The organism is Halosimplex litoreum, assembly GCF_016065055.1.
GTDB lineage: Archaea > Halobacteriota > Halobacteria > Halobacteriales > Haloarculaceae > Halosimplex > Halosimplex litoreum.
Map to the genome: position 1 here is coordinate 281,839 of NZ_CP065856.1, position 220,866 is coordinate 502,704.

Annotated in this window: 225 protein-coding genes, 2 tRNA genes and 3 pseudogenes (2 of these 230 cut by a window edge); 136 read left to right on the forward strand and 94 right to left on the reverse strand. The window is 69.1% G+C overall.

The features are described 5' to 3' along the window. From I7X12_RS01390 to arsM, 3 genes are all read left to right on the forward strand, one after another. Window positions 1–329, forward strand: partial view of a PhoU family transcriptional regulator gene (locus tag I7X12_RS01390; RefSeq protein WP_198062106.1) — the 3' end only. It extends 604 nt beyond the left edge of the window; 329 of the gene's 933 nt are visible here — the last part of the coding sequence; the start codon falls outside the window, past its left edge; its stop codon occupies window positions 327–329. Window positions 330–721: 392 nt separating this feature from the next. After that, on the forward strand, window positions 722–1,093 hold the full coding sequence (locus I7X12_RS01395; protein WP_198062107.1) for an ArsR/SmtB family transcription factor: 372 nt from the start codon (window positions 722–724) through the stop codon (window positions 1,091–1,093). Beyond that, window positions 1,086–1,949, forward strand: a complete 864-nt coding sequence (gene arsM, locus I7X12_RS01400; RefSeq protein ID WP_198062108.1) for an arsenite methyltransferase — start codon at window positions 1,086–1,088, stop codon at window positions 1,947–1,949. The genes I7X12_RS01395 and arsM overlap by 8 nt, the downstream gene beginning before the upstream one ends. Before the next feature lie 50 nt (window positions 1,950–1,999). On the opposite strand, the gene I7X12_RS01405 is transcribed toward arsM, so the two are convergent. From I7X12_RS01405 to I7X12_RS01425, 5 genes are read right to left on the reverse strand one after another with little or no spacing between them, the layout of a single operon-like run. Beyond that, entirely contained in the window at window positions 2,000–2,827 is an 828-nt protein-coding gene (locus I7X12_RS01405) for a hypothetical protein (RefSeq protein WP_198062109.1), read from the reverse strand. Window positions 2,828–2,829: 2 nt separating this feature from the next. Further along, entirely contained in the window at window positions 2,830–3,501 is a 672-nt protein-coding gene (locus I7X12_RS01410) for a DapH/DapD/GlmU-related protein (protein ID WP_198062110.1), read from the reverse strand. Between the two features lie 28 nt (window positions 3,502–3,529). After that, entirely contained in the window at window positions 3,530–4,648 is a 1,119-nt protein-coding gene (locus I7X12_RS01415) for a PhnE/PtxC family ABC transporter permease (RefSeq protein WP_198062111.1), read from the reverse strand. Further along, entirely contained in the window at window positions 4,645–5,463 is an 819-nt protein-coding gene (locus I7X12_RS01420) for a phosphonate ABC transporter ATP-binding protein (protein ID WP_198062112.1), read from the reverse strand. Before I7X12_RS01420 ends, I7X12_RS01415 begins: the two co-directional genes overlap by 4 nt. A gap of 29 nt (window positions 5,464–5,492) precedes the next feature. Further along, complete coding sequence (locus I7X12_RS01425; RefSeq protein ID WP_198062113.1) at window positions 5,493–6,608, reverse strand: PhnD/SsuA/transferrin family substrate-binding protein; 1,116 nt, start codon at window positions 6,606–6,608, stop codon at window positions 5,493–5,495. Window positions 6,609–6,823: 215 nt separating this feature from the next. Between I7X12_RS01425 and phnG the strand changes: the two genes are divergently transcribed. From phnG to phoU, 10 genes are all read left to right on the forward strand, one after another. After that, window positions 6,824–7,267: a phosphonate C-P lyase system protein PhnG gene (phnG, locus tag I7X12_RS01430; protein WP_198062114.1), complete on the forward strand. Its 444-nt coding sequence runs from the start codon at window positions 6,824–6,826 to the stop codon at window positions 7,265–7,267. Next, on the forward strand, window positions 7,264–7,815 hold the full coding sequence (phnH, locus tag I7X12_RS01435) for a phosphonate C-P lyase system protein PhnH (RefSeq protein ID WP_198062115.1): 552 nt from the start codon (window positions 7,264–7,266) through the stop codon (window positions 7,813–7,815). Before phnG ends, phnH begins: the two co-directional genes overlap by 4 nt. Continuing rightward, complete coding sequence (locus tag I7X12_RS01440; protein WP_198062116.1) at window positions 7,816–9,096, forward strand: carbon-phosphorus lyase complex subunit PhnI; 1,281 nt, start codon at window positions 7,816–7,818, stop codon at window positions 9,094–9,096. Next, complete coding sequence (locus I7X12_RS01445) at window positions 9,089–10,252, forward strand: alpha-D-ribose 1-methylphosphonate 5-phosphate C-P-lyase PhnJ (protein ID WP_198062117.1); 1,164 nt, start codon at window positions 9,089–9,091, stop codon at window positions 10,250–10,252. The genes I7X12_RS01440 and I7X12_RS01445 overlap by 8 nt, the downstream gene beginning before the upstream one ends. Beyond that, window positions 10,249–11,079 (forward strand): ATP-binding cassette domain-containing protein, encoded by an 831-nt coding sequence (locus I7X12_RS01450; RefSeq protein WP_198062118.1) that lies wholly within the window; start codon window positions 10,249–10,251, stop codon window positions 11,077–11,079. Before I7X12_RS01445 ends, I7X12_RS01450 begins: the two co-directional genes overlap by 4 nt. After that, window positions 11,076–11,807 carry a phosphonate C-P lyase system protein PhnL gene (locus I7X12_RS01455; RefSeq protein WP_198062119.1) on the forward strand — a complete coding sequence of 244 codons (732 nt, stop codon included), beginning with the start codon at window positions 11,076–11,078 and terminating at the stop codon, window positions 11,805–11,807. The genes I7X12_RS01450 and I7X12_RS01455 overlap by 4 nt, the downstream gene beginning before the upstream one ends. Next, window positions 11,804–12,982 (forward strand): alpha-D-ribose 1-methylphosphonate 5-triphosphate diphosphatase, encoded by a 1,179-nt coding sequence (locus I7X12_RS01460; RefSeq protein ID WP_198062120.1) that lies wholly within the window; start codon window positions 11,804–11,806, stop codon window positions 12,980–12,982. The genes I7X12_RS01455 and I7X12_RS01460 overlap by 4 nt, the downstream gene beginning before the upstream one ends. Further along, entirely contained in the window at window positions 12,979–13,782 is an 804-nt protein-coding gene (locus I7X12_RS01465; RefSeq protein ID WP_232342977.1) for a sugar phosphate isomerase/epimerase family protein, read from the forward strand. Before I7X12_RS01460 ends, I7X12_RS01465 begins: the two co-directional genes overlap by 4 nt. Window positions 13,783–13,785: 3 nt before the next feature. Further along, on the forward strand, window positions 13,786–14,448 hold the full coding sequence (locus I7X12_RS01470) for an HAD family hydrolase (protein ID WP_198062121.1): 663 nt from the start codon (window positions 13,786–13,788) through the stop codon (window positions 14,446–14,448). 93 nt (window positions 14,449–14,541) lie between these two features. After that, window positions 14,542–15,222: a phosphate signaling complex protein PhoU gene (gene phoU, locus I7X12_RS01475; RefSeq protein WP_198062122.1), complete on the forward strand. Its 681-nt coding sequence runs from the start codon at window positions 14,542–14,544 to the stop codon at window positions 15,220–15,222. A 931-nt stretch (window positions 15,223–16,153) separates the two neighbouring features. Here the strand turns inward: phoU and radB are convergent. Further along, the gene (gene radB / locus I7X12_RS01480; protein ID WP_198062123.1) at window positions 16,154–16,840 is read right to left on the reverse strand and encodes a DNA repair and recombination protein RadB; all 687 of its coding nucleotides are present in this window, start codon (window positions 16,838–16,840) and stop codon (window positions 16,154–16,156) included. 144 nt (window positions 16,841–16,984) lie between these two features. On the opposite strand from radB, the gene I7X12_RS01485 reads away from it, so the two are divergent. Beyond that, window positions 16,985–17,716, forward strand: a complete 732-nt coding sequence (locus I7X12_RS01485) for a hypothetical protein (protein WP_198062124.1) — start codon at window positions 16,985–16,987, stop codon at window positions 17,714–17,716. 9 nt (window positions 17,717–17,725) lie between these two features. Here I7X12_RS01485 and I7X12_RS01490 read toward each other — a convergent pair whose 3' ends face one another. Beyond that, on the reverse strand, window positions 17,726–18,607 hold the full coding sequence (locus I7X12_RS01490; protein WP_198062125.1) for a sugar nucleotide-binding protein: 882 nt from the start codon (window positions 18,605–18,607) through the stop codon (window positions 17,726–17,728). Continuing rightward, window positions 18,604–19,941: a nickel pincer cofactor biosynthesis protein LarC gene (larC, locus tag I7X12_RS01495; RefSeq protein WP_198062126.1), complete on the reverse strand. Its 1,338-nt coding sequence runs from the start codon at window positions 19,939–19,941 to the stop codon at window positions 18,604–18,606. The genes I7X12_RS01490 and larC overlap by 4 nt, the downstream gene beginning before the upstream one ends. Window positions 19,942–20,146: 205 nt before the next feature. Between larC and I7X12_RS01500 the strand changes: the two genes are divergently transcribed. The 4 genes from I7X12_RS01500 to I7X12_RS01515 all read left to right on the forward strand — a co-directional run bounded on the left by I7X12_RS01500 (window position 20,147) and on the right by I7X12_RS01515 (window position 24,918). Continuing rightward, on the forward strand, window positions 20,147–22,372 hold the full coding sequence (locus I7X12_RS01500; RefSeq protein WP_198062127.1) for a CDC48 family AAA ATPase: 2,226 nt from the start codon (window positions 20,147–20,149) through the stop codon (window positions 22,370–22,372). Between the two features lie 311 nt (window positions 22,373–22,683). Further along, a complete protein-coding gene (locus tag I7X12_RS01505; RefSeq protein ID WP_198062128.1) occupies window positions 22,684–23,283 on the forward strand; it encodes a hypothetical protein in 600 nt (199 codons plus the stop codon). Window positions 23,284–23,878: 595 nt separating this feature from the next. Beyond that, entirely contained in the window at window positions 23,879–24,643 is a 765-nt protein-coding gene (locus I7X12_RS01510; protein WP_198062129.1) for a DNA-directed RNA polymerase subunit epsilon, read from the forward strand. A gap of 125 nt (window positions 24,644–24,768) precedes the next feature. Further along, on the forward strand, window positions 24,769–24,918 hold the full coding sequence (locus tag I7X12_RS01515) for a DUF7557 family protein (protein WP_198062130.1): 150 nt from the start codon (window positions 24,769–24,771) through the stop codon (window positions 24,916–24,918). A 103-nt stretch (window positions 24,919–25,021) separates the two neighbouring features. Here the strand turns inward: I7X12_RS01515 and I7X12_RS01520 are convergent, their stop codons facing one another. Beyond that, window positions 25,022–26,164, reverse strand: a complete 1,143-nt coding sequence (locus tag I7X12_RS01520; protein ID WP_198062131.1) for a CBS domain-containing protein — start codon at window positions 26,162–26,164, stop codon at window positions 25,022–25,024. Between the two features lie 457 nt (window positions 26,165–26,621). Between I7X12_RS01520 and I7X12_RS01525 the strand changes: the two genes are divergently transcribed. Continuing rightward, on the forward strand, window positions 26,622–27,110 hold the full coding sequence (locus tag I7X12_RS01525; RefSeq protein WP_198062132.1) for an HTH domain-containing protein: 489 nt from the start codon (window positions 26,622–26,624) through the stop codon (window positions 27,108–27,110). 129 nt (window positions 27,111–27,239) lie between these two features. After that, on the forward strand, window positions 27,240–27,434 hold the full coding sequence (locus tag I7X12_RS01530) for a hypothetical protein (protein ID WP_198062133.1): 195 nt from the start codon (window positions 27,240–27,242) through the stop codon (window positions 27,432–27,434). A gap of 39 nt (window positions 27,435–27,473) precedes the next feature. Here the strand turns inward: I7X12_RS01530 and I7X12_RS01535 are convergent, their stop codons facing one another. Both I7X12_RS01535 and hisF read right to left on the reverse strand, forming a co-directional pair. Next, on the reverse strand, window positions 27,474–28,367 hold the full coding sequence (locus I7X12_RS01535; RefSeq protein ID WP_198062134.1) for a hypothetical protein: 894 nt from the start codon (window positions 28,365–28,367) through the stop codon (window positions 27,474–27,476). 1 nt (window position 28,368) lies between these two features. Continuing rightward, window positions 28,369–29,184 (reverse strand): imidazole glycerol phosphate synthase subunit HisF, encoded by an 816-nt coding sequence (hisF, locus tag I7X12_RS01540; protein ID WP_198062135.1) that lies wholly within the window; start codon window positions 29,182–29,184, stop codon window positions 28,369–28,371. A 162-nt stretch (window positions 29,185–29,346) separates the two neighbouring features. Here hisF and I7X12_RS01545 point away from each other — a divergent pair, with 162 nt between their 5' ends. From I7X12_RS01545 to I7X12_RS01560, 4 genes are all read left to right on the forward strand, one after another. Beyond that, window positions 29,347–29,766, forward strand: a complete 420-nt coding sequence (locus I7X12_RS01545) for a DUF6789 family protein (protein WP_198062136.1) — start codon at window positions 29,347–29,349, stop codon at window positions 29,764–29,766. A 107-nt stretch (window positions 29,767–29,873) separates the two neighbouring features. After that, window positions 29,874–32,705: a cytochrome c oxidase subunit II gene (gene coxB, locus I7X12_RS20820; protein WP_198062137.1), complete on the forward strand. Its 2,832-nt coding sequence runs from the start codon at window positions 29,874–29,876 to the stop codon at window positions 32,703–32,705. A 60-nt stretch (window positions 32,706–32,765) separates the two neighbouring features. Next, window positions 32,766–35,324, forward strand: a complete 2,559-nt coding sequence (locus I7X12_RS01555) for a beta-mannosidase (RefSeq protein WP_198062138.1) — start codon at window positions 32,766–32,768, stop codon at window positions 35,322–35,324. A gap of 75 nt (window positions 35,325–35,399) precedes the next feature. After that, window positions 35,400–35,603, forward strand: a complete 204-nt coding sequence (locus I7X12_RS01560; RefSeq protein WP_198062139.1) for a DUF7550 family protein — start codon at window positions 35,400–35,402, stop codon at window positions 35,601–35,603. Window positions 35,604–35,615: 12 nt separating this feature from the next. On the opposite strand, the gene I7X12_RS01565 is transcribed toward I7X12_RS01560, so the two are convergent. Continuing rightward, on the reverse strand, window positions 35,616–36,215 hold the full coding sequence (locus tag I7X12_RS01565) for a YbhB/YbcL family Raf kinase inhibitor-like protein (protein ID WP_198062140.1): 600 nt from the start codon (window positions 36,213–36,215) through the stop codon (window positions 35,616–35,618). 155 nt (window positions 36,216–36,370) lie between these two features. Between I7X12_RS01565 and I7X12_RS01570 the strand changes: the two genes are divergently transcribed. From I7X12_RS01570 to I7X12_RS01580, 3 genes are all read left to right on the forward strand, one after another. Next, window positions 36,371–36,757 (forward strand): hypothetical protein, encoded by a 387-nt coding sequence (locus I7X12_RS01570; protein ID WP_198062141.1) that lies wholly within the window; start codon window positions 36,371–36,373, stop codon window positions 36,755–36,757. A gap of 78 nt (window positions 36,758–36,835) precedes the next feature. Further along, window positions 36,836–38,023, forward strand: a complete 1,188-nt coding sequence (locus I7X12_RS01575) for a hypothetical protein (RefSeq protein ID WP_198062142.1) — start codon at window positions 36,836–36,838, stop codon at window positions 38,021–38,023. 178 nt (window positions 38,024–38,201) lie between these two features. After that, window positions 38,202–38,408, forward strand: coding sequence for a hypothetical protein (locus I7X12_RS01580; protein ID WP_198062143.1), 207 nt, complete (start codon window positions 38,202–38,204; stop codon window positions 38,406–38,408). Between the two features lie 60 nt (window positions 38,409–38,468). On the opposite strand, the gene purL is transcribed toward I7X12_RS01580, so the two are convergent. Both purL and I7X12_RS01590 read right to left on the reverse strand, forming a co-directional pair. Further along, window positions 38,469–40,631: a phosphoribosylformylglycinamidine synthase subunit PurL gene (gene purL, locus I7X12_RS01585; protein WP_198062144.1), complete on the reverse strand. Its 2,163-nt coding sequence runs from the start codon at window positions 40,629–40,631 to the stop codon at window positions 38,469–38,471. Window positions 40,632–40,727: 96 nt separating this feature from the next. Further along, entirely contained in the window at window positions 40,728–41,591 is an 864-nt protein-coding gene (locus I7X12_RS01590; protein WP_198062145.1) for a universal stress protein, read from the reverse strand. A gap of 239 nt (window positions 41,592–41,830) precedes the next feature. Here I7X12_RS01590 and I7X12_RS01595 point away from each other — a divergent pair, with 239 nt between their 5' ends. Next, the gene (locus I7X12_RS01595) at window positions 41,831–43,006 is read left to right on the forward strand and encodes a multicopper oxidase domain-containing protein (protein ID WP_198062146.1); all 1,176 of its coding nucleotides are present in this window, start codon (window positions 41,831–41,833) and stop codon (window positions 43,004–43,006) included. Window positions 43,007–43,024: 18 nt separating this feature from the next. Here I7X12_RS01595 and I7X12_RS01600 read toward each other — a convergent pair whose 3' ends face one another. The 4 genes from I7X12_RS01600 to I7X12_RS01615 all read right to left on the reverse strand — a co-directional run bounded on the left by I7X12_RS01600 (window position 43,025) and on the right by I7X12_RS01615 (window position 46,871). Beyond that, window positions 43,025–43,861, reverse strand: coding sequence for a DUF7537 family lipoprotein (locus I7X12_RS01600; RefSeq protein WP_198062147.1), 837 nt, complete (start codon window positions 43,859–43,861; stop codon window positions 43,025–43,027). A gap of 635 nt (window positions 43,862–44,496) precedes the next feature. After that, complete coding sequence (locus I7X12_RS01605) at window positions 44,497–45,492, reverse strand: DUF4129 domain-containing protein (protein ID WP_198062148.1); 996 nt, start codon at window positions 45,490–45,492, stop codon at window positions 44,497–44,499. Window positions 45,493–45,623: 131 nt separating this feature from the next. Next, the gene (locus I7X12_RS01610; protein ID WP_198062149.1) at window positions 45,624–46,325 is read right to left on the reverse strand and encodes a hypothetical protein; all 702 of its coding nucleotides are present in this window, start codon (window positions 46,323–46,325) and stop codon (window positions 45,624–45,626) included. An 87-nt stretch (window positions 46,326–46,412) separates the two neighbouring features. Then, window positions 46,413–46,871 carry a VOC family protein gene (locus tag I7X12_RS01615; protein WP_198062150.1) on the reverse strand — a complete coding sequence of 153 codons (459 nt, stop codon included), beginning with the start codon at window positions 46,869–46,871 and terminating at the stop codon, window positions 46,413–46,415. A 170-nt stretch (window positions 46,872–47,041) separates the two neighbouring features. On the opposite strand from I7X12_RS01615, the gene I7X12_RS01620 reads away from it, so the two are divergent. Together I7X12_RS01620 and I7X12_RS01625 are read left to right on the forward strand one after the other, a co-directional pair. Then, window positions 47,042–47,275: a DUF2249 domain-containing protein gene (locus I7X12_RS01620; RefSeq protein WP_198062151.1), complete on the forward strand. Its 234-nt coding sequence runs from the start codon at window positions 47,042–47,044 to the stop codon at window positions 47,273–47,275. Further along, the gene (locus tag I7X12_RS01625) at window positions 47,272–47,565 is read left to right on the forward strand and encodes a cupin domain-containing protein (RefSeq protein WP_198062152.1); all 294 of its coding nucleotides are present in this window, start codon (window positions 47,272–47,274) and stop codon (window positions 47,563–47,565) included. The genes I7X12_RS01620 and I7X12_RS01625 overlap by 4 nt, the downstream gene beginning before the upstream one ends. Before the next feature lie 69 nt (window positions 47,566–47,634). Here I7X12_RS01625 and I7X12_RS01630 read toward each other — a convergent pair whose 3' ends face one another. The 8 genes from I7X12_RS01630 to I7X12_RS01665 form a co-directional block, all read right to left on the reverse strand. Beyond that, window positions 47,635–48,006 (reverse strand): hypothetical protein, encoded by a 372-nt coding sequence (locus tag I7X12_RS01630; RefSeq protein WP_198062153.1) that lies wholly within the window; start codon window positions 48,004–48,006, stop codon window positions 47,635–47,637. Then, window positions 48,003–48,275 (reverse strand): DUF2249 domain-containing protein, encoded by a 273-nt coding sequence (locus tag I7X12_RS01635; RefSeq protein WP_198062154.1) that lies wholly within the window; start codon window positions 48,273–48,275, stop codon window positions 48,003–48,005. The genes I7X12_RS01630 and I7X12_RS01635 overlap by 4 nt, the downstream gene beginning before the upstream one ends. 87 nt (window positions 48,276–48,362) lie before the next feature. Next, window positions 48,363–49,421, reverse strand: coding sequence for a TrmB family transcriptional regulator (locus I7X12_RS01640; RefSeq protein WP_198062155.1), 1,059 nt, complete (start codon window positions 49,419–49,421; stop codon window positions 48,363–48,365). A gap of 85 nt (window positions 49,422–49,506) precedes the next feature. Then, window positions 49,507–49,704, reverse strand: a complete 198-nt coding sequence (locus I7X12_RS01645; RefSeq protein WP_198062156.1) for a hypothetical protein — start codon at window positions 49,702–49,704, stop codon at window positions 49,507–49,509. Between the two features lie 121 nt (window positions 49,705–49,825). After that, complete coding sequence (locus I7X12_RS01650) at window positions 49,826–52,105, reverse strand: ABC transporter ATP-binding protein (RefSeq protein ID WP_232342978.1); 2,280 nt, start codon at window positions 52,103–52,105, stop codon at window positions 49,826–49,828. 1 nt (window position 52,106) lies between these two features. Next, window positions 52,107–53,345 carry an ABC transporter permease gene (locus I7X12_RS01655; RefSeq protein WP_198062157.1) on the reverse strand — a complete coding sequence of 413 codons (1,239 nt, stop codon included), beginning with the start codon at window positions 53,343–53,345 and terminating at the stop codon, window positions 52,107–52,109. Further along, window positions 53,332–54,342 carry an ABC transporter permease gene (locus I7X12_RS01660; protein ID WP_198062158.1) on the reverse strand — a complete coding sequence of 337 codons (1,011 nt, stop codon included), beginning with the start codon at window positions 54,340–54,342 and terminating at the stop codon, window positions 53,332–53,334. Before I7X12_RS01660 ends, I7X12_RS01655 begins: the two co-directional genes overlap by 14 nt. Before the next feature lie 6 nt (window positions 54,343–54,348). Continuing rightward, window positions 54,349–56,247: an ABC transporter substrate-binding protein gene (locus I7X12_RS01665; protein WP_198062159.1), complete on the reverse strand. Its 1,899-nt coding sequence runs from the start codon at window positions 56,245–56,247 to the stop codon at window positions 54,349–54,351. Between the two features lie 260 nt (window positions 56,248–56,507). Between I7X12_RS01665 and I7X12_RS01670 the strand changes: the two genes are divergently transcribed. Then, on the forward strand, window positions 56,508–58,316 hold the full coding sequence (locus I7X12_RS01670; RefSeq protein ID WP_198062160.1) for a glycoside hydrolase family 13 protein: 1,809 nt from the start codon (window positions 56,508–56,510) through the stop codon (window positions 58,314–58,316). Then, window positions 58,313–60,004: a glycoside hydrolase family 13 protein gene (locus I7X12_RS01675; protein WP_198062161.1), complete on the forward strand. Its 1,692-nt coding sequence runs from the start codon at window positions 58,313–58,315 to the stop codon at window positions 60,002–60,004. The genes I7X12_RS01670 and I7X12_RS01675 overlap by 4 nt, the downstream gene beginning before the upstream one ends. A 58-nt stretch (window positions 60,005–60,062) precedes the next feature. On the opposite strand, the gene I7X12_RS01680 is transcribed toward I7X12_RS01675, so the two are convergent. After that, window positions 60,063–60,701, reverse strand: coding sequence for an NAD(P)-dependent oxidoreductase (locus I7X12_RS01680; RefSeq protein ID WP_198062162.1), 639 nt, complete (start codon window positions 60,699–60,701; stop codon window positions 60,063–60,065). A gap of 143 nt (window positions 60,702–60,844) precedes the next feature. On the opposite strand from I7X12_RS01680, the gene I7X12_RS01685 reads away from it, so the two are divergent. Then, complete coding sequence (locus I7X12_RS01685; protein ID WP_394355622.1) at window positions 60,845–62,269, forward strand: hemolysin family protein; 1,425 nt, start codon at window positions 60,845–60,847, stop codon at window positions 62,267–62,269. 226 nt (window positions 62,270–62,495) lie between these two features. Here I7X12_RS01685 and I7X12_RS01690 read toward each other — a convergent pair whose 3' ends face one another. From I7X12_RS01690 to I7X12_RS01720, 7 genes are all read right to left on the reverse strand, one after another. Continuing rightward, complete coding sequence (locus I7X12_RS01690) at window positions 62,496–63,380, reverse strand: IS1595 family transposase (RefSeq protein ID WP_198062163.1); 885 nt, start codon at window positions 63,378–63,380, stop codon at window positions 62,496–62,498. Between the two features lie 196 nt (window positions 63,381–63,576). Next, window positions 63,577–64,179, reverse strand: coding sequence for a hypothetical protein (locus tag I7X12_RS01695; protein ID WP_198062164.1), 603 nt, complete (start codon window positions 64,177–64,179; stop codon window positions 63,577–63,579). Further along, window positions 64,169–64,495 carry a hypothetical protein gene (locus I7X12_RS01700; protein ID WP_198062165.1) on the reverse strand — a complete coding sequence of 109 codons (327 nt, stop codon included), beginning with the start codon at window positions 64,493–64,495 and terminating at the stop codon, window positions 64,169–64,171. The genes I7X12_RS01695 and I7X12_RS01700 overlap by 11 nt, the downstream gene beginning before the upstream one ends. A 323-nt stretch (window positions 64,496–64,818) precedes the next feature. Beyond that, the gene (locus I7X12_RS01705; protein WP_198063760.1) at window positions 64,819–65,049 is read right to left on the reverse strand and encodes a DUF7521 family protein; all 231 of its coding nucleotides are present in this window, start codon (window positions 65,047–65,049) and stop codon (window positions 64,819–64,821) included. Window positions 65,050–65,228: 179 nt separating this feature from the next. Further along, the gene (locus I7X12_RS01710) at window positions 65,229–65,570 is read right to left on the reverse strand and encodes a DUF7521 family protein (protein WP_198062166.1); all 342 of its coding nucleotides are present in this window, start codon (window positions 65,568–65,570) and stop codon (window positions 65,229–65,231) included. After that, entirely contained in the window at window positions 65,567–65,944 is a 378-nt protein-coding gene (locus I7X12_RS01715) for a winged helix-turn-helix domain-containing protein (RefSeq protein WP_198062167.1), read from the reverse strand. The genes I7X12_RS01710 and I7X12_RS01715 overlap by 4 nt, the downstream gene beginning before the upstream one ends. A 157-nt stretch (window positions 65,945–66,101) precedes the next feature. Further along, a complete protein-coding gene (locus I7X12_RS01720) occupies window positions 66,102–67,235 on the reverse strand; it encodes a TIGR04053 family radical SAM/SPASM domain-containing protein (protein ID WP_198062168.1) in 1,134 nt (377 codons plus the stop codon). 199 nt (window positions 67,236–67,434) lie between these two features. Between I7X12_RS01720 and I7X12_RS01725 the strand changes: the two genes are divergently transcribed. The 3 genes from I7X12_RS01725 to I7X12_RS01735 all read left to right on the forward strand — a co-directional run bounded on the left by I7X12_RS01725 (window position 67,435) and on the right by I7X12_RS01735 (window position 69,857). Then, window positions 67,435–67,782 carry an Htur_1727 family rSAM-partnered candidate RiPP gene (locus I7X12_RS01725; protein WP_198062169.1) on the forward strand — a complete coding sequence of 116 codons (348 nt, stop codon included), beginning with the start codon at window positions 67,435–67,437 and terminating at the stop codon, window positions 67,780–67,782. Beyond that, window positions 67,779–68,993: a TIGR04347 family pseudo-SAM/SPASM protein gene (locus I7X12_RS01730; RefSeq protein WP_198062170.1), complete on the forward strand. Its 1,215-nt coding sequence runs from the start codon at window positions 67,779–67,781 to the stop codon at window positions 68,991–68,993. Before I7X12_RS01725 ends, I7X12_RS01730 begins: the two co-directional genes overlap by 4 nt. A 198-nt stretch (window positions 68,994–69,191) precedes the next feature. Further along, window positions 69,192–69,857, forward strand: coding sequence for a ribonuclease H family protein (locus I7X12_RS01735; protein WP_198062171.1), 666 nt, complete (start codon window positions 69,192–69,194; stop codon window positions 69,855–69,857). Here the strand turns inward: I7X12_RS01735 and I7X12_RS01740 are convergent, their stop codons facing one another. After that, on the reverse strand, window positions 69,858–70,223 hold the full coding sequence (locus I7X12_RS01740) for a hypothetical protein (RefSeq protein ID WP_198062172.1): 366 nt from the start codon (window positions 70,221–70,223) through the stop codon (window positions 69,858–69,860). An 84-nt stretch (window positions 70,224–70,307) separates the two neighbouring features. Beyond that, window positions 70,308–70,712 carry a DUF5788 family protein gene (locus I7X12_RS01745; protein WP_198062173.1) on the reverse strand — a complete coding sequence of 135 codons (405 nt, stop codon included), beginning with the start codon at window positions 70,710–70,712 and terminating at the stop codon, window positions 70,308–70,310. Window positions 70,713–70,898: 186 nt separating this feature from the next. Between I7X12_RS01745 and I7X12_RS01750 the strand changes: the two genes are divergently transcribed. Further along, complete coding sequence (locus I7X12_RS01750; RefSeq protein WP_198062174.1) at window positions 70,899–71,765, forward strand: DUF7351 domain-containing protein; 867 nt, start codon at window positions 70,899–70,901, stop codon at window positions 71,763–71,765. A 43-nt stretch (window positions 71,766–71,808) separates the two neighbouring features. Here the strand turns inward: I7X12_RS01750 and I7X12_RS01755 are convergent, their stop codons facing one another. Further along, entirely contained in the window at window positions 71,809–74,076 is a 2,268-nt protein-coding gene (locus I7X12_RS01755) for an NADP-dependent malic enzyme (RefSeq protein ID WP_198062175.1), read from the reverse strand. 287 nt (window positions 74,077–74,363) lie between these two features. Between I7X12_RS01755 and I7X12_RS01760 the strand changes: the two genes are divergently transcribed. Then, the gene (locus I7X12_RS01760; RefSeq protein ID WP_198062176.1) at window positions 74,364–75,209 is read left to right on the forward strand and encodes a COX15/CtaA family protein; all 846 of its coding nucleotides are present in this window, start codon (window positions 74,364–74,366) and stop codon (window positions 75,207–75,209) included. A gap of 66 nt (window positions 75,210–75,275) precedes the next feature. After that, window positions 75,276–75,584 (forward strand): hypothetical protein, encoded by a 309-nt coding sequence (locus I7X12_RS01765; RefSeq protein WP_198062177.1) that lies wholly within the window; start codon window positions 75,276–75,278, stop codon window positions 75,582–75,584. A gap of 6 nt (window positions 75,585–75,590) precedes the next feature. Here the strand turns inward: I7X12_RS01765 and I7X12_RS01770 are convergent, their stop codons facing one another. Genes I7X12_RS01770 through I7X12_RS01780 form a run of 3 tightly spaced genes read right to left on the reverse strand, consistent with a single transcriptional unit; the run spans window position 75,591 to window position 77,733 of the window. Further along, window positions 75,591–77,087 (reverse strand): replication factor C large subunit, encoded by a 1,497-nt coding sequence (locus I7X12_RS01770; protein ID WP_198062178.1) that lies wholly within the window; start codon window positions 77,085–77,087, stop codon window positions 75,591–75,593. 43 nt (window positions 77,088–77,130) lie between these two features. After that, window positions 77,131–77,502 carry a PIN domain-containing protein gene (locus I7X12_RS01775; protein WP_198062179.1) on the reverse strand — a complete coding sequence of 124 codons (372 nt, stop codon included), beginning with the start codon at window positions 77,500–77,502 and terminating at the stop codon, window positions 77,131–77,133. Beyond that, entirely contained in the window at window positions 77,503–77,733 is a 231-nt protein-coding gene (locus I7X12_RS01780; protein ID WP_198062180.1) for an AbrB/MazE/SpoVT family DNA-binding domain-containing protein, read from the reverse strand. It lies immediately after the preceding gene. 155 nt (window positions 77,734–77,888) lie between these two features. Here I7X12_RS01780 and I7X12_RS01785 point away from each other — a divergent pair, with 155 nt between their 5' ends. The 4 genes from I7X12_RS01785 to I7X12_RS01800 all read left to right on the forward strand — a co-directional run bounded on the left by I7X12_RS01785 (window position 77,889) and on the right by I7X12_RS01800 (window position 81,107). Further along, a complete protein-coding gene (locus tag I7X12_RS01785; protein ID WP_198062181.1) occupies window positions 77,889–78,977 on the forward strand; it encodes a YihY/virulence factor BrkB family protein in 1,089 nt (362 codons plus the stop codon). Window positions 78,978–79,168: 191 nt separating this feature from the next. After that, complete coding sequence (locus I7X12_RS01790; protein ID WP_198062182.1) at window positions 79,169–79,726, forward strand: hypothetical protein; 558 nt, start codon at window positions 79,169–79,171, stop codon at window positions 79,724–79,726. An 86-nt stretch (window positions 79,727–79,812) separates the two neighbouring features. Continuing rightward, entirely contained in the window at window positions 79,813–80,514 is a 702-nt protein-coding gene (locus I7X12_RS01795) for a helix-turn-helix domain-containing protein (RefSeq protein WP_198062183.1), read from the forward strand. A 77-nt stretch (window positions 80,515–80,591) separates the two neighbouring features. Continuing rightward, complete coding sequence (locus I7X12_RS01800; protein ID WP_198062184.1) at window positions 80,592–81,107, forward strand: GNAT family N-acetyltransferase; 516 nt, start codon at window positions 80,592–80,594, stop codon at window positions 81,105–81,107. 453 nt (window positions 81,108–81,560) lie between these two features. Here I7X12_RS01800 and I7X12_RS01805 read toward each other — a convergent pair whose 3' ends face one another. After that, window positions 81,561–82,700, reverse strand: a complete 1,140-nt coding sequence (locus I7X12_RS01805) for an acyl-CoA dehydrogenase family protein (RefSeq protein WP_198062185.1) — start codon at window positions 82,698–82,700, stop codon at window positions 81,561–81,563. A 341-nt stretch (window positions 82,701–83,041) separates the two neighbouring features. Between I7X12_RS01805 and I7X12_RS01810 the strand changes: the two genes are divergently transcribed. Then, window positions 83,042–84,046: a hypothetical protein gene (locus I7X12_RS01810; protein WP_198062186.1), complete on the forward strand. Its 1,005-nt coding sequence runs from the start codon at window positions 83,042–83,044 to the stop codon at window positions 84,044–84,046. 89 nt (window positions 84,047–84,135) lie between these two features. Here the strand turns inward: I7X12_RS01810 and I7X12_RS01815 are convergent, their stop codons facing one another. The 4 genes from I7X12_RS01815 to purH form a co-directional block, all read right to left on the reverse strand. Further along, the gene (locus I7X12_RS01815; RefSeq protein ID WP_198062187.1) at window positions 84,136–84,690 is read right to left on the reverse strand and encodes an SHOCT domain-containing protein; all 555 of its coding nucleotides are present in this window, start codon (window positions 84,688–84,690) and stop codon (window positions 84,136–84,138) included. A 99-nt stretch (window positions 84,691–84,789) separates the two neighbouring features. Then, window positions 84,790–85,008, reverse strand: coding sequence for a hypothetical protein (locus I7X12_RS01820; RefSeq protein ID WP_198062188.1), 219 nt, complete (start codon window positions 85,006–85,008; stop codon window positions 84,790–84,792). Between the two features lie 137 nt (window positions 85,009–85,145). After that, window positions 85,146–85,979: a type IV pilin gene (locus I7X12_RS01825; protein ID WP_198062189.1), complete on the reverse strand. Its 834-nt coding sequence runs from the start codon at window positions 85,977–85,979 to the stop codon at window positions 85,146–85,148. 178 nt (window positions 85,980–86,157) lie between these two features. Continuing rightward, window positions 86,158–87,771, reverse strand: coding sequence for a bifunctional phosphoribosylaminoimidazolecarboxamide formyltransferase/IMP cyclohydrolase (gene purH, locus I7X12_RS01830; RefSeq protein ID WP_198062190.1), 1,614 nt, complete (start codon window positions 87,769–87,771; stop codon window positions 86,158–86,160). Window positions 87,772–87,936: 165 nt separating this feature from the next. Here purH and purB point away from each other — a divergent pair, with 165 nt between their 5' ends. Beyond that, the gene (purB, locus tag I7X12_RS01835; protein ID WP_198062191.1) at window positions 87,937–89,325 is read left to right on the forward strand and encodes an adenylosuccinate lyase; all 1,389 of its coding nucleotides are present in this window, start codon (window positions 87,937–87,939) and stop codon (window positions 89,323–89,325) included. Window positions 89,326–89,407: 82 nt separating this feature from the next. Then, on the forward strand, window positions 89,408–90,025 hold the full coding sequence (locus I7X12_RS01840; RefSeq protein WP_198062192.1) for a phosphoribosyltransferase: 618 nt from the start codon (window positions 89,408–89,410) through the stop codon (window positions 90,023–90,025). 35 nt (window positions 90,026–90,060) lie between these two features. Here the strand turns inward: I7X12_RS01840 and I7X12_RS01845 are convergent, their stop codons facing one another. Further along, entirely contained in the window at window positions 90,061–90,306 is a 246-nt protein-coding gene (locus I7X12_RS01845; protein WP_198062193.1) for a hypothetical protein, read from the reverse strand. A 98-nt stretch (window positions 90,307–90,404) separates the two neighbouring features. On the opposite strand from I7X12_RS01845, the gene I7X12_RS01850 reads away from it, so the two are divergent. Continuing rightward, entirely contained in the window at window positions 90,405–90,632 is a 228-nt protein-coding gene (locus I7X12_RS01850; RefSeq protein ID WP_198062194.1) for a DUF7860 family protein, read from the forward strand. Window positions 90,633–90,742: 110 nt separating this feature from the next. Here the strand turns inward: I7X12_RS01850 and I7X12_RS01855 are convergent, their stop codons facing one another. From I7X12_RS01855 to I7X12_RS01865, 3 genes are all read right to left on the reverse strand, one after another. Continuing rightward, complete coding sequence (locus I7X12_RS01855; RefSeq protein WP_198062195.1) at window positions 90,743–91,873, reverse strand: M20 family metallopeptidase; 1,131 nt, start codon at window positions 91,871–91,873, stop codon at window positions 90,743–90,745. Between the two features lies 1 nt (window position 91,874). Beyond that, window positions 91,875–93,116 (reverse strand): diaminopimelate decarboxylase, encoded by a 1,242-nt coding sequence (gene lysA / locus I7X12_RS01860; protein ID WP_198062196.1) that lies wholly within the window; start codon window positions 93,114–93,116, stop codon window positions 91,875–91,877. 806 nt (window positions 93,117–93,922) lie between these two features. Further along, window positions 93,923–94,399, reverse strand: a complete 477-nt coding sequence (locus tag I7X12_RS01865; protein WP_198062197.1) for a PUA domain-containing protein — start codon at window positions 94,397–94,399, stop codon at window positions 93,923–93,925. 164 nt (window positions 94,400–94,563) lie between these two features. Between I7X12_RS01865 and I7X12_RS01870 the strand changes: the two genes are divergently transcribed. After that, the gene (locus I7X12_RS01870; protein ID WP_198062198.1) at window positions 94,564–94,749 is read left to right on the forward strand and encodes a hypothetical protein; all 186 of its coding nucleotides are present in this window, start codon (window positions 94,564–94,566) and stop codon (window positions 94,747–94,749) included. A gap of 133 nt (window positions 94,750–94,882) precedes the next feature. Here I7X12_RS01870 and I7X12_RS01875 read toward each other — a convergent pair whose 3' ends face one another. Both I7X12_RS01875 and I7X12_RS01880 read right to left on the reverse strand, forming a co-directional pair. Next, the gene (locus I7X12_RS01875; protein WP_198062199.1) at window positions 94,883–95,380 is read right to left on the reverse strand and encodes a LabA-like NYN domain-containing protein; all 498 of its coding nucleotides are present in this window, start codon (window positions 95,378–95,380) and stop codon (window positions 94,883–94,885) included. Between the two features lie 48 nt (window positions 95,381–95,428). Next, window positions 95,429–95,608, reverse strand: a complete 180-nt coding sequence (locus tag I7X12_RS01880) for a hypothetical protein (protein WP_198062200.1) — start codon at window positions 95,606–95,608, stop codon at window positions 95,429–95,431. 268 nt (window positions 95,609–95,876) lie between these two features. Between I7X12_RS01880 and I7X12_RS01885 the strand changes: the two genes are divergently transcribed. The 3 genes from I7X12_RS01885 to I7X12_RS01895 all read left to right on the forward strand — a co-directional run bounded on the left by I7X12_RS01885 (window position 95,877) and on the right by I7X12_RS01895 (window position 97,725). Further along, window positions 95,877–96,866 (forward strand): NAD-dependent epimerase/dehydratase family protein, encoded by a 990-nt coding sequence (locus tag I7X12_RS01885; protein ID WP_198062201.1) that lies wholly within the window; start codon window positions 95,877–95,879, stop codon window positions 96,864–96,866. A gap of 69 nt (window positions 96,867–96,935) precedes the next feature. Continuing rightward, entirely contained in the window at window positions 96,936–97,526 is a 591-nt protein-coding gene (locus I7X12_RS01890) for a hypothetical protein (protein ID WP_198062202.1), read from the forward strand. Beyond that, window positions 97,507–97,725 (forward strand): hypothetical protein, encoded by a 219-nt coding sequence (locus tag I7X12_RS01895; RefSeq protein ID WP_198062203.1) that lies wholly within the window; start codon window positions 97,507–97,509, stop codon window positions 97,723–97,725. The genes I7X12_RS01890 and I7X12_RS01895 overlap by 20 nt, the downstream gene beginning before the upstream one ends. 200 nt (window positions 97,726–97,925) lie before the next feature. On the opposite strand, the gene I7X12_RS01900 is transcribed toward I7X12_RS01895, so the two are convergent. Then, window positions 97,926–98,858: a hypothetical protein gene (locus I7X12_RS01900; protein ID WP_198062204.1), complete on the reverse strand. Its 933-nt coding sequence runs from the start codon at window positions 98,856–98,858 to the stop codon at window positions 97,926–97,928. Between the two features lie 134 nt (window positions 98,859–98,992). Between I7X12_RS01900 and I7X12_RS01905 the strand changes: the two genes are divergently transcribed. The 6 genes from I7X12_RS01905 to dapB all read left to right on the forward strand — a co-directional run bounded on the left by I7X12_RS01905 (window position 98,993) and on the right by dapB (window position 112,818). After that, window positions 98,993–100,051 carry an NAD(P)-dependent glycerol-1-phosphate dehydrogenase gene (locus tag I7X12_RS01905; protein WP_198062205.1) on the forward strand — a complete coding sequence of 353 codons (1,059 nt, stop codon included), beginning with the start codon at window positions 98,993–98,995 and terminating at the stop codon, window positions 100,049–100,051. Between the two features lie 846 nt (window positions 100,052–100,897). After that, the gene (ileS, locus tag I7X12_RS01910; protein ID WP_198062206.1) at window positions 100,898–104,257 is read left to right on the forward strand and encodes an isoleucine--tRNA ligase; all 3,360 of its coding nucleotides are present in this window, start codon (window positions 100,898–100,900) and stop codon (window positions 104,255–104,257) included. A 400-nt stretch (window positions 104,258–104,657) separates the two neighbouring features. Beyond that, entirely contained in the window at window positions 104,658–105,914 is a 1,257-nt protein-coding gene (locus I7X12_RS01915) for a Glu/Leu/Phe/Val family dehydrogenase (RefSeq protein WP_198062207.1), read from the forward strand. Between the two features lie 317 nt (window positions 105,915–106,231). Next, a complete protein-coding gene (gltB, locus tag I7X12_RS01920) occupies window positions 106,232–110,764 on the forward strand; it encodes a glutamate synthase large subunit (protein WP_198062208.1) in 4,533 nt (1,510 codons plus the stop codon). A gap of 366 nt (window positions 110,765–111,130) precedes the next feature. Continuing rightward, window positions 111,131–112,057, forward strand: coding sequence for a 4-hydroxy-tetrahydrodipicolinate synthase (dapA, locus tag I7X12_RS01925; protein ID WP_198062209.1), 927 nt, complete (start codon window positions 111,131–111,133; stop codon window positions 112,055–112,057). Next, entirely contained in the window at window positions 112,054–112,818 is a 765-nt protein-coding gene (gene dapB / locus I7X12_RS01930) for a 4-hydroxy-tetrahydrodipicolinate reductase (RefSeq protein WP_198062210.1), read from the forward strand. Before dapA ends, dapB begins: the two co-directional genes overlap by 4 nt. A gap of 9 nt (window positions 112,819–112,827) precedes the next feature. Here the strand turns inward: dapB and I7X12_RS01935 are convergent, their stop codons facing one another. Beyond that, complete coding sequence (locus I7X12_RS01935) at window positions 112,828–113,253, reverse strand: hypothetical protein (protein WP_198062211.1); 426 nt, start codon at window positions 113,251–113,253, stop codon at window positions 112,828–112,830. Window positions 113,254–113,347: 94 nt separating this feature from the next. Between I7X12_RS01935 and I7X12_RS01940 the strand changes: the two genes are divergently transcribed. The 9 genes from I7X12_RS01940 to I7X12_RS01980 all read left to right on the forward strand — a co-directional run bounded on the left by I7X12_RS01940 (window position 113,348) and on the right by I7X12_RS01980 (window position 120,088). Next, window positions 113,348–114,178: a 2,3,4,5-tetrahydropyridine-2,6-dicarboxylate N-succinyltransferase gene (locus I7X12_RS01940; RefSeq protein WP_198062212.1), complete on the forward strand. Its 831-nt coding sequence runs from the start codon at window positions 113,348–113,350 to the stop codon at window positions 114,176–114,178. A gap of 483 nt (window positions 114,179–114,661) precedes the next feature. Next, window positions 114,662–114,907 (forward strand): antitoxin VapB family protein, encoded by a 246-nt coding sequence (locus tag I7X12_RS01945; RefSeq protein ID WP_198062213.1) that lies wholly within the window; start codon window positions 114,662–114,664, stop codon window positions 114,905–114,907. Further along, window positions 114,904–115,293, forward strand: coding sequence for a PIN domain-containing protein (locus I7X12_RS01950; RefSeq protein ID WP_198062214.1), 390 nt, complete (start codon window positions 114,904–114,906; stop codon window positions 115,291–115,293). Before I7X12_RS01945 ends, I7X12_RS01950 begins: the two co-directional genes overlap by 4 nt. 58 nt (window positions 115,294–115,351) lie before the next feature. Further along, the gene (locus I7X12_RS01955; RefSeq protein ID WP_198062215.1) at window positions 115,352–116,143 is read left to right on the forward strand and encodes an Nmad3 family putative nucleotide modification protein; all 792 of its coding nucleotides are present in this window, start codon (window positions 115,352–115,354) and stop codon (window positions 116,141–116,143) included. Window positions 116,144–116,283: 140 nt separating this feature from the next. Next, complete coding sequence (locus I7X12_RS01960; protein WP_198062216.1) at window positions 116,284–117,192, forward strand: ABC transporter ATP-binding protein; 909 nt, start codon at window positions 116,284–116,286, stop codon at window positions 117,190–117,192. Then, window positions 117,189–117,998: an ABC transporter permease gene (locus I7X12_RS01965; protein ID WP_198062217.1), complete on the forward strand. Its 810-nt coding sequence runs from the start codon at window positions 117,189–117,191 to the stop codon at window positions 117,996–117,998. The genes I7X12_RS01960 and I7X12_RS01965 overlap by 4 nt, the downstream gene beginning before the upstream one ends. Then, complete coding sequence (locus tag I7X12_RS01970) at window positions 117,995–118,813, forward strand: ABC transporter permease (protein WP_198062218.1); 819 nt, start codon at window positions 117,995–117,997, stop codon at window positions 118,811–118,813. The genes I7X12_RS01965 and I7X12_RS01970 overlap by 4 nt, the downstream gene beginning before the upstream one ends. A gap of 157 nt (window positions 118,814–118,970) precedes the next feature. Continuing rightward, window positions 118,971–119,363: a nascent polypeptide-associated complex protein gene (locus tag I7X12_RS01975; protein ID WP_198062219.1), complete on the forward strand. Its 393-nt coding sequence runs from the start codon at window positions 118,971–118,973 to the stop codon at window positions 119,361–119,363. Continuing rightward, the gene (locus I7X12_RS01980) at window positions 119,360–120,088 is read left to right on the forward strand and encodes a methyltransferase domain-containing protein (protein WP_198062220.1); all 729 of its coding nucleotides are present in this window, start codon (window positions 119,360–119,362) and stop codon (window positions 120,086–120,088) included. Before I7X12_RS01975 ends, I7X12_RS01980 begins: the two co-directional genes overlap by 4 nt. A 38-nt stretch (window positions 120,089–120,126) precedes the next feature. Here I7X12_RS01980 and I7X12_RS01985 read toward each other — a convergent pair whose 3' ends face one another. The 10 genes and pseudogenes from I7X12_RS01985 to I7X12_RS02030 form a co-directional block, all read right to left on the reverse strand. Beyond that, a complete protein-coding gene (locus I7X12_RS01985; protein ID WP_198062221.1) occupies window positions 120,127–120,753 on the reverse strand; it encodes a hypothetical protein in 627 nt (208 codons plus the stop codon). Window positions 120,754–120,779: 26 nt separating this feature from the next. Then, window positions 120,780–121,106, reverse strand: coding sequence for a transcription factor S (locus I7X12_RS01990; RefSeq protein WP_198062222.1), 327 nt, complete (start codon window positions 121,104–121,106; stop codon window positions 120,780–120,782). Window positions 121,107–121,191: 85 nt separating this feature from the next. Then, complete coding sequence (locus I7X12_RS01995; RefSeq protein WP_198062223.1) at window positions 121,192–122,130, reverse strand: DUF7139 domain-containing protein; 939 nt, start codon at window positions 122,128–122,130, stop codon at window positions 121,192–121,194. Window positions 122,131–122,262: 132 nt separating this feature from the next. Further along, window positions 122,263–122,562 carry a hypothetical protein gene (locus I7X12_RS02000; protein ID WP_232342980.1) on the reverse strand — a complete coding sequence of 100 codons (300 nt, stop codon included), beginning with the start codon at window positions 122,560–122,562 and terminating at the stop codon, window positions 122,263–122,265. A gap of 14 nt (window positions 122,563–122,576) precedes the next feature. After that, window positions 122,577–123,101 carry a DoxX family protein gene (locus I7X12_RS02005; RefSeq protein WP_198062224.1) on the reverse strand — a complete coding sequence of 175 codons (525 nt, stop codon included), beginning with the start codon at window positions 123,099–123,101 and terminating at the stop codon, window positions 122,577–122,579. A 190-nt stretch (window positions 123,102–123,291) separates the two neighbouring features. Further along, window positions 123,292–123,777 (reverse strand): annotated as a pseudogene (locus I7X12_RS20520) (alkaline phosphatase family protein); the annotation flags it as partial. A 393-nt stretch (window positions 123,778–124,170) separates the two neighbouring features. Further along, window positions 124,171–125,214 (reverse strand): annotated as a pseudogene (locus I7X12_RS02015) (alkaline phosphatase family protein); the annotation flags it as partial. A gap of 90 nt (window positions 125,215–125,304) precedes the next feature. Beyond that, the gene (locus I7X12_RS02020) at window positions 125,305–125,451 is read right to left on the reverse strand and encodes a hypothetical protein (RefSeq protein ID WP_198062225.1); all 147 of its coding nucleotides are present in this window, start codon (window positions 125,449–125,451) and stop codon (window positions 125,305–125,307) included. 140 nt (window positions 125,452–125,591) lie between these two features. After that, complete coding sequence (locus I7X12_RS02025) at window positions 125,592–125,762, reverse strand: hypothetical protein (protein ID WP_198062226.1); 171 nt, start codon at window positions 125,760–125,762, stop codon at window positions 125,592–125,594. A 268-nt stretch (window positions 125,763–126,030) separates the two neighbouring features. Further along, the gene (locus I7X12_RS02030; protein WP_198062227.1) at window positions 126,031–126,564 is read right to left on the reverse strand and encodes an inorganic diphosphatase; all 534 of its coding nucleotides are present in this window, start codon (window positions 126,562–126,564) and stop codon (window positions 126,031–126,033) included. Between the two features lie 200 nt (window positions 126,565–126,764). Here I7X12_RS02030 and I7X12_RS02035 point away from each other — a divergent pair, with 200 nt between their 5' ends. Further along, a complete protein-coding gene (locus I7X12_RS02035; RefSeq protein WP_198062228.1) occupies window positions 126,765–127,127 on the forward strand; it encodes a PadR family transcriptional regulator in 363 nt (120 codons plus the stop codon). A 1-nt stretch (window position 127,128) separates the two neighbouring features. Here the strand turns inward: I7X12_RS02035 and I7X12_RS02040 are convergent, their stop codons facing one another. Both I7X12_RS02040 and rnhA read right to left on the reverse strand, forming a co-directional pair. Continuing rightward, window positions 127,129–127,752: a DUF7108 family protein gene (locus tag I7X12_RS02040; protein ID WP_232342981.1), complete on the reverse strand. Its 624-nt coding sequence runs from the start codon at window positions 127,750–127,752 to the stop codon at window positions 127,129–127,131. A 30-nt stretch (window positions 127,753–127,782) separates the two neighbouring features. Then, the gene (rnhA, locus tag I7X12_RS02045; protein WP_198062229.1) at window positions 127,783–128,376 is read right to left on the reverse strand and encodes a ribonuclease HI; all 594 of its coding nucleotides are present in this window, start codon (window positions 128,374–128,376) and stop codon (window positions 127,783–127,785) included. A 157-nt stretch (window positions 128,377–128,533) separates the two neighbouring features. Between rnhA and I7X12_RS02050 the strand changes: the two genes are divergently transcribed. The 3 genes from I7X12_RS02050 (at window position 128,534) to I7X12_RS02060 (ending at window position 131,240) form a co-directional block, all read left to right on the forward strand. Continuing rightward, complete coding sequence (locus tag I7X12_RS02050) at window positions 128,534–129,466, forward strand: M48 family metallopeptidase (RefSeq protein ID WP_198062230.1); 933 nt, start codon at window positions 128,534–128,536, stop codon at window positions 129,464–129,466. Between the two features lie 109 nt (window positions 129,467–129,575). Further along, a complete protein-coding gene (gene nreA / locus I7X12_RS02055; protein ID WP_198062231.1) occupies window positions 129,576–130,826 on the forward strand; it encodes a DNA repair protein NreA in 1,251 nt (416 codons plus the stop codon). Window positions 130,827–130,937: 111 nt separating this feature from the next. Then, the gene (locus I7X12_RS02060) at window positions 130,938–131,240 is read left to right on the forward strand and encodes a hypothetical protein (RefSeq protein ID WP_198062232.1); all 303 of its coding nucleotides are present in this window, start codon (window positions 130,938–130,940) and stop codon (window positions 131,238–131,240) included. Window positions 131,241–131,463: 223 nt separating this feature from the next. Here I7X12_RS02060 and I7X12_RS02065 read toward each other — a convergent pair whose 3' ends face one another. Next, window positions 131,464–131,607: a DUF7331 family protein gene (locus tag I7X12_RS02065; RefSeq protein ID WP_193366316.1), complete on the reverse strand. Its 144-nt coding sequence runs from the start codon at window positions 131,605–131,607 to the stop codon at window positions 131,464–131,466. A 257-nt stretch (window positions 131,608–131,864) separates the two neighbouring features. On the opposite strand from I7X12_RS02065, the gene I7X12_RS02070 reads away from it, so the two are divergent. The 3 genes from I7X12_RS02070 (at window position 131,865) to I7X12_RS02080 (ending at window position 137,864) form a co-directional block, all read left to right on the forward strand. Further along, window positions 131,865–133,916: a COG1361 S-layer family protein gene (locus tag I7X12_RS02070; protein ID WP_198062233.1), complete on the forward strand. Its 2,052-nt coding sequence runs from the start codon at window positions 131,865–131,867 to the stop codon at window positions 133,914–133,916. A 1-nt stretch (window position 133,917) separates the two neighbouring features. Beyond that, window positions 133,918–136,362: an efflux RND transporter permease subunit gene (locus I7X12_RS02075; protein ID WP_198062234.1), complete on the forward strand. Its 2,445-nt coding sequence runs from the start codon at window positions 133,918–133,920 to the stop codon at window positions 136,360–136,362. Window positions 136,363–136,454: 92 nt separating this feature from the next. Then, on the forward strand, window positions 136,455–137,864 hold the full coding sequence (locus I7X12_RS02080; RefSeq protein WP_198062235.1) for a dihydrolipoyl dehydrogenase family protein: 1,410 nt from the start codon (window positions 136,455–136,457) through the stop codon (window positions 137,862–137,864). A gap of 55 nt (window positions 137,865–137,919) precedes the next feature. Here the strand turns inward: I7X12_RS02080 and I7X12_RS02085 are convergent, their stop codons facing one another. Genes I7X12_RS02085 through I7X12_RS02095 form a run of 3 tightly spaced genes read right to left on the reverse strand, consistent with a single transcriptional unit; the run spans window position 137,920 to window position 139,604 of the window. After that, window positions 137,920–138,603 (reverse strand): hypothetical protein, encoded by a 684-nt coding sequence (locus I7X12_RS02085; protein ID WP_198062236.1) that lies wholly within the window; start codon window positions 138,601–138,603, stop codon window positions 137,920–137,922. Window positions 138,604–138,660: 57 nt separating this feature from the next. Continuing rightward, entirely contained in the window at window positions 138,661–139,170 is a 510-nt protein-coding gene (locus I7X12_RS02090; protein WP_198062237.1) for an MOSC domain-containing protein, read from the reverse strand. A 59-nt stretch (window positions 139,171–139,229) separates the two neighbouring features. Continuing rightward, complete coding sequence (locus tag I7X12_RS02095) at window positions 139,230–139,604, reverse strand: cupin domain-containing protein (protein WP_198062238.1); 375 nt, start codon at window positions 139,602–139,604, stop codon at window positions 139,230–139,232. A 427-nt stretch (window positions 139,605–140,031) separates the two neighbouring features. On the opposite strand from I7X12_RS02095, the gene I7X12_RS02100 reads away from it, so the two are divergent. From I7X12_RS02100 to I7X12_RS02130, 7 genes are all read left to right on the forward strand, one after another. Then, window positions 140,032–142,812: an integrin alpha gene (locus I7X12_RS02100; protein ID WP_198062239.1), complete on the forward strand. Its 2,781-nt coding sequence runs from the start codon at window positions 140,032–140,034 to the stop codon at window positions 142,810–142,812. 66 nt (window positions 142,813–142,878) lie between these two features. Next, window positions 142,879–143,391: a hypothetical protein gene (locus tag I7X12_RS02105; protein ID WP_198062240.1), complete on the forward strand. Its 513-nt coding sequence runs from the start codon at window positions 142,879–142,881 to the stop codon at window positions 143,389–143,391. Between the two features lie 70 nt (window positions 143,392–143,461). Beyond that, window positions 143,462–143,980: a hypothetical protein gene (locus I7X12_RS02110; protein ID WP_198062241.1), complete on the forward strand. Its 519-nt coding sequence runs from the start codon at window positions 143,462–143,464 to the stop codon at window positions 143,978–143,980. A gap of 42 nt (window positions 143,981–144,022) precedes the next feature. Beyond that, a complete protein-coding gene (locus I7X12_RS02115) occupies window positions 144,023–146,350 on the forward strand; it encodes a DEAD/DEAH box helicase (RefSeq protein WP_198062242.1) in 2,328 nt (775 codons plus the stop codon). 349 nt (window positions 146,351–146,699) lie between these two features. Next, the gene (locus I7X12_RS02120) at window positions 146,700–147,218 is read left to right on the forward strand and encodes a DUF7344 domain-containing protein (protein WP_198062243.1); all 519 of its coding nucleotides are present in this window, start codon (window positions 146,700–146,702) and stop codon (window positions 147,216–147,218) included. A gap of 192 nt (window positions 147,219–147,410) precedes the next feature. Then, the gene (locus tag I7X12_RS02125) at window positions 147,411–149,114 is read left to right on the forward strand and encodes a helix-turn-helix transcriptional regulator (protein ID WP_198062244.1); all 1,704 of its coding nucleotides are present in this window, start codon (window positions 147,411–147,413) and stop codon (window positions 149,112–149,114) included. A gap of 77 nt (window positions 149,115–149,191) precedes the next feature. Next, a complete protein-coding gene (locus tag I7X12_RS02130) occupies window positions 149,192–150,307 on the forward strand; it encodes a molybdopterin-dependent oxidoreductase (protein ID WP_198062245.1) in 1,116 nt (371 codons plus the stop codon). A 17-nt stretch (window positions 150,308–150,324) separates the two neighbouring features. Here the strand turns inward: I7X12_RS02130 and I7X12_RS02135 are convergent, their stop codons facing one another. The 4 genes from I7X12_RS02135 to I7X12_RS02150 all read right to left on the reverse strand — a co-directional run bounded on the left by I7X12_RS02135 (window position 150,325) and on the right by I7X12_RS02150 (window position 152,631). Next, a complete protein-coding gene (locus tag I7X12_RS02135; protein WP_198062246.1) occupies window positions 150,325–150,954 on the reverse strand; it encodes an HAD family hydrolase in 630 nt (209 codons plus the stop codon). Window positions 150,955–150,960: 6 nt separating this feature from the next. Next, window positions 150,961–151,380, reverse strand: a complete 420-nt coding sequence (locus tag I7X12_RS02140; RefSeq protein ID WP_198062247.1) for an RNA-binding domain-containing protein — start codon at window positions 151,378–151,380, stop codon at window positions 150,961–150,963. A gap of 19 nt (window positions 151,381–151,399) precedes the next feature. Continuing rightward, entirely contained in the window at window positions 151,400–151,990 is a 591-nt protein-coding gene (locus I7X12_RS02145) for an AAA family ATPase (protein ID WP_198062248.1), read from the reverse strand. 122 nt (window positions 151,991–152,112) lie between these two features. Further along, entirely contained in the window at window positions 152,113–152,631 is a 519-nt protein-coding gene (locus I7X12_RS02150) for a hypothetical protein (protein WP_198062249.1), read from the reverse strand. Between the two features lie 165 nt (window positions 152,632–152,796). Here I7X12_RS02150 and I7X12_RS02155 point away from each other — a divergent pair, with 165 nt between their 5' ends. Next, complete coding sequence (locus tag I7X12_RS02155; RefSeq protein WP_198062250.1) at window positions 152,797–154,251, forward strand: cytochrome P450; 1,455 nt, start codon at window positions 152,797–152,799, stop codon at window positions 154,249–154,251. 51 nt (window positions 154,252–154,302) lie between these two features. Here the strand turns inward: I7X12_RS02155 and I7X12_RS02160 are convergent, their stop codons facing one another. Together I7X12_RS02160 and I7X12_RS02165 are read right to left on the reverse strand one after the other, a co-directional pair. Then, window positions 154,303–155,592, reverse strand: a complete 1,290-nt coding sequence (locus tag I7X12_RS02160) for a tripartite tricarboxylate transporter permease (RefSeq protein WP_198062251.1) — start codon at window positions 155,590–155,592, stop codon at window positions 154,303–154,305. 232 nt (window positions 155,593–155,824) lie between these two features. Next, a complete protein-coding gene (locus tag I7X12_RS02165) occupies window positions 155,825–156,160 on the reverse strand; it encodes a hypothetical protein (protein WP_198062252.1) in 336 nt (111 codons plus the stop codon). 155 nt (window positions 156,161–156,315) lie between these two features. Between I7X12_RS02165 and I7X12_RS02170 the strand changes: the two genes are divergently transcribed. The 4 genes from I7X12_RS02170 to I7X12_RS02185 all read left to right on the forward strand — a co-directional run bounded on the left by I7X12_RS02170 (window position 156,316) and on the right by I7X12_RS02185 (window position 162,726). Beyond that, window positions 156,316–156,804, forward strand: a complete 489-nt coding sequence (locus tag I7X12_RS02170) for an Lrp/AsnC family transcriptional regulator (RefSeq protein ID WP_198062253.1) — start codon at window positions 156,316–156,318, stop codon at window positions 156,802–156,804. Beyond that, window positions 156,801–157,952: a pyridoxal phosphate-dependent aminotransferase gene (locus tag I7X12_RS02175; RefSeq protein ID WP_198062254.1), complete on the forward strand. Its 1,152-nt coding sequence runs from the start codon at window positions 156,801–156,803 to the stop codon at window positions 157,950–157,952. The genes I7X12_RS02170 and I7X12_RS02175 overlap by 4 nt, the downstream gene beginning before the upstream one ends. Window positions 157,953–158,080: 128 nt before the next feature. Next, on the forward strand, window positions 158,081–160,636 hold the full coding sequence (locus I7X12_RS02180; protein WP_198062255.1) for a type II/IV secretion system ATPase subunit: 2,556 nt from the start codon (window positions 158,081–158,083) through the stop codon (window positions 160,634–160,636). Next, on the forward strand, window positions 160,633–162,726 hold the full coding sequence (locus tag I7X12_RS02185) for a type II secretion system F family protein (protein ID WP_198062256.1): 2,094 nt from the start codon (window positions 160,633–160,635) through the stop codon (window positions 162,724–162,726). Before I7X12_RS02180 ends, I7X12_RS02185 begins: the two co-directional genes overlap by 4 nt. Before the next feature lie 76 nt (window positions 162,727–162,802). On the opposite strand, the gene I7X12_RS02190 is transcribed toward I7X12_RS02185, so the two are convergent. Further along, window positions 162,803–163,720, reverse strand: a complete 918-nt coding sequence (locus I7X12_RS02190; protein ID WP_198062257.1) for a hypothetical protein — start codon at window positions 163,718–163,720, stop codon at window positions 162,803–162,805. Window positions 163,721–163,807: 87 nt separating this feature from the next. Here I7X12_RS02190 and I7X12_RS02195 point away from each other — a divergent pair, with 87 nt between their 5' ends. Continuing rightward, the gene (locus I7X12_RS02195; protein WP_198062258.1) at window positions 163,808–164,056 is read left to right on the forward strand and encodes a hypothetical protein; all 249 of its coding nucleotides are present in this window, start codon (window positions 163,808–163,810) and stop codon (window positions 164,054–164,056) included. A gap of 278 nt (window positions 164,057–164,334) precedes the next feature. On the opposite strand, the gene I7X12_RS02200 is transcribed toward I7X12_RS02195, so the two are convergent. Next, window positions 164,335–164,406: transfer RNA gene (locus I7X12_RS02200), tRNA-Ala, on the reverse strand. A 232-nt stretch (window positions 164,407–164,638) separates the two neighbouring features. Between I7X12_RS02200 and I7X12_RS02205 the strand changes: the two genes are divergently transcribed. Genes I7X12_RS02205 through I7X12_RS02225 form a run of 5 tightly spaced genes read left to right on the forward strand, consistent with a single transcriptional unit; the run spans window position 164,639 to window position 168,179 of the window. After that, a complete protein-coding gene (locus I7X12_RS02205; RefSeq protein ID WP_232342982.1) occupies window positions 164,639–165,256 on the forward strand; it encodes a DUF7287 family protein in 618 nt (205 codons plus the stop codon). 50 nt (window positions 165,257–165,306) lie between these two features. Next, window positions 165,307–165,900: a DUF7288 family protein gene (locus I7X12_RS02210; protein WP_198063765.1), complete on the forward strand. Its 594-nt coding sequence runs from the start codon at window positions 165,307–165,309 to the stop codon at window positions 165,898–165,900. Next, window positions 165,888–166,826 carry a DUF7261 family protein gene (locus I7X12_RS02215; RefSeq protein ID WP_198062259.1) on the forward strand — a complete coding sequence of 313 codons (939 nt, stop codon included), beginning with the start codon at window positions 165,888–165,890 and terminating at the stop codon, window positions 166,824–166,826. Before I7X12_RS02210 ends, I7X12_RS02215 begins: the two co-directional genes overlap by 13 nt. Next, window positions 166,819–167,346, forward strand: coding sequence for a DUF7266 family protein (locus I7X12_RS02220; protein WP_198062260.1), 528 nt, complete (start codon window positions 166,819–166,821; stop codon window positions 167,344–167,346). Before I7X12_RS02215 ends, I7X12_RS02220 begins: the two co-directional genes overlap by 8 nt. Then, complete coding sequence (locus I7X12_RS02225) at window positions 167,343–168,179, forward strand: DUF7289 family protein (protein ID WP_198062261.1); 837 nt, start codon at window positions 167,343–167,345, stop codon at window positions 168,177–168,179. Before I7X12_RS02220 ends, I7X12_RS02225 begins: the two co-directional genes overlap by 4 nt. Window positions 168,180–168,211: 32 nt before the next feature. On the opposite strand, the gene I7X12_RS02230 is transcribed toward I7X12_RS02225, so the two are convergent. Next, complete coding sequence (locus tag I7X12_RS02230) at window positions 168,212–169,576, reverse strand: DUF7289 family protein (protein ID WP_198062262.1); 1,365 nt, start codon at window positions 169,574–169,576, stop codon at window positions 168,212–168,214. 422 nt (window positions 169,577–169,998) lie between these two features. On the opposite strand from I7X12_RS02230, the gene I7X12_RS02235 reads away from it, so the two are divergent. The 4 genes from I7X12_RS02235 to I7X12_RS02250 are packed head-to-tail and all read left to right on the forward strand — an operon-like array spanning window position 169,999 to window position 172,576. Beyond that, the gene (locus I7X12_RS02235; protein ID WP_198062263.1) at window positions 169,999–170,463 is read left to right on the forward strand and encodes a 30S ribosomal protein S15; all 465 of its coding nucleotides are present in this window, start codon (window positions 169,999–170,001) and stop codon (window positions 170,461–170,463) included. Next, window positions 170,464–171,633: a hypothetical protein gene (locus tag I7X12_RS02240; protein WP_198062264.1), complete on the forward strand. Its 1,170-nt coding sequence runs from the start codon at window positions 170,464–170,466 to the stop codon at window positions 171,631–171,633. Next, entirely contained in the window at window positions 171,630–171,929 is a 300-nt protein-coding gene (locus tag I7X12_RS02245; RefSeq protein WP_198062265.1) for a KEOPS complex subunit Pcc1, read from the forward strand. Before I7X12_RS02240 ends, I7X12_RS02245 begins: the two co-directional genes overlap by 4 nt. Continuing rightward, window positions 171,926–172,576, forward strand: a complete 651-nt coding sequence (locus I7X12_RS02250) for a 30S ribosomal protein S3ae (protein ID WP_198062266.1) — start codon at window positions 171,926–171,928, stop codon at window positions 172,574–172,576. Before I7X12_RS02245 ends, I7X12_RS02250 begins: the two co-directional genes overlap by 4 nt. Window positions 172,577–172,702: 126 nt before the next feature. On the opposite strand, the gene I7X12_RS02255 is transcribed toward I7X12_RS02250, so the two are convergent. Further along, complete coding sequence (locus I7X12_RS02255) at window positions 172,703–173,161, reverse strand: plastocyanin/azurin family copper-binding protein (RefSeq protein ID WP_198062267.1); 459 nt, start codon at window positions 173,159–173,161, stop codon at window positions 172,703–172,705. Between the two features lie 96 nt (window positions 173,162–173,257). Between I7X12_RS02255 and I7X12_RS02260 the strand changes: the two genes are divergently transcribed. The 10 genes and pseudogenes from I7X12_RS02260 to I7X12_RS02300 all read left to right on the forward strand — a co-directional run bounded on the left by I7X12_RS02260 (window position 173,258) and on the right by I7X12_RS02300 (window position 181,672). After that, on the forward strand, window positions 173,258–174,169 hold the full coding sequence (locus I7X12_RS02260) for a M48 family metalloprotease (protein WP_198062268.1): 912 nt from the start codon (window positions 173,258–173,260) through the stop codon (window positions 174,167–174,169). 83 nt (window positions 174,170–174,252) lie between these two features. Next, window positions 174,253–175,503, forward strand: coding sequence for a HEAT repeat domain-containing protein (locus I7X12_RS02265; protein WP_198062269.1), 1,251 nt, complete (start codon window positions 174,253–174,255; stop codon window positions 175,501–175,503). Window positions 175,504–175,580: 77 nt separating this feature from the next. Beyond that, window positions 175,581–176,435, forward strand: coding sequence for an HpcH/HpaI aldolase/citrate lyase family protein (locus I7X12_RS02270; RefSeq protein ID WP_198062270.1), 855 nt, complete (start codon window positions 175,581–175,583; stop codon window positions 176,433–176,435). 51 nt (window positions 176,436–176,486) lie between these two features. After that, complete coding sequence (locus tag I7X12_RS02275) at window positions 176,487–177,740, forward strand: Glu/Leu/Phe/Val family dehydrogenase (RefSeq protein ID WP_198062271.1); 1,254 nt, start codon at window positions 176,487–176,489, stop codon at window positions 177,738–177,740. 75 nt (window positions 177,741–177,815) lie between these two features. Further along, entirely contained in the window at window positions 177,816–178,289 is a 474-nt protein-coding gene (locus I7X12_RS02280; RefSeq protein WP_198062272.1) for an SRPBCC family protein, read from the forward strand. Between the two features lie 149 nt (window positions 178,290–178,438). Beyond that, on the forward strand, window positions 178,439–178,873 hold the full coding sequence (locus tag I7X12_RS02285; RefSeq protein ID WP_198062273.1) for a hypothetical protein: 435 nt from the start codon (window positions 178,439–178,441) through the stop codon (window positions 178,871–178,873). A gap of 147 nt (window positions 178,874–179,020) precedes the next feature. Continuing rightward, window positions 179,021–179,107: pseudogene (locus I7X12_RS20825) on the forward strand (SRPBCC family protein); the annotation flags it as partial. A 97-nt stretch (window positions 179,108–179,204) separates the two neighbouring features. Beyond that, window positions 179,205–179,648, forward strand: coding sequence for a hypothetical protein (locus I7X12_RS02290; protein WP_198062274.1), 444 nt, complete (start codon window positions 179,205–179,207; stop codon window positions 179,646–179,648). Window positions 179,649–179,766: 118 nt separating this feature from the next. Then, window positions 179,767–180,324 (forward strand): NAD(P)/FAD-dependent oxidoreductase, encoded by a 558-nt coding sequence (locus I7X12_RS02295; protein ID WP_198062275.1) that lies wholly within the window; start codon window positions 179,767–179,769, stop codon window positions 180,322–180,324. A gap of 436 nt (window positions 180,325–180,760) precedes the next feature. Beyond that, the gene (locus I7X12_RS02300; RefSeq protein WP_198062276.1) at window positions 180,761–181,672 is read left to right on the forward strand and encodes a DMT family transporter; all 912 of its coding nucleotides are present in this window, start codon (window positions 180,761–180,763) and stop codon (window positions 181,670–181,672) included. 9 nt (window positions 181,673–181,681) lie between these two features. Here I7X12_RS02300 and I7X12_RS02305 read toward each other — a convergent pair whose 3' ends face one another. The 3 genes from I7X12_RS02305 to I7X12_RS02315 all read right to left on the reverse strand — a co-directional run bounded on the left by I7X12_RS02305 (window position 181,682) and on the right by I7X12_RS02315 (window position 183,351). Continuing rightward, window positions 181,682–182,194: an SRPBCC domain-containing protein gene (locus I7X12_RS02305; protein WP_198062277.1), complete on the reverse strand. Its 513-nt coding sequence runs from the start codon at window positions 182,192–182,194 to the stop codon at window positions 181,682–181,684. An 81-nt stretch (window positions 182,195–182,275) separates the two neighbouring features. Then, window positions 182,276–182,485 carry a hypothetical protein gene (locus tag I7X12_RS02310; RefSeq protein WP_198062278.1) on the reverse strand — a complete coding sequence of 70 codons (210 nt, stop codon included), beginning with the start codon at window positions 182,483–182,485 and terminating at the stop codon, window positions 182,276–182,278. Window positions 182,486–182,553: 68 nt separating this feature from the next. Next, window positions 182,554–183,351 carry an RIO1 family regulatory kinase/ATPase domain-containing protein gene (locus I7X12_RS02315; RefSeq protein ID WP_198062279.1) on the reverse strand — a complete coding sequence of 266 codons (798 nt, stop codon included), beginning with the start codon at window positions 183,349–183,351 and terminating at the stop codon, window positions 182,554–182,556. Between the two features lie 690 nt (window positions 183,352–184,041). Here I7X12_RS02315 and I7X12_RS02320 point away from each other — a divergent pair. The 5 genes from I7X12_RS02320 (at window position 184,042) to I7X12_RS02335 (ending at window position 188,537) form a co-directional block, all read left to right on the forward strand. Continuing rightward, complete coding sequence (locus tag I7X12_RS02320) at window positions 184,042–184,935, forward strand: hypothetical protein (RefSeq protein WP_198062280.1); 894 nt, start codon at window positions 184,042–184,044, stop codon at window positions 184,933–184,935. Beyond that, entirely contained in the window at window positions 184,928–185,248 is a 321-nt protein-coding gene (locus I7X12_RS02325; RefSeq protein ID WP_198062281.1) for a DUF7538 family protein, read from the forward strand. Before I7X12_RS02320 ends, I7X12_RS02325 begins: the two co-directional genes overlap by 8 nt. A 138-nt stretch (window positions 185,249–185,386) precedes the next feature. Further along, window positions 185,387–187,909: a dihydropteroate synthase gene (folP, locus tag I7X12_RS02330; protein WP_198062282.1), complete on the forward strand. Its 2,523-nt coding sequence runs from the start codon at window positions 185,387–185,389 to the stop codon at window positions 187,907–187,909. After that, window positions 187,906–188,199, forward strand: a complete 294-nt coding sequence (locus tag I7X12_RS20525; RefSeq protein WP_232342984.1) for a class I SAM-dependent methyltransferase — start codon at window positions 187,906–187,908, stop codon at window positions 188,197–188,199. Before folP ends, I7X12_RS20525 begins: the two co-directional genes overlap by 4 nt. Then, on the forward strand, window positions 188,085–188,537 hold the full coding sequence (locus I7X12_RS02335) for a class I SAM-dependent methyltransferase (protein WP_232342985.1): 453 nt from the start codon (window positions 188,085–188,087) through the stop codon (window positions 188,535–188,537). The genes I7X12_RS20525 and I7X12_RS02335 overlap by 115 nt, the downstream gene beginning before the upstream one ends. Before the next feature lie 34 nt (window positions 188,538–188,571). Here the strand turns inward: I7X12_RS02335 and I7X12_RS02340 are convergent, their stop codons facing one another. Then, complete coding sequence (locus I7X12_RS02340; protein ID WP_198062283.1) at window positions 188,572–188,724, reverse strand: hypothetical protein; 153 nt, start codon at window positions 188,722–188,724, stop codon at window positions 188,572–188,574. Window positions 188,725–188,806: 82 nt separating this feature from the next. Here I7X12_RS02340 and I7X12_RS02345 point away from each other — a divergent pair, with 82 nt between their 5' ends. Continuing rightward, entirely contained in the window at window positions 188,807–189,160 is a 354-nt protein-coding gene (locus I7X12_RS02345) for a VOC family protein (protein ID WP_198062284.1), read from the forward strand. Between the two features lie 24 nt (window positions 189,161–189,184). Here the strand turns inward: I7X12_RS02345 and I7X12_RS02350 are convergent, their stop codons facing one another. After that, window positions 189,185–190,243: a glycosyltransferase gene (locus tag I7X12_RS02350; RefSeq protein ID WP_198062285.1), complete on the reverse strand. Its 1,059-nt coding sequence runs from the start codon at window positions 190,241–190,243 to the stop codon at window positions 189,185–189,187. 156 nt (window positions 190,244–190,399) lie between these two features. Here I7X12_RS02350 and I7X12_RS02355 point away from each other — a divergent pair, with 156 nt between their 5' ends. After that, window positions 190,400–191,131 carry a hypothetical protein gene (locus I7X12_RS02355; protein WP_198062286.1) on the forward strand — a complete coding sequence of 244 codons (732 nt, stop codon included), beginning with the start codon at window positions 190,400–190,402 and terminating at the stop codon, window positions 191,129–191,131. Between the two features lie 36 nt (window positions 191,132–191,167). Here I7X12_RS02355 and I7X12_RS02360 read toward each other — a convergent pair whose 3' ends face one another. After that, the gene (locus tag I7X12_RS02360) at window positions 191,168–191,596 is read right to left on the reverse strand and encodes a hypothetical protein (RefSeq protein WP_198062287.1); all 429 of its coding nucleotides are present in this window, start codon (window positions 191,594–191,596) and stop codon (window positions 191,168–191,170) included. A 236-nt stretch (window positions 191,597–191,832) separates the two neighbouring features. Between I7X12_RS02360 and I7X12_RS02365 the strand changes: the two genes are divergently transcribed. The 8 genes from I7X12_RS02365 to I7X12_RS02400 all read left to right on the forward strand — a co-directional run bounded on the left by I7X12_RS02365 (window position 191,833) and on the right by I7X12_RS02400 (window position 201,277). Beyond that, window positions 191,833–193,662, forward strand: a complete 1,830-nt coding sequence (locus I7X12_RS02365; RefSeq protein ID WP_198062288.1) for a S9 family peptidase — start codon at window positions 191,833–191,835, stop codon at window positions 193,660–193,662. 47 nt (window positions 193,663–193,709) lie between these two features. Continuing rightward, window positions 193,710–194,258 carry an NUDIX hydrolase gene (locus tag I7X12_RS02370; protein WP_198062289.1) on the forward strand — a complete coding sequence of 183 codons (549 nt, stop codon included), beginning with the start codon at window positions 193,710–193,712 and terminating at the stop codon, window positions 194,256–194,258. A gap of 280 nt (window positions 194,259–194,538) precedes the next feature. After that, a complete protein-coding gene (locus I7X12_RS02375) occupies window positions 194,539–195,159 on the forward strand; it encodes a hypothetical protein (RefSeq protein WP_198062290.1) in 621 nt (206 codons plus the stop codon). Window positions 195,160–195,229: 70 nt separating this feature from the next. Continuing rightward, window positions 195,230–195,979, forward strand: a complete 750-nt coding sequence (locus I7X12_RS02380) for an ABC transporter ATP-binding protein (protein WP_198062291.1) — start codon at window positions 195,230–195,232, stop codon at window positions 195,977–195,979. Next, window positions 195,976–197,565, forward strand: a complete 1,590-nt coding sequence (locus tag I7X12_RS02385) for a hypothetical protein (protein WP_198062292.1) — start codon at window positions 195,976–195,978, stop codon at window positions 197,563–197,565. Before I7X12_RS02380 ends, I7X12_RS02385 begins: the two co-directional genes overlap by 4 nt. Window positions 197,566–197,720: 155 nt before the next feature. Next, a complete protein-coding gene (locus I7X12_RS02390; protein ID WP_332309545.1) occupies window positions 197,721–198,485 on the forward strand; it encodes an SDR family NAD(P)-dependent oxidoreductase in 765 nt (254 codons plus the stop codon). Between the two features lie 151 nt (window positions 198,486–198,636). Then, entirely contained in the window at window positions 198,637–198,960 is a 324-nt protein-coding gene (locus I7X12_RS02395; protein WP_198062293.1) for a DUF7344 domain-containing protein, read from the forward strand. Between the two features lie 757 nt (window positions 198,961–199,717). Continuing rightward, window positions 199,718–201,277 (forward strand): DUF7115 domain-containing protein, encoded by a 1,560-nt coding sequence (locus I7X12_RS02400; protein WP_198062294.1) that lies wholly within the window; start codon window positions 199,718–199,720, stop codon window positions 201,275–201,277. A 31-nt stretch (window positions 201,278–201,308) separates the two neighbouring features. Here the strand turns inward: I7X12_RS02400 and I7X12_RS02405 are convergent, their stop codons facing one another. After that, entirely contained in the window at window positions 201,309–201,671 is a 363-nt protein-coding gene (locus I7X12_RS02405) for a DUF5830 family protein (protein WP_198062295.1), read from the reverse strand. A gap of 124 nt (window positions 201,672–201,795) precedes the next feature. On the opposite strand from I7X12_RS02405, the gene I7X12_RS02410 reads away from it, so the two are divergent. Continuing rightward, window positions 201,796–202,470, forward strand: a complete 675-nt coding sequence (locus I7X12_RS02410) for a TVP38/TMEM64 family protein (RefSeq protein WP_198062296.1) — start codon at window positions 201,796–201,798, stop codon at window positions 202,468–202,470. Window positions 202,471–202,486: 16 nt separating this feature from the next. Here I7X12_RS02410 and I7X12_RS20765 read toward each other — a convergent pair whose 3' ends face one another. Beyond that, the gene (locus tag I7X12_RS20765; protein ID WP_006885078.1) at window positions 202,487–202,606 is read right to left on the reverse strand and encodes an HVO_2523 family zinc finger protein; all 120 of its coding nucleotides are present in this window, start codon (window positions 202,604–202,606) and stop codon (window positions 202,487–202,489) included. 156 nt (window positions 202,607–202,762) lie between these two features. Between I7X12_RS20765 and I7X12_RS02415 the strand changes: the two genes are divergently transcribed. From I7X12_RS02415 to I7X12_RS02435, 5 genes are all read left to right on the forward strand, one after another. Next, window positions 202,763–204,400 carry a molybdopterin-dependent oxidoreductase gene (locus tag I7X12_RS02415; RefSeq protein WP_198062297.1) on the forward strand — a complete coding sequence of 546 codons (1,638 nt, stop codon included), beginning with the start codon at window positions 202,763–202,765 and terminating at the stop codon, window positions 204,398–204,400. Between the two features lie 82 nt (window positions 204,401–204,482). Next, complete coding sequence (locus tag I7X12_RS02420; RefSeq protein ID WP_198062298.1) at window positions 204,483–204,758, forward strand: winged helix-turn-helix domain-containing protein; 276 nt, start codon at window positions 204,483–204,485, stop codon at window positions 204,756–204,758. A 4-nt stretch (window positions 204,759–204,762) separates the two neighbouring features. Then, complete coding sequence (locus tag I7X12_RS02425; RefSeq protein ID WP_198062299.1) at window positions 204,763–205,059, forward strand: hypothetical protein; 297 nt, start codon at window positions 204,763–204,765, stop codon at window positions 205,057–205,059. A gap of 491 nt (window positions 205,060–205,550) precedes the next feature. Beyond that, complete coding sequence (locus I7X12_RS02430; RefSeq protein WP_198062300.1) at window positions 205,551–206,273, forward strand: sugar phosphate isomerase/epimerase family protein; 723 nt, start codon at window positions 205,551–205,553, stop codon at window positions 206,271–206,273. 93 nt (window positions 206,274–206,366) lie between these two features. Further along, a complete protein-coding gene (locus I7X12_RS02435) occupies window positions 206,367–208,559 on the forward strand; it encodes a PGF-CTERM sorting domain-containing protein (RefSeq protein WP_198062301.1) in 2,193 nt (730 codons plus the stop codon). 48 nt (window positions 208,560–208,607) lie between these two features. On the opposite strand, the gene thiD is transcribed toward I7X12_RS02435, so the two are convergent. Then, a complete protein-coding gene (gene thiD, locus I7X12_RS02440; RefSeq protein WP_198062302.1) occupies window positions 208,608–209,966 on the reverse strand; it encodes a bifunctional hydroxymethylpyrimidine kinase/phosphomethylpyrimidine kinase in 1,359 nt (452 codons plus the stop codon). Window positions 209,967–210,145: 179 nt separating this feature from the next. Here thiD and I7X12_RS02445 point away from each other — a divergent pair, with 179 nt between their 5' ends. After that, on the forward strand, window positions 210,146–210,400 hold the full coding sequence (locus tag I7X12_RS02445; RefSeq protein WP_198062303.1) for a DUF5789 family protein: 255 nt from the start codon (window positions 210,146–210,148) through the stop codon (window positions 210,398–210,400). A 51-nt stretch (window positions 210,401–210,451) separates the two neighbouring features. Here I7X12_RS02445 and I7X12_RS02450 read toward each other — a convergent pair whose 3' ends face one another. Further along, window positions 210,452–211,375, reverse strand: a complete 924-nt coding sequence (locus I7X12_RS02450) for a phosphotriesterase family protein (protein WP_198062304.1) — start codon at window positions 211,373–211,375, stop codon at window positions 210,452–210,454. 198 nt (window positions 211,376–211,573) lie between these two features. Between I7X12_RS02450 and I7X12_RS02455 the strand changes: the two genes are divergently transcribed. Then, the gene (locus I7X12_RS02455) at window positions 211,574–211,741 is read left to right on the forward strand and encodes a DUF7331 family protein (RefSeq protein ID WP_198062305.1); all 168 of its coding nucleotides are present in this window, start codon (window positions 211,574–211,576) and stop codon (window positions 211,739–211,741) included. 7 nt (window positions 211,742–211,748) lie between these two features. On the opposite strand, the gene I7X12_RS02460 is transcribed toward I7X12_RS02455, so the two are convergent. The 3 genes from I7X12_RS02460 to I7X12_RS02470 all read right to left on the reverse strand — a co-directional run bounded on the left by I7X12_RS02460 (window position 211,749) and on the right by I7X12_RS02470 (window position 213,974). Further along, window positions 211,749–212,642 (reverse strand): EamA family transporter, encoded by an 894-nt coding sequence (locus tag I7X12_RS02460; RefSeq protein WP_198062306.1) that lies wholly within the window; start codon window positions 212,640–212,642, stop codon window positions 211,749–211,751. Window positions 212,643–212,748: 106 nt separating this feature from the next. After that, a complete protein-coding gene (locus tag I7X12_RS02465) occupies window positions 212,749–213,108 on the reverse strand; it encodes a hypothetical protein (RefSeq protein ID WP_198062307.1) in 360 nt (119 codons plus the stop codon). A gap of 101 nt (window positions 213,109–213,209) precedes the next feature. Then, window positions 213,210–213,974, reverse strand: a complete 765-nt coding sequence (locus I7X12_RS02470; protein ID WP_198062308.1) for a hypothetical protein — start codon at window positions 213,972–213,974, stop codon at window positions 213,210–213,212. Between the two features lie 158 nt (window positions 213,975–214,132). Between I7X12_RS02470 and I7X12_RS02475 the strand changes: the two genes are divergently transcribed. From I7X12_RS02475 to I7X12_RS02505, 7 genes are all read left to right on the forward strand, one after another. After that, a complete protein-coding gene (locus I7X12_RS02475) occupies window positions 214,133–214,786 on the forward strand; it encodes a DsbA family oxidoreductase (RefSeq protein ID WP_198062309.1) in 654 nt (217 codons plus the stop codon). A 272-nt stretch (window positions 214,787–215,058) separates the two neighbouring features. Next, on the forward strand, window positions 215,059–215,376 hold the full coding sequence (locus I7X12_RS02480; protein ID WP_198062310.1) for a hypothetical protein: 318 nt from the start codon (window positions 215,059–215,061) through the stop codon (window positions 215,374–215,376). Window positions 215,377–215,474: 98 nt separating this feature from the next. Next, entirely contained in the window at window positions 215,475–215,834 is a 360-nt protein-coding gene (locus tag I7X12_RS02485; protein WP_198062311.1) for a winged helix-turn-helix domain-containing protein, read from the forward strand. Further along, complete coding sequence (locus I7X12_RS02490) at window positions 215,831–216,181, forward strand: DUF7521 family protein (RefSeq protein WP_198062312.1); 351 nt, start codon at window positions 215,831–215,833, stop codon at window positions 216,179–216,181. Before I7X12_RS02485 ends, I7X12_RS02490 begins: the two co-directional genes overlap by 4 nt. A 103-nt stretch (window positions 216,182–216,284) precedes the next feature. Next, the gene (locus I7X12_RS02495) at window positions 216,285–216,632 is read left to right on the forward strand and encodes a DUF7521 family protein (protein WP_232342986.1); all 348 of its coding nucleotides are present in this window, start codon (window positions 216,285–216,287) and stop codon (window positions 216,630–216,632) included. A 114-nt stretch (window positions 216,633–216,746) separates the two neighbouring features. Further along, complete coding sequence (locus I7X12_RS02500) at window positions 216,747–217,517, forward strand: sensor domain-containing protein (protein ID WP_198062313.1); 771 nt, start codon at window positions 216,747–216,749, stop codon at window positions 217,515–217,517. Window positions 217,518–217,601: 84 nt separating this feature from the next. Continuing rightward, window positions 217,602–219,632, forward strand: a complete 2,031-nt coding sequence (locus tag I7X12_RS02505; RefSeq protein WP_198062314.1) for an ATP-binding protein — start codon at window positions 217,602–217,604, stop codon at window positions 219,630–219,632. A gap of 53 nt (window positions 219,633–219,685) precedes the next feature. Here I7X12_RS02505 and I7X12_RS02510 read toward each other — a convergent pair whose 3' ends face one another. After that, window positions 219,686–220,018: a thioredoxin family protein gene (locus tag I7X12_RS02510; protein WP_198062315.1), complete on the reverse strand. Its 333-nt coding sequence runs from the start codon at window positions 220,016–220,018 to the stop codon at window positions 219,686–219,688. A gap of 209 nt (window positions 220,019–220,227) precedes the next feature. On the opposite strand from I7X12_RS02510, the gene I7X12_RS02515 reads away from it, so the two are divergent. Next, window positions 220,228–220,362, forward strand: a tRNA-Met gene (locus I7X12_RS02515). A 259-nt stretch (window positions 220,363–220,621) separates the two neighbouring features. Here I7X12_RS02515 and I7X12_RS02520 read toward each other — a convergent pair. Beyond that, window positions 220,622–220,866 carry the end of a response regulator transcription factor gene (locus tag I7X12_RS02520; protein WP_198062316.1) on the reverse strand. It continues 346 nt past the right edge of the window, so 245 of the gene's 591 nt are visible here — the last part of the coding sequence; the start codon falls outside the window, past its right edge; the stop codon is at window positions 220,622–220,624.

The window sequence follows — 220,866 nt, forward strand, 5'->3', positions numbered from 1 at the left end:
CCGACCGCCAGGCCGTCGCGACGACCGGCGTCGTCGAGGAGCGCGTCCTCGACGTGTTCGCCGCCGGCACCCGCATCAACGAGCACTTCCGCGACGTGCTCTTCGAGGCGGAACTGGCCGCCTACGACCGGCTCCACGCCGAGGAGGAGACCGTCCACCGCGACCTGGACGAGCTGTTCGAGCTCGTCACCGCCTACGACCCCGAACTGTACGGCTCGCTGGTCACCGTCACGCGGGCGCTCGAACGCGCCATCTACTACTGGGTCGACGCCGCCGAGATCGCCGTCCGCCTCCACGCCGGCGTCGAAGCCGACCACGCGATGATCTAGGAACCGTCTTTTTCTCCGACGGGTGTCCTCGGTCGCCTCCGGCGACCTGCGGGCACCCGTCGAACAAAAACATGGGTGAAAAAGCGCGGACTCGGCCTTCGGCCTCGCCCGCGTGAACCGCGCGCCTGCGGCGCGCGGATGCTCAGTACAGATGGTAGGCTTACCGCGACAGCGTCCGCCGAGCGAACGGAGTGGGCGAGGCGGTTGACCGGACGCGAGGGAGCGAAGCGACCGAGCCGTCCGGCCTTTTCCCCAAGTTTTTTCGACGGAGGATTCCCGCAGCGGCCCGCAGGGCCGCGAGGAACTCTCCGTCGAAAAAAGTGGGTTTGCAACTCGAATCGAGCACGACCAAAGACCTATATTGGAAGCTGCTAATATTAGCGAACACTAAAATGAATCGGGGACCGGAAACAGCGACCGAGAGAGAACCCACACCGGAGGAGGGGTCCTGCTGTGACGTCGACCACGCGCTGACCGAGTCCGAACTCGCCGCGGACGTGCAGTTGCTCGCGGCGGTCGGTAACGACACGCGCTACGAGGCGCTCAGGCTGATCGCCGACGCCGACGGCGAGGTGTGCGTCTGCGAGCTTGAGCCCGCGCTGGGGGTCAGCCAGGGCGCGGTCAGCCAGGCGCTCTCGCGGCTGTCCACCGCGGGACTCGTCTCCCGGCGCAAGGAGGGGCGGTGGCGATACTACTCGGTCACGCCCCGAGCGAACGCGTTGCTGAACGCGCTCGACGAGACGCGGGAGGCCGTCGATGAGTGAGCGCTCCGAGTCGGCGGACCCGGAGACCACCGGCTCGACGCCGGGCGAACCGGACGCCGACGAGCAGCGCCGCGCCGTCCGGCGGCGCTACGCCCGCATCGCCGAGGCGTCGTCGAGTTGCTGCGGCGACGAAGCGGACGCAGAGGCGTCGTCGAGCTGTTGCAGTGACGGAGCGGACGCCGAGGAGGATCTGAACCGTCAGCTCGGCTACTCCGAGTCCGAGACCGAGTCCGTGGCGGGCGACGCGAACCTCGGCCTCGGCTGCGGGAACCCGAACGCCATCGCGTCGCTCGAACCCGGAGAGACGGTCCTCGATCTGGGCTCGGGCGCGGGCTTCGACTGCTTCCTCGCCGCGCAGGAAGTCGGCGACGAGGGCCAGGTGATCGGCGTCGACATGACCCCCGAGATGGTCGAGAAGGCGAGGGACAACGCCGAGGCCAACGACGCGACGAACGTCGAGTTCCGGCTCGGCGAGATCGAACACCTGCCCGTCGCCGACGGAACGGTCGACGCCGTCGTCTCGAACTGCGTCGTCAATCTCTCGCCGGACAAGCCACAGGTGTTCCGCGAGGCCTCCCGCGCGCTCCGTCCCGGCGGCCGGCTCGCGATTTCCGACGTGGTCCTGACCGCCGAGCTACCGAAGGAGGTGTACACCGATCTCGAATCGGTCGCCGCCTGCGTCGCCGGCGCCTCGCCGGTGGCCGACCTAGAGCGGATGCTCGCAGACGCGGGGTTCGAACGGATCCGTATCGAGGCCGACGAGGACAGCGAGCAGTTCATCAGCGAGTGGGACGACGAGCGCGACGTGAGCGAGTACGTCGTCTCGGCGACCATCGAAGCCGAGAAGCCTGCCTGAGAGCGGTCTAACAGATTTTTGAGGGGGGTTCTGGTCACGAACTGCGGCGGTCAGGGCGGCTCGTGGTCGAGGCGCGTTCGCCGAAGCCCGCTCCAGCCGCGGCGGCACAGCAGCGCGCCGACCGCGACCTGGACGAGACCGCTCGCCCACCGCACCAGCGGTCGTCGGTCGCGAGTTCGATCGCCCACGACCGCGACGTAACCGTCGTCGGTCTCGACGACGGTGCCCCTCGTCCCGAGCCGTCTGTCGACCGTCACCGTCCCGCCGTCGACCACGCGACGGAGGGGTGGGTCGAGGGCCGAACGGTTCGTCGCGAGCGCGTCGATCACCGACTCGCAGTCGACCGGTTTCAGCGTGAGTTCGATCCGCTCCGAGGACCCGTTACGGTCGAACGCCAAGGACCGCCGGTAGAACGTCCCGTCCAGCGCGACGAACCGCGCTATCGCTCGCTCGTAGCGATCGGGATACGACGGCTCGTACAGGGAGACATGCTCCGCCTCGACCGGCGCTTCGACCGTGACGGACGCGGGTTCGCCGTCGCTGCGCTCGGCCGACTCGACCAGCGACGCCTCGTAGTGGCAGAGCCGCGGGCGTTCGACCGCCCAGAGACACCCGATCCCCCGGATCCGCTCGGGGCCGTCGACCAGGTCCGACTCTCCCCAGACGAACGTCTCGTCTTCGGTGTCTAACTCCTCGAAGACGAACGTCTCGCCGTCGGCGTCCCACTCCAGTTCGACCGCGCTGTACCGGTAGCGCTCGCCGCCGAGGTCGAAGGCGTGGACGGTCGCCGAGTTCGCAACGAGTGCGACGCCGACCACCAGCGCGACCGCCGTGAGGAGTCGAGCGGCCCGCCGCTCGCCCGGTGACCGGTCGCCCATCCTCAGTCCGCGTTCGCCTCGGCGACCGCTTCTGGCTCGGGCGCGTATCGGTCGAGGAAGGTGTCGAGGTCGCGGAACGCGTCCAGGCGCTCGGCGAGCGTCTCGTGGTCCCAGTCCCACCACTCGGTCGCCTCGATGCGTGCGGCCACCTCCTCGGGGAACCGCCGCCGGATCGGCTCGGCGGGCACGCCCGCGACGACGGAGTACGGCTCGACGTCGTGGGCGACGACCGCACCGGCGCCGACGACGGCGCCGTTGCCGATCTCCACGCCGGGCAAGACGATCGCGCCGTGGCCGATCCACACGTCGTGGCCGAGGGTGACTGGCTGGTCTGCCCGCCATTCGAAGATCGACTCGTCGTCCTCGCCCAACTCGTACATCGCCGCCCGGTAGGTGAAGTGGTGAGCCGTCGGGCGGTCGATCGGGTGGTTCGTCGGGCCGAGCCGCGCCTCGCTGGCGACGTTGCCGAACTTTCCGACAGTCGCGTAGTCCAGTTGCGCGCGCTCCATCAGGTACGTGTAGTCGCCGATCGCCGACTCGGTGAGGCGCGAGCCCGAGCGCACTTCCGTCCACGCGCCGAGTTCGCTCTCGGTGATGGACACGGGGTCGTGGATCGTCGGCTCGGGCGAGAGGTCGCCGGTGCGGTCGGGGCCGTAGGATTCGAAGTAGGTCATTGCTGTGAGGTCATCGGTTGAGGGGTAGTCAGGGCCGCTCGCGCCGACCGAGCGTCGACGTGAGGATGTTCCGCGGGACGTTCACGAACGCTTCGACGACGCCGGTCTCCGACCCCGATTCTTCCTCTTCGCGCAGGTACGACCGGACGCGCTGGCTCGCGAGCTCGACCGAGCCCGCCAGCAGGAAGATGAGGATGATGCAGGCCATCATGTCGGTGTATCGGAACAGCTGGCGCTGGGTGTACAGTTCGAGCCCGAGGCCGCCGCCCCCGATGAGACCGAGGCCGATGGCGGCCCGGACGTTGTGTTCGAGGTCGAAGGCGATCCAGGCGATGAACTGCCGGAACACCTGACTGAGCATGCCGAAGGGGACGATCTGGGTCTTGCTCGCGCCGGTCGAGCGGATGCCCTCGATCGGGCCGTCGGAGATCTCCTCCAGCTCGTCGGTGAACAGCCGGCCGAGGTAGCCGGTGGTGTCGACCATGATCGCCAGCGCGGCGGTGAACGTCGACACGCCGGCCAGCGGGATCAGGATCAGGAACCAGACCAGTCCCGGAATCGCACGGATGAGGCTCATCGTCCCGCGGAAGAGGAAGTTGAACGGGTACGGGACGACCCGCTCGCTCGACATGACGCCGAAAAACAGCGCCAGCGGCAGGCCGAGCACCGACCCCGAGACGGCGACCGCGAGGGTCGCGAACATCGCGCCCGGGACGATCGTGACCCCGTCGTAGAACAGCGGCGGCAGGACACCCAGTCCCAGCAGGCTCCCGCCCGACTCGATCTGGAGGATCAGGTTCTCCTCCATCATGAACGCCCAGTACTGGCCGAGGTCGACGAACGGGATCGCGAGCCCGGTGAACGGGACGGCGATCGACCCGGGCGGGAAGTACGGGGACTCCCCGATGGTGAGCGCTTCGAGGAACTGGGGCCACTGCACGATCAGCTCGCGGACGGAGAAGCCGATGACGTTCAGGCTCAGTCCGAACACGACGCCGACGCCGACCAGTCCGACGAGCGACAGCAGGCGCCGTTTCGTCGAGCGCCACTTCAGCTCCGTCAGCTTCTGCTCGACCGGCGAGTCGCCGATCTCGTCGAGCCCGAAGTACTCCCGCGGCGACCGGTCGCCCGACGTGCGCCCGCTCATCGCGAGACCGCCCGTTCGGTCTCGGGCTCGTGCTCGACGCTTTCCGGCTCGCTCTCGACGCGCACCGACTCGGCGTCGGCGCTGTCGGCCAGGCCGACCGTCTCGACGTCGCCGTAGAGGTCGTCGATCAGCTCCGGGGTGAGGTCGTCGCGGCGCACGTCGAAGAGCAGGTCACCGTCCCGCAGGCCGATGAACCGCTCGCCGAAGTACGCAGCGATGTTGACCTGGTGAAGGCTGACCAGCGCCGTCACGTCGTGTTCGGTCGCGGCCTTCTTCAGGTAGCCCATCACCGTCTCGGCGCTCGCGGGGTCGAGACTGGCCACCGGCTCGTCGGCCAGCAGCAGTCGCGGGTCCTGCACCAGCCCGCGGGCGATCCCGACGCGCTGTTGCTGGCCGCCGCTCATCTGCGAGACGCGCTGGCCTGCCTCGTCGAGCAGGCCCACGGTCTCCAGCGCGTCGAGCGCGCGCAGCTTGTCCTCGCGGGACTGCCACTGCAGCAGGCTCGTCAGCACCGACACGCGGTCGAGCGACCCAGTCAGCGCGTTCAGGTACGCCGAGACGCCCTCGACGAGGTTGTGCTGCTGGAAGATCATGCCCACGTCCGACCGCGAGCCGGATATCGGCTGGCCGTCGAGGCGGATCGACCCCGCCGTCGGCTCGGTCAGCCCGTTCACACACCGCAGCATGGTCGACTTGCCGGCGCCGGACTCGCCCAGCAACACCGCGAACTCGTCTTCGATCTCGAACGACACGCCGTCGAGCGCGGTGACGTCGCCGTACTCTTTTCGCAGGTTTTCGACTTTCAGTGTACTCATTGTGAAAGTGGTGTGGCCGGTGGCGTCGGTCAGGCCGCAGGGTCGATCCCGACGGCGTTCATCCGCTCGATCACCGGCTGGTAGGTCTCCATGTCGGTGTCCTGCAGCGTCGTGAACGGCAGCTCCTCGTCGTTGTAGTCGCTCGGGTAGTACTGTTCGATCAGATCCTTATCGGAGTTGACCAGCACCTCCCCGATCTCCGCTTTCTTGTCCGAGTCCCAGGTCTTGCGCGCGTAGACCGGCTGTTTCGGGATCGGGAACGAGAACCAGACCGGGCGCAGCTTCGGCTCCTCGGTGTCGATGGTGTCGAGGAACGAACTCTTGTTCTTGACGCGGTCCGGGAAGTCCGACTCGTGCTCTTCCGGGATGTGCGGGATGCCGTTGCCGCCCCAGGTGGTCGCGCCGATGGCCTTGTCGTTGCCGACGCGCTTGATCGCCTGGTTGTGGTCCGTCCAGCTCCCCTCGAAGTCGACGGGGTCGCCGGTCGGCGCGTCGCCGATGTCGAGCCCCGCCTCCTGCAGCGCGTAGAGGGCGAAGATCGACCCGCTCGTCGACAGGCGGTCCGCGAACGCCCAGGTCTTGCCCTCCACGTCCGTCGGCCCCTCGACGTTCGAGTCCGGCTGGGTGAGCATCACGGAGAAGTAGAAGGCCGACCCGCCGGTGACGGTCGTCCCGTACACGTCCATGATGTCGGGGTTGGAGATCAGCGTCACGTCGTCCATACCGATCTCGGCCTGTTCGCTCTGGAGCGCCGGGCGGATCGCCGAGTAGTTCAGCGGAACGCGCATCGTGACGTCGACGCCGTCGACCTCCCCCTCGATGAGGTTCTTCATCGGCATGTACCGGCGCTTGGCGTCGCTGGGCGTCCCCGGCGTCAGCACCATCGTGATCTCCTCGGCGTTCGGACCGGGCGTGCCGACGACCGCACCGCCGGAATCGGTGCCCGACGAGCCGCCCGAGCCGCTACCGCCGTCGGAGGAGCCGCCGTCCGTGCTCCCCGAACCCGAGGAGCTGCTACACCCCGACAGCGCCACGAGCGCGGCGACGCTCGACGCACCGCCGGTCAGGAACTTCCGTCGACCCACTCGACCGCTAGCTTTCGAACCCGTCCCTGTAGATCCCTGGCCGCAATTCTGATCTGACATCACCTGAACGGGGTTCTGGGGGAGAAATAACCGTTGGCTGAGTAGAGTCCGGAGTCGTCGACGGACGACGCTGAAGCCCCTTCTCGCCTCGCGGTAGTCCGTACCGGTCCATACTCGACGAGACGGGAGGTGGGTACGACCGCGGACGGACGCGCGGAATAGAGAGTACCCAGTGAAGACTTACCCGGCCCGTTTCGCTTGGTCGGACCGATCACATGGACGATCCACGCAACCGGTCGGACCGCTTCGAACTGATCGCCGCGACCGACGGCGACGTCCTCGAACGATTCGCCGACTCGGTGCTCGCCGAGGAGCCCGCCCTGCGGGTGCTCCAGGAGCCTCGCCCGCAACTGGTCATGCAGCGGGTCCGCGAGCCCGTCGAACGTCGGCCGTTCAACCTCGGGGAAGTCGTCGCGACACCGGCGGAAGTATCGCTCGACGGCACGCGCGGGTTCGCGATGGTCCCGGGCAAGGCCGAGCGGGCCGCCTTCTCGGGCGCAGTCGTCGACGCCGCCGTCGCCGCCGACCACGCCGTCACCGAGAAGGTGGTCGCGGCGCTGTCGCGGACCGCCGACGCCTACAAGGACGAGCGCCGTCGCGAGTGGGCCGAGAGCCGCCACACGACCGTCGAGTTCGAGACGATGGAGGACGACCTGTGAGAGCGCTCGGACTCGACCCCGTCCACGACACGCGCCGGACCTTCCGGGCGCTGTGCGACGCGACGAGTCGCCCCGGCACCGTCGTCTCCGTCGGCTCCGACCCCGCCGACCACGCGGTCGTCGCCACGCTCGTCGACCACGAGGTGACGACGTGGACACCCGACGAGCGCCTTCGAGAGGCGCTGGAGAACCAGGGGCGACTCGACGCGGCGTCGCCGACGAGCGCCGACGTGGTCCACGCCGTCGGGCGCCCCGACTGGGACGTGCGCGAGTGCGACCGCGGGACCCTCGTCGAACCCAGCGAGGGCGCGACCGTCGTCTACCGTGTCGACGATCTCGGTGGGCCCGAGGACCCCGGGCTCACCGGCGTCGAACTCGCCGGTCCAGGCGTCGACGGCGCCCGCCGCTTCGGTGTCGGCCTTCGGGTCGGCGAACTCGAACGGCTCGGCGAGGCCCAGTCGACCTATCCCCGCGGCGTCGACGCCTACCTCGCGGTCGGCGAGCGCGTCGCGGCGATCCCGCGGTCGTCGGACCTGGAGGTGCTGTAGATGGGGTACGTCGCGGTCACCGCCGGCGAGGAGATCATCGGTCGCGCCGAAGACCTCTTCGAGAAGCAACGTCTGGAGGGTGACTCCGAGACGCTGTCGGTCGACCAGCTCGACGACCAGCTCTCCCGGCTCACCGCCCAGGCGATGAGCGAGGGCGGCCTCTACGCGCCGCGCCTCGCCGCGCTCGCGGTCAAGCAGGCCCAGGGCGACACCGTCGAGGCCGCCTTCCTCCTGCGAGCCTACCGCTCGACGCTCGAACGGTGGGAGGAGACCGAACCGGTCGACCCCGACGAGCTGTTCGCGACCCGCCGGGTCTCCCCCGCCTACAAGGACGTGCCCGGCGGCCAGATCCTCGGGCCGACGAAGGACTACACCCAGCGCCTGCTCGATTTCGACCTCGACGGCGAGGCGAACGGAACCGAGTCGGCCGACGGCGACGACGCGGCGGACGAGCCCTCGGACCCGACCGCCGACTGGGACCTCCCCGACGGCGAGCCGACGACCGTGCAGAACGTCATGGAGGTCCTCCGCGACGACGGGCTCGTTCACGATCCGGACGAGACCGCCGACGGTGCCGACGAGGGTGCGGACGCCGACGGTGCCGACGACGGAACAGACGACGAGTACGAGGAGCCCGCGGACACGACCCGGGAGCCGGTCACGCATCCGCCCGACCGCGACGAGGTGCTGCAGGAACTCGCCCGCGGCGAGACGGGCGCCGTGACCGCCCTGGGCTACTCGGCGATGCGCGGCTACGGCCAGGTCCACCCGACGCTGGCCGAGGTGCGCGTCGGGAAACTCCCCGTGCGGATCACCCACCCCTACACCGGCGACGCCGTCCGCGTGACCGACGCCGAGGTGACCGAATCGGAGGCGGTCGTCCCGGTCTACGAGAAGCGCGAGGACCCGCAGTTCGCCTTCGGCTACGGACTATCCTTCGGCCGCAACGAGCGCAAGGCCATCGCGATGACCATCCTCGACGCCTCGATCCAGCTCGACGGCGCCGACGAGCCCGCCGAGAACCCCGAGTTCGTCCTCGACACCGTCGACGGGATGGATTCCTTTGGCTTCATCGAACATCTCAAACTCCCCCACTACGTCACCTTCCAGAGCATCCTCGACCGCATCCGTGCGATCCGAGAGCGAGGGGAGATCGACGGTGCCGACGCGGACGTCGACGGTGCGCCCGAGGCGGACGCCGACGTCGACGGAGCGCCCGAGGCGGACGACCGGCCGGAGACCGACGACCCGGTGGCGGCCACGGGAGGCGACGATGACTGAACGGTCCGCCGAACCGACCGCCGCCTCGGCGGGAGACGGCGACGCGTCCGCCAGCGACGATACGCCTGCCGCTGCCGACTCCACCGGCGAGCCCGTCGGCGAAGCGGTCTCGGCGCTCACGGTCGCCGACGCCGTCGACGACCGCTCGGGCGATGGCCTGTCGGGGTACAACTACGCCTACCTCGACGAACACACCAAACGCGAGGTGCGCAGGGCGGTCCTGAAGGGGATCGCGATCCCCGGCCACCAGGTCCCGTTCGCCTCGCGACCCATGCCGCTCGCCCGCGGTTGGGGCACCGGCGGTATCCAGGCCTCGCTGTCGCTGCTGGGCCCCGAGGACGCGTTCAAAGTCATCGACCAGGGGAGCGACGAGAGCGTCAACGCCGCCAACATCCGCCGGCTCGCGGAGACGACGGCCAACGTCGAGACCACGACCGACACGACCGAAGCCGACGTGGTCCAGACCCGCCACCGCATCCCCGAGGAGGTGCTGACCGACGAGCAGATCGTCGTGTTGCAGGTGCCGATCACCGACGCGCTCCGGTCGGTCGACTCCTCGGACGCCGCCAACCGCCGCCGCCACGCCCACGCCAACTACGGGAAGATGTGGGTCCACCTCTACGAGAACGTCGTCGAGTGGGGCGAGATCCAGATCGCCAGCCGCTACCCGACGATGGTCGCCGGCCGCTACCTCATGGACCCCTCGCCCATCCCCCGCTGGGACGTACCCAAACTCGACGATGCGGACAACCTCTTCGTCTTCGCCGCCGGCCGCGAGGCGCGTATCTACGCCGTCCCGCCCCACACCGAGGTCGAGCCGCTCGCCTTCGAGGACGAGTCCTTCCAGGTCGAGCGCTTCCCCGATCAGGGCTGCCGGTCCTGTGGCTCGACGGACACCTACCTCACGGAGATCGAGACCGACGACGGCGACCGGCTGTACGTCTGCAACGACACGAGCTTCTGCCTCAAGCGCCAGGACGACCCGGCGCTCGCGAAGGACCACCACCTCGATCGGTCGGGCGTCAACTGGGGACCGGGAACGCCCGGCGGGCCGCCGTTCGACGAGGATCCGGAAGACGCGAACGGCGGAGAGACGCCCGTCGAGGACGCGGACAGCGGAGAATCGGTCGACGACGCCGGGGGTGGTCCGGCGTGACGCTCCTCGAAGCGACCGACCTTCGGACGGTGTACGGCGACTCCTGCGGCGAGTGCGTCGAGCGCACCGGCGACGAGGCGGGCCGGAACCAGTGCCCGGTCTGTGGCTCGGTCGTCGCCTGCGCGGACGTGTCGCTCGACGTCGAGCCCGGCGAGGTGCTTGGGATCGTCGGCGAGTCCGGCTCGGGCAAGTCCAGCGTCGCGGAGCTGCTCGCGCTCGAACGGAACGCCGACGCGACGACCGCCGGTGACGTGCGCCTCCGGGGTCAGGACGGCAATCTCCTCGACGCCGACTACGAGACGCGCCACCGCCTGCGGACGGGCGAGATCGGCCTCGTCCACCAGCACATCCGCGACGGGCTGAACCTCGAATTCACGGGCGGCGGCAACGTCGCCGAGAAGCTGCTGGCGGCCGGCGAGCGCAACTTCGGCGACGTGCGCGAGCGCGTCCGCGACCGCTTCGCGGAGACGGAGATCCCCGTCGACCGGATGGACGACCCCGCCGAGACCTACAGCGGCGGGATGCAGCGCCGGGTCCAGATCGCCCGCGCGCTCGCCACCGACCCCGAGGTCGTCGTCCTCGACGAACCGACGACCGGGCTGGACGTGAGCGTTCAGGCGCGCGTGCTGGACATGTTCCGGCGCATCCAGCGCGAGGAGGACGTGGCCGCCGTCGTCGTGAGTCACGACCTGGGCGTCGTCCGACTGCTCGCCGACCGGACGCTTGTCATGCGCCACGGGCGCGTCGTCGAGACCGGGCTGACGGACCGCGTCATGGAGGACCCGCACCACGAGTACACGCAGACGCTGATCAATTCAGTCATATGACAGCCGTTCTCACCGTCGAGGGGCTCTCGAAGACCTTCGACATGCACGCGCTCGGCGACAAGCGGGTCGTCGGGCTGGACGACGTATCGTTCTCGGTGCGCGCCGGGGAGTTCCTCGCCGTCGTCGGCGAGTCCGGCAGCGGGAAGTCCTCGCTGCTCAAGTGTCTCTACCGCACCTACGACCCGACCGCCGGCTCGGCCGAGTATCACCCCGAAGACGTGGATCTCGCGACCTGCGACGACCGGACCGTCATGGCCCTCCGCGATTCGGCCGTCGGCTACACGTCGCAGTTCCTCGACGAGATCCCGCGCGTCCCCGCCGTCGACGTGGTGTCGCGGCCGCTGCGCGAGCGCGGGACCGACCCCGAAGCCGCCCGCGAGCGCGCCCGAGAACTGCTCGACGCGCTCGGGCTCCCCGAGGAACTGTGGGACGCCTACCCGGCGACCTTCTCCGGCGGTGAGCGCCAGCGGGTGAACCTCGCACAGGCGCTCGCGCCCGAGCCGGACCTGTTGCTGCTTGACGAGCCGACGAGCGCGCTCGACCCCGAGACCCGGGCCGCCGCGGTCGACCTGCTCTCGACCGCGACCGGCGCGGAGACGACCGTCATCGGCGTCTTCCACGACCGCGAGGTCGTCGAGTCGGTCGCCGACCGGGTGGCCGTTCTCGACAGTGGACGGATCCAGCGCGTGGTCCCGGTCGCGGAGTTCTCCGGGGAGGTGGTGGCGTGAGCCCCAGCGCCGAGTCCGTCGCGACGGCCGCCGACGAGGATGCCGCCTTCGCCGTCACCGACGCCCGCGTCGTCACGCCCGAGACGGTCGTCGACGGCGGCGTCCGGGTCGAGAGCGACCGGATCGTCGACGTCGGCGAGGTGGAGACCGACGGAGCCGTCCAGATCGACGCCGACGGTCGATTCGTCCTCCCCGGACTCGTCGACCTCCACGGCGACGATATCGAGTCCCACCTCCACCCGCGGTCGGGCGCTCGCATGGACACGCACGTGGCGCTGGCCGCCGCCGACCGCTCGAACCTCGCCGCGGGGATCACGACGAAGTTCCACGCCATCTCCTTCGAGACCGACCCCGACTCGGACCGCTCGCCGGAGCTCGGCGCCGAGCTGACCGAGGCCGTCGACGCGGCCGACGACCTGATGGCCGACCACCGGATCCACGCCCGCTGTGAGGTCACTCAGCCCGAGTGCGTCGAGGCGGTCCTCGAGGTCGTCGAGGCGGGCGACGCCGACCTCGTCTCGGTGATGAGCCACATTCCGGGGAAGGGGCAGTTCCGCGACCAGGAGGCGTTCGTGGAGTACTACCGCGACTCGGCGGACCACACCGTCGAGGAGGCCGAGGAGATGATCGCCGAGCGCGGCGACGTCGAGATGGCGACGCTCCGCGAGCGCGTCGAGCGCGTCGTCGACAGAGCGCACGACGCCGGCGCCGTCACGGCTTCCCACGACGACGAGGACCCGACCGAGGTCGAGCGCCTCGCCGAGACCGGCGTCGACGTGACCGAGTATCCGATCACGATGGAGACGGCCGAACGCGCCGCCGACCTCGGGATGACGGTCGCGATGGGCGCGCCGAACCTCGTCCGCGGCGAGAGCCAGTGGGGCAACCTGGAGACCGCCGCGGCCATCGACGCCGGCGTCGTCGACGCGCTCGTCGCCGACTACCACCCCCCGTCGATGCTCGCCGGCGCGTTCGTCGACACCGGCGAACCGCTCCCGGATCGGGTCGCCCGCGTCACCGCCAACCCAGCCGCGGCCGTCGGCCTGCCCGACCGCGGACGGATCGAAGCCGGCGCCCGCGCCGACCTCGTGCTCGTCGACCGCGATCCCTCGCCGACCGTGCACCGCGCGTTCGTCGCGGGCGAGCCCGTCTACCGCGCGGAGGGGTCGCGATGAGGTCCGTCGGCGCCGCAATGGACGTGCGCTTCGGCGCTACCGTCGAAGAGTTCGTCACCTATCTCGACGACCTGGGTCTCTCCCATCTCGAACTCAAGCGGGAGTACCTCTGCGGCCACCCAGAGACCCCCGAGCCCGAGACCATCGGCGAGATCGCCGACCGCCACGACGTGACCGTCACCTACCACGCCCCGTTCCGCGACTGGAACGTGGGTAGCTTCAACGACGCCGTCCGCGAGGCGTCGGTCGACATGGTCAAACGCACCATCGACGACGCCGAAGCGGCCGACGCGGGCGCCGTCGTCGTCCACGGCGGCGCCGTCCCGACCCGCTACCCCGAATGGGTCCGCGAGAAGGCCCGCGAACACGCTCACCGCTCGCTCGGGGAGTGCGCCCAGTACGCCCAGCTCGTCGGCGTCCCGCTCTGCCTGGAGAACCAGCCCGTCGACGACGACAAACGCCGCTACACCACGACCCCCGAGGACCTCGAAGCGATGCTCGACGATGTCGCCGTGGCGCCCGAGTACCTCGGCGTCACGCTCGACGTGGGCCACGCCAAGGTCAACGGCTACCACTGGCGGGACTTCGTCGACCGCTTCGGCGACCGCATTCAGGTGTGTCACCTCTCGGACAACGACGGCACCGCCGACGACCACGAACCGATCCCGGACTACCAGCGCGTCGTCGACGCCGTCCCCGCCGACTACTTCGCCTTCGAGATGAAGTCCGTCGCCGACATCGCACGATGTATGGGAATCGACCCCGAAGCGTCGGGTGACTCCCTCGCGACTCCGGAGTAACTCATGACAGGAACCTACGACGCGGTCGTCTTCGACAACGACGGCGTGCTCGTCGAACTCACCGAGATGGACGTGCTTCGCCGCGCAGCCCGCGCAGCCTTCGAGGACCACGGCGTCGCCGACCCGCCAGAACCGCTCGTCGAACACGCAGCCAACGGCAACCTCGACGACCTCGCCCGGGTCGAGGACGACCTCGACCTCGCGCTGGCCGACTACTGGGCCAGCCGCGAGGACCACGCCGTCGCCCACCAGACCGACGCCATCGAATCCGGCGAGAAACCACTCTACGACGACGTGACCGCGCTCGCGGACCTCTCTCACCGGAAGGCCGTCGTCAGCAACAACCAGCACGGCACGGTCCAGTTCATCGTCGACCACTACGGGCTGGGCGACCACTTCGAGCACGTCGCCGGCCGCGACCCCACGCTGGCGGGCGCCCGTCGTCGCAAGCCCGAGACCCATTACCTCGACGCCGCGCTCGACGAACTCGGCACCCGCGACGCCGTCTACGTCGGTGACTCACCGAAGGACGTGGAGGTCGCCCACCGCGCCGGCGTCGACAGCGCCTTCCTCCGCCGGAGCCACCGCACCGACACCGTCCTCGACCGCGAACCGACGTACGAGGTCGAGACCCTGACCGCGCTGGCCGAGCGACTCGCGGACTGACGGCTCGCGCGGCTCTCCTTTCTCGGACCTTCGGGACCGGAAACACCCGCAGGCGTCGCAACATACAAACCCTCGCCGCAAGTGCGACTACGTATGCCACGGGAAGGATATCAAGAGAAACTGGAAGCCCTGCGAGAGGACGTCCTCTACATGAGCGAAGTCGTCCTCGAACGGCTCCGGATGGGACTTGACGCTCTCGAAACGAAAGACGAGGACCTCGCCTGGGAGGTCATCGACGGCGACGACGAGGTCAACCAGCTGTATCTCGACCTCGAACAGGACTGTATCGACCTGCTCGCGCTCCAGCAGCCCGTCGCCTCGGACCTCCGGTTCATCGCCGCCTCGTTCAAGATCATCACCGACCTCGAGCGCATCGCCGACCTCGCGACGAACCTCGGGGAGTACACCCACGAGGCCGAGCGCGACCTCTACCCCGACGTCGACATCCAGGAGATCGGGACGCTCGTCATCGAGATGGTCGAGGCGTCGATGGACGCCTACGACGAGGAGGACCCCGACGCCTGTCTCGCCATCTCGGAACAGGACGACACCATCGACGAGCGCTGCGAGGCCGCCTCCAGCACCATCGTCCGCGACCTCATCGAACGCGAGGTCGACGACGAGACCGGTGAGGCGGAGATCGAGCAGCTCATGGCCGACGTGTCGCGCCTGCTGCTCACGGTTCGGGACCTCGAACGCGTCGGCGACCACGCCGTCAACATCGCCGCCCGCACCCTCTACATGGTCGAGAACGACGACGAACTGATCTACTAGAGCCCACCTCGTTTCCATCTTTTTCCCGCCCGGGTTTCCTCGCGCGCCAGAGGCGCGCTGCGGGGAACCCGGGCGGCAAAAACATGGGTGAAAAAGCCGGACGACTCGCTCACTTCGTTCACGGGTCGCTTCACTCCCCGTTCACAACGAGGTGCTCCCTTCGGTCGCACCTCGCACCGTTCGCTCGCGTCCGGTGAACCGGCGCCTGCGGCGCCGGATGCTCAGTACGGGTGGCGGCTGTCGCATTTCGAGGTAGCGGTGCGGCTGGCGCGTGCTGTCGAGCGGTGCGAGGTCGACCGCAGGGAGACCTCGATGCGAGCGGGGAACGAAGTGACCCGCGAGCGTGCCCGCCTCCTGGCGGGCCGCTCGAAACAGTCGCGCGTGGTCTGCGGGCGACCCGAGCGTCGCCCGCATGGCCCGAGGGACCTTCGGTCCCTCGCTGTCTTCGCGAGTCTCGCGAGCGAAGGCTCGTCAGAGCTTGCCTCTGACGGTGGATGAGTAGCGCAGCTTGCGAGCAACGCAAGCGGCTGGGGAGGTGTGAGGCTGTCTGCGGTTGCTGTGCGGGGCGGTTGTGGTCCCTGGTGTCCTCGTGAGCGAAGCGAGCGAGGGCTCGGAAGACGAACGGAGTGAGTCTTCCGGCGGACTGAACGGGCGAGGCGCGCGTGGCGGCGTAGCCGCCACGGACTGTGGCGGTCGGCGGAGCCGACCGCCCGCTCGCGCTTGCGTGGTCGCCTGAGCGGGCCACTATCCGCGCGGGCGGTGCCGAGAGTGCGGATATCCCGCTTCAGCGACCGCGAGCGGGTCGAGGGCTTTCATCGCCTGCCGTCGACTGCGGTCGCGGTCGTTCGACTTCAGTCCGGGACTCGCTCAACAGAAACACCTACTCAACAAGCACAGAGACCGAACGGAGAGACGACGTCCTCCCGACAGACTACCGTGACTCGCCGCTCACGAGCCCCTCGTCCGTAATTTTGAACTGCGCCGTCTCGCCGGCGGCCTTGGCGCGGTGTTTCTCCAGGGTCGCCCGGCGATTACCACCTCGAAACCGATCGACGCGGAGGATGGTCGCCGACCAGTGGTTCAGCGTGTGGCCGCCGAGCGCGCGGGCCTGCTCGGAGTCGATGTCGGTGTACACCTGGTTGGTGAACGCGACGGCGATGTCGTGTTTGCGGGCCAGCGAGAGCAGGTGCGCTAACTGTCGCCCCACCGCACGCAGCGCCTCGCCCTCGTCCTGTTCAGTGCGCTGGAGGCGATAGAAGCCGGTCGCGCTGTCGACGGCGATGAAGTCGACGATGTCGGAGAACTCCTCGGTGTCGCGGACGGCCTCCTCCTGCTCCTCGAAGGTGTAGGCCTCGGTGACGATGAGCCGTGAGGCCACGTCGTCGGCGTCGCGGTCGCCGGCGCCGGCGAGTTGCTCCATCCGGTCGACCGAGAGGCCCTCGGTGTCGACGACGAGCGCGGAGTCGCCGGCGGCGGCCAGCTCCGTCGCGGCCGAGAGGACGATGTTCGTCTTGCCCGCGGCCGGCGGGCCGTAGACCTGCGTGACCGCGCCGCGCTCGAACCCGCCACCCAGCAGGTCGTCGATGGCCTCGCAGCCGGTCGGAATGCGCTCGCTCACGCCCGAGGATTGGCCGTCACCCGACAAAAACGCTCGTACTCGGGCCCGGTGCCTGTAGGCCTGGGCCCCCAGCGGCGACGACTCCGACCGATGTCCGTGTCGCACTACTCGAACACTTAGGTGGGAGGGCCGCCAACTCGGGGTGTGATAGTCGTCGCGACGGCGGATTTCGAGGTCTACCACGGCGTGGTCAACGAGCTACGGGACCGCGGTGTCACGTTCACGACGATCGAACTCGACGACACACTCCCCGAGCGAACGACCGTCGTCGTCAGCGCAGCCGGCGAGGAACCGCCCACCCCCGACGACGTGCCGGTCGTCCGCGCCGACCCCGACGACCCCCGCCGCGCCGTCGACGAGGTGCTCGCCACTCTGCGAGGCGGCAGCGGCCGCACCGTCGTCGGCGTCGATCCCGGGGAACGGCCGGGCGTCGCCGTCTGCTCGGGCGAGATGGTCGTCGCCACCTTCCACGTCCCGCTGGCCGACGCCGCCGAAGTCGTCCGCGAGGAAGTCGACGACGCCGTCGATCCCCTGGTCCGCGTCGGCGACGGCGCCCGCCTCCAGGGCGCGAAGATCATCGACGACCTCGAAGAGATACCGGTCGAACTCGTCGACGAGACCGGGACGACGCCGTATCTGGGCACCGGCGCCCGCGGCATGGGCGACGTGCTCGCGGCGGTCAACATCGCCCGCCTGGAGGGCGAGCGCGTCGAGTCCCGGACCATCGAACCGACGACCGGCGAACTCCAGCGGATCAAGGAGCGCTCCCGTGAGCGCAGCGAGGAGAACCGCGCAATCGACGAGGAACTCGCCCGGCGGGTCGCGCTGGGTGAACTCAGCCTAGACGAGGCGCTGGGCGAACACCGCGAGGACTGAGCGGCCGTCTCACTGGCCGTCCTCGCCCGAGTCGACCTGCGAGCGGAGTCCCGCCGCGACGGGCGACGGCTCGAAGTCGACCAGCGAGTCGAACCGCTGGGAGGCGAGCGAGCTGTCCGGCGCCACGTCCATGTCTTCGGGGATCGGTTCGGCGTCGACGAGCGAGGGGTCGTAGCCGAGCGCCGCCATCGCCTCGCGGTGGAACTCGTGGACGCTGACCCGCGGGGCTGGGACGTGGAGGACGCCCGTGGCGTCGCCGGCGACCAGCGTCGCGACCGTCTCGGCGGCCTCCGTCACGAGGACCGGGCTCTTGTACATGTCCGAGAAGTACGCGACCGACTCGCCGCGGTCGAGGTGGTCACGGGTGCGCGCGAGACGGTGGTCGAGTCGGCCGGTCGAGAAGCCGAACAGGTAGCTCGTCCGAAGCACCGCCGCGTCGTCACAGTGGGCGTCGACGGCGTCCTCGAAGGCGACGAGCCGCCGGCCGTAGCCCCCGCGGGGCGAGCGCGAGTCCGACTCGCTGTAGGGTGCGTCCCGCCCGTCGAACACCGCGGCGCTGGAGACGTAGACGAGCCGTACATCCTCGCAGCCAGCGGCGAACCGCTCGGCGCGCTCGGCGAACGCCGCGTCGACTCCGGACGCGCCGGTGTCGCGGTCACCGCCGTACTCCACCGCGGCCGCGAAGACGACCGTGTCCACGTCGTACTCGTCGACCAGGTCGCCCACGTCGTCGGTCCAGAAGTCGAACTGGACCTCCGCAGTCGGCCCCGGCTCCGAGCAGTAGGTTCCGAGGACGCGGCGGTCGGACCGGTCGGCGCGCTCCCGGAGCCGCCAGGTGACCGACCGACCGAGGAAGCCGCTGGCGCCGACGACGAGGACAGTCTCGGTCATTCTCGCGCCGCGGCCTCCGCCCGGCGGGCGACCTCCCGCACGGGCAGATCCGTCTCTCTCGCCACCGCCGCGGCGTCGTCGTACTCCGCGCTCACGTCGAAGACCGTCCCCTCGTCGTCTTTCCCGACCTTGACCGCCACCTCGTAGGTCTCCCTATCGACCGCCAGCTCGACCGTCCGGACCTCGCGGTCGGCGATCCAGCGGTGACCGGCGCCGTGCTCGCGGACGCCCAGGGTTCCGGTCTCCTCGGCCAGTCGACGAGCGACCCGCTCGGCGTCCTCGGGCTTGACGACGACCTTGACCAGGTGACCCGGTCGGGCTTTCTTCATCGTCGCCGGCAGGACCGACACGTCCCGCGCGCCCGCGTCGGCGAGCGACTCCTGTAGCCCACCCAGCACCTCGGGGGTCGCGTCGTCGAGGTTCGTCTCCAGCACCGTGATCGCGTCCTTCGAGAGGCCGCCACGGCTCTCGCCGACGAGCGCGCGGAGGACGTTGGGGTAGCGCTCGAAGTCGTAGCCGCCCGCACCGTAGCCCGAGGCGGTCACGTCCAGGCCGGGCAGCGAGTCGGCGCCGTCGGCGTAGTGGGCCAACAACGCCGCGCCCGTGGGCGTCAGTAGCTCCATCTCGACCGGCCCGCCCGTCAGCGACCAGTCGGCGCGCTCGGCGAGTTCGACGACCGCCGGCGCCGGGACGGGGTAGGTGCCGTGACTCATCGACACCTCGCCGCCGCCGCCCGCGAGCGGCGTCGTCACCACGCGCTCGACGCCGAGGTCGTCAACTAACAGGGCGACGCCGACCACGTCGGCGATGGCGTCGTCGGCGCCCACCTCGTGGAAGTGCGTCTCGTCGATGCCCGTGCCGTGGACGCTCGCTTCCGCCTCGCCGAGCAGCTCGAAAACCGCCAGCGCGTCCGACTCGACCTCGCCCGGGAGGCCCATCTCCTCGACGAGGTCGACGACTTCCGCGTACGTTCGGTTCGGTCCCGCGCCCTCCGCGTGGCCGTGATCGTGGCTGTCGTGGTCGTGTCCGTGATCGCCGTGATCGTGGCTGTCGTGGTCGTGGTCCTCGTGACCGTGACCGTCCTCGCCGTCGTCGCTCCCGGCTTCGTCGCTGTCGTGGCAGCCCTCGTCACTCTCACTGGACTCGTCGGCGTGGCGCACGTCGACGGCGGTCGCTGCGATACCGTTCTTCTCGACCGACCGGACCTCGTAGCGGACGGGCAGGACCGCCTCGACGCGGTCGAGTACCGCCGGGTCGGCGCCGGCCGCCACGAGCGCGCCCAGAAGCATGTCGCCGCTGGCACCCATCCGACCGTCGAACGCGAGGGTTCGCATTGTACGATCGTACGCGCACGGTGACGGGAAAAGCGGTCCGGTCACTCCGGGACTCGGCGGCGTCGGTGCGCCCTCCACGCTCGCTCGCGCGGCGATACCTGACGGGAGACTGACCGACCTGTGGGTGTCGCTCGAGCGAGGGAACCGCCGGAGGCAAAAAGCATATCCGCGGGGGTACCCGAGTGAGACACACTCCCACTCCACTATGAACGAAGTGCAACTAGAAGTGGCGAAAGCGTACCCGAACGACTCGGGGCGCGGCATCGCCCGGCTGGATCCCGACACGCTCCTCCACCTCAAGCTCTCTCCCGGCGACATCATCGAGATCGAGGGCAGCGAGGTGACCGCGGCGAAGGTCTGGCGCGCGGACCGACAGGACTGGAACACCGACACCGTGCGCATCGACGGCTTCACGCGTCAGAACGCCGACGTGGGGATCGGCGAACGCGTCGAGATCCGCAAGGCCGACGCCGAGAAGGCCGACAAGCTCGTCCTCGCACCGCCCGAGGAGGCGTCCGTCCAGTTCGGCTCCGACGCCGCCGGCATGGTCAAACGGCAGATCTTGAAGCGGCCGGTCGTCGAGCGCGACATCGTCCCGGTGATGTCCTCGACGAACCATCCGTTCATGCGCTCGCCCGGCCAGGCGATCCCGCTGATCGCCGTCGAGACCGAACCCGAGGGCGTCTGTCTCATCACCGAGGACACCGAGGTCGAACTCCGCGAGGAACCCATCTCCGGCTTCGAGAAGACCGGCGGCGGGATCACCTACGAGGACATCGGCGGCCTCCAGAACGAGATCCAGCGCGTCCGGGAGATGGTCGAGCTCCCGATGAAACACCCCCAGATATTCAAGAAGCTCGGCATCGAGCCACCCCAGGGGGTCCTGCTGCACGGCCCGCCCGGCACCGGGAAGACCCTGCTCGCCAAGGCCGTGGCCAACGAGACCTCCGCGAGTTTCTTCTCTATCGCCGGCCCCGAGATCATCTCGAAGTACTACGGCGAATCGGAGCAACAGCTACGGGAGATCTTCGAGGACGCCAGCGAGGAGTCCCCCTCTATCATCTTCATCGACGAGCTGGACTCCATCGCTCCGAAGCGCGAGGACGTGACCGGCGAGGTCGAACGCCGGGTCGTCGCCCAGTTGCTGACGATGATGGACGGCCTCGAATCGCGCGGCCAGGTCATCGTCATCGCCGCGACCAACCGCGTCGACAGCGTCGACCCCGCGCTGCGCCGCCCGGGTCGGTTCGACCGCGAGATCGAGATCGGCGTCCCCGACGAGGTCGGCCGCGAGGAGATCCTCCAGATCCACACCCGCGGCATGCCGCTGTCGGACGACGTGACGCTCGGTCGCCTCGCCGACGAGACCCACGGCTTCGTCGGCGCCGACATCGAGAGTCTGACGAAGGAGGCCGCGATGAAGGCGCTGCGTCGGTACCTCCCGGAGATCGACTTAGACGAGGAGGACATCCCACCGAGTCTCATCGACCGGATGATCATCAAGCGCGAGGACTTCCGCGGCGCCCTCAACGAGGTGAGTCCGAGCGCGATGCGGGAGGTCCTCGTCGAGCTGCCGAAGGTCTCCTGGGACGACGTGGGCGGCTTAGAGGAAGCCAAGGGCAAGGTCCAGGAATCGGTCGAGTGGCCGCTGAACAAGCCCCAGAAGTTCCAGCGAATGGGCATCGATCCGCCGAGCGGCGTCCTGCTGTACGGCCCGCCGGGCACCGGGAAGACGCTGATGGCCAAGGCCGTCGCCAACGAGACCGACGCCAACTTCATCTCGGTGAGAGGGCCGCAGCTGCTCTCGAAGTGGGTCGGCGAGTCGGAGAAGGCCATCCGCCAGACGTTCCGGAAAGCGAAGCAGGTCGCCCCGACGGTGATCTTCTTCGACGAGCTGGACTCGCTGGCGCCCGGCCGCGGCGGCGACGTGGGCAGTAACGTCTCCGAGCGCGTCGTCAACCAGCTGCTGACGGAACTGGACGGGCTGGAGGACATGGAGGACGTGATGGTCATCGGCGCGACCAACCGCCCGGACATGATCGACCCCGCGCTCATCCGCTCGGGTCGGTTCGACCGGCTCGTGATGATCGGCGAGCCCGACGTCGAGGGTCGCGAGCAGATCCTCCGCATCCACACGGAGGCCCAGCCGCTCAGCCCCGACGTGAGCCTGCGCGAACTCGCCGAGATCACCGACGGCTACGTCGGCTCCGACTTGGAGTCGATCGGCCGCGAGGCCGCCATCGAGGCGCTCCGCGAGGACGACGACGCCGAAGTCGTCGACATGCGCCACTTCCGCCAGGCGCTGGACAACGTCCGCCCCACGATCACCGACGACATCCGCGACTACTACGAGCAGATGGAAGAGGAGTTCAAGAGCGGCGGCCAGAGCCGACAGGGCCCCCGCTCGGGCGGCCGGATCGGCTTCCAGTAAGGGCGCTATCCTTCGCTCCCGAATTTTCTCGGTCGCGTCGATTTTTCGCGTCTCGTGGATCACCCCGAACCCCGAGCGCCGACGGCGTTCCTTTAAGTCATTCTCGTCACAACGGATAGTAGTAAGAGGAGTTCTGCCGAGTCTCAGGCGTCTAGCAGTTGCTTCGTCCCCGCTAACCCGCGAAGGTGTCACGGACCATCTCGCACGGCTACGCGCAGCCTGGCGGACGGGACGAGCGACGGACAAGCAGGTCGTGCCACAGAAAGTGACGACTCCCCAACACTGAATATCGAGCCGGCGAGACAGCGTGTATGCAGCGAGTCGTGGGGCGATACGTCGACGACCTGACGAGCGAGACGGAGGTGCGCTGGGTGTTCTACCGGGTCGCGGCCGTCTTTACCGCGCTGTGGGTCGCGGTCGTGCTCCTCGCGCAAATCGTCCTGTTTCTGTGGACAGGAGAAAGCGGGGCCGTGGAGGCGGGGCTTCCTGGCCCCATCGAGGTGCCCCTCGGGGCGGCTATCGTGAGCGCCGTCTGTATTCCGAACGCCGGGCTCGTCGGCGGGTGGGTCTGGAGCCGGCTGACCCGACGGTGGCCACCGGTGACGGCGAGGCGCGGGACGGTTCTGGGCGCGGTCATCGGACTCTCGACCTACGTCACTGCGACGGTTCCGTTCGCCGCCGCGTTCGCCCTGTGGGACCACGGATGGCGGGGATTCGGACTTCGAGCGTTCCTGTGGGGCGACTTCACGACCGCCCCGTCGGTCTTCCTCGACGACGTGACCGAAGCGCTGATGCGATTCCCCGGCTTCCTGCTCGTCGGCTCGGTCGTCACCCTCGGGATACCGCTCCTCCTCAGTACCGCCGTCGGACGCGCGCTCGGAACGGCCGCCGAACGCGAGCGAGCGACGTGAGCTTCGGGACCCCTCCCGACTGCTCGGTCACGTCACGAACTTCGACCGCTGACGGTGTTGGTTTAAGTCACTCTCGTCACAACGGGTTAAAGTAAGAGGAGTTCTGTGGGAATCGGAAAGCGATCAGCGGACGATCTCCCCCGATTGGCCGACCGGAAGACGACGCTCCGAGCCCCCACCGAGAGCTGCTTTAAATCATTCTCGTCACAACGGTATTTAATAAGAGGATTTTTGCGGAACCCACGACCGGCCAGCGACCGCGCCGTGTCGGGCCGCTCGGTCCACGCCGTCTCCTGATCCCGTTCCGCTCGCCGCCGATTCTTCAAATCATTCTCGTCACAACGGGATACAATAAGAGGAGTTCAGTGGGACCTGCGACCGGCCAGCGGTCGCACAGTCACTGTTCGTCCGACGCCGACCGCGCGACCCGGGTCCGTCGGTCCGGCCCACGAATCAACGTTCGGGTCGTGCAGTTCTATTCTTTAAGTCGTTCTCGCGACAACGGTCTACAGTAAGAGGAAGTCGTCGATTCTCACTGCGCCATCTCACTGCCTAGCCGGAGGTTTCTATAGTCGCGAGGGAGAAGGCGGACGAAATGAACGGGGGACGCGACAGGGCCGACCACGGACTGCGGACCAGCAGCGAGCCGGTCGACCCGCGCGCGGAACGGGACGTGAGCACGCGGCCGGGCGACGGGTCGCTCGGGCGAGTCGAGGCGGTCAAAGACGAGGCGTTCCGGCGCTGGGACGTGACGACGCCGAGCGCGACGCTCATCGGTCGGGCCGAGAACCCCGACGAGGACGTGAGCGAGAACCTCCGGCGGCTGCACGACGAGCAACACCCGGCGATGGCGGGCCACGCCGAGCGGATGCACCGCCTGGAGAAGGCGCGGATCACCCACGCGTTCTGTAATCGGCTGGCGCTGACGCCGTGGGAGCGCGACCGAGCGCTGGGCATCATGACCGATCTGGACCTCACCGTCTTCGGCAGCCAGCGCGCCATCCAGAAGGTCGCGCTGGTCGTGATCCAGCACGTCGTCGACGACGAGCGCCAGCGTATCCTGGGGCTGCAGGACCAGGAGTGGATCGCCGAGCAGCCGCCCGAGTCGCTGGCCGACCTCCACGAGCGCTTCGACTCGATCAAGGAGGACCCCCGGTATCGGACGCTGATGGACCTGGTCGGCCTGGACGTGACGAGCGTCAACCGGTTGGCGCGGACGCTCCGGGAGCAACTGGACGAGCAGGACCTGCGCGGGGCGGTCTTCGGTCGGAACCCGCACCGCGACCCGAGCCTGCCGCAGATCCGCGACCGTGACCCGACCGAGGTTCCGAAGTCCGACGGCGATCCGACCGCCGAGTGACTCGCCGGCCGGCTCCCCGGCAGGAACCCTCAGCGACCCCGTTCTCGTCTCCCCCTGGCCGTGACCTTGCCGAGGCCCCCATCAGGTTCTTCTCCGTCGCCGTCCAACGGTAGCTACGGTTCCACATGACAACCACAATCGAGATCGACGACGACCTCGCCGAGCGCATGGAGGCCCACCTCGAAGCGGACGAATCGCTCGCCGAACTGGTCGAAGAGCTCGTCAACGTGTACGAGGCGGAAGGCGCCTTCCTCCAGGAAGGCTACTCGGAGTAACGTCGTCGGTCGACCGAGAAGCGGGGACGGGGCGTTCACAGCGAGCCGCCGCGGCGTCGGTCGGTTCGTCGAGTCGGTCGACGACCTGGTGTCGTGGACGGGACTACAGCTCGCCGAGCTTGCGGAGCAGCTGGCCGCGGTACTCCTCGTCGGCCTGAACGTCCTTCAGTTCGAGGACGTTGCGTTCGAGCTTGTCGAGGGCGACGCCGAAGGCGGAGTCGGCGCCGTACCCCTCGCCGGAGCCGGCGGCCTGACCCTTGTTGGTGCGCAGGCGGATCTGCGCGCGGATCAGCGGCGTGCCGCGAAGCTTCTCCTTGTGCTCGTGGAAGCGAACGTGGCAGTGCTGGACCTGCATGGCCTGGTACTTGTCGGCGACGCGCTCGATGCGCTGGCGGATGTCCTCGCGGCTGATCGTGTCCAGCAGCTTGATGTTCGTGATCTGGACGTCCATGTGCTCCTCTTCGGTGAACGTCAGCGCGCGGAGCACGTCGGTCTTGGTGAGGATGCCCTCGACGACGCTGTCGTCGTCTTCCGGCGTGACGACGAGCCCGGCGTAGTCGCTGTCGAGCATGCGCTGGACGGCGTCGCGGACGGACTCGTCGAGCGTCGTCGTGGCGACCGGACTGGACATCTCGTCGTAGACGGGCAGGTCGAGCACCCGCTCGATGTCACCGGCGCGCTCGCCGCGGGTGGCCTTGTCCATGTCGCGGACGACGATGTCGACGATGTCGTGGCGGGTGACCATCCCCGAGAGGGTGCCACCCTCGTCGAGCACGGGGAGCCGGGAGATCCCGTGTTCGCGGAGGAGGTTGATCGCCTGGCCGACGTTGGTGTCCTCGGTGACCGTGATCACGTCGTCCGTGTAGATGTCGCCGACCGCGAGGGCGTCGAGGTTCTCTAGGACCGCCTCGAGGATCGCGTCCTCGGTGACGATCCCCCAGAGACGACCGGCCTCGAAGACGGGGGCGACCTTGGTCCCGCCTTCGACGAGGACGCGGGCGACCTCGCGCACGTCGTCGGTGCGCTCGACCTTGGGGGCCGGCTGCATCATCGCGCTGGCCTTCGTGTTGTCTTCGATGTGAGACTGCACCAACTGTTTCTGCGTGACGATCCCAGCGTACTCGCCGTCGTCGGTGACGATCAGGCCCTTGGGGTTCTCTCGCTCGAACTTCGACCGGACTTTGCCCAGGCGCTCGTCCACGTCGACCGTGACGTACTCGCTGGTGGCAATATCAGCAATATCCATCTGAATCTCCCATTCCGAAAGTTCGACGCCGACACTATTCAAACTTGGCGAACCCTCCCACGAACCGACAATCCCGGGACCGGACCCTCCTCGCCCGATCGACCACCCACATCCCGACCCGTCTCGGTCCGCGACCCCGCAGGGTAGTAGGTCCCTTCCGTGCAGTACACTACACCTAACTCCGCGATCGATCCGCTGGTGCGACCGATCGCCGTCTCCGCCCGTCTCCCGGCCGGATACTGCTCGCGACCCGGCGAATTGATTTCGACGATAGTCGAATAATATTACGACTTTAATCGAAGACAACTGTTCGCCGGAATATCGAAAGCAGTCCGGAACTGGAGTTTACGTTCGTTCAAATTCTGGCCCGTATTGGCGGCATGACAAACACAAACATGGGCAAATCGGGAAAAACAGCAGAAGTTTTTTCATCTCCCCGCTCACTGGATAGTGTACGATGACGGGGACACAGCCGCGGATCGAACTGTACGTCCGGTCGCTGCTTCCGGACGGCGCCCACAATCGACAGGAAGCGGTCGTCGACCGTCTCGAACGCCTCGACGCCGAGGGCGAGATCGAGGGGTACTCGGTCATCGTCTGGGGCAAACAGATCGCACGCGACTCGACGGGTGCCCGCACCGAGGAAGGCGAGTACATCCTGAATCGCGTCGCGGAGTTCAAGCAGTGGGCGCTGTCGAACAACGTCTCGCTGGAGTCGTTCTACCAGAAACACGACGTCGCCAACGACGCGACCGACGAGCCTTACTCGGCCATCGTCCTCCCCGTGATGGGCCTGGCGGAGTACGAGGGCGAGGAACTGCGCCACGTCGCCCCCTGTACCGCGGGCGACGAAGTCCACACCATCATGGACCGCCTCGACCGCCTCGAGCGCGGCGAACCGGCCGCAGTCGAGCAGTCCCGCGACGTATCGATCCTCTCCGACTGACCGGTCTCCCCCGTCACTCACGCTCTCTCACCGGCGAGCGGTAGCGAACGCGCCGCCGGCCGTCGCTTGCCCACCCCTGCGCTCGCAGGGGCGCGACACATCTATCCGACGCCCCTCCTCCCGAAGGCAATGGCAAACCGCACCGCGGGCTCGCTGAACAAGCTCGGTATCGTCTCGACGCTCGTCGACGCCGCGCTGGCGTTCGCACGCGGCCGCCCCAAGAGCGGCGCCCTCCTCGTCGCCGCCGCGGCGCTCTCCTCGAAGGTGCCCGGGCTCGGCACGCTCACGTCGGTCGCGCTCCGAATCGCCCGCCGACTGCGGTGACGGCTCGGCCCCGCCCCCGAGCGCTCGGGTGACGACGCCTCAACAGACGACTACAGTCGTGTAGACGGCGTCCTCGGGGCCGGCGTGGACGTCGACGCCGACCAGTTGGTTCTCGGGTTCGACGAACCCGCCGGCCTCTGCGGCGTAGCCGTCGGCCAGCGCTCCGGCCAGCGCGTCGGGCGAGTCGAGCGCCGCGTCGTCCTCACCGAACGAGCGGTCGAACACGGTGAGTCTGCCGATCTGCTCGCCGCAGGTACCGTCGAGTGCTCGCCCAAACCGCTCGTCGCTCGGTCGCGACCCGGTACCGGCGAGTTCGCTGACCCACCCCTGATTGTACAGCCGGGCCGCGTCGTCCACGTTCCCGTTTCGCTCGTACTCGCCCAGTCCCGCCCCGGCTCGTCGGTCGTTCAACTCGGCGACGAACGCCGTCTCCGTCTCGCCCAGGTCGACGCCGCGATACTCGCTCGCGCTGCCCGGCACGCTGTCCATCCCGGGGAGGGTGATAATCCCCAGCAGCGCGAGCACGAGGACCGTCCCGGCGACTAGCGCGAACGCCAGCCCGACGGCGTAGCGGGCGTTCAGCAGATCGAGGTAGGAGGTCCCGCCGAGTTCCTCGGCGTAGTCGGCCTCGTCGGGAATCGTCCGCTCCAGCTCGGCGTTCCCGCAGCGACTGCACGGCGGCGAGTTCTTCTGGTGGACTCGCCCGCACTCCGGACAGACCCACACCGGTTCGCGCTCGTGGTCGGGGTCCTCGGGCGCGACCGGGACGACGGCCTTCTCGAACTTGTGGTGGCCGCAGTTGTCACACGGCGGGTCGTTGCGCTCGTGCGGCTTGTCGCACCACGCGCAGCGCCACTTGGCCGACCCACCGGTGTCGGTCCCGGAGGCCCCGCTCGCACCGTCCGCGCCGTCCGGACTGTCGCCCTCGCTCATCTCACAGTCGAACGGGCACGTCGTGGTCGTCCAGGTAGCCCTTCGCCTCGTCGATCGAGTACTCGTCGAAGTGGAAGATCGACGCCGCCAGCGCCGCGTCCGCACCGGCGTCGGTGAACACCTCTTGCATGTCTTCCGGGCCGCCACAGCCAGAAGAGGCGATCACGGGCGTCGAGACGGCGTCACAGACCGCCGCCGTCAGCGGTACGTCGTAGCCGTCTTTCGTCCCGTCGGCGTCGATCGAGTTGACGAACAGCTCGCCCGCGCCGCGTTCCTCCGCTTCCTCGGCCCACGACACCACGTCCGTGCCGGTGCCTTCGCGGCCGCCCTTGACCGTGCACTCGAACCAGCAGGACTCGCCGTCGACCTCGACGTAGTGCTCGCCGCCCTCGTCGAAGCGCCGTCGCGCGTCCACGCTGATGACGATACACTGGTTGCCGAAGGCGCGAGCGCCCTCGGTGATGAGTTCCGGGCGCTCCAGCGCGCCCGTATTGATCGACACCTTGTCCGCGCCCGCCCGGAGCGTCTCCTTGACGTCTTCGCGGGTGCGGATGCCGCCGCCCACGGTCAGTGGGATGAACACCTCGTCGGCGACCTGCGAGACGGTGTCGAGCATCGTCTCGCGGCCCTCGGCGCTGGCCGTGATGTCGAGGAAGACGAACTCGTCCGCGCCGGCCTCGTTGTACTTTTTGGCCATCTCTACGGGGTCGCCCGTGTAGGCCAGGTCCTCGAAGTTCACCCCGGTGTACACCGCCGCCTCCCCGTCGTCGTCGAGATCGACGTCGATACAGGGGATGATCCGCTTCGTCAGTCCCATCGATACGTACGACTCGGGCGGCGAGTGGCAAAAGGTATCCGCTCTCCCCGGCCGGCCGCTCCGAGCCCGGCGCCGACTACGCGACGCTGCCCGACCGCGAGACCGGTCTGCCCGGTGGTATCCGGAGAATACTTTTGAGGCGGATCGGCGATAGCCCGGACGATGAACCGGCCAGTCAGTGCGGTCGCCGCCGGCGCCGTCGGGACGATGGTCATGTCGGCGGCACTGGCGATCTTCGAGGTCCAGACCCGCTACGCCATCGGTATCTTCGCAGCCATCGCCCGGTTCGTTCGGGTGCCGGACAACCTCTTCGCCGGCTTCCTCGTCTACGTCCTGGTCGGGACCGTCGCCTGGCCGCTGTTGTTCGTGAGTCTGAAGCCGTACGTCCCGCTGGATCTCGACCCCGCCGTCGCGGGCATGCTGTTCGCGCTCCCGCTGTGGATCGCCTTCGCGATCGTCGGCCGCGGCGACGTCACCGGCGCGATCGTCGTCCTCTTCGTCGCGTTCACGCTGATCGCCCACCTCGTCTACGGGTTCGTCCTCGGTGCGGTGTACGCGAGCCTCGCCGACGAACACGCGTAGGCGCTCGTTAGGTCGACCCCATCGGCGGGTAAGTCGAGCCGACCGGACGATGCCCGACGTATACTTTTCCCGCCGCTTTCGCAACACTCGACAGCACCCGGGGCCCCATGTCCGCACTACTCTCGACCCTCGCGGTGATCGCCCCCTGTATCCTCGTGGCAGCCGTCTGGCACCGAACGGACCCCTTCGCCGACTCCCGGGGACGAGGAGACGCGTCCGCCGGCCAGCCTGTCGACGGCGGTTCCGCCGACGCCACACCGACCACCGACGGCGGGACGATGCGGACGAAGCCCCTCGGTCCGCGCCGCTGGCTGACGACCGTCGACCACCGCGACGTGGGCCTGCTGTACCTGGCGTTCGGGACTATCGCCGGTCTCTGGGGCGGGATGGACGCGATGATGATGCGGACGGAGCTGCTGACGTCGACCGTCTCCGTCTGGGACGCCGAGACCTACAACGCTCTCTTTACGACCCACGGGATCACGATGCTGTTTTTCTTCGCCGCACCGGTGTTCGCCGGCATCGCCAACTACGTCATCCCGCTGCTCATCGGCGCCGACGACATGGCGTTCCCGCGGATCAACGCCCTCGCGTTCTGGTTGCTCCCTCCCGCGTTGCTGATCGCCCGCGCCGGGATCGTCACCGAACTGATCGGCAAGACCCTCGAAGGCGCGCTCGGACTCCTCCCACCGAACGCGATGGCGCCGTTCGGCGGCCTCGCCGCCGTCATCGACCCGCTGTTGGCGCTGGAACCGCCGGGGATCGGCTGGACGATGTACACGCCGCTGTCGATACAGGACCCCAACCAGCAGGTCAACCTGCTGTTGCTCGGCTTGCACCTCAGCGGCGTCGCGACGACGATGGGCGCGATCAACTTCATCGCGACCATCGTCTCCGAGCGCGGCGACGAGGTGAGCTGGGCCGACCTCGATCTGTTCTCCTGGAACATCCTCACCCAGTCGGGGATAATCCTCTTCGCGTTCCCGCTGTTGGGCAGCGCGATGGTCATGCTCCTGCTGGACCGAGTCGTCGGCACGACCTTCTTCGCCGTCGGCGAGGGCGGGGGGCCGATCCTCTGGCAACACCTGTTCTGGTTCTTCGGCCACCCGGAAGTGTACATCCTCGTCCTCCCGGCTTTCGGCCTGGTCAGCTACATCATGCCGAAGTTCGCCGGTCGGAAGCTGTTCGGCTTCCGCTTCGTCGTCTACTCGACGCTGGCCATCGGCGTCCTCTCCTTCGGCGTCTGGGCCCACCACATGTTCGCGACGGGCATCGACCCGCGCGTTCGGGCCAGTTTCATGTTCGTCTCGATCGCCATCGCCGTCCCCAGCGCCGTCAAGACGTTCAACTGGATCGCGACGCTGTGGAACGGGCGGATACGGCTCACCGCGCCGATGCTGTTCTGTCTCGGCGGCCTCGCCCTGTTCGTCGTCGGCGGGATCACCGGCGTGTTCCTGGCCGCGATCCCGTTCAACCTCGTCGTCCACGACACCTACTACGTCGTCGGCCACTTCCACCTCATCATCATGGGGGTCATCCCCTTCAGCATGTTCGCGGCCTGTTACTACTGGTTCCCCATGATAACGGGCCGGTGGTACAACCGACCCGTCGCCGTCGCCCAGGCGGTCGTGCTGTCGGTCGGCTCTGCGGTCACCTTCATCCCGATGCTCGTCACCGGAACCGACGGGCTCCCCAGGCGATACGCCAGCTACCCCCAGGTGTTCGAGCTGCTCAACCAGGTCTCCTCGGCCGGCGCGTACCTGATCGGCCTCGCAGCCGTCCTCTGGGTGTTCAACATGGTGCAGTCCTACCGTGTCGGCCCACCGGTCACCGACGACGACGTCTGGAATCTCGCCGAGACCGGTCAGCGCGCCCGCGAGTGGCACCACCCCGCCGGCCGTCCGACCCAGCGCGCGCCCGCTGTCGGGGACGTGGCACCCGAGGACGACGAAAGCGACGAGAGCGAGACCGGGACCGACGGCGGCGCGCCGGCCGACGACGGGACTCCCGAAGACGACCCGCCCGTCGACAGCGGGAGTCCGGGCGACGACTCGCCCACCGACGACGTACCGACCGAACGGGACCGCGCGAGCGCCCTCGACCGGTCGACCCGCGACGACGCGATCGGCGGGCGAGGGGCGCTCCGACTCGTCGGCGCGGTGACGGTCGCCATCGCCCTCCTCGTCGTGGCCGGGCGCCTACTGCTCCCGCTGACGGGGTTCGACTCGACGACGGAGGCGCTGATCCGGACGCTCAACCGGCGGTTGTTGCTGGTCGCGGTTCCCCTGGCCCTACTGGTCGAGGGGCTCCTGATCTACGCGGTCGTCCGGTTCCGCGGCGGCGTCGCGATCCCGACGCCCGAGAACACCACGCTGGAGATCAGCTGGACGGTCGCGACAGCGTTCGTCCTCCTGTTCGTCGCCGTCGTCTCCTACGGCGTGCTCGGCTCACCGTTCGTCACCGCGTCGCCGGAGCCGGCCGGCGAACGGCCCGCCGACGCCGTCGAGATCGAGATCGTCGCCGAGCAGTTCTCCTACGACGTCCGCTACCCGGCGGCGAACGTCACGGTCGAGAGTACCGACGTGATCTACGCGCCCACCGACCGGCCGGTGTACTTCGAGGTGCGTGCAGCGGACGTGTTACACTCCGTTCACGTCCCTGCGCTGGGACTCAAACAGGACGCCTTCCCCGGCCAGTGGAACCTCCTCCACACTCGGCTGCTGGACCCCGGCGACTACCGGCTGTACTGCGCGGAGTTCTGCGGCGTCGGCCACTCCCGGATGCGGACGACACTGAGTGTCGTCTCGCCCGAACGGTACCGCCAGCGGGTCGACGCCCTCGCCGCCGAGAGCGAGGCGACCGGAGGGAGCACGTACGCCGAAGGGAACGCCACCGCCGGAAACGCGACGATCGAGCGTCCGTCGGCTCGAACCGGGTGAACCGCCGGCCCGGACTTCCGGGGACGGCAGGGTTTTACTCGCCGGTACGGACACGGCAGTATGCAGAAACGTTCACTCGATGGCGAGTGGGAGTTTCGCCGCGAGGGCGGGGAGTGGCGGACCGGCGCGGTGCCCGGCGGCGTCTACACGGACCTCCTGGCGGCCGACGCGATCCCCGACCCGTTCGTCGAGGACAACGAACTCGACGTGCAGTGGGTCGGGAAGTCCGACTGGACCTACCGCCGCACCGTCACCGTCGACGAGCGCCTGCTCGACCACGAGCGGATCGTCCTCCAGTGCGACGGCCTCGACACTGTCGCGACCGTCTCGGTCAACGGCCGGGTCGTCGGCGAGTCCGTCAACATGCACGTCGGCAACGAGTTCGACGTGGCCGACGCCCTCGAACCCGGCGACAACGAGGTCACCGTCGCCTTCCGTTCGCCCGTCGAGTACGGCCAGGAACGGGCCGCCGAGTACCCCTACGAGGTGCCGTGTATCCGCTATCCCGTCGACCAGCCCGGTCGGCCGTTCGTCCGGAAGGCCCAGTGTCACTACGGCTGGGACTGGGGCCCCTGTCTCCCGACGATGGGCATCTACCGTGACATCTCCATCCTCGCCTACTCCGAACCGCGCGTGCGCTACACCAAGACCGAACAGGACCACGACGGCGACGGAATCGACCTGACCGTCCGCGCGGGCGTCGACGCCCCGAGCGCCGGCAGCTACGACCTGACCGTCGAGGTGGCCGACACCGTCCGCACCGAGTCCGTCGACCTCGACGAGGGCGAACAGGAGGTCGAGGTGACGGTCTCGGTCGACGAGGGATCGGTCGACCTGTGGTGGCCCAACGGCTACGGCGACCAGCCGCTGTACGACCTCTCCGTGCGGGTCGGTGACGGCCCCGACGCTCACGAAATCGCCGACCGCGTCGGCTTCCGCGAGGTCGAACTGGTCGCCGAACCCGACGACGTAGGGACATCGTTCTACTTCGAGGTCAACGGCGAACCCGTCTACGCCAAGGGCGCCAACACCATCCCGACCGCGCCGCTGTACGGCGACGTGACCGACGAGCGCTACGAGCATCTGATCCGCAGCGCCGCCGACGCCAACATGAACATGCTCCGAGTCTGGGGCGGCGGCTACTACGAGGAGGAGGTCTTCTACGACCTCTGTGACGAGTACGGCATCCTCGTCTGGCAGGACTTCATGTTCTCCTGCTCGCTCCACCCCGCGAACGACGACTTCCTCGACACCGTCGAGCAGGAGGTCCGCTACCAGGTGCGCCGGCTCGCCAATCACCCCTCGATCGCCGTCTGGTGCGCGAACAACGAGAACGAGGAGGCCGCACAGAACTGGTTCGTCGACCACCCTCACCACGCCGAGCACCTCGACGACTACGCCGCCCTCTACGAGGAGACGGTCGGCCCGGCCTGCCGCGAGGAGGACCCCTCCCGCACCTACTGGCCCGGTTCGCCCTCCAGCGGCCCGGACGAACTCGAACCGTACGTCTTCGAGAAAGGCGACATCCACTACTGGGACGTGTGGCACCGGGGCCAGCCGTTCGAGGACTATCTCACTACGAACCCCCGGTTCGTATCCGAGTTCGGCTACCAGTCGTTCCCCTCGACGGACTCGCTGCGCACGGTCCTCGACCCCGAGGACTTCAACCCGACCTCGCCGACGATGGAGCACCACCAGCGCAACCCCGGCGGCAACACGACCATCCTCCGCCGGATGGCCGACTACTTCCGCTTCCCCTTCGACTTCGACGACTTCGTCTACCTCTCGCAGCTGTTGCAGGCCGAGGCGATGTCGACGGCCATCGAGCACTGGCGCCGGCGCAAACCCACGACCATGGGCGCGCTGTACTGGCAACTCAACGACCTCTGGCCCGTCGCGTCGTGGGCCTCGGTCGAGTACGACGGCAAGTGGAAAGCCCAGCAGTACGCCGCCCGCCGGCAGTTCGCGCCCGTCCTCCTCTCCTTTCACCCGAGCTACGAGGGCCGCGACGGCGTCGACAACGCTCAGGCCGAAGACCCCGAAGACGGGGACTGGGGCGACGTGACCGCACAGACGCTGTGGGTCACCAGCGACGAGACCGAGCGCCTCTCGGGCGACGTGGCGCTCGAAGTCCTCACCTTCGACGGCGAACTCGTCCACGAGGAGACCGTCGCGGTGAACATCGACGCCCACCAGAGCGCCGAACTGGCGACCGTCGACCGCGACGACCTGCCCGAGGGCGTCGACACCAGCGAGGTCATGGTCCGCGCGGCGTTCGAGGACGGCGGGAGCGACGACGGTGCCAGCGCGGCCGACGCCCTCGACTCGTATCCGGCGACGACCTTCTTCGCGGACTACAAGCGCCTGGACCTGCCCGAGACCGACCTCTCCGTCGAGGTCGACGGTGCGGACGTGACGGTCACCGCCGAGAAGGCGGCGCTGTTCGTCGAACTCGACCCCGGGACGATGGCCGGCGCGTTCTCGGACGACTTCTTCCACCTCGCGCCCGGTGAGGTTCGGACGCTCACCTTCGATGCCTACGACGGCCGCCGCGACGCGCTCGTCGAGGCGGAACTCGAAGACGAGCTGACCGTGCGCCACCTCCGCGGGACGTACTGACGGGACAGCCGAACGGCTCAGGTCGGGCGGGCCCGTTCCGACACGCTAAGGTGGCCCCCGGAAGAATCGGCGTCCATGGCCGACGACCACGACGACGGACATCACGACCACGACCGCCCGGACTACGACCCCGCGAACAAGGACCTCCCGTCCGGCGAACCGCCGCTGCGCTCGACGGCACCGCAGAGCGAGTACACCGGTCGCGACGTGGGTGTCGGCGTCGCCGTCGTGCTCGTCGGCGTCGCCCTCACGTTCGTCCTGCCGATCGCAGTGGTCTAGAGGCACTCGATCTCAGTCGTTCGACTCCGCTTGGGCGTCCGGATCCGACGACGGCCGAGTGTACTCGACGGAGAACCGCCGGCTCGCGAGGACGGCGTTGCCGATCGCCTCGCTCGCGGTGTCGTGTGTCGCTCCGCCCTCGACGGACAGCCGTTCGGAGAGTGCGTACACTTGAAAGCGATAGGTGAACGGTTCCCCGCGCGGGGGGCAGGGTGACAGGTATCCGGGGTCTCCGCCTTCGGGGCGCCCCTGGCGTGCTCCGCCGAGCGACTCGACGACCGCCTCGCCCGGGAGGGCGGCGGGGATCCGGGTGCGGTCGGGCGGGACGTTCCACAGCGTCCAGAAGGTCCGGTCGGTGATCGGCCCCTGGTTGAACGACGCCGTCACCGCCACCGCCGCGGTCGGTTCTGGCGTGCGCTCGACGACGAACGGCGGCGAGACGCCCTCGCCGGTGCAGGTGAACCGCGCAGGCAGTTGTTCGTCGGGGTCTATGGCCGGACTGGAGACGCGGAACGCGCGCGGCGTCTCGGTCTCCGCCTCCGACCCGGCACAGCCGGCGACACCGACGGCGGTGGCGCCGGCGACCGTCGCGAGTACGTCCCGGCGTCGCATACCCGATCTCCGTTCGACACGGTAATCGGAGCTTCGATCGACGACGCGGGAGCCCACCGCCCGGACCGACGTCGGGCGACCCCACTCCGGGGGGGCTCTCTCAGCGCGTGAAGTCCGTGAGAACGGTTTTCACCACCACTCACATCCGGGCGAACGTGAGTGTGACGAAGTACCAGGGTCTGGTCGAGTGTCTGCACGAGCGCACGGGCGAGAGCCTGCTGACGATCACGCGGTTCACCGAGGAGCAGTCGGAGTTCCTCTACGGCGAGGAGTGGTTCGAACGGTTCGTCGCCGAGGTCGACACGCGCTCGCCGGAGAAGATGCACGAAGACGCCGTGTACAACCTCCAGCAGGCCGAGGTGAGCGGGAAACTGTACGGTAGCCGAGTCAGGTCCGAGGTTCGCATCACCGAAGACGGGATCGGGATCGCGCTCTATCCCGGCGACAGCGTCGGATTCCACGTCCTGCTCGACGACGAGGCGTCCGTCGACGTCCCCGACCTGGTCGACGACGCCCTCGCCGAGATCGGCGAGTCGGCGTAGCTCTCGGCGACGTAGGGCGGTACCCGCCGCCGTCGCGTTGGCCCCAAGCTTATGCCGAGCGGTTGACTACTCGAGACCGTGTGCGCTTCCCTCCAGCGACGCTCCGCAGACGGCGGTCCGACGGACGCCGGATTCGTCGCGCTCCTCGCGCTCCTGGCCGGCCTCGTTCTCGTGAGGTTCGGCGTCGGCTACGCCACCGGAGTGTTTCGCTCGGCTACCGGTCTCCTCAGGGTGCCGGCGCTCGTGACCCTGGCGTACAGCGCCGTCGCGCTCGCCGGCCTCGGTGCCGTCTCCGCGGCGTTCGCGGCCGGACGCGACGAGTGGCTCGACGGGGACGAACTGACCCAGGCGGCCCTGGCCGCGATCCCGCTGGTCGTCGTCGCCGTCCACGTGACGTTCGGACGACTCGATGTCGGCGTCTCGGCCCTGCCGGTCGTCAGGTCGGGCGGATACCTGGTCGCCGTCGGCGGTCTCACGTTCGGCTACGCCCGCGTTGCCGACCTCGACGTGGCGACGAACCCGCCGACCGACGACGGCTGGCTCGTGACCGCGCTCGCCGTCGCCGTCGTCACCGCGAGCGCCGCGCTCGTGACCGTCGGCGCATCGCTGTCCGGCTGGCCCGACGCGCCGTTCGCGGCGTTCCGGTACGGAACGGCGCCTTCGGTCTCGTCGCTACTCCTGACGACCGTCGTCCCGGTGACGGTCACGGCCGCCGGGACGGCGCTGCTGTTCAACGGCGCCGTCCAGGCCGCGCTCCGTCGGCACCGCTCGGCCGCCGCTGCCGTCGGCGTCGTGACGCTACTGGCGTTCGGTGTCGACTGGGCGATCGCGGCCGTTCCGATCGCGCTCTCGTCGGTCCTCGACCCGGTTGCGGCACCGATCCGGTGGCTCGTCGTCCTCGTCGCGGCCCTCGTCGCGGTCGCGGTGGTGCTGGCCGTCTCGGTCGCGTACGGGCGTCTCTGGGACGAACGAGGCACCGTCTCGCGCGACCGGTCGCCGCTCGTCGCCGCCGGAGCGGGAGCCGCGCTCGGCGCCCTCGTCGCGGCCGTCGGGTTCGCGCTCGTCGGGCCCGATCCCGGACCGGCGACGCTCGGCTACGCCGTCGCCGTCGGCGTCGCCGCGCTCGCCTACGAGCGAGTCCGGTCGATCTGGGCGCCGGCGCTCGTCTACGCCGCACACGGCGTCACGACACAGCTCGTCCCTTACTACGTCCCGTCCGACGCCGCCGGCGCCGTCGTCGTGTCGGTCCTTTCGGCCCTGAGCTGAGTCGCCGTACCGTCGAGCGCGGGCGATCCGGCCCGGAGTCCATTCGCATCTTCTCGCGGTCGGTTCGCGACCGCAGGCTCCGAACCCGTAACGAGACACTCCCTGACACGCACCCCGAAACGTAACTGCACGAACACCTATTCCCGTCGCAGACCCACGTTCGACGGGGGAGATAGGAATGCCACTACTGGAGCGTATCACGCGACTGTTCGGCGACGGGAGGGACACCGACGGCGGAGCGGCGAGGGATCGGAAATCCTTGGAGGAGGCGTCGATGGAACCGAGTCACGTCTGCCAGAGCTGTGGGAAGGAGTACTTCGAGAACCCGTCGATGAACATCCGAACCTGCGGGAACTGCGGCGGCGTCAAGGTCGAACCGGTCTGACCGGCGCGGCCGTCACCGTCGGGAGCGACGGGCCGCGCCGACCGCTCGCGAACAGCCCGTTCAGTCAAGTTCGCGGTCGATCACGTCGCGCAGGCCCGCGATCTCGGCGGCGTCGTAGGACAGATCGCCGTCGGCCAGCGCCACGTCGAGCGTCCCGGAGTCGTCGGCGCTCCCGAGGTCGTATACGGGGGCGACGCCGTCGAAGGCCTCGCGAACCGCGCTCGCGTCTGTCGTCTCGATCACGACGCGGCCGGCCTGCTCGCCGAACAGTAGCGCCGCGGGCGACCCCTTCGACGGCGCGTCGAGGTCGACGCTGGCGCCGGCTCCGTCCGAGACCATCTCGGCGAGCGCGACCGCGAGGCCGCCGTGGCTCACGTCGTGGGTCGTGAGTGTCGCGTCGTCGTTCGCCACGTCGACCAGCGTGTCGACGAACGCGTCGGGGTCGGCCAGCGACTCCGGGAAGCGATCGGTCCCCCCGAACTGTGCGAGGTACTCCGAGCCGCCGAGTCGCGCCTCGGCGTCGCCCTCCAGCGAGCGCGCGCCGACGAGCAGGAGGTCGCCCTCGCCGGAGAGGGCGTGGGGCGGCGCGTCGTACCCGTCTTTGACGCCCACAAGCGCGAGCGTCGGCGTCGGCGGGATGGGTCCGGCGACCGAATCGTTGTACAGCGAGACGTTCCCGCCGAGGACGGGCACGTCCAGCGTCGAGCACATCTCGGCGAGGCCGTCGACGATCCCCTCGAACCCGCCGTAGACGTCTGACTTCTCGGGGTTGCCGCCGTTGAGACAGTCGACCGCGGCGTGGGGGGTCGCGCCCTTCGCGGCGACGTTGGTCGCGTTCTCCAGCGCGACGGCGCGGGCGCCCTCGTAGGGGGCCGCCGTCGTCCAGTTGGGGTCGGCGCCCGAGGAGAACGCGAGCCCCGTTCCGGCCTCTCTGACGGCCAGGATCGCGGCGTCGTCGCCCGGCGGCGTCGCCGTGCGAACCTGCACCTCGTGGTCGTACTGCCGATACACCCACTCCTTCGACGCCGTGTTCGGACTGCCGACGACGGCCTCGAACGCCTCCGCCAGGTCGACGTCTCCGGGGAGGTCCCGCTCCTGTTCCTCGGGTTCGTCGGCCGGGAGGTCGTTGTACGGCGCGCCGTCGCCGAGGAACTCCGCGGGCGCGTCGACGACCGTCTCGCCCTCGAAGGTGCAGACGTAGTTGCCGTCGGTGACCTCGCCGATGACCGACGCACCGAGGTCGTAGCGGTCGGCGATCTCCCGGACGCGGTCGACGTTCTCCGGGCGGACCTCGTAGCACATCCGCTCCTGACTCTCGGCGAGCAGGTACTCCATCGCGTTCATGTTCGGCTCGCGCTCGTGAACGTTCGTCAGCTCGATGTTCGCCCCGAGGCCGCCCTTGGCGACCATCTCGGAGGAGGCGCCGCCCAGGCCCGCCGCACCGAGGTCGCGAGCCGACTCGATCAGTTCCTCGTCGATCAACGCCTCGTTGGCCTCGACGAGCAGCTTCTCGGTGTAGGGGTCACCGACCTGCACTGCCGGTCGGTCCTCGGTCTCGGCGTCCTCGGCGAGGTCCTCGCTCGCGAAGGAGGCGCCGCCGAGCCCGTCGCGACCCGTCGAGTTCCCGACGAGGACGAGCTTGTTCCCGGGCTCTTGGGCCTCGGCAGTGACGAGGCGGTCGGGGTCGTCGATCAGGCCGACGCAGGCGACGTTGACCAGCGGGTTGCCCTCGTAGTCGCCGTGGAAGGCGGTCGAGCCGGTGACGGTGGGGACGCCGATGCAGTTGCCGTAGTGGGAGATGCCCTCGACGACGCCCTCGAAGAGATAGCGGGAGTGCTCGCGGTCGAAATCGCCGAAATAGAGGGAGTCGGCGAGCGCGATGGGGTAGGCGCCCATCGAGAGGGTGTCGCGGACGATGCCGCCGACGCCCGTGGCGGCGCCGTCGAACGGATCGACGTAGGAGGGGTGGTTGTGGCTCTCGATACCCATCGTGATGTAGGTCTCGTCGTCGCCCTCGGAGGGGATGGAGACGACGCCCGCGTCGTCGCCGGGGCCGACGACGACCTGGTCGCCCTCGCTGTCGAAGGCGGAGAGCAGCGGCCACGAGGAGCGGTAGGCGCAGTGTTCGCTCCAGAGGTTCTCGAACAGCGCGGCCTCGGCGCGGGTCGGCTCCCGCCCCAGTTCCTCGACCACCAGGTCGTGGTCGCTATCGGTGAGACTCATTGTCGGAGGGTGGCTCCCGGCCGGCTAAATCGCTTTCCATGCGCGGCGGACCGTCCCCCGAGCCCCGTCGTCGACCCGTCCGCCTCGCCGCCCCGCTCACTCCTCGGACACGCGCACCGACAGCACCGGCACCGACGCCGACCGCATCAGGTTCTCGGTGACGCTCCCGAGGATGCGCTTGTCGATCCCGGTCCGGCCGTGGGTGCCGACGACGACGAGGCCGATACCGTTGGCGTCGACGTATTCGTTGAGCCGGTCGACCACGTCGCCCTCCTCGACGGCGGTCTCGACGGCGACGCCGCGGTCGTCGGCCCGTTCCCTGACGGGGGCGAACAGGCCCTCGTCGCGCTGCTCGCGAGCCTCGTCGATCTGCGACGACCCCAGGTCGATGCCCAGCACGTTCGATTCGAGGACCGACACCAGGTGGAGCGTCGCGCCGGTGGCGTCGGCGATTCCCAGGCCTTCGTCGACGGCCGCTGCGGAACCGTCGCTGCCGTCGCTCCCGACGAGCACCGACTCGGGCGGGTACTCGCGGTCGCTCTCGGGCGGGACCACGAGGACGGGCGCGCCGCCGTTCCGGACGACTCGCTCGGTGACGCTCCCGAGGATGATCCGCTCGATGTCGCGGCTCCCGCGGGTGCCCATCACCACCAGGTCGATCCCCCGGTCGTCGACGTAGTCGCAGATGGTCCGCGACGGGCCGCCCTGGACCACGTCCTCGACCGTGTCGACACCCGCGTTTCGGGCGCGGCTCGCTGCGTCCTCGACGATGTCGCGACCCTGTCCCTCCAGCACGTCGGTCACTCGTCCCTGGACGTTCGACAGGCTCGGCTGGTTCGTGTCGGCGACGTACAGCACGTGGAGCGTCGCGTCGTGGGCGTCGGCCGCGGCGATGGCGGTTTCGAGGGCCGTCTCCGCCGCCTCGCTGCCGTCCGTCGGGAAGAGGATCGCGTCGTACATGTCTCTACTTCCACGGGCCAGCCTCAAAAACGCTGTCTGCGATCGGTCCGAGTGCCTCGCGGTCGCGGGAGACCCGGCCGAGAGCCGACCCGGAACCGAACGTCTTCGCAATCGGACCTACCCGGCGAACGGATTCGGGTGGCCGTTTATGTCGTCGACCCCCGACGCTGGGGCCGTTTTCAGACCGCGGGAATGCCCGTGTCGCGATTTAAGCTATCACTCCCAACTCCGAAGTGAGCATGACCGACAACATCGGTGCGCCTGGAACGGATATGTCGCGTCGCGAGTTCGCCAAAGCCGCCGCCGGTACGACCGGCTTCGTGGCGCTCTCCGGCTGTCAGGCCGCCCCCGCCGAAGAGAGCGGTGTCACCGTCTCCGAGGTCGAATCGGGGACCGGTTCCACGCCCGCACAGACCGCCAACCCCGCGGACCTCCCGAAGACCTCCCCGCCACAGGTCGTCAACGTCGACGAACAGGGCAACCAGGTCACCCTGTCCAGCGTCCCCTCCTACCACGAGGTCCACCCCGGCGAGTCCATGGGCGGCCCGGTCGACCTCCCGGCGGTCTGGGCGTTCCAGGCCGACGACCGCGAACCCTCCGTTCCCGGTCCTATCCTCCGGACGACCGAGGGCGAGGACATGGAAGTCACGCTGGACAACACGGACGGCAAGCGCCCCCACACGGTCCACTTCCACGGCCAGCGCAAGACCTGGGAGAACGACGGCGTCCCGACGACGACGGGCATCACCGTCCCGCCGGGCGAGAAACACACCTACGAGATCCCCGCGAACGTCCCCGGCACCCACCTCTATCACTGCCACTACCAGACCCACCGCCACATCGACATGGGGATGTACGGCTTCCTGCGTGTCGACCCGAAGGGCTACGAGGAGGCCGACCAGGAACTGTTCATGACGATGAAGGAGTGGGACAACGACCTCAACAAGCAGATGGCTGGAATGGACGTGTCCTACTCGCCGCGCCAGCGCGACCCCAACGTCTTCACGATCAACGGCAAGTCCGCACCCCGGACGCTCCACCCCGAGGACGGCTCGCCCGTCATCGTCGAGCAGGGCGACACCGTCCGCATCCACTTCGCCAACAACGGGTACATGATGCACCCGATGCACACGCACAACCACCGCTTCGAAGTCGTCGAGAAGGACGGCTCGACCGTCCCCGAGGCGGCCCGCTACAAGCAGGACGTGCTCAACATCGCGCCCGCCGAGCGCAAGACCGTCGAGTTCGAGGCCGACGCCGACCCCGGTATCTACCTCATGCACTGCCACAAGGTGTTCCACGCCATGAACGGCAACTCCTACCCCGGCGGCATGGTCGGCGCCATCGTCTACCGCGACGCCATGGATTCGGACATCTTCTCCCAGCTCATGGACTACGCCGGCTACGAGGGCTGACCGCTCTCAGTCTCGCTCTCACCCCCGTTCCATCGCCTCGTCGTACCACGACGGGCGCTCGACCGTCGTCGTTCCGACCCGTTCGAACCGGACGCTCCGCCTGACCCGGACGCGGTCGCCGGCGTCGAGCGTCGCGTCGTAGACGACGTGATACGACCGCACGAACCCCGACTCGGCGACGAACGCGTGCAGCGTCGCGTTCTCGACGCGCTCGATCTCGCCCGGATCGTCGACGAACTCGTCGGACCCGGCGGCCGTCCCGACGAGGTGGACTCGGTCGCGGTCGCGGTCGCGCGAGTCGTCGGCGACGCGCGTCTCGAACTCTTCGAGGGTCGACCGGACCTCCGCCTCGGGTCCCAGATCCAGCGCGGCCGTGCCGAGCCAGAAGCTCCAGGTCCCGACGTAGGCGTCGGTGTCGTCGTACCGACTGTACATCGTCCGGTCGTCGACGATCCGGCGGCGGAGGTACACCTCGTCGTTCGCCCAGTACTCCGCCCGCTCCGGTGGTTCGCCGGTCACGAGCGGCGCGGCCGGGCCGTCGACCGATACCCTCGCGTGGTAGTCCCGCGAGGGACCGGCCGAGAGCGCGAGTCGGACGGTCAACACCGACCTGAGCGACCCGTTCGCCGCCCGAACGGTCCGGTTCGTGACGAGTGTGTAACTGCTGTTCCCGAGCGTGGCCGCGTGGGCGCCGGCCAGCGCCGCCGCGTCGGTCATACCGTTCGGTTCGACGCCCGGCGCCAGTCCCGAATCGGTCGGCACCGGCGCCGACGTCACCGTCGGGCGGTCCGTTCCGGGCGCGAACGCACTACAGCCGGCGAGAACGACGAGCAGCGCGACGAGCGCCCGGCGCATACGGTCGGTTCGGCTTCCGCGGGCAAAAGACGTGTGGCGAGGTACCGAGGGAAGATAGATGCGGTGCGGTCGGCGCGCGCTGGAGCGCGCTCTCGTGCGCGCGACGATATCGCGCGAGAGATGAGTGAGGGAGCGGAGCGACCGAGCGAATCGGTTGGGGAGGCTCGTGGCCGTCTCCGGTGCTGTGCGGGGCGGTTGCTGTTGCGAGGAGTTGCTGTCCTGGCGGACTGAAAGGGCGAGACGCGCTCGCGTTTGCGTGGTCGTCTGAGCGGGCACTATCCGCGCGGGCGGTGCTGAGAGCGCGGATATCCCGCTCAACGGCCGCGAGCGCGGCGAGGGGTTTCGGTGCGTGCTGTCTCCAACGGTAGACTCGACAGCTAGCGAGCGCGGCGAGGGGTTTCGGTGCGTGCTGTCTCCAACGGTAGACTCGACAGCTAGCGAGCGCGGCGAGGGCTTTCGGCGCGTGCTGTCTCCAACGGTAGACTCGACAGCTAGCGAGCGCGGCGAGGGCTTTCGGTGCGTGCCGTCGAGTGCAGTCGTGATCACTGCGAACTGTCGAACACAGTCGAGAGAGCCGGTGACCGAAACGGTTCCGGCGTGGCGGTCTCCTCGGCTATTCGGAGCGCATCCGGTCGTTACCGATCCTGGGACTCAGAATCATCGGTTCGCTCACCGTAGGCGTGCTCGATGGAGCGGAACACCGACAGCGCGACCTTCTCGCGGCTGGCCGGGTCGCGCTGGCCGTAGCGGACCTCCTCGAACAACCTGGTGAGTTCGGCCACGTCCTCGGCGCCCATGCCGGCGGCGACGGCGGCGTCGGCGAACTCGCCGGGGGTCGCCGTGTCGGGGTCGGACACGTCGAGCATGCTGGTCATCTCCCACCAGGCGCGGTAGACCTCGTTGTCCACGTCGGCGTTGTGCTCCTCCAGCCGGTCGGCGGCGCGACCGGCCGCGGCCGCCAGGTCCCGCGGCGTGAACTGGTCGGCGTCGTCGGCCTGGGGGTCGCGCTCCTCGATGTTCGAGATGGTGTCGCCGCCCGACGCGCGGTACAGCGCCGCAGCGGTGCCGACGAGGACGACGCCGAAGACGCCCAGCACCGCCTCGGCGGGGAGGGTCGTGACCAGCGGGTCACCGCCGGTGCCGGGGAAGGTATCGCCGGTGACGTTCCCCGGCCCGACCCCTCGCCCGCCGACGGTCGGGCAGTCCGTCGAGAGGAAGTACGACAACAGTACCGGCGGCGCGAGCGCGTACACCCCGAGCAACGAGGCGCCGAAGCTGTAGCGGCGCTTGATCAGGCCGACCGCCGCCGCGAACACGCCGAAGTAGGCGAGTCCGCCGTACCACGTCGTCAGCGGCTGGACACAGCGGCTTAGATCTCGCGGTTCACCCGGCTCGCTGGGCGTCCCGACCGGCGTCCCCTCGTCGGGCGGCCCCTCGTTCGGGTCCGACGGCTCGGTCGGGTCCGGCTGCGGATCCGGCTCACCGATCCCGTTGTCGCCGCCGGGGTCGACCGGCGCCGCCCCGACGTCGACCACCGAGGTTACCGTCGCCGCGCCGACGGCGATCGCCGCCATCGCCACCACGCCGACCGCGATCACCCGCAACGACGTCCTGTCGAAGTAGTCGTCCATGGGTGTGCCAATGGCTACCGATTGTAAATGTTTTTCGTACGTACTCACTGACTAACAGGACAGTCAGGCGGTGTAACGCCGTCGGCCCGTCGGAGTCGAGCCGACGGCGGGAGGGATCGACCGGGGGAATGCTACCCGGACGAGTCGACGGGTTCGACGGTCATCCGCTCGGCCCAGTAGTCGCCCACGGCGTAGCTCATCCGGTAGGTCGCGTCGTCGTAGCGGACGTAGGTGGTGTCCCCGAGTTCCTGTGGGAGCGAGTCCCACTTGCCCGTGGGCACGTCGTGCGACCCGTTCTCGACGGCCCAGCGGACCTCCTCGCGGACGTCGGCGGAGAGGTTCGCGTAGGCGGTCACCGAGGCGTTCTCACCCGGCGAGGCGGGGTCGGCGTAGATGCTGTAAGAGGCGTACAGCGGGCCGTCCATCGCGACGGCGATCCGGTAGCGCTGTCCGTCTTTCCGGACGAACGCGTGGTCGCGGAACGGCCCCGCGGCCTCGGTCGTGTGGTTGCCCTCGACGTAGGGCGAGTCGGGAACGAACGAGATCTGGCCGTCGAGGGCGTCGTCGAAGGCCGCCTGCGAGTCCGGCGGCAACTCCGCGTAGTCGACCGTGTTCCCGTCGGTCGGCGTGGGGTTCGGCGTCGGCGACGCGTTCGGCGGCGCCGCCGTCGGCGTGGCTGTCGACGGGCTCGAATCGGGCGTCCCCGTGGGCGTGGCGGTCGGCGTCGCCGACGCGGTTGGCGTCGCACCGTCGCCGCCGGGACCCGGCGCGGCGAGACAGCCGCCGACGGCCGCCAAGGCGACGAGCGCGGTGATCAGGCCGATTCGGTCCATGTTCGAACGGTCGACCCGGACGGAAAAGGGTCTTGTCGTGGCTCAAACGGGTCTTTGACAGCTACTTGGTTCGACCGAACCAGGGCGTCACTCCGGTGCCATCCCCTTCTCGGCGAGTTCCGCGCGAGCCGACTCGCTCTTGCCCAGGTCGAGCCCCATCCCGTCGAGGACGTGGTCGGCCTTGGTGAACTGCACCTCGTCGTACTGGACGACCTGGATGCGATTGCCCCACGGGTCGCGGAAGTCCAGGCCGGCCGTGGCGATCCGTTCGACCTCCGCCTCGTTCAGCCGCTCTTCGACGAGGTCGGCGTCGTCGACGACCAGCCCGAAGTGCCGGTGGTCGTCGGTCGTCCGTCCGGCGGTCGCGTCCTCGGTCAGCGCGAGGAACTGGTCACCCACGTCGAGAAACACCGCCGAGTCGGTCCGGCCGCGCACCTCGAAGTCGAAGATCGAGGCGTAGAACTCGCGGGCCTCCTCGGCGTCACCCACCGACAGCGCGACGTGGTTGATCCCCACCGTCCGAGCGCGTTCGTCGTCGTCACTCATGTGTGCGGGTTTGGACCGCCGGCCAAATCAACACAGGGGGCCCGAAGGGCTACCGTTCGATCTGGTCTGGACGAAACTCGAACAGCGTTCGCGCGGGTAGTTCGAGCGGCCCGCGGACCGAACGTGTTCGCCGGAATCGGCAGGGGGTGCGCGGCCGAAGGTTCGGGTGTATGCCAGTGACCACGCTCGACGTCCGCGAGGTCCCGCCGCCCGAACGCCACCCGACGATCCACGAGGCGTTCGAGGAACTGGCGAGCGGTGAGACGCTGCGGATCGTCAACGATCACGAACCGAAGCCGCTGTTCTACGAGTTCCAGGCCGAGGTCGAGGACTTCGACGCCGAGAACTACGCGGTCGAGCGGCGCGAGTCCGACGAGTTCGTCGCCGACCTCCCGAAGGTATGAGCGAGGTCGTCCACCTCCCCGACCGTGAGGGCGACGGCCGCGGCGTCCTCTTCGGGGGCGCGCCGAAGACGGTCCGACTCTCCCTCGACGCCGGCGACCGCGTCCCGCCTCACCAGCACCCCGGGACGGAGATCGTCTGCTACGTCGTCGACGGCGCCCTCGACGTGACGCTCGGCGACGAGACGGTCGACCTCGTCGCCGGCGACGCCGCTCGCTTCTCCGGCGACCGGGACATCTCCCCGCGGGCTCGCGAGGACAGCGTCGCCCTCCTCGTCCTCGCCGAGGGCTGAGCGACGCCCTCCGACTCGTTTTCTCGCCGCGTCTGCGAAGAGTGCTCTGTCCCGAACAGCGACGACGGCTCACTCGCCCAACAGCGACAGCGCCGTCGCGACGGGCTCGGGGTCGTGGTCGTCGCGCTCGGCCGCCGCCCGGAGGCTCCGATCGGGGGCGGCCAGCAGCCGAGTGACCAGCCGGTCGGCGAGCCGTTCGACCACCTCGCGGTCGCGTTCCCGGAGGTCCCCCCGGGCGTCGAGTTTCGCCAGCGCCGTCTCGACTTCGCGGTCGCGGACCCGGCCGGCGCACTCGTGGATTCGTGCGCGCGCCGCGTCGGGATCGGGCGTCCCGGCAGCCGATTCGGTCGGTTCCGCGGCCGGCTCGGCGGGAGGCTCCGCGGCGCCGGCACCGTCGGAGTCGGCGCTCTCGCCACCTCCAGTCCACGGCGCGCCGGTCATGTCCGCCAGATAGTCGTGACGGTCACCCCGTCGCGCTCGACGGTGGCGTACTCGTAGCCGCGGTCGTCGAGCCTGGGATAGAGGTGCTGCGGTGCGCGGTCGTTCAGCTGGACGAGCACCGCCCCGTCGTCGAGTTCGACCAGTCGTTCGAGCGTGTTCGCCAGCGGCTCCGGCGGGCCGAGATCGCGCACGTCGAGCGTCTCTCTGGGGGCCTCCGGCGGGGCGTCGGTCTCGGCGGCGATCGCCTCGACGTTCGGTCCGATGGACATGGTCACACCTACGGCGCCGACGCTTCCAGAGGTTGCGTCGAACGTGTTCGAGCGGTCGAAAACGGGCGAGCGGTCGAGAACGTGTGGCTACTCTTCGACCGGCTGCAGCGTCACCGTTTGGCCCTCGTACTCCTCGATGAACGACCCGGGCCCGCCGATACTGACCTCGCCGGCGTCGGTCTCCACGTAGAGGCTGGTCTCCAGCGTGTAGTCGTTTGTCGCCGGCTCGACGAACGCCTGGCGGACCTGGCTGACCCGGCCGGCGACCTCGGGGCCTTCGTCGGTCCGGACGACGGCCTCCAGTTCCGCGCCCTCGCGACGGTGGAGGACGGCCTCCAGCACGGAGTGGCGAAACCAGTCGAAGGTCCGTGGGAGGTCGCCCGGCTCGCGGACGTGAACCTCGGTCGCCGCGGGCCAGTACGCGCCGAAGTACAGTCCGACGATGGCGCCGGCGAGGTTGTCCTGCGTCACGGTGACCGCTTCCTTGTCGACGTGGGTGCCCGAGAGAATTCCCGAGTGGCCGATCATCGCCGCCTCGTCGTCGGCGGCGTACATGAACGGCAGGCTCTCGGACCACGAGCGGACGACCGCGGCCGTCTCGTCGAGGCCCAGCTCGTCTGCGTCGATGTCCGCCATCCCGCCGACGAGCAGGAAGACGAGCACGCCGCGGTCGACCGCGTCGCGCAGCTCCGGTTCGATGTCCTCGTAGGAGTGACCCGGGACCGCCACGAGCACCTCGTGGTCGGCCTCGGAGATCCCCCTCCGGAGCCGCTTGACCGCCGTCTCGCGAGCCTTGATGATCTGTATCTCCGGGGTCTTCGGCTCGGTCTCGTTGAATCGATTCTCCAGCGTCGGCGTGATCGACTCCAGACGGTTCGACAGCGCGTCGATGGCCTCTTCCGGCGGCAGCGCCCGGATGGTCGTCGGCGAGGCGTGGTCGTTGACCCGGACGAGACCCCGGTCCTGCAGCCGCTCGGCGATGTTGTACACCGCCCGCTGGGTCACGTCCGCCGCCTCCGCGACCGTCCGAACGGTCGTCTCGCCCTGTTCGAGGATCGCCAGGTAGGTGTCGATCTCCGTGTCCGAGAAACCGAACACGTTCAACTCGTCCCTGAGCGTCCCGTCGTCTATCTGCTCGTCGGTCATGGTATCGGCTCGTTGAACGGTATCACGTATGGTAGTTGCTCTTGCACGTTCGCTTCGGCCGCACGTCGTCCGCCGGCTCGACCGCTCACCACAGCTCCTCGAAGGGGTCCCAGTCGGCGCGGATGAACGCCGCCGAGGCGACGAATATCACCGCGAGCATCGCGAAGCTCACGACCGAGATCACGAACGTCCCGGTCCCCCGCTCGACGAACGGGATCGCCAGGACCAGGAACCCCAGCAACACGGCGCTCGCGGTCAGAAACGCACGCCAAACTGTCGTCACACCCTCGTCCTCCGTACACGGTGATCGTCCGGGGGGAACTTCAGGGTCCCGCCGCGGCCGCGACCGACCGGGCCGCCGCATGTCAGAGCGACCCGGTAGCGGGCGGGCGGGACCGTCATCGTCAGTCCCCGGCGTTGGGCGACTCCGCCGCGTCGACGCCGTCGAGCGGTTGACTCGACCAGTACCGGTGGTTCGAGTCCGCGCGGTGGCACGCGACAGCGCGCTCGCCCGGCGTCGACTCGGTCTCGCCCAGCTCGGGCGCCTCGCTCACGCAAGCCTCGCGGGCTTCCGGACAGCGGGTGTGGAACCGACAGCCCGTCGGTGGGTCCACCGGGTCGGGGATGTCGATCGACCGGACCGGCGGGTCCGTCATCTCCTGGTCGCTCGGGTCCAGGTTCGCCGTCGCCCAGCGTAACACCTTCGTGTAGGGGTGCTGGGGGTCGTTCAGTACCTGCTCGGGCGGCCCGACCTCGACGAGTTCGCCGAGGTACATGATCCCGATTCGGCCGTCTGCCTTCTCGGCGAGGTAGCGGGCGTTCGACAGCGTGTGCGAAATGAAGACGAACGACGTGTCGAACTGCTCCTGCAGTTCGAGCAGGAGGTCCATCGTCTCCACTCGCAGGGACACGTCGAGCGCCGAGACGGCCTCGTCGGCGAGGATCACGTCCGGGTTCATCAGCAGCGCGCGCACGAGCGCGACGCGCTGTTGCTCCCCGCCCGAGAGCTGGTGAGGGAAGCGGTTGGCGTAGTCCTCCGGCGGTTGCATGCCGACCCGGTCGAGCAGCGCGTAGATGCGCGCCCGACGGTCCTCGGTCGACAGATCCGGGTCCCAGCGCTTCAGCGGCGCCTCCAGCGAGGTGACGACCTTCTGGTTCGGATTGAGCGACGCGCCGGGGTCCTGGTGGATGATCTGCAGCGCCCGCCGGATGTCGCCGAACTCGATGTGCGGGTCGCCGACCCGGTCTTTGGCCTCCCAGACGTCCTGGCCGCGGTAGGCGACGGTGCCATCGGTGGGCCGCTGGACGCCGATGATCGCCTTGCCCAGCGTCGTCTTCCCGCAGCCGGACTCGCCGACCAGCGCGAGCACGTCGTTTTCCGGGATGTCGATACTCACGTCGTCGACCGCGTGGACCGTCTCCGGCTCGCCCCGCAGCGAGTCGAGCAGTCCCTGCTCCTCCTCGAAGTGGATCGACACGTCGTCCAGCGAGACGACCGTCTCGTCGTCGGGCGCGGCGAGCGCGTCGCCAGCGGTCGCGCTGTCGGAGCCAAACGCGTCGTCGGCATCGCCCGTCGCGGCGGTCTCCTCGACCGCTGCGGTAACCGCTTCCACGTCGAACGGGACCGCTTCGTCGGCCCGCTCGTGGTGGAAACACGCCGAGCGCTGGTCGCGACCGGCGTCGTACCACTCCGGTTTCTCCTCGTGGCAACGCTGGTCGGCCAGCGGACACCGCGGCGCGTAGTGACAGCCGTCCGGGACGTGGGCCGGGTTCGGCGCCGTCCCCTCGATGGGTTTCATCGTGTCGAGGGGCGCGTCGAGGTTGGGCACCGCCTTCAGCAGCGCCCTGGTGTAAGGGTGGCTCGACTCCCGGACGATCCGTTCGCTCGGGCCGACCTCCGCGAGTTCGAACGCGTAGAGGATGGCCAGCCGGTCGGCCAGCCCCGCCACCAGCGGCAGGTCGTGCGTGATGAACAGGATCGACAGCTCGTACTTGTCCTTGATGTCGTCGAGCAGCGAGAGGATCGACCGCTGCATCAGCAGGTCGAGCGCGGCCGTCGGCTCGTCCATCAGGAGCACGTCGGGTTCGAGGATCAGCGACAGCGCGATCAGCGCCCGCTGGCTCATCCCGCCCGACAGTTCGTGGGCGTAGGAGTTCAGGACTCGCTCGGGGTCGAGATACAGGTCCGACAGGAGCTGGTGGGCCCGCTCCATCCCCTCGTCGACGTCGTAGTCGTGGGCCTTCAGCGTCTCTTCGAAGTGCCCGCCGATCGACATCGTGGGATTGAACGACGACAGCGCCCCCTGGAAGACCATCGAGATCTCCTCCCAGCGGAACTGCTTGAGATCGTCGCCCGAAAGATCGAGGACGTGGACCGGGTCGGCGTTGCCCGAGGGGTAGTAGCGCACGTCGCCAGTGGTGATCCCGGGCTCTTCGACGGCGTCCATCATCGCGTTGGCGAGCATGGACTTGCCCGAGCCCGACTCGCCGACGCAACCGAGGATCTCCCCGCGACGCAGGTCGAGACTCACGTCGTCGAGTACCATCGCGTCGCGGGCCTGCAGGTCGTAGGTGACGCTGACGTTGCGGACCTCGACGATGGGGTCGTCGGTGGCTTCGGCGGTCTGGTCGCGGCCCCGCGAGGGACCGTCGGTGCCGGTCGTGTCGTCGCTCGTGCTCGCCATGTCAGATACCTCCCGTGGCCGCGCTGGTGGCGCCGCCGGGGCCGCCACCGTCGCCCTCCTCGTCGCCGTCGTCCTCGACGGTCTTGGCGTGGCGGGCCCGCACGCGCGGGTTGAACACGCGGTCGGCGCCCTGCGCGAGCAGGGTCAGCCCGAGCGCGAGGACGATGATCGTCACCATCGGGACGAGCAGCCAGTGGAACGCCGCCGGCGAGGACGTCGCCCCCGCGCGGTTGACCGCGGCGTTCATCATGACGCCCCAGTTGTTGCTGTTGTACGGCAGGACGCCGAGGAAGTACAGCCCGACGGCCCCGAAGATGACCGCGCGGGCCTGCCGGACGAAGTTCATCGAGATGTACGGCATCAGGTTCGGGATGATATCGCTCGCGATGATCTTCGGCGTCCCGATACCCATGATCCGCGACGCCTCGACGTACTCGGCGTCCCGCAGCGTCAGCACCTGCGACCGGATCGCGCGTGCGAGGCCCGCCCAGGCGTTGACGGTGATGAGGACCCCGATGACGACCGGGTTCCCGTTGATCGACAGCGCCGTCGCCAGCACGATGGTCAGGGGCAGCCCCGGGATCGTCATCATCACGTCGGAGATCGTCATCAGGACGCTGTCCGTGCGGCCGCCCTTGTAGCCGGCGAGCGTGCCGGTCACCGTCCCGAGGACGACGGTGAACACCGCCCCGGAAGTGATCATGATCAGCATCGTGGGCGTCGAGTAGACGATCTGTGACATGATGTCGGTGCCCGACGCCGTGGTGCCGAGCGGGTACTGCAGCGTCCGGAACGCCCCGACCAGCAGCGGCCCCTGATTGGGCGAGGGCTCCGCGACGAGCTGCAGTCCGACCGTCCCCATCAGCAGGTAGAACGTGACGACGACGACGCCGAAGCGGGCTCGCCAGTCGTCCCAGACGATCCGCGCCGGCGCCAGTATCTTCTCCTCGAACCACTGTCGACGGCGCTCGGTCTCCGACAGCGACACGTCGGCCATCTGTTCGAACTCGGAGACCGAGCCGCCGGCGCCGTCGGTCCGTAACCCGTCGCCGGGCTCTCCGTCGTCCGCCGCTACACGGCCCTTCCGGGCGTGACCCGAGATAGCGGGCCGCGACGGCCCGGAGTCGCCGGCTCCGGTGACCGACTCGGGGTCGATCGCGTCGTCGTCGCCCTCGATGGCGGCGAACGCTGGGTCTTCGTCGCGGTCGTCGCGGGCCGGGGAGTCCTTAGTAGGACTCACGCGAGGCACCTCCCTTGGCGCGCGGGTCGAGCATCCCGTAGGTCAGGTCTGCGATCGTGATGCCGATGACCATCGCGACGGTGATGAGGATGAACCCGCCCATCATCAGCGGGTAATCGCGCGCTTCGATCGCCGTGATCAGGTAGAACCCGACGCCCGGGTACGCGAAGATGTTCTCGATGATGACCGCCCCGCCGAAGACGGTCCCGATGGCGATCATCAGGCCCGTGTACATCGGCAGGATGGCGTTGCGCGCGACGTACCGAAGGGCGATCCGCCGGGTCGAGAGCCCGCGCAGCCGGGCGACCCGGAGGTAGTCCTCACCGAGAACGCGGATGGAGTTGCCTCGCATCGACAGCGCCCAGCCGCCGAAGCCGACGACGGCCATCGAAGCGATCGGCAAGGCCCCGTGTTTCAGCACGCTCAGGAGGAACGGGGCGCTGAATCCGGGGTCGATCGCCGAGTTGTACCGTCCGCCCGTCGGGAAGATCTGGTAGCGATAGCCCAGATAGGCGACGAACAGCAGCGCGACGACGTATCCCGGCGTCGAGTTGAGCACCAGCCCGACGCCCGTGCTGGTGAGGTCGAACGTCGAGCCCTCCTTGTAGGCCATGACGGCGCCCAGCGAGACGCCGACGACGAAGGCGAGGAACAGCGCCGAAGCGGTCAGGAACACCGTCCACGGGATCGCCGGCCCGATGATGCTCGCGACGGGCTGTTCGAACCAGATCGAGCGGCCGAAGTCCCCGCTCAGGATCGCCGTCATGTAGTCGAAATACTGGACGTAGACAGGCTCTTCGACCGCGATATTGGTCTGGGCGGCGATACGCTGGTTGATCTCGGCCATCGTCATCGAGCTGCCGCCCTGTTGGATCATCTGCGCTCGCAGGTAGTCCATCGGGCCGCCCGGCAGCAGTCGGATGAGGCCGAAGCTACCCGACACCACCACGAAGACGGTGAGGATTGATTGGCCGATCCGCTTCAGTACGTAGCTCATGTCGTGTTACTCGCTCGCGGTGGTGAGACTTTCGACCAGGTCGACGGGCGCGACCGTCTCGCCCGAGCGCACTTGATCGTGGAGCACCGGCGTCTGGAACTCGTCCGGCATGTTCCAGTAGTTCGTCGCGTCGCCGCTGTCGTAGATCCACTGGAAGTGGAAGTACGGATGGGCCTGGTTGTACGACGCCCAGCCCTGCATCCCGACGACGAAGTCACCGTTCGCGTAGTCCTGTCCCCAGTACGTCGAGCTGTCGAGCATGTTCGCCCGGGCGTCGATGCCGAAGTCCTTGAGCTGGGAGACGATCGTGTTGGCGCCGGCGACCCAGTCGGAGAAGCCCGAGGGCCCCTTGATCGGGATCGTCAGCGTCTCACCGTCTTTCTGCCACGTGCCGCCGCTCTTCTCGTAGCCGGCGTCGCGCAGCAACTGGGCGGCCTGGTCGGTCTGTGCGCCCCCGCGGCCGTAGGTGTCGAACTCGTCGACGACGCCGTCGAGCCAGGCGCCCTCGATCTGGCCGTTGAACTCGCCGGTCAGGCCACTCGGGTACGTACAGGCGATCTTCGAGTTGGTGCCGGCGCCGGAGTTCTTGGCGACGGCCTCGCGGTTGACGACGTGGGCGATGGCCTTGCGGACGCGCGCGTCGTCGACTGGCGACTGCTCGAAGTTGAACACGAGACCCATCCCCCAGTGGCGCGGGATGAGGCTGACCTGCACCGAGTCGGGCAGCTGGCGCAGCTTGTTCGACGGCATGAACAGCGTCGCCGACCCGTCGGTCTCCTCGTTGATGAGGGAGTTCCACCGGCCCTGGTTCTGGGGCTTGTAGAGGTACTCGGCCTCGGGGTAGTTGGCGTTGCTCGCGTCGGGGTGGTCGTCGTACTTCGTCAGCAGGGTGCGCTGGGTGTCGGCGTCCTCGAACTGGAAGGGACCACACCCGACCGGCTCGGGCACCGTCGCGTCCGTCAGGTCCGAGAGCGCCTGTGTCCGGGCGTCCTCGGAGCCGGCGGAGTCGAGGGCCTCGACGTGTTCGCCGTAGGTGCCGTCGTGGGCGACGAGGTACTTCGGCTGGAGGTACGCCAGCAGGATACCCTCGTTGACGGCCTCGGTCAGCGTGACCTCGACGGTCGACTCGTCGCTGGCGACGACGCGCTCGGACACGGCCCCCTCGTCGTCGGGGGCGACGAAGTTGCCGAGGCTGCCGCCGTTGTAGATATCGAGTTTGATCTGGTTGGCCACGTCCGTCGCGGTGACGGGGTCGCCGTTGTGCCAGGTCTGGTCCTCACGGACCTTCAGTGTCAGGGTCGTCCCATCCAGGGAGTGGTCGCTGACGACGTAGCCCGAATACTCCTGAGTCGCCAGGTTGTACTTCATGAACCGGTCGAACAGCAGCCGACGCGGTTCGGCGAAGTTCTTGCCGTTCCAGGGGTTGTACTGGCTGTCCTGCGGGACGGCCCACTGGGCGAACGTGAGTCGGTCGTCGTCGCCGGTCGAGGTCCAGTCGCCCGAGCGGGGCAACCACTCCGTCGGCCAGTAGAGCTGGGTCTTGTCGCTGTCCTTCGAGGGGACCGACCAGTCGTCGGTCGTCTGGAACGACTGGGCCAGCTTCTCCTGGACCGGCAGGACCGGGAGCTGCTGGTTCGTCACGTACGCCAGCTCCTGGATCGTCGCCAGCGACTCGCTGTCCTCCTGAATCGGCGTCGCCGTCGGCGTCGGCGTTCCCGTCTCCGTATCGGCGGCGCCGTCGCCGCCGTCGCCGGTGCCACCGTCACCTTGCGTCTCGGTTTCCACTGCCGACTGTCCACCACAGCCCGCGAGGCCCGTCGCGACGCCCGTCGCACCGAGCAGCTGCATCATCCGTCGGCGCGACATGGGCGTCCCGTTCGACCCGTGGTTCTGGTTGTCAGACATCGCTCGTCCAAGACCATGATAGTCACCCCAATAAAACTTTGGTTGAACTTGTTCTTCAACATCCTCGTCAGAATTAAGTAGGTCGTTCCAGTCAGTATTTGACGATCGGAGTCCGCGCCGGACTTCGGGACACCACCTATGAAACGCGAGCGAGCCATCCGAAGCGACGCGCGAATCGCTGGCCCCGAGCGGGACGAGGCCACGGACCATCCCCGGTTGTCGGTCGCGTCGTCGACACCGGAGACGGGCGGTGACAGGCGATGAGCGGCGTCAGCGACGACGAACGCGCCTGGTGGAAAGAAGCGGTCGTCTACCAGGTCTACCCGAAGAGTTTCGACGACAGCGACGGCGACGGCGTCGGCGACCTGTCGGGACTGGTCGACCGCGTCGACTACATCGACGAACTGGGCGTCGACGCCGTCTGGCTCAACCCCGTCTACGAGTCGCCCCAGGCCGACAACGGCTACGACATCGCCGACTACCGCGCCATCGACGACGCCTACGGCGACATGGCCGACTGGGAGCGACTGCGCGACGAACTCCACGAACGCGACGTTCGTCTGATCATGGACCTGGTGGTCAACCACACCTCCGACGAACACGAGTGGTTCCAGTGCTCCCGGCGCGAAGACGAGGAGTACGCCGACTACTACCACTGGGTCGACGGCGACCCGGACGAGCCGCCAAACGACTGGCAGTCCGTGTTCGGCGGGCCCGCCTGGAGCTACGACGACGAACGCGAGGCGTGGTATCTCCACCTGTTCGACGAGAAGCAGCCGGACCTGAACTGGGCCAATCCCGACGTTCGCGAGGCGGTCTACGACATGATGAACTGGTGGCTCGGGAAGGGCATCGACGGCTTCCGGATGGACGTCATCAACATGATCTCGAAGGCCGATGGCTACCCGGACGGTGGCCCCGAGAGCGGCGGCGCGGAACACTTCATGAACGGCCCGCGCGTCCACGAGTACGTCGACGAGATGGTCGACGAGGTGCTGGACGACGAGTCGGTTCTGGCCGTCGGCGAGACCCCGGGCGTCTCCGTCGACGACGCCCGCGAGTACGTCGGGTCCGAGAGCGACGGGCTCTCGATGCTCTTCCAGTTCGAACACGTCACCTTCGACCACGGCGAGCACAAGTTCGACGCCGACGAGCCCGACCTGGTCGAGTTCAAGGATATCCTCGCCAAGTGGCAGGCGGGCCTCGCCGACGACGGCTGGAACTCGCTGTATCTCAACAACCACGACCAGCCCCGCATGGTCTCGCGGTTCGGGTCCGACGGCGAGTACCGCCGCAAGTCCGCGAAGCTGCTCGGCACCCTCACCCACACGCTCGGCGGCACACCGTTCGTCTACCAGGGCGAAGAGCTCGGGATGACGAACGCGCCCTTCGAGGGTCGCGAGGCGCTGCGCGACGTGGAGGTCCGCAACTACGTCGCGTCCGCGGTCGACGACCCCGAGGGCCACGCCGACGCCTACGAAGACGTGCGCGAGGCCGTCGAGGCGATGAGCCGCGACAACGCCCGCACGCCGATGCAGTGGGCCGACGAGGCCCACGCCGGCTTCACCGACGGCGAGCCGTGGATCGACGCCAACCCCAACTACACCGAGGTCAACGTCTCCCGCGCCCGCGACGACCCCGACTCGGTGTTACACTACTACCGGGATCTGGTCGCCCTCCGCGACCGCGACCTGCTCGTCTACGGCGACTTCGAGTTGCTCGCGCCCGACCACCCCGACCTGTTCGCGTACACACGCTCGCTCGCCCGCGAGCGCGGCGACGAGAGCGAGGAGGCGGCGGACGCCGCTGGCTCGCCCGCCGAGGAGCGCGCTCTAGTCGTCTTGAACTTCGACGACGAACCGACGACCTTCGAGGCGCCCGCCGACGTGACCGTCGACGGCCTCGAACTCGCGCTCGCCAACGACGACGCGCCCGCACTCCCCGGCCGAACCCTCGAACTCGACCCGTGGGAGGCGCGGGTCTACCTGACGCCCGCGCCCGACCGGTCGACGTCCGACGCGGCGAGTACCGACCCAGCGACTACCCGACCGACGAGCACCGACCGATGACACAGCAACGACAGACCCAGAACAGTCGAATCGACCGCGAGTGGTGGAAGGAAGCAGTCGTCTATCAGGTCTACCCGCGGAGTTTCAACGACAGCGACGGCGACGGGATCGGCGACATCCCCGGCATCACCGAGCGCGTCGACTACCTCGACGACCTCGGCGTCGACGTGGTGTGGCTGTCGCCCGTCTACGACTCGCCGAACCACGACAACGGCTACGACATCCGCGACTACCGCGCCATCAACGAGGAGTTCGGCGACATGGCCGACTGGGAGCGTCTGCGCGACGAGCTCCACGACCGGGACATGAAGCTCATCATGGACCTGGTGGTCAACCACACCTCCAACGAACACGAGTGGTTCCAGCGCTCCCGCCGCGAAGAGGGCGAATACGCCGACTACTACCACTGGGTCGAGGGCGAGCCCGACGAGCCGCCCAACGACTGGGAGTCGCTGTTCGGCGGGTCGGCGTGGTCCTGGGACGACGAGCGCGAGGCGTGGTACCTCCACGTCTTCAACGAGAACCAGCCCGACCTGAACTGGCGCAATCCCGACGTGCGCGAGGCGGTCAAAGGGGTCGTCACCTGGTGGGTCGAGCAGGGCATCGACGGGTTCCGGATGGACGCTATCAGCCACCTCTCGAAGCCCGAGGGCTACCCCGCGGGCGACCCCGACGAGCCCGGCCCCTCGGGCTCGGAACACTACACCTTCGGCCCGCGGCTCGGCGAGTACCTCGACGAACTCGGAACGGTCGTCCCCGACGGGGCGATGTCTGCCGGCGAGATGGGCGGCGCCGACGCCGACGACGCACGGGAGTTCGTCCAGCGGGGCGACTGCCTGGACATGGTGTTCCACTTCGACCACCTCGACGTGGACCAGGCCGACGACTGGACCGACGACAACTGGGGCGAGTGGAGCCTCCCCGAGTTCGAGGAGCTGATGACCCGCAACCAGCGCGAAGTCGCCGAGCCGGCGTGGGACGCACTCTTCCTCGGTAACCACGACCACCCGCGGATCGTCTCGCGGTTCGGCGACGAGTCCGAGCGCCGTCGCTCCGCGACCTGCATCGCCACGTTCCTGCTGACGATGCGGGGCACGCCCTACCTCTACCAGGGCCAGGAACTCGGGATGACGAACGCCGAGTTCGACGACCTCTCGGAGATCGACGACGCGATGACGGTCGGCCTCGTCGAGGACATGCTCGAATCCGGCACGGTCGACTCCTTCGACGACGTGCGCGAAGCGGTCAACTACCGCAGCCGCGACCACGCCCGGACGCCGATGCAGTGGGCCGACGACGAGGCGGCCGGCTTCTCGGAGGGCGACCCGTGGCTCCCCGTCAACGACAACTACGACGAGATCAACGCCGCCGAGGCCCGCGCCGACGACGAGTCCGTGTTCCACCACTACCGGCGGCTGATCGACCTCCGCGAGGACGACCCCGTCTTCGTCTACGGCGACTACGACACCCTCGTCGCCGACGACGAACAGTTCTACGCGTTCACTCGCGAACTCGACGGCGAGCGCCGCCTGGTCGTCTGCAACTGGTCCGACGAGCCGGCGACGTTCGCGCCGGCCGACTTCACGGCGGACGACACGGAAGTCCTCCTCGCCAACTACGACGACGCCCCGACCGACCCGGTCGGCGCGACCTTCCGCCCGTTCGAGGCCGTCGTCTACGCGTACTGAGTCCCACGGCCGGGTCCGCTCCGACCTCCGATTCCTCGGCCGTCGTTCGGCTCCGCAGTCAGTACCCCGTTCCGAGGTACGTGTGAACCGCCTCGCCAGATTCGAGCACGTCGGCGAGCGCGACGGCGAAGTCCTCCATCGAAACGTAGCTGTCGCCGTCCTCGTCGGCGACGAGTTCGCCCTCGGCGGTGCGGTACTCGCCGGTGCGCTCGCCGGGCTCGATTATCGCGGCCGGCGCCAGATACGTCCAGTCGATGTCGTCGGCCTCGGCGAGGTCCTCGTAGGCATCGATCGCCGAGCGAGCCAGCCCCTCCCACTCGTCGGGGAACTCGTCGGTCTCGACCAGCCGGGTGTCCGGGCCGACCGAGAGGCCGCCCGCACCACCGGTCCAGACGAGGCGGTCGACCGACGCTCGGCGCATCCCCTCGACCACCGCGTCCATCATCTCCACGAGTACCGCCGGGTCCTCTCCCTCACCCGGCCCGAGCGCGCTGGCGACGGCGTCGTGGCCGGTCGCCAGCCGCGCCACCGCGTCGGGGTCGCTCGCGTCGCCAGCCACGGCGACGAACGACGGGTCCTCGACGCCCTCGACCGTTCCGCTGCGGGAGACGCCCGTCACCTCGTGGCCGCGGTCGAGCAGTTCCGTCGCGACGCGCCGTCCGATCCGGCCGCTGGCTCCGAGCAGCAGTACGTGCACGCTGAGTGATTGGTGCGTGGCACAGATATATCTCAGACGACACGGGTGTGACCGGGTGACATCGGTGACACCGCGGGATCGTGTCGGAGTTCCTCCGTTCCACACACAAGGATTAATCCGCTACTCCGGGAATAGCCGACATTGTGTGGCCGTCCGAACTCACGGCAGTCGCCGGGATCGGTGTCGCACAGTACACCGTACCGCTCGTCGGTATCGAGCTTGGACAGACACAGGTCACGGCGCTCGGCGTCTGCCTGATCCTCCTGTTGCTGATGGGGTCGGGCTTCTTCTCGTCGTCCGAGATCGCACTGTTCTCCCTGCCCGCCCACCAGATCGACGCGATGGTCGAGAAGGGCGAACGCGGCGCGCGGGCGGTCAAGTCGCTCAAGGAGGACCCACACCGCCTGCTCGTGACGATCCTCGTCGGGAACAACATGGTCAACATCACCATGTCCTCGGTCTCGACGACGCTCGTCGGCTTCTACTTCGACCCGGGCACGGCGGTGCTCGTCTCCTCGCTCGGCATCACGTCGATGGTCCTCATCTTCGGCGAGAGCGCACCGAAGTCCTACGCGGTCGAGAACACCGAACTGCACGCCCGACGGGTCGCCCGCGGGCTGAAGGTCGTCGAGAAGGTGCTGTGGCCGCTCATCACTCTGTTCTACTACCTGACGAGCGTCGTCAACAAGGTCACCGGCGGCAGCTCGTCCATCGAGGAGACCTACGTCACTCGCGACGAGATCCGCAACATGATCGAGACCGGCGAGCGCGAGGGCATCCTGGCCGAGGAGGAGCGTCAGATGCTCCAGCGCACCCTGCGGTTCACCGACGCCACCGCCAAGGAGGTGATGACCCCCCGTCTCGACGTGGTCGCCATCCCGACGGACGCGACCGTCGAAGCGGCCATCCGGAAGTGCATCCGGTCGGGCCACGCCCGCCTGCCCGCCTACGAGGAGTCGCTCGACGACGTGGTCGGCGTCTTCGACATCCGCGACCTGGAGGACACCGATTACGACACCTTCGCCGACATCGAGGTGGGCGAGGTGGTCTCCCCGACCCTCCACGTCCCCGAGTCGAAGGACGTCGACGACCTCCTCTCGGAGATGCGCGAGAACCGGATGCACATGGTCGTCGTCATCGACGAGTTCGGCGCCACCGAGGGGCTGGTCACGATGGAGGACCTCACCGAGGAGATCGTCGGCGAGATCCTGGCCGGCGACGAGGAGCATCCGATCGAGTTCGTCGACGACGAGACCGTCCTGGTCGACGGCTCGGTCAACATCGAAGAGGTCAACGAGGCGCTGGACGTCGTCCTCCCCGAGGGCGAGGAGTTCGAGACCATCGCGGGGTTCATCTTCAACCGCGCCGGCCGCCTCGTCGAGGAGGGCGAGACGTTCGACTACGAGAACGTGACCCTGCGGGCCGAACGGGTGGAGGACACCCGCATCCAGAAGGCCCGGGTGACCGTCGACCGCGATATCGTCGACCCGGCCGACGGGGAGTCGACGGCAGACGGGGCGTCGACGGCGGACGGTGCGCCGCCGACCGACGAGGACGGGACCGACTGAGCGGGCACGCCTCGACGACCGGCGCCGGTCGCGTCGCTTCGGCACCCTCGTCGAAACTGCGATCACATTTTTCGAACGGTTAAAAGGCTACAAACGAGTCTCGCAATAGCTGGATTTTCATCACCCAATCTCGCCCTGAAACAAGGACGACTAAGCGAAACGAATCCTAAACCTCAGCTACCCGGTAATTAAATGAAGAACGCTCATACGTAGCACATTGTTGATTTCACAGCGTCACTTGGACAGCGTGTTTGAGAGCAGCTCGGCCGGGTTTCCGAAACAGCTCTCGACGTAGTTGAAACGCTCTGAGATACTGTGTTAGCTTGTCTTTGGAGATACCTCGGTGAGACGAGAGCCACCGTCGCACCTGCGACGCGTGGCTCTCGCAGGTGTTGACGTGGACCTCGTCGTCGGCGTATTCGCCGTCGCCGTGGACGACGTACTCGCGGTCAAATGCGTCGTCGTCTTCGAGCGGCTCGTACGCCCGAAAGCCATCGGTATAGACAGTGATCGACTCCTGTTGGCGGTCGGCCAGCAGGAGTCGAATCGTCGATTCGTCTGCGGCTTTCGCCGGAATGACGTACCGCTGTCCGGTGGCGCGATCGGCGATGATGAAGATGGGGGGCTCGTCGCCATCGTATGAACCACGCCCGCGCGTGGACAGGCCGCGCGAGCGCGACTCTCGGTCGCGCTCGCGGCCTTTCTTCCCGGCGTTGGCGCACACTTCGTCGATTTCGACGGGTCCGACAAGATCGAGGGAAGGCGCATCGAGCGCTCTGGCGAAGCGCTCGATGCGCCGGTGCATCGTCTTGTGTGTCACCTCGATTTCGCACTGTAGCTGGCGGAGACTCGTGTTAAACCGGAGGAACGCGTAAATTGAGAACAACCACCGACGGAGCGCAATCTTCGAATGTGCGAAGATTGTGCCGGTCTTGTCGTTGAACGTGCGGTCGCAATTCTTACACAGATACCGCTGAAACTCTCTGTAGCTGCCGTTTCTGACCGTCCAGTCAGAACGGCAGCGAGGACAGGTAACACCGTCACGCCAGCGAACCTGCGCTAACAGGTCCGCTGCGACCGATTCCGACCCAAACACATCCAGCGGAATCATTCGTGTCGGGCACCGCTAGCGCGGTGCCCTTGTCCTCTTCGACTCCACAGCTACCGCTCAGCAGCGTCAACAATCTCCTACGCAAGAGCGAATTTATTTACACCTTCGGAAAGGTATTTTACGCATCAGAATCCCGTCCTCGGAAATCAATAGTATCTCTGTTGCCTGTATTGAGCGTTCCAGCACTCGTAAGCTCTCAAAGTGGGAGAACACCTTCGTCAAGGAACTCGGAACAATCAACAGGAATACTGTCCCACGCGTTCTTGACGACTTCATATCCCGTCCACCCTTCAGTCCGGATCATCTGGCCTGTCGCCTTGCAGAACTCTGCCTTCGAAATGAGGTCGTTATCGAAGAGGACGTAGAGGAGATACGGCGGCCCCACACCGTCAACATCGTATCCATGGTCCTCAACCAGTCGCCTGATCGACCGGCGTGCGGCTCTATCGAGAAGCGAGACGACCTGATACGAGTCACCGTGTTCGGACAGCTCCTGCTTCAGCGATTCCTCGCCCGCATCCGGCCCGTGTGGCCGGGGAACAACAGTTACGCATGACCACGACGAGGAATCCTCGTCTAGGTGATCAAGCACACGCTCGCTGCCTCGTTTTAGATACTGTTCGCGGCTTCCCTCGGGCGCGTACGTGTTCGCATTGACGTGGTTCTGGAGTTCGTGCTTGCAGACGTTCGTGGTCGTGAGAGCGACCGACTCCGCTAGTATGTCCCACTGGTCAGTGTTCGCAACAGCAATCAGGGAACTCGTATCGGCCAGGAGTGGGTGGCGAGGGTCACTCGCCATCGCTATCAGCGAGGAATGTTGAGGTATCTCGCTCCATTGCCGACTCGAATGCGTCTTTCTCGGCTTCCATCTGGTCGATTTTCTCGCCGAGAAGAACCCGCGCTACATCTTCATCGATCTCACCGCGGCTATATCGTTCGTAGACCGCGATCTCATCCTGTTCGTCCAGAGATCGGCGGAGCATCTCGACTAACCCGGTCCGGGCAAGTTCGCTCACATTAACGCCGCCAATATGAACCTCATCAAGCAGCTTCGCAGCCTCTTTTTCGGCCCCGGCACGGAACTGAATCGTTTCATCGTAGCTTGAGCCGCTCATAGAGAGGCGTTCGCCGCGCAGGGAGTTATATGTTATGACGTGTTAGTATTTGTCATTACATTTCTCGGTGCTTCAGACACGCGATTGTATGCCCGATTCGTGTCGATCTCCTCGATAATATTACAACATTCTGACCAAAGAGGCCTCGGCGGAGCTATTGAGCCTCCTCTGAGCCAGTGATACCTTAGATACTGTTGGACAGTTGGTGGTTTGTAGATTTCTACATTCGGAACTTGTGTCGAAACTCCCCCGTGTTCGATATAGCGATTAGAGATTTATCACCGGGGCGGACTTGGTTCACCCCGTCTATCGCCATCGGCCGCTTAGACGGCCGTCCGGCGGTGGTCGGTCGATCCAGCGTCGTCTCGCTCGGCGTACAGCGAGTCGGCCAGCACGGCGAAGTCGGCGGCGGTGGAGACATTCTGGACGCCGACGGCGAGCCGCACGTCGACGGCTCTGTGGAGGACGCCTCCGAGGACGACACCGATGGTCACGAGGCCGATCCCGACGGCGAGCGCGCGTAGCGCCGGGTCGGTCGTACGGCGGTACGCCAGGACAGCACCGGGAGTATCGCGCCGAACGACGGCGTGGCCGCCTCGGTGCGTGCCAGGACGAGTGTCGTTTCGAGCACGGGAAACACTCTACTCGTGCGGACTGGGCGGGAGTCGATATACCCCGTCACGCGTTCCTATGGGGTGAAAACGAGGGGAGAAGTCGAAGATGGGCGCCGGGGTCACTCCGAGTACAGCGAGTAGACGATGACGGCGAAGCCGGTGGCGGTCAGCGCGCTCTCGATCGCGAGCGCGAAGTCGGCGACCGTCTGGTTGTCGACGTTGCCGCCGAAGAAGGGGACGTTCACCCCGAACAGCGAGAAGCGTATCGCCTGGTCGATGGCGCCCGCGAGGAGTGTCCCGGCGGTGACGACCCCGAACCCGACCGCGAGATACCACAGCGGCTGTGCGCCGCTCCGACGGTGTGCCTTGTAGGCGAAGTAGGTGATCATCCCGCCGAGGACGAGCGTGATCGTCTTCAACGCGACGAGTACGATGGTACCGGGTGTAGCGTGTGGGCTCATGTTTCCTTGCGTACCTCCGACCAGAGCGATTCGAGGCGCTGGTCCGGCGTCCGTGCCTGACGGGCGATCTCGGTTTCGAAGTCGCGCTCCTCGGTCAAAGCGATGACGACTTCCTCGAAGTCGACCTCGTAGATGCTGGCGTGCTGGCCGTCCGGGCGGATCTCCGTGCCTTCGAACAGCAACTGGGCCTCCTCCAGTCGGTCGAGCTTGCGGTAGGTCGTCGACAGCGGGATGTCGCTCTCCTCGGAGATCTCGCTGGCGGTCATCGGTTCCTCCAGCGCGCTGACGATCGCCCGACAGTCCGGGTCGTCGAGCGCGTCGAGCACCTCCTGGAGGTCCGGCGCCTCGTCGTCCGCGAACGGGTCACGGACCATACTACGCACCCATTGCCCGACGACGGTTATAACCGCACCGACACACGCCCACCGCGATCGACCACGACCCGCAGAGAGCGACCGCGCCCGACGCGTCGTTTACCTAACACGTATCGAACATGTCCGGTCTCGGCCCGTGGACGGCCCAATCGGAGAGTCAGGGGCGTCCGTCGGCCCGGGCCGCGTCGGTCGCCTCGTCCCACGGGAGCGGCCCGTCGTAGCCCGGTGGGACGTAGCCACAGAGCGGGTCGCTCGCAAGCGGGTCGCCGGTGTGGGCGAACGCTCGCGACCGACTCCCGCCGCAGACCTCTCTGAACGGACAGACGCCGCACTTCCCGTGCAGTTCGTCGCGGTCCCGCAGCGACGTGAACAGCTCCGACTCGCGGTACACCTCGGCGACGTGATCCTCGGGGACCGTACCCGCCGACTGCGGCAAGAAGCCCGACGGGTACACCTCGCCCGTGTGGCTCACGAACGCGAAGCCGTCGCCCGCCAGGACGCTCGCCCGCCGGTTTTCGTCGTCGGTCGGCCCCCCGCCATCGCCGTCCGACGACGCACCCGCCGATCCGGCGGCCGTCTGCCTGCGAACTCGACGGTAGTGGGGCGCCTCCGTCGTCTTCAGGCCGAACGGTGCCTCGTCGGCGACGTCGGCCAGCCACTCCATCACTCGCTCCGCGCGCTCGGGCGGGATCGGGTCCAGCACCTGTCCGCGACCGACGGGGACGAGGAAGAACACGCTCCACAGCACCGCACCGAGGTCGGCCACGACGTCGCGGATCGCCGGCAGGTCCTCGACGGTGTCGGCGCAGACGGTCGTGTTGATCTGCAGCGGGATTCCTGCTTCCTGAGTCCCTCTCGCCGCTCGCATCGTCGCCTCGAAACTCCCCGACTCGCCGCGGAAGGCGTCGTGACGTTCGGGGGTCGCACCGTCGAGGCTCAGGGCCATCCGCTTCAGGCCGGCGTCGGCCAGCGCCCCGATCGCGTCGGCGTCGAGTTCGTCCGTCCCGCTGGGGGTCAGCGACACCGTGAGCCCCCGATCGGTCCCGTAGCTGACCAGCTCGACGAGGTCCGTACGCTTCATCGGGTCGCCGCCCGAGAGGACGACCAGCTGGCGCTCGCCGAAGTCGGTAGCCTGGTCGAGCAGCTCCTTGCCCTCCGCCGTCGACAGCTCGTCGGGGTGGCGAGCGGGTCGAGCGTCGGCCCGACAGTGGTCGCAGGTCAGATCGCAGGCCTGGGTCACCTCCCAGATGAGCACGAGCGGCCGCTCGGCGGTGTCGACCGGCGGCCGCATCAGCGCCACCTCCCCCGTCGGCTGGCCGACAGGCGACCGCGGTCCGAGTTCGACCTCCCGGCGGCGATATCCGGCGGACTCGTTCGAGCCTCGGTCATCACCGTCGAATTCGGACTGAGCATCCTAAGCGGACGGTCGCGTTCCCAGCGACTGAAAATCCGGTCGAGTGGGTTTGAACCGGGAGTCCGTCGGCTCGAATATGTCCGACCTCGATATCGACCTCGGCGACCGCGAACCGGGCGACGCTTCTCTCGACGGGATCGTCGGCGCGCCCCGCGGTGACGTGACCCGGGAGTGGGAGCTGTTCGTCCGCGAAACGGCTGGCGACCCCCTGACCCACGCCGGCAGCGTCAGCGCCCCCTCGGCGGAGATCGCCCGCGAACAGGCCGAACGGCTGTTCGGCTGGAGCGCCGAGACGCTGTGGCTCTGTCCCGCCGACGAGACCAGACGGTTCGCGGCCGACGGGGTCGCCCTCTCGGACCGTGCCGGTGAGACGGGTGCGACGGACGACACTCGGTCCGGTGACGACGGAGGTGAACAGGCGTGATCTCGGTCAGCAAGCTCCTCTGTGACCTCGACGCGGAGGGCGACGGCCTGCGCTACGACGCCGCCGCCGAGTCGGAGAAAGCGCAGATCCGCGAGCGCAAACAGCGCCGCCCCGTCGTCGTCTGGAACTGCACGAAACAGTGCAACCTCTACTGCGACCACTGCTACGCGGCCGCCGAGACCGAACCGGCCCCCGGAGAGATGACCACCGCCGAGGGCAAACAGTTCCTCGACGAACTCGCAGAGTTCGGGGCCCCCGTCGTCCTCTTCTCCGGCGGCGAACCGCTGGCCCGCGAGGACTTGGTCGAACTGGTCGGCCACGCCAGCGACGCGGGACTGCGGCCAGTTCTCTCCACGAACGGGACGCTGTTGACCGAGGAACGGGCCGCGGCGCTCCGCGACGCGGGCCTCCAGTACGTCGGCGTCTCCGTCGACGGGATGCCCGAGCGCAACGACGCCTTCCGCGGCCAGGAGGGCGCGTTCGATCGCGCGCTGGAAGGGATCGAGGCCTCCCAGTCCGCGGGGCTGAAGACCGGCCTGCGCTACACGATCACTCGACACAACGCCGACGACCTGGCGGACGTGGTGGATCTCTTGGCCGACCGCGGCGTCGACCGCTTTTGCTTCTACCACCTCGACTACGGCGGCCGCGGCGCGGAGATCCGGGACGCCGACCTGACGCCACAGGAACGGCGGGCGGCGGTCCGGCGGGTCTGCGACCTGACTCGCGAGTACCACGGCCGGGGCCACGAGATCGAGACGCTGCTGGTCGGCAACTACGCCGACGCCGCCTACCTCGTCGAGTACGCCCGTCGGGAACTGGGCGAAGCGATGGCCGACCGGGTCCGGGGATACCTGCTGACCAACGGCGGCGACCCCACCGGCGAGCGGATCGCCGACGTGGACTACCAGGGGAACGTCCACCTCACGCAGTTCTGGCAGGGCTACTCGCTGGGCAACGTCCGCGACCGCCCGTTCGGCGCGATCTGGACCGACGAGTCCAATCCGCTCCTGGGGGCGCTCCGCGAGCGGGAACGGCACCTCACCGGCCGCTGTGCCGACTGCCGGTACCGGGACATCTGCCGCGGCGGCTCTCGCCTGCGGGCGCTCTCGGCCGGCGACGACCCGTTCGGCCCGGACCCGCAGTGCTATCTCACCCCCGAGGAACGCGGGACCGACGGCGAGACGGGCGTTCCGGACGCCGCCGACTGATCCTGTACCGTCGGCGACCGCGTCCGATTCCGACCTGATACACCGTTATCCGCGATATCGAATCGACGGCTGGTCACCCTGCGACGGCCTCGGACTCGGTGCTCGTTTCCACCGTTCCGTGGCCGAATGCTCGGCTAATCAGACGCGATGGCCCGAAATCCCCCGTAGGTTTAAATTACCGTGCCACCAAGGGCTCGTATGGCCGCATACGGCCGGCCGACTCTTCGGGACCTGTTCGACGAGGCACCGACGCCGCACATCGCCCACCCGCCTCGTACGCACCACCGAGACTTCTATCTCGCTACCGACGGCTCCTATCGAGCCGCCGGTGGCACCGCGCCAGGCGACGACGCTCGCGAGTTCACCGGCGGACTCGGTGTCGTCATCGAGACGCGCGACGGCGAGCGCGTCGCGCGGCTGTCGGTGCCCAACCGCGCCCCCGACAACAACGTCGCCGAGTATCGGGCGCTGCACCTCGGTCTCGACGTGCTCGCCACCCGCTCGCCCGCCGACGCGAGCGTCGGCGTCCTCATCGACCACGATATCCTCGCCGAGAACGTCAACGCCGCCGTCCTGACCCACCGGGACCCGGAACTGGAGCCGACCCACTCGGTGACCCACCCGCCCGCCATCGGCCTCCACTGGCGCGGCATCAGCTCGCGGCTGCGCGACTTCGCCGAGATCCGCGCCGCCCGCATCGACAGCGGGTACAACCCGGCCCACCCGCTCGCCAACGCCCCCGACGAGTACGCCCACGTCAACGGCGAGCCCGACCGCTGTCTCCTCCCCGAAGCGCCGTCGGCGACCGGCGACGACCGCTATCCACCGCCCTCGCGGGCCGACCGCGGTAGCGCGAGCGACTGATCACCGGTCGCGGTCGTCGTCCTCACCGTCCGGTAGTTCGTCGATCGCCTTCTCCCAGCTGTAACGAGCGAGCCCGCCGGCTTCCGCGAACCGCCCGAGGTACTGCTCGCGGGGGATCGGTCCCCACCAGTCGCCGTCCGCCCGCTCGAAGACCCGTACGCATTTGACCGTCAGGACCGCCCAGAGCACGGCGAACACCGCTGGCCAGACCAGTCCGTCGCGATAGGGGATCGCGACGTCGAGCGCGGTGAGCGCCCGCCAGACGAAAAACGACAGGACGAATAGCGTCCCGAACGTGTAACAGCCGGTCAGCGCGTACCGGAGCGCGCGCATCGGCCAACCCGAAACGTCGATCGTCTTGTCCATCGCTGCTACGGGAACGGACGCAGATCACACACGTATGTTTTGTGCCGAGCGGAGACGGTCGGCGTCGCCGCCGGTGACGACCCTTCAGGGTCGCTGTTCGATCAGCGACAGCAGTTCCTCGGCGTCTTCGATCTTCTTGCGCCGCAGCTGCTCCGAGTACCTCGGCTCGTCCAGCCCCTCCAGCGCGTTGATCGCGCGATCGAGGCCTCGGATGCTGTCGACCAGTGCCTCGCCCTCCTCCTGACTGATGTCGCCGTCTTCGATCCGCTGTTTGCGCGCCAGTCGCTCGCGCTGGAGGCGACGCTCGGTCTCCTCGATGCGCTCGCGCTCGGACTCGGGGACGGCGTCGAGGCGCTTGCATTCGAAGACGAACTCCCGGAGCGGGAACGCGTCCCCCTGGACGGTGACCGTCTCCGGGATCCGCTCGCCGATGGTCCCGGACTGGCGCCGCGTCGCGTCGAGCAACCGCTGGCGCTCGCGGTCGTTCACTGCCCGGCACCTCCCGCCGCTTCTCGCCGTACCCGGCCCGTCCTGTCGGTCCGACATCCGCTGGAGAGTGTTTCCGTCACGAGATGGATCAACCGCCGGACTGGACGTAAGCGCTCGGAGCACCGCGTTACTCCAAGGGAGGTGATAGGTGTGTAGCGTTTAGTCGGCGGGGGTCCAAGCCCGCGTATGGGCGCGGAGTCGAGCCCGAGGGCGGCGTTCGAACTGGCGAGCAACGACACGCGGATGGCGATCCTCCACGAACTGGCGGAAGCGTTCCGCGAGTCACCGATCGACCCGTTCGTCGCCTACAGCGACCTCCGCGAGGGGGTCGGGGTCCGCGACAAGGGGAACTTCAACTACCACCTCGACCGGCTCGGCGACCTCGTGACCGAGGGATCCGATGGATACGCCGTCTCCAGCGTGGGACTGACCGTCGTCTCGGCCGTCGCCTCGGGGTCACTCGACCCCGACTGGACCTGGGGGCCGGCCGACGTTCCGGGGGAGTGTTCCTTCTGCGGTGACGCGCTGGCGCTGCGCTACGAGAACGGCCACCTGCTGCTCACCTGCGGCGTCGACGACCACGCCCTGCTGTTCCCCGTCTCCCCGAGTCTCCTCGACGGCCACGAGGGCGACGCACTGCTGGAGCGGGTCGCCGTCGTCCTCACTCATCAGGCCGAAGGGATCCGCCGCGGGGTCTGCCCGGAGTGCGAGGGCGACCTGACGCCCGGGATCGTCCCCGAACCGAAGCCCGAACAGGACGGTTACTTCTTCCACGGCGACTGCCGCGGCTGTGGCTTCCAGCACGGATTCCCCGTCGGCGCGGCCGCCCTCTCTCACCCCGAGGTCGTCGCCGCGTACGCGACCGAGGGCATCGACCTCCGAGCGACCCCCTTCTGGACGCTGGAGTGGTGTCGCGTCGGCGCGGAAACCGTCGTCGCCGAGGACCCGCTCCGCGTCCGCGTCGACGTGCGACTGCCCGAGGAGATGCTGATAGTCACGCTGGACGGTGACGCCGACGTGGTCTCGGTCGAGGGGCGAAAACCGAGCGAATAGAACCGGACCGGTGCGACGAACCGGCGCCGGGGGCGCCGGACGCTTACTCGTCTTCTTCCTGCTGCTGGGCGTCGACGACGGCGGCTGCGCCCAAGTTGACGATGTCTTTCACTTCGTCGCCGCGCTGGAGGACGTGGACGGGCTTGTCCATGCCGACCAGCATCGGACCGATGGCGTCGGCGCCGCCGAGTCGCTGGAGCAGCTTGTAGCCGATGTTGCCGGCTTCGAGGTTCGGGAACACGAGGACGTTCGCCGGGTCCTCCAGGTCGGCGAAGTCGTAGGTGCCGTTGAGGATGTCCTCGACGACGGCGGTGTCGGCCTGCATCTCCCCGTCGACCGGGAAGTCGACCTCGGGGTCGTCGTGGAGGTCGCCGACGGCGTCACGGAGCTTCGCGGTGCCTTCGGTCTCGACGCTGCCGAAGTTCGAGTACGAGAGCAGCGCCGCCCGCGGTTCGATGTTGAAGTCACGAGCGAGGGTGGCGGTGTGTTTGGTGATCTCCGAGAGCACGTCCGCGTCGGGGTCGAGGTTGACCGTCGCGTCCGCGCAGAAGACGACCTGATTCTTGAACGTCAGCATGTAGACGCCGGCCGCGTAGTCGGCGTCGGGTGCCGTACCGATGACCTCCAGCGGCGGGCGCAGCGCCGAGGGATAGTGGTGGGTAAGGCCGGTCAGCATCGCGTCGGCGTCGTCCTGCTCGACCATCACGCTGGCGAGGTAGTTGGTGTCGTTCTCGACGAGTTCCGAGGCCTCGCTGCGGGTGATTCCCTTGCGCTGGCGGAGCTCGTGGAGCCGCTCGGCGTACTCCTCGTAGTCGCCGTTCTCGGGATCGACGACCTCCGGTTCGAACTCCAGGCCGAGGTCGTCACGGGTGGCTTCGATCTCCTCACGCTCGCCGATGAGGACGGGTTCGGCGATGCCCTGCTCCTGCAGCTGGAACGCGGCGCGGATCATCTTCTCGTTGGAGCCCTCTGCCAGCGCGAGGCGCTTGGGGTCGCTCTGGGCCTTGTTGAGGACGACCCGCATCATCTCGCGCGATTTGCCGAGGCGGGCTTCGAGGCGCTCGACGTACTCGTCGGTATCGAGTTCGCGACGGGCGGCGCCCGACTCCATGGCCGCCTCGGCGACGGCGGGCGCGACCTCGAAGAGGACGCGCGGGTCGACGGGCTTCGGGATGATGTACTCGGGGCCGAACTGTAGCGGCTGGTCGCCGTAGGCCTTGACGACCTCGTCGGGGACGTCCTGGCGAGCCAGTTCGGCGAGCGCCTCGGCGGCGGCGCGTTTCATCTCCTCGTTGATGTCGGTCGCGCGGGCGTCCAATGCCCCGCGGAAGATGAACGGGAACCCGAGGACGTTGTTGACCTGATTGGGGTAGTCCGAGCGGCCGGTGCCCATGATCACGGTGTCGTCGCGGGCGGACTTGGCGTCCTCGTAGGTGATCTCGGGGTCGGGGTTGGCCATGGCGAAGATGACCGGGTTCTCGTTCATCGACCGAACCATCTCCTGGGAGACGATGCCGCCGATCGAGAGGCCGACGAACACGTCGGCGTCGTCCATCGCGTCGGCCAGATCCCCTTCGGGCACGTCGCGGGCGAACTGGCGCTTGTACTCGTTCAGGTCGCCGGCCTCGGCGCGCTCCTCGGTGATGATGCCCGAGGAGTCACACATGAGGATGTTCTCTTTCTTCGCGCCCAGCGAGACGTAGAAGCGGGCGGTCGCGATGGCGCTGGCGCCGGCGCCGGAGAAGACGATCCGCATGTCTTCGAGGCTCTTGCCGGATATCTCGGCGGCGTTGATCAGCGCGGCGCCGGAGATGATGGCGGTGCCGTGCTGGTCGTCGTGGAAGACGGGGATGTCCATCCGCTCGCGGAGCTGCTCCTCCATGACGAAACACTCCGGCGCGCTGATGTCCTCCAGGTTGATCCCGCCGAACGTCGGCTCCATCGCCGCGACGGCGTCGATGAAGGCCTGGGTGTCGTGCTCGTCGAGTTCGACGTCGAACACGTCGATGTCGGCGAAGCGCTTGAACAGCACGCCCTTGCCCTCCATGACGGGTTTGGAAGCCTGGGCGCCGATGTCGCCCAGTCCCAGCACGGCCGAACCGTTCGAGATGACGCCGACCATGTTCCCTTTCGCCGTGTACTCGTAGGCGTCGGCCGGGTTCTCGTCGATCTCGAGACAGGGCGCCGCGACGCCGGGTGAGTACGCCAGCTGCAGGTCCCGCTGGGTGTTCGTCGGCTTGGTCGTCGCGATCTCCAGTTTCCCGGGCGGTGCTGTCCGATGATACTCCAGTGCGTCCTCGTCGAGTCCCATATCCGATCCGCGGACGGGACCGGCAAAAACTTTCGCGTTGGGCCAAATGACGAGGGATGTGTCGTCGTTCGTCGAACCCTGGAAACGGCTACGTTCGTTGCCGAGCGACCCCAAAGACGGTCTGTCGGGCCAGAAACGCGTTCCGCGGCCGGGAACGGTGTCGGGACGACGTTCATCGATGCGAGCCGGTCACACGGTACCGGGCCTCGTGGAGACGCCGTCCGCTCGTCGAGCGGGCGGACGAGCAAATGAGGGGAGTAAAGTCCGTGGGCCACCAAGCGCCGCGCATGAGTCGACGCTTTCGGGCCCTCGCGGGCGTCACGACGGCGCTGACGTTCGTCCTCATCCTGCTGGGACTGCACACCGGCTCGACCGGCGGCGGGCTCTCATGCGGGACCCAGTGGCCGCTGTGCAACGGCTGGCTCGGCCTGTTCCCGGCGAACTGGGCGAGCTTCTTCGAATGGATCCACCGCTTTTTCGCGATGGTCGTGGGCTTCCTGCTGCTGGGCTGGCTCTACGGCGTCTGGCGCTGGCAGGACGACCGCCGGATCCGCTACGCCGTCACCGCCACCATCGCGATCCTCCCGATCCAGATCGTCCTCGGCGGCGTGACCACGACGGCGGGCGGCATGTTCCCCCGCGGGTTCAACCCAGCCATCATGACCGCTCACTTCACGACCGCGACGACCATCTTCGCGCTGCTCGTCTACGCGACCGTCCGGATGTTCGACACCCCGAGCTCCACCGCCGTTCGGACCGTCGTCGGCCTCGGCGGCGGCCTCGTCGCGCTCGCCGCAGTCTTCGAGTTCCTCGCGGTCTTCGACCACCCGCCGACCAACCGCATCGCCTACTACGCCGTCTCGTTCGCCCTTCTGGCCGCGCTCGTCGCGCTGCTCGTCTGGAGCGCAGACACCGTCGACCCCGCGAACCTCCTCCGGTTCCGCGCGGTCACCGCCGGCGCCGCGGCGCTGCTGTACGTCGCCATGGTGTTGAGCCGGCAGAAGTGGGGCCTCCCCGATCTCTACGGCGAGACCGTGACGGTCCTGCTGGCCGTCGCTGTCGCCGGACTCGCGGTCCTCACCAACCGCGTTATGGTCGACACTGGCGGCTTCGGTGCCCAGCACGCCGATTGACGCGCTACTGCCCCGTCGTCCGACCATCCCGTAGACACTTACCACAGCCCGACCAAGCGTCGGCTGATGGTCCCCGAAATGGCCGACTACGCGCTCGTCGTCGCGTACCTCCTCCTGATCGGCGTGTTCGCGGTCCGGTACCGGCGCGGCGAGATATCGGGCCGAGAACTGCCGATCTACCTCGGAATGTGCCTCACCTGGCTGGCCTACGGACTGCTGCAGGTCACCCAGGACGGACCGGTCCCGACCGGAACGACGCTGAACTACGGGCTCGACGCGTTCGCGGTCGTCCTCCTCGTCGCCGGGATCTACCTGCTGTATCGGGGCTGGCGCCACGACACCGGCGAAGTAGAGTCCGAGGTCGCGAACGGGTAACCGGCGCTACATGAAGTCGGTGAGGCCCGACTGCGAGTCGTCGTCGGCGTCCGCGTCGTCCGCGGGTTCGTCGTCGGCGTCCTCGTCGACCGACTCGCCGCCGGACCCGTCGAGCGCCGCCTGTGCGGGTTCCTCGTCGGCTCCGTCGCTCTCCTCGTCGTCGGTCTCCTCGGTCCCCTCGCCGCCGCCCGCGTGAGCGTTCTCGAAGGCGCCGCCGGCGTTCTCGACGGCGCGCTCCTCGCGCAGTCGTTCGGCGTCCTCGACGATCGACTGGACCTTGTTGGTGTCCTCGCCGCTGCCGGTGACGAAGGAGACGTGTTTCGCGTCGAGCTCGTACTTCGCGGCCATAGCGACGGTGAGCTCGCGGTTCTTGCAGTGGTGGGTCATCACCGACAGGTGGGGCAGGATCTCCCGACGAGCGGTGGACATGCTGACGCCGCCGGCCTCGGCGATCCGCTGGGCGATGTAGTCCCGTTTGTTCCGGGTCCCTCGCGAGCGACCGAGCTTCGACCAGTAACTCGGCGGCCCGTAGCGGGTCCATCCACCTTTAGGCTCCCGTCGAGCCGCGGCGACGCCGGCGGTCATGTTGTCGCCGGCGTAGCGCCAGAACGTGTAGTTCTGCGTCGCGCGCACGCGACCCAGCCACACGTCGGCGTTCGAGAGGAAGTCGTAGGCGACCGCCAGCTCCTCGCCCTCGTAATCCTTGGGCACGTTGTCCTCGATCCAGTTGATCAGGTCGTCCGGCGTCTCGTCCACGTCGTAGGAGGCCTTCAGCGCCTCCTCGGCGCCGGCCTCCTTGATCACCGTGTCGAGGTAGTTGAACACGCCTTCCGTCTTGTCGCGCTCGCCCGTCACCACGTCGTCGGCGCCGATGCGGTCGCGACCCTCGGCCATCGCCTGGAGGTCCTTGATCGCTCCGCGCAGGTCACCGCTGTTCATCTCGGCGATCTGGTCTAAGGCGTCGTCGTCGTACTCGACGCCCTCCTTGCGACAGAGGTCCCGGAGGACGGGGACGATCGACCGCTTGGACACGTCGCGGAACTCGATCTCCCGGCAGGCGTTGCGCAGCCCGTTGGACATGTCGTAGAACTCGTTGGCGATGAGGATCATCGGCTGGCTGGCCTCCTTGACCAGCGAGGTGATCGCCGCCGACCCGCCGCGGTCGACGTTGCCGTGGAGGTTGTCGGCCTCGTCGAGGATGACCACCCGGCGCCCGGCCCCGCCGGCGGTGAGCGTGCCGGACTTGGCGGCCTCGCCGGCGACCCGCTCGATCACGTCCTTCGTCCGCGAGTCCGAGGCGTTGAGTTCGATGGTCGCCCACCCCTCGTCGCTGGCCAGCGCGTGCGCCGCGGAGGTCTTGCCGATGCCGGGCGAGCCGTGGAGGACGACCGCTTCCCGGTGGTCCTCCCAGGTGTCGGCCCACTCCTGCAGGGCGTCGCGGGCCTTGTCGTTGCCGCGGATCTCGTCGAGCGACGAGGGCCGGTACTTCTCCGTCCAGTCCATTGCCAGAGGACAAGCGTGTGAGGGGGTTAGTGGTTTCGGACCCTCACTCCTCGACGGTCCGCAGGTCGAGCCGCGGTGCGAACTCGTCGTATGCGCCGTCGCTGGAGACGATCCGGTCCCCGTCCGAGTGGACGAGATGTAGCGCGTCGAACGGCGTCAGTCCGTGGTCCGCCACGTAGGAGGCCGCTGCGACGACCGCGTCCACGTCGCCTCGAACCGTCACCAGCGCGGCCGCGTTCGTAACCACCCGTTCCACGTCGCGGTCCTCCCGGTAGGCCACGAGCAGCAGTTCGACGAGCGTGAACTGCGAGGTCCACAGGTCGTCCTCGTGATCGCGATAAACGCGCTCCGCCGCAGCGCCGAGCCAGTCGTCGTCCTTGATTAGCGCGAGCAGGAAGTCCGTCTCGACGTACATTCAGCGGCCGGCCCCGTCCAGCGCTTCCTCCCGCGCTCGCTCGCGGAGTTCGTCGGCCGACTCGTCGACGTCTGCGAACTCCTCGCGCAGCGCGTCGAGCGGATCGTCGGCGATCGGAACGAGTTTGATCCCGTCGTGGAGTTCCACGATCCGGTAGCGGTCACCGTAGCGCTCCCGAGTATCCTTCGGGAGCGTCAGCCGTCCCCTGTCGTCCAGTGTCACATCGGGCATATCGAGACGTATGGTGGGTTCGTTAAAGAATCTTCCCACGAAAACCTATCTAACCCACCAGATGGCGCCGTGCCGGCCGGAACGAAACCGGCCCGAGCGACCGGCCACGCGTCCGCCGGCGCGCCGGTTTTCCGGTCGCGAGCCCAACCGAGGACATGGTCACGTTCGGCGGCGCGCGCGAGTTCGGGGAACGGGTCTACGCGGACTTCTCGGCGAAGAACGTGACGTTCATGGCGGCGGGGCTGGCGTACAACGCCTTCGTCTCGCTGGCGCCGCTGTTGCTTCTCCTGTTCGTCGTCCTCTCGGTCGTCGGTGGCGGCCTGGAGGACAGGGTCGTCGAGGCCTCGGAGAGCTGGCTTCCCGGCCCCATCGCCGATATCGTCGCGCAGCTGTTCGCGGGCGAGGCCGCGGCCGGCGCCTCGGTTATCGGCCTCGTCGTCCTCCTGTGGGGCGCGCTGAAGATCTTCCGCGGCCTCGACACCGCCTTCTCGGAGATCTACGAGACGGAGTCGGACAACGGATTCACGGACACACTTCGCGACGCCGTCGTCGTCCTCGCCGCGTTAGTCGTCGCCGTCGTCGCGACCGTCGGCGTCAGCGCCGCGTTCGCCGTCTTCGCCGACACCATCCCCTTGCTCGGACTGATGACGCCGCTGGTGCTGGTCGCCGGGCTCGTCCTCGCCTTCTTCCCGATGTACTACGTCTTCCCCGACGCCGACCTGGGGTGGAAAGACGTGCTGCCGGGGACGGTGTTCGCCGCCGTCGGCTGGGCTGCCTTCCAGAGCCTCTTCCAGGTGTATCTCGCCTTTAGCGACCCCGGGTCGAGCAGCTTCTTCGGGGGCGTCGTCGTCGTCGTCACGTACCTCTACTTCACGGCGCTGGTGCTCCTGCTCGGCGCGGTCATCAACGCGGTTCGGGGCGGTCACGCCTCGGGACGGCCCGGCGGCGTCGGTCGAGGCGCGGGCGGCTACGAGCGGAAACGCAGCGCGTCGCTGAGCCGCGCGGAACTCGACGCCTACCTGCGGGGGCTGGACGAACAGCTCACCGCCCGCTACGAGGCTGCGCGGGCCGACCCCGACCGCGAGGTCCGGCCGAAGCCGACCGGTGACGTCGACCTCCTCGAGTACGCGGCGAGCGACGGTGACGAGCGCCGGTGGACGGTCGAACTCAGCTGGAGTACGCCGAACGGCGTCGAGCCCGTTGCCGACCGCGCCGGCGGGTCCGCCGACCGGAGCGACGACTGAGTCCCGCTCCGAAGCGGAGCGGACTCGGCGGGCGCGACCACGGCGGCCGGGTGGGAGCCACGTCCGAGGAGAGCCGTCGCGTCCCGCGGTTCACCGCTCCGAACGCGGCGGCTCGCCGGGTCGACGGCCGACCGAGCCGCCGTATCCCACTCCAGAAAGCATTTTCCACAGGCCTCGAAGGGGGGAGGTGTATGGTAGACACGGATGCGAAACGAGCGGCCGGTCGTGGGCTGGCAGGGGGAATCGCCGCCTGGATACTGGGCTATCTCGTCGTGTACCTGCTGCACGGGAGTTCCGTCCGGGACTCGTTCGGATCGAACGTACTGGAGGTGTTCACCGGCGAGCCGGTCGCCTGGAAGCTCGTCGGGTGGCTGTTCTACAACGCCCACAACGTCGCCGTGCAGATATCGCTGCTCGGCCAGCGGTCGGTGAACCTCGTCGCCGGCGGGGAGGAGGCGGCGCTGACCGCGCTGTTCGCTCTCCCGCCGGTCCTGTTGGCTCTCGGCGGCGCGGTCGCCGCCTGGGACACCGCTACGGAACCGACGACGGCCGCCCGCAACGGCGCAGCCGTCGTACTCGGATATCTCCCGCTGTCGCTCGCGGGCGCCGTCCTGTTCGCGATCGGCAGCGGTGACGGTCCCTCGGCCGGCCCCGCGCTCGTGACCGCCGTCCTGCTCGCCGGCGTCGTGTATCCGCTGGTCTTCGGGGCGGTCGGTGGGCTCGTCGGCGGCCACGTGTCGGCGGAGTAGCGAGCGACCGTCGACGGAGTCGGACCGGACGGGCCGCTCTCGGTGGTTCGACACGCTTTTATCGTCAGTCGTCGATGCTCGGGCAAATGGGAGAGCGCCGCGAGCTGGCCGAGAAGATCGCGGGCGAGATCGCCCTCAGCGACGACCCCGGCGGCACCCTCCGGAAGTGGCGGACCGACTTCGAAGTCGCCCAGACCGAACTCGCCGACGAACTCGGCGTCTCGCCCTCGGTCGTCTCGGACTACGAGAGCGGCCGCCGCGAGAGCCCGGGCATCGGCGTCGTCAAGCGCACCGTCGAGGCGCTGTTGACTATCGACGAGCGCCGCGGCGGCAGCCACATCCGCCAGCACGCTCGCGTGCTCTCGGCCGGCTTCGACGCCGACATCGTCCACGACCTCCGGGAGTACCCCACGGCCGTTCCGGTCGGCGACTTCTACGACGCCATCGGCGCCACGGAGATCGTCTCCGGTGCCCAGGAGACCGTCGCGGGCCACACCGTCATCGACAGCATCCAGGCTATCTCTCGGCTCTCCTCCGAGGAGTTCTATCGGCTCTACGGCCAGTCGACCAACCGCGCGCTCGTGTTCACGAACGTCACCAGCGGCGAGGGCGCGATGGTCGCTCTGCGAGTGCTGAACCCGACACCCAACGCCGTCGTCCTCCAGGGGCTCGACGCCGACGCCGTCTGGCAACACGCCGGCGACCTCGCCCGGATCGACGGTTACTCGCTGGCCGCCTGCCCGACCGACCTCGACGAGATGCTCGCTCGCGTGCGAGAGTTGCCCTGAGCGGCGACGGGCCCGGCCGTGCGGACCCGTCCCACGCCGGAGGAACGCTGAAGGCCCTCGCCGGTGTCCCGGCGAGCATGAGCGGACCGGTGTTCATGGAAGCCGAGCGGGTGACCTTCCACCCGGTCGAGGAGGACGACCTGGAGTTCTTCCGGGACATGATCAACCACCCCGAGGTGCGCGAGGGGCTGTCGGCGACCGAACCCCGAAACATGGCCGACGAGCGCGAGTGGTTCGAGTCGCTCGGCGAAGACGGCGTCCAGTTTTGCCTGCGGGTCGACGGCGAGCGCGTCGGGACCGTCAGTTTCCGCGGGGTCAGCGAACAGTGGGGCGTCGCCGAACTCGCGTACTTCTTCCACCCCGACCACTGGGGCGAGGGGTACGCGACCGAGGCGGTCCGTCGGATGGTCGAGTACGGGTTCGACGAACTGCGATACGAGAAGGTCTGGGCGCGCGTCTTCGCGTTCAACGACGGTTCGACGCGCGTGCTGGAGAAGGCGGGTTTCGACCACGAGGCGACGCTGCCCGACCAGGCGTTCGCCCGCGGCGAGCGCGTCGACATCGAGCGCTACGGCGTGCTCGCGAGCGAGTAGTGACAGACTGGTAACGGCGCGGGCACCGTACAACAGTTTACGTCCCCCGTTTTTCACTCACTCAATTCGCTCCGTGCAGGTGAAAGAGTGAGTAATTGCGGTGGCGCGCGCTGACGAGCGTGCCGAACGACAGTGAGGCCGCAAGTCGTCGCCGTGCGAGGGACGAACGAGCGAGCGCAGCGACCGAGTGAGTCGGCTGGGGAGGTGAGTGGCCGTCTGCGGTGCTGCCCCTGGCGTATTGAACGGGCGAGACGCGATCGCGACGGAGTAGCGTCGTCTCTGTCGGCGCTATTCGAGCGACCGCAGGGAGCGAGGATATCCGACAGAGCGACCGCGAGCGCGCCGAGGGCGTTCATCGCCTGCTGTCGAATTCGGTCGCTGTCGTCTCCATTTCGTTCACGAGGTACTCGACTGCAACGCTCGCTCAATACGTACGCATACCAAGCGGAGGATCTACAGCCCGAGCTCCCGCCCGAGGACGAGCCGCTGGATCTCGCTGGTTCCCTCGCCGATCTCCATGAGCTTCGCGTCGCGGAAGAAGCGCTGTGGCGCGAAGTCGGTGGTGTAGCCGTAGCCGCCCAGCACTTGCACGGCGTCCTCGGCGACCTCCCGCGAGATCTCCGAGGCGTCGAGTTTCGCCATCGACGAGAGACGGGTCACGTCCTCCCCGTTATCGTAGGCCACGGCGGCCTTGTGAGTCAGCAGGCGCGCCCGCTCGATCTTGCGGTCCATCGCGACGAGCATGTCCCGGACCGCGTCGAACTCGCCGATGGGCTGGCCGAACTGCTCGCGCTCTTTCGCGTAGGAGAGCGCCGCCTCGAAGGCGCCCTGCGCGAGCCCGACCGACAGCGCGGCGATCGAGATCCGGCCGCCGTCCAGCGTCTTCTTCGTCTGGTCCCAGCCGTCGCCGGGCTCGCCGAGCAGTCGGTCGTCGGGGAGACGCACGTCCGACAGCCGGATCTCGCAGGTCGGCGAGGCGTTCAGTCCCATCTTGTCCCACACCGTCGTCACCTCGAAGCCCTCGTCTTCGGGATCGACGACGAACGTCGAGATGCCGTCGTAGCCCGCCTCCGGGTCGGTCACGGCCTTGACCAGCACCGACCCAGCGACGTTCGCGTTCGTGATGAACTGCTTCGTCCCGTTCAACACCCACTCGTCGCCCTCTTTGTCCGCTGTGGTGTCCATATCGGACGCGTCCGACCCCGACTCCGGTTCAGTCAGCGCCCACGAGCCGAGGTCCCGGCCGGTCGCGAGCGGTTCGAGCCACCGTTCTTTCTGTGTCTCCGTCCCGAACAGCTCGATTGGCTTGCTCCCCAGCGAGACGTGTGCGGCGTAGGAGAGGCCGATCGACCCCGACACCCGGCCGAGTTCCTCGGTGACGAGCGCGTACATGAGCTGGTCCCCGCCGAGGCCGCCATAGGCCTCGGATATCGGAACGCCCATCACGTCCAGGTCCGCGAGATCGTCGAACACCTCCGCCGGGAAGCGATGCTCGTCCTCGATCTCCTGGGCGATGGGTTCGATCTCCTCGTCGCAAAACTCCCGCACCGTATCGCGGATCATCCGGTGTTCGTCCGGGAGGGTGAACTCCATACGCAAATGTTGCCGCGGTCGAGAATAAAGGCTGTGTCGGTGAGACGGGGGGTCTGTGAGCACGGGTGAGCGCCATTGGAGTCGGGGTCGCGGTGCGGTCGGCGCGTGCTGTCGAGCGGTGCGGTCGGCGCGTGCTGTCGAGCGGTGCGGTCGGCGCGTGCTGTCGAGCGGTGCGGTCGGCGCGTGCTGTCGAGCGGTGCGGAGGGCGCGGATACGTCGCGTGGTTCGAGAGAGCGAACCGCTCGCCCGGTCCCGAAGGTCGAAGATTTCCGGAGGCGGGGAACGAGCCGACGGCACGGGATCGCGACACTTTTGCTTTCGACGTCGATAGCACCCGGCGCATGCCCTCCATCAGACAGCCGCGAAGCACGGCCGTAGCGGTCGGACTGCTCCTGCTCGTCGTCCTGTCGGGCTGTAGCACTCTCTCCGGTACCGAATCGCCGGCTCCTTCGGCGACCGAACCCTCGGTCCCGACGGACTCGGCCACACAGACACCGACGGTGACAGCGACGCCGACGGCGACACCGTCGCCCGCACCGACGGAAACGCCCGCATCGACGCCGACGGAAACGCCCGCATCGACGCCGACGGCGACAGCCTCACCGACGCCGACGGCGACACCGTCGCCGACCGCGTCGCCCTCCCCCGACCGGCTTCCGGCGGGACTGGCCGACACCGGCGTCCGTAACGTGACGCGGGTGGTCCGGACCCACCAGGCGAACGCGGCCGAGACGCCGGGCGTCGTGACTCACACCACGAATACGACGGTTCGAAACACCTCGATCCTCGCGTCGGTGCGAGTGGCGGCCGGGCCGAACCTCACGCGGGTTCGGTACGTGTCCCAGTCGCGGCGCGCGAGCGGGACCGAGACGGAGAACAGGACGTCGGTCATCGCCGCGAACGGGACGGTCGTCAGACAGTACACCGTCGCCGGTGGGAACGTCACGCTCGACAACACGCGCAACCGAACGGCACTGTTCGACCGGTCGCTCCGCAGTCTCTCGACGGCCACGAACCCGCTCCGGGGAGCGCTCCGACGCGGCAACTTCACCGTCGCCGACGTCGACGACCGGGACGACGCCACGGTCGTGACGCTTCGCGCCGACCGATACGCGGGCGGACAACTGTACGCCGCCGAGAACGTCGCGGCGTACAACGCGACGGTTCGGATCACGACCGACGGAGTGATCCGTTCGGCCACGGAACGCATCGTCTCCCGAGCCGACGGAAACGACCGGAGATACGGGTTCACCTACGAGTTCGAACCGCGGTCGGTCGACCTCCCGCGGGAGCCGCGGGTCCCCGCGGACGTCCGTGTCGAATCGGGCGACTCCGCGAACGACTGAAACTAGCTCGCGGCGCTTCGGTCCCCGACCCGTTCGCTCCGCGGCGCGGGTCGAACCCGGTGGCCCGAGACGGGTCGCCGGCGTCGAACTCAGTTGCGTTCGGTGGCGTGGAGTTCGTCGTCGATAGCGGAGACGCCCTCGCGCTGGACGCCCTCCTCGTCGAGGATCGTCTGTAGCCGCCGTTCGAACTCGTGGTCGGAGATCTCGCCCTCGACGTAGCGTTCCTTGAGCCGCTCGGTGCGGTCGTCGGCCCGTCGCTCGGCCGAGCGGGTGTCGAAGTTCTCGACGAGGTCCGCGAGGCCGACCATCCGGGCGTACCTGTTCTCCCGTTCGACGTAGGAGGCGACGCGGCCGAGGCGGATCCCCGCCACCTCGGTCGTCCCGCTGACGGCCGACGAGGCCCGCGACGCGAGGCCGGCGGCGGCGGCGACCAGGCCGACGACGGACAGCGGCACCCCGACGACGAGCCCGGCGACGAACAGCGGCAACAGCGAGCCGAGGGTCCCGGCGCCACCCAGACCCAGGACGGCCGCGAGCAGCCAGCCGGCGACGCCCAGAACGGAGACGACGCTCAGCGTGAGGAAGGCGAGCGAGACCGCGACCGTCGCCAGCAGGTGGTCGCTGGCCCACTCGGTCAGTCCCATGTCCGCGACCACGGGACGAGCGTACCTAAGCACAACGGCCGGGCCGCCGCCCGGCGATCTCCGACGGGAGGCCCAGGGAAGTCGAAGACGACGGGACCGCTACGGCTCGACGGACTCGCGGGCCTCGGCGAGCGGCACCCGCGGGTCGACACCCTCGTCGCGCTCGCTGCTCTCGATGGCCGCCTCGACGAGCGCGACCGACTGAAGGGGCGACGCGACGTCTGTAGCCGTCCACCCTCCCGTCTCGAGCCAGTCGACGACCTGCTCGGCCAGCCAGGTGTCGCCCCAGGCGCCGTAGGTGCGGGCAGAAGGTGTCACACCAGCGGGCATCCCGCCCGCCGGTTCCGACCTGGCTGGCGCGGTAAGTCGTGGCGTATCGGTCGGCCCAGCGGGCGGTCAGTCGTCCGGTCGGCGAGCGTCTGACCGACTCGGCCGCGCTGGGTCGCCCCACTCGCTCAGTAGTCGTCGGGGTCTCTGGGCGTGTAGCCCGAGCAGGGCCGGCCACCGATCGTCGTGCTGTCGGAACACGAGAGGCTCGGCGCGTAGACGTGCCCGGTGACAGTGACGCCGTCGAGGTCGACCTGCTCGGCGCTCTCGACCGAGCCGTAGACGGTCGTAGTATCGATGTCTACGTCGGGGCCGCGCACGTCGCCGGCGACCTCGCTCCCGTCGATCGCGACGTCGTCGCCGGCGACGACCGGCCCGTAGACCGTCAGTCCGGTGTCGATATCCACGCTGTTAGCCTCACTCACCACCCGACCGACGACGGTCCCTCCCGCTTCCAGGACGATGTTTCCGTCGGTCACCACGTCGCAGTCGACGACGGTGTTTTCGATCGATACCGACGACGTGCCGCCGTTGGTCTCGCGCTGGACCCACGGACAGTTCTCGTCGATGTCGGGCAGATCCGGCTCCACCTCGAACTCCCGCAGGACGTAACTCGTGTCGCGTTCGCCGAACCAGACCAGCCGGAGCCGCTCGCGGACGGGGAAGACAGTCACGCTGTCGCCCGCGAGGAGGTCCCGATTCCGCAGGGCGTTCTCGTCGGCGCCACCGCGGATCTCGACCTTCTCACCGTCCAGGCGCTCGCCGTCGGTGAGTTCGAGGTCGTAGGCGCCCGGCCGCTCGACCGGTTCGATCTCCACGACCACCTCCGGGGCGGGCTCGTTGCGCTCGGTCGCGCCGAAGGCGACGTAGGCCGCGACCGACGCCAACAGAGCGGCTATCGCGACCAGCAGCACCGTCCCGATCACCGGCGAGACCGCACGCCGTCCCGCTCGACTGTCCACGGCGAACTCACGAGACTCCCGACAGTTGAAACCAGCGGCCCCGTTTCAGCTTCGCGAAACGCCGTCGAAGGCGTTCGGGACGATCCGTGAGAGCCGCGACGGCGCGAAATCAGTCAGCCGTGGCGGAACCACCGCTAGAGCACGCTCTGACGAGTTCCAGGCACTCACTCGCGGGAGTTCAATCGTGCCTGAACGCGCGCTGGCCCGTCATGACCATCGCGATGTCGTGCTCGTCGGCGGCTTCGGTGACGATGTCGTCGTTCTTCGAGCCGCCGGGCTGGATGACCGCTTCGATGCCCGCTTCGGCGGCCTTCTCGATCCCATCCGGGAACGGGAAGAAGGCGTCCGAGGCCATGACCGCGCCCTCGGCGTCCTTACCCTCGGCGTCCTTCTCGGCTTTCATGTCGGCGATCTCGACCGCGTCGACGCGGGAGACCTGGCCGGCGCCGACGCCCACGGTCTCGGTTCCCTTCGCGAAGACGATGGCGTTCGATTTGACGTGCTTGATCGTCTGCCAGGCGAACAGCATGGCCTCGACCTGCTCGTCGGTCGGCTCGCGCTCGGTGACGACCTCTAGGTCGTCGGGGGTGAGCGCCTGGGTGTCCCGTTCTTGGACGAGCCGCCCGCCGACGAGCTTCTTCTCGGTGACGGTCTCGGTCACGTCGTACCGGTCTGAGACGTCCAGCACGCGGAGGTTGTCCTTCTCGAACAGCGTCTCCAGGGCGGCGTCGGTGTAGCCGGGCGCGACGACGACCTCCTTGAACGAGTCGATTATCTGCTCGGCCGTGGCCTCGTCGCACTCGCGGTTGAGGGCGACGATGCCGCCGAAGGCGCTCTTGGGGTCGGTCGACAGGGCGTCGGCGTAGGCGTCGGCCAGGGTGTCGGCGGTCGCACAGCCCGCGGGGTTGGTGTGTTTGATGACCGCCGCGGCGGGCTCGTCGAACTCCTTGATGAGATTCAGGGCGCCGTCGGCGTCGTTGTAGTTGTTGTACGACAGCGCCTTGGCGCCCTCGTTCAGCTGGTCGGCGCCGACGACGCTGGCTTCCTCGACCGTGCTGTCGGCGTAGACCGCGGCGTCCTGGTGGGGATTCTCCCCGTAGCGCAGGTCCGCCGCGCGGTCCTCGGAGCTGAACAGCCGCGTCGGGAGGTCACCGCCGCTCGTCCCCTCGACGGCGGCCCGGTTCGCCTCGTAGTCGACGGTGACGCGGTCCTCCGCGAAGTACTTCACGGCGCGCGGGTAGGCCGTGAACTCGCCCTCGTAGAGGACGCGGTCTTTGAGGTCGTCCTCGTCGTCGCCCTCGTAGACGGGGATCGGCTCCTGGGTGACGACGGGGCCGCCGTCGACCGCTTCCTCGACGATCTCGCCGTCGTCGTCGATTGCGTCGGTGACGACGTGGACGGTGCACCCGACTACGTCCGCACCGTACTCCAGGGCGTCGCCCCAGGCGTCCATGCCGGGGAAGGCGGGCAGCAAGGAGGGGTGGACGTTCAGCGTCGTCGGCGCCTCGTCGAGGAAGGTCTCGGAGAGCAGGCGCATGTAGCCGTCCAGCGTCACCAGGTCGAAGTCGTAGTCGGCGAGGGCGTCGAGGGCGCGCTCCTCGTGGTCGCGCCGATCCTCGCCATCGCCGCGCTCGACGACCTCCGTCGGAATCTCCCGCTCTGCCGCCGCGTCGAGGACGGGCGCGTCGGCGTCGTTCGTGAGGATAACCGAAAACTCGGCGCCCCCGGGGGCCCGGTCCGCGATGTTCAACAGGTTCCGCCCGCGGTTGCTCGCCATCCCTGCGAGTTTCATGTTCGAAGCCCCGCCGCGGCCGCGCAAAGTAGTTGCGAATAGGCCGGGACACAGTCGACACTGTCGACACGGTCGCTCCGAGACGGGACCGACGGGTCGGTCCGCCGCGGGCGGCGGCGACCGCCGACCGACACGCTCTTTGGTCGACTCACCGCACGGGCGAGCATGACCGACCGATCGCCGCTGCGGGCCGTCTCGCCGCTCGACGGACGCTACGCACGGTACACCGAACCGCTGGTCGACTACGCCAGCGAGAAGGCGCTCATGCGGGCGCGCACTCGCGTCGAGGTCGAGTACTTGGTCGCGCTGGCCGACCTGCCCGAGACGCCCCTGGAGATCGGCGCCGGACAGCGCGAACAGCTCCGGGACCTGTACGAGTCGTTCGACGACGAGGACGCGGCCCTGATCAAACAGATCGAGACCGAGGGCTACGGCGAGTACGCGGCGACCAACCACGACGTGAAGGCGATCGAGTACTTCGTCCGCGAGGGCCTGCCCGCGGATCTGGACGCGGCCCACTGGATCCACTTCGGGCTCACCAGCGAGGACGTGAACAACCTCGCCCACCGCCTGCTCGTCAAGCCCGCCGTCGAAGACGTGCTGGTCCCGCAGCTGCGCGACGTCCGCGACGCCCTCGTCGAGGAGGCCCGCGAACACCGCGATCTGCCGATGCTCGCGCGCACCCACGGCCAGCCCGCCACGCCGACGACCTACGGGAAGGAACTGGCCGTCTACGCCTCGCGACTGGGCCGCGCGCTCGGCCGCATCGAGCGCGCGACCGACGAGATCTCGGGCAAGCTCGCCGGCGCGTCGGGCACCTACGCCGCCCACGACGCGGCGTACCCCGACGTGGACTGGCGGTCGTTCTCCGAATCGTTCGTCGGCGACCTGGGCCTCGACCACGAACCGCTGACGACGCAGGTCAACCCCTGCGACGACCTCGCGGCCGTCTTCGACGCCCTGCGCGGCGCGAACAACGTCCTGCTCGACCTCGACCTGGACGTGTGGCTCTACGTCTCCGACCGCTATCTCGGCCAGGAGGCCGCCGCGGGCGAGACCGGGTCGTCGACGATGCCCCACAAGGTCAACCCCATCGACTTCGAGAACAGCGAGGGGAACCTCTCGAAGGCCAACTCCGATCTCCACTTCCTCGGCGACTACGTCACCACCTCGCGACTCCAGCGGGACCTGTCGGACTCGACGGTCAAGCGCAATATCGGCGCGGCGCTCGCCCACTGTCTCATCGGCTACTCGAAACTGGAGAACGGGCTGGCGAAGGTCGTGCCCAACGAACAGGTCATGCGCGACGACCTCGAAGCGACCCCCGAGGTCGTCGGCGAGGCCGTCCAGACGATCCTCCGCCGAGAGGGCTTCGACGACGCCTACGAACACGTCAAGAAGGCGACCCGCGGCCGCGACGTGTCGATGGCCGACTTCGAGGCGATGATCGACGACCTCGACGTGGACGACGACGTGCGTGCGGAACTGCACGCGCTGACGCCGGCGGGCTACACCGGCGTCGCGAGCGAACTCGTCGACGACGCGCGGGAGTAGGTCCGACCCCGACCTCGACCCACGCCGATACCCAGCGACGGACGGCCACAGGCCTTTGACCGTGTGACACGTATCCGCACGCATGTTCCGCGACCGGACGGCCGCGGGCGAGCGACTCGCCGACGCGCTGGAAGACCGGGGTATCGCCGCCGATATCGTCCTCGCGATCCCGCGCGGCGGACTGCCGCTGGGGCGGGCGGTCGCCGACCGGCTCGACGCGCCACTGGACGTGGTCGTCGCCTCGAAGATCGGCGCGCCGCGCAACGAGGAGTTCGCGATCGGTGCGGTCGCCGAGGACGGCGCGGTGTGGCTCAACGACGACGCGCTCGACCGGCTCTCGGTGAGCGAGCGCTACCTGGCACAGGAACGCGAGCGCGAACGAGAAGTCGCCGCCGAGAAGGCTGCCACCTACCGCGACGGCGAGCGTCCGGACCTCGCCGGGAAGCGAGTCGTGATCGTCGACGACGGGGTCGCGACCGGCGCGACGATGCGCGCGTCGCTCCGGCTGGTCCGAGACGAGGACCCGGCGTCGCTGGTCGCCGCCGTCCCCGTCGGCCCGCCGGACACGCTCGAGGAACTCGCGACGCTGGCCGACGAGGTCGTCGCCGTCGAGCGGCCGCGGAGCTTCCGCGCCGTCGGCGCTCACTACCGGAACTTCGGCCAGGTCAGCGACGAGAAAGCGATGTCGTACCTGACGTGACCCGCGGGTCGACCGTCGGCTTCGCGGTCGGACGCTCAGGCGGTCGGTTCGGCGCCGCGCAACCGCGGGAGGACGATGTGGTAGGCGACGTTGAGCGCCGCGTAGATGAGGACGGCGCCGACGGCGGCCTCCCACAGGCCCAGCGTCGTCTGTCCAGCGGAGAGGTTCGACAATCCGGCCTGTTCGGCGAGCGCGCCGACGACCGCCAGCGCACCCGCGATCGCGACGTACAGGACCACGCCGAGCGCCTCGGCGACCGGTCCGAGCAGGAGTTCTCGCATCGAGACCGGGTATGCGACAGCGGATCATATGGTTTCCGGGATACTACGTGACGGACTCTCACGGTGAATTTTTGTTCCGAGCGGAGATATCGAGGCCTATGTCTCACTACGCAACCAGGGACTACCCGAAGCTGGCCAAGACCGGGTTCTTCCTCGGCGTCGCGCTGTTCGCCGTCGGCGGGCTGGGCGAGATCGTCGGCTCCGTGGTCTTCGGCGGACTGCCGGGCTGGGAGCAGACGCTGCTGTTCGATATGGAAGTACTGGGTATCGCGCTCGGACTGTTTTCGCCGCTTCTGTTCGGAGTCGTCGCCCCGTTGGTCGAGTAGCGAGGCGTGAGCGAAGCGAGCGCCTGGGAACAGCGAACGGTGAGCGCAGCGAGCCGTGAGCCGTCCGCGAGTGACGGTCTCTACGAGACGGCCGGCACCCGCTCGCCCGGCTACAGGAGCCCGTCGACGGCGTCGCGGACGGCTCGCGCGGCCGCCCGAACGTCCTCGCGGCGGACGTACTCGCGCTCGCTGTGCGCGACGGCGCCCGCCTCGTCCGCCAGGTCGCCGGGACCGAACACGACGGTCGGCGCGTGCTCGGCGAAGTACGAGGCCTCCGTCGCGGCGCCGAACGGCCGCACCGCCCCGCCGCTCGCGGCCGAAAGCGCCTCGACGAGCGGCTCGTCTCGGTCGGTCGCGAACGCGGCCAAGAACGGCGTCTCCCGCGGAGAGAGCGCCACGTCCAGATCCATCCCCGAGGGCACCCACTCCAAGAGGTGCGCTGCCAGTCCGGCCTCGAACTCCGCGGGCGTCTCGGGCGGGACCGGTCGCCGGTCGAACGTGAGGGTACACGCCTCGGGGACCTGATTCGAGACCTCCCCGCCGTCGATCACGGTCGGCGTGAGCGTCGGGCGCCCGAGCGACTCGTGGGCCCCAGGACCTCGCTCGTCGTCGTAGGTTTCCATCGCCTGCAGGATCGGCGCCATCGCTCGGATCGCGTTCGCACCGCTGTCGGGCGTGGCAGCGTGGGCCGCGGCACCGGCGACGGTGATCGTCCCCTCGTACTGGCCGCGGGCGGCGTTGCACACGTCCAGCCCCGTGGGCTCGCCGACGACGAAGCCGTCGGCGTCGAGCGACCCCGCGAGGTGGGCGGCACCGGTCTGGACCGTCTCTTCGTCGGGCGTGATCGCCAGCGTCAGCCGATTCCCGTCGCCGACGCCCGCGCCGAGGAACGCGTCGACGAGCGCCGCGAGCGGCCCCTTCGCGTCGCAGGCACCCCGTCCCTCCACGACGTCGCCGTCCTCGCGCTCGGCGAAGGGGACGTGGGGCGGGACCGTGTCGATGTGCGTGTTCAGGACGAGGTGGGTGTCGTCCGCCGCGTCGGTACCGCTCTCGACCGCGGTATCCCCGGACTCGTACCCCTCGCCCGTCCGTGTCGCGAGCGTGTTTCCGGCCTCGTCGACGACGGGCTCGGCACCGTTGCGTTCGAGCGTCTCGACCAGCAGCCCGCGCATCTCCGCGACGGACTCGGACGAGTCGGTCCGGACCGCCCGCTCGTGGAAGTCGATGGCGTCGAACGGCATGTTACTCCTCGGCCTCGCGCTCGACCCGGGTCACGTCGTCCATCGTCTCCCGTCGGCGGACGACCCGCGGCTCGCCGCCCTCGACGGCGACTTCGGCGGGGCGGGGCTGGGAGTGGAACTGGTTCGCGAGTTCGTAGCCGTAGGCGCCCGCGTTGCCGATCGCGAGCAGGTCCTCGCGCTCCGGACGCGCCACCGGTCGGTCCGTACAGAACACGTCCGCGCTCGTACAACAGGGCCCGCCGACCGCGACGGGCTCGACCGCCCGGTCGGGCGCCGAGACGTTCGCGATGGGGTGATAGGAGTCGAACATCGCCGGCCGGATCAGCGTCGCCAGCGACGCGTCGACACCGACGACGGTCGCCTCCGGCGTTTCCTTGACCGTGTTCACTCCCGTCAGGATCACTTCGCTGTCGGCGACGACGTAGCGGCCGGGTTCGAGCTTGATCTGCGCCGCCAGGTCGCCGACGGCCTCTCGGACCTTCTCGCCGACGACGTCCATGTCCAGCGGTTCCTCGTCCTCGCGGTAGGGGACGCCGAACCCGCCGCCGAAGTCGACGAACTCCAGGTCGGCGTCATCCACCTCCCGGGCCAGATCGGCCACCTTCGCGATGGCCCGACAGTGGTCTTCGAGGTCGTCGTGCAGCACGCCCGACCCCACGTGGGCGTGCAGCCCCACGAGGTCGAACCGCTCGCGGAGGTCCTCGGCCAGTTCGGCGACCTCGTCGTACGGGATCCCGAACTTGGCGTCCTTGCCCGTCGCGACCTTCTCGTGGTGGCCGGTACCGATCCCGGGGTTGACCCGGATGGCGACGCGCCCGTCGTACCCCCGCGCCTCCAGCCGGTCGAACGTGTCCCGGGCGCCGCCCGTGACCGTCAACCCGGGGTGGTCGGCGCCCAGCTCGGCGGCGTAGTCCAGGTCGGCATCGGGCGGATTGACCGCCGTGTACTGGAGCGTGTCGGGGTCGGCACCGGCCTGGATGGCTCGCTGGAGTTCCCCGCGGGCCGCACACTCGATATCGGCGCCGGCGTCGAGCAGCGTCTCCAGCACTGCGCGGCCGGTGTGGGCCTTCGCGGCGTACATGACGTGGGCGTCGGGGAACGCCGACGCGAACCGCTCGTAGTTCTCCGCGACTCGATCGAGGTCGACGACGTACAGCGGCGTCCCGTGTTCGGCCGCCAGCGACGACAGCTGGTCGAAGTCCCAGTCCGCGACGCGACGGACGGCGGGCGAAGAATGGCTCATTGCCGGTACACAGGCACGCCGCGATACAAGCGTTGCGAACCATCTTTTTCGCGAGGGGGTCGCCACTGGCGACCCCCTCGCCAAAAACATGGGTGAAAACACCGTCAGAGCAAGTTCTGACGAGGTCTCGTTCGCTTCGCTCACGAGACAGGCCGCATCTCGGCCTTCGGCCTCGATGCGGTGAACCGCGCTCGTTCCGCTCGCGCGGATGCTCAGTCGAGGTGAGAGAGTGAGCGATTGCTGTGGCGCACGCTGTCGAGCGTGCCGAGCGACAGCGAGGCCGCGAGACGAAGCCGTGCGAGGGATGACTGAGCGAGTGCAGCGAGCGAAGGAATCGGCTGGGGAGGTGTGTGGCCGTCTGCGGTCGCTGTGCGGGGCGGTCGCTGTGCGGGGCGGTCGCTGTGCGGGGCGGTCGCTGTGCGGGGCGGTCGCTGTGCGGGGCGGTCGTGGTGCTGCGCGGTCCTGGCGGACTGAAAGGGCGAGGCGCGCGTGGCGGCGCAGCCGCCACGGCCTGCAACGGTCGGCTCCGCCGACCGCCCTGCTCGCGCCCGCAGTCGCCTGAGCGGGCACTATCCGCGCGGGCGGTGCGGAGAGCGCGGATATCTCGCTTCAGCGACCGCGAGAGCGAGGCCGACCGGAGGGAGGCCTCGTCAGGCGAACGGCGAACGGAGTGAGCCGTGAGTGAGCGCGGCGAGGGCTTTCAATGTCTGCTGTCGAGTGCGGTCGCTGTCGTGTCCGTTTCTTTCACGAGGTACTTGACTGGAACGCTCGCGCAACGAGCAACACGAACCGAGCGAGACGGAAGCTCAGTCGTCGCCGTCCGTTTCGGCACCGTCGCGGACGAACACGGCCATGCCGGTCTCGAAGTCGGCCATGCCCGCGCCGCTCAGCTCGGCGCGACCGACGGCGAGTACCTCCCCGCGCTCGTGGGTCACCAGCACCTCGTCGCCCGGGCGGATCTCGGGGTCGGCCGTCGAGACGAACTTGGCGAAGACGTTGCGCTCGTCGCGGACGAACGGTTCGCTCTCGTCGCCGACGACGACGCGGTAGCGCCCGTCGGACAGGCCGTCGTGCAGCCGTCGCCCGCCGGCCACGCCGAGGGTGAACCGCCCGTCGGTCGCGTAAGTGACCAATCGTCCATCGTCCGCGAGTACCTGTCGCGGCCGCCCGGAACTGGTGTGGGTCACTTCGGGGTCGCCCCCACCGAACAGCGCCGCCCCAGCGTCGCGACCCCACTGGTAGTCGGCCACCCGCGTCAGCATCGACCGGTCCTCGTCGTCCATCGCCCCTCCGTTCGCCCCAGCCCATCTTGTATCTGTCTCACTCCCGTCCGCCCGTGGACCGTGTTACCACACACCTACGTACCTCGATTCTATCACGATCGATCATATCTGTGTGACGCGGTTTCAGGAGAATTTATACGGAGCGATTACGAAACACCGATACGATGACAGAGACCGATACACGGAAAGTCGCGTTCGGAGTCGTGCTGCTGGCGATCAGCACGGTCCTCATCTTCGGGCCGGGGACGCTCGGCGTCGCCGTCCCGGTCGTCGCCATCGCCGCGGGGTCGCTCGGCCTCGCCGCCGGCGCACTACTCGTCGGCACCTCGGACCCGGGTCGACCGGTCTGAACGGCGCAGGACGTCGTTCACCGTCTCTGATTCTGCCGGTTTCTCTCGCCGCTCCTGTCGTGCGTAGTTCACTGCTAGTGTCTCTCGGTCCGAGTCGGACGAATCCAAAGCGACAGCCTCGGTGGAGACCACCTCAGAGGAGGAAGCGTTCGACGTCCTCGCTCATGTCGGTGAAGTCGTCGGCGGCGGCGACGAGTTCCTCGGCGGTCGACTCCCGGAAGGCCACTACTTCGGTGCGGACGCCCTCGTGGCGCAGGTGCGAACAGAGCCGCGAGAAGTCGCCGTCGCCGGTGGCGAGGACGACGGTGTCGACGTGGTTGGCCAGTGTGACCGCGTCGAGGCTCATGCCCACGTCCCAGTCGGCCTTCTTCGACCCGTCGCCGAAGGTCTTGATGTCCTTGATACGGGTCTCGAAGCCGATGTCGACGAGCGCGTCGAAAAAGGACTCCTCCTCGGGGGCGTCGGCGCGGATGACGTAGGCGACGGCGCGTGTCAGCTGGCGGTCGGCGACGGCGGCGTCGAGCAGGGAGGCGTAGTCGATGTTGCGCGTGTAGAGGCTCCGGGCGCTGTGATAGAGGTTCTGCGCGTCCGCGAGCACCGCGACGCGCTGTCCGGGATGGACGTTTTCCATGCCGATTGGTGGCGCGCCCGCTCGGATAGCTCTTTGGCTCGGTCCCGGTCAGGTCCAGGCCGTGAGACACTCCAGCGAGCAGAAGGGCAAGTCCACGGTCGCGCTCGCGCCCCCGTCCGTCCGAGCCGTCTGCTCGTCCACAGTCGCGTCGCCGTCGTCACGGCTGTCGACGTGCGCCCGGAGCGTGTACGCCGGCGGGCCGTCCGTCTCGCAGTTCGCGCAGTTCATGGACGGCACTCGCACCCGAACCACTGTTGTTATTCACCGTTTAACACTCCTCAGATCTCTAAATTCGACACCCTGCCGCGATCGCTCCCGAGAGCGAGACAGGCGTACAGCGGCGCCAGTAACCGGCGGGCGTCGTACCGGGACGGTGGCGACCGGTGCCCAGTAGGGATCTCCGAGCTGGACCCCGAGCCGGGGTGGCGGTCCGAATCGAGGCGGACTCGCCAGCCGGGGTCACCGGGTTTAACCGGGTCAGCGACGAATCCGGGATATGACCCGACAGGCGCTGTTCGTCGGCGGCACTCGATTCATCGGCCGCCGCGCTGTCCGCGAGTTCCGCGACGCCGGCTACGACGTGACCGTCTTCCACCGCGGCGAACACGAGAGCCCGTTCGCCGACGACGAGGGGATCGACCACCTCCGGGGCGACCGCACCGACGATGGCGATCTGGCCGATGCGGCCGCTCTCGACCCCGAGGTGGTCGTCGATCTGGTGGCGTACCACCCCGGCGACGTTCGGACCGCGACCCGCGTCTTCGACGACGTCGACGCCTACGTCTACGTCTCCAGCGGCGCCGCCTACGGCGCGGAGGAAGTGCCCAAGCGGGAGGGCGAGACCGCCCTCGAACCCTGCAGCGACGAGCAGGCGACCGACGACTCCGGCGCGACCTACGGGGCGCGCAAAGCCGAGGGCGACCGCGCCGTCTTCGCCGCCGCGGAGGAGGGCGTGAACGCGATGAGTCTCCGCCCGTGCGTCGTCTACGGCCCCCACGACTACACTCGACGCTTCGACTACTGGGTCCAGCGGGTCGCCAACTACGACCGCGTGCTGGTGCCCGGCGACGGCACGAACCTCTGGCACCGCGTGAGCGTCGAGAACGTCGCCCGCGCCCTCCGCGTCGTCGCCGAGGAGGGCGACCCCGGTGAAGCCTACAACGTCGGCGACTGGACGCTCCAGACCCTGCGAGAAACCGTCGAGACGGTCGCCGATACTCTCGTGACCGACGTGGATATCGTCGCCGCGGGCGAGCGCGAACTCGCCGCCGGCGGGTTGGAACCGTCCGATTTCCCGCTGTATCGCGACCCGCCGCACGTACTGGACACGACCAAACTCCGGTCGCTCGGGTGGGAGCCGCAGCCGCCCGCGGAGGCGGTGGCCAAGGCCGTCGAGGCGACGCCCGAGCGGGACGCCGACGAGGCCCAGCAAGGGCCCGATCGCGAGGCCGAGGAGCGGGTGCTGGGCGTGCTCGATACGCTGTGACCGCGGCATCGCCGACGAACGTCGACGGACCGTACTATTATGAGAGTGCTGCCGGAACGGGCCATACGGATGGAGTTCACCGACGACGGGGTCGTTATCGACAAACCGCTGAGTGAGCTCGACGAACTGGTCGTGGATGTCGTCGATACGCTCGAACGCGTGGGGGTCGACTACGTCGTCGTGAGCGGATACGTCGCCGTTCTCTTCGGTCGGAGTCGCGCGACGGAGGACATCGACGTGATCACCGAACGGTTCGACGAAAGGGTCGCGACGCGACTCTCGGATGAACTGCGAGAGCGTGGATACTGGGGGTCAGCGATGCCACTCGATAGCCTCTTCGAGACGCTCTCCGACGACCTGCCGCTCCGCGTCGCGGAACACGGACACCGCGTCCCGAACGTCGAGCTGAAATTCGCGAGCGACGAGTACGACCGAACGTCACTCCGGAACACGATTCAGGTTTCGCTCCGCGGGACGGAGATCACCGTCGGCTCGCTCGAATTTCAGATCGCGTACAAACTGAGCATGGGTGCGCAGAAGGACTTCGAAGACGCGCTGTATCTCTACGAAGTCGCCGGGAACAGTCTTAACACGCGCCAGCTCGAAGGATACGTAGAAACACTGGGCGTCGAAGAGGAATATGACAAACTCAGATCTTGAGGAGAAACACGCTCGAAACCGCGAGTTACGGCGAGCCGAGATCCGGCGGTGGGCCGAGTACGTCCGGACGAACCCCGACGACGACTGGGGCGAACAGGTGAACAAACTGGTCGACTCTCAGCTCGCGTCCGCCCGCCATCACGAGCACGAACGCCCCGACATCGACCAACTGCGGGAGTCTTCGCTTCTCGACGAGTGACGCCCGGGCGAGCCAGTCACCGGCGACGGCCATCTCACTTCTCGGGACGGTCACAGAGTATCTGCGACGCGAACCGACCCGGCTACCAGCACCTATCGACGCGATACCGGAGCGCGAGGCCGACGAGGCCCAGCAAGGGCCCGAGCGGGAGGCCGAGGAGCGCGTGCTTGGCGTGCTCGATACGCTGTGAGCGGCGGCGCTCAGATCGCGCCGGTGCCGACGAGGAAGGAGAGGCCATCCCGCGCGCCGACGAACGCCGCGTAGGCCAGCGCCGGCGGGAGCAGCGAGTCGGTCCGCTCGTAGGCGTAGGCACTGACCGCCACGAGCCCGACTTCCGCGAGGCCGAGCGCCGCCCCAGCGACGCCGTCGAAGCCGGTGGCCCACTGGATCACGACGGCGGCGGCGAAGACCGCGAGCGGGACGGCACAGAACGCGGACAGCCACGCGCGGTCGAACGCCTCGGCGGCGAAGACGGGGATCGCGATCGCGGCGACGAGCGACAGCGTCACGGCCGCGACTTGCAGCGGCCGGCCCGAGGAGACCAGATCCGTCGGTCCGATCGTCCCGATCAAAAGCGTCGTCAGTCCGATCGCCACGGACGGCCGCGCGGCCGACCGGAGCGTCCGCTGGACGAGCGCGTGCGCGACGAGGACGTAGACGGGGAGCCCCAGCGCCAGGACCAGCCCCGTGACCGTCGCGGGGCCGACCGGGTCGACGCCGGGGGCGTACGACGACCCCGTCAACGCCGCCAGGCTCGTCCCCGTCACCCCGGCCAGGAGTGCGACGACCGCGACCGCCGCGACGGGCGCCACCGCGACGGCGGCGACCAGCGGTAGGTCCGACCGGTCGGGAAGCGACAGCGGAACCGAGCGGCCCCTGACCCTGGCGTAGGCGGCGGTGAACGCGACTGCCCCGGCGACGACGACGGCGCTGTTGGTCAGCCCGGTGGCGGCCAGACTGCCGAGGCCCGTCGCGGCGAACGCGCCCGGACGGACGACCGACTGGAGCGCGCTCGCGACCGGCCCCAGCGAGTGGATCCAGATGACGAACGCGCCGAACGCGGCGACCGCGATGGCGCCCTCGCGAGCGAGCGGGTGCTCCTCGAACGGCGCTCGCACGTGTGTGGGGACCATGTCGACGGTAGATGATCGTCGTCTGAGAAAAGCGCCCCGGTCGTTCACTCCCTTCAGCCCGAGGTCGAATCGACGGCGCCGGTGGTTCGAATGCGACGGCAAGCGTTTTGCCGGCCGACCGCGCATACCTCGGCATGTTCGACAAGTCGACCTGGATACGGCTGCCGCGGAACGTCGTGGTCGGCCACGGCGTGCTCGACGACGCCGCGGCGGCCGTCGAGGAACTCCGCCTCCACGGCGACCCGCTGGTCGTCACCAGCCCGACGCCCGCCGAAGTGGCCGGCGACCGGGTCGTCGAGGGCTTCGCCGCCGCCGGCTACGACCCGCGGGTGGTTCGCATCGAGGAGGCCACCTTCGGCGCCGTCGAGGAGGTCATCGAGGTCGCCGCCGACGAGAACGTGGGCTACCTCGTCGGCGTCGGCGGCGGCAAGGTCATCGACGTGACCAAGATGGCCGGCGAAGACGTGGGGAAGGGCTTCGTCTCCGTCCCCACGGCCGCCAGCCACGACGGCATCGTCTCCGGCCGCGCCTCCATCCCCGAGGGTGACACCCGCCACAGCGTCGCCGCCGAGCCACCCCTCGCGGTCGTCGCCGACACCGAGATCCTCGCCGACGCGCCCTGGGAGCTGACGACGGCCGGCTGTGCCGACATCATCTCCAACTTCACCGCGGTTCGCGACTGGGAGCTCGCCCATCGGCTCAAAAACGTCGAGTATCACGAGTACGCCGGCGCGCTCTCCCGGATGACCGCCGAGATGCTCGTCGAGAACGCCGACTCCATTCGCCCCGAGCTGGAGGAATCGGCCTGGATCGTGACGAAGGCGCTGGTCTCCTCCGGCGTCGCGATGTCCATCGCCGGCTCCTCCCGGCCCGCTTCGGGCGCCGAACACCTGATCTCCCACCAACTGGACCGCATCGCCCCCGAGCCCGCGCTGCACGGCCACCAGGTCGGCGTCGCCTCCATCATGACCGAGTATCTGCATTCGGGGCCGAAAGGCCAGTGGACGGACATCCGCGACGCGCTCGCCAGCATCGACGCGCCCACGACCGCCGAGGAGCTGGGGATCGGCGACGAGGTCGTCATCGAGGCGCTGACGACGGCCCACGAGATTCGGGACCGCTATACGATTCTGGGCGACGGCATGAGCGAAGCCGCCGCGAGAGAGGCCGCCAGCGTGACCGGCGTTATTTGATTTCGGAGCTACTCGGTCCATCGTATTCCGTCGTAGTTCGAACGCCACAGCGACCGCGAACGCTACGGCGACCGCTGACTCCACAGTGACCGAAGGCAGCGTGAAAGCCCCGACTCGTTCGACTCCCGGGCCTCGCTGTCTCAGGAAATCGGAGACTTCCGGGATCGGGCGAGAGCTTCGCTCTCTCGAACCACGCTCCTCGGCCTTCGGCCTGCGGTGTCTGAGGGCTACGGCCTCGGATTAGCGGGACCTCCGGTCCCGCGTCACTTGCTTCGTCCGGGTTCGCCGAACGAGTCGCCCCTTTCATTCCCGCCCGCACAGACTGACCGGCCAGCCGACGCGGGTGGGAATGAAAGGGGCCGGTCGCTCCGGGAAGACTGCCGACGTAAGCACTGGAACGAGCGAAGCGAGTGAAGCGCGCAGCGAGGCCCTCGACCGGAGCGAGCGGGGGCTTTCACGCTGTTCGCAGTCACGGTTCCCGTTGCGGTCGCGGTGCTGTCGCCTCCGCCTACCTTGTCTACTGCCACCGAAACCCACACCCCCGAAACCGATTTATCGACCGAAACGAGTACATCAGGTAATGACGCGGCACCGCGTGCCCGCCGCGGCGGTCTCGATTATCGCCCCGTCAGGGGCGTAGTACCTACTTTCTCGGGGCACGACGGGTCCGCACTCGGTGACACCAGTCTCGTCAGACGTCCGCCCGTCGGACGCTCGTTCTCACCGTCTGCCGGAGCCCGCTCGTGCCGTGAGCCACGGACCCGACAGCGGCGACTGATTCGAGGACTCGACTCGTGTAGTCGCCACGTATCGCACGCGAACCGACACGACGAGACACATCCATCGATGCCAGAACGACTACCGGACCACTACGACCCGAACGCGGTCGAACAGACAGTCAAAGCCCACTGGACGGACGCCGACGCCTTCCCCGGCGTCGACGCGCCCGCGGAGACCAGCCACGCCTACGAGTACGCCAAGCGCCGCGCCGTCGAGCGAGGCGACGAACGCGACCGAGAACCGTTCTACTTCCTCGACGGACCACCGTTCACGAGCGGACGGATGCACGTCGGCAACGCCTGGGGGAAGGTCCTCAAGGACGCGCTGTTGCGGTACCACCGAATGCAGGGTCGCGCGGTGCTGGCCCGACCGGGCTACGACACCCACGGCCTGCCCGTCGAGGTGAACGTCGAGGCCGACCACGAGTTCGAGACCAAGCGAGCGGTCGAGGAGTACGGCGTCGACCGGTTCGTCGACGAGTGCCGGGCGTTCGTCGACGAGCAGCGCGCCGTGATGGACGAGGAGTTTCGCGACCTGGCGGTGTGGATGGACTGGGACGACGTCTACCAGACGATGGACGCCGAGTACGTCGACACCGTCTGGGACGCGTTCGCCGCGCTGTTCGAGCGCGGACTCGTCGAGCGGGGCGACCAGGTGGTCAACACCTGCCCGCGCTGCGAGACGGCGGTGTCCGATTCTCGGCTCGAGTACGCAGACCGCACCGTCGACGCGGTGTACGTCGGCTTCCCGCTGGTCGACGGCGGAGGGGATCGCGAGGGCGAGCGAAGTAAGCCCTCGGAACGAGCGAGCGGCGACGGCGGAGCCGCGAGCCGCGACGGCACCCTCGTCGCCTGGACGACGACGCCGTGGACCGTCGTCGGCAACCAGTTCGTCGCCGTCGACGAGCGCGGGGAGTACGCGGCCGTCGAGGTAGACGACGGGGCGGTCGCCGGCCGCGCCGACCGCGTCGACCGCGCCGCGGACGGCCCGCTCTACCTCGCCGCCGAGCGCGTCGACGCCGTGATGGCCGCGCTCGGTGTCGCCGAAGACGACTTCACGGTCGTCGAGACGCTCCCGGGGAGCGACCTCGTCGGGGCGACGTATCGCCACCCGCTCGCGGAACGACTGCCCGACTACCCGACGCCCCGCGGAACCGTCGCGGACGCCCACTACGTCGAGACGGACGGCGACGGCACCGGCCTCGTCCACTCGGCGCCGGGGTTCGGTCACGAGGATTTCGAGCGGGCGCGCGAGGCCGACCTCGACCTGCCGGCTTACTCGCCCGTCGACCTCGACGGCCGGTTCACCGACGAGGCGGGGCCGTTCGCGGGCCTCTCGGTCCACAGCGAGGGCCGCACGGCTGTCGCCGAGGCGCTCGACGAGGCGGGCGCGCTGCTCGGGCGCGAGCGGTTCACCCACGAGTACCCGCAGTGCCCGCGCTGCGACACCGACGTGGTGATGCGCGCCGCCGAGCAGTGGCTCGTGCGCGTGACCGACCTGAAGGCCGATCTACTGGAGGCCGTCGAAGAGACGACCTGGTACCCCGTCGAGGCCCGCGACGGCCGTTTTCACAACACCGTCGAGAACGCACCGGACTGGAACGTCTCCCGCCAGCGCTACTGGGGGAGTCCCCTCCCGGTCTGGCACTGCGAGGACTGCGACCGGGACACCGTCGTCTCCTCGCGGGCGGACCTGGCCGAGCGCGCCGGGCTCGATGCGGTGCCCGAGGATCCACACCGGCCGGTCGTCGACGAGGTGACCGTCCCCTGTCCCGACTGCGGCGGGGAGGCCGAGCGCGTGGGCGACGTGCTCGACGTGTGGTTCGACTCCGCGGTGGCCTCGTGGGCGAGCCTGCGCGAGCGCCCGAGCGAGAATCCCCGTCCGGGGGACTGGCCCGCCGACCTCGTCGTCGAGGGCAACGACCAGACGCGCGGGTGGTTCCTGATGCAGCTGTACCTGGGCGTCGCGTTCGCCGGTCGAGCGCCCTACGAGGAAGTGCTGATGCACGGCTGGGCGCTGCTGGACGGCGAGGGGATGTCCAAATCGAGAGGGCACGTCCTCCGGCCGCCCGAGGTCGCTGCGTCTCACGGCCGCGACGCCCTGCGGGCGCACCTGCTCGGTCACGAACAGCAGGGCCAGGACGTGACGATGACTTCCGAGATGACCGGCGTCGAGACGACTCGCGAGCGGTTCGACGTAGTGTGGAACGTCGTCCGCTTCGCCGCGATGTTCATGGCCGAGGACGGCTATCGGCCCGCGGTCGACCTCGCTGTCGACGCCGACGACCGTCGGGTGGCGGACGAGTGGGTCCTCGCGCGCCTGCGCGAGGTGACCGAGCGGGCGACCGCGGGCTTCGAGGACCGCGAGCCGAACGCCGCGCTCGACGCCGTCCTCGACTTCCTCGTCGAGGACGTCTCGCGCTACTACGTTCAGACGGTCCGCGACCGGGTGTGGGCGCCCGACTCGACGGCGGACAAGCGGGCCGCCTACGACGCGCTGGGGACCGTCCTCGGCGTCTGCGTGCGGCTGCTCGCGCCGTTCGCGCCGCACCTCGCCGAACGGCTCTACCGGGCACTCGACGGGCCCGCCGACGCGGAGGAGCCGACGGTCCACGCGACCGAGTGGCCAGACGCCGACGCGCTCGGTCTGCCGAACGATCCCGCGCTGGTCGAACGGGTGGGCGCGCTCCGCGCGGTCGAGGGGGCCGTCGCGACCGCTCGTCAGGAGATGGGCCGCAAGCACCGCTGGCCGGTCGCCGAGGTCGTCGTCGAGACCGACGACGAGACGGTCGCCGAGGCGGTCGATACCCATCGGGAGCTGCTCGCCGACCGCACCAACGCCGAGTCGGTCGCGCTGACCGACCGGTACCCCGCTCGCGAGCGCGTGGTCGTCCCCGAGATGGACGCGCTCGGGCCGGCGTTCCGCGACGACGCGGGAGCGGTCGCCGACGCCGTCGAGGGGCGACCGGCCGAGGCGCTGCCGCTGACGGTCGCCGTCGATGGAACCGACTACGCGGTGAGCGCCGAACAGGTCTCGGTCGCCGAGCGCGTCCCCGACGGGGTCCGGCGGGTCCCCTTTGGCGGCGGCACGGTCTACGTCGACGAGTCGCTCGGCGAGCGACTCCGCGGCGAGGGGCTGGTCAGGGACGTAACTCGGCGCGCCCAAGAGATGCGCGCCGACCTCGGCCTGGCCGTCGACGAGCGGGTCCGGCTGGCGGTCGTCACCGGCGACGACGCGCTGGCGGCGGCGGTCGGCGACCACGCCGACGAACTGCGACGCGCCGTCAGGGTCGACGACCTGTCCGTCCGCGACGACGGCGCTGTCGACGACGGCGACGCCGCCGGTTACGCCCGTACTCGCGAGTGGGCGGTCGACGGTGCGACGGTGACGCTGGCGATGGAACCGACCGGGGACTCGCGAGTCTGAGCGAGCGGTGCGCGGAAGGATGGGATAGGATGGGATGTCGCCGTAGGCGGGGAACGGGAGCGTGTGACCGTGCCGCGCCCCCGGCATGTGCAGGTGTCTCGTCGCGGGGCATAAAGGGCCGTCAGACTTCGGGCTGACGACCGGCAGACGCCGACCGATTTCGCGTGAAATCGCCGTCGGGCACCGGGATCGAAGTCGCCCGCAAGCGACCGCGCCCGCCCGTGGCCCCGTCCGAACTCGCCCCGCCGAGCCGGGACTGTCGATCCGTCCTCGGTATACTTTATGTGATTATATACCTATTATTGTCACTATCCCCTTCCTGGATAATAATTTAAAACTAGGGGCGGCTTTACTGGACGAATCCGGTTTATTTTTACCAGAAGTCGACGAGCGTTCATGCATGGGTTCCGACGTAAACCCCTTCGAGAGCCTACAAGAACAGATCGACGAGGCCGCACAGTACCTCGACGTGGACGAGGGACTGCTGGAGCGGCTGAAGAACCCCGAGCGCATCCTGGAGACGAACCTCTCGGTCGAGATGGACGACGGCTCGGTCGAGGTGTTCCGTGCGTATCGCTCGCAGTTCAACGGCGACCGCGGCCCGTACAAGGGCGGCATCCGCTATCACCCGCAGGTCTCCCGCGACGAGGTCAAGGCGCTGTCGGGCTGGATGGCCTACAAGACCGCGACCGTCGGCATCCCGCTTGGTGGCGGCAAGGGCGGTATCGTCATCGACCCCGACGAGTACTCAGAGGACGAACTCGAGCGCATCACGCGCGCGTTCGCGACGGAACTGACTCCGATCATCGGTGAGGACCGCGACGTGCCCGCGCCCGACGTGAACACGGGCCAGCGCGAGATGAACTGGATCAAAGACACCTACGAGACGCTGGAAGACACGACCGAACCGGGCGTCATCACCGGCAAGGACCTCTCCAGCGGTGGCAGCGAGGGCCGCGTCGAGGCCACCGGTCGTTCGACGGTCATCGCCGCCCGCGAGGCGTTCGACTACCTCGGCGAGGACGTCGCCGACGCGACCGTCGCCGTCCAGGGCTACGGCAACGCCGGCTGGATCTCAGCGAAGCTCGTCGACGAGATGGGCGCCGACGTGGTCGCCGTCTCCGACTCCAGTGGCGGCGTCTACGACGAGGACGGCCTCGACCCCGTCGCGGCCAAAGACTACAAACGCGAGACCGGCAGCGTCGCCGGCTTCCACGGTGCCGACGAGGCGGTCTCCAACGACGAGCTGCTCCAGCTCGACGTCGATCTCCTGATCCCCGCCGCCCTGGAGAACGCCATCGACGAGGAGATCGCAGAAGGCGTCCAGGCAGACGTGATCTCCGAGGCCGCCAACGGCCCGATCACGCCCGCCGGTGACGACGTGCTCGAAGCGAAAGACGTCGTCATCGTGCCCGACATCCTCGCCAACGCGGGCGGCGTCACCGTCTCCTACTTCGAGTGGGTGCAGAACCGCCAGCGCTTCTACTGGTCGGAGCAGCGCGTCAACGAGGAGCTCGAGGACATCGTCGTCGAGCAGTTCGACACGCTCGTCGACGCGTACGAGGACCACGACCTGCCGAGCATGCGGGTCGCCGCCTACGTCGTCGCCATCCAGCGCGTCCTCGACGCCGCCGAACAGGCCGGCACCTGGGCCTGAGCGGGACCCACGCGCCGTTCGCGACCCGACCGGGCGACCGCGTGCGAGTCCACGGCGCACGACTCGTCCGCTCCCGCGGGTATCTTTTCTTTCCCAGGGCACTTTTCTTAACTTCGTACACTTCTACTGGATTCACGATGGGTTTTTACCCCACCGTTTCGTACTTTGGAGTACACTCGATCACCGATCGGATCCCTGTCGAACGATCCGCACATAGTATAGGTTGGAGGTCCCTTATACTCCTAAGTGTGGATATAACGGTCACATAGTCTATCAGGCCAAGCGTTTTACCGAGGTACCGGATAGCTTCTGGACACATGAGTTCGTTCTCTCGCGACGACGGGGACCGCCGGCTGGCAGACCCGGCCGATGCGCGGTCCAACTGCGGCGTCGGGGTCGTAATGGATCTCGACGGCGACGGGGGCCACTGGGTGCTCTCGGACGGATTGGAACTGCTCGCGAACCTCGAACACCGCGGTACCACCGGTGCCGAGGAGTCGACCGGTGACGGCGCCGGCGTCATGATCCAGACGCCCCACGACTTCTTCGCCGAGGAGGTCGACGCCGACCTCACGCCCGGCGAGTACGCGGTCGGCTCGCTCTTCCTCCCGAAGGACGACGAGGCCCGCGAGGACCTGAAGGCCGTCGTCGAGGAGCAGTTCGCCGTCGAGGACCTGGACGTGGTCGCCTGGCGCTCGGTCCCGACGGACAACGCCGACCTGGGACAGACGGCGCTCGACTCCGAGCCCGAGATGGCGCAGGTGTTCGTCGAGTCCGCCGAGGGGCTGACGGGCGAGGCGTTCGACCGGCGACTGTACACCGCCCGCCGTGCGCTGGAGACCCACGTCGAGGAGACCGAACCCGCGGGACACGAGCGGTTCTACGTCGTCTCGCTCGCCACCGACAGGGTCGTCTACAAGGGCCTGTTGAAGGGTGAACAGGTCGCCGACTACTACCCGGACCTGACCGACGAGCGCGTCGACACCACCTTCGCGATGGTTCACGCCCGGTTCTCGACGAACACGCTCGGAGCCTGGCACCTCGCTCACCCCTACCGGGGGATCATCCACAACGGCGAGTTCAACACGATCCAGGGCAACATCAACTGGATGCGCGCGCGAGAGACGGACCTCGATTCGCGGGCGTTCGACGACGTCGACAAGCTCAAGCCGATCATCGACGACCCCGAGCAATCGGACACCGCGAGCGTCGACAACGCGCTCGAACTCCTCATGCTCGAAGGCCGAGACCTGCCCCACGCGCTGCGGATGCTCATCCCCGAGGCGTGGCGCGGTGAGGCCAACGCCGTCTCCGGCGACCGCCGCGACTGGTACGATTACCACGCCTCGCTCGTCGAGCCGTGGGACGGCCCCGCCCTGGTGGCGGCCACCGACGGCGAGCGCGTCGGTGCCGTCCTCGACCGCAACGGCCTGCGCCCGTGCCGATACGACGTGACCACCGACAACACGCTCGTGATGGCGAGCGAAGCCGGCGCGCTCGACACCGACCCCGCCGATATCGAAGAGCGCGGCCGGCTCCAGCCCGGCCAGCTGTTCCTCGCCGACCCCGAAGAGGGCCGTGTCATCCCGGACGAGGAGGTCTTCGACGACCTCACCGACGAGAAGTACGGCGAGTGGGTCGCCGACGAGCAGGTCGACCTCGACGACATCGTCGACCGCCCAGACAACCTCCCACAGCGCGATATCGACCAACTGCGGGCCTACCAGGCCCAGTACGGCTACACCTACGACGAGGTCGACCACCTCCTCGAACCGATGGCCGAGAAGGGCAAGGACCCCGTCGGCTCGATGGGCGACGATACCCCCCTCTCGGTCCTGTCGCAGTTCAACCGGCCCCTCTTTACCTACTTCAAGCAGCTGTTCGCGCAGGTCACGAACCCGCCGCTGGACTACATCCGCGAGGAACTGGTCACCTCGCTGGAGTCGCGGCTCGGCCACCAGCGCAACCTGCTCGACGAGTCGCCCGGGCACGCCCGCCAGCTCGTCCTCGACTCGCCGATCCTCACCGACCAGCAGACCGAGGCGATCCGCGATCTGGACGCGAACGGCATGTCCTCGAAGGTCGTCGACGTCACCTACGACCCCGACGCGACCGAGCTCCGCGAGGCCGTCGAAGACGCCCGCGAAGCCGCCTCGGAGGCGGCGACCGAGCACGACGTGCTCGTCCTCTCGGACCGCGCCGCGGGCGAGGGCCGCATCGCGATCCCCAGCCTCCTGGCGGTCGGCGGCGTCCACCACCACCTCGTCCGCAACGGCCTGCGCAACCACGTCGGGCTCGTCCTCGAATCGGGCGACCCTCGCACGGTGCATCATATGGCGACGCTCGTCGGCTACGGCGCCGGCGCCGTCAACCCATACCTCGCGTACCAGACCATCGAGGATCTCGTCGCCGGACCGGACGGTGCCGAACTCTCGACGGCGATCGACGCCTACGTCAACGCTCTGGAGGACGGCCTCCTGAAGACGATGGCCAAGATGGGCATCTCGACCGTCGAGAGCTACCAGGGCGCCCAGATCTTCGAGGCCGTCGGCCTCTCCTCGGACTTCGTCGCCGAGTACTTCGAGGGCACCGCCAACCGCACCGAGGGCATCGGCATCGACGAGATCGAGGAGGACCTGCTCGACCGCCACGAGGTCGCCTGGGGCGACGAGCCCGACCTCGAGCGCCAGGGCGAGTTCGAGAACCGCTCGGGCGGGATCCACCACCAGTGGAACCCCTCCACCGTGGGCAAAGCCCAGCAGGCCGTTCGAACCGGTGACTACGAGCGCTACAAGGAGTTCGCCGCGGAGATCAACGACCAGAACGAGCAGCTACAGACGCTCCGTGGCCTCCTGGAGTTCGACTCCGACCGCGACCCGGTCCCGATCGAGGAGGTCGAGCCGGTCGAGGAGATCGTCAAACGGTTCGAGACCGCGGCGATGAGCCTCGGGTCGCTGTCGCCGGAGATGCACGAGAACAACGCCATCGCGATGAACCGGCTGGGCGCTCACGCCAACACCGGCGAGGGCGGCGAACCGCCCGAACGGTTCGACACCGAGAAGAACTGCAAGACCAAGCAGGTCGCCTCCGGCCGCTTCGGCGTCACCAGCCACTATCTCGCCTCCGCCGACGAGCTGCAGATCAAGATGGCTCAGGGCTCCAAGCCCGGCGAGGGCGGTCACCTCCCCGGCAAGAAGGTCAACGAGATGATCGCCCACGTCCGCTACGCGACGCCGGGCGTCGGCCTCATCTCGCCGCCGCCGCTGCACGACATCTACTCGATCGAGGACCTCAAGCAGCTCATCCACGACCTGAAGGCCTCCAACCCCGACGCGGACGTGAACGTCAAACTGGTCGCCGAGGACGGCATCGGCACCATCGCCGCGGGCGTCGCCAAGGCCAACGCCGACAAGGTCCACATCTCGGGCCACGACGGCGGCACCGGCGCCTCGCCGAAGACGAGCATCAAGAACGCGGGCCTGCCGTGGGAGCTGGGCCTCGCCGAGGCCAACCAGATGCTCCGCGCGACGGGCCTGCGCTCGCGCATCGAGGTCACCTCCGACGGCGGGATGAAGACCGGCCGCGACGTGGCCGTCGCGACCCTGCTCGGTGCGGAGGGCTACGCCTTCGGCACCGCGTCGATGGTCACCTCCGGCTGCGTGATGGCGCGGCAGTGCCACGAGAACACCTGCCCGGTCGGCGTCGCCACCCAGAACGAGAAGCTCCGGGATCGGTTCCCGGGCGAGCCCCAGCACGTCATCAACTACATGACCTTCGTCGCCCAAGAGTTCCGGGAGATCATGGCCGAACTCGGGTTCCGCACGGTCGACGAGATGGTCGGGCGCCCGAGCGTGCTCGCCCAGCGGACGGACGTGGACCAGCCCAAGGCGAAGAAGGTCGACCTGCAAGGCGTCATCGCCGAGCCCGCCGGCGACGACGACCGTTACAAGACCCGCGAACAGACTCACGAGGTCGACGAGGCGCTCGACTGGGGTCTCATCGAGGAGGCCGAGCCCGCCATCGAGTCGGGCGAACCGGTCGCCATCTCGACGGACGTGGACAACACCAACCGCGCGGTCGGCGCGACGCTCTCGAACGCGATCTCCGACGAGTACGGCGGTGAGGGGCTGCCGGACGACACCGTCGAGTGCCGCCTGGAGGGCACCGCCGGCCAGAGCTTCGGCGCCTTCCTCCAGCAGGGGATCACGATGGATCTGGTCGGCAGCGCCAACGACTACGTCGGCAAGGGGCTCTCGGGCGGGAAGCTGATCGTCCGGACGCCCGACAACGCCAACTACGACGCCGCCGAGAACGTCGTCATCGGTAACGTCGCGCTGTACGGTGCGACCCAGGGCGAAGCCTACGTCAACGGCGTCGGCGGCGAGCGCTTCGCCGTCCGCAACTCCGGCGTGAAAGGCGTCGTCGAGGGCGTCGGCGACCACGGCTGTGAGTACATGACCGGCGGCGCCATCGTCGTCCTCGGGGAGACGGGCAAGAACTTCGCGGCCGGCATGTCTGGCGGCGTCGCCTACGTCTACGACCCCGACGGCAAGTTCGCCCGGAAGGCGAACACTGGGATGGTCTCGATCGACCCGACGCCGGACGAACTCGACCGCGCGATGATCACGCGGTTGGTCGAGAACCACGCCGAGTACACCGACTCGGACCGCGCGGCGGAGCTGCTGGCGAACTGGGACGACGCGCTCGACGACTTCACGAAGGTGATGCCCGACGCCTACGCCGAGATCGTCGCCGAGCGCGAGCGCGCCGACGTGCGCACCGAACTGCCCGAACCGGCCGCCCCCGCCTCCGCGTCCGGCGCCGCCAGCCAGGGTCAGGCCGACGACTGACGCGCAGTCGCGCCCGACCTGACCCGAACGTTCTTTCGTGCCGCCCATCACTCGCCGCGGGTGAGTGAGACCGATCGCGACCGCTCGCCGGTCGGCGTCCGCAAGCCATAAGTCGCTCCGCACGTCTCTCACGCACATGACTCACCCCGCGCTCGCGGCCGACGCCGACGCCGAGCCGGGTGTCTCGGTCGCTTCTCCGAAACGCAAACGGTCGTGAACGGCTCCCGGCGAGCCTGGCGCACTCGTCGCGGGCCATCCTCGTCCGGTCGCGAACTCCTCGACGCACCCGACTGTCGAGCGGGCCGCGACCGTCCGCATCGACCACGACCCACGCAGCATATCACCCACCCACGCGAACACCGACCAATGACAACGTTTCAGTTCCGCGGCGTGTACCCCGCCATGTGCACGCCGTTCGACGACGACGGCAGTATCGACTTCGAGACACTCCGAGAAGACGCCCAACGGCTCGAACGCGCGGGCGTCGACGGGCTCGTCCCCTGCGGATCGACCGGAGAGTCGGCGACGCTCACCCACGACGAACACATCGAAGTCGTCGAGGCGGTCGTCGACGCCGTCGGCGACGTGCCCGTCATCGCCGGCTCCGGCTCGAACAACACCCGCGAGGCGCTGTCGCTGTCCCGCCGCGCGGCCGACGCCGGTGCGGACGCCCTGCTCCTCATCTCGCCGTACTACAACAAGCCCGAACAGCGAGGGTTCGTCGAGCACTTCGAGCGCATCGCCGACGAGATCGAACTCCCGCAGATCGTCTACAATGTCCCCTCCCGGACCGGCCGTAACATCGAGCCCGCCACCGTCGCCGAGCTCGCCGATCACCCCAATATCCAGGGATACAAGGCCGCAAGCGGCGACATGGGACAGATCAGCGAGATCGTCGAGCGGACCCGGGACACCGACCTCGACGTGCTCTCGGGCGACGACGGCATGACGCTGCCGATGCTCTCGGTCGGCGCCACGGGGGGTATCAGCGTGGCCGCCAACGTCGAGCCCGAGCGGACCTGTGCCATGGTCGGCGCGGCGCTGGCCGGCGACTTCGAGCGCGCTCGCGAGATCCACCACCGACTCGGTCCGCTCTTTCGCGCGCTGTTCGTCGAGACCAATCCGATCCCGGTCAAGGAGGCCATGGGGATCCGCGGCTACAGCTCGGCGCGGATGCGCTCGCCGCTGACGCGGCTCTCCGAGCAGTACCGCGACGACCTGGCGACGATCCTCGACGACCTGGAATCCGAAACGTTCGATTCCGAGAACGACTACGTCGAGGCCGAACGATGAGCACGACGATCGCGGTCAACGGCGCCGCCGGGCGCATGGGGAAGACAGTGATCGAGACGGCCGCCGAGCGCGAGGACGTCGAGGTCGTCGTCGGCTTCCACGCCACCGAGGCCGGCGAGATCGACGGCGTCCCGGTCGTCGACGGTGAGGAGGCGGCCGATGCCCTGGCGGAGTACGACGTGGACGCTGTCGTCGACTTCGCGACGCCCGAAGCGGCCGTCTCGGTCGCCGGCACCTGCGCGGACGCGGGCGTCGCGCTCGTGGTCGGGACGACGGGTTTCGACGACGACCAGCTGGACGCCCTCGACGCGGCGGGCGAGTCCGTGCCCGTCCTCAAGGCCACCAACTTCTCGCGGGGCATCCAGGCGCTCCTTCGGACCGTCCGCGAGGCCGTCGGCGCCCTCGACGGCTACGACCTGGAACTGATGGAGACCCACCACAACGACAAGGTCGACGCGCCCTCCGGGACCGCGAACACCATTCTGGAGACCGTACAGGACCAGCGCGACGTGGAACCGGTCTACGGCCGCGAGGGCCACGCCCCGCGTGAGGACGACGAGATCGGCGTGTTCGCTCGTCGCGCGGGCGACGTCCGCGGCGAGCACGAACTCGTCCTGGCGGGCAACGACGAAGTGGTGTCGCTGTCGCACCGCGCGGAGGACCGCGCGGTGTTCGCCGCCGGCGCGCTCGACGCCGCAGCGTGGCTCGCTGGGCGCGAGGCGGGCCGCTACGAGTTCGGAACCGTCGTCGACGAGTCCTGAACGAAGCCGTCACTCCTCTTTCGCAGCGAATCGCGGCCACGCGACGTGTCGGGTGACGCCGCCGAGCGCCACCGCCCAGACGAACGCGAGCGACCCGACCGCGAAGGCCGGTATCGCGTCCGGTGACAGCACCGACCAGACGACCGCGGTCCCGACCGCGATGAACGCCAGCGCCGCGACGACCGAGACGGCGTCGCTCACCCCGCTCAGGTCGACGCCGTCGACGAGCAGAAACACGGCGAGCCCGGCGACCGCCCCGATCGCGACGGCCCTGACCGCCGACTCGGCCGAGACGGGACCGAGCGACCCCGTCGCGTACGGGAGGACCCACGTCGGCGTGAACGCGAGCGCCGCGACGAACGTTCGGATCGCGCGTCGCCGAGCGTCGCTATCGCCCTCCTCGGCGCCGCGAGTGGATCCTCGGGCGAAACTCATCTGTGAGTGAATGTCTCCGCGGTTCGATAAATACGTTGCTCCGGAGGACGGCGACTCCGAGGGTGTTTTGCCCCCGGGGCGTACACCCTCGGGTATGAGCCTGCAATCCGACATCGCGGACCTCTGGACCCGAAAGCAAGAGGGCCTGACGGCCGCCGACGCGACCGACGACCACCTCGCGACGCTCGACGACTTCCTCGCCGCGCTCGAAGCCGGCGACGTGCGCGCCGCCGAGAAGTCGGGCGGCGAGTGGGAGGCCAACGAGTGGGTCAAGCAGGGTATCCTCCTGAACTTCGGCCTGCGCGACACCGAAGCCCGCGAGTACGGCGACGTGACATATCACGACGTGCTGCCGCTGCGTGAGACGGCCGATCTGAACGAGCGCGGGACCCGAAACACGCCGGACGGCACGGTCATCCGCCGCGGTGCCTACGTCGGCAGCGACGCCATCCTGATGTCCCCGGCGTTCGTCAACATCGGCGCCCACGTCGGCGACGGGACGCTCGTCGACTCCTGTGACACCGTCGGGTCCTGTGCGCAGATCGGTGACGACGTCAAACTCGGCGCGAACACGCTCATCGGCGGCGTGCTCGAACCGGTCGAGGACGCGCCGGTCATCGTCGAGGACGGCGTCTCGCTGGGCGCGGGCTGTCGCGTCACGAGCGGGTTCGTCGTCGGCGAGAACTCCATCGTCGGCGAGAACACGCTGCTCACGCCGCGTATCCCCGTCTACGACCTCGTCGAGGAGGAGATCCTCTACGGCGAACTCCCGCCCGAGCGCCGGGCCTTCACCCGCTTCGTCGAGTCGTCGGTTTCGGATCACGACCTCATCGACGGCGGCGCCTACAAGCCCGCGGTCGTCGCCACGAGCGTCGAGGAGGAGACTCTCGAAGCGACCGAGCGGGAAGACGCGTTGCGGGAGTGATGTCCGCGCGCCGTCGGCGCGCGGTTCACGCGAGTCGCTCTGCGACTCGCGCTTTTTCACCCATGTTTTTGCCGTCCGGGTTCCCCGCAGCGCGCCCCCGGCGCGCGAGGAAACCCGGGCGGGAAAAAGATGGTCGCGAGACCTTGGGGGCGACCGAACGCGAGGACGCGCTGCGGGAGTAGAGGCGGGGCCTCGCCGGTGGATGGCTCACCGCGAGCGACCAGCGGGAGCGAGCGGCTTTTTCGCCCACGTTTTTGCCCCGGGTTCCCGCAGTGAGCGGGGCGAGACCGACCGGAGGGAGGTCTCGATGCGAACGGGGAGCGAAGCGACCCGTGAGCGGAGCGAACGAGGAAACCCGGGTGGGAAAAAGGTGGCTGCGAGGCGACCGAGCGCGAGGACGCGCTGCGGGAGTAACTTCACAGCACTGACGACCAGTTCGAACTCCCGCTCGACTTATGTGTACGCGTACACGTACACAGACATATGGGGACGAAAACGATTTCACTGGCGGACGACGCCTACGAGAAGCTGAAACGCCACAAGCGAGAGGGAGAGAGCTTCAGCGACGTGGTCCGGCGACTCGCGGGCGACGTTCCCCTCTCGGAGTACTACGGTGCGCTGGAGCAGGACACTGCCGACGAACTGGAGCAGATCGTCGAGGACCGACGGGAGGAACGCGCGAACTCCCATCGTCGACGAGTCGACGACCTGCGAGACGCGCTCGAATGATCCTCGACTCGACGTTCCTCATCGACGTGCTCCGCGGGGACGAGCAGGTCTCCGAACGGGTCGCGGAGATCGACGACGCTGGGACGCCCTGCGTGAGTTCGGTGACCGTGATGGAGTTGATAGAGGGGATCTACCTGGCCGACGCGTCCACGTCGGAACGGGACGCGGTCGAGGACCTGATCGAGAATCTCACCGAGCTACCGTTCGACCGCCGGTGTGCGATGGAGGCCGGACGGGTGAACGCGGGTCTGATCCGAGATGGCGAGCGGATCGACGAGGCAGACGTGATGATAGCGGCGACGGCGCTCGTACACGACCACGCGGTGGTCACCCGGAACGTCGACCACTTCGACCGGATCGAACCGGTGACGGTCGTGACTTACTGACGGGTCTGCCCACACCACCGACCGCGCGACTTTTCCCACACCGTCCCAATTTTCGCCCGTGACAGTCGTCTGTTGTGGCGTCGGCGCCGACACCGGGAACGTCCGCCCGGTCCCGGGCGTCGACGCCGATGGCCGCTTCGAGTACGTCCCCATCCCTGAGAAGGGCGCGACGACCGAGACGGCCACGTACGGCTCGCTCGACCGGCGCCACGGCGAGGGGACGCTCGCCGACCTGCTCGACGGGATCCGCCCGGGCAGCGACGGCGAGTGGGTTACCGACCCGGCGGCGATCCGGGACTGCTCGGTCCACCACGACCCGAACCTGACGGCGTTGACCTACGGCGAGCACCGGCCGGGGTACGTGGCGAAGCTGCGCGAACTGCAACCGGGCGATATCGTCGCGTTCTACGGCGGTTTCCCGGGACCGGACAGCGACTACAAACACCGTTATCTGTTCGGCTACTTTTCCGTCGCGGAGCCGCCGGTCGTGCTCGACCCCGAGGCGGATCGCGAGGACGTGGCGGCGGCCCTCGCCGAGCACCCCGAAAACGCCCACGCCAAGCGCTTCGCCGGCCACGGCGACCTGTACTACCACGATCCGGCGTTTACCGACCGGCCGCGACCGGTCGTGATCGTCCCCGGCGAAGAACCCGGCGGTGTCCTCGACCGCGCAGTGCGGCTCAGCGACCGTCGACGCGGACCGAACTACTACATGAGAGAGGGGGTCGCGGACGCGCTGGCGCCGGCGTCGTCGAGCGACCACGGAACGCACCTGGGCGGGTTCAAACCCGCGGTGCGATGCGAGATCGACGCCGAGCGGTTCCGAGCGTTCCTCCGACGGTCGGCCTGACGGGGCGCTGACTCGACCGAACGCTGACCCGACCCACCGACGGTCGGCGAACCGCCGCTCCGGCGAGACACCGATCGGAGAGTTGCTGGGTCTGAAATTCTTCTGTGGGTATTAATGTCCCGTTAGTACTACGCAGGCACATGGCAGCTATCGAAGCGGACGCGGTATCGAAGCGCTACGGGACGGAGGTCGCCCTCGACCGGGTCGACCTCACCGTCGCGGAGGGCGAGACGTTCGGCTTCCTCGGTCCCAACGGCGCGGGCAAGTCGACGTTCATCAACGTCCTGCTGGACTTCGCCAAACCGACGGACGGGTCGGCGTCGATCTTCGGCAACGACTGCCAGGGCGCGGGCGTGGCCGCCCGCGACCGGATCGGCGTGCTCCCGGAGGGGTACTCCGTGTTCGACCGGCTGACCGGTCGCCAGCACGTCGAGTACGCCATGGACTCGAAGGACGTCGACGGCGACCCCAGTCGAATCCTCGACCGGGTCGGGATCCTCGACGACGCCGACCGGACGGCCAGCGACTACTCCAAGGGGATGGCCCAGCGACTGGTGCTGGGGATGGCGCTCGTGGGGGAGCCGGACCTGCTGATCCTCGACGAGCCCTCCACGGGGCTGGATCCCAACGGCGCCGCCGAGATGCGGTCGATCCTCGAGGCGGAGAACGAGCGGGGCGCGACGGTCTTCTTCTCGTCGCACATCCTCGAACAGGTCGAGGCGGTCTGCGACAGGGTCGGTATCCTCCAGAACGGCGAGCTCGTCGCCGTCGACACCATCGAAGGGCTGCGCGAGTCGCTGGGCGGGGGGACGAAGCTCGTGATCACCCTCGACCGACTCGACGACGGGACCCTCGAAAGCGTCCGGTCGGTCGGGGGCGTCGAGACCGCGGTCGCCCGCGACGAGACGACCCTCGAAGTGACGTGTACGAACGACGCGAAGATGGACATCCTCGTGGAACTCCACGACGCCGGCGTCGACGTGGTGAACTTCCGCACGGAGGAGGCCTCCCTCGAGGACATGTTCATCGAGTACACCGGCAGCCGATGACCTGGCGAACCGTCGCGAACCGGGACTGGCGGCTGACCGTCGACGCCCGCTCGGCGAAGGCGTTGCTCGGGCTCGTCGTCCTCGGCGTCCTCGTAGCGGGCTACATCTATCCGGTCGTCACCCCCGGGCCGCACACGACCAGCCAGTTCCCCGAGTTCGTCGAGGGGATCCTGACGACGCTGGTGCCGTTCGTGGGCGTCCTGCTCGGCTACAACGCCGTCGTCAGCGACCGCGAGTCGGGGGCGATCCGCCTGTCGCTGTCGCTCCCCCAGAGCCGCTCGGACGTCGTCCTCGGGACCTACGCCAGCCGAACCGGACTGCTCGCGGCGACGCTCGCGGGCTCGCTGGCCGCGGCCGGCGCGCTCGTCGTCTATCCCTTCGGCGAACTCCAGCTCGGTCGATTCCTGGTCTTCGTCGCGCTGACGGTCGCCTACGGTGCGGTCTGGAGCGGGCTCGGGATCGCCGTCTCGCTGGCGGTCGCGACCAAGCGGCGCGCGCTCGTGGTCGGATTCGTGTTCCTGTTCCTGTTCGTCGTCGTCTGGGACGCCCTGGAGGCGGCGGCGTTGCTCGGCCTCTCGGCGGCGGGGATCGTCGACGGTGAACTTCCCGGGCTCGCCGAGTTGGTGTTCGGGCTGGAACCCGGGCGGGCCTTCGGGCGAGCGACGGCCGGGCTGGTCGACCCGACCCGGAGCGTCGAGGGTGCCTGGTATCTCGGCGGGTGGGTGGCGCTGGCGGTACTGGCGCTGTGGGTCGTCGGGCCGATCGGGCTCGCTTACGCCCGCTTCGCGCGGAGGGATCTGTCGTGAGCTGGCGCGTCGTCGCTCGCAAAGACGTCCGCGACGCCGCGCGGTCGAAGACCATCTGGGTCCTGTTCGGCCTGCTGTCGCTCCTTTCGGTGGGTTACGCCGCCGTCCACAGCTACCTCGGTCCCGCCGAGTTCCCGGCGTTCTTGGGTGGGCTTGCCGACGTCGTCGGCGCGGTCGTGCCGATACTCGCGCTGTTGCTCGGGTACAAGTCGATCGTCGACGACCGGACCGACGGCAGCATGTTCCTGACGCTGTCGTTCCCCCACTCCCGGAGCGACCTGATCGCCGGCACACTCGTCGGTCGCGCGGTCGTGTTGCTCGCCCCGACGCTCGTGGCACTGGCCGCGGCGGGCGCGGTCGGTGCCGTCCGCTACGGGACCGACGGCGCCGCGCTGTACCCGCTGTTCGTCGCCGCCACCGCGCTCTACGGCGTCGCCTTCCTCGGGGTCGCCGTCGGCCTCTCGATGTGGACGACCGTCGACCGGTGGATCACGCTCGGCGCGTTCGGCGTCTACATGCTCGGGGTGAACCTCTGGGGCGGCCTCCACTCGTTCGCGTTGCTCTTCCTCCATCGCTTCGACGGCGCCGTCCTGGCCGACCTCCCCGACTGGGCGCTGCTGTTCCGGCTGGCCGGCCCGGGCGAGTCGTACGACCGGCTGCTGGCCGCCGCGTTCGACCTCGGCCGCGCCGGTCGCTACGTGGCCGACGGCGCCCCCGTCTACGTCGACTGGTGGGCCGCCGTCGTCCTGCTGCTCGCCTGGTTCGCGGTGCCGCTGGCGGCCGGCTATCGACGGTTCCGGAGTACCGACCTCTGAGCGGCCGGACGACCGGGGCGGCCGCCGTTCCGCGCGCAGCCGCTCCCGGCCACGGCCCGTCCGTGCGACCGACCGCGTCGGCAACGGGTCCGGTCAGCCGACGTCCGGGAGCAGGCGGTTGTTAAGGCTTTTTGCGTCGGGCGACCGACGTGGGGGTATGTTCCCAGGAGGCGGCGGCATGAACGACCGCAAGATGCAGCAGATGATGAAGCAGATGGGCATCGATATGACCGACCTCGACGCCGAGGAGGTCGTCATCCGAACCCCCGACGAGGAGCTCGTCTTCACCGACGCGGACGTCCAGCGGATGGACGCCCAGGGCCAGCAGACCTACACCATCGTCGGCGAGCCAGAGTCCCACGAGCGCGGCGAGGGCGACGGCGACGAGCCGGCGATCGCGGAGAGCGACGACGAGGCCGGGGCGGCGACGATCCCCGACGAGGACGTGGAACTGGTCGCGACCCGAGCGGGCGCCAGCGAGGACGACGCTCGCGAAGCGCTCGAAGAGACGAACGGCGACCTGGCGGCGGCCATCGAGCGGTTAGAGTGAGCCTGCTGTTCGTCCACGAAGCGGAGGACCGGGAGTACCTGCTCTCGCCCGGCGAGACGCTGGAGTGCGACCTGGGCGTCCTCGAAGTGCCAGAGGACGTGACACCCGGGGAGATCGTCGAGAGCCACATCGGCGAGCCGTTCACCGCGCGGAAGCTCCGCGGCCCGGATCTGTTCAACCACTTCGAGCGGACGGGCGCGCCGATGATGCCTCGCGATATCGGGCTCATCGTGGGCCACACCGGCGTTTCCACCGAGGACGACGTGCTCGACGCCGGGACCGGAACGGGCGTGCTGGCTGCGTATCTCGGCCGCTGTGGCGCGTCGGTGACGACCTTCGAGCGCGACCCCGAGTTCGCCGAGGTGGCCCGCGAGAACGTGGCACTGGCCGGCGTGGCCGACCGCGTGGACGTTCGCACGGGCGACGTGACCGACCAGCTGGGCGATCTGGACCGATACGACGTGGTGACCCTCGACACGGAGGACGCGCCGACGATGGTCGAGCGGACGCCCAATTTGCTCCGCGACGGCGGCTACGTCGCGGTGTACTCGCCGTTCGTCGAGGGGACCCGGGAGGCGGTCTCGGCCGCCCACGAGGTCGGGCTCACCGAAGTCGAGACCCTGGAGACGATCCAGCGCGAGATGGACTTCGACGACCGCGGGTCTCGGCCGTCGACCGCCGGCGTCGGCCACACCGGCTACCTGACCTTCGCGCGGCGAGTGTAGCGACCGGCACAGGTCCGTCTTTTCCCGCGACTCGTCGGTCAGCCGACGGCTCGCAGGAGATCGAGCAGTTCCTCGCGGTAGTCGGTGTCCGCGCCGTCGAGCGCAGTGCTCTCGGCGCTCGGGAACCGGTCGGCGAGCGACGAGCGTGGGTAGGCCCCACCGGCGAGACGGATGTGGCCGTCGGCCCAGGCGCCGACCCACCCCTCGACGGGGGCCGGGTCACCGTCTGGCAGTGCCACCTCGCCCGTCACCTGTCGGAGCGTGACTCGAGAGCGGTCCTCGGTCCGGATCCGCTCGCGGCGGCCCCGCTCGACGTCGACGACGCCGCGGTCGGTCAGGTCGGCGGCGAACTGCCGGACGGCTTCCGTCTTCACCGAGGGGAGCACCATCGCCGGGCCGATGCCCGGAGCCAGCGGCGGGCGGAAGGCGAGCCTCGTCGCGAAGAAAAAGCGCCAGGACTGGTCGAGTTCGCCGTCGGTCGCCTCGCGGACGGCCGCACGGAGCGCGGTGTCCTCGTAGACGACCGTGTGGCCGCGCACGTCGGCCCCCTCGACGCCGAACAGCGTCTCGGTCGTGTCTTCGGCGCGCTCCCAGGTCCCGTCGAGTCGATCGACCGGGACGGTCGGTGCGGGGACGTCGTCGCCGTCGTCGGGAGCGCGTGGCACGTCGGTCTCTCAGTGCCGGTGATACTTCAGTGGTCGTCCTCGCGCCACTTGTGCTCGCACTCGGTGCAGGTGAAAAAGCGCGTCTCGCTCTCGTCGGCGGCGCGGATCTGTTTCATCTCCCAGAACGCCTGGTCGTTGCCACACTCCGGACAGCGGGCTTCGGTCGTCGGCCCCATGTCCTCGGCGCTCACGTCGGAGGTGTCGATGACCTCCGTCTCCTCCTGGCCCTGTGTCGTCACGGCGGTCTTGGCCTCCTCGGCCTCGTTGCGCGACTCCTCGTAGCCGCAGCTGCCACAGACCCAGGCGTCCCCCTCGGTTTTCATCATCGAACCGCATTCGTCGCAGAACTTCATACCCGCGGTAGCGGGCCACCGGTTGAAAAATCCCCGGGTTCACGACGTCGTCTTCGCGCCGACACGTCGGCTCCGACCGGTCGTCTCACTTGGACTCGGACCACTGGTCGCAGGCGTCCATATCCTCCATGAGTTCCTCGTGGAGGCCGCAGTACGGGGTGATCTTCTCGTCGACTTTCACGTACTCGAAGTGGGCGCAGTTGCCGCAGTAGGCGTCGGGACGACCCCGCTCGCCCGCGGCCTCGACGAACTCGGCGTCGGTGAACTCGCCGTTCCCGGGACCGGCGTCTCCGCCGCCGTTCTCGACGGTGGCCGACCCACCGTCGGCGGCGGCGCCGGACCGGTCGGCGGGGTTCGGCCGCCCACCGGCGGTGTCGGCGAGGATCTCGGCGTCCTGGCCGCGACTCGCCGGCTCGGAGCCCGGGGGCTCGTCGCGGTTGGTCTGGGTGCGGACCTCCCCCTGCGGTTCCGTGCCGAACAGGCCGACGGAGCCGAAGCCGCCGGCTGGCTCGGCGTCCTCGACGAGGCGGAGGTTGCCCGCCTCGGTGATCTCCATGCGAGCGGTGCCGCCGGGGTCGTTGCGGGTCTTGAACGTGGCGAGGCCGGCGAACAGACAGGTCAGGGAGACCAACGCGCCGAAGAAGTAGACGACGACGGCCGCCGGGCCGAGGGGGTCGCCGGCGCCGAACCACTGGTCGGGGTAGGCGACGCGGAACAGGGCGACGCCGAGGACGGCGACGCTGGCGCCGATGACCGACGCGGCGCGGGTCGTCCGGCCGCTCGGGAGGACGGCGAACACGCCGAGGAAGGTGGCCGGGAGACCGAGACCGGCCAGCGTGCCGGCCAGCGTGCGCGCCGCGATGCGGTCGAGGCCGAGCGATGCCCCGGCGTTCGTCGTCGAGACGACGATGCTCGCGACGACCATCGCCGTGCCTGCCGCGAAGAGCGTCGCCCCCGCGTAGAACCGACGAGAGGTCGTCACCGTCCGCAGGTGCCCCTCGTACACTTCGGTCAGGCTTGCCATACGCGACCTTCTCCGTGCGAGACCATAACGACCCGTCAGACGCGCGTCTGACTCCCAGCGTCACCGCCCAGCGATGCGGTCGCTGGCGGGTTCGAGCGCGCGAAATGCGGAAAACGAGCGGATCCGGTGCGGTCAGTCGGCGGTCATCTCGACGCGCTGGGTGGTATCCTCACCGCCGGCCGTCCCGGCCATGCGGTAGACCTGCCACGCCAGCAGGACGACCAGGCCGGCGACGACGAGGAAGACCCTGAGGTTGGCGTCGACCATCGGCGTCGCGACGACTTCACCGGCGTCGTTGGTGGTGGGGGCCGCGCCGTAGGGCGGGCCCGCGAGCACTTCGACGATGCCCAGGCCGACGACCCCCAGCAGTACGAGGCCACCGCCCAGCGCCATCGCCGCCCTGTCGATCGTGGTGATGATAGTGTCGTTCATTGGTGGTCACCGCCTCAGCCGAGCAGGTATTTGAGCTTCGGATGCCGTTCGACGAGCGTGGTCCGTTCGATGACCGCGTCCAGGCCGTAGTACCGACCGGCGGCCAGCGCCGCGAGGGTCACGAAGATGAGCAGGGTCTGGAAGTCCCCCGTCACCAGTCCGTGCCCGTAGCCGCCGTTGCCGACCCAGAACAGGGTCATGAAGATGGCCCCACCGAACGCGGCCAGCCGGGTCAGGGCGCCGAACATGATCCCCAGGCCGATGAGCGTCTCGAACAGCGGGACGCCGGGCTTGACCAACCACGCGAGGTTGTTCGCCATCCACACCGGGAGGGGGCCCAGCGCCGTACCCGTCATGCCCTGCAGGTAGCCCGTCGCACCGGCGTAGTTGAACCCGCTCTCGATGATCTTCGTCACGCCGGCGTGGAAGAAGTACCACCCGGTGATCACGCGCAACAGCGCGACCCAGTACGTCGCGACGGGGCCGCCGATGTCGAACGCGAACTCGTCGGCCAGTGGGTTCGCCGTGTTGGTTGCCATGGTCGTCACCTCACACGTGCAGCTTGCGGGCGAGAGTGAATATAAAGGGGTGCGCGTTCCCGAGGTCTGAAAATCGCGTGACCGGGACCGGCCGTGGCGGTCTACTCGATAGAAACTCCGTCGTACGCGGATCGCTCGGTCGGTGAAGTAGTCACGGGGGTAGCGGTCGCGCTGCGGGTCGGCTCGGCGCTCAGACCAGCGAGGTGCCGTCGAACTCGCCGCGTTCGTAGTCGACGCCCATCAGGTCGAGGATGGTCGGCGCGATGTCGAAGAGATCCACGTCGGAGACGCGGGCCTCCTCGTCGTCGATGAGGAGGGTGGCGTTGTCGAAGCTGTGCATGCCGTTGCGGGCGGCGAACTCGACGAAGGGGTTCTTGCGGCCCTTGAAGCCGGCCTTCAGGTCGAAGCCGTGGTTCGGGACGATCGTCAGGTCCGGCGCGATGTCGTCGTGGTCGCCGCGGAAGGCGTCCTCCTTGGTGACGACGCGGTCGGCGACGGGCTCGCCGTTGGGCCCCTCCATCTCCTCCAGTTCGGCTTTCAGCTCCGAGCGTACCTGTTCGTACTCCTCCTGGGGGACGCTCCCGCGCGGTTCGCGGCCCTCGAGGTTGAGGTAGAAGCGGCCGGGGATGAGCGAGTAAGCGTCGGCCTCGTCGGCGATGTCCGGAAGCTCCGAGTGCGTGTACTCCAGCACCTCGCGATCGGGGTCCAGGTCGGTCCCGATGTCGACGCCGTCGGCGGCCGAGAGCCTGACTGCGAAGTGGTCGCCGTCGGACTCGGCGGACACCTCGTCGAACAGTTCGGTGGTGTCGGCCTTGTCGGCGCCGAGCGACTTCGGGGTCACGCCCGAGAGCGCCTCGACCACGTATTCGCGGGCGTCGTCCGTGAGCGCGACGACGGCGCCGTCTTTCGGGTAGACGTCGCCCTCGGCGCGGACGAGGTCGGCTTCGACGTGGTACTGCTCGTCGTCCTCGCCGTCTTCGGTCTCGACGACGTGGGTGTCGACGTCCACGTCGTCGGCGTCGACGAGAACGGCACGTTCCTCACCCTCGTCGATCACGGCGGGCGTGGCGTCCTGAATGGCGGCGACGGCCTCGTCGCGGGCGTCCTCGTCGTCGGCGACCAGACGGCCGTCCTCGAGCTCGGCGGCCAGCCGTGCGGGGTCGACGAGCTCGTCGAGGTCGCCCGCGTAGTCGGGGTCGAACGTCAGGTGGTCGCCGTCGCGGAGCCAGGCGCCGAGCTGGAAGGTGTAGTCGCTGTCCTGGCTGTAGGAGAGCCAGCCGTTCTCGCGGAGCCAGGCGTTGCAGTTGACCTCGTAGTCCAGCGAGGTGAACCCGTGGTCGGAGGCGACCATCATCGTCACGTCGTCGGGCAGCATCTCGCGCAGTTCGCCGAGGTACTCGTCGACCTTCTTGTAGAACTCGACGAATTCGTCCTCGTACTCGCCCCCTTTCTCGTAGTCGCGGAACAGGAAGTGGTTGACCCGGTCGGTGGCCATGAAGACGCCGAAAAAGAGGTCCCAGTCGTCCTCCTCGACGTAGTGTCGGAACGACTCCTGACGGGCGTCCAGCGTCGCGTGAGCGTCCTCCATGAACTCGCGCTTGTCGGTGTGGCCCAGGCTGGCGTTGGTGTCGATGCGGTAGTCGATCGACTGCAGGTAGTCGCGAAAGTCGTCGGGGTAGGCGGACTTCTCGACGCCGGGCGAGAGGAAGCCCGAGACCATCCGCTGGACGTCGCGCTGGGGCGGGAAGGTGGTGACGACGTTCATCACCGTGGCGTCGCGGCCCGCCTCCTGGACGCGGTCCCAGACCCGCTTCGTCTGGACGTCGCGGCGCATCGGGACGTACGTCTCGTAGGAGCCGACCTCGCGGTCCTGGAAGCCGTAGACGCCGGTCTCGCCGGGGTTCTTGCCGGAGGTCAGCGCCGGCCAACAGGCCGACGACTCCGGCGGGACGATGCTGTCGATGGCGCCCGCCGACCCCTCGTCGACGAGCCGCGAGAGGTTCGGGAACTCGTCGCGGTTGTCGGCGATGAGGCTATAAGGTACGCCGTCGATGCCGAAGAAAGCGACCCGCGGCTCGTCGTCGCCGCCGCGGATACGGTCGAACAGTCCCATACCCCGGATTACCGCGGTGGGGCACAAGAAGCTTCTTTTCGCGGACAGGCTCGGGGGGCGTCGGTGACGCTCAACCGCCGCTGACCGCCGTCAATCCCGCGAACGGGTCCCGGCCGACCGGTCGACAGCCGCGTCGGCGGACTCGTCGTCGGACTCGTCACCGTCGCGTTCGTCCCCGAAGTTCTCGGGCACGACCGTCAGGTGCGCCATTCCGGTCGTCGGAGTTCTCGTTGCCATACGTGTCGACGGACGCACGCGACACCCAAGTAATTACCCATGCTCATAATGTATCGACGGAACCGGGGCGGATGCGCGGGAGGCATACCTGGGGAACGGCGGCGGTCCACGGGGTCGTTCGCACGGCGAGAACGGCCAACTCAGCGCATCGACTCGCGCTCGACGGCGCCGTCGGAGACGATCCAGCCGTCGGGTTCGCTGGTGTCGAAGACGACGGTCTCGTCGTCGCAGTCGACCGCGACGTACCGCTCGGAGACGGCGGACACTCGTTCGCGCAGTGCTTCGGCGGAGGGAGGGTCGGTGTTCTGCATCGGGGTCACCTCGAACGAGTACACCTTGGGGCCGACGAATGATATAGGGGGGCGACCTCGTACGTGATTTCATGCTGTTTCAGAATCGTTCGTGTCCCGTCGCTGTCTGGCGATTAAATCGTTCACGCGGTGCGTGAACTGTCGTGAACAGTTCACCGTCGGTGCGGTCGGGGGATTGCCGGATCGGGACCGAGTGGGTGTCGTGCCGGAACGGCCGGGCGGCTGTGAGGTCGACGTGGTCGAAAGAACGGGCGCGTCGCGAGCGCGGCTACTGGAACTCTTCGTCGTAGAGGTCCTGGGCGTGTTCGATGGCGTCGTAGGCGGACTGCTTGTCCTCCCAGCCCAGCGTCTCGACTTCCTTGCCCTCCTCTAAGTTCTTGTAGGTCGCGAAGAACTCGTCGATCTCGTCGAGTTGCTGCTGGGGGATGTCCTCCAGGTCCTCGATGTGGTCGTAGCGGGGGTCCTCGCTGGGGACGGCGATGACCTTGTCGTCCTGCTCGCCGTCGTCGTCCATCTTCATCAGGGCGACGGGGCGGGCCTCGACGACACAGCCCGGGAACGTCTGGTCCTCGACGAGCACGAGCACGTCGAACGGGTCCTCGTCGTCGTAGTACGACTGCGGGATGAACCCGTAGTCGGAGGGGTAGTGGACGTTCGAGTGCAGCACGCGGTCGAGGACGACACCGGGAATCGACTTGTCGTACTCGTACTTGTTGCGCTCGCCTTTGAGGCACTCGACTACTGCGTAGATCTCTTCGGGCGGGTTCGGCCCCGTCTCGAGGTCTTCCCAGAGGTTCGACATCATCCGCGAGTGCGCCTGGCGCCATCAAAGACCTTTTCGTTTCGTTCGTTCCCCCACAGAGAACCGGAGGAACTCCCGGGTAGCGGTAGGATTATCATTCTGTGATATCACTCGGAGAATGCGTCGAGGAGGGGGGTATCCTCACGGATAACGGAAGAAAGTTAACAAGTGTTAAATAGCCAGATGACATTCCGTTTACTATGTCAGAGGCACAATCGGTGACTGACAGCCCCGGAATCGCACGCGAGCTAACCGCGTTCCAGCAGAACATCCTCGTCATCCTCGGCGAAGAGCCCCGATACGGGCTCGCTATCAAACGTGAACTCGAGGACTACTACGACGACGAGGTCAACCACGGTCGACTCTACCCCAACCTCGACGACCTCGTCGAGATGGGTCTGGTCGAGAAGAGCGAACTCGACAAGCGGACCAACCAGTACGCTCTGACCGACGACGGCTACGAGACGGTGCTCGACCAGCTCTCCTGGGAGTTCTCGAAGCTCGTCACGAGCGGCGACCGCGCCGACGACCTGCGCGAGCTCGTCGACGCCGTCCAGGAGTAACTCACTCGCTCAGCGGACAGCGCTCGTCCGCGACCGAAAACGCGACCCGTACCGATTTTTCGACGATATCGCGCTGGCCAGCCGTCGGCCACGCGTTGCGCGGGTAGTACTCGTCCAGGAACTCAGAGAGTTCCTCGGCCGTCGCGTCGTGAACCGGCTTGGCGTAGTGGTTCCCCATGAAGTCGGCCAGCGCCGCGACGTTCGCGGCGTGGTCCTCGCCGTGTTCCTCGCGGACCTCGGCGACGACCTCGCGGTTGTACTCGTCGATCTCCGCCCAGTCGTCGCCCTCGCCCGGGCCCGAGAGCGGCACCTCGATCCCGCGGTCGATATCCTCGATCCGGTCGGTCCGGATCTCCCCGTCCTCGACCCACCGTTCGGGGTAGAGCACGAGCACGTCGCGGGTCTCGTCCTCGCGGACGCGGGCGGTGTAGTCGTGGGCGGCCAGCCGCTCGTCGCGGTCGACCCGGTAGGCCGCGGCCTCGTCGCGGTCGGCGGCTTCGCGTGCGAGTCGGGTCAACCGCTCGGCCTCGTCGACGACCGCCTCGGGCGGGAGGTCGTCGGGCTCGCTTTCTTCGTCGGCCAGCACGTTGGGGGCCTCGCTGGGGTCGGGTGTCTCGTCGGGCATAGTGTGTGTCGTCGTGATTCGCGGAGCCGATCAGGCCTGGTCGAGGGCTTCGTTCGCGAGGTCGTCGGCGCGGTCGTTTATCTCCCGCGGAACGTGTTCGAGCGACCACGAGTCGAACTCCGTGAGGAGTTCGCGGACGGTCACGCGGTACTCCCGGAGTTCCGGGTCGTTCGTCGACCACTCGCCGCGGACCTGTTTGACGATGAGTTCGGAGTCGCCGCGGACGTCGATCTCGTCGAAGCCGTAGTCTCGGGCGACGCTGACGCCCTCGATGAGCGCCTCGTACTCGGCCTGGTTGTTCGTGGCGCGGCCGATCGTGTGGCCGCCCTCGGCGACGATCCCGTCGCCGCTGACGATGACCCAGCCCACGGCGGAAGGGCCGGGGTTGCCGCGGCAGGCGCCGTCGAAGTAGACGTGCGCCCGGCCGCCGCCCTGGCGGACCAGTCCCTCCAGGTCCGCGGGATTTGCGCCCTGGATCACCACCTTGTCGTCGTAGGCGACGGCGGTCGCGTCGCCGCGGCTGGCACGCCAGCGCTCGTGGTCCGTGTTCCCCGACTCGACCTCGACGCCCGCGGTTTCGAGCCGCTCGCGGGCCGCCGCCACGTCGCACTCGACTGTCGGCATCGTCCACACGTCGGCCGCCAGCGGGCATATGGGTTCGGATCCGTTCGGACCGACCGCTCGTTCGGACCGGTCGCGGTCCGCTCGGACCGTTCGCGGTCGACTCCGTTCGTGCCCCGACCGCTTTTGCACGACCGGACCGAACGAGCGCTCGAGATCCGTGTCACTGACCGCGACGCTCGACCGCGCCGCCGGCCCGCCCGCGGCCTATCGGCTGATCGACGCGCTCGTGCTCGCCGTCCTGGCCGCGGCGCTGGCCGCCTGCTACGCTGCCGGGATGGCCCCGCCGACGGTCCTCGCGGTCGCGCTGGCGAGCTTCGGGCTGGAGTTCGCGGTCGGCCGCGTCGTCACCGACGGCCTCCTCCGCGGGCTCGAACTGGCCGACGAGGCACCGCCGCGGCTCCGCCGGATCGCCGCCGAGGTGGCCGCCGAGCTGGGCGTCGCGACGCCGTCGGTGGTCGTCGACCGCGAGAGCGACGGCGGGGTGAACGTCCTCGGCGGCGGCGACCGCACGGTCCTCGTCGCCTCCGCATCGCTCGTCGACCGGCTCGACGACGGAGCGTTGCGGGCGGTCGTCGCCCACGAACTCGCCCACCGCTCGCTCGGCCACCTCCACCGGGTCCCGCTCCGGGAAGGCGCCACCCACGCCGTCGGCCTCGCGGCGTTCTGGTTCCTCGCGCTCCGTCAGCTCCCGCCGGGGGTCGCCGCCGTCGCGGGCGGCGCGTTCCTCGTCGCCGGCGTCGGCCGTTCGAACGACGTCAACCGTCTGCTGTACGTCCTCGCCAGCGCCGGTGTCGTGGTCCTCGTCCGGGCGCTCGCGGCCCGAGCGAACCGGCTGGAGGAGTGTCACGCCGACGACGTGGCCGTCGCCGCGACGAGCGCGACCGACTTCTGTACCGGCCTCTACGCCGTCGGCGCCGTGGGCGACGCAGACGACGCGGTCGCCGGCGGTAGCCCGTTCGGCGCGCGCCGGACGCGGATCGAACGGTTGACCGCCGAGCACCCGTCGATCGAGGCCCGGCTGGCCAGATACGGACTCGCGCCCGACGAGGTGGCAGAGCGTGCCCGGGTGGAGCGGCCGGCGGACGACTGAGCCCGCGACGGTCGACTCTCGCGCCGCGAACCACCGTTTCGACCCCTCCGGGTTCCCCCACCGACTCTTTGAAGCCCGTGGGGCCGGTACGGTGAAGCGAATGGCGGGCATGCGCCTCGACGACTTCATCGAGGACTTCCAGCGCGACGAGGCCGCGGAGAAGCGTCGGCTGGCCGAGGAGAAGTCCTACGAGATCACGGAGTACCTCGACGACGTCGAACGGGAGTTCCAGCAGGCCGTCCAGGGCGACTCGATGTTCGGCTCCACGGCACCGGAGGTGTTCGTCGGCCGGTCGGGCTACCCCGACGTGTCGACGGGCGTGCTGTCGCCGATGGGCGGCGACGCCGACGCCGCCGACTTCGCGACCAGCGGTGACTGGTACCAGCAAGGATACCAGATCGACGACGTGCTCCAGCGGCGGACGGGGATGCTCAACTCCACTCGCTCGGCGAAGGTGGACGTGTCGGACGTGTGGGACGGTTTCGTCGGCACCCAGCGGGAGGTCGCGATCGCCGACCACCCCGTCGACGTGGAGGTCGGCCTCGACGGGACGCCCGATATCGATCTGTCGCTCGACGACGTCTCGACGCCGACGGGGCCGCGGGCGCGGGCCACGAACGCCGACCTGGCGGAGAACCCCCACGTGCCCCGACCGGTCGAGAAGACCCTGGAGGACGACGACTGGGCGGCCGAGGGGGCGATGACCTACCTCTACCGTCGGGGATTCGACGTGTACGACATCAACACCATCCTCTCGGCGGGCGCGCTGGGCCAGGGCCACGACCGCAAGCTCGTGCCGACGCGGTGGTCGATCACCGCCGTCGACGACACCGTCGGGAAGTTCCTGCGGGGTGGCCTCCAGCACAGCGACACCGTCGACGAGGTGTCGGTGTGGACCAACGAGTACATGGGCAACCGCTACTGGGTGGTCCTCGCGCCCGGCAACTGGGAGTTCGAACTCGTCGAGATGAAAGCGCCCGAGAGCGTCTGGAACCCCGCGGCGAGCGACTACTACCTCTCCAGCGCCCACGAGGGCTGGGAGGGGCGGACGGGCTACGTCGAGGAGACCGCCGGCGCCTACTACGCCTCGCGGCTGGCGGTGCTCGAACACCTCCACGAGGTCGACCGGCAGGCGAAGGCCCTCGTTCTGCGGGAGGTCACCGACGACTACTGGGCACCGGTGGGTGTCTGGCAAGTCCGCGAGGGGGTGCGCCACGCCTTCGACGGCGAACACGGCGTCGCCGAGAGCTTCCGTGACGCCCTCCGAGGGGTGCTTCCGCAGGTCCCGGTCCCGCTGGGACGACTACGCCGGAAGTCGAACCTCGTCGCCGGCCTCCAGACTTCGATCACCGACTTCTGAGCGCCGGTTCGGCGGCGGTATCCGCCGGGAACCCGACCCGGTCGCGACGGTCCCGCAGCGTGGTGGTGTCACGGCGGAAGGGTTTTCGCGTGACCGTCCGTAGCCATCGGCATGCTTCTCCAGTTGGGGATCCCCGGCGGTGTCGAACTGCTCGTCGTCCTGGTGATGGGGTTGCTCATGTTCGGCCTTCCGCTGGTCGTCGTCGCCGTCCTCGGCGCGCTGTGGCTGCGGTCGGACGACGACTACGACGAGCGCATCCGGCAACTGGAGACGGAGATCGCTCGCCTCCACGCGCAGGTCGGCGACGACGGCCACGCCACCGCCGACGAGTTCGCCGACCCCGACGGTGGCTCCGGCGACGGCGGCGATTACCCGAGCGACGGCGACCGCGACGCCGACCGCGATGGCGAGTAGGAGCCCCCTGCGACGGTCACATCGGACGAATCCGCACGTTTCGGGGCCGCTCGCGATCCACGGTGGGTGGCGCGACCGAGCGGTGGACCGGCCAGGCCGACGGGAACCAGCGCGGTTCACCGAACGGTGGCGCGGCCAGGCAGTCGATGCGAAAGAACGGGGTGTCGTGGGCGAGGGCGGTCGGCCGCTCCGGCGGGAGGAGCGAGTCCCCTCCGAGACCCGGTCAGGCTATCTCGTCACCGGTCACTGTTTCGTCCGACTGGATCCACGCCCGGTGGTTGTCGACATCGTAGATGACGACGTCACCGTTCGCGATCTCGAGTTCGTCGTAGCGGCTCGTCTCGGAGCGAGTTTCGTTGGTTGCCATTGTTGTGGTCTACGTTCCGTCGCTGTCTGTCGGTCAGGCGATAGCAGTAGCTACGCCCTATACCTTGTTAAATGTTACCAATGGATCGGATATTGACCCGAAGCGCCGACGGCGCGGTCGTGGTCTGTAAGAAACTCTCTGAAAGTTTCTTCCTGTTTACAATGATTGACGGGGTTCGGGCGGTAATCCGGAGAACGACACCTGCGCGGCCGTCGTTGGTCCCCGCGGCACGGTGGGTGGCAAACGAGAATCCACGTATGCAACGGACACAGCTCTTCGTAGTCGCGTCAGTCGTACTGTTGCTCGCCGCGTCGCCCGTCGCCGGCGCGGTCGCCGACCGCGCACCCGACGCCGCCGGGACGGACGACCCGTCGACGAACGCGGTCGACCGGGCGGACGCGTCCGCCGCGGTCCAGCAGCAACAGCAGCAAGACAACGTCACCGGGAACCCCGGGATCGACCTCTCGGCCCCGGACACCGACTTCGTCCCCGGGGCACAGACCGCGCTGCAGGTCGTCGTGCTGAACGACGGCAACGTCACCGACGGGTCGCTGTCGAACCCGCAGCTCGAACAGCAGGTGACCACCGCCCGCGCGCTCCGGGTCAGCGTCGGCGAGCACGAGGCGCCGCTGACGGTCACCACCAACGAACGCGCGGTCGCGCGCCTGCCCGACGGGTCGTCGGCGCCCGTCGAGTTCCGGATGGAGGTCGACCGCTCGGCCCAGCCGGGGACCTACCAGCTCCCGATCAACGCCTCGTACAACTACACGGCGTCGGTAGACCCGGCGACGAGCGAGTACAACCGGACGAGCACGACGCGGAACTTCACGGTCAACGTGACTATCGAGGAGGCCGCGCAGTTCCGCGTGACCGACGTCGAGTCGACGGCCCGGATCGGCGCCACCGGCACGGTCGACGTGACGATGCGTAACACCGGGACCGCGGTCGCGCGCAACGCCTCGGTCGCGCTCACCTCCCGCAACGCCGACCTGACCTTCGGCGCGTCGTCGTCGTCGACCCGCTACGTCGGCGGCGCCTGGGCGCCGGGCGAGACGCGGACCGTCTCCTACCGCGTCAGCGCCGCTCAGTCGGCGAGCCAGCAGCAGTACGCATTCGGCGCGACCGTCAGCTACGAGGACGAGGACAGCGCGCCGATGGAGTCCGACAGCCTCTCGCTGGGCGTCACGCCCGCGCGCGAACAGACGTTCACCGTCGTCGACAGCGCGAGCGACGTGGCCGTCGACGACGACGGGCCCGTGACCGTCACCGTTCGCAACGACGGTCCGATCGACGTGCGCGACGCGTCCGTGTCTGTCACCTCCGGAAGCCCCGCGCTCACATTCGGCGGGTCGACGACCGCGAGCGAGTACGTCGGCGCGTGGGCGGCCAACGAGACCCGCGAGATCGCCGTCGAAGCCACGGCGACCCCGCAGGCCGAGAGCCGTACCTACTCCCTGCAGGCGTCGGTGACCTACGAGGACGGCGAAGGCGACCCCGGCGAGTCCGGCACGCTCCAGTTCGGCGTCCGCCCCGACCCCGAAGTCGAGTACGAGTTCGACGCGAGCAACCTGAGTTCGACGCTCCGGGTCGGCGAAGAAGGCACCCTCTCGGGCACGATCACCAACGTCGGCGACACACGGGCCGACAGCGTCGTGGTCGTCTTCGAATCGGAGTCCCAGAGCGTCTCGCCGCTCGAACGCGAGTACGCCGTCGGGAACCTGCGGGTCAACCAGTCCAAGGAGTTCGCCTTCGACGTGGAAGTCAGCGAGGCCGGCGAAGCCGGCCCGAAGCAGTTCACGCTGCGACCGACCTACCGGAACGCCGACGACGAACGGCGCGAGGCCGAGAGTTTCGACACTCGCCTGCGCGTCCGCCAGCAACGGGACGCCTTCGACGTGTCGGTCGGTAACGGGACCGTCGAACGCGGCGGCGGCCGCGTCCTCGAAGTGACGGTCACGAACGTCGGCGACGACCCCGTCAGCGACGTGTCCGCGGCCATGTTCGCCGACGACCCGATCAGTGTCGACGACAGCGAGGCCTACGCCGACGAGATCCCAGCGGGCGAGTCGGAGACGCTCGTCTTCGAGGTCAGCGCCGGCTCCGGCGCGTTGACCAAGTCCTACCCGGTCGAGATGGACTTCCAGTACGACGACGCCGACGGTGACACGACTCTCTCCAGCGGCTACACCGTCGCGGTCGACGTGACCGAGCCCGAGGACGGCGGCGGCGGCCTGCCCGTCCCGGTCATCGTCGGCGCGCTCGTCGTCCTCGTCGCCCTCGTCGTCGGGTACCTGTGGTACGACCGCTAAGATGGTCTTCGAGTGGTTCACCGACGAGGTCGGCGACGCCATCGCCTCCTACCCGGGGCGGATCAGCCTCGCCTTCCTCCTGTTGACCGCCGTCTTCGTCGCCGGCCTCGGCAACGTCGAGACCGAGGGCGGGAGCAACCAGTTCGTCGAGGATCTCGACTCGTTCGAGGCCTTCGAGGACATCCAGCGGGAGTTCAGCACCGGCTTCGGCGGCGGGTCGACGAGCACGCAGCTGCTCCAGCGCGAGCAGAACGTCCTCTCGCGGACGAGCATGCTGCGGATGTTACGGGCTCAGGAACGGTTGCAGGACCACGGTGGGTTGCGCGTGACGGGCGTCTCCAGTCCGGCGCGGACCGTCGCTCAACAGCTCGACCCGGACGCGGCGACGGTCGGCGCCCAGATCGACGCCGTCGAGCGGGCGACGGCGACCGAGATCGACCGGGCCGTCCGCCGGGCCGCCGAGACCCCAGGCTTCACCTCGCAGGTCAGCGAGGACTTCGACTCCGAGAGCGCGGCCGCACGCGCGGCGCAGGCGTCGGTCACGCACGGCCGCGACGCGGACGACCGCGAGGAGCGCGTCGAACGGGTGATCGGGACCGTCGGCGGCGACGTCGACATCGTCGGGAGCGCCCCGAACACCATCGGCTCGTCGCTAGCGCTCGTGCTCCCGGCCGCGTTCATCCTCATCGTCGGCTTCCTGGTCGTCGCCTACCGCGACCTGGTCGACCTGTTGCTGGGCGTCGTCGCCATCCTGATGACGCTGCTGTGGACGTTCGGGTTCCTCGGACTGGCCGACATCGCCTTCAACCCGCTGCTCGTGGCGGTGCCGCCGCTTTTGATCGCGGTCGGCATCGACTTCGGGATCCACGCGGTCAACCGCTACCGGGAGGAACGCGAGCGCGACCAGCCGGTCGGGACGGCGATGGACGTCACGACCGCGCAGCTGCTGGTGGCCTTCTTCATCGTGATGGGGACGACCGTCATCGGCTTCCTCTCCAACCTGCCGAGCGCGCTCGCACCCATCCGCGACTTCGGCCTCGTCGCCGCCATCGGCATCTGTTTCACCTTCCTCATCTTCGGGATCTTCCTCCCCGCGGCGAAGGTCAAGACCGACCGCCTGCGCGCGAGGTACCCGATCCCCACGATGAGCGAGCGGCCGCTGGGGTCGGAGGGGTCGCTGCTGGGGCGAGCGCTCGGCGGTGGCGTCGCGATCGCCCAGCGCGCGCCGGCGCTGTTCATGCTCGTAATCTTGGTCACGAGCGGCGTCGCGGGCGTCTACGCGACCGGCGTCGGCACCGGCTTCAGCCAGGACGACTTCCTGCCGCCCGAGTACGAGGAGATCCCCGACTGGCAAAAGGAGCTTCCGGGGCCGTTCGCCCCGCCGGAGTACGACACCATCTCGAAGAGTAACTACATCGAGGACAACTTCCCACAGAGCAGTTCGGTCCTGTTGTTCGTCGAGTCGCGGATGCACCGCGACGCGGCGCTCGACCAGGTCTATCGGATGGGGTCGGACCCGCCGCCGACCGTCCTCCGCGAGGGTCGCCACGCCGAGAGCCAATCGGTCGTCACGATCGTCCGGTCGTACGCCGACCGGAACCCGGAGTTCGCCGATCTGGTGGCGCGCAACGACCCCGACGACGACGGCATCCCCGAGCAGAACCTCCGCGAGGTGTACGACTCGCTCGAATCGGCGCCGACCAGCGGGGTGGGCGGCGTCCTCGCCGACGACCGACGGAGCACGCTCGTCACCTATACCGTCGACGCCGACGCGACCAATCGCGAGGTCGCCGCCGACGCCGAGACGGTCGCCGCCGAGACCTCGCTGGACGCCACGCCGACCGGCAACGCCATCATCTTCGAGGAAGCCTCCGAACTCATCCTCGGCACGGTGATCACCAGCCTGGTCATCACGCTCGTCGGCGCGTCGGCGTTCCTGATCGTCGTCTACCACGTGCTGGAGGGGCGCGCGTCGCTGGGCGTCGCCAACGTCGTCCCCATCGCGCTGACGGTGACCTTCGTCGTCGCGTCGATGCGCTATCTCGGCATCGACTTCAACGCGATCAACGGCGTGATCCTCTCGCTGACGATCGGGCTCGGTATCGACTACTCCGTCCACGTCGTCCACCGCTTCGCCGACGAGTTCGAGGACGCGGACCTCGACACGGCCCTCGACCGGGCCATCCGCGGGACCGGCGGCGCGCTCACCGGCAGCATGCTCACCACCGTCGCCGGCATGGGAATGCTCGTGTTCGCGCTCAACCCCGCGATCGGCGCGTTCGGCGTGCTGACCGCGCTATCGGTCGTCTACGCCTACGTCGCCTCCATCGTCGTCCTCCCGTCGACGCTGGTGCTGTGGGACCGGGTCGTCAACCGCTCGCGGGCGGCCAAGTTGCTGTACGGCCGCGGTAGCAACCCCACGCCGGAGACGTCGGTCGAGGAGTGACCGCGTCGGCGGTCGCCGCTGTCGCCGTCGCGTCCCCGTTCGGCCGCGCACGCGCCCCGAACGATTTAGGACTGCTTCGCCAACACGGGCGTATGGTTCACGTAGTCGTCGTCGGCGCCTACGGCAGCGCCGGCGCCGCGGTCGCGAACTCGCTCGCCGAGGAGCCAGACGTACAGCTCACGCTGATCGACGACGGCGACCCCGGCGGCGGCCTCTGCATCCTGCGGGGCTGTATGCCCTCCAAAGAGGTACTGTCGGCCGGTGCCCACCGCTTTCAGGCGCGCCACGACGAGCGACTGCGCGGCGACCCCCACGAGGTCGACCTCGACCGGACCATCGAGCGCAAGGACGACCACACGCTCGGGTGGGCCGAACACCGCCGGGAGTCGATCCACGAGATCGCCGAGCGGTCGGACGTCGAGTTCGTCCACGACACCGCGCGGTTCGTCGACGACCACACCGTCGTCGCGGGCGGCCGGGAGATCACCGGCGACTACGTGGTGATCGCCACCGGGTCGGCGGTCAACGTCCCCGACCTGCCCGGGATCGAGGACGTGCCGCATCGGACGAGCGCGGATCTGCTCGACGCCACCGAACTCCCGGACTCGGCGGTCGTGATGGGACTGGGCTACGTCGGTCTGGAGATGGTCCCCTATCTCAGCGAGGTCGGCGGGACCGACGTGACCGTCGTCGAGCACGACGAGCGACCCATCGACGAGGCCGACCCCGCGTTCGGCGACGCGATCCTCGACTGCTATCGCGACGCCTTCGACGTGACGGTCCCCACGGAGTGTTACGAGAAGCGCGTCGAACCGACCGACGACGGGGGCGTCCGCCTCTCCCTCGAACACGTCGACGGCGACGACGAGGTCGTCGAGGCCGACGAACTCTACCTGTTCACCGGGCGGCGGCCCTGCGTGGGGCGGCTCGGGCTCGAGAACTCGGCGCTGGAGCGGGGGCCCGACTGGGTGCTCGACACGATGCAGGCTCGCGACGACGATCGGGTGTTCGTCGTCGGCGACGTCAACGGCAAGGAGCCGATCCTCCACGTCGCCAAGGAACAGGGCTTCACCGCCGCCGAGAACATCCTCCGGCGCGAGCGCGGCGAGCCCCTCGAAGCCTACGAGAACGTCACCCACCACGTCATCTTCTCGGGGCTGGGCGTCTACCCCTACGCCCGCGTCGGCATGACCGAACGCGAGGCCCGCGACGCCGGTCACGATATCGCCGTGGCGAAACGGCAGGCGCGCGACGACGGCGTGTTCAAGGCGAAGGACACCCCCGAGGGCGTCGCCAAACTCGTCGTCGACCGCGAGACCGCGACGGTACTGGGCTGGCAGGGACTGCACTACCACGCCGACGTGATGGCCAAGACGATGCAGGTCGTCGTCGAGATGGGCCTGGACGTTCGGGAGGTGCCCGACCGGGCCTACCACCCGACGACGCCCGAGATCGTCGACGGACTCCTGCGGGACGCGACCGACGAACTCGGCGACCGCTGAGGGCGACAGCCGCCAACGGCGAGGAGTGCGTACCCCGTCGGATCGGGGGTCGGGTTCAGTCGAACAGGTGGCCGACCCGTTCAGGGGAGTATCTCGTCTCCCAGCCGTCTCCGTTGAGCGCTATCTCGACGGCGACGACCGGCGCGAGTATCCCGATCCCCGCGTCTGCTATCAGCGCGAGGGTCGCGTAGTCGAGCGAACCGGCCGGGAGTACCGCGCTTACCGCGCCGAGTAGCAGCCACCGGAAGAGGAGCAACACGAACCACAGGTACCCGATCGCGGCCAACCGCCTCGCGACGACTTCGAGGCCGTACAGCGTGATCGGCTCGCCCGCTCCGGATAGTCGATCGCGCTCGACGACGCCGGCGGCGCTGGCGACGAGGCGGTAGGCACCCACCACGACGAAGAGCAGCCCGGTCGCCCCGAGGGGAAGCCCGGTCCGGAGCCCTTCGGACCGGACGCCGAGAGCGAAGAACAGTCCTCCGATAGCGGCGGCCGCGAACCCGGCACCGAAGACGCCGACCCTGACGTTCGTCGACCCGGAGTCGACGCTGCGTATCGCCCTCCCGACAGCGGTGATCACCACCCCCCAACAGGCCAGTACGACGGTCGCCACCAGCACCCAGTTCGCCCCGAATATCGGCCGAATTCGCCAGGCGGTCCACCCCGCGACCGCGACGAACGACACGACCACACCCAGAGAGACCGCCGCTGTCTTCGGTCTTCGACGCCCCCACATACCCCAGATAGTATCTTCGAGCTGTCAAAACCGTTGGGTTTCTCGGGACCGTTCGCGTTACTCGCGTCGCTCGCGGATCGCGTCGGCTAGCGAATCGGGGTCGTCCAGCCGCTCGACGACCTCCAGCTCGTCGCCCACCGTGATCTCACCGCCTTCGACCACGTCGGCGCAGATACCGCCGCGCTCCTCGCCGAGGGCCTCCGCGAGGTCGTCCTCGCCGGCCACTTCCTCGACGCGGGCACAGGGCGGTCGTCGACGAGTCCCCTCGAAGACGGCCTCGCCGACCGAGAACCGGGTGTCGAGCAGGTCGACCACGTCGTAGTCGACCACGAGATTTCGGCGGTGGCGCCCGTCCGAGAGGTCGATGTCGTAGCGCTCGCGGACCGTCTCCAGCGCCCCGCTGTCGACGAGGGTAACCTGACACACGTCGTACGGCGAGTAGTAGCCGCGGCCGTGACAGTAGCGGTCGCCGCGGAGCCCGCCGCCCTCGACCGCCCGAACGCGCTCGCTGGCCGCCATCGGCGCACCACCCTCCGGCGCGGTCCAGATCCGCTCGACGCTGGGCATGGCGGCGTTCGGTGTCCAGCGGCCAAAACGATTGCGTCGCCGTCCGCGAAACTCCCGTCTCAGTCGCCCTCGTAACTGTGCCCGTCGCTGACCGGCGGAGCACCGATGCCGACCACCCGGGCCGGACCGTCCGCGTCGTCGGCCACGTGGGCTCGATGCGGGCTCTCCGGCTCGGCGACGAAGAACTGGTCGGCCTCGACCCGATAGGTCTCCTCGGGCGTCTCGACGCTGAGCGTCCCCGAGATCACGTAGAAGGCCTCCTCCTGCTCGTCGTGGTAGTGCATCCCCGAGAGCGGGATCTCCTCGCCCGGGTCGACGGCGTAGGTCCGCAGTCCGAGCCGCTCCATCCCCGCGGCCTCGCTCACGTACCGCATCTCGGACGGTCGGTCCGGTTCCGGCTCTCGTTCGTCGGGGTCGACGACGTGATATCCCATATCCGGCCCATCGGACAGACGACCGTAAGTATCGACCGACCGCCGACGCGCCCGTGGCTCGCTCCCGCCGACAGTCCGGGTCGGCGACGGGCGTCGATAGGACCGACACGCCCGCGCGCGGCCCGACGCAAAGCCGAGGTTGTCGGAGGTGGTCGAAGGTCGCGAGTCGGTCGGCGGTGGGTCCGGAACCACGAGACCGCGCCGACAAATATCGACTTTCCGAGCGCTGGGTCGGCCTACCGTGGCGCCGCACGAACGCGCTCGTCGCCCACCGAGCGAACGTTCGAGTCCCGCCGTCACCGACGCGTGGGCGAGACGGCCCGGTCCGTCCGCAACGGGGTAACGCGTCGTTGTCCGGCGACCGGCATGGGGTTACTCCCGATGGGTGCTACATAACAACGACTTCGGTGTCCGTGCCTCCGGTACTATGGTCGACTCGTCACTCGGCACCGGATCGACACGGGGGCGCGCCTTCGTGGCCGCTATCGCAGTGGTGGTACTCGCGAGTATCGTCGCCGTCGGCGCAGCGGCGCTCGTCCCCGGTCAGTCGGACGGCGGTCCGGCCGCCGCGGCCCTTCAGGACTCGCCCGACGCCTATCCGGAGACGGTGAACCTCTCGACGGCGAACGCGACCCTCCGCGGCGAGGCGGCCAACGACACGGTCGGCTGGTCGGTCGCGTCGGCCGGCGACGTGAACGGCGACGGCGTCGACGACCTGATCGTCGGCGCGCCGCGAAACACTTCCGACGGTCCCAACACGGGCGCGGCGTACGTCGTCTACGGCCCCGCCAACGAGTCGTCGCTGAATCTCAGCCAGGCCGACGTGGTGCTCCGCGGCGCCGGCAGCAACGACCTGGCGGGCTGGTCGGTGTCGACCGCAGGCGACGTGAACGGCGACGGCTACGCCGACGTGGTCGTCGGCGCGCCGTACAACGACAGCGCCGCCGTCAACGCGGGCGCAGCCTACGTCGTCTACGGCAACGAGTCGCTGCCGGCGACGACGAACCTCACCGACGCCGACGCGGTACTGACCGGGACCGAGGCCAACGCCTTCGCCGGCTACGACGTGTCCTCGCTCCGGCGGACGAACGTGAGCGGAGGGGTCGACGACACCGACGCGAACGCCACGAACGCGACGGCCGCCGTCCTCGTCGGCGCGCCCGGAGTCGACGACGAGAGCGGGAACGACACCGGCGCCGCCTACGTCGTCGACGGCGAGTCGGTCGCCGATACGCCCGGCAACGTGACGCTCTCGGACGCGACGGCGACCTTCGTCGGCGAACGCGCGGGCAGTAACGCCGGCTGGTCGGTCGCCGCGGCCGGCGACGTGAACGACGACAGCGTCGCCGAGGTCGTCGTCGGCGCCCCGCGGTACAACGCCAGCGCCACCGAGGACGACCCGAGTCGGAACCTCACCGGCGCGGCCTACGTCGTGAACGGTTCCAGCGAGGGGACGGTCTCGCTGGCGAACGCGACCGCCACCTTCCTCGGGGCGTCCGAGGGCGACCGCGCGGGCTACGCCGTCTCGACGGCCGGAGACCTGAACGACGACGGCGTCTGGGACGTGGTCGTCGGTGCGCCGTACGACGACTCGCAGAACCGCACCGACGCCGGCGCCGCCTACGTGGTCTACGGCGGCGACGGCCTCGAAGAGGAGTCGTCGCTGGCCGACGCGGACGTGCGGCTGGCGGGCGCCGAGGCCCAGGACCGGGCCGGCTGGTCGGTCGCCGGTACGGGTCCGAGGGGCGTGACCTGCGACGGCGTCGCCGACGTGCTGGTCGGCGCGCCGCTGAACGATTCGACCGGCACGAACGCCGGCGCCGCCTATCTCGTCGCCGGCGACGACTCGCTCCCGGCCGCGGCGAACCTCTCGACGGCCGCGACGACGTTCGCCGGCGCGTCGGCGGGAGATTACGCCGGCTACGCCGTCGATACGGGTGATTTCGACGGCGACGGCTTCGCCGACGTGGTCGTCGGTGCGCCGTTGAACGACTCGCTGAATCGCACCGACGCCGGCGCCGCCTACGTCGCTCTCAGCGGCTGTGAAGCCGTCGAACCGACCGAGACGCCGACTGAAACGCCGACCTCGACCCCAACGCCGACCCCCACGGCGACGGAGACTGCGACGCCGACGGAAACGCCCACTCCGACCGCGACGGCTACTGAAACGCCGACCCCCACCGCAACGCCGTCGCCTACCCCGACCGCGACGCCGAGTCCCACTGCAACGCCGACGGAAACGCCTACCCCGACCCAAACTTCGCCTCCCACCGCGACGGCTACCGAGACGGCCACGCCGACGGAGCCACCGGACGATACCGAAACGCCCACCGAAACACCACCGGGCACTGCGACGCCGACCGAGGCACCGGACGATACCGAGACGCCAACTGCGACGCCGACGCCAACTGCGACGCCGACGCCAACTGCGACGCCGACGCCAACTGCGACGCCGACGCAGACACCCGAACCCGTCGAGGAGACGATCGACTTCGTGGCTTTCTGTTTCCCGTCGGACCAGACCGAACGGCGAGTGATCGTCTTCTCCGATATCGCGGAGAACGACGCCGGCGAGCCGGTCGCGGCCGAGTACGACGAGGGCGGGAGCGGTCCCGCCCCGGTCTCGGTCGTCCACCAGGCCGGCGGCGGCCTCTACGAGGTCTCCGGCAGCCCGGGGGAGATCGAGGCCGGCGTGGGGGCGGAAGTGACCGGTGCGCGCTCGGCGAGCGATCCGTGCCCGGCTGGTCAGACCGAACTCCGATTCACCGCTGACGAACTCGACGACGGCGCCGCCAAGGCGTTCCCCGACAACGCCGACGTGGCGACGCCGACCGTGACCGGAACCCCGACCGCGACTGCGACGCCCACCGACACCCCGACGCCGACCGCGACGGCCGCGCCGACCCCGACCGCGACGGCCGCGCCCACCGACACTCCGACTCCGACCGCGACGGCCGCGCCGATCGGAACTCCGACGCCGACTGAGACGGCGACGCCGACTCCGACTCCGACCGCAACGCCTGCCCCCACAGACACTCCCACGCCGACCGCGATGCCCGACGACGGCGGTGCGGGGAACGCGCCCGACGGGGACGCCACCGCGCTGGGGACGCTGTCGCGGTCGGCGCTGTTCCCGATTCCCTTGCTCGCGACGATGGGCCTCTCGATGGTCGTCCTCGCGAGCAGCGGACTCCGGACGGACGACTGACGGAACGGTGGCGGGACCGTTCCGTTCGACCACACTTTTTTCGCACTCGCGAGCGTCCGGCGAACGATGGCGACCAGTACCGACCGCGGCCCCGCCCCGTTCGAGGACTCGCGGGCGCTCCTCGTCGGCGACAGCCGTTGGCGGACCGCGCTCGCTCTCCTCGCCTCGGCGGCGCTCGTCGTCGTCGGCGCGGCGGTCTGGTCCTCGTTCGTCCGTTCGTACTACGACTCCGGATTCCCCCTGTCGGGGTGGTCGGTCGTCAACACGGCGTTCGGGCTCTCCAGCCCGAGCGCCTACGCAGTGGTGGTCGCGCTGACCGCCGGCCACGCGTATCTGAATCGCGGCTATCTGCCGACGCTCGCGCTCGGTGCGGCCTCGAAGCTGGGCGCCGCATCGGTCGTGGTCACCGACCTCTCGGTCGGCCGAGGCGCACCGCTCGTCGGCGGAACCGGTACGGTGACGCTGGGTTATCAGTTGCCGTCGGTCGCGGCGTTCCTCCCGCCGGTCCTGGCCCTGTCGACGCTCGGGTTCGCGCTCGGGCTGCTGGCGCGGTGCGCGCTGCGCGACGAATCTCCGTGAGGCGTCTCGGCGACCGACCGCCGGTCCCCTCGGGATCAGCTTTTTGCCGACACGCGAACAGGTCGGATCGATGGCGACACGATCCGAAGCCGGCGGGGTCGGCGTCGGAGACCCGCGCGGACTCCTCGTCGGCGACGACCGACGGCGGATGGCCGGCGCGCTCGTCCTGGCCCTCGCCCTGTTCGCGGCGAGCGCCGCCGTCGACTACCTCGCGCTGCAGGCGCTCGTCGGCGGCCGCCCCGACCTCCACCTCGCGGCCGAACTCGCCCACGTCTTCGCCCTGGGATCGCCCGCTGGCTACCTGCTGGTGATCGGCATCGCCGCCGGCCACGCAGCACTGAACCGCGGCTACCTGCCCACGCTGGTCCTGGCGAGCGCGCTTCGGTTCGGCGACGCCGTGTTCTACGTCGCCGACGCGCGGGTGCTACAGGAGGAGACGGTCGAACTCGGTGACGCGACCGTCGCCGCTGGCTTCCGACCCTTCTTCGTCACCAGCCACCCGCCGGAGGTGCTGATCTACCCGACGATCGGCTTCGCGCTGGGGCTACTCGTCCGGCGACTCCGCCGCGAGTGCGATGGGAACGCGTGAGGCGCAACCGATTTGCCGCACCGCTGCCGAGGGAGGGGTAACGTGGACGAGACGATCCGCTGGCTGCAGGGCCGCCCCTACTACGAGGGCCAGATCACCGAACGGCGGACAACGCCCGGTCGTGATGCCACCTTCGCCGACGTGGATCTCGACTCGCGACTGGCGAGCGCGCTCGAATCGGAGGGGATCGAGCGGTTGTACGACCATCAGGCACGGGCCGTCTCGGCCGTTCGGGAGGGCGGCAACGTCGTCCTCGCGACGCCGACGGCCAGCGGGAAGTCGGTCGGCTACACCGTCCCGGCCTTCGAACGGGCGCTCGACGAGCGGGCGACCACGCTCTACGTCGCGCCGCAGGTCGCGCTGATCAACGACCAGGAGGAGACCCTGTCCGACCTCGCGCACGGCCTCGGCTTCGCCTCGGGCGTCTCCGTCGCCCAGTATACGGGCCGACAGGACAGGAAGGAGAAAGAAGCCATCCGCGACCGCCAACCCACCGTCCTGCTGACGACGCCCGACATGCTGCACTACGGGATCATGCCCCACGGCCACCGGCTGTGGGACTGGTTCTTCGAGCGCCTGGAGACCGTGGTGATCGACGAGGTCCACGAGTACCGCGGCGTGTTCGGCAGTCACGTCTCGCTCGTCTTCCGCCGCCTCGCTCGGCTCTGTGAACGGTTCGACGCCGACCCCGACTGGGTCTGTTGCTCGGCCACGATCGGCAACCCCGTCGACCACGCGGCGACGGTGACCGGCCAGCCGACCGAGTCGTTCGATCTCGTGACCGAGGACACCAGCGCGACGGGACCGACTCACTGGCTCTGCTGGAACCCCCCGGAGTACGGCGACGGCGAGGGGTTCGGGAGCGGGCGACGGCGTTCGAACCACGTCGAGACCAAACGGCTGTTCGTCGACCTGGTGTCGAAGGGTCACCAGACGGTCGTGTTCACCCAGTCGCGACAGGTGGCCGAGCGCTACGCGACCGACAGCGCGAGCGACCTGCGCGAGCGCGGCGAACACGACGTCGCCCGATCCGTCGAGGCCTACCAGGCCGCGCTCACCGACGAGCGCCGCGGCGAGATCGAGGACGGGCTCGACTCCGGGGCGATCCGCGGAGTCTGGTCGACGAACGCGCTCGAACTCGGCGTCGACATCGGCGGGCTCGACGCGGTGTTACTGGACGGCTACCCCGGCACGCGGATGGCCGCCTTCCAGCAGGGCGGCCGGGCGGGCCGGGGGACCGACCCCTCGCTCGTGGCGATGGTCGCCGGCGAGGACCAACTCGACCAGTACCTGATGGCCCACCCCCGTGACTTCTTCGACGAGGAACCGGAGGAGGCCATCTCGAATCCCGAGAACGAGCACCTCATGCCCGACCACGTCCTCGCCGGTGCCCGCGAGACGTGGCTGCAACCGGACGACGACGCCCACTTCGGCGACCCGTTCCCGGACATCGTCGCCGACCTCACGGAGACGGGCGACCTCGACCGACGGAACACCGACGCGGGCCTGCGCTGGCTCTACTCGGGCGAGGGGAGCCCCCAACACGAGATGAGTCTGCGGACCGTCGGCGACCGCGAGGTCCAGTTGCGCGACCGCCGCAACGGGAACCGGATCGCGACCCTGTCGTTCGCCGACGCGCTCCGGGACGCCCACCCCGGCGCCGTCTACCACCACCAGGGCCAGGACTACGAGGTCGTGGATCTGGACCTCCGCAACGACGTAGCGGACCTGGCACCGGTGCGTCCGGACTACTACACGCAGGTGCTCCACGACAAGACCATCACCGTCGAGGACGACCGTCGGGAGCAGACGCTGCCCACCCACGACGACGTGACCGTGCGGTTCGCCGACGTGAGCATGCGCAAGCAGATCACGGGGTTCGAGCGCTACGACCGACAGAGCGGGGAACCGATCGGGCAGGAAACGCTGGAGCTGCCCGAGACGACCCTCGATACCGAGGCGCTCTACTTCACGGTCCCCGAGGCAGTCGAGACCGAGGTCCGGGTCGCGGGCGACGGTCCCGACGCCTTCCCGGGGGCGATCCACGCCGCCGAACACGGGATGATATCGCTGTTTCCCCTATCGTTCCTCTGTGACCGCCGGGACGTGGGCGGGCTCTCGACGCCGCTCCACCCCCACACCGACTGCGCGACGATCTTCGTCTACGACGGCTACCCGGGCGGCGTCGGCCTGACCGAGCGCGCCTACGAGACGGTCGTCGACCTGATGGACCGAACGCTCGGGATGCTTCGGGACTGCCCGTGTGAGTCGGGCTGTCCGGCCTGCGTCCAGTCGCCTCACTGCGGCAACGCCAACGACCCGCTCGAAAAAGACCTGGCCGCCGACCTGCTCGCCGCGCTCGTCGAGTAGCCGACTCCGGCCCCCTCCGCGCGCCGTTCCGCGAGCGATCGATCACGCCGGCCGAGCCGCGGGACTCGCGCGGCGACCGCCACCGTTTCGAAACGGTCGGGATCCGGACCGTTTCGGTCGTTTCGACCGTTCGCCCACCCGTTGTGACCGTTTCGGCCCGTTCGGAGACTTCGTCCGAACGGGGCTCGTACGGCTCGATTTCGGGGCGCCCGGGGAGATAGGACGACGGTGAACCGTAGCAACGGACGGGACGTGTTTGCGGTTCTTTGGCACTGTCGAGTGTCCGACCTGACACGGGGCGCGGTGGGTCACCGGCGCCGGCGCCGGCCCGGAGCCCCTGTCACGAACCATGTCAGACACGCACTCATGCGCGGGCGCACGGCGGGACAGTAGACGGCTCGACTCGACGGGCATCCAGACCATGCACGATATCTTCTCGGACTGGGAGCGGCGGGCGATCCTCTATCACCTGCAGCAAGTTGGCGGTCGGTCGTCGGTCGATGCGGTGGCGGCGCACCTCGTGGGATGGTGGCGCGGCCGCGAGCGACCGGCGGCGGCCGACGACGACCTCGTCGACCTCGTCGGCCGGCGTCTGGGCTGCGCGCACCTGGCCAAACTCGACGACTTCGGCGTCCTCGCGTACGACCCGCGCTCGGGGACCGTCCGGCTCTCCGAGGAGATGAAACTCTCCGTCAGCGAGCCGTGGACCGACCGCGGTGAGGGCCAGTCCGCCGCGCGCGTTCTCGGCGGCGTCACCGACGGGTCCGGCGGGGAGGGCCGGGAGATCGACGGGGCGTCCGGGAGCGATGCGAATTCCGTGACAGACGGCGGCGTCGGCCCCGCGACGGGGAGCGGACGACTCTCCTAACGACACCTTACCGTCGGAGGGGCCGCGGGAAAGCGACGCTTGACCGCGGAAAGGTGGCCATACCCTTCAGACGGGGGCGTAAGGTTCCTAACGCCTGCAACCCAACAGGAGTGACACTCCCGCACCCGGACGTGCGGTGGCGCAGCCGGGAGCGTCCGGCCGCGGCGGCGACGGCACGCAGTCCACGACCCCATGGTACGGAACGTCCACGTCTGGATCCTCGCGGTGCTCGTACTGGCCGGTACCGCCGCACCCGCCGTCTCGACGGCCCCCGACGCCCGGGCGTCCGCCTTCCAGCACGACAGCACTTTCCAGCAGGACGCCCGGATCACCGGCGCGAGCTACGAGGGCGACGCCGCTATCGACGGCCTCGGCGACGACCTCGGCCTCTGGCAGTCCGGTGCCCACCGCTTCGCCGTCACCGTCGCCAGCGACGCCGGCCTCGACAACGCGTCGACCTGCGTCGCTATCGCCGGTACCGACCGCGAGCTGGGCTGTCAGCCCGTCTCCGTCCCGGCCGAGGCCAACCGGACCGTCACGGTCGGAGCCGGCGCCTGGCCGGCCAACCTCACCGGCGAGCAGCGCCTTCGCGCCTCGGTGACGGCGGCCAACGCCTCGGAACCGCTGGACACCGAGACGTACCCGGTCACGGTCCTCTCGCGGGGCGGCGACCTGGACGGCGACGGCCTCACCAACGAGCGGGAGGCGTCGATCGGCACCTCGCTGCGGTCGAACGACACGGACGGCGACGGCCTCGCCGACGGAGACGAGGTGAACACCTACGAGACCTCGCCCCGGAACGCCGACACCGACGACGACGGACTCAGCGACCACGAGGAGATCGAGCGCCACCAGACCGACCCGACGATGGTCGACACGGACGGCGACGGACTGGCCGACCCGCGCGAGCTCGAACTCGGGACGAACCCGAACAAGGCCGACACGGACGGCGACGGCGTCCCCGACGGGCTCGAAGTCAACACCTACGACACGAACCCGACCGAGGCCGACACGGACGGCGACGGCCTCGACGACGGCGCCGAGATCGACGAGTACGAGACCAACCCCCTCGAGGCCGACACGGACGGCGACGGCCTCGACGACAACCTCGAAGTCAACACCTACGGGACCGACCCCAACCAGGTCGACACGGACGGCGACGGGCTCGAAGACGGCGCCGAGGTCGACCGCTACGAGACCGACCCGACCGAGGCCGACACCGACGACGACGGGCTCGAGGACGGCCCCGAGGTACACACCTACGACACCAACCCGACGAACCCCGACACCGACGGCGACGGGCTCGAGGACGGTCCAGAGGTCGAGCGCTACGAAACCGACCCGACCGACCCCGACACCGACGGCGACGGCGTTCCCGACCCCAGAGAGGTCGAAACCCTGGGCGACCGGCTGTCGCTCGCGCTGGCCGGCCTGGTCGGCGTCGGCGTCGCCGCGGTCGCAGTGCTGGCGTTGCTCGCGTGGTCCGGCCGCGCGCCGCTCGCGCGGCTCCGCGAGGTGTTCGGGATCGCGACCGGCGCGGCCGGGAGTTCCGACAGCGGGGACGGTCCCGAGGCGCCAGGCGCGGCGAGCGCGGCGGACGTCACCGGCGAGGGTGCCGGAACCGCCGATGCGGAAAGAGCGCCCGCGACCGGAGAGGTGCCGACGGAGTTCCTCTCCGACGAGGAGGTCGTGTTCACGCTGCTCGACGACCACGACGGCCGTATGCGCCAGGCCGACCTCGTCGAGGAGACCGACTGGTCGAAGTCGAAGGTCAGCCGCGTCCTCTCGGCGATGGACGACGACGACACCATCGTCAAAGTCGACGTGGGCCGGGGCAACGTCGTGATGCGCCCCGAAGACCTGCCGCCCGGCGCAGAATCCGCCTTCGAAGAGTAGCAGTCGACGTGGGACGGAGTGGCCGGCCCGGTGATTCGACCCCGCCAGTCAAGCCCGTCGAGTCCTAATCACGACCGATGAGCCGGCTCCCGCGACTCGAACCGCCGCCGCGCGTCGTCGACGCGTCGCTGCTGGGCGCGGTGGTCGTCCTGCTCGCGACGGGCGGGGTGAGCCTCGTCTCCGGCCGTCCGTCCGGCGCCTGGGTGTTCGACGTCCACGCGGTCGCGGGGCTTGCGACGGTGGTCCTGCTGGCCTGGAAGCTCCGGCGAGTGCGCCACCGGCTGCGACCCGGCGACCTCGACGCGACGCGGCTGCTGTCGGCCCTGCTGGGCGTCGTCGCGACCGCGGCGCTGGCGACCGGTGTCTGGTGGGTGTTCGGCGGGCAACTCGACCTCGGTCCGTGGGGTCTGCTCAACCTCCACATCGGGCTCGGGCTGGTCGTTCCCGTCCTCTTGCTCCTCCACCTGCGCCAGCGCTTCGCGCTCCCGACCCGCGAGTCGGCGGCCGACCGGCGCAACGCGCTGCGCTACGCGGCGCTGGTCGGCTCGGGCGCCGTCGCGTGGCAGGCCCAGGAACTCGCCAATCGCGTCTTCGACACCGCCGGGGCCGAGCGCCGGTTCACCGGCTCGCGCGAGCGGGGTAGCGACTCGGGCAACGGCTTCCCGGTCACCTCGTGGGTCGCCGACGACCCCGACCCCGTCGACCGGGAGGCGTGGTCGCTGACCGTCGAGGGACGGGTCGGCGAGTCGCTGGACCTGTCCTACGAGGAGGTGACCGGCGGTGAGGACGGCGGGAGTGGCGGCGATCCGGAGTCCGGGTCGACGGTCGCTCCCGCCGAGCAGCGCGCCCTCCTCGATTGCACGAGCGGGTGGTACTCCGAACACGACTGGCGCGGCGTCCGCGTCGGCGACCTGCTCGACGCGGCCGACCCCGACGACGGGACGGCCTGGGTGCAGTTCCGCTCGGTGACGGGCTACCGCTGGAGCCTCCCCGTCGAGGAAGCCCGCGACGCGATGCTGGCGACCCACGTCGACGGTGAGCGGCTCGTCCACGGCCACGGCGCGCCGATCCGGCTGGTCGCGCCCGGTCGCCGTGGCTTCCAGTGGGTCAAGTGGGTCGAGTCGGTGCGCGTGACCCGACGGCGCGGGCTCGGCGAGTGGATCGCCGTCTTCGTCAGCTGGTACGACGGGTGAGTCCGTTTCCGCCCGGGCTACAGCAGCGTCGCGAGCGTCCGGAAGTCCGGCGCCGACAGGTCCGCGGCGGTCGCGTCGACGTGGACCGTCTCGAAGCCGTGTTCGCGCGCGCCGTCGACGTCGGGCTCGCGGTCGTCGCCGACCATCACGTAGCGCTCGGCGTCGACGCGCGATCTCGCCGCCTCGTAGATGCCGCGGTCGGGTTTGATCGCCTCGATCGCGGGGTCGTGAGATGCGACGCGAGCGTCGAAGCGGTCGAGCAGACCGATCTCGGCGACCTTGCCGAACTGCACGTCCGGAACGCCGTTGGTCAGGATGCCGAGCGTGTGCCGGTCGGCCAGCGCCTCGACCGCCGACTCGACGCCAGGGACGGGCTCGACGGCGTCGAACTCCGCGGCGACGAGCGCCTCGGCCAGTTCACCGGGCTCGGCGTCGACCGCGTGTTCGTCGCACACGTCCGCGAACGCCCGGCGGGAGGGGTCGTCGGCGAAGTCGCCGAAGTACTGGAAGAAGCGTTCGTCGTACGTCGCCAGTCGCTCGTCGGTGACGGTCGCGTCAGCTCGCTCGAAGGCGTCGGCTAACACGTCTCCGTAGTCGCCGCGCCAGCGGACGAGCGTCCCGTCGACGTCGAAGAAGATCGCTGCCATCGGAGGCTACTCGTCGGGGTCGATCGGTTTGCCGTCTTTCGTCGGCGGGGCGACGTGGTCGATGTAGGACTCGGCGTCGGGGTCGTTCACCCGCACGCGGACGTGGATGTCGCCGAGTTCGCTCGGGTCGCCGACGGCGAAGTTGACGACGCCCTGGAAGGCGGCCTGCTTCTTCAGGTCGAACGAGAAGGTGTCGCCGCGCAGGTCCTCGAAGAAGGCCCCCCGGGCGGTGTCGAGGATCTCCTGGCGGTGGAGCGACTCCGACAGCGTCTCCATCTCGTGAGCGGTGGCGACGATCTCGCCGTGGCCCTGCTCGACCTCGGCGCCGGGGAAGAGGTTCGTGACCGCGTCGGCGACCCTGTCGGTCACCTCGGTGTCGTTGACCGGTGCGGTGATCTGTACGTCGACGGCGTAGACGGTGCTCATGGCTGTGTCTCCCGTGTGGTCATTCGTCGGTGTCGCTCTCTACTGTGTCGCCCGCGACCGCGTCGGGACCGTCGGCGAGCAGGCGCTCGATGCCCGATCGGAAGGCGTCGAGACTGGCGTCGTTGACGATCGTCACGTCGGCCATCTCCATCGCCGCGCCCATGCCGAACCCGAGTTCGCGCTCGTCGCGCTCGGCGATCGATTCGCCGCCCTCCTCGGCGGAGGCGTCGCGGCCGCGCAGGTCGAGCCGTTCGGCGCGCAGTTCGTCGGGCGCGTGGATCTCCACGAGCGCGAAGTCGTCGCCGAACGCCTCGGCGAAGCGCTCGACCTCCACGTCCGAACGGATGCCGTCGACGACGACGGTGTCGGCGTCGTCGAGGCGGTCCTCGACGAGCGGGAGCGACTCCCGAGCGATGGCGTCCGGACCCCCCTCCTCGCGGAGCGTCTTCGCCATCTCGCCGTGGTGGGTCGCGGGGTCGAACCCCCGGTCGCGGCAGGCCTGGCGGATCACGTCGCCCATCGTGACGACGGGCACGCCCGCCTCCCGCGCGACCGCGGCGGCCTCGCTCTTCCCGCTGCCGGGCAGTCCGACGATCCCGATGACTGTCATCGCCGGATGTACTGGAACGGCCCGCATAAGGACTGCGTTGTCGGTCGTGGTCGCACCCGGCCCCCTCCCGATCGGCCGGATTCCGATCCGATCCGTGGACGGCGGTTACCCTCGCCTCCGGGTCACCCCGCTGCGGTCGGCGTCGGCGTCGGGAACTGCGCGTTCTCGCAGCCGGCCAGGGTGCTCCCCGTCCGAGCGGAGAGGCTCCCGTCAGAGCGGATCTGCACGGTCGTCCCGTAGGAGTTGCAGTGGTCGAAGGTCTCGATCGCGTCGCTGTGAGTCGCTTCGCGCCTCGGGAGGTCGACCGCGAGTTCGTAGTACGCCGGCCTGCGAAGCTCGCCCCGCACCCGCTCGCCGGGCGCCAGCGAGTACGAGCGGTTCAGGAGCGTCTCGTTCCGAACCGGAACCGCGACCGAGACGGCGACCGTTCGGATCTCGTTTCCGTCGTTCACGACGGTCACGGTGTGGGGCGAAACGTCCTCGACGGGGTCGCCGATCGCGAAGGACTGGCCCGATCCGTCGACCGGAATCGGCTCGCGTTCGTCCCCCGACAGCGGCGCACCGCAGCCGCTCAGCACGAGCCCGCCGACCAGTACGGCGGCCACCAGCAGGACCCGTCTGCGACCCGCTCTCGCGTTCACTGGTCTCGGTGTGTCTCTGAAACGGATAAACGGTCGGGTCCCGACGCTCCGACCGCGGTCGTCGCCGGACCGCTCGCGGCGTGACCGTCGCCGCTCGCTCCGGTTAGTACAGCGCCGAGCGTACTCGACCGAAGGACGATGGCGCTGGAGTCCGTAGGGTCACCGATGGCAATTCACGACGCCGCCGACGGGGCCGAGGAGGCGGGCGCCGAAGCGCTCCGGGAGTCCACCCCGGGGGACCGACCGCCCGGTCCCGACGGCGTTCCGGTGATCGGCAACACGCTCCAGTTCGTGCGGGACCCGGTCGCCTTCTACGCGCGTTGCGCCGCCTACGAGGACGACGTGGTCACCTACCGCGTCGCCACCAGCGACGGCGTCATGCTCACACACCCCGCGGATATCGAGCAGGTGCTCGTCACCGACGACGCCGACTACCACCGCGCCTCGATCATCCGCAACGCGCTGGGCCAGATCGCCGACGGCGGCCTGTTCCTGCTGGAAGGCGAGGCCTGGGGGGCCCATCGCACTGCACTCCAGCCCTCCTTCTACCGCGACCGCGTCGAGACATACGCCGACATGATGGCCCGCTTCGCAGACGAGCGCGCCGCCGAGTGGGCGGACCGCGACGCCGAGGCCGGCCCGGTCGCGGTCAGCGAGGAGATGCGCACGCTCACCCTGGAGATCCTGGCGAAGACGCTGCTCGACGTGGACATCCGCGGCCGCGAGTCGGCCATCCGCGACGCCGCGGCGGTCATCTCCGACCGCTTCGACGCCGGCTCGCTCTCCGCCCTGCTCCCGCTGTGGGTCCCCACGCCCGCGAACCGCCGCTGTCGCCGCGCTGTCTCCCGGTTCGACGACGCCATCGCGGACATCGTCGCCGAGCGCCGGGCCAGCGACGAGGCGTTCGACGACCTCCTCTCGATCCTCCTCGCCGTCGACCCCGACGACGGGACCGGCGAGTCCGACGACGGCGGCGGCCTCTCCGAACGGCAGATCCGCGACCACCTCTTTACCTTCCTGTTCGCCGGCCACGAGACGACCGCGCTCACGCTCTCGTACGCCGTGATGCTGCTCGCGAACGACCCCGAGCGGCAAGCGCGGCTCCACGAGGAACTCGATTCGGTTTTAGGCGACGGGAGCGAGGGGAGCGCGGCCGACGCCGAGCGACCGGGCGCGGCGGATCTGTTCGAACTCGACTACCTGGACAGGGTCGTCGACGAGGCGCTGCGGCTCTACCCGCCGGCCTACACCGTCTTCCGCGAACCCACGCGGGACGTGGAACTCGGCGGCTACCAGATCCCGGCAGGGTCGACCGTCTCGCTGCCCCAGTGGGTCGTCCAGCGCGACGAGCGGTGGTACGACGACCCCGACGCCTTCCGCCCGGAGCGCTGGACCGACTCGTTCCGCGAGGGGCTCCCGGAGTACGCGTACTTCCCCTTCGGTGGCGGCCCGCGCCACTGCATCGGCATGCGCTTCGCGCTCATGGAGGCGAAGCTCGTGCTCGCGACGCTGGCCGCGCGGTTCGCGTTCGACCCGGTCACCGAGCCGCCGATCGACCTCTCGATGCAGATCACCCTCCAGCCCCAGCGGCCGATCGAAGTCGGCCTGCGAGCGCGGTAGTCCGGGCCCGAGAGGGAACCGTGCGCTTCCCGGCGCGTTCGGGAGGTCCGGTCACAGGCCGAAAATCAACGGGACGAGCAACACGCCCATCAGCGACGCCCGGCGAGCGCCGAATCTCGCCGGAACGAGCCCGACGACGGTCGATCCCCCGAGGACGGCGACGCCGAGCGGTCCGGTCAACACGGCGACCACGACCACGACGAGACACAGCACGCTCACGGACAGCCGCGTGTAGTCTGCTCGCCCGACCAGTCGCAGGTAGCTATCGCCGAGGGTCACCACGAGCGCGAACCCGCAGGCCGCGGCGACGAGGACGCTCCCGAGCAGCAGCGGCAGGTCGAGGGGCACGCCCGCGTCGCGCATCGCGACCATGACACCGGTCCGGGGCGTCCCGAGCGCGATCAACGCCAGCAGCGCGAAGACCGTATTTGCGGTGTTCACGCCGCTGGTGGTCACGACGAATCCGCGGGCGCCGTCGGCGCCGCCACCGCTCGGGCTCCCGCTCCCATCGCCCCAGCCGTCCCCGCCGCCCGGGACGGCGAGCAACGCCACCGTCGCCGCGATGGCGCTCGACACGCCGGGGACGTACCCGACCACCGCGCCCGACAGCGTCCCCGCGAGCGCGAACCCGACCACCGACCGCCGAGAAGCGGTCACGTTCGCGTCGTCCTGGGGTGGCACGCCCTCGCCGGTCAGCGCGTCCAGCAGGACCGGCGCGCCGAACAACCCGGTGAAGATCGGCGCGAGCATGCCGCCCGACTCCACGAGTCCGCCCGGGGGCAGGTCCAGCGCGACCGCGCCCAGCGCGCCGCTGGCCGCGACCGACAGCGCGGCGCCCACTCGTCCGACGGTCGTCGACTCCGTGACGACGAGGACGACGACCACCACCCCCAGCAGGAGCGGCAGGTGCGCTCGCAGCGTCGGGTAGACCGCCGTCATCGCACTGGTCATCGGGACCGCCAGTGGCACCGCGAACGCGACGGCGCCCGCGCTCCCGAGCGCGGACAGCCGGAGCGCCTCGCGACCCCGACCGGCGAGGACCAGCCGATGCCCGGGCAGCGCCGAGCTGGCCATCGCCGGGTCCGGGACGCCGAGTGCGAGCGCCGGTACCACGTCGAGGAACGTGTGGACGACGCCGGCGGCCAGCATCGCCGCGCCGACGTACCGGACCGGGCCCGGGATCGAGGGTGCGACGCCGGCGAGCAGCAGGGCGAACGTGTTGGCGTGGATCCCCGGCGTCAGCCCGCTGACGGTCCCGAGCGCGACGCCGCCGCCCACGAACCCACAGAACAACAGCGTCGCGTCCGGGTCGACGGCGAGGCCGGGGCCCAGTGGGTCCATCGCGCCGAAGTGGTCCCGCGATGGCGGATAAACTCTCGGAGGCCGTGTCTCTCGGGGGGCGCCTACCCCGACGAACTACCGACGAACCCCGCGTCCGTCCGGAAGGCCGTGGACGCGGGCGTCCGGAACCGCCACCTCTCGCGTGCCAGCGGTGTCGAAGCGGTCCAGTGGACACTCCGGTGTCTTCGAGGGGCCGCCCAGCGACCGGCGGCGGTCGGTCCGGGGTTTCCGGTCAGTCTGCGCGGTAGGCGTCGTCGAACGCGCGGGCGGCGTCGAGCAGGTCGCTGTCGGCGGCGACGCGGTACTGCGGCTCGCTCTCGTCGTCGGCCTCGTCGTCGGCGCGAACGAGCGCGCCCAGGTCGACGAACTCGTCGAGCAGTCCGTCGAGGTACAGCGTCTTCAGCGGGACGCCGGACCGCTCGGAGAGGTCCGAGCGCGTGTACGCTCGCTCGGCGTTGAGTTCGGTGAGCGTCTCGAGGAGGTCCGCGGCGCCGTCGCTCGCGGCGACGAACGCCCAGCCGCCGTCGGGGGGGCCGTCCGATCCGTCCGACGGGTCCGTATCGAGCATGGCGGCGTCTATGCGGGAGGTGCGCATAAAACCGCCCGTCTCGACGAGTCCCGCACCGTCGGGTCCCGGTGGGGCTCCGTCGGACGAGTGGCCAGTGTGGGAGGGCCTGTCGCGATGGAGAAACCCTTTTGGTCGCAGTGGGCTGGAGGATAGGTATGAGCGACCGCGAGGAGATACTGGCGTTGCTCCGCGAGAACGCGCGGTACTCGACCGAGGACCTGGCTCGACAGACGGGCCTCGACGCCGAGGCCGTGGAGAGCGTACTGGCGGACCTCGAGTCCGAGGGCGTCGTCAAGGGCTATCAGGCCGTCGTCGACTGGGGCGAAGTCGAGCCCCAGCCGGTCCGCGCGGCCGTCGAGCTGAACGTCACGCTCGACCGCGAGACCGGCTACGCAGACATCGCCGAGCGCCTCGCGAAGTTCCCCGAAGTTCAGGGCCTGCGACTGGTGAGCGGCGACTACGACTTCGCCATGGAGGTCGAGGGCGACTCGATGAGCGAGGTGTCCCGGTTCATCAGCGAGAAGGTGGCGCCCGTCCCCGAGATCACCCAGACGGTGACTCACTACATCATGGAGAGCTACAAGGAACGTGGCGTCGAGTTCGGGGACGGTCACGACGACGACCGACTATCCGTCTCGCCATGACGTTCGAGCCGACCGACCGTGTCGCGTCGGTCCCGCCGTCGGGCATCCGGAAGTTCTTCGAACTCGCCGAGGAGTACGACGACATCATCTCCCTGGGGGTCGGCGAGCCCGACTTCGCGCCGCCGTGGGCCGCCCGCGACGCCGCCATCGCCTCCCTGGAGCGCGGTCAGACCTCCTACACCGCAAATCGCGGGATGGCCGAGCTGCGCGATCGGATCGCCGTCGACGCCCGCGAGCGCTACGGACTGAACTACGACCCCGACGAGGAGGTCCTCGTCACCTCGGGCGCCAGCGAGGCCGTCGACCTGGCGTTCCGGGCGTTCCTCGACGAGGGCGACTCCGTGGCGATCGCCCAGCCCTGTTACGTCTCCTACGTCCCGAGCGCCCGCTTCGCCGGCGCGGACGTGGTCGACGTGCCAACGCGCGCCGAAGACGAGTTCAAACTCACCCGCGAGGTGCTCGAGGCGTCGGGCGCGGCCGACGCCGAGGCGCTGGTCATGTGCTACCCCAACAACCCGACGGGCGCGACGATGACCCGCGAGGAGCTGCGGCCGGTCGCCGAGTTCGCCCGCGAGCACGATCTCCTGGTGTTCTCCGACGAGATCTACGCCGAACTGTCCTACGAGCACGACCACGCCTCGATCGCGACGCTGCCGGGCATGCGCGAGCGGACGATCGTGTTCAACGGCTTCTCGAAGGCCTACGCGATGACCGGTCTGCGGCTGGGCTACGCGCTTGCGCCGCCCGAAGCGACGGCGGCGATGAACCGCATCCACCAGTACACGATGCTGTCGGCACCGACGACGGCGCAGTACGCCGCCGTCGAGGCGCTGAACTCCTGCGACGACGAAGTCCAGGAGATGCGCGCCCAGTACGACCGACGCCGGAACTTCGTCCTCTCCCGGTTCGAGGAGATGGGCATCGACTGTTTCCCGGCGGCGGGCGCGTTCTACGCCTTCCCCGAGTGCCCCTGGAACGACAGCGACGAATTCGCCGAGGCGCTGCTGGAGGAACAGCGCGTGGCGGTCGTCCCCGGCGACGTCTTCGGCGCCGGTGGCGAGGGCCACCTCCGGGTCTCCTACGCGACGAGCCTCGGCGATCTCAAAGAAGCACTGAACAGAATAGAAACATTTATCGAACAACATTAGCGTCGAACAGTTTCAGCTAAACATACAGTAGCAACCCCTTACCGGCTACGAACGGCGGAACGGCGTAATTATCGGGTCGAGTAAGCAGGGCGTAAAGCTTTTTCCGTCTTACTAGCAGTTAGCCTGTAATGGCAATTGATGGCACGGGGGGCAACGAGTCAGACCAGGTCGCGACGGGGGGCGAGCGGCTCTCGGGGGACGGTGCGACCGTGGGCGAGTACACGTGGAACGACCTGCGCCGGGACGTACACACGGGGGGACGCTTCGACCGCAGCGAGTACCTCGGGTTCGACCCGCTCGACGTCGAGGACCGCCTACAGGCGGGCGCGAGCGCCGCCAAGACGCTCGAACGGGCGTGGGGGGAGCGCATCGAAGCCGAGCGCTCGTTCGTCGTCAAGGACCGCTACACCTGGGAGCACTTCAAACAGGAGTACTACTACGACGAGGACGGCGAGATCCCGCGGGACAGCGACGGCGAGAAGGTCCCGTTCGAGCCCGAGGAGTACCTCGGGTTCGACCCGGACGAGACGGAGGACCGACTGAGTCAGGCCGGGGGAGCCGCCGAGCGGCTCGCGTCGGTCGTCGACGAGCGCACTATCGACGTCAACCCCGACCTCGACGAGGACGCCTTCTTCTCGACGGTCGACGGCCACTCGACGGTCGTCAACCGCTACGACCTGGAGAAGGCGGTCCCGCTGGAGAAGAAGGCCCACTTCGTCGAGGTCGAGCGCTACTGGGTGAACAAACCGTACGCCTGCGTGATCATCTTCCACTCGCGCAAGGAAAACGAGAAGAAGTACTACGCCATCGAGCCCTACCAGAACGACATCGAGTCCCAGCTGGTCGGCTTCCTCTCGGGCAAGCTCAAATCGGCTATCAAGTACTCCGAGGACGAGATCGTCGTCGAGGGGAGCGACGCCGACCGCGCCGGCGTCATCCAGCGCGAGACCGAGCGCCTGCTCGAACGCTACGACCTGTACACGCCCGGCCAGCAGGGCGAGTTAGGGGTACTGGACCAGCTCAAAGGGGCGCTGGGCATGGACGTCGCGGTCGAGACCCAGGGGGGTGAACTGGACGGCATCGAGGCCCGGCCCGAGCCGGCGGTCGTCGGCGACGACCCGAAGACGCTCAACGAGTACCAGGTCGAGAAGCTTCTCTACCGGCTGAAACGGGACTTCATCGGGTACGCGCGCATCGACCCGATCAAACACGACATCAACGTCGAGGACATCTCCTGCGACGGCTACAACTCCCGGGTGTTCGTCTACCATACGGAGTACGAGAACATCATCACGAACGTCGAACACGGGCGCCAGGAGCTCGACGACTTCGTCGTCAAACTCGCCCAGCGCTCGGGGAAGGGGATCAGCAAGCGTCAACCGCAGGTCGACGCCACCCTCCCCGACGGGTCGCGCTCACAGCTGACGCTGGGCGAGGAAGTGTCCGACCACGGGACCAACTACACCATCCGTCAGTTCAAGGACGTCCCGTTCACGCCGGTCGACCTCATCAACTGGAACACGTTCTCGCTGGACGAGATGGCGTTCCTCTGGCTCTGTATCGAGAACAACAAGTCGATGATCTTCGCGGGCGGTACGGCCTCGGGGAAGACCACCTCGCTGAACGCCATCTCCCTGTTCATCCCGTCCAACGCGAAGATCGTCTCCATCGAGGACACGCGCGAGGTCGAACTCCCCCAGCGCAACTGGGTCGCGTCGGTCACCCGCCCCTCCTTCGGCGAGGACGACAAGGGCGACGTCGACGAGTTCGACCTGCTGGAAGCCGCGCTCCGACAGCGCCCCGACTACATCGTGATGGGCGAGGTCCGTGGTGAGGAGGGTCGCGACCTCTTCCAGGTCATGTCGACCGGGCACACCGCCTACTCTACCTTCCACGCCGACACCGTGGGCGAGGTCATCAAGCGGTTCACGACCGAGCCGATCAACGTCTCGAAGACCCTGTTCACGGCGCTGGACCTGGTCTCCATCCAGACCCAGACCCGCGTCGACGGCAACAAGGTGCGCCGGAACAAGAACCTCACCGAGATCAACGAGTACTCCGCCGAACACGACGAGATCAACGTCCGCGACGTCTACGAGTGGCAGGCCGAGACCGACGAGTTCCTCCAGATGGGCAACTCCAACACGCTGGAGGAGCTGAAGTTCGACCGCGGGTGGACCCAGGAACGGCTCGACGAGGAGCTGTTCATGCGGAAGGTCGTCCTCGCGTATCTCATCGAACAGAACCTCAACACCTACACGGAGGTCGCGGCCGCGGTTCAGGCCTTCATCAACGACCCGGACACGATCATGGCGCTCGTCGCCGAGGACAAACTGGAGCGCTCGCTGGAAGACCTGCGGGACATGGAGTCGGTCAAGATCGACATCGACCCCGAGAAAGAGGAGATGGTCCCGCGGCCGGACCCGCCGGCGGAGATGCTCGACGAGGCCGAGGACATCCTCGAGAACGCCCAGCCGCTGTTCCAGCGCTTCCGCGAGAAGGAGACCTCGGACATCGTCGACGCCCTGACGGGGTCGGGCGTCGACGAGGAGGAGGCCGATATCACGCCGATAGAGAGCGAGGCCGAGACCGACATCACGCCGGTCGAGAGCGAGGACGACGACGACGATATCGACTTCAGCGAGTTCGTCCCGGCCGCCGGTGCGGAGGCTGACGAGGCATGAGCCTCGGGCGGTCCTCCCAGCAACTCGGCGGGTCGAACACGGTCGGGGACACGTTCTACCCCCTCTACCAGGCGCTGTTCGACGAGGACGGCGACTTCGTCTCGGGCATCGAGGCCAAACTCGCCGAGGCTCGGATGGGCGACAACGTCGAGATGTACATCTCGCGGGCGCTGGCGGTCGGGACTCTCGCCGGACTGACCCTCTGGCTGCTCGGCATGCTCCTCGGGTTCCTCCTCGTTCAGTTGCTCGGCCTCGCCGAGGGACCGCTGCTCGGCTTGCGCATCCCCGAGGCCATCGAACCGGTCGTGCTGGCGTTGAAAGTGCCTGCGATCGTGTTCGTCTCCGGGATCGTCTTCGGCGCCGTCGGCTTCGGCATCGGCTTCGGCTCGCTGCTGTCGATCCCCTACTTCCGGTCGAACGCGCGCAAACGCGAGATCAACGTCCTCCTCTCCGATTCGGTCGCGTTCATGTACGCCCTCTCGGTGGGCGGGCTGAACCAGCTGGAGATCCTGCAGGCGATGGCACAGGCCGACGACACCTACGGCGAGGTGGCCAAAGAGTTCCAGTCGATCGTCCTCGAGACGGAGTACTTCGACACCGACTACCGGACCGCGATCCGCAACCAGTCCATCGAGACGCCCAGCGAGGAACTGAGCCAGTTCCTCACCGACATGCTGTCGATCGTCGACTCCGGCGGTGACATGACGTCGTTCCTCGAGGACCAGAAGGACAAGCAGATGCGGACGGCAAAGCAGGAACAGAAGAAGATGCTGGACACGCTGGAGCTGTTCGGCGAGATGTACATGACCCTCTCGCTGTTCCCGCTCCTGCTCATCATCATCACCGTCATCATGAGCATGATGTCCTCGGGGTCGCGCATGGACATGATGGTCGGCACCGTCTACGGGCTCATCCCGCTGACGGGCGTCGGGTTCCTCGTGCTCACCTCCACCGTGACCCAGGACTCCATCGGTGACGGCTACCTCCACCCCGACCGCGGCGCCGAGACCTACAACGAGGCCGACGACGGACTGTTGAGCCTCGGCCTCGTCGAGGGGTACACAGGGACCTACGGCGTCTTCGACCGGGTCAAGAGCCGGGAGGGGACCTACCGCGCCACCCAGATCCTCAAACAGCCACACATCTTCTTCCGCAACAACCCGCTGTACGTGCTGGGGATCACGATCCCGATCACGATCGCCTTCTTCGCCGTCGTGGTCATCTTCCACATGGCCCCGATGACGATCTCGGAGCTGGTGGTCCCCCAGGGCGGGGACGTGCCCGAGGGGCTCAACGACCCGAGCAAGCGCTGGGTGTACCCCGTCATCACGGGGACGTTCATGTGGGTGTACGTCCCGATCTATCTGAACTTCCTCCCGCTGGCTATCTTCTACGAGTGGAACCTCCGGACCCGGCGCAGTGTCGTCGGCAACCTCTCGGAGAACCTCCGCAAGCTCGCCAGCGCGAACGACACCGGGATGACCCTGTTGGAGTCGATCCGGGTCGTCGCCGACACCTCCTCGGGGCGGATGGCCGACGAGCTGGAGACGATGCACGCCAAGGTCAACTACGGAACCAGCCTCAAGGACGCGCTCCGGGAGTTCAACAACCGCTATCACATCCCCCGGCTCGCCCGGACGGTCAAGCTCATCAGCGAGGCCCAGGAGGCCTCCAGCCAGATTCAGGACGTGCTCTCGACCGCCGCCCAGGCCTCCGAGAATCAGGACGACATCGATCTGGAACGCAAGTCCCGCGCCCGGATGCAGATGGTCATCATCATCATGACCTACCTCACGCTGCTGGGCGTGATGGCGCTGCTGAAGGTCCGGTTCCTGACCGTCATGGCCGATCTCGCGACCCAGACGACCTCCAGCGGGTCCTCGGGCGGCGTCCCCGGTGGCAGCTTCAGCGGCGTCAACACGCAGATCCTCTCGGTGCTGTTCTTCCACGCCGTCGTCCTCCAGGCGCTGCTGTCGTCGTTCATCGCCGGCTACATCCGCGACGTGAGCCTCCTGTCGGGCGTCAAGTTCGCCGTCGTCCTGCCGACGATCGCGCTGATCGTCTGGTACGTCGTCACGCTGATATCCTGATTCGGCCCGGTTTTCGATTCGGCCGCTCGGGGCGCCCGGTTCGTCCGTCTCTCTCGACGACCGTCGAAGCCGACGGTCAGTCGTCCGCGGTGGCGGTCGACTCGTCGAGTTCGTCGGTTGCCGTGGCGGTGGCGTCGGGCGTTCCAGGCTCGCCGGCGGTCGCGGTCCGTTCGGGCGTCGCGTCCGGGTCGACGGGGGTCGGGGTCGACCGTCGGGTGACGTTGCCGACCCAGTCGGGCGGGCTCACCGTCGACTCGCCGAGTCGGCTGTAGTCGTAGCGTATCGAGACGCGTGAGCTGTCGCCGTCGACGATGCGGTCGTACTCGGCCGCCAACGACCGGACGAACCCCTCCTGAGTGACGTAGGCGGTGGCGCTGAAGTCGCTGATGGTCGCCTCGGCGGGCCCCAGCGCCCCCGGCGACGGGCCGCCGGCAGTGTAGAGCCGGTAGTAGGTTCGGTCGCGTCGGTCGACCGTCGACACCGCGACCGTCCGTCCGTCGAAGAACTGCCGGATCGACACGGTCGCGAAGACGTAGTCGGCGGCTCGCCCGGGGAGTTTGATCAGGTCGTACCGAGTCCGGTCGGCCTCGGCGACTCGTATGAATCCGCCGGTCTCGTTGACGTACAGCGAGACGTTCCGTCTGGGTTCTCCCTGGGCCTGCGAAATGGAGAACGTCTCGGGCCCGACGACGACTCGCCGGAGGAACCCCTCACCGGGCTCGTCGGAGTTCTCTCTGATCGACCACGTGTACGTTCGGTTCTCCAGATAGGCGGTGTGGGCGCTCGTGAGTGCCTCGGCGTCGATCGTCCCGTTGGCGCTCACACCCGGCGGTCGCTCGCCGCCGATCGTCGGCGCCGGCGTGGAGCTGTCGGTGACGGGCACGGGTGTCACGGTGTCCGTCGGCCCGGCTCCAGGCCTGTCGCCGCCGAACGAAACCGCGCTACACCCGGCTACGAGGACGACGACCACGACGGCCACGAGACCCCAGCGCATCACCTGCGCTACGGCCCTGTGACACAATACGCCTTCGACGGGAGATGCGAGGGGTAAAGCCGATCCGACGCCTACGACCGCCGAATCATGGCCGACGACCTCGATTTGCGGGTGTACAGACGCGCGCCCGACCGCTACATGCTCTGGTCGACGCGGGTCTCGGACGCGCTGCTCGACGATGCGAGCCGCGAGGAACTCGTGGAGTGGTACCTGTACAAGCGACCGGACGGCGCGCGCGCCGACATCGAGGCGCTCGTCGACGCCGCCGACGAGCGCGCCGCCACCGACGCCACCGAGACGTACGAGGAGTCGCCCGACTGGCTGTCCGGGAACTGACCCCTCGTCACCGAGCGGGAGTCAGAGAACAGCGGCGCCGTGCTGGGCTGTTGCGGCCCGAGCGCTCGCGCGGCGCTGGCACGCGAGACGTTTTCTGCTGCTGTGGTAACGGACTCGCGGGGACTTGAGCCCGGAGGCAGACGGTCGCACGCTTCGGTCGCGGATTTGCTCGCGACGCGAGAATCGTGGACTCGCCGGGACCGAGCGAACGCGAAGCGTTCGCGAGGGTCGGCGAACTCACGAACGACTGACGGAGCGAAGCGACGGAAGGAAGTGAGTGGACTCGCCGGGATTTGAACCCGGGGCCTTCCCCGTGCCAGGGGGATGATCTACCACTGATCTACGAGCCCGCACGCAAATACCGGTAGCCGGGTCTGTTTCATAAACCCATCGAAGCGTCGGAGCTCCGTCAGCGACTACCACGCGGATGGTGTCAACACACCGACGCCGCGAGTATCAAATCGTGTAACGACGGGCCAACGGCTATAACCGGGAGTCCCGTTGTCCGCGACAGACGCGGACGGGTCCGGGCGTCGTTCGGGGGACGACGGCGACGCCCGCGGCCACCGTCAGGGGCACGCGATGTCAACATTCGGAGATAGCGACAGGTCCGCGACACACGGCGCGGACGTACGGCGAGTCGAGCGTGACGAGCGACTGCGACGCCGCGAGCGGGGGCAGACGACGCTGGATTTCGCGCTCGGGATGAGCATCTTCCTGCTATCGCTCGTCTTCGTGGTGGCGTTCGTCCCGGGGATGTTAGAGCCGTTCTCCGGGGGTGCCCAGTCGGAGACGCCGGCGGTCAACCGCGTCGCCGACGACCTGACCCAGGGGACGCTCGGCAACGCGAGCGCGCCGTACGTGCTCGACGAGACCTGTACGGTCGAGCTGTTCACGGCGGGCGTGCCCGGGGAGTGTCGTTACGACGGCACGGAACTGTCCGACCGGGTCGGGGTCCTCGAACGGTCGCCGGTGAACGTGACGATCCGCGGCGATCTGGACGGGTCCGGCGCGGACGACATCCTCTGTTGGGACACCAGCGTCGTCGGGGGGCAACTGGCCGAACGGGGCGCGAGCGGGTGCGGGCCGTTGCTGACCGGTGGGTCCAACCCCGCGGGCAGCGGCGGGAAGACCGTCAGCGCGCAGCGGGTCGCGCTGCTCGACGGCCAGGACGTGACCGTCGAGGTGGTGATGTGGTGACGCCGCGTCGACCGCCGGGCGACGGCGGCGACCCGGGGCGGACGGACGCGGTGTCCGCCGACGCGCGCGGACAGGCCCACACGCTCGAAGGAGTGGTAGCGAGCCTGATACTGCTGTCGGCGGTGGTGTTCGCGCTGGAGATGACGGCGGTGACGCCGCTGTCGGCGAGCACGTCCAGCCAGCACATCGAGAACCAGCAGGAGGCGACGGCGCGGGGCGTGCTCGCGTCGGCGGCGGAGACTGGCGCGCTGGAGCGGGCGGTGCTGTCGTGGAACGCGACGAGCGAGGAATTCTACGCCACGACCGATCGGGGCTACTTCGCGTCGGCTCCGCCGAACCGCTTCGGTGAGCTGCTCGAACGGTCGTTCGATCGTAACGGCATCGCGTACAACGTTCGCCTGCAGTACCAGGACGCCGACGGTACGCGCGACAGCCGGCGCTTCGTCTACCAGGGGCGTCCGAGCGACAACGCCGTCCAGGCGACGTGGTCGCTGGTGCTGTTCGAGAACGACCGAATACGCGACCGAGACGGGGATCCGACGGCGACGACTGTCGCCGACGAGTCGACGCTGTTCGCACCGCCGGCGTCGGACGGCGCGGTGTACAACGTCGTCCGCGTGGAGGTGGTCGTGTGGCGGATCTGAACGCCGGCGAGCGAGCGCGGGACGAAGACGGACACGCGACCGGTCGCTCCGGTCGCGGCCGCGGGCAGATAATCCTCGTCGGGGCGTTCGCGCTGGCGGTCGTGTTCGTCGCGCTGGCGCTGGTCATGAACGCGGCGATCTACACGGAGAACCTGGCGACTCGCAGCGAGTCCGCGGGGACTGCCGATGCCCACGTGTTCGAGCGCACGACGACGAAGGCCGCCGAGGAGGCGTTCCGCTACGCCCACGAGGTCAACGCCAGCGACCACGAGGGGCTCAGACGGAACGTCACGCAGGCGATGGACGCCTACCACAACGTGACTCGAACCCAGCAGGCGGCGGGCGGCCAACTCGTCGACGTGGCGGTCGTGCCGACGCCGCCGGCGGGGACGAACGTGACGGAGACGAACACCGTGTTCGAGAGTCCCGGAGGGACCGGTGACTGGACCGTGGCGAGCGGCGTGAGCGGCACCCGGTCGTTCCGACTCGACGTGGAGAACTGGCTGGGCGACTCGGACGACGAGCTGTGGGTCGTCGCCGGCGACGCCGACGACTGGTATCTCAACGTCTCCTACGACGGCAGCCTGTGGGAGGTCGGCGTCAACGACTCCGGGACGTACACGACCTGCGCGACGACGGCTGCCAGCGACGTGACGATCGACGTCTCCGATGGAACGGTCGACGGCGACGAGTGTGCGGCGCTGACCCTCGGCGACGTGGGCGGGAGTTACGCCCTGAAGATACGGAACGGGTCGGTCGCCGATGGAGATTACACGATGATCGCCGACGTGGAGCCGACGGCGGTCGCCGCGGGCGTCCCGACCGAGGAGGTGCTCTACGCGATGACGGTCGACCTGACCTACCGGACGCCGGAACTGCGCTATCGGACGACGATCCGGGTCGCCCCGGGTGAGACCGGTGGGTGATCCGCCGCCGCGGCGTCGCAGTCGCGAGCGTCGCGCATCGAGGGGCGCCAGTGGCGGGCAAAAGCGTAGCGTCGGTTTCGGCGGCCTGCGGGGCCAGTCCACCGCGCTGGACTACACACTCTCGCTCGCGGTGGCGTCGCTCGTCATCACCGGTCTCCTCGTCGCGGCGGGAGATTTCGTCACACACCAGCGTGAGGAAGTCGTCCGGACGGAGCTGGGCGTCGTCGGGGAGCAGTTGGCCGGCGAAGTCGACGCGGCCGACCGGCTGGTTCGGGCCAGCGACACCGAGTCGCTATCGCTGAACGCGTCGCTCCCAGAGACGGTCGCCGGAGCGAGCTACACGATCGCGGTCGACGATACGGCCACCGGAGAGTGGCTCAACCTCACCGCCCAGGACCCGGATATCACGGTCTCCGTCCGACTGGAGACGGAGACGCCCCTCGATCCCGATACCGTCGGTGGCGGACGGATTCGGGTGGTCTACGACCCGGTAGCGGAGCATCTGGAGGTGCGCGGATGACGCGGCGTCGACCACCAGCGACCGTCGTTCGGGGGACCGAAGACCGCAGCAAGCCGGCTGGAGCAGTCGGTCGTGGGTCCGACCGACGGGGAGTCAGCGACCTGATCGGGTTCGTGCTGGTGTTCTCGCTGGTCGCGGCGGTCGTCGCGATCGTGTCCCTGGCGGGACTGGCCTCGCTGGAGGACGCACGCGACGCCCAGCAGACGGACAACGCAGAGCTTGCGATGGAGGTCCTCTCCGACAACGTGGCGGACATCACCGAGCGGGGCGCACCGAGTCGCGCGACCGAGATCAGTCTGTCGGACGCGTCGCTCACGCTCGCCGACCCGATCCAGATCGAGGTCCGCGACCCGACCGGCCCGCCGGACGAGTCGTTCTTGACGACCCGGACGTTCAACGTCCGACCGATCGTCTACGACGATGGAGGCACGGAGCTCGTGTACGTGATGGGAGCGATCTTCCGCGCCGAACGGCAGGGGGGAACGGTCGTGCAGCCGTGGTCGCCGGTCGTCAGCGCGGACCGGACGATGGTCCAGGTCGTCAACACGGGGTCGGCGACCGACGGGGTGCAGCTGATCGAGAGCTCGACGGTACTGGTGCGGACCAATAGCAACCAACGCGTCGTCGCTGCAGAGGACGACACGAGCGCGTACGACGATATCTGGATCAACGTGACGTCCCCCCGACGCGACCTCTGGGAGCGGATGCTCGACGATCACCCAGCGATGGACTGCTCGACGACCGGTCCCGAGACGGTCGAGTGCGAGGTCACCGTCGACCCGCGCGATCTCTACGTCGTCGAACACCGGATCGCGGTCGACTTCGAGCGGTGAGGCGCCAGCCGGGGGCGGATCGCGAGACTCGACTACCGGCTCGTGACGTTGATCGAGTTGACCGTCACGTGGAGGTACGTGAGCTTGGTCACGTCGCCGGTCAGGTCGAGGTCGATATCCTCGATCGACTCGTCGTAGTGGAAATCGTTGGGCTTGCCGCTGATGTGGATGCTCTCGCAGTTCGCGCCGCCCTCGAAGTACCCCTTGCCGCTGAGGTGGCAGTGCGAGTCCGGTGCGTAGATGAAGCCCGTGAACGCCCGGTTCCCGGTGACGTGCATGTCGCCGTCGGAGTGGACGACGACACGGAACGCGCTCGGATCGCCACCGCCGTTGAGGTCGGACCCGATCGTGAAGTCGTTCCTGACGAGGACGGTGGTCGCGTTGTCGCCGGTGACGGAGACGGAACTCGGTGCGAACGTTCCGTCGACGACGACGGTGACGTTCCCTTCCGACGTATCTACGTCCAGTGCCCCGCTGAACCCGGTGTCGGAGTAGTACGTCCCCGCGGTGTCGATATCGTCGAAGTCGGTCGTAGTGTCACAACCCCCCGTCTCGCATTCCTCGATCCGGTCTTCGATCTTCGAGTCCGCCGACGGGAAGGTCACGCCGGTCTCGTGTGGTTCGGGGTCGGACCGACCGCTGCTTTTGATCCCCGCGGCGTTGCTCGTGGCCAGGAGATCGTCGAACTCCTCGTCGAACGGGACCACCAGTTCGGTTCGCGCGGTCTCGTTGGGGTGGTCGTAGTAGACGGTCCCGTCGGTGCGTTGCTCGAAGTAGCGCCCCCAGGCCTGGTAGAAATCACTGTGGACGGTGACGTTGACCCGCCCCTGGTCCAACGGGTTGACGAAGTCGTTGCTCCCGGTCGTGTTCGGGTACCTGATCGACGGCGGACCGTCTTTGGTCACTCTGGCGCCCGATCCGAGGGTCCGGGAGCTGTTGACGCGGATGATCGGGAGCGTCAGCGTCTGCTGGCGGAAGTGGAACTCGGGAGGCGAAACCATCGATACGCCACCGTCCGTCCGTTTCCAGACACCCCCGCCCTGGTAAGCGATCGTCGTCCGGTCGCCCTCGTACGACACCGCACCCATAGTCACGTTGGCGACCGTCCGAGTGGTTCCGGTGGACTGGTTCGTGACGGATACGTTCATCCACCCGCGGTCGTCGTCGACGTAGTACCCCGACTCCCGCTCGGTCGCCAGTTCGATCCCCTGTGAACTGGTACCGCCCAACGCGACCATCGCGCTCCGCGAGTCGAACTGTGTCAGTGCCTTCTCCGCCCGGTTCGTGTCCAGTTGCTGGCGCGTATCGTCCAGTCCCGCCGCACCGACCGTGACGACGACTGCCGTTCCCCCGATAACGATCGCGAACAGCAGCGTAATCCCCAGTACGCTACTCACGCCCCTACCGTCGTGACTCGTCGGCATCTGTGTACGGTTCCGTTCCGCGCTCAATAAGCGCGCGGACCCAGATATCATATTTGAAAACTGGGGGGGCGAATCGGCCGAACCGTCTCGCAGGGGTCGAGTCGGCGAACCCCCCGATTCTCCCGTATCGAACTGCGATCCAGCCGTGTTCGTGATTCCGGCTCGGTGCTTCCGGAGAGTCGGTCGGGGCCGATGGAAACCGTTTAGTGTCGCAAGCGGAACTCTCCGGTGGGAACGCACGACCGCAAATCTGACTCGCTGTGCGCTTGCACAGCTCGGGATTGCGGCCGTGTTCGCGCCGAACGCCGCTTCGCACTCGCGGAGCGCGCGGCGCACACACGCACGAGGCGATCGAGAGACCGCCCGACAGCGGCTCGTCGCGTTCCAATCTACCAATGGCACGAATGCACACCCGCCGTCGCGGCTCGTCCAGTTCGGACAAGCCGGCGGCAGACGAACCCCCGGAGTGGAGCGACGTAGACGAATCGGCGATCGAAGAGCGCGTCGTCGAGCTGGCCGAGCAGGGCCACAGCCCCAGCCAGATCGGCCTGAAGCTGCGCGACGAGGGCGTCAACGGGACCCCGGTCCCGGACGTCTCCCTCGCGACCGGCAAGAAGGTCACCGAGATCTTAGAAGAGAACGACGCCGACCCCGAGCTGCCCGAGGACCTGCGTAACCTCTTCGAGCGGGCCGTCCGCCTGCACGAGCACATGGACGAGAACCCGACCGACCACCAGAACAAGCGCGCGCTCCAGAACACCGAATCGAAGATCCGCCGCCTGGTCGACTACTACCGCGGCGACGAGCTCGACGAGGAGTTCACCTACAGCGCAGACGAAGTCGCCGAACTCCTCGAATAGATGTCCGCCACCGCCCGCTCCGAGGACGCCCCCGCCGCCGGCGAGATCGCCGACCGGCTCCGCGAGGCCGACTTCGTCCGCCTCGTCGGTGCCGCGACCGGCGACGCGCTGGCCGCCAGCGGCGTCCTCGCGCGGGCGCTCTCCGACCGCGACCGGCCGTTCCAGGTCTCGGTCGCAGACCTTCCCGCCGACACCGAGCGGTCGACCGACGCCGACCTGACCGTCGCCGTCGGGCGAACGGACCCCGTCGCAGACTGCTCGGTAGCCGGCGCCGCGGAGCCGGCCAGCGAGACGGCCTTCGTCGTCGCGCGCGAACTCGACACCGGACCCGACGTCGCGCTCGCGCTCGCCGGCTGCGTCGCCGACGGGCGCGCCGCGGCCGGTGCGGTCGCCGAGGCCGCCGAGGCCGCGGGGCTCGAACGCCGACCCGGCGTGGCAGTCCCGACGGCCGACCTAATCGACGGGCTCGCCCACTCGACGCTGGTTCGCGGCCCGTTCTCGGGCGATCCCGAGGCGGCTGCCGCGGCGCTGGACGACGCGGGCTTCGACGTCGACGGACCGGCCGACGGCTCCGGCCTCGTCGTCGACGCGACGATCCTCGACGAGACGGCGCGGCGACGCGTCGCCTCGCTGGTCGCGCTGCGGACCGTCGGCGACGACTCCGTGCCGTCGCGGGGCGGTCACGCCGTCGAGCGGGCGCTGCGCCCCTTCGACGGCGGCCCCTTCGAGACGGTCGGTGGCTACGCCGACGTGCTCGACGCCGTCGCCAGGGAGCGACCCGGCACCGGCGTCGCGCTCGCGCTCGGTCACGACGTGGCCGAGGCCGCGCTCGACGCGTGGCGCGCCCACGCCCGGCGCGCTCACGACGCGGTCGCCGACGCGACGACCGGCCGGTACGACGGGCTGTTCGTCGCCCGCGCGGAGACGGACGCCGCGCCGGTCGCCACGCTGGCGCGGCTCGTCCACGCCTACCGCTCGCCCGAGCCGGTGACCCTCGCGGTCACCGACGGCGCGGCGGCGGCCCGCGCCGACGACCGGGCCCTCGAATCGGTCCTGTCGACGGCCGCCGAGGGCGTCGACGGGACTGCGGCCGCGACCGGGACGACCGGCCGCGCCCGCTTCGACGTCGAGACGGGCGCGTTCATCACCGCGTTCAGGGAGGCGCTATGAGGCGGGCGACGATCAGGACGACCCACGGCGCAGACGAGGCCGCCGAACGCGTTGCGGCCGCGCTCGCCCCGGACGACACCGCGGAGATGGCGACGCGAGTCGAGGGCGAGGCGGTCGTGACGACGGTCACCCGCGAGGGGACGAGCGGTCTGCGGTCGACGGTCGACGACTACGTGGTCAACTGCCGGGTCGCGGACCGACTCGGCGGTGCGGACCACGAGACGGACGACGCGACGCGGACGACGGACGGCACAGACACGACGAACGACACACCAGACACAGACACCAACACATGAGCGAACGATCAGTTTCACGACGCAAGCAAGAGAAGCGGTGGTACACCCTGATAGCGCCCGAGCAGTTCGACCGGGAGGAGCTGGGTGAGACCGTCGCGGACGAACCGGACAAGGTGCTCGGCCGCACCATCGAGACCACGCTGGGCGACCTGCGCAACGAGGCCAGCGAGAACAACACCAAGCTGACGTTCAAGGTCAACGAGGTCGCGTCGGACTCGGCGTACACCGAGTTCATCAAACACGAGCTGACGCGGGACTACCTCCGCTCGCTCGTCCGCCGCGGCTCCTCGAAGATCGAGGCCTACATCACGGTGCTGACCGAGGACGACTACCGCGTCCAGATCCAGCCCGTCGCGCTCACCACCAAGAGCGCCGACGAGAGCCAGGAGAAGGCCATCCGCCGCCAGATGATCGATATCGTCGAGGAGAACGCCCGCGAGCGCACCTACGCGGAACTCGTCGACAGTATCGTCGAGGGCCGGCTCTCCTCGGCGATCTACAACGAGGCCAAGACGATCTACCCGCTGCGCCGCGTGGAGACCCAGAAGCTGACCCTCGAGGCCCGTCCCGAGGAAGTCGCCGCCGAGGAGGAGACCTCCGTCGACGTCGAGGAAGACGAGGTCGCCGTGGACGGCGAGGCCGAGTGAACGCAGCGAGCGAGGCCTCGCGGCGGAGCGGTGAGCCCGAAGGGCGAGCCGCGTAGCCCGACGGGTCCGCCGACTGAGACGGTTCGCGTTCGACGCTCGATTTCTTTCGCCGACCGGACCCGTCAGCTACGCGTCGGTGGCCGCGTCCGTTCCGTCGGTGGCCGCGTCCTCGCTGACGACGACGTTTCCGACCATCCCGCTGGCCTCGTGTGGGATACAGAAGTAGGCGTGCGTGCCGACGGTTTCGAAGGTGTGTTCGTAGGTCTGGTCCTCGTAGATCGCCCCCTCGTTGCCGCCCAGCCAGCCGTCCTCGGCGGCGGCCTGGGAGTCGAAATCGCCGGTCGACCAGAACGCGGCCTCGTCGGGGATCTCGTCCTCGTAGGCTGTGACGGTGTGGGCGTGCGAACTGGTGTTCTTCCAGCGGACGGTAGTCCCGGGCGGCACCTCGATCCGAGCCGGGTCGAACTTCCGCGTGGTCATCCCCACGTCGTAGTTCCCGGTGTCGCCGCTAGTCTGCCCGCAACCGGCCAGCCCGACCGCGACTGCGACGCCGCCCAGGCTCCCGAGGAACGCCCGTCTGTCCATATCTCGACCTCGGGACTCCGGGCAAATAGAGGGCTCGATATCGAGTGAACCGTTACCGGAGTAACGTCTTTGGGGAAACGGCCCGTACGTCCGAGTATGCAGCCAAAGCCCGACTGGTCCCTCCGGGTTCGCATGCTCGCGGCGATGGCCGGGATGGCCGCCCTCTACGCCGCGTTCGTCGGCGTCGCCGTGTGGTGGGCGACCGACGCCCTCGGGAGCACGGGCCTGTTCCTCGTCGTCGGCGTCGCGGGCGTGCTCGTCGCCCTCCAGTACAGGTACGCGCCCGACGCCGCGCTCCGGGCACTCGGCGCCGATCGGGTCTCGCGAGCCGAATACCCCGATTTGCACGCGCGCGTGAACCGACTCTCCAGCCAGGCCGGCGTGCCGAAACCCGACGTGGCGGTCTCGCCACAGACCCAGCCCAACGCATTCGCGACCGCGAAGGGCCGTGACGACGCCGTCGTCGCGGTCACCGAGGGACTGCTCGACACCCTCCAGGGCGACGAACTCGACGCGGTGCTCGCTCACGAGATCGCCCACGTCAAACACCGCGACGCGCTGGTCATGTCCGTGGTCACGTTCCTCGTGACCGTCGCCGCGATGGTGGTGCGGAACTTCTGGTGGTTCGGCGACGGGGGCGGCGACGGTGGCGGTGGCGACGGCGGGATGCCCTGGCTGTGGGCGTTCGTCGCCGTCTCGGCGGTCGCGTGGCTCGGCGGCTACCTCGTCTCGCGAGCGATCTCCCGCCACCGCGAGTACGCCGCCGACCGGGGCGCCGCCGTCGTCACCGGCAAGCCCGCGGCGATGGCCAGCGCCATCGAGACGATCACCGCCGAGATGGCCGCGACGCCCGAGCGAGACCTTCGCGACCACGCCGAGCTGAACGCGCTGTTCATCGTCCCTGCCGACGCGAAATCGCGGGTCGTGAAGCTGATGGAGACTCACCCCGACCCCGAGAAGCGGGTCGAACGGCTCTCTGAGTTGGCCGGGGAGTTCGAGGGTCGCTGACCGAGGCCGCACGCGAACGAGCGACCGGGGCTCCGAGTCGCCGAATGGAAACGCCTTTGGCCCGGACAGTCGCATTTCGGGGTATGAGCAACGGGGACGACGAAGCGGCCGACGAGGCCGAAGAGACGGCGCTGTCGGCCGACACGCTCGACCAGCGCCTCGACGACGCCGAGGAGGCCCTCGACGCCGCGGAGACCGAGGCCGACCTCGACGACGTCGAGGCGGACCTGAACGAGATCGAGTCAGATCTGGACGCCGCGGACCTGCCCGAGCCCGACGAAGACGACGAAGACGCCGAGGACCCGGCCGCGGAACTGGAAGACCGCGTCGCCGACCTGCGCGACCAGCTCGAGGACCAGCGCGGTCCCTACGCAGACGACGTGGTCGCCGTCCTCGAGGAGGCCCAGTCGACGATCACCGACACCCGCTGGACGGAGGACGGCCGGCCCGACGTGGTCGCCGCCGTCGAGTCGTATCTCGACAGCGTGAGCGACGAACTCGACACCGAGCTGTCGGCCGAGAGCGACGATCCCGACGAGCTGGCCGACGCCGTCGACCAGGCCGCACAGGTCGTCGAGGGCAGCGCGCTCGACCCCGACGAGGACGAGGAGACGATCGCCGCGCTCCTCGAAGCGGCCGAGACGCTGCAGGACGACCTGGAGGCCGCCGAGGAGTGGGACGACCTGACCGTCCGCGAGCAGCTCGACGCCGAGGGCTTCTACGACGTGCTCGAATCGGAGAACCGCAAGGACTTCCCGGCCGAGTGGAACGCGGTGAAGGTCTACGAGGAACTCGGCGAGGTCGAACCCATCGTGAAGGCCCTGGAGACGTTCGACTCCGATTTCATGGAGGAGAACGTCCTCGACGCGCTCTGGCGGATGGGGCCGGAGGAGGCCTACGACGCGGTCCACCAGCGCGCACAGAAGCGCAACGTGCGCCCCGTCCAGATTCTCGGGAAGATCGGTAACGACGACGCGACGGAGACGCTCCACGACTTCATCGACGGCGACGGCGACGCCGCTCTCCAGAAGGTCACCCTGCGCGCACTCGGCGAGATCGGCAGCGAGACGTCGGTCGAGCCGGTCGCCCAGCGCCTCGACGCCGACAACTACGAGATCCGCTCGGCGGCCGCTCGCTCGCTGGGCCTGCTCGGCGACACCCGCGCCGTCGAACCGCTCGCCGACGTGCTCGACGGCGACGAGGCGAACGAAGTGCGAGCCAGCGCCGCCTGGGCCCTCAATCAGATCGGCACCCGGCGCGCGCTCGACGTGCTCGAAGGCTACACCGACGACCGCGCCTACCTCGTCCAGTCCGAGGCCGAGAAGGCCGTCTGAGTTCGGTCTTCGACCTCTTTTCCGGTGCCGCCCCGCTCGGCCGTGGATTCAAGCGTTCGCCGCTCCGAGTCGGGGGTATGGTACGCCGGAGCGTCCTGTTCTCCCCGGGGGATCGGCCCGAACTGCTGCGGACGGCACCGACGACCGGCGCCGATACCGTCGTCTTCGACCTCGAGGACGCGGTCGCACCGGGACGGAAAGCCGAGGCCGGCGCGTCCGTGCGGGAGGTGCTCGCGGACCTCGACGCCGACTGCGAGGTGTGCGTGCGCGTCCGGCAGCCGGGGCGGGGCGCGGCCGACGACCTCGACGCGGTGCTGGACGACGACGCCCGGTCCGGACTCGACGCGCTCGTCCTCCCGAAGGCCGAGTCGGCCGACGACGTGGCCGACCTGGCGGGTCTGGCTGCCGAGCGCGACGCCGACCTCCCGATCCTCGCGCTCGTCGAGACTGCCGCGGGCGTCCTGCACGCCGAGGAGATCGCCGCTGCCGACGCGACCGACGCGCTGATATTCGGCGCCGAGGATCTTGCGGCCGACATCGGGGCGACCCGGACTGCGGAGGGGACGGAGGTGCTGCACGCGCGCGAACACGTCGTCCTCGCGGCGGCCGCGGCGGGGATCGACGCCGTCGACACGCTCCACACCGACTTCGAGGACGAGGGGGGTCTCCGCGCGGAGACGCAGTTCGCGCTCGAACTCGGCTACGACGGCAAGCTGGCGATCCACCCCTCGCAGGTCGGCCCGATCAACGAGACGTTCACGCCGGCCTCCGACCGGATCGAGTGGGCCGAGCGGGTGCTGGCCGCGAAGGCCGACGCCGACGCGGAGGGGCGGGGCGTCTTCGCGGTCGACGGCGAGATGGTCGACGCGCCGCTGGTCACGCAGGCCCGGCGAGTGATGGAGCGCGCGCGGGCGGCCGGCGTCGATGAGTGAGCACCGCCGGTCGCCAGAATCCTTTTGGCCGCGCTAGCCCATATAAACGGCATGTCCGAGGAGATCAACCCCTTCGAGAGTCTCCGGGAGCAGGTCGAGGACGCCGGGGCCCACCTCGACGTCGAACCCGGGACGCTCGAGCGGCTCGAGCGGCCCGAGCGTGTCCTGGAAGCGAACCTCTCGGTCGAGATGGACGACGGGTCGATCGAGGTGTTTCGCGCCTATCGCTCGCAGTTCAACGGGGCCCGCGGCCCGTACAAGGGCGGCATCCGCTATCACCCGCAGGTCTCCCGCGACGAGGTCAAGGCGCTATCGGGCTGGATGGCCTACAAGTGCGCCGTGGTCGACATCCCCTACGGCGGCGGCAAGGGCGGGATCGTCGTCGACCCCGACGACTACTCCGAAGACGAACTCGAACGGCTCACGCGCGCCTTCGCGACGGAGTTGCGTCCCATTATCGGCGAGGACAGGGACATCCCGGCGCCCGACGTGAACACGGGTCGCCGGGAGATGAACTGGATCAAAGACACCTACGAGACGCTGGAGAACACCACGGAACCGGGCGTCGTCACCGGCAAGGCGCCCGACAGCGGCGGCTCGGCGGGTCGCGTCGAGGCGACCGGCCGCTCGGTGATGCTGACGGCTCGCGAGGCGTTCGACTACCTCGACGAGGATATCGAGGGGGCGACGGTCGCCGTCCAGGGGTACGGGAACGCGGGGTCGGTGGCGGCGAGGCTGCTGTCGGACCTCGGCGCCAGCGTCGTGGCCGTCTCGGACTCCTCGGGCGCCGCCTACGACCCCGACGGCCTCGACGTGCGAGCGGTCAAAGAGCGCAAGGACGAGACCGGCGACGTGGTCGACTACGACGCGCCCGAGACCATCTCGAACGAGGAGCTGCTGACGCTGGACGTGGATCTCCTGGTTCCGGCGGCGCTGGAGAACGCCATCGACGGCGACCTCGCCGCGGACGTTCGGGCGGACGTGATCGTCGAGGCCGCCAACGGCCCGCTGACGCCCGACGCCGACGACGTGCTCACCGAGCGTGACGTGGCCGTCTTCCCGGACATCCTCGCCAACGCCGGCGGCGTCACGGTCTCATACTTCGAGTGGGTGCAGAATCGCCAGCGCTTCTACTGGTCCGAAGAGCGCGTCGACGACGAACTGGAGACGGTCATCGTGGACGCGTTCGACCGACTGACTTCGACCTACGAGGACCGGGGCCTCCCGAACTTCCGGACCGCCGCCTACGTCGTCGCCATCGAGCGCGTGCTGCGAGCGAGCGAGCAGGGCGGCGTCTGGCCCTGAACGGTCGGCCCGCGCGCCGCCGTACCACACTCGTTGGACACGCCGGTTTTACGCGTCGAGACCCAACCCGAGTATATGCCGGTCTACGAGCGAGAAGTCGTCGTCGACGCGCCGTTCGAGGACGTGTGGGAGTTTCACTCCGGCGCGTCGGGACTGGAAGCGCTGACCCCCGACTGGATGAACCTCCGGGTCGAGTCGACGGTCGGTCCCGACGGCGAGCCAGATCCGGACGTGCTGGAGGCGGGGTCGAGCGTCGAGTCGACGATCGCTCCCTTCGGCGTCGCGCCGCGCCAGCGCTGGGTCTCCGCCATCACCGCCCGCGAAGAGGGCGACGGCCAGGCATTCTTCCGCGACGAGATGCGAGCGGGCCCGTTTCCGAAGTGGGTCCACACCCACTCCTTCGAGGCCGTCGACGGCGGGACCCGCGTCCACGACCACGTCGAGTACGAACTTCCGGTCGTCGGGGGGCTGTTCGGTCCGCTCGGGTGGGTCGGCTTCGAGCCGATGTTCCGCCACCGCCACCGGACGACCAAGGAACTGCTGGAGTGACCGTCCGACCCCGCGACCGGTCCGACCGAATTCACCGACGTATCCGCACTTGCCGGTCGGTATCGTTCCCGACGTGAGGCGGCAGAGACTCGCCGGCCGCGAACTTTTGCACGGTCGGGCCGAACGACGTGACAGGACGGTCACAGAGAATGCACCACGGTCAACTCACGCGCGTCCTGGAGTTTTTCGTCGTCGGGATCGTCTTCGGCGTGACCGAAGACGTGCTCGCCGTTCTGATCGCGACCGACGCGGAACTCTCGGCCGAGATCGTCGGCGTCGTGGTCGTGATCGCCATCCCGTTCGCCGTGCTCTCGGAACTGATCGTCGACCACCCGAAATTCCTGACGTTCGAGCGGCTATCGACGACGATACGCTCGCTGGTCTCCGGGCGACCCGCTCACCGACCCGACGACGCGCCCGGGAACCTGCACGTCGAGACCGCGCCGCGGCCGCATCATCAGTACTTCTGTGACAGCTGCGCCATCGAGTTCGAAACGGGAGCGATCCTCCAGGAACACCTCGACCGTCGACACCCGGACGTGGAGATCCGCTGGTCGATCCACGCGGCCGAACGGTCCCGGTAGCGCGGCCATCGCTCGATTCGGGAGTCGCCGTCCGAACCCACTCCGGAGCGATTCCCGGAAATAGATCCCCGGGAACCGAGCCGGGGGAAGCCAACGACCTTCACCCTCGTTGACGAACGATGCCACACGACAGACGTAGCTGTCGGCGGCGGCCTGTTCGGTCCGCTCGGGTGGGTCGGCTTCGAGCCGATGTTCCGCTATCGCCACCGGACGACGAAGGAACTGCTCGAAGGGGAGCGGGCCGTTCTCCCCGCCGCGCCGTCGAGGAGGACCCGATCGCCCGCTTCCGACGTGCCAGAAAGCCTTTCACTCCGAGCGGCGACCCGCTCGTATGTCATCGAAGCGACGGTACGCGGTCGCCGGCCTCCTGGCGCTCTGTGCGGTCGGCGGCTGTCTCTCCGCCACCCCGTTCGGTCAGTCGTCGACGCCGACGGCCGAGCCCGGCGGCTTTCAGGGCCAGTTGGACGAGCCGAGCCCACAGACGGTCAGTCTGGAGAATCGGTGGAACCGTGACGTCACCACGCAGTTACGGGTCCTCCGGGTGGCGACCAACGGGACGGTCCACGAGGAAGCGCACGAACTCTCTCCCGGGAGCGAGCGAACCGTCTACAACACCAGCGCGGCCGACCCCGACGGCGTCGAGTCGTTCCGGCTCACGCTGACCGCTCGGAACACGACGGAGCGCGTGACCATCGAGAACGACGCGTGCCACGGTGGCGCGCATGGCGGGATCGAGGACGACGGCACCGTCTTCCTCACGTACGCGATCTGTTGACCGCAGCGAGGATTGGTTCGCCCGGTGTCGACCCGCCGGCCTCACCTCCTCGCGGTGAACCCGGAGATCGACTCCGGAGAGGCCAACGACTTTCACGCTGCCCATACAGTGTTCACGTATGACAGACGTAGCTGTCGTCGGCGGCGGTCCCGCCGGCCTGAGCGCCGCACTGTTCACCGCCAAGAACGGCCTCGACACCGTCGTCTTCGACACGGACGAGACGTGGATGCACAAGGCCCACCTGTTCAACTACCTCGGCATCGAGAGCGAGGACGGAACGGCGTTCTTGGAGGACTCGCGCGAGCAGGCCGATAGCTTCGGCGTCGACCGCCGCCAGGGCGAGGAGGTCCAGACCGTCGAGCAGGACGGCGACGGCTTCCGCGTCGTCACCGGCGAAGGCGACCTCGCAGCGGACTACCTCGTCCTCGCGACGGGTGCGAACCGCGGTCTGGCCGAGGAGTTAGGTTGCGAGTTCACCGACGAGGACGTCGTCGACGTGGACGTGACCATGGAAACGTCGGTCGCGGACGCCTACGCCACCGGCGCGATGGTCCGCGCCGAGGAGTGGCAGGCAGTGATTTCGGCGGGGGACGGTGCGGCGGCGGCGCTGAACGTCCTCACCAAGGAGAAAGGCGAGCACTTCCACGACTTCGACACGCCCGCAGACGCCGAATAATTCCGTCTGGTGGGAGCTTCCCACGAGATCGACGGCGAGCGCTGAAAGCCCTTGCCCCGCTCGGTAACAGTTGCAGTGATCACGACTGACAGCAAGCGCTGAAAGCCCTCGACCCGCTCGCGGTCGCTGCAGCGAGATATCCGCGCTCTCCGCACGACCCGCGCGGATAGTGCTCGCTCAGGCGACCGGGCGAACGCGAGCGCGTCTCGCCCTTTCAATCCACCAGGGAACGCACAGCACCGCAGACGGCCACACACCTCCCCAGCCGATTCGCTCGTTCGTTACACTCTCTCCCTCATCCCTCGCGCGATGCTGTCGCGAGACGAGACTCGCGACAGCGCGCGCCGACCGCACCGCTAACCGACTCGTCTCGAACCGACCTCGAACCGCTTCGCCCACCGCAAGACGAAAGGGACCGCTCCCGAAAGGGTCGCCAATGGCCGGCGAGACGCTGTCGCGACGGCTGGAGGCGCGTGTCCCGCCGGTGGCGGCGCTGGTCGTGGCCATCCTCGCGGTGTCGACCAGCGCCATCCTGGTCCGCTGGAGCGGTGCGCCGCCGACGGTCGCGGCGTTCTACCGGGTCCTCTTTACGGTCTGGTTGCTCGCGCCGCTGGCCGCCTCCCGCCACGGCGAGGCTCTGCGGTCGCTGGGACGGCGGGACGCGCTGGCGGCGGGGGCGACGGGCGTGGCGCTGGCGATTCACTTCGCGGCGTGGTTCCAGTCTATCGAGTGGACCAGCGTCGCCGCGTCGGTGACGCTCGTGCAGGCCCAGCCGCTGTTCGTCGCCGTCGGCGCGGCGCTGTACCTCGACGAGCGACTGACGCTCCCGAAGGTCGTCGGGATCCTGATCGCGCTCGGCGGCGCGACGGTCATGTCGGTCGGCGAGTTCCTCGCGGGGACCGCGGTCGGCCCGCACCCGCTGGCGGGCAACGCGCTGGCCCTGGCGGGCGCGGTGACGATGGCGGTCTACGTCCTCGCCGGGCGGTCGCTCCGCGCGCGGGTCGCGCTCGTCCCGTACGTCACCGTCGTCTACGCGGTCTGCGCCGCCGTTCTCGGCGCCGTCGTCGTCGCACAGGGCGACCCGCTGGTCGGCTACGCCGGGCGGGAGTGGCTCCTCTTCCTCGCGATGGCGGTCGGCCCCGGGATCTTCGGCCACACGGTCATCAACTGGGCGCTCGAACACGTCCAGTCCTCGGTCGTGAGCGTCTCGCTGCTGGGCGAACCCGTCGGGAGTACCGTGCTGGCGCTGCTGTTACTCGCGGAGGTGCCGGGGCGCTGGACCGTGGCCGGCGGCGCGGTCGTGCTCGGGGGCATCTACCTGACCGCGCGAACCCGAAGCGAGTCCTGACGGACCCGCTCACCCGCTCAGGGGGACCTCGGTGTCGGCGCTGTGTCCGTCCCCCTCGACCCGGATCTCCGGCCGTCCGTCACCCGCCCGGCCGTCGATCTCCTCGGCGCGCGCCTTCAGGGCAGCGTTGACGGCCTCGAAGCCCGCTTCGGTGTCGTCACCGTACAGCCGGAGCAGCGGGCGAACGAGGACGCCGCCGAAGCGCTCGGACTGCGTGAACCGCGTCCGTCCGTCGTCCAGCTCCTCGATCGCGAAGACGTGTTCGCCGTCGAACAGTCCGCGGACGTAGAGGTGACCGAGCCACCGGAGTTCGGTGGGCTCGTCAGCTCGGAGGACGCGCGGCCTGAACGTCGGCATCCCCTCGGCGTCCGGCCCGGGCGCGACGACGAGGCGCTCGCCCGCCTCGGCCCGTCCGGTGATGCGGGTCCGCGGGTTCCAGTCGTCGTAGGCGTCGAAGTCGGTGAGGACCGACCAGACCGTCTCGGGCGACGCGTCGATGTCGATGGCGGTGAAAATCTCCATGGGAGACAGTACGTGCGCCCACAGCTTAAGCCGCGCGGTAAGCCGCGTACGTGCTTCTCACGGTGGTCTCGCCGTGATCGGTCACACTCGCTCGTCGGGTTCGACGGGTGGCTCCGACCCGTCGTCCCCGCCCTCGCGCTCGTCCCCGTCCCCGTCGAGAGCGAGACCGAGGGCGAGAAAGACGGTCCCCAGGGTGAGGAACGTCGTCCCGATGGCGGTGTCACCGAGGACGGCGAACGTCACGCCGATAACGAGAAACGGCGTTCCCACGGCGAGAAACGTCGAATGCATACGGTACCGACACTCGCGGCCGAGATAACTGTATCGGCGGGGTCGTCGACGGGCGCCACGGCGGCCGCCTACGCGGCGTGTTTCTCGATCTCGCCTTTGACGGCGGCGCCGTCGAAGTCGTGTTCGGGGCGGATGTTGACGAAGTCGAGGAACTCCCGAGCGGCCATGAGTTCGTCGGGGTCGTGGACTTCCAGGGCGGCGGCGACGGCGTCGCGGGCGCCGATCAGCGGTTCGAGCGCGCCCAGCGCGCAGGCGGTATCGTAGGCGCGGGCGTCCTCGATGGCCTCCTCGTCGACCTTCGTCGCGTCGATGAAGTAGAGTTCGCCGCCGGAGACGAGGACGTTCTCCCGCTGTAGGTCGCCGTGGGCGAGGTTGTTGTCGTGCATCCGGTCGAGATTCCCGAACAGGTCGACCGCGTGGTCACGCACCTCCTCGGGGGGGAGGTCGTCGAGCGCCCGGAAATCGGAGAGGTACTCCAGCACCATCACGGCCACGTCGTCGTACTCGAAGGCCTCCTTCGGTTCGGGCGCGCTGACGCCGATCTCGCGCATCCGCTCGTTGGCCTCCAGTTCGTGCTCGGCCATCTCGATCGGCGTGTCGAAGCGCTCGAAGAAGCCCTCGGTCCCCGAGGAGAAGGCACCCAGGTTGCGTCCCGCGGTCAGCAGCGCGTGGACCAGCGAGTTCTGCTCGGTGACGACCTTGACGAAGAGATCGTCGTTGACGACGCAGGGCGTCGACAGCCAGTTGTCGGCCTCGAGGAAGACGACCCTGGCCGTCTCCAGGTCGTAGCGGTCCATCACCTCCCGGACCGCCCCCTCGAGCGTCGGCCAGGGGACCGTCCCCCGGAGAAATCGCCGGAACGCCATCTGTCCGTCGAGTCACGTTCCACGGGTTTATTCGTTCGGTCCCAGTGTCGGCTCGCGGTCGGTTCGTCTCTCTGGCGTCTCGGTGCTTTTCGGTTGCGTCGGCGTCGAAGGGTGTCGAGCGGCGGCTGCACGCGATGGTACGCGCTGAACGCCCTCGAGTTGCTACCTGGAGTCGTGCGCGCAGAGGACGGCACCCCCTGAACGCCCTCGACTCGCTCGGCCACGCTGTGCGGGATATCCTCGCTCGCTGCGGTGGCTCGGATAGTGGCCAGCGCAGCGTGCCCGACCGCGCCTCGCCCGTTCAGTCCGCCAGGGGTCAGCGACCGCACAGCAACCGCAACCACCACGGGCCTCCCCAACCGACTGCGGTGCTCGCTAGCGCTGCGCTCCTCATCCCTCGCACGGCTCTCTCCCGGCCGCTCGTCCGAATTGGACTCGCGGCCGCGACAGCGCGCGCCACCGCACCCACTCCGCACCACCGCACCGATTCCGCACCACCGCACCGATTCCGCACCACCGCACCCACTCCGTACCATCGCATCTATTCCGCACCTCCGCACCCACACCACACACTCCATGCCGCCGCGACCGCTCGGCGAGATCCTGTTTCTTCCGGGGGTCGGCGCCATCGGCGCTCGCTCGTGGGAAAGATGGCTCAGTTATTTCCGGGCCCTGGCCCAACGGTCGGTCATGGGACGAACGCTGCTGGGGATCGACCTCGACGAGTCGCCCGTCGGTGGGCTCATCGAGGGACTCCTCTCCGACGAGGACCTGGAGAAGCTCACCGACGGCGGCCGCGATCCGGGCGACGAGCCCGCCGCGGACGACGACGAACCGACCGGGGAGGTCGAGGAGTCGACCGGCGACGGTGCGACCGACGACGACGCGACCGCAGTGGGGACGGATCTGGTCGACGACGCGGTGGGGTCCGACGACGCCGACAGCTCCGGGTCGTCGAACGCCGAGTCGATCCCGGTCGGGACGAGCGGAGACACCGGTGGTGCCCCGTGGGACACGCCGAGCCCGGAGGGGCCGGAGCCGGTCCCGTCGCCGGGCGAGGAGCACGTCGACGACGAGGACGGCGGCTGGCGGGCGAACCTCCGGCCGTTGCTGTTGAAGGCGGCCGCCGCGCTGGTCGTCCTCGCGGTGGTCGCGTTCGCCGCCTACCGTCTGCTCGGGCGGGCGAAGTCGGCCGCCGGCGACAGGTTCGGGGGCGACGAGGAGGAGGCCGACTCGGTGCCGACCGCCGACGCGGCCGACGCCGACGTGCCCGAGGCGCGCCGCCGAGCGAAGCCCTCGGAGCGCGACGACCGCGCGGAGTTCGGCGACCGCCCCGTCGACGAGACGGTCGGCCACGCCGAGCACGCCGAGGCGACCGGTGACGCCGCCGGCGACGTGGACGACGAGACCGACGACGGCGAGGAGCCCGACAGCGTCGGACGGCCGACCGCCGATTCGGACGTGGGGGCGCTGGTCGGTTTGGCCGCGCTCGCGCTGATCGCCGCGCTGGTCCGAAAGTTCGGCGAGGGCCGCGAGTACGACCCGCTCGTCGACGGACCGGCCGACGACGCCGACGATGAGTGACGGCGGCGGGAGCGAGTCGGGAGCGCCCACCGACGACCCCGAGAGGTCGCTCGGCGGCCTCGCCGACCGGGAGGGGTGGCGCGTCGACGGAGCGGCCGCCCGGGTCCACTACGAGGGCGAGGGCGACCGCTACAGCGTCGAGTACTACGCGCCGAGCGACTGCGTGGTCTACTGGAAGGTCCCGCCGGAGGGCAGCGGCGAGACGGCGGTGCCGGTGGGTCGCGAGACGGTGCCGACGCCGCTGCGCGAGCGGATCCGGATGGACCTCGACGCGACGGGTATCGACCCCGCAGTCGAGCGACGAGAGCTGTAGGACAGTCGAGCGTCGGTCGCTGTAAGACGACGGTTCGCGCGCTCGCGTCCGGCGGTTCCGTGTCGACCGTGTCGACGGTCACGAGCGGAGACTTCGCAGTCCGTCAGGCTAAAGCGCACCCGTCCGGAACCGGGAGGCATGGAGTTTCACGAGGCGGCGGACTTTCTCTTCGATCTGCGACGGTTCGCGCCGCGGCCGGGCCTGGACCCGACGCGGGACCTGCTCGGTCACCTCGGCGACCCCCACGAGCGGCTCGCGTGCGTCCAGATCGCGGGGTCGAACGGCAAGGGCAGCACCGCCCGGATGGTCGAGCGGGCGCTGCGGGAGGCCGGGCTGTCGGTCGGGCTGTACACTTCGCCCCACCTCGACGACGTGCGCGAGCGGGTCCGCGTCGACGGGCGGCCGATGACCGAGTCGGCGGTGACGGCGTTCGTCGAGTCGTTTCGCGAGTACGCGACCGAGCGGGCGACCGACGGCGACTCGCCCACCTTCTTCGAGACGCTCACCGCGATGGCGCTGTGGGAGTTCGACCGACGGGACGTCGACGTGGCCGTCCTCGAAGTCGGCATCGGCGGGACGCTGGACGCCACGAGCGTCGTCGACCCGATCGCCAGCGCCGTCACCGCGGTGACGCTGGAACACACCGACCTGCTCGGCGACACCGAGGCGGAGATCGCTCGCGACAAGTCCGGGGTCGCGCCCGCGGACGCGCCCCTCGTGACCGCGACGACCGGCGACGCGCTCGCGGCTATCCGCGAGGAGGTCGACGACGTCGTGACGGTGGCCGACGCCGCGTGGAACGACCCCGACGACCCGGACGTGCTCGTCGAGTACGGCGGTCGCGAGGGGCTGGAGGGAGCAGTGACGGTCGAGGGGGGCGCCGAAGACTGGACCGTCGACACGTATCTCCCGCTGCTGGGCGCCCACCAGGCGCGCAACGCGGGCGTCGCGGCGGCGCTCGTCCGGCAGGTGGCCGACCGGCTGGGGGCGGAAGTGGACACGGAGGCCGTCGAGCGCGGGTTCCGCAACGCCCACTGGCCGGGGCGGTTCGAGGTGATGGACCGCGAGCCGCTGGTCGTCCTCGACGGCGCGCACAACCCGGGCGGCTGTGAGACGACCGCCGAGGTGCTCGGGACCTTCGACTACGACGAGGCCCACCTCGTCGTCGGTGCGATGACCGACAAGGACCACCGCGGGATCGCCGCGGCGTTCGCCGACGCCGACCTCGGCCGCGTCGTCGCCTGCCGGCCCGACCACGACCGCGCCGAGTCGGCCGACGTGGTCGCCCGAGCCTTCGAGACGGAGACGGAAGCCGACGTGACGACACACGAGCCGGTCGCCGGCGCGCTCGACCGGGTGCTCGACGCCGCCGAACCCGACGACGCCGTCGTCGTCACGGGGTCGCTGTACGCCGTCGCCGAGGGGCGTACTCGCTGGTCCCGGCCCACCGTCCCGCTCGACGTGGACTCGGCGGCCGACGCCGAGGCGGCACTCGAACGGGCACACGTCGCGGACGACGAGGCCGCTTCGGCGGCCGGCGACGCCGTCCACAGGGTCATGCGGACCAGGCTTCGGCCACGCCGCGCCCGTCGTCTGCAGTCCGAGCTTCGGGCGCTGGGCGGGGAGGTCGCGCTGTCGGCGCTGGCCGACCAGGACGAGGAGCGCGTCGCGGCCGTCCTGACGGGGACTCGCGACCAGTTCGACCGCCTCGCCGACGCGCTCGCCGAGCGTGAGGACGACCTCGCGCCGCTGGCCGACGAGCTGCGACCGACTCTCGGCGCCTCGCCGACACCGAACGCGGCGACGCCGACGCCCGACAGCGACCGGAGCGCGGCCGAACGGGACTACCCGTGGGCCGACGGCACCGCCGTGATGGGCATCCTCAACATCACGCCCGACAGCTTCCACGACGGCGGCGAGTACAACACCGTCGAGGCGGCCCGCGAGCGCGCCGAGCGGATGGTCGACGCGGGCGTCGAGATCCTCGACATCGGCGGCGAGTCGACCCGCCCCGGCGGCGAGGTCGTCCCCGCCGAGGAGGAGACGGCGCGCGTTGTCCCGGTGATCGAAGCGATATCCGACCTCGACGCGACGATCTCGATCGACACGCGCAAAGCCGAGGTGGCCCGCGCCGCCCTCGAAGCCGGCGCGGACCTGCTCAACGACGTGTCCGGGCTGGAAGACCCGGAGATGCGCCTGGTCGCCGCCGAGCACGACGTGCCCGTGGTCGTCATGCACAGCATCGAGGCGCCGGTCGACCCGTCGACCGAGGTCGAGTACGACGACGTGGTCGACGACGTGATCGACTACCTCTCCGAGCGCGTCCTCCTGGCCGAGAAGGCCGGACTCGACCGCTCGCAGATCCTCGTCGATCCCGGGCTGGGCTTCGGCAAGTCCGCGGCCGAGAGCTTCGAACTCCTGGGTCGGCTGGACGAACTCGCGGCGCTGGGCTGTCCGGTCCTCGTCGGCCACTCCCGCAAGTCGATGTTCGAACTCACCGAGGGCGGGCGCGAGGGCGCGCTCGACGAGACCGTCGCCGGGACGGCGCTGGCCGCCGAGCGCGGCGCGGACGTGATCAGGGTCCACGACGCCCACGAGAACGTCGCCGCCGTCCGCGTCGCCAAGGCCGCCGCCGACCCCGAGCGGTTGGCGGACGAATGAGCGACGAACGCGACCTCGACGAGTGGGCGAGCGCGGTCATGTCGGGCTACGACGGCGTGGCCGAGGCCTACGACGCCGACCGCGACCCCGAGCACGAGGCGACCCTCGTCGAGTCGCTCGCGGCGGACCTCCCCGAGGACGCCCGCGTCCTCGACGCCGGCTGCGGCGGCGGGCGGTGCTGGAGACGCTCGCCGACGAGTGCGACGCCCTCGGCGTCGACCTCTCGGACGAACAGCTGGCGCTGGCCCGCGAGCGGGCGCCCGCAGCGACGCTCGCCCGCGGCGACCTGACGCGACTCCCCGTCGCCGACGACGCCGTCGACGCGGTGACGGCGCTGCACTCGGTGATCCACGTCCCGCGCGAGCACCACGGGCGCGCGTTCGCGGAGTTCGCCCGCGTCCTCCGGCCCGGTGGTCACCTGTTACTCACGACCGGCGTCGGCGAGTGGGAAGGCGAAAACGACGACTGGCTCGACAGCGGCGCGGCGATGCAGTGGAGCTTCCACGGCCGCGAGCGGAGCCTGGAACTGCTCGATTCGGCAGGGTTCGACGTGACCGAGGAGGCCGTCCGCGACGACGAACTCGGCGGCGGCGAGTGGCTGTTCGTCCGGGCTCGACTGCGGGGGTGACGCAGCAGAGTCGGCGGGTCGGTGTCCCGCACTCTCAGTTCAGCGTCGGCCGGTCGACGACCCGGAACCGGTGGCCACAGCGCGGGCACTCGACGAGTCCGTCTCCCCCGGCCTCGACGGTCTCGAACGAGCGGGCGAGTCCGGTCTTCCCGCAGTCGGGACAGCGGCGGACGAGCGGTGGGATCATCTGCGATCGATTCGGATAGGTACTCGGGAGTCAAGGGTGCGTCGCCCGAACGGTTTTGGTCCGGCGCGACGACCGATGGGACGTGAGCGGGATCGTGTTCTTCCGGACCGAAGACGAGGCGCGCGTCGTCGAGTTCTACCGCGAACGGGTCGGCGCCGAGACGTGGCTCGAACAGGACGGCTGTACGATCCTCCGCCACGGTGACCTGAAGCTCGGGTTCTGCGGCCGCGAGGAGACCGACGACTGCGGGATCGTGACCTTCTACTACGACGACCGCGAGCGCGTCGACGAGCTGTACGAACGCCTGGAAGACCGTGCGCGGGGCCCGCCCGAAGTCGACGAGCAGTACGAGATCTACCGCTTTTTCGCCGACGACCCCGACGGCCGTACCGTCGAGTTCCAGACGTTCCTGCACCCGCTGCCTGGCGACGAGTAGACCGGGGACCGGTTGCGACCGAAGCTACAGCAGCCCGTACTCGGACTGCAGATCCCGATACGTCTGGAGGTAGCGTTCGAGGACGGCGTCGTGGTCGTAGTCGGCGTAGTCCTCGTCGACGGTCAGGCGGTCGAACTCGCCGGCGTCGACGATGGCGTCGGCGATCTGCTCGGGGTCGGTCGCCCGGAAGCTGCGTTCGACCTCCTCGATGAGTTCGTGGGCGCTGGACTCGGCCTGGTACTCGACGATGCCGACGCAGCCGCAGGCCAGCGCCCACAGCAGCTCGGTCGCGAAGTACTCCCGATAGGCCGTCTGGACGAACGCGTGGGCGCCCTTGTAGTACGCCACCCGCTCGGTGCGGTCGCAGGCGCCGACGAACTCGACCCGGTCGTCGATACGCAGGTCCCGGACCTGCCGTTCGTAGCCCTCGCGCTCGGGGCCGTCGCCGACGATCGTCGCCGACCAGTCGCGGTCGCGTAGTTCGGCGAGCCCGAGCAGGAAACTCTCCAGGTTGGCGCTCCCGTCGAGGGGGTGGGCGTAGACGACGTCGACCTCCTCGGCGGGGTCGGTCTCCCTGACCGTCGTCATGTCGACGCTCTCGGGGACGACCTGGGTGGTGTCGGCGGTCGCGCCGCGCTCGCGGACTCGCGTGCGGACCATCTCGGACGGTGTATCGACCATGTCGGGGAGCGTGGCGGCGCGGTCGGCGAACCGCGAGTCGTCGACCGACTCGTCGCCGAACCACTCGACGACGAGTGGGACGCGAGCCAGCGTCCCGCCGAGGCTCGCGGCGAGGACGCCCACCGGCGGCTCGGGCCGGGCGTGGACGATATCGGGGTCGGAGATAGCGAGCAGGGCGGGCAGGCGGACGGCGAAGGAGGTGAGCGTCGGGGAGATGGTGACCCCGCGGTAGACGACGCCGTCGCGCTCGACGGTCTCGTCGGTCCCTTCCCAGAACTGCGTGCAGAAGACGGTCACGTCGTGGCCGCGGGCGGCGAGGGTTCGTGCGACGCGTTCGAGCCGGCGGGCGCCTTCGGTGTCGCGATAGTGAGTCGTCTCCATCGAGACGAACGCGACGCGCATACCGCCGACGACGAGGTGGGATGTCAAAAATCCCCGCCATCCCGTGGGAATCCGGTAAGGCCACCGTACCGCGGCGGCTCGACCTGGCCGCCGCCGAAGTAAGTCGCACCTACCGCGCAGGAACGTTTATGTTGAGATGCGAGAGTCCGGGCGGTAGTGAACCGACGGGCGTTCCTCGGGGGTGCCGGCGTGGCGCTGTCGCTGGGGGTGGCTGGACGCCGCGTCACGAGCCCGCCGGACCCGGTCGTCGTCCGCGTCTGGTTCAGCGAGTCCGCGGCCACGCACGACGCGCTCGCCGACAGGGTTCAGGGATACCTCGGCGCGGCCCTCCGGTCGGCGCTCGACGCCGTCGAGATCGAGCTGGCGCCGTCGACTGTCACGCTCGCCCACGAGGGCGGGAAGGCGGCGCTCGGGTTCGACTGGCCCGTGACGGTCGCCGAGGGGCTGGTCGGGATGGCCGAGGTCGACCCCGTCGGCGACGCGAACCTGCTCGTCACCGACGGCGACCCACGGCGCCAGCCCGCCGGGTACGCTCGCCCGCGCGTCGCCGCCACGACCGGTGGGGCCTACATCGCACGAATGGCCCCCGCCGGGGAGACGCCGTCGGTCGTCCCGTACTCGATCCCCGCGGCGGCGACGCAGTTGCTCCTCCACGAGTGTGGCCACGCGCTCGGGGCCACCCACGGCCACGGGACGGCGCGACGCGAGGGCGACGCCCTCGTCGCGAGCCCGATGGTCGGGAGCTACCTCTGGGCGTCCGAGCGCGTCCGCGAGCGACACCTCGACGACGAGAGCGCCTGCGGCGGCGCGTACCCGGACGCCAGAGACGCTCCCGAGCGGCGACTCGGGCTTCGCTACACCGACTGCGCCGCTGGTGCGCTGGGATGACGGGAAAAAAGTCCGAACGGTCCTCGACTGGAAGCGTCAGCCCGCGGCGTCCGTCTCGGTCTCGTCGCCGAAGACGCCCGTGTCCGTCTCGGTCTCGGTCTCGTTCCCCATGACGCCGCCCTCATCGGTCTCGTCGCCGAACCCGTCGTCCGTCTCGGTCTCCATCGTGTCGTCTCCGTCCGTCTCGGTCTCCATCGTGTCGTCCTCCTCCGTCTCGGTCGCGGGTTCCATCACGTCGTCCTCCTCCGTCTCGGTCGCGGGTTCCATCACGTCGTCCTCCTCCGTCTCGGTCGCGGGTTCCATCACGTCGTCCTCCTCCGTCTCGGTCTCGTCACCGATAGCGGGGGAGGTGTCGCCGTCGTCACCGACGGCTTCCGTCTCGGTTCCGGCGCCCGGTCCGGGGCCGCCACAGCCGGCGAGAGCGACCAGGGCGACGATGCAGACTGTCGCGAGTGCGCGGTACATGCGTTCTCGTCCAGGGGAGCCCGCCGTTTCGTTATTGACGGGCATTCGGGGGAGAGACGCAACGTTTCCCCCGTTGTCTCCGTCCCGGGGGCGCAAAACGTCGGCCTACTGTGCCCGTCTCTCACGCCTACCACCGCACCACCGCTCCCGGTTGCCACCCGTCCGCTCGCTGCCGGTCGCGAACCGACGCTCGCACGCCCGGAAGGCCTTTCTCCGTTCCGTGGCTTGCCCGGGGTATGTACGACCTCGACCGGTATCTCAACGTCAGGAGCGCCTACGGCGCTTCGTTCGGCCCCGAGGGCACGCTGTCCTTCCTGCTCGACGCCACGGGCACCCCGCAGCTCTGGACGCTCGACGGATCCGGTGAGTGGCCGGTCCAGCGAACCTTCTTCGACGAGCGGGTCACCTTCGGCTCGTGGTCGCCCGAGCGCCGCGAACTCGCGTTCGGTATGGACGAGGGCGGCGACGAGCGCGCCCAGCTCTACCGCCTCGACGCCGACGACGGCACCATCACGAACCTCACCGCGCGTCCCGACGCCAAACACCGCTGGGGCGGCTGGTCTCACGACGGCGACCGCTTCGCCTTCGCTTCCAACCGCCGCGACGAGTCCGTCTTCGACGTGTACGTCCAGGGCCGGACCGAGACCGGCGCCGACGCCACGCTCGTCCACGAGGGCGACGGCTGGCTTTCGGTCGGCGGCTGGGCGCCCGCCGACGACCGCCTGCTCGTCTCCCAGGCCCACTGGAACTTCGACCAGGACCTCTACGTCCTCGACGCCGAGTCGGGCGAGCGCCGGCACCTCACGCCCCACGACGGCGACGTGCGCTTCACGAGCGCCCAGTGGAGCCCCGAGGGCGACGCGCTGTACCTGACCACCGACTACGAGTCCGACACGAAGTTCCTCGCCCGGCTCGACCTCGAGGCGCTCGGCGAGGACCCCGACGAGTCCGACCTGACGGCGGCGCTCGACACCGTCGCCGACGGCGGCGAGTGGAACGTGGGCGGCGTGGCCGTCGACGACGAGACCGGTCGGCTCGTCTACTCCCGGAACGTCGACGGCTACACCGACCTCACCGTGGGCGAACTCGCCGGGCCCACCGAGATCGACGAGTTCCCCGCGCCGGACCTGCCGGGTGGGATCGCCGGCGGCGTCGCCTTCGACGGGGACGCCGAGCGGTTCGCTCTATCGGCGACCGGCCGGACGGAGAACACGAACGTCTACGTCGTCGAGACCGAGACCGGAGACGTCGAGCGCTGGACCGACGCCTCGACCGCGGGCATCCCGAAGTCGTCGTTCGTCGAGCCCGAACTGGTCCGTTATCCCACCTTCGACGACCGCGATATTCCGGGGTACTTCTCGCTGCCCGACGACTGGGAAACCGGCGAGACGCCCGTGATCGTCGACATCCACGGCGGGCCGGAGAGCCAGCGCCGTCCCTCCTTCGCGGGGCTGACCCAGTACTTCTGCTCGCGCGGGTACGCCGTCTTCGAGCCGAACGTCCGCGGCTCGACGGGCTACGGCCGCGAGTACACCCACCTCGACGACGTCGAGAAGCGGATGGACTCCGTGGCGGACGTCGAGGCGGCGGTCGAGTGGCTCACCGACCACGAGGCGATCGACTCCGACCGCGTGGTCGCGATGGGCGGGTCTTACGGCGGATTCATGATACTGGCGGCGCTGACGGAGTACCCCGACCTGTGGGCCGCCGGCGTCGACGTGGTTGGGATCGCCAACTTCGTCACGTTTCTGGAGAACACCGGTTCCTGGCGCCGCGAGCTGCGCGAGGCCGAGTACGGGTCGCTCGCCGACGATCGGGCGTTCCTCGAATCCGTCTCGCCGATCAACAACGTCGAGTCGATCGCGGCGCCGCTGTTCGTCCTCCACGGCGCCAACGACCCGCGCGTCCCGCTCGGCGAGGCCGAGCAGATCGCCGAGGAGGCCGCCGCCCAGGGCGTCCCCGTCGAGAAACTCGTCTTCGACGACGAGGGCCACGGGATCACCAAACGCGAGAACCGCATCGAGGCCTACACCGCCGTCGTCGACTTCCTCGACGAACACGTCTGAGCGATGGCGGGGACACCGCCTGTGGCCGACGCCGAGAGGTGCCGTCGGTGACCGACGCCGACCTCCCGGCGCGCTCGCGCGAGCGCGTCGCCGACTGGCTGGCCGAGGTGCGCGAGCGATACGACTGTTTCGAGCGCGTCGAGAAGCGATGGGAGCTCGCGCCCGAGGCGTACGAGCGCGACCGGGACCGGATCGCCGCAGGCGAGAACGGGGGTGCGGGAATCTGGGTCACGAACGACGGCGGCGAGGTCCTGCTCGTCCGCAACGAGGGCGACGAGGGGTGGGGCGACCCCGGCGGCAAGCGCGAAGCCGGCGAGTCCTTCGAGACGGCCGCGCGCCGCGAGGTCCGCGAGGAGACGGCCGTCGAGGCGACGATCACGGGCGTCCGCGAAGTGCACGTCCTCGAACTCGCCGACGAGAGCGACCCCGACCGGCCGGCGCTGGCCAGCCTCATCGTGATCTTCGACGGCCGGTGCACGGGCGGCGACCCGCGGCCGCGCGAGGGCGAGATCCGCGCGGTCGAGTGGTTCGCGTCACCGCCCGAGCGCGTCCTGTATCCCGAGGTCGCCGATCGCCCGTATCCGGCCAGCGAGTGACCGGTACCGACGAGCGAGCGACCGTTACCCGTCATCGAACGTCCGCTACCGGCAGTCGCTCGACTGCGACCCGCACCCGAACGGCGGTTACCGGTGACCGAACGACACATACTGGGCGGCGACCGTCCGGCTACCGGTGACCGAGCGACCGGTACCGGCGAGCGAACGGTAATCGTCGGGCGTGAACGCGAACCGATTCGGCCACCGACCGGGTCGCGCCCTGTTCGCAAGGTCTGAACGAAGGGACGGGTTTATGCCGGTGCCGGCGCAGGTGCGGACGATGTCTGTCGCCGAGGTCTCCCGGGACAGGGTGGAGGAGCGCCTGGTCGCGCTGGAAGACGAGTACAGCGGGTTCCCGATCAACCAGACGACGCTCGCCGTGCCCAGCGACGCCTACGAGCGGGCCGGCGAGCGCTGCGAGCGCGGCATCGTCGACGCGTACGTCCAGGTGTACAACGACAGCGAGGACGTGCTGCTGGTCGAGCGCGACGGCGAGTGGGTCGTTCCCCACGGCGAACCGGCGACCGACGAGCGCGTCGTGTCCGGGACCGAGGCCGCGATCCGGGCGGCCACCGGCGTCCGTTGCTCGCTGACCGACCTCACTCGCGTGACGATCCTCGGCGTCCGCGACGAGGACGATCCCGACCGCCCGCCGGTCTACCGATTGATCGCCGTCTTCGTCGCCGAGACCGACGGATCGGACGCGACCGCCCGCGCGGCGGCGGCCGAAGTCGGGGCGGGAGGGACGAACGACGACGCGACCGAGGGGAACGGCCGAGTCGACGCGACCGAAGCGGTCGGCACGACCGCCGACCCGACGGCTGACGAGACCGGCGATTCGCCGCCGGAGGGCGTCCGCTGGCACCCCACCCTTCCCGAGTCGGCCGTCCCCTCGCACTGACGCCGTCCGCTCGCGGCGAAACCCCTGTCCACCGGAACACTTACCGCGGCGCTGTCCCCTACACCTGTCAGTGGCAGCCATCGAGACCGACGGGCTCGCGAAGCGCTACGGGTCGGTCGCCGCCGTCGAGAGGCTGGACCTGACCGTCGAGGCGGGAACCATCTACGGCTTCCTCGGGCCCAACGGCGCCGGCAAGACGACCACGATGCGGCTGCTGACCGGACTCACTCGCCCCAGCGACGGGACTGCGACCGTCGCCGGCGTCGACGTGCGCGACCGCGACCGGCTGGGCGAGCGGATCGGCTACGTCCCCGACGCGCCGCCGCTGTACGAGAAGCTCACCGCCCGCGAACAGCTCTCGGCGATCGCCGACGTGCGCGGGCTCGACCCCGACCGGGCACGCGAACGGGTCGAGGCCCTGTTCGACCGCTTCGGCCTGGCGGCCGCCGACGACCGCATCGAGAGCTACTCGAAGGGGATGAAACAGAAGACCAGCGTGATCCAGGCCATCGTCCACGAGCCCGACGTACTGTTCCTCGACGAGCCGACGAGCGGGCTCGACCCCAACGCCGCGCGGACGCTCAAGGCGGTCCTCACCGAACTGCGCGACGAGGGAACCGCGGTCTTCCTCTCGACGCACGTGCTCTCGGTCGTCGACGAACTGGCCGACACCGTCGGGCTGCTCTCGGACGGGCGGTTGCTCGCCGAGGACGACCCCGAGCGGCTGGTCGCCGACCGCGACGGCGACACGCTGGAGGACGCCTTCGTCGAACTGACGAACGACGCCGACCTCTCCGCGCGGCTGCGCGAGTCGCCATGACCGGCCCGTCGGTCGTCGTCGCGCGGACGGCGCTCCGTCAGACCTACCGGCGGGTCCGCGAGTCCAGGCGGATGACCGCCTTCTTCCTGTTGATCCCCGGCTTCTTCGCACTACAGGTCTCCGGCGCGGTCGGACCGGGCGCCCACGACGTGGGGCGACGGTTCGCCGCCGGCGAGGTCGCGCCGGTCGTAGCGGAGATCCGGGGGGTGGTGCTGTCGGGCGTCGTCCTGCTCGCCCTGATGGGGGTGCTGGGCGCCGCCGGCGGCAACAGCGAGTTCAAAGACCGCTACGTGGCTTTCCTGACGGCGACGAGCACCCGGGCGGTCGCCGTCGGGAGCGTCGCCCGCCAGACGGCCGTCTGGACGGCGCTGTTCTGGCCGGTCGCGCTCGCCGGCGCGGTCGCGTTCGCGCTGGGCGCCGGGGAACCGGTCGCCGCCGTGTCGCTGGTCGCCGGCAGCCTCTGGCTGTTCGTCGTCGCCGGGGTCGCGACGGCGCCCGTCGGCTTCGGCGCCCGCTGGCTGCTCGACGGCTACGGGCTCTCGAAGAACGCCAGGTTCGGCCTCGGCGTCGGCATGCTCGGCCTGTTCTATCTCGTCCTGTTCACCAGGCGAACCGTCGGCGCCGCGCTGGACGCGACCCCGTTGTCGTGGGCCGGCGACCTGCTGTTGCTGACCGTCCCCGGTGCGGGCGCCTCGACGCTCCGGGCCGCCGGCTTCCTCCTCGCCTCCGTCGGGGTCGTCCTCGCCTCGCTGGTCGCCTCGGTCCGTCTGGCCGAGGCCCTCTGGTACGACGACCGCGCGCTCGCCGACGACGGCGCCGAGTCCGACGACGCGCCGGTGACGGCGACGCCGGTCAGGGACGTGCTCGCGTCGGTCGTCCCGCGACCGACCGCCGCGCTCGTCGAGACGACCTGGCGACGCACCAAGCGCACGCCGAAGACGCTGTGGTACGTCTACCCCGCTATCTTCGTCGGTCTCGTCATGGGCGAACAGCTGGTCTACAGCGGCCCATTCTCCGCGGCGATGTACGCGCCGATCGTCGCCTTCACCGGCGCGCTCGCAGCCGGTAGCGGCTTCACGCTCAACCCGCTGGGCACCGAGGGCGACGCCCTACCCGGGCTGCTCACCGCGGGCGTCTCCGGCGAGACGTTCGTCCGCGCGAAGGCCTACGCCGTCGTCCTCCCCGCGATGCCGCTGCTGGTCGGCGCCTCGCTGGGCACCGCCATCGGCGCCGGCGTCGGCTCCCCGCTGGTCGTCGCCGCAGTCGGCGTCTTCGCCGTTACCCTCGCCGTCCTCGCGCCGCTTCTCTCGCTGGCGCTCGGGGTCCACTACCCGCCCGGCGACGAGGGGCTGCTCGGCGAGGACGTACAGATCCCCAACAAGTCCGCCTCCGCGGCCTACACGCTGGGGATGGTCGCCGTCGGCGCGCCCGGGTTCGGCGCGCTCGGCGCCTACGCCCTGTCGGGAGCGGTCGACCCGGCGACCGTCGTCGTCGGCGTCGGCGCCACGGTCGTCCTCGCCGCCCTCGTCGCCTGGCGGAGCTATCGCCACGCTGTCGCGAAAGTGGACGCGTATTCGGTCGAATGACCGCACGGCGGCGGTAGACGCAGGTTCGGATCCCACCCAGTCCGACTAACCCACGTGCGGAGGTGCCCACGTGCGGAGGAGTTCGCGTGCGGAGGAGTTCGCGAATCGGGGGCGAACCGAAAACGTATCCCGGGGCGCGCACCGTCGGTCCAATCATGTCGGAAACAGACGGAATCAGCATCGAGGGGCAGAACGCGGTGGTCATCGGCGGCACGAGCGGGATCGGTCTGGAGATCGCCCGTGCGTTCGCCCGCAACGGCGCCGACGTGGTCGCTACCAGCCGCTCCGAAGAGTCGGTGGCCGAGGCCGCCGCGGAACTGCGCGACCTGGGAGCCGAGACCGTCGAAGTGACCTGCAACGTCCGCGACCCCGACTCGATCGCGACCCTCCGGGAGACCGCCGAGGACGCCCTGGGCGACACCGACACGCTCGTCACCTCCCAGGGGTCGGTCGCGACGACGCCCGTCACCGAGATGACCGAAGAGGAGTGGGGCCAGGACATCGACGTGCTGCTGACCGGTGCCTTCCGCGCGATCAAGGAGTTCGGCGCCGCCATGGACGAGGGGAGCATCGTCAACATCTCCTCGATGTCGGCCGAGCAGTCCCGCGAGGCCCGCCCCAGCTACGTCTCGGCGAAGGCCGGACTGAACGGGCTCACTCGCGCGACCGCGGCGGATCTGGGTCCCGAGGTCCGGGTCAACGCCATCGCGCCCGGCTTCGTCAAGACCGAACTCGCGGGGCCGAAACTCGAAGACGGCTCGGCGTTCCGCGAGGGCGTCGACGAGCGCACGCCCATGGAGCGAGTCGCCACGCCCGACGAGATCAGCGGCGCCGCGCTGTACCTCGCGAGCGACGCCGCCTCCTTCACCACGGGCGAGATCATCACCATCGACGGTGGCTACGACCGTTCGTCGGTCTGAGGGGGTCGCTCGCCCGCCCGTCGCGGTCGATCCGCCGGGTGGCACCGCCGTCGCGGCCGAACGCGGCCGAGCGCGGCCGAACGCGCCACCGACGTGCGACGCTATTCCTTTAGGCGCAGGCGCTATACCCGGACGTAGCCGAAGGGGAGGTATGGGCCCCACGGACGGAATGGTACGATACGGCGACAGATCGCTCGTGTACGACGCGCTGGCGGACGAACGGCGGCGCAGAGTGGTCCACCTGCTCGCGGACGCCGACGCGGCGCTGACGATCGAGGACATCGCAGAGCGACTGACCGACGACGACCGCCCCGGCGACGCCGAGGACGAGGTCGTGCGCCTCCGAACGTCGCCGTATCACGTCCACGTTCCGAAACTCTCCGAGGCAGGTATCGTCCGGTTCTCGCCCGATCGCCAGCGCGTCCGACTGACCGAATCGGTCTCGCCCGACGCACTCGACGCCCTCGAATCGTAGCGAGTCCGTTCGGTACACCTGCGAAGTTATCGGTTGTTTCCGGTTGTACTGGAGCGAAACGAAGTCGAGCGACAGCGACCGCACTCACCGGGGACAGCAGGCGATGAACGCCCTCGGCGCGCTCGCTCACGGGTCGCTTCGCTCGCCGGAAGACTCGCTCCGCTCGTCTTCCGAGCCTGCGCTCACTTCGTTCGCGCAGACCCCGTTCGCGTTGACGAGGTCTCCCTGCGGTCGACCTCGCTCTCGCGGTCGCTGACCGGGATATCCGCGCTCTCGGCACCGCCCGCTCACGGCAGGGCCGTCTGCTCGCGGGCCACTGGCCCGCTCGCACGGTCCGTGGGAGCTTCGCTCCCACGCTATTCGCTTCGAGGCGCTGCGCGCCTCGCACCGCGCGGATAGTGCCCGCTCAGCCGACTCACGGCGCGAGCGCGCCTCGCCCGTTCGGTCCACCAGGACCGCACAGCACCACGACCGCCCCGCACAGCACCGCAGACGGCCACGCACCTCCCCAGCCGACTGCGATGCTCGCAGGCTGCGCTTCTCATCCCTCGCGCGACTAGTTCGAGCGGCCCGCCAAGAGGCGGGCACGCTCGACAGCGCACGCCAACCGCACCGCTCACTCCCGTACCTCCACTGAGCGGCCGTCGAACCGCGCTCGGGCGGGCTCCACAACTCGCGGAGGGCGTGGTGGATCGCCCGACCGGACGGGTGGGCGTCCACCCCCGGATTTATACACCAGGACGGGTACACCTCAGGCATGGACATCCCGGACCTCGTCGAGGGGGCACTCGACGGCGAGGAGATACAGGCCGGCGTCTCGCTCGGCGACGAGGACGCGGTCTGTCTCACACCGACGCGAACGCTCGTCTACCGCGGCGAAGGGCTGCTCAGCGACGAAGCGGTCGAGGAGTACTCCCACGACATCGAACAGCTCGCGGTCTCGGAGGGCCGTCGCAAGACGAAGTTCACCATGCAGTACATCGACGGCACGCAGTCGTTCACCGTCCCGGCCAGCCGCGGCGACAAGGTGCTCGAACTGTTCCTCGAAGGCGTCCTCAAACTCGACGGCGTCATCGACGACCGCGAGTCGCTCGCCGGCGTCTACCGGTTCAGCGAACTCACGCTCATCATCGCCGAGGGGCGACTGATCAAGCACATCGGCAGCCAGGTCTGGTCCGAGGACTTCGAGGTGTACGCCTACGACGACGTGACCGGCCTCGAGTTCGAACGCGCCAGCGTCGCGACCAGCATCGCCCTCTCGATCGGCGGTCGCCCCCAGCGAGTCAAGGTGCCCAACGACAAGGCACCCGTCGTCCGCCAGACGCTCGAAGAAGCGCTGTTCGGCTACTACGACGTGGCCAACGTCGACGAACTCAACCGCGTCGTCGGCCCGGAGACGGACACCGGCGGCGTCGATACCGCGTCCGACGACGGCGGCGGCGACGACTTCGCGTTCGGCGACGACTTCGACCCGCTCGTCAGCGAGGAGGCCGACCTGACCGAGTCCGTCGACGCCGACGAGCGACTCGCCGAGAGCGACTCCTCGACCGGACAGCCGTCGCGAGAGCCGGACCGACAGCCCAGTGGACAGTCGACCGATCCCGCGGCGGGGCAACCCACCGATACGAACGCGGGCGGGGGCGCCGACCCAGCTCCCCGCGGGACGGACGCGGAGACTGCGACGGAACCCGGCCGTCCGGACGACGGCCGGCCGTCGAACGCGAACGGCGGTGGACGGGCGGCGGCCGACTCCCACGACCGAGCCGACCAGCGCGCCCAGTCTGCGTCCACGGAATCTGAACCGGAACCGACCGAAACCGGCGACGCGGACGCCGGTGACGGCGACGTTCGACACGGTGAGGGGGCTCCGGGAGTGTCCGAACGAGCCGACACCACTCCGGAGGACACCGGCCAGAGAGACACCCAGCATACGCCCTCTCGACGGGCCGATACCCAACGGACGCAGTCGCAGCGAGCCGATACTCGACAGACGCAGTCGCGACCGACGCCGTCCCGGGACGCTGACTCGACAGGTGGGACGAGTGAGTCGGTCCAGCGCGCCGAGGCGTCGGCCGACCCCACCGAGGAGGCTGCCGCGGCGCCGGACGACCCATCGGAGACGGGGACAGCAACGGAGTCGACGACCGCCGCCAGTTCCGCCGAGACCGACGAGTCGGAGCCGGCACCGGTCAGTCGCGAGGAGTTCGAGGCGATGGCCGAGCGACTGGACGAGCTGACCGACGCGGTCGACCGCCAGAACGAACTGCTCAAACGGCAACATCGCGCGCTGAAGCAGCTGGTCCAACAGCGCGACTGAGTGGGACCGGGCGCTCGGACCAGCCGGGTGTTCAGTCCTCGTCGCGGCCGGTGACTTTCCTGATACACGAGGAGCCGAACGGCCCGTGATCGCCGGCGTCGAACTCGATGAAATAGCCCGTCGTGATGCCGGCGCCGCAGCGCTGGCAGGTGAACTCCCCCTCTTTGCTCACCACGTCGCCGCCCTCGAAACCGACGTAGTCGCCGGTCGTCGGGACGACGGTGTCGCCCTCGCGGTCGATGACGCCGCGTTTCTCGGCGGTTTCGAGGATCTCGCGGGTGACCGCCGGGTCGCTGGTCACGGTCTCGATGCGGTCGACGGCCTCGGCCAGTGACAGCTCGGCGTGTTCGAGGTGGGCGAGCAGTTCGACGCCGAGTTCGACGCGGTCGTCCACGCTCTTCGGTGGGGTCGCCCCCGGATTAAGCGTTTCCGGGTTCGCGGTGTCCGTCGCCACCGGCCGGCCCGGGCGGTCCGCGGCGACCACAAGACTTGTGCCGGCGGCGGCGAGACGACGGGTGATGGCAGTGAGTCGGGCGACGCGCCGACAGCTCGCCGGTCTCGGGGCGCTCGCCCTCGCGCTCGCGGCCGGAGCGGTGGTCTTCTCCCCGGCCGCGGTGCTGGAGTCGCTGGTCGCGCTCTCTGGAGACCCCTGGCGCTTTCTCGCCGTGCTCGTCGTCCTCTACGTCGTCCGACCGTTCGTCCTGTGGCCGGTCAGCCTGCTGTCGCTGACGGTCGGATACGTCTACGGCGCGGCGGTCGGGATCCCGATCGCCGCGGCGGGCGTCGCCGTCTCCACGGCGCCGCCGTTCCTCCTCGCCCGCCGGTTCCGGACCGACGAGGGAGTCCTCGGCCGGACCGCGGGCGTCGGCGACCGGATCGTGACGGCGACCGGTGGCTTCCGAGGGCTCGTGGCCGCGCGGCTCGCGCCGATCCCCTCGGACGTGACCTCCTCGGCCGCCGGGCTCTCGGACCTGTCACCGCGGACGTATCTGGCCGGGACGCTCGTCGGCGAGACGCCGTGGATCGTCGGCGCCGTCGTCGCCGGCGCGTCGATGCACACGCTGTCGGTCGACGGGCTCGACCAGGGGATCGCCCTGGTCGCCGCCGCGACCGCCGTCTCGGGACTCCTGCTGGCCGGACCGACCTACCGGCTGGTCCGCGAGCGCTACGACCTCGGAGTCGACGCTCGGTAGCGCCCTCGTGCGGCGTTCAGTAGAACGTGTCCGCGCAGTCGTAGACGACGCCGTGTTCGGGGCAGACGTACTTGCAGTGGCGGTGGGTCATCGGCCGCTCACAGATCGGACAGGGTCGACCGCCGGCGTCGCTCATATCTCCGCCTCGGACCGGCGGCGCTTGAGCCTTGTTCTCCGGTCGGTCCCCGTCGGCGGTTTCGACCGCCTGGCGCGGCCAACCCGAACGAATTCTAGAGAGAGTCCGAGCGGTTTTCGAACAACGCCTATCCGTCGGTAGTGGCCAGTGTAACCCATGACAGGAGACACGCCGCTCGCGGACCGCTACCCGCCCGGCCTCCCCACCGCGGTCGTCGCCGTCTCGGCGGGGGTAGCGGGCCTGCTCGGCTCGTTCGCCGCCGCCGGGTTCGCGCCCGGGTTCGTCGTCGCACCGGTCGAGAGCACGCTCTCCCGGCGGATGCCCGGCGCGGTCGTCGCCTTCGCGATCACCGCGCTCGGCGACCTGGGTCAGCAACTCAACCTCGCGACCGCGGGCGCGCTCGTGGTCGCGCTGTTCGCCGCGCTGGTCGCCCTCTCGGTCGCAGTCGGGCGGCGCCTCGACACGCGCCTGGCGCCGCTGCTCTGCGCTCCGGCGGCCGTCTGGGCCGCGACGGCGCTGCTGACCGGCCGCCCGGTCCTCTCGGTCGGCGCCGCCGTCGGCGTCGGCCTCGTCGTCTGGGTGACCGACCTCTCCTACTCGGGCGAACTCGCCGCCGGTCGGTCGACCCCGTCGTCGGACGGGCGGCGCCGCGTCCTCGCGGCGCTCGGTGCCGCCCTCGGCGCCAGCGTGCTCGGGTACGCAGTCGGTCGCGACGGTCCGTCGACGGGCGACGGCTCCAGCGCCACGAACGCGGGGAGTGCGGGCACCGGAGGGAGCGCCGACGGCGACCGCCCGCGGGGCGATCCCGAGATCTACGGGAGCGCCGACGTGCCGACCTTCGACGCCGACGACCAGCTCGCAGCGGCGGCCGACAGGGAGTTCGACCTCGACGGGACGGAACCGCTGGTCAGCGAGCGCTTTTACAACGTCTCCTACAGTTCGATCTCGCCGACGCCCGACGCCGCCGAGTGGTCGCTGTCGGTCACCGGCGAGGTCGGCCAGGAGGTGTCCGCCGACTACGCCGACCTCGCCGAGCGCGAGTTCCAGCACCGGTTCGTCACGCTGCGCTGCGTCGGCGAGTCGCTCAACGGGCAGAAGATGGACACCGCGGTCTGGAGCGGCGTCCCCATCGCACCCCTGATCGAGGACGCGAAGCCGAACTCCGACTGCGACTGTGTCATGGTCAGGGCGGCCGACGACTACTACGAGGAGTTCCCGCTGGAGGCGCTGGAGAGCGGCTTCCTCGCCCTGGGGATGAACGGCGAGCCGCTGCCGCGGAGCCACGGCGCGCCCGTCCGCCTGCTCGTCCCCGGCCACTGGGGCGAGATCAACGTCAAGTGGATCACCGAGATCGAGTTCCTCGAACGCGAGGCGGACGGCTACTGGGAGCAGAAGGGCTGGCACGGTACCGGTCCCGTCGAGACGGTCGCCAAGCTCCACGCGACGAACCGTACCGACGACGGGCAGCTCGAGGTCGGCGGCCACGCCTACGCGGGGACGCGGGGCATCGAGCGCGTCGAGGTGTCGACCGACGGCGGCGACACGTGGACCGACGCGGAACTCACCGAGCGGTTGCCCGGCGCGACGGGCGCAGTCGAGGAGCCACCCGACCACGCGGCGGACGCCTGGCGACAGTGGCGCCACGTGTACGACCCGCCCGCGGGCAGTCACGACGTCGTCGTCCGCGCCACGGACGGGACGGGGACGGTCCAGTCGAGCGAAGAACGAGACGCCTACCCCAGCGGGGCGACCGGCTGGGTGAGCGAGACGGTCGCTCCGGGGAGCGTGGGGTGAAGTGTCGGACGGCAGTGCGGGGATCGTGGGAGGAACCAGCACGCCTAAACCACAGGCGGGGGACAGGACGGAACGAGCGTCGATGGAGAAGGCACTCTGGTATCTGCTCGCCGGCACGCGCGGCGGCGAGAACCGCGCCCGGATCATCCGGTTGCTCGACGACCGGCCGCGCAACGCCAACCAGCTGGCCGAGGAACTCGACGTGGACTACAACACCGTGCGCCACCATCTCGACGTCCTGCTGGACCACGACGTGGTCGAGCGCGGCGGCGACGACTACGGCGCGATGTACTTCCTCACGGACCGGTTCGACCGTCACCGCGAGGAGTTCGAGACCATAACCGACCAAATCGAGTGATACGATGGCGATGGAACCCTGGCTCACCGTTGCGACCGCCCTCGCGGGGCTCAACGCCCTGTTACTGGTGGCGCTCGGCGTCGTCTGGCTGCGTAACTACCGAACGTTCGGCACCAACCTCATCCTCGGCCTGCTCGCCTTCGCCGGCGTCATGCTGCTCGAGAACCTCGTCGCGATCTACTACTTCTTCAGCATGCAGATGCTCTACGCCAGCGACCCCGTCGCCCAGCAGGCCGTCGTCGTCCTCCGCGCCCTGCAGTTCCTCGCGCTGCTGTTCCTGACGTACGTCACGATGCAGTGATCCGAGTTCGTTCCGATTTCTGCTATTCGACGGTCTCACTGGCGCGTGCTGTCGCGCGCTCTCGTGCGCGCGACGGTTGCCGCGCGAGGGATGAGCATCGCAGCTTGCGAGAAGCGCAAGCGGCTGGGGAGGTGTGAGGCCGTCTGCGGTCGCTGTGGGGTGCGGTGGTGGTCCTGGTGGACTGAACGGGCGAGGCGCGCGTGGCGGCGCAGCCGCCACGGCCTGCGGCGGTCCGCGGAGCCGACCGCCCTGCTCGCGCCCGTAGTCGTCTGATCGGGCACTATCCGCGCGGCCGGTGCCGAGAGCGCGGATATCTCGCTCAGCGACCGCGAGCGCGTCGAGGGCTTTCGTCGCCTGGTGTCAGTCGCGATCGTCACTCCAGCTAGCGAGCGCGTCGAGGGCTTTCGCTCTCTGTCGTCGACTGGGGAGTCGCAGCCGGAGAGTCGCGCCCCGACCCGTGGACTGAAAGCCCGCCCGGACGATCGACCGTCATGGTACGCACCGCGATCAACCTCTATTCGGTTCGCGAGTTGGACCTGCCGATGGCCGAGATCCTCGAGCGCTGCGCGGCGGCCGGCTACGACGGCGTGCAGTTCTCCGGGGGCTTCGGTGGCCGCTCGGCCGAGGAACTCGCCGACCACCTCGACGATCTGGACCTGGCCGTGACGGCGTCGCACGTCGACGTGGACGACCTGGAGTCCGACCCCGCCCGAGTCGTCGACTTCCACGAGACGATCGGTGCCGACGGCGCGGTCGTCCCGTGGCTCGGGCCCGAACAGTTCGAGTCCCGCGCGGCGACGCTGGAGACGGCCGACCGCGTCGACGGGATGGCGGCGGACCTCCTCGACTACGGCTTCGCCCTGCACTACCACAACCACGACCACGAGTTCGCCGCCTTCGACGACACGACGGGCTTCGAGGTGTTCGCCGACCACACCGACGCCCTGCTGGAACCCGACGTGGGCTGGATCGAGACGGCGGGCCACGACCCCGTCGAGATCGTCGAGCGCTACGGCGAACGCGTCGAGATCGTCCACATGAAGGACATGGACGACGGCGAGTTCTGCGAGATCGGCGACGGCGACGTGGACATGCAGGCGTGTGCCGACGCCGCCCGCGAGGTCGACGCCGAGTGGCTCGTCTACGAACACGACGAACCCGAGGACCCCGCGGCCTCGATCGACGCCGGAGCGGAGTTCCTCGCCGGGCTGTAGCGCCGGTCGAGAGCGGGTGCCCGTGGTCGTCGCTCGCGGACCCGGGTCCGCCGGGCGCCGAACCATTAAGTCGAGTGTTTCCCAACCGAAGGTATGTCACGGGCTGGCGGTCGTCGAGTCGTCGTCGCGGCGGTCGCGGTGGTGCTTCTCGCGAGCGCGGTCACCGGCGGCGGACTCGCGGCCGCCTCGCCGACCGAGAACGGAGCCGCTTCGTCGGCCGCGGACGCGCCAGCGCCCGACCGGGTCGGATTCGGGGCAGACATTGCGTCGTCGACCGAACTCGGGGAGCCCGCCGAGCGGGTGACGAAGTCGGTCACGGCGTCGGGCGGGTCGGCCTCGGCGGCGGGGACCGACGCGGTGTTGGCGGGCGCGCCGGCGAACGTCACGGCGGTGCAGGAACTCCGGTTGACGCCCGATGTGCCCGGTGAGGTGACCGTCGTCCAGCGCTACCGGGTGCCCGACCGGGTGTCCTCGCTGAAGCCGGAACTGCCCGCGAACGCGACCGTCACCGCGACGGCGGGCTTCTCGCGGGGCAACGGGACCGTCTACGAGTGGGACGGCAACACGTCGAGCCCGTCGGTGACGTTCGCGATGGAAGTCAACGAGACGGTGGACCTCTCCGGACCGGAGGGCGCTCAGGGGCGGTACCTCTTCGTCGACGCCGGCGAGTGGGCGCTCTTCCAGCGGCCGGCCGTGCCGACGAGCTGGTCGTGGTCGGGGGCGGCACCGGTCGGTATCACGCGCGAGACGCGGGCCGCGGGCGAGGGGTACGTCGGCGAGTGGATGGCCTACCTCGGCGCGGTCGAGACGCGCGAGCGGACGGCCCACGGCCAGCGGTTCGAGCTGGTGCTCCCCGAACGAGCGTCGTTGAGGGAGTCGCCCGCGGCGATCCTCGACTCGCTGGCGGCGGCGGGCGACCGCCTGCGCGTCGGCGACCGCGACGACGTCGTGAACGTCTTCGCCGCGCCGACGACGACCGTCGGCTGGGGCGTGCGCGGCCTGCAGTACGGCGACCGCGACATGTGGGTGCGCGACGCCGAGCCGCTGGCGACCGCCGAGAACACCTGGCTGCACGAGTACGTCCACACCCGTCAGGGCTACGAGACGGCGCCGTCGGCGCGGTGGACCAACGAGGGCTTCGCCACCTACTACGCCGCCCTGCTCGCGCTCGAACAGGACCGCGTCGACTTCGCGGCGTTCCGCGAGGCGCTGCGCCCCGGGACCGTCCGCCCGCAGTCCGACGCGGTCCTGACCGAACCGCGGTCGTGGGTCAACACCGCGAACTACCTGAAAGGCAGCCTCGTCGCCGGCGACACCGACCTGCGGATCCGGCTGGCGACCGACGGCACGCGGTCGCTCCAGGCGGTCTTCTCCGCGATGAACGCTCACCCGGGACCGGTCGACGCGCGGACGGTCTTCGAGAGCGTCGGGACGGTCGCCGGACCGGAGGTTCGCAGAGCCGCGGTCACCTACGCGGGGACCGAGCGAGCGCCGGACCTGTGGTCGGTCCGCACCCACACCGAGGCGTTCGCGTCGACGCCCGCGCTGGTCGAGGTCGGGATCGCCACCGAATCCGACGCGCTCGCGGTGAACGGTCCCTACCGCAACGTGACCCGCTCGGGCTCGGAGCTGACCCTCTACGCGGGCGAGACGCTGACGATGACCGGGGCGGTGAGCAACGCCGGCGGCGCGGCCGGCGGCTACGAGGCGCGGTTCGTCGTCGACGGTGCGGTCACCACCTCGGAGAGCGGGACCGTCGCTCCCGGCGAGCGGGTGACCTACCGGTTCGAACGGACGTTCGACGAGGCGGGGGACCACACCCTCGCCGTCGGCGGCGACCGGGTGACCGTCGAGGTGTACGACCCGGCGCCGGCGACCGTGACCGCCCTCTCGGCCAACCGCACCGACCTGTCCGAGCCCGGCGCGGTGGCGTTCACCGCGACCGTCTCCAGCACCCACGGTGTGCCGGCGCGCGGGAACGTCACCCTCCGCGGTCCCGAGGGCCCGATCATCGACCGTCGGGTCGCCCTCGGCGCCGGAGAGAACCGGACCGTGAGCGGCGTCGCACGCCTCGACCGCGGCGAGTACGAGTTCACGCTCGGCGACGCCGACACGCTGGTCGTGACCGTCGGAGACGTCGGCGACGGCGGGAACGGCGGCGAGGGTGCCGACGGGACCGAGGGTGGCGACGGCGGGATATCCGGGCTCGGTCCCGGCTTCGGCCCCGTCACTGCGCTCGCCGGACTTCTGGGCGCGCTGGCGCTGCTCGTTCGGCGACGGGAGTGACGACCCCGCCGGCTCGTTGCGGTTGGGTCAGTCTTCGACCTCACTGCGTCAGTCCTCGATTTCGACCGCGTCGAGCACTGCCAGCGTCCGGTCGACCAGCGCGTCGGGGGTCCGCGCGAGGACGAAGGCGACGGCCTCGTCGCCGTGGCTGCCCCGGTCGACGACCGCCGCGGGCGTTCCGTCGATGGCGTCGAAGGCCGTCTCGACACCCCACTCGACCGAATCTGGGCGGTCGTCGGCTGGGTCGTACTCGGCGACCGGTCCGTCGAGGTCGCCGAACGCCTCGGCGACCGCGTCGTCGTAGCGTAGGTTCGCGGCGAACCGGAGGTCGGGGTCGTGCTCGCGCGTCGCCAGGAGGAGGCGAGCGACGTGGGCCGACGCGCCGAAGCGGACGCCGCGGGTCGGTGCTGCCCCCGAGCGCGTTCGGGTGATCCGTCCCTCGACGGCGGCGGTCTCGTCCGGTCGCTCCGCGTACGGGGTCGCGCCGGCGACGTTCGTCCCGACCTCGGGGACCAGCGGACCGATATCGCGGTCGACGAACGCGCGGACGATCCCCTCGACCGCCTCGGCGGTGTCGTCACGAGCGGCGCGGTCCCGCAACTCGACCGCGTGGTGGACCGCGCCCGGCCCCTCGCCCATGTCGAGGTTGTACCGGACCGCGCGGGCGAGCAGGTCGACGCCGGCGGCGACCGCCGCCTCGACGTCGTCGCCGTGGGCCAGCCGCGTCGCGATCGCCGACGAGAGCGTACAGCCCGAGCCGTGGGTGGCGTCGGTGTCGACCCGCGGATGCCGGAACGTCTCGACGCCGTCTGCAGTGACGAGCACGTCGAGCACGTCCGCCGACTCGCCGTCCGCGATGTGGCCGCCCTTGACGAGCGCGGCGTCTGCGCCCAGCTCGACGAGGCGTTCGCCCGCCTCGCGTGCCTCGGACTCGCTGTCGGGGTCGATCCCGGTCAGGACGGCCGCCTCGTCTGCGTTAGGTGTGACCAGCGTCGCCTCGGCGATCAGGGCCTCGTAGGCGCTCTCGGCCTCGCTGGCGAGCAGGCGGTCGCCGGAGGCGGCGACCATCACCGGGTCGACGACGGCCGGCGCCGCGACCGCCCGGACGCGGTCGGCGACGAGCTCGACCACCTCGGCCGTGGCGAGCATCCCCGTCTTGACGGCGGCCACGTCGAAGTCCGAGACGACGGCGTCGCACTGGGCGTCGATTTCGTCGGTCGGGAGGACGTGCGTGGACTCGACACCTGTCGTGTTCTGGGCGGTGACGCTGGTGATCGCGGTCGTCCCGAAGGCGCCGCCGGCCTCGATCGTCTTCAGGTCCGCCTGGATGCCGGCGCCGCCGCCGGAGTCGCTCCCCGCGATGGTCAGGACGACCGGCGGCGAGACCGGCGCGTCGCGTCGTGTCATGTCCGGGTGTTACCCTGCCGACACCAAATGCGTGACGAGAGCCGACGCGGATCGGGTGAGCAGGGGCGGACGGCGGGGTCGCGTGACCGTCGACCGACGACCGTCGGGCGGCGACGGGGAACGCTCCCCGCAGGCGTCTGGTAACTACGCACAAACGCCTGCCGGCCGTGGACTCGGGTATGGAGCTAGAACTGGCCGAACTGGGGGAGTACCTCGAACAGTTCGACTACCCCACCGAGCGCGACGAGCTGGCGGCCGCCTGTGGCGGTGTCGAACTCCGACTCGCCGAGGGCGAACGGAACCTCGGGGACCTGCTGGCCGGCGCGCACACCGACCGCTTCGACTCGGCCGACGACGCCTACACGGCCGTTCAGAACGACCTCCCGCGCGAGGCGGTCGGTGAACCCTACCAGTCCGAGGGCGAAGGCGACTGACCCGACCGGCTGGCTCCGCGTTCACGTCGCCTCGCCGGCGTCGGGCCACCCTCAGCGGGCGTACGCCTCGAACGGGTTGTCGTGCGTGAGCTGCCGGACCGTCGCTTCGTCGACGCCGGCCTCACGGAGCGTCGGGAGGAACCGCTCGGTGAGATAGGTGTAGGGCTTCTGTTCGCCGCCGTCGGGCTCCGAGGGGTCGTACCACCCGCGGTCCTGACTCAGGAGGACCCGGTCGGTGTCCCCCGCGTCGACGAGTCGTCGGACCCGGTCGACGTAGTCGCCGTCGTCCTGGTCGTCGCCGCCGATCCAGTCGAATTCGACGTAGGCGCCGCGCTCGGCGACCGCCCGATGGAAGCGCTCGTCGCCGGCCTGGGCGTGGATCCAGACGAACCGCTCGGGGTCGTAGCCGACGTCCTCGATCGTGTCGAGCTGTTCGTGGACGACCTCGCCGTGGAGCGTGTGGCTGCCGATGGCCGCGCCGGTCCGCTCGCCCGCGCGGGCCGCGGCCCGCAGGATCTTCCGTTCGTCGGGCGAGAGCCCGGTCGGGTCGTCGTCGTCGGTGCTGACCTTGATCCACGCCGCGCGGACGCCCGTGTCCTCGACCCCGTCGGTGAGGTCTTCGACGAGCCACTCGGTCAGTTCGTCCTCGCTCGCCTCGCGGGCCCACTCGGGGATCGACGGCTCCTGGTAGATCCCGGTCGGGACGACGATGGGGAAGTCGGTCGCCTCGGAAACCGCCAGATCGACGTCCACGCGGCGGCCGACGCCCTCGGGGGTGGCCTCGACGAGCGCCGTGACGCCCGACTCGCGGGCGCGCTCTATCTCCGGTGCCATCACCTCGACCACGTCGTCGGGATCGGCGTCGCGCCAGTTCTCCGCCGCCATCGGCCCCAGATCGACGAAGACGTGCTCGTGCGGGAGTATCAGTCCCAGGTCCTCTCGAGCCAGCGACCCCCGTGTCGTGTGGAGTTCCATGCGGCTCGACAGGAACGCGAGCGCCCTAATCCCTCGCCCACCGGCGAGTCCGGCCACGACCGCGCGAGCGGCCACTCGACTGCTGGACTCCCCACCCCGGGAAGCCACTGCGACTAGACGTCCTAATACAGTATCGAGAATGAGTACCACACCCACGACAACGCTTAACTTGGTGAACGACTGCGATCGAAGCGAGCGATGTCCGAGACGCAGCGGCCAACCGAGCGCGGGGCGGAACAGTGCGGGACCTTCGAGACCATCGACGGCGACCTGGTGCTCTACGACCGGGAGAACGCCAAGGCCTGGATCCAGGCCAGCTACGCGATCGACTTCGAGGACGTGCGCGCCACCGGACCGGCCGAATAGCCCCTTCTCACCCGACCGTTATCATCGTCACGCCGCCGATCGCGAACGCCGCGGCCACCAGCCGGACGCGGAAGTTCTCCTCGCCGAGGACGACCCCGCCGAGTAGCACCGCGACGACCGCCTGCGTGTTGACGACCGGCGACGCCAGGCTCGCCGACAGCGTCGAGAACGCGAGCATCACGAAGTGCTCCGCGACGGCCAGCAACAGCCCGGCGCCGGCGAACAGATGCAGGTCCGAACGGACCCCGCCGTTCTCCCACTCGGGCCAGCGCCGGACCGCGAGCGGCGCCAGCGCCAGCGGGACCACCGCGAACAGCACGAGGTTGAACGTCTCCGGCGGCACCCGCAGCTCCTGGGTGAGCACGCGCTTGCCCACGTCGACGACGCCGAAGATCGCGGCGCTGGCCAGCGCCAGCTGGGCCGGCCGGGAGTGGACTGCCCGGACGAACGGGTCGAGGAGCTTCCCCGGCTCGTAGTTGGCGACGTACACTGCGGCGGTCGCGACGAGGACGCCCGCGATCTGGACCGCCGAGAGCCGTTCGTTCAGGAAGACGAGTTCGATCGGGAGCACGAACACCGCGACGATCTTGCTGATCGGCGCGACGTAGGACACGTCGCCGACCGCGATCGCCCGGAACGAGGCCAGGAAAGCCAGGATCGACCCGCCGACGGTGAGGACGAACATCCCGACCCCGGGTGCACCGAAGCCGACGGGCAGGAGGCCACCGTCGCTCGCCACCGCCGCGATCGGCAGGTACCACAACAGCGACATCGCGAAGGTGACCGCGACGTACACCGTCGAGGGGTAGTCGTCGAAGTACCGCTTGATGCAAAACAGGTAGACGCCGAGGATCAGCGAGGCCGCGGCGGCGTACACCAGTCCCGATTCGAGCCCGAACACGACCCCACCGTTCGTGCGGGCGCTAAAGAACGTTCCCGTCTGTTCTCGCTCGTGATAGCGAACCGGCACGCCGTCGGCCGCCCCGGCGTGCCGAGGGCGCCGACGGCTACACGCCGGGGACGCCGACGCCGGAGAAGACCCCGAGACCGAGCGGCCCGAGCAGCGTGAACACGACGACGAGCGTCAGCCACGCGACCACGGCGATGGCCGCGGCCTCGACCCAGCCACCCTCGTACATGACGTTCAGGACACCCAGATACGCGAGGAACGTCAGTATCGGACCCAACAGCGGGACCCAGCCGAAGAAGGTCCCGACCAGCGCCCAGACGAGCGAGCCGAAGATCGCCGTCGTGACCGCCTTCTCGTAACTCCCGCCGTCGCCGACCAGTTCCGCGCCGACGTAGATACCGACGCCGCCGACCAGTACCCCGACGACGAACGTGATCAGCCCAGTGACGAGTCCCATGCGCGAGGACACGATCCGCTCGCTGAAAAAGGTAAGTGTCGGGAGATGTTCGGCAGGCGCTCCCATCGCCGGGGTCCGTGGAACCGACCGCGAGCGGCACCTCACCCGAGGAACGGCAGCGATCCCTGCGTCATGTACACCATGTCGAGGATGAGAACCAGCTGCAGGACGCCCTGGACGGCGCCGAGCATGGCGTTTTGCGTGCCGATGGAAGCGATGACCGAGGCGTCGGGGTCGGCGGAGATCATCTCCAGGTACATGCGCACCTCCCCGGGCATGAGGAAGCCAAAGCCCTGCACCGTGAGGATCGTGACGATGACCAGCGCGACCACGACCGTCGGCTGGGTCATCTGGAACTCGCCGATCGTGGTGGCGACCCAGGCCAGCGAGCCGACGGTGGCGACGGCGAAGACGGCCTGCCAGCGACGGTCGCGGTAGCAGTCGAGCCGCTTGCCGATCAGCAACAGCGTCGGGATCAGGTTCGCGGCGGTAAACAGCGCGAGCCACGGCTCGGCGTGGGTGAACACGCCGATCCGCTGGGCCAGCGCCAGGCCCGAGGCGATGGTGACGGTCGCGATCGACGGGAGGAAGAAGGCGGTCTTGGGCGTCAGCCGCCGGAACACGGCGGCGCTCTGCTCGTCGTCGAGGCCGCCGACGACCGGTCCGAGAACGGCGCCGATGAAGACGTCCGTCCCGGTCCAGAGCACCCCCGCCATGACGTGGACGTAGGTGTGTTCCTGGACCGATGCGACCGTGAGCGCGTATCCGAGGGCGGCGAGCGGCAGGAAGACGACCGCGACCGCGAACGCCGGGTTCGCTCGCCGCCCGAGACCGCCCACCGTACCCCTGATCGTCGTCGTCGACATATCACCCACAATATCGAATCTCCCTGTTAAATTTGGCCATGACCGCAACGACGGCCGAGAACGGGGGTTGGCGGCGCGTCCGGGGCGACGGCCGGGTCGCCGCGCGGTGACGCCGGTGTCACCGGTCGTTTTTCCCCGTCCGGTCGCAACCGAAGGGTATGAGCGACACCGACGCCGGCGCCGACAGCGAGACCGCCCGACCGATCGGGATCTACTCGGACTACGTCTGCCCGTTCTGCTATCTCGGTCGCGAGTCACTCGCCCAGTACCAGGCCGAACGCGACGAACGCCTGGAGATCGACTGGTACCCCTTCGACCTGCGGGCGGACAAGCGCCGGCCCGACGGCTCGATCGACCACGACGTCGACGACGGCAAAGACGAGGACTACTTCGAGCAGGCGAAAGAGAACGTCGAGCGTCTGCAAGAGGAGTACGGCGTCGAGATGAGCCTCGACCTCTCGCGGGAGGTCGACTCGCTGCCCGCACAGGTCGCCTCGTTCTACGTCGAGGAGACGTATCCCTACGAGCGGTGGCTCGCCTTCGACGAGGCGATCCTCGACGCGCTCTGGCAGGACGAGCGGGACATCGGCGACCCGGACGTGCTCGCGGACCTGGCGAGCGACGTCGACCTCGACCCATCGGAGGTCCGGGACGTACTCGACGGCGAACAGTGGCGCGAACGAGTCACCGAGCGGTTCGACGCGGCGCGGCGCGAGGGCGTGACGGGCGTGCCGACGTTCACCTACGGCGAGTACGCCGCTCGCGGTGCCGTCCCGCCGGAACACCTCCGACGGTTGGTCGAGGGGACGTGAGGCCACTTCCCTCCTGACCGGTTTGCGGACTCACCGACTGCGGACGCCCACTCGCGACCGACCCGTCGCAGACATCGGGCCCGAACGTCCGATCTGTGGGGACTGGCCCGAACGACACCACGGAGGATCTGTCGGTTCCGGTGTACGTCGCGTTCGTGGCCGAAGACGGCGATGAGGCCGGAGAGATCCGGGCGGCCGTGGACCACCGATTCGAGCGAGAAACTGACCGACCGGACCGGTACCTTCATGTAGACGAGCGGACGGGATCGGGTATGGCGACCGCCCTCTCCAGCCCTCTCAGCGACCGGATCCGACGCGTCGACGTGCTCGCCTACGTGTTCGGTCTCATGGGCGCCGCGTACGTCGGCGAGTTCACACTGGCGACCCTCGCCGCCACCGCGACGACCTACGAGGCCGGTATGGCCGCCCTCGGTGGGTTCGCGCTCCTCGGGAGCGCACAGATGTACCGGAACCCGGAGACGCTCCGGAACGGGACCGAACCCGCGCCCGCCTACCTGTACGTCCTCCCCGTCGTCTCGACCGGCGCCGCCCTCGCGCTAGCCGTCGGCTGGGTCGCGGCCCTTCCGTAGTCCGTCGGCCGACCCACCGGCTCGCGCGCCGGGCCGCAGTTTCCGAGTCGGAAAGCGTGTGGCGGCTTTTATAGTCTCGCCGGGGGAACCGTGGACCGATGGCAGCCGGTCAGGATCCCGAGGAGTCGGGGGTGATCTCGTTGCTCGACGACGAGTACGCCCGTGCGATCCTGGTCGAGTCGAGCCGGGAGGCGCTGTCGGCCTCGGCGCTGGCCGATCGGTGTGACGCCTCCGAGCCGACGATCTACCGGCGCATCGAACAGCTCCGCGAGTACGACCTCATCGTCGAACAGCAGCAGCTGGACCCCGACGGCCACCACTTCAAGACGTACCAGACACGCGTCGAACGGGTCACCGTCGAGATCGAGGACGGCGAGTGCTCGATCGACGTGTCCCGACGCGAGGTGGACGCCGCCGACCGGTTCACGCGGCTGTTCGAGGGACTCTCAGAACCATGACACCCGCGATCCCCCACCCCGCGCTCGCCCCCGTCCCCGCTCTGCAGGCCTCCGCGACCGGCGGCTCTGTCGTGATCGCGGTACTCGTCCTGCTCGGGCTGGCGGTCGCCGCCGGCCTGTCGCTGCTGATCGCCTACGAGGCGCTGAAGGGCTACCGGGGCACCCACGACCGGGCGATGCTGTTGTTGGCGGTCGGGATCGTCCTCCTGACCGGCGGCCCCATCGCCCTCCGGATCGCCCTCCCGACGCTCACCGACACGCCCGAGTCCGTCCGCCTCCTGTCGACGACCGTCAGCGAACTGCTCGGGCTCGGGTGCATCCTCTACGCTATCTACGGACGACCATGACCGCACGCACGCCCCACCAGCCCGCCGACTGCGACACGGACGCCCACCGCGGAACCGCCCGACCGACGGCCGGACCCGACGACCCCGCCCGGGAGGTGACACCGTGAGCGACCCGTTCGCAGGCATCGCCGCGGCGCTGCTCGTTGCTCCCGCGCTACCGGGACCGAGTCAGGTCACCGTTTCGGTCTCGCCGGCGACGCTCGCGGGGTCGGTGACCGCCGCCGTCGGCCTGTTCGTCGCCTACCAGGCCTACCGCGGCTACCGGCGCAACGACAGCCGTCCGATGCTGTTTCTCGGTCTGGGGATCTTCCTCGTCACCGTCGTCCCGTTCCTCGTCACGACGGTACTCGGCGGGATCTCCGGCGTCAGCGACGCCGTCGTCCTCCTCTCGTGGACGGTGTTCGAGATCGTCGGCCTCGGGTCGATCCTCTACGCGCTCACCGGTGCGTGACTCGGCCCCGTCTCGAACGGCGTCGTCCTCGAGACCGAGCCTACAGCCGGCGGCGGGGGCGACCGTCGCACCGGTACGATCACCTTTAGTACGCGGGCGGGCCAGGTGTCGACAATGAGCCGACTGGTCTCCGCGCTCCAGTTCTCGGCCGGACCGCGCACCCTCCTCCGGCGGTTCCTCGGCGTGCCACTCCGCCTCCAGACGTACGCGAACCTGCTGTACCTCTCGGTACAGTTCCCCCTGGGGATCGCGTACGCGGTCGCGCTGCCGCTGGGCTTCGGGCTCGGGATCGGACTGTCGGTGATACTCGTGGGCCTCCCGATACTCGTCGTGACGCTGCTGGGCGTCCGAGAACTGACCGCGCTCGAACGGTACACCGCCGATCGACTGCTCGTCGTCGACGTCGACGCGGGCGAGGCCGACGTCCCGTCGCTCGCCGACCCGGTCGACCACCTGAAACACGCGCTGACGAGCCTCTCGACGTGGAAGGGCGTCGTTTTCCTCCTGAGCAAGGTCCTCGTCGGGACCGCGGCGTTCACGCTGCTCGTCTCCCTGGGGGCGATCTCGCTGTCCCTGTTGCTCGTGCCGCTGTACTACCGGTCGGTCAACGTCGGCGTCCGACCGGTCTCCGGGGAGGTGAACGCCGAGCCGTCGGTCGAGTTCGCGCTCCAGACCTGGGAGATCGGACTCACCATCCCCTTCCGCCTGACGACGTGGTACGTCACGACGCTGCCGGAGGCGCTCGCCGTCTCTGCGTTCGGGCTAGTCGCGACGCTGGTCTCGCTACACGTCTGCAACGTCGCCGCGCGGGCCGCCGGCTGGTACGCGTCGCTGCTGGTCGGCGGAACCGACCGGTCGGCGATCCGCCGGATCGTCGACGCGTAGCCTGTGAGAGAGCCGATACCGGACTCGATCGACGGCCCCGGGGCCTTATTTACCTGCATCGCATACGGTGCGGGTAGCACCCCGATGAGCCACCTCCTGGCGGACCCGACTGTCGCACTCGTCGTCGGCGGATCTGCCGGCGACCGGGACCGCGTCCGCACCGCGATATCCGACGGCGACGGCGAACTCGTCGCTGTCGCCGCCGCGGACCGCAGCGACCTGACCGAACGGCTCTCCACGCGGGACGACGTGGGCTGTGTCGTCGCCGTGGGCGTCGACGAGGCGGCGTTCGACGACGCGTACGAGGCCGCCAGAGCGGTCAGCGACCACTTGCCCGTCGTCGCTTACACCGGCGAGGCGGCCGTGGCGGCGGCGGTCGCGGCCCGCGCCGACTGCCGATACCTGCCGCGGTCGGTCGCCGTCGAGACGCTCGCGAGTGTGGTCGGTGACGCGGTCGCGACCTATCGAGAGCGGCGGCAGGCGGCGGCCGACAGCAGCGTGCTGGGGACCCTTCTGGAGGAGACCGATCTGACGGTCTTCGCCAAGGACGAAGCGGGTCGCTACGTCCGGCTGGCGGGCGTGCCGTACTCGATCGGTCCGGGTCGCACCCACGGCAAGACGGACCCGGAGGTGTTCAGACACGACACCGACGCCGCGACCGAGGCCTACGAGGACGACCTGGCAGTGGTCGAGACCGGCGAACCGCTCCGGAACAAGGTCGAGCGGTTCGGCGGGCCCGGCGCCGACCACTGGTCGGAGGTGACGAAGCTCCCCTGGCGGGACGGCGACGGCGAGATACAGGGGGTCGTCGGTTTCGCGCGCGAGGTGACCGGGCGGGTCAAGACCGAACAGAAACTCGAAGAGCAGAAAGACCGGTTCGACCAGTTCGCCAGTTACGTCTCCCACGACCTGCGGACGCCCCTGCAGATCTCCGTCGGGGCGCTCGAACGCGCCCGGGAGGGCCACGACGAGGCGTTCGACCGGATCGAGCGGGCCAACGACCGCATCGAGGAGATCCTCGAAGACCTGAGCGCGCTGTCCAAGGGCGACCGTTCGGACGTGGACCTCTCCGACGAGGTGCTGGACGTTCTCAACGTCGGCGTGCCGACGACCGAGTTCACCCCGCTGGTCGAGCGCGTCTGGAGCGTCCACGGGACCGACGATGCGACGCTCGTGGTCGACGTGCCCACGGGAACCGAGATCATCACCGACGCCGAGACCGTTCGCCCGCTCGTCGAGAACCTGCTGAAGAACGCGCTCGACCACGCCGGCCCGGACGTGACCGTCCGGGTCGGGACGATGGACCGAGGCTTCTTCATCGAGGACGACGGTCCCGGCATCCCCGAGACCCAGCGCGAGAAGATCCTCGAAGCCGGGTACACCACCGCCGAGGACGGTACCGGGACGGGTCTCGCGATCGCCACGGAGACGATCGAACAGCAGGAGTGGGACATCGCCGTCGGCGAGAGCGCGTCGGGCGGCGCCAGGTTCGAGTTCACCGACTGTCCGGTCGTGGTGCCCACCGAGACGACGCCGACGCGCAGCCTGGAGCTCACCGACAGCGCCGACGTCGGCGACGTGTCGGTCGCCGGGTCGTCCCGCCGGAACGCAGCGGACGGCGGCTGGACGGTCGTCGGTGACGGCGAGGACATCTGGCAGGACATCGACGAGTTCCACATCTGTTACGGCGAGGCGACCGACCCCGTCAGGGTCGAGGGGCGACTCGCAGACTTCGAGGGCGTCCACGACTACAGCAAAGCCGGCCTGATGATCCGCGATAGCCTCGACGAAGACGCGGCGTTCGGGTTCGTCGGCGCGACCAACAGCCACGGCACCGAGACGCTCTGGCGAGAGGAAGACGGCGCCTACGCGGCCAGCGACCAGCTCGAAGAGCCCTACGAGGCCTACCCGTGGTATCGCATCGAGACCGTCGACGGGACCGTCACGATGTCGTGGTCGACCGACGGCGAGGAGTGGCAGGCGCTCGACCAGCGACCCGTCGCCACTCACGGCACGGTCGTGGTCGGACTCGCCGTCTGCAGTCACAGCGTCGACGAGACCAGCGAAGCGGTCTTCGAGGACGTGACCGTGACCGAACTCGACGTCGACGACTGAGATCGACGCCGGCGAGCGGGCGCGAACGGATCGTCGCGCCGACGACCGCCGCGTCAGTTCTCCTGTGTGACGAAGGTCTGGACCGCTTCGACACCGAGAACGCCGTCTTCGCGCGTCGCGACGAGGTCGCCGTCGACGAACAGGAGGAGCTTCGGGACGCTCCGCACGTCGTACTCGTCGATTAGCTCCGGGTCGTCGCGCGGGTTCACCGTCGCGACGACCGCCTCCGACGACTTGGCGACTCCGCTCAAGACCGGTTCCATCGCCGCACACTTTCCACAGCCGTCGGTGTAGAACTCGACGAGGACCCGGTCGTGACTCCCGACGAGGTCCGCGAGTTCCGTGCTCGACGACAGCGTGATCGGTCGATCGTGTGTCGCGTCCATGGACGGAACAACGGGGCCGAGCCGGGTAAGTTTCCCGGCGGGACGCGAGCGCGGGGCCGGCCTCCGGACGCGATGCCGACGATTCGGGGCGAAGAGTGTCGTCTCCACGGGCGACCGATCACTGAGACGACCGGACGGTGGCGCCGTCCAGCGGAACCGTCGGCGAAGATGAGAAGGTTAAAGACCGATAGCACGGTACGATTGAATGCGCCCGGGTGGCTTAGCTGGACATAGCGCCGCACTCATAGGGTTTCCTTGCGCGGCAGCCGGCATGCGCCCACGGGGCCTGTCAGCCTCGGACCTGGGACATGCGGAGATCGAGGGTTCGGAGCCCTCCCCGGGCATTTTCCCGACGCCGCGAACCTCGTGTGAGCGGTAGCTACGGAAAATGCCCGGAGAGGGCGGAGAGCCCGCAGGTCCTGCGCGAACGCCAGTGAGCACAGGGCAGGAAAATCGGTGATTTTCCGTGGTTCCGGAGCCCTCCCCGGGCATACCTTGCCGTCGCCTACGTCGCCGAGTCGGGACTGTCTCCATATCGGGCAGTTACGCTGGTCGTCGCGCGTGGCGCGGCAAGATGGACCGTCGAACTCCGGGGAGCGGCGCTCAGGCGTCGCCGGGGAACTCCTGAAACAGCGTCTCGAAGTCTTCGGCCTCGCTGAGGTCCGAGACCGTCCGGTCGGCCTCCTCGCGGAGGTGTTCGACGTCGGACTCGAGTCGCTCGTACTCCTCGCTGTCCTGGAGTTCGACGAAGTCCTTCTCGGCTTCGAGGGTCGCCTTCTTCGAGGCGAGCGAGAAGAACTCCTGCATGCGCTCGTCGTAGCTCTCGCGGTCGAGCATCCGCTCGGCCG

What these genes read in the sequence shown, in the direction of transcription:
- I7X12_RS01395 (WP_198062107.1), top strand. Translation starts at nt 722, where the DNA reads ATGAATCGGGGACCGGAAACAGCGACCGAGAGAGAACCCACACCGGAG.
- arsM (WP_198062108.1), top strand. Translation starts at nt 1,086, where the DNA reads ATGAGTGAGCGCTCCGAGTCGGCGGACCCGGAGACCACCGGCTCGACG.
- I7X12_RS01405 (WP_198062109.1), bottom strand. Translation starts at nt 2,827, where the DNA reads ATGGGCGACCGGTCACCGGGCGAGCGGCGGGCCGCTCGACTCCTCACG.
- I7X12_RS01410 (WP_198062110.1), bottom strand. Translation starts at nt 3,501, where the DNA reads ATGACCTACTTCGAATCCTACGGCCCCGACCGCACCGGCGACCTCTCG.
- I7X12_RS01415 (WP_198062111.1), bottom strand. Translation starts at nt 4,648, where the DNA reads ATGAGCGGGCGCACGTCGGGCGACCGGTCGCCGCGGGAGTACTTCGGG.
- I7X12_RS01420 (WP_198062112.1), bottom strand. Translation starts at nt 5,463, where the DNA reads ATGAGTACACTGAAAGTCGAAAACCTGCGAAAAGAGTACGGCGACGTC.
- I7X12_RS01425 (WP_198062113.1), bottom strand. Translation starts at nt 6,608, where the DNA reads ATGTCAGATCAGAATTGCGGCCAGGGATCTACAGGGACGGGTTCGAAA.
- phnG (WP_198062114.1), top strand. Translation starts at nt 6,824, where the DNA reads ATGGACGATCCACGCAACCGGTCGGACCGCTTCGAACTGATCGCCGCG.
- I7X12_RS01440 (WP_198062116.1), top strand. Translation starts at nt 7,816, where the DNA reads ATGGGGTACGTCGCGGTCACCGCCGGCGAGGAGATCATCGGTCGCGCC.
- I7X12_RS01445 (WP_198062117.1), top strand. Translation starts at nt 9,089, where the DNA reads ATGACTGAACGGTCCGCCGAACCGACCGCCGCCTCGGCGGGAGACGGC.
- I7X12_RS01455 (WP_198062119.1), top strand. Translation starts at nt 11,076, where the DNA reads ATGACAGCCGTTCTCACCGTCGAGGGGCTCTCGAAGACCTTCGACATG.
- I7X12_RS01465 (WP_232342977.1), top strand. Translation starts at nt 12,979, where the DNA reads ATGAGGTCCGTCGGCGCCGCAATGGACGTGCGCTTCGGCGCTACCGTC.
- I7X12_RS01470 (WP_198062121.1), top strand. Translation starts at nt 13,786, where the DNA reads ATGACAGGAACCTACGACGCGGTCGTCTTCGACAACGACGGCGTGCTC.
- phoU (WP_198062122.1), top strand. Translation starts at nt 14,542, where the DNA reads ATGCCACGGGAAGGATATCAAGAGAAACTGGAAGCCCTGCGAGAGGAC.
- I7X12_RS01490 (WP_198062125.1), bottom strand. Translation starts at nt 18,607, where the DNA reads ATGACCGAGACTGTCCTCGTCGTCGGCGCCAGCGGCTTCCTCGGTCGG.
- larC (WP_198062126.1), bottom strand. Translation starts at nt 19,941, where the DNA reads ATGCGAACCCTCGCGTTCGACGGTCGGATGGGTGCCAGCGGCGACATG.
- I7X12_RS01500 (WP_198062127.1), top strand. Translation starts at nt 20,147, where the DNA reads ATGAACGAAGTGCAACTAGAAGTGGCGAAAGCGTACCCGAACGACTCG.
- I7X12_RS01505 (WP_198062128.1), top strand. Translation starts at nt 22,684, where the DNA reads ATGCAGCGAGTCGTGGGGCGATACGTCGACGACCTGACGAGCGAGACG.
- I7X12_RS01510 (WP_198062129.1), top strand. Translation starts at nt 23,879, where the DNA reads ATGAACGGGGGACGCGACAGGGCCGACCACGGACTGCGGACCAGCAGC.
- I7X12_RS01515 (WP_198062130.1), top strand. Translation starts at nt 24,769, where the DNA reads ATGACAACCACAATCGAGATCGACGACGACCTCGCCGAGCGCATGGAG.
- I7X12_RS01520 (WP_198062131.1), bottom strand. Translation starts at nt 26,164, where the DNA reads ATGGATATTGCTGATATTGCCACCAGCGAGTACGTCACGGTCGACGTG.
- I7X12_RS01525 (WP_198062132.1), top strand. Translation starts at nt 26,622, where the DNA reads ATGACGGGGACACAGCCGCGGATCGAACTGTACGTCCGGTCGCTGCTT.
- I7X12_RS01530 (WP_198062133.1), top strand. Translation starts at nt 27,240, where the DNA reads ATGGCAAACCGCACCGCGGGCTCGCTGAACAAGCTCGGTATCGTCTCG.
- I7X12_RS01535 (WP_198062134.1), bottom strand. Translation starts at nt 28,367, where the DNA reads ATGAGCGAGGGCGACAGTCCGGACGGCGCGGACGGTGCGAGCGGGGCC.
- hisF (WP_198062135.1), bottom strand. Translation starts at nt 29,184, where the DNA reads ATGGGACTGACGAAGCGGATCATCCCCTGTATCGACGTCGATCTCGAC.
- I7X12_RS01545 (WP_198062136.1), top strand. Translation starts at nt 29,347, where the DNA reads ATGAACCGGCCAGTCAGTGCGGTCGCCGCCGGCGCCGTCGGGACGATG.
- coxB (WP_198062137.1), top strand. Translation starts at nt 29,874, where the DNA reads ATGTCCGCACTACTCTCGACCCTCGCGGTGATCGCCCCCTGTATCCTC.
- I7X12_RS01555 (WP_198062138.1), top strand. Translation starts at nt 32,766, where the DNA reads ATGCAGAAACGTTCACTCGATGGCGAGTGGGAGTTTCGCCGCGAGGGC.
- I7X12_RS01560 (WP_198062139.1), top strand. Translation starts at nt 35,400, where the DNA reads ATGGCCGACGACCACGACGACGGACATCACGACCACGACCGCCCGGAC.
- I7X12_RS01565 (WP_198062140.1), bottom strand. Translation starts at nt 36,215, where the DNA reads ATGCGACGCCGGGACGTACTCGCGACGGTCGCCGGCGCCACCGCCGTC.
- I7X12_RS01580 (WP_198062143.1), top strand. Translation starts at nt 38,202, where the DNA reads ATGCCACTACTGGAGCGTATCACGCGACTGTTCGGCGACGGGAGGGAC.
- purL (WP_198062144.1), bottom strand. Translation starts at nt 40,631, where the DNA reads ATGAGTCTCACCGATAGCGACCACGACCTGGTGGTCGAGGAACTGGGG.
- I7X12_RS01590 (WP_198062145.1), bottom strand. Translation starts at nt 41,591, where the DNA reads ATGTACGACGCGATCCTCTTCCCGACGGACGGCAGCGAGGCGGCGGAG.
- I7X12_RS01595 (WP_198062146.1), top strand. Translation starts at nt 41,831, where the DNA reads ATGACCGACAACATCGGTGCGCCTGGAACGGATATGTCGCGTCGCGAG.
- I7X12_RS01600 (WP_198062147.1), bottom strand. Translation starts at nt 43,861, where the DNA reads ATGCGCCGGGCGCTCGTCGCGCTGCTCGTCGTTCTCGCCGGCTGTAGT.
- I7X12_RS01605 (WP_198062148.1), bottom strand. Translation starts at nt 45,492, where the DNA reads ATGGACGACTACTTCGACAGGACGTCGTTGCGGGTGATCGCGGTCGGC.
- I7X12_RS01610 (WP_198062149.1), bottom strand. Translation starts at nt 46,325, where the DNA reads ATGGACCGAATCGGCCTGATCACCGCGCTCGTCGCCTTGGCGGCCGTC.
- I7X12_RS01615 (WP_198062150.1), bottom strand. Translation starts at nt 46,871, where the DNA reads ATGAGTGACGACGACGAACGCGCTCGGACGGTGGGGATCAACCACGTC.
- I7X12_RS01620 (WP_198062151.1), top strand. Translation starts at nt 47,042, where the DNA reads ATGCCAGTGACCACGCTCGACGTCCGCGAGGTCCCGCCGCCCGAACGC.
- I7X12_RS01625 (WP_198062152.1), top strand. Translation starts at nt 47,272, where the DNA reads ATGAGCGAGGTCGTCCACCTCCCCGACCGTGAGGGCGACGGCCGCGGC.
- I7X12_RS01630 (WP_198062153.1), bottom strand. Translation starts at nt 48,006, where the DNA reads ATGACCGGCGCGCCGTGGACTGGAGGTGGCGAGAGCGCCGACTCCGAC.
- I7X12_RS01635 (WP_198062154.1), bottom strand. Translation starts at nt 48,275, where the DNA reads ATGTCCATCGGACCGAACGTCGAGGCGATCGCCGCCGAGACCGACGCC.
- I7X12_RS01640 (WP_198062155.1), bottom strand. Translation starts at nt 49,421, where the DNA reads ATGACCGACGAGCAGATAGACGACGGGACGCTCAGGGACGAGTTGAAC.
- I7X12_RS01650 (WP_232342978.1), bottom strand. Translation starts at nt 52,105, where the DNA reads ATGGCGAGCACGAGCGACGACACGACCGGCACCGACGGTCCCTCGCGG.
- I7X12_RS01660 (WP_198062158.1), bottom strand. Translation starts at nt 54,342, where the DNA reads ATGAGCTACGTACTGAAGCGGATCGGCCAATCAATCCTCACCGTCTTC.
- I7X12_RS01665 (WP_198062159.1), bottom strand. Translation starts at nt 56,247, where the DNA reads ATGTCTGACAACCAGAACCACGGGTCGAACGGGACGCCCATGTCGCGC.
- I7X12_RS01670 (WP_198062160.1), top strand. Translation starts at nt 56,508, where the DNA reads ATGAGCGGCGTCAGCGACGACGAACGCGCCTGGTGGAAAGAAGCGGTC.
- I7X12_RS01675 (WP_198062161.1), top strand. Translation starts at nt 58,313, where the DNA reads ATGACACAGCAACGACAGACCCAGAACAGTCGAATCGACCGCGAGTGG.
- I7X12_RS01690 (WP_198062163.1), bottom strand. Translation starts at nt 63,380, where the DNA reads ATGATTCCGCTGGATGTGTTTGGGTCGGAATCGGTCGCAGCGGACCTG.
- I7X12_RS01695 (WP_198062164.1), bottom strand. Translation starts at nt 64,179, where the DNA reads ATGGCGAGTGACCCTCGCCACCCACTCCTGGCCGATACGAGTTCCCTG.
- I7X12_RS01700 (WP_198062165.1), bottom strand. Translation starts at nt 64,495, where the DNA reads ATGAGCGGCTCAAGCTACGATGAAACGATTCAGTTCCGTGCCGGGGCC.
- I7X12_RS01710 (WP_198062166.1), bottom strand. Translation starts at nt 65,570, where the DNA reads ATGAGCCCACACGCTACACCCGGTACCATCGTACTCGTCGCGTTGAAG.
- I7X12_RS01715 (WP_198062167.1), bottom strand. Translation starts at nt 65,944, where the DNA reads ATGGTCCGTGACCCGTTCGCGGACGACGAGGCGCCGGACCTCCAGGAG.
- I7X12_RS01720 (WP_198062168.1), bottom strand. Translation starts at nt 67,235, where the DNA reads ATGCGGCCGCCGGTCGACACCGCCGAGCGGCCGCTCGTGCTCATCTGG.
- I7X12_RS01725 (WP_198062169.1), top strand. Translation starts at nt 67,435, where the DNA reads ATGTCCGACCTCGATATCGACCTCGGCGACCGCGAACCGGGCGACGCT.
- I7X12_RS01735 (WP_198062171.1), top strand. Translation starts at nt 69,192, where the DNA reads ATGGCCGCATACGGCCGGCCGACTCTTCGGGACCTGTTCGACGAGGCA.
- I7X12_RS01740 (WP_198062172.1), bottom strand. Translation starts at nt 70,223, where the DNA reads ATGGACAAGACGATCGACGTTTCGGGTTGGCCGATGCGCGCGCTCCGG.
- I7X12_RS01750 (WP_198062174.1), top strand. Translation starts at nt 70,899, where the DNA reads ATGGGCGCGGAGTCGAGCCCGAGGGCGGCGTTCGAACTGGCGAGCAAC.
- I7X12_RS01755 (WP_198062175.1), bottom strand. Translation starts at nt 74,076, where the DNA reads ATGGGACTCGACGAGGACGCACTGGAGTATCATCGGACAGCACCGCCC.
- I7X12_RS01760 (WP_198062176.1), top strand. Translation starts at nt 74,364, where the DNA reads ATGAGTCGACGCTTTCGGGCCCTCGCGGGCGTCACGACGGCGCTGACG.
- I7X12_RS01765 (WP_198062177.1), top strand. Translation starts at nt 75,276, where the DNA reads ATGGTCCCCGAAATGGCCGACTACGCGCTCGTCGTCGCGTACCTCCTC.
- I7X12_RS01770 (WP_198062178.1), bottom strand. Translation starts at nt 77,087, where the DNA reads ATGGACTGGACGGAGAAGTACCGGCCCTCGTCGCTCGACGAGATCCGC.
- I7X12_RS01775 (WP_198062179.1), bottom strand. Translation starts at nt 77,502, where the DNA reads ATGTACGTCGAGACGGACTTCCTGCTCGCGCTAATCAAGGACGACGAC.
- I7X12_RS01780 (WP_198062180.1), bottom strand. Translation starts at nt 77,733, where the DNA reads ATGCCCGATGTGACACTGGACGACAGGGGACGGCTGACGCTCCCGAAG.
- I7X12_RS01785 (WP_198062181.1), top strand. Translation starts at nt 77,889, where the DNA reads ATGGTCACGTTCGGCGGCGCGCGCGAGTTCGGGGAACGGGTCTACGCG.
- I7X12_RS01790 (WP_198062182.1), top strand. Translation starts at nt 79,169, where the DNA reads ATGGTAGACACGGATGCGAAACGAGCGGCCGGTCGTGGGCTGGCAGGG.
- I7X12_RS01795 (WP_198062183.1), top strand. Translation starts at nt 79,813, where the DNA reads ATGGGAGAGCGCCGCGAGCTGGCCGAGAAGATCGCGGGCGAGATCGCC.
- I7X12_RS01800 (WP_198062184.1), top strand. Translation starts at nt 80,592, where the DNA reads ATGAGCGGACCGGTGTTCATGGAAGCCGAGCGGGTGACCTTCCACCCG.
- I7X12_RS01805 (WP_198062185.1), bottom strand. Translation starts at nt 82,700, where the DNA reads ATGGAGTTCACCCTCCCGGACGAACACCGGATGATCCGCGATACGGTG.
- I7X12_RS01810 (WP_198062186.1), top strand. Translation starts at nt 83,042, where the DNA reads ATGCCCTCCATCAGACAGCCGCGAAGCACGGCCGTAGCGGTCGGACTG.
- I7X12_RS01815 (WP_198062187.1), bottom strand. Translation starts at nt 84,690, where the DNA reads ATGGGACTGACCGAGTGGGCCAGCGACCACCTGCTGGCGACGGTCGCG.
- purH (WP_198062190.1), bottom strand. Translation starts at nt 87,771, where the DNA reads ATGAAACTCGCAGGGATGGCGAGCAACCGCGGGCGGAACCTGTTGAAC.
- purB (WP_198062191.1), top strand. Translation starts at nt 87,937, where the DNA reads ATGACCGACCGATCGCCGCTGCGGGCCGTCTCGCCGCTCGACGGACGC.
- I7X12_RS01840 (WP_198062192.1), top strand. Translation starts at nt 89,408, where the DNA reads ATGTTCCGCGACCGGACGGCCGCGGGCGAGCGACTCGCCGACGCGCTG.
- I7X12_RS01845 (WP_198062193.1), bottom strand. Translation starts at nt 90,306, where the DNA reads ATGCGAGAACTCCTGCTCGGACCGGTCGCCGAGGCGCTCGGCGTGGTC.
- I7X12_RS01850 (WP_198062194.1), top strand. Translation starts at nt 90,405, where the DNA reads ATGTCTCACTACGCAACCAGGGACTACCCGAAGCTGGCCAAGACCGGG.
- I7X12_RS01855 (WP_198062195.1), bottom strand. Translation starts at nt 91,873, where the DNA reads ATGCCGTTCGACGCCATCGACTTCCACGAGCGGGCGGTCCGGACCGAC.
- lysA (WP_198062196.1), bottom strand. Translation starts at nt 93,116, where the DNA reads ATGAGCCATTCTTCGCCCGCCGTCCGTCGCGTCGCGGACTGGGACTTC.
- I7X12_RS01865 (WP_198062197.1), bottom strand. Translation starts at nt 94,399, where the DNA reads ATGGACGACGAGGACCGGTCGATGCTGACGCGGGTGGCCGACTACCAG.
- I7X12_RS01870 (WP_198062198.1), top strand. Translation starts at nt 94,564, where the DNA reads ATGACAGAGACCGATACACGGAAAGTCGCGTTCGGAGTCGTGCTGCTG.
- I7X12_RS01875 (WP_198062199.1), bottom strand. Translation starts at nt 95,380, where the DNA reads ATGGAAAACGTCCATCCCGGACAGCGCGTCGCGGTGCTCGCGGACGCG.
- I7X12_RS01880 (WP_198062200.1), bottom strand. Translation starts at nt 95,608, where the DNA reads ATGAACTGCGCGAACTGCGAGACGGACGGCCCGCCGGCGTACACGCTC.
- I7X12_RS01885 (WP_198062201.1), top strand. Translation starts at nt 95,877, where the DNA reads ATGACCCGACAGGCGCTGTTCGTCGGCGGCACTCGATTCATCGGCCGC.
- I7X12_RS01890 (WP_198062202.1), top strand. Translation starts at nt 96,936, where the DNA reads ATGGAGTTCACCGACGACGGGGTCGTTATCGACAAACCGCTGAGTGAG.
- I7X12_RS01895 (WP_198062203.1), top strand. Translation starts at nt 97,507, where the DNA reads ATGACAAACTCAGATCTTGAGGAGAAACACGCTCGAAACCGCGAGTTA.
- I7X12_RS01900 (WP_198062204.1), bottom strand. Translation starts at nt 98,858, where the DNA reads ATGGTCCCCACACACGTGCGAGCGCCGTTCGAGGAGCACCCGCTCGCT.
- I7X12_RS01905 (WP_198062205.1), top strand. Translation starts at nt 98,993, where the DNA reads ATGTTCGACAAGTCGACCTGGATACGGCTGCCGCGGAACGTCGTGGTC.
- ileS (WP_198062206.1), top strand. Translation starts at nt 100,898, where the DNA reads ATGCCAGAACGACTACCGGACCACTACGACCCGAACGCGGTCGAACAG.
- I7X12_RS01915 (WP_198062207.1), top strand. Translation starts at nt 104,658, where the DNA reads ATGGGTTCCGACGTAAACCCCTTCGAGAGCCTACAAGAACAGATCGAC.
- gltB (WP_198062208.1), top strand. Translation starts at nt 106,232, where the DNA reads ATGAGTTCGTTCTCTCGCGACGACGGGGACCGCCGGCTGGCAGACCCG.
- dapA (WP_198062209.1), top strand. Translation starts at nt 111,131, where the DNA reads ATGACAACGTTTCAGTTCCGCGGCGTGTACCCCGCCATGTGCACGCCG.
- dapB (WP_198062210.1), top strand. Translation starts at nt 112,054, where the DNA reads ATGAGCACGACGATCGCGGTCAACGGCGCCGCCGGGCGCATGGGGAAG.
- I7X12_RS01935 (WP_198062211.1), bottom strand. Translation starts at nt 113,253, where the DNA reads ATGAGTTTCGCCCGAGGATCCACTCGCGGCGCCGAGGAGGGCGATAGC.
- I7X12_RS01940 (WP_198062212.1), top strand. Translation starts at nt 113,348, where the DNA reads ATGAGCCTGCAATCCGACATCGCGGACCTCTGGACCCGAAAGCAAGAG.
- I7X12_RS01945 (WP_198062213.1), top strand. Translation starts at nt 114,662, where the DNA reads ATGGGGACGAAAACGATTTCACTGGCGGACGACGCCTACGAGAAGCTG.
- I7X12_RS01950 (WP_198062214.1), top strand. Translation starts at nt 114,904, where the DNA reads ATGATCCTCGACTCGACGTTCCTCATCGACGTGCTCCGCGGGGACGAG.
- I7X12_RS01960 (WP_198062216.1), top strand. Translation starts at nt 116,284, where the DNA reads ATGGCAGCTATCGAAGCGGACGCGGTATCGAAGCGCTACGGGACGGAG.
- I7X12_RS01965 (WP_198062217.1), top strand. Translation starts at nt 117,189, where the DNA reads ATGACCTGGCGAACCGTCGCGAACCGGGACTGGCGGCTGACCGTCGAC.
- I7X12_RS01975 (WP_198062219.1), top strand. Translation starts at nt 118,971, where the DNA reads ATGTTCCCAGGAGGCGGCGGCATGAACGACCGCAAGATGCAGCAGATG.
- I7X12_RS01990 (WP_198062222.1), bottom strand. Translation starts at nt 121,106, where the DNA reads ATGAAGTTCTGCGACGAATGCGGTTCGATGATGAAAACCGAGGGGGAC.
- I7X12_RS01995 (WP_198062223.1), bottom strand. Translation starts at nt 122,130, where the DNA reads ATGGCAAGCCTGACCGAAGTGTACGAGGGGCACCTGCGGACGGTGACG.
- I7X12_RS02000 (WP_232342980.1), bottom strand. Translation starts at nt 122,562, where the DNA reads ATGAACGACACTATCATCACCACGATCGACAGGGCGGCGATGGCGCTG.
- I7X12_RS02005 (WP_198062224.1), bottom strand. Translation starts at nt 123,101, where the DNA reads ATGGCAACCAACACGGCGAACCCACTGGCCGACGAGTTCGCGTTCGAC.
- I7X12_RS02020 (WP_198062225.1), bottom strand. Translation starts at nt 125,451, where the DNA reads ATGGCAACGAGAACTCCGACGACCGGAATGGCGCACCTGACGGTCGTG.
- I7X12_RS02025 (WP_198062226.1), bottom strand. Translation starts at nt 125,762, where the DNA reads ATGCAGAACACCGACCCTCCCTCCGCCGAAGCACTGCGCGAACGAGTG.
- I7X12_RS02030 (WP_198062227.1), bottom strand. Translation starts at nt 126,564, where the DNA reads ATGTCGAACCTCTGGGAAGACCTCGAGACGGGGCCGAACCCGCCCGAA.
- I7X12_RS02035 (WP_198062228.1), top strand. Translation starts at nt 126,765, where the DNA reads ATGTCAGAGGCACAATCGGTGACTGACAGCCCCGGAATCGCACGCGAG.
- I7X12_RS02040 (WP_232342981.1), bottom strand. Translation starts at nt 127,752, where the DNA reads ATGCCCGACGAGACACCCGACCCCAGCGAGGCCCCCAACGTGCTGGCC.
- rnhA (WP_198062229.1), bottom strand. Translation starts at nt 128,376, where the DNA reads ATGCCGACAGTCGAGTGCGACGTGGCGGCGGCCCGCGAGCGGCTCGAA.
- nreA (WP_198062231.1), top strand. Translation starts at nt 129,576, where the DNA reads ATGCGCCTCGACGACTTCATCGAGGACTTCCAGCGCGACGAGGCCGCG.
- I7X12_RS02060 (WP_198062232.1), top strand. Translation starts at nt 130,938, where the DNA reads ATGCTTCTCCAGTTGGGGATCCCCGGCGGTGTCGAACTGCTCGTCGTC.
- I7X12_RS02065 (WP_193366316.1), bottom strand. Translation starts at nt 131,607, where the DNA reads ATGGCAACCAACGAAACTCGCTCCGAGACGAGCCGCTACGACGAACTC.
- I7X12_RS02070 (WP_198062233.1), top strand. Translation starts at nt 131,865, where the DNA reads ATGCAACGGACACAGCTCTTCGTAGTCGCGTCAGTCGTACTGTTGCTC.
- I7X12_RS02075 (WP_198062234.1), top strand. Translation starts at nt 133,918, where the DNA reads ATGGTCTTCGAGTGGTTCACCGACGAGGTCGGCGACGCCATCGCCTCC.
- I7X12_RS02080 (WP_198062235.1), top strand. Translation starts at nt 136,455, where the DNA reads ATGGTTCACGTAGTCGTCGTCGGCGCCTACGGCAGCGCCGGCGCCGCG.
- I7X12_RS02085 (WP_198062236.1), bottom strand. Translation starts at nt 138,603, where the DNA reads ATGTGGGGGCGTCGAAGACCGAAGACAGCGGCGGTCTCTCTGGGTGTG.
- I7X12_RS02090 (WP_198062237.1), bottom strand. Translation starts at nt 139,170, where the DNA reads ATGCCCAGCGTCGAGCGGATCTGGACCGCGCCGGAGGGTGGTGCGCCG.
- I7X12_RS02095 (WP_198062238.1), bottom strand. Translation starts at nt 139,604, where the DNA reads ATGGGATATCACGTCGTCGACCCCGACGAACGAGAGCCGGAACCGGAC.
- I7X12_RS02100 (WP_198062239.1), top strand. Translation starts at nt 140,032, where the DNA reads ATGGTCGACTCGTCACTCGGCACCGGATCGACACGGGGGCGCGCCTTC.
- I7X12_RS02105 (WP_198062240.1), top strand. Translation starts at nt 142,879, where the DNA reads ATGGCGACCAGTACCGACCGCGGCCCCGCCCCGTTCGAGGACTCGCGG.
- I7X12_RS02110 (WP_198062241.1), top strand. Translation starts at nt 143,462, where the DNA reads ATGGCGACACGATCCGAAGCCGGCGGGGTCGGCGTCGGAGACCCGCGC.
- I7X12_RS02120 (WP_198062243.1), top strand. Translation starts at nt 146,700, where the DNA reads ATGTCAGACACGCACTCATGCGCGGGCGCACGGCGGGACAGTAGACGG.
- I7X12_RS02125 (WP_198062244.1), top strand. Translation starts at nt 147,411, where the DNA reads ATGGTACGGAACGTCCACGTCTGGATCCTCGCGGTGCTCGTACTGGCC.
- I7X12_RS02130 (WP_198062245.1), top strand. Translation starts at nt 149,192, where the DNA reads ATGAGCCGGCTCCCGCGACTCGAACCGCCGCCGCGCGTCGTCGACGCG.
- I7X12_RS02135 (WP_198062246.1), bottom strand. Translation starts at nt 150,954, where the DNA reads ATGGCAGCGATCTTCTTCGACGTCGACGGGACGCTCGTCCGCTGGCGC.
- I7X12_RS02140 (WP_198062247.1), bottom strand. Translation starts at nt 151,380, where the DNA reads ATGAGCACCGTCTACGCCGTCGACGTACAGATCACCGCACCGGTCAAC.
- I7X12_RS02145 (WP_198062248.1), bottom strand. Translation starts at nt 151,990, where the DNA reads ATGACAGTCATCGGGATCGTCGGACTGCCCGGCAGCGGGAAGAGCGAG.
- I7X12_RS02155 (WP_198062250.1), top strand. Translation starts at nt 152,797, where the DNA reads ATGGCAATTCACGACGCCGCCGACGGGGCCGAGGAGGCGGGCGCCGAA.
- I7X12_RS02160 (WP_198062251.1), bottom strand. Translation starts at nt 155,592, where the DNA reads ATGGACCCACTGGGCCCCGGCCTCGCCGTCGACCCGGACGCGACGCTG.
- I7X12_RS02165 (WP_198062252.1), bottom strand. Translation starts at nt 156,160, where the DNA reads ATGCTCGATACGGACCCGTCGGACGGATCGGACGGCCCCCCCGACGGC.
- I7X12_RS02170 (WP_198062253.1), top strand. Translation starts at nt 156,316, where the DNA reads ATGAGCGACCGCGAGGAGATACTGGCGTTGCTCCGCGAGAACGCGCGG.
- I7X12_RS02175 (WP_198062254.1), top strand. Translation starts at nt 156,801, where the DNA reads ATGACGTTCGAGCCGACCGACCGTGTCGCGTCGGTCCCGCCGTCGGGC.
- I7X12_RS02180 (WP_198062255.1), top strand. Translation starts at nt 158,081, where the DNA reads ATGGCAATTGATGGCACGGGGGGCAACGAGTCAGACCAGGTCGCGACG.
- I7X12_RS02185 (WP_198062256.1), top strand. Translation starts at nt 160,633, where the DNA reads ATGAGCCTCGGGCGGTCCTCCCAGCAACTCGGCGGGTCGAACACGGTC.
- I7X12_RS02190 (WP_198062257.1), bottom strand. Translation starts at nt 163,720, where the DNA reads ATGCGCTGGGGTCTCGTGGCCGTCGTGGTCGTCGTCCTCGTAGCCGGG.
- I7X12_RS02195 (WP_198062258.1), top strand. Translation starts at nt 163,808, where the DNA reads ATGGCCGACGACCTCGATTTGCGGGTGTACAGACGCGCGCCCGACCGC.
- I7X12_RS02205 (WP_232342982.1), top strand. Translation starts at nt 164,639, where the DNA reads ATGTCAACATTCGGAGATAGCGACAGGTCCGCGACACACGGCGCGGAC.
- I7X12_RS02225 (WP_198062261.1), top strand. Translation starts at nt 167,343, where the DNA reads ATGACGCGGCGTCGACCACCAGCGACCGTCGTTCGGGGGACCGAAGAC.
- I7X12_RS02235 (WP_198062263.1), top strand. Translation starts at nt 169,999, where the DNA reads ATGGCACGAATGCACACCCGCCGTCGCGGCTCGTCCAGTTCGGACAAG.
- I7X12_RS02240 (WP_198062264.1), top strand. Translation starts at nt 170,464, where the DNA reads ATGTCCGCCACCGCCCGCTCCGAGGACGCCCCCGCCGCCGGCGAGATC.
- I7X12_RS02245 (WP_198062265.1), top strand. Translation starts at nt 171,630, where the DNA reads ATGAGGCGGGCGACGATCAGGACGACCCACGGCGCAGACGAGGCCGCC.
- I7X12_RS02250 (WP_198062266.1), top strand. Translation starts at nt 171,926, where the DNA reads ATGAGCGAACGATCAGTTTCACGACGCAAGCAAGAGAAGCGGTGGTAC.
- I7X12_RS02255 (WP_198062267.1), bottom strand. Translation starts at nt 173,161, where the DNA reads ATGGACAGACGGGCGTTCCTCGGGAGCCTGGGCGGCGTCGCAGTCGCG.
- I7X12_RS02260 (WP_198062268.1), top strand. Translation starts at nt 173,258, where the DNA reads ATGCAGCCAAAGCCCGACTGGTCCCTCCGGGTTCGCATGCTCGCGGCG.
- I7X12_RS02265 (WP_198062269.1), top strand. Translation starts at nt 174,253, where the DNA reads ATGAGCAACGGGGACGACGAAGCGGCCGACGAGGCCGAAGAGACGGCG.
- I7X12_RS02270 (WP_198062270.1), top strand. Translation starts at nt 175,581, where the DNA reads ATGGTACGCCGGAGCGTCCTGTTCTCCCCGGGGGATCGGCCCGAACTG.
- I7X12_RS02275 (WP_198062271.1), top strand. Translation starts at nt 176,487, where the DNA reads ATGTCCGAGGAGATCAACCCCTTCGAGAGTCTCCGGGAGCAGGTCGAG.
- I7X12_RS02280 (WP_198062272.1), top strand. Translation starts at nt 177,816, where the DNA reads ATGCCGGTCTACGAGCGAGAAGTCGTCGTCGACGCGCCGTTCGAGGAC.
- I7X12_RS02285 (WP_198062273.1), top strand. Translation starts at nt 178,439, where the DNA reads ATGCACCACGGTCAACTCACGCGCGTCCTGGAGTTTTTCGTCGTCGGG.
- I7X12_RS02290 (WP_198062274.1), top strand. Translation starts at nt 179,205, where the DNA reads ATGTCATCGAAGCGACGGTACGCGGTCGCCGGCCTCCTGGCGCTCTGT.
- I7X12_RS02295 (WP_198062275.1), top strand. Translation starts at nt 179,767, where the DNA reads ATGACAGACGTAGCTGTCGTCGGCGGCGGTCCCGCCGGCCTGAGCGCC.
- I7X12_RS02300 (WP_198062276.1), top strand. Translation starts at nt 180,761, where the DNA reads ATGGCCGGCGAGACGCTGTCGCGACGGCTGGAGGCGCGTGTCCCGCCG.
- I7X12_RS02305 (WP_198062277.1), bottom strand. Translation starts at nt 182,194, where the DNA reads ATGGAGATTTTCACCGCCATCGACATCGACGCGTCGCCCGAGACGGTC.
- I7X12_RS02310 (WP_198062278.1), bottom strand. Translation starts at nt 182,485, where the DNA reads ATGCATTCGACGTTTCTCGCCGTGGGAACGCCGTTTCTCGTTATCGGC.
- I7X12_RS02315 (WP_198062279.1), bottom strand. Translation starts at nt 183,351, where the DNA reads ATGGCGTTCCGGCGATTTCTCCGGGGGACGGTCCCCTGGCCGACGCTC.
- I7X12_RS02320 (WP_198062280.1), top strand. Translation starts at nt 184,042, where the DNA reads ATGGGACGAACGCTGCTGGGGATCGACCTCGACGAGTCGCCCGTCGGT.
- I7X12_RS02325 (WP_198062281.1), top strand. Translation starts at nt 184,928, where the DNA reads ATGAGTGACGGCGGCGGGAGCGAGTCGGGAGCGCCCACCGACGACCCC.
- folP (WP_198062282.1), top strand. Translation starts at nt 185,387, where the DNA reads ATGGAGTTTCACGAGGCGGCGGACTTTCTCTTCGATCTGCGACGGTTC.
- I7X12_RS20525 (WP_232342984.1), top strand. Translation starts at nt 187,906, where the DNA reads ATGAGCGACGAACGCGACCTCGACGAGTGGGCGAGCGCGGTCATGTCG.
- I7X12_RS02340 (WP_198062283.1), bottom strand. Translation starts at nt 188,724, where the DNA reads ATGATCCCACCGCTCGTCCGCCGCTGTCCCGACTGCGGGAAGACCGGA.
- I7X12_RS02350 (WP_198062285.1), bottom strand. Translation starts at nt 190,243, where the DNA reads ATGCGCGTCGCGTTCGTCTCGATGGAGACGACTCACTATCGCGACACC.
- I7X12_RS02360 (WP_198062287.1), bottom strand. Translation starts at nt 191,596, where the DNA reads ATGTACCGCGCACTCGCGACAGTCTGCATCGTCGCCCTGGTCGCTCTC.
- I7X12_RS02365 (WP_198062288.1), top strand. Translation starts at nt 191,833, where the DNA reads ATGTACGACCTCGACCGGTATCTCAACGTCAGGAGCGCCTACGGCGCT.
- I7X12_RS02375 (WP_198062290.1), top strand. Translation starts at nt 194,539, where the DNA reads ATGTCTGTCGCCGAGGTCTCCCGGGACAGGGTGGAGGAGCGCCTGGTC.
- I7X12_RS02385 (WP_198062292.1), top strand. Translation starts at nt 195,976, where the DNA reads ATGACCGGCCCGTCGGTCGTCGTCGCGCGGACGGCGCTCCGTCAGACC.
- I7X12_RS02390 (WP_332309545.1), top strand. Translation starts at nt 197,721, where the DNA reads ATGTCGGAAACAGACGGAATCAGCATCGAGGGGCAGAACGCGGTGGTC.
- I7X12_RS02395 (WP_198062293.1), top strand. Translation starts at nt 198,637, where the DNA reads ATGGGCCCCACGGACGGAATGGTACGATACGGCGACAGATCGCTCGTG.
- I7X12_RS02400 (WP_198062294.1), top strand. Translation starts at nt 199,718, where the DNA reads ATGGACATCCCGGACCTCGTCGAGGGGGCACTCGACGGCGAGGAGATA.
- I7X12_RS02410 (WP_198062296.1), top strand. Translation starts at nt 201,796, where the DNA reads ATGGCAGTGAGTCGGGCGACGCGCCGACAGCTCGCCGGTCTCGGGGCG.
- I7X12_RS20765 (WP_006885078.1), bottom strand. Translation starts at nt 202,606, where the DNA reads ATGAGCGACGCCGGCGGTCGACCCTGTCCGATCTGTGAGCGGCCGATG.
- I7X12_RS02415 (WP_198062297.1), top strand. Translation starts at nt 202,763, where the DNA reads ATGACAGGAGACACGCCGCTCGCGGACCGCTACCCGCCCGGCCTCCCC.
- I7X12_RS02420 (WP_198062298.1), top strand. Translation starts at nt 204,483, where the DNA reads ATGGAGAAGGCACTCTGGTATCTGCTCGCCGGCACGCGCGGCGGCGAG.
- I7X12_RS02425 (WP_198062299.1), top strand. Translation starts at nt 204,763, where the DNA reads ATGGCGATGGAACCCTGGCTCACCGTTGCGACCGCCCTCGCGGGGCTC.
- I7X12_RS02430 (WP_198062300.1), top strand. Translation starts at nt 205,551, where the DNA reads ATGGTACGCACCGCGATCAACCTCTATTCGGTTCGCGAGTTGGACCTG.
- I7X12_RS02435 (WP_198062301.1), top strand. Translation starts at nt 206,367, where the DNA reads ATGTCACGGGCTGGCGGTCGTCGAGTCGTCGTCGCGGCGGTCGCGGTG.
- thiD (WP_198062302.1), bottom strand. Translation starts at nt 209,966, where the DNA reads ATGACACGACGCGACGCGCCGGTCTCGCCGCCGGTCGTCCTGACCATC.
- I7X12_RS02445 (WP_198062303.1), top strand. Translation starts at nt 210,146, where the DNA reads ATGGAGCTAGAACTGGCCGAACTGGGGGAGTACCTCGAACAGTTCGAC.
- I7X12_RS02450 (WP_198062304.1), bottom strand. Translation starts at nt 211,375, where the DNA reads ATGGAACTCCACACGACACGGGGGTCGCTGGCTCGAGAGGACCTGGGA.
- I7X12_RS02455 (WP_198062305.1), top strand. Translation starts at nt 211,574, where the DNA reads ATGTCCGAGACGCAGCGGCCAACCGAGCGCGGGGCGGAACAGTGCGGG.
- I7X12_RS02465 (WP_198062307.1), bottom strand. Translation starts at nt 213,108, where the DNA reads ATGGGACTCGTCACTGGGCTGATCACGTTCGTCGTCGGGGTACTGGTC.
- I7X12_RS02470 (WP_198062308.1), bottom strand. Translation starts at nt 213,974, where the DNA reads ATGTCGACGACGACGATCAGGGGTACGGTGGGCGGTCTCGGGCGGCGA.
- I7X12_RS02475 (WP_198062309.1), top strand. Translation starts at nt 214,133, where the DNA reads ATGAGCGACACCGACGCCGGCGCCGACAGCGAGACCGCCCGACCGATC.
- I7X12_RS02480 (WP_198062310.1), top strand. Translation starts at nt 215,059, where the DNA reads ATGGCGACCGCCCTCTCCAGCCCTCTCAGCGACCGGATCCGACGCGTC.
- I7X12_RS02485 (WP_198062311.1), top strand. Translation starts at nt 215,475, where the DNA reads ATGGCAGCCGGTCAGGATCCCGAGGAGTCGGGGGTGATCTCGTTGCTC.
- I7X12_RS02490 (WP_198062312.1), top strand. Translation starts at nt 215,831, where the DNA reads ATGACACCCGCGATCCCCCACCCCGCGCTCGCCCCCGTCCCCGCTCTG.
- I7X12_RS02500 (WP_198062313.1), top strand. Translation starts at nt 216,747, where the DNA reads ATGAGCCGACTGGTCTCCGCGCTCCAGTTCTCGGCCGGACCGCGCACC.
- I7X12_RS02505 (WP_198062314.1), top strand. Translation starts at nt 217,602, where the DNA reads ATGAGCCACCTCCTGGCGGACCCGACTGTCGCACTCGTCGTCGGCGGA.
- I7X12_RS02510 (WP_198062315.1), bottom strand. Translation starts at nt 220,018, where the DNA reads ATGGACGCGACACACGATCGACCGATCACGCTGTCGTCGAGCACGGAA.